Raw genomic sequence first — 211169 nt, 5'->3', positions numbered from 1 at the left:
GTTTACCACGCCGCGCGTTTGTCCGAGCATTTGGGCGGCGCGCAAATCTGGTTGAAGCGCGAAGACCTGAACCACACCGGCGCGCACAAGGTAAATAACACCATCGGCCAAGCCCTGCTTGCCCGCCACATTGCTCGTCGCCCAAAACGCCGGTGCCAAAAACAACATCACATAAGGATGCGGCAAACCATTCGCCTGCCAAACACGGAAACGCATAACCAATCCTTTTCAAACAAAAATCCAAGCCGGAAGGCTACCTGAAACAAGATAGCCAACCACTATTCAATCCCTTTCAAACCAATACTTTCAGGTAGCCTCGCCAACCCCAAACTCCCAGATAGAGCATGTACCACAAATGTGCCGTGTTGTGCTGCCCCTGCTGGCGCAGCCGAACGGAGCGCGGTTTTTCGGGGAACAAGGGCTTGCATGTTCGAAGCGGCGCAGCCGCAAGTTGCGAGCCCGCCCGAAAAATTGCGTGGAGTGAGGGAAGTTTGCGTAGCAAACCTGTGCCCGCAGTCGTCTTTCTTTTGCTTCCTTTTCTTTGGCGAAGCAAAGAAAAGGAAGTGCCCGCGCCGGCATGAGGCGCAAGGGTGAACAAAGTATAAATGGCGAAGGCTACCTGAAATTTGGATTCAGCCTGAAACTCCATCCTTCCCCCTGCGGGGAAGTAAGCAGCCGCAGCTTCAGCCTCGCCCAACACCAGGCGCAAAAAAAGCGCCCCATCCATCGGAGCGCCATCGCGTTGCCGCAGCAGAGCCATCCCTGCCGCCTGCGGCCGCCAATCCGGCCGGCCAAGCCAACCCAAGCAACCGCGAGTTCCCTACGCCGGCATTAACCGGTTCAGGTGCAACGGGTATGATCTCAGCCGCGCAAGGCAGCACCCCGACTCAAGGGAGCGGATTATATCCCCCTGCCGTCCGTTTTCAAACCGCATCTGCCCGGCAGCCCAAGCCCGAAGCGCCTGCCAATATTTTCAGGTAGCCATTCCGGTTTGGAGAAATAGCGTGTGCACAAAACGCACGCAGTCGGCAGGCCGGCTTCGCCCCAGGCGCACCCAAGCCATGCCTACCGCCCGGCAACTTTTCAGGTAGTCTCAAGCAGCTTTCAAAGGCTACCTGAAAACTACACCAGCCCCGCCATCTCGAAAAACGCCCGATACGCCGCCGCCTTTTTCTGCAAACTCAGCGGATAAGCCCGCGAAGTGGAGGGCAGGCGCGTGAGCGTCAAATCCCGGCCGGCAAAGGGAAAAGGCAGCGTTTCGCCCGTTTTCGGCAGCTTGGGCGGATCGGGCAGCAGCGAAAGCAACACTTCCGTGGCCTTGCCGCCGGTGGTGCACAAATGGCGGCAGCGCGGCAATTGGCCGAGCACAGCGGCCAAATCCACCTTTTCCACCACGCGCAAAAACTTATCCGAAGCATTATCCTGCCCGCGCACCGCCTTGAGCACGGTGGGGCAGGAAGCGATGCCGCGCCCGCGCAGGAAGGCCTTGATTTTCTCCGCGTCAAACGCTTTCTCTCCAAGCTTTTGAAAATGCGCGGCATCGTGGAAAAACACCAGCCCGTAGATGCGCCACATATCGTTTTGGAAATTGGGATAGTGAAACGCCATGGCGTGCTTCTCTGCCTTGGGCGGGAAGGTGCCCATCATCATTACGCGGGCATCGGGCGGCAGCAGCGCGGGGAAAGGGTGGCTTTCGATTTCGGGCATGGTGGCTCCTCGGCAAACGGGGCTTCATTATAAAGCGAACAAAGGCGGCGGGCGGTTCGATTTTTCGCGCCGGCTATGGTAGAGTTATACCTAACAGATTATTCGTTTATAGCGGAATCAATTATCTTCCGCCATGTCTCCAACCAACCCGATAGAAAGAGAGGGAAATCATGTTTCCGGAATATCGCGACCTAATCAGCCAGCTCAAACAAACCGACAAACGCTTCGCCCGCCTGTTCGACGAACACAACGAGCTGGACGAAAAAATCGCCAATATGGCGAAAAACCCGGTTACCGGTAATCTCGACGAAGTGGACGAGCTGAAAAAGCAAAAACTGCACCTGAAAGACCAGCTCTACCAAATCCTCAAGCAGCACGATAAATAAGCCGCCACCCAGGCATTGAAGGCTACCTGAAAACCCCGCGCCGCATTTTTGCTTTGCAGAAACCCCACAGCGCTACGGTTTTCAGGTAGCCTTTCTTAGCAAAGCTTGCCATTTCCATACAGATAAATACAAAAACTGGACATTTCCCCCACTATCGCCGAAAATGGCGGTCTGCTCCGCGCCCCGGCAAGCACCGTTTTCCCAACGGAATCCCGCCCGGCCGCGCCGCTTCATTTAATTTATCCACCCCGCAACCATCCAGCATGAAACCCCTCATCCTCGTGATGCACGGCCCCAACCTCAACCTTTTGGGGCAGCGCGAACCGGAAATCTACGGCCGCACCACCCTCGCCGACATCAACGCCGGCCTGGAAGCCCGCGCCCAAGCCGCCGGTTTCGCCTTCGAAGCCGTGCAGAGCAACGCCGAAGCCGTGCTGGTGGAACGCGCCCAAGCGGCCATGACCGACCGCACCGCCTTCATCATCATCAACCCGGCCGCCTTCACCCACACCAGCATCGCCCTGCGCGACGCCCTGGCCGCCGCCGGCAAACCCTTCATCGAAGTCCACCTCTCCAACGTGCACGCCCGCGAGCCCTTCCGCCGCCATTCCTACCTTTCCGACCTGGCGCAGGGCGTGGTGTGCGGGCTCGGCGCCTTCGGCTACCGCGCCGCGCTGGACTTCGCCATCGAATCTCTGCAACAACAACAAGCCGGTTAACATCCGGCTCCGCACCCTGAAAAGGACAACACTATGGATTTACGCAAACTCAAAAAACTCATCGACTTGGTGGAAGAATCCGGCATTGCCGAGATTGAAGTAACCGAAGGCGAAGAAAAAGTGCGCATCACCCGCTCGCTGGCCGCGCCGCAAGCCGTGTATGCCCCCGCGCCCGCCGTGGCCGCCGCCCCGGCTCCCGCTGCTGCCGCGCCTGCCGCAGCAGCCGCTCCCGCCGCCGCCCCGAGCCGCGACTTGAGCAAAGCGCAAACCTCGCCCATGGTGGGCACTTTCTACCGCGCCCCCGGTCCGAACGCGCCCGTATTTGTGGAAGTGGGCCAGAGCGTGAACGCCGGCGACACCCTGTGCATCATCGAAGCCATGAAGCTGATGAACGAAATCGAAGCCGAACGCAGCGGCGTGGTGAAAGAAATTCTGGTGGGAAACGGCCAGCCGGTGGAGTTTGGCGAGCCGCTGTTTATCATCGAATAATTTTTCAGGTAGCCCCTGGCCGCAGCGCAGAGGCTACCTGAAAACCATAAGGCAAAGATTATGCTGAAAAAAGTCCTCATCGCCAACCGTGGCGAAATCGCCCTGCGCGTATTGCGCGCCTGCCGCGAAATGGGCATCGCCACCGTGGCGGTACACTCCGAAGCCGACAACGACAGCCTGCACGTGAAGCTGGCTGACGAATCCGTGTGCATCGGCCCCGCCCCCTCCGCGCAGAGCTATCTGCACATCCCCTCCATCATTGCCGCCGCCGAAGTTACCGGCGCCGACGCCATCCACCCCGGCTACGGCTTCCTCGCCGAAAACGACCGCTTTGCCGAGCAAGTGGAAGAATCCGGCTTCATCTTCATCGGCCCGCGCGCCGACACCATCCGCCTGATGGGCGACAAAGTATCCGCCAAAAAAGCCATGCTCGAATCCGGCGTGCCCTGCGTGCCCGGCTCCGACGGTGCGCTTTCCGACGACCCCGACGAAATCCTCGCCACCGCCGAGCGCGTGGGCTACCCCGTGATCATCAAAGCCTCCGGCGGCGGCGGCGGGCGCGGCATGCGCGTAGTGGAGAAAAAAGAAGACCTGCTCAAAGCCGTGGAAATGACCAAGGCCGAAGCCGAAGCCGCCTTCGGCAACCCGATGGTGTATATGGAACGCTTCCTGCAACGCCCGCGCCATGTGGAAATGCAGGTGCTGGCCGACGAACACGGCAATGCCATCTACTTGGGCGAGCGCGACTGCTCCATGCAACGCCGCCACCAAAAAGTGATCGAAGAAGCCCCCGCCCCCGGCATCACCGCCAAAGAGCGCGAGAAAATCGGCAAAGCCTGCGTGGCCGCCTGCAAACGCATCGGCTACCGCGGCGCCGGCACCTTCGAATTTTTGTATGAAGACGGCGAATTCTTCTTCATCGAAATGAACACCCGCGTGCAGGTGGAACACCCCGTTACCGAGCTGGTAACCGGCATCGACATCGTGCAGGAACAGCTGCGTATTGCCGCCGGCCTCCCCTTGCAATATAAGCAGAAAGACGTGGTGATCCAAGGGCATGCCTTCGAGTGCCGCATCAATGCCGAAGACCCATACAGCTTCCTGCCCAGCCCCGGCTGCATCACCAGCTGCCACCTGCCCGGCGGCTTCGGCGTGCGCGTGGACAGCCACATCTACCAGGGCTACCGCATCCCGCCGAACTACGACAGCCTCATCGGCAAAATCTGCGTATACGGCAAAGACCGCGAGCAGGCCATGGCCAAAATGCGCGTGGCGCTGGCCGAGCTCACCGTGAGCGGCATCAAAACCAACACCCCGCTGCACGACGACCTGTTCCGCGATCCCGGCTTCGCCAAAGGCGGCGTGAGCATCCACTATCTCGAACACTGGCTGGAAGAGCGCAAAGCCAGGCTGCAAGCCGAAAAGCAATAGCTTGATTGCAGGCAAGAAAAAGGCTACCTGAAAAGTGATTTCCGCTTTTCAGGTAGCCTTTTGGTGAACAGCCCCGCCGATAGATTGCCACCGTGCAAAGGCTGGCTGACAGCAAAAGCATCAACAAGTTCCAACCATGCACCGGCCTCATCCCGACCCGCACCCATCGGCAGAAACCGCCCCCGACGCCGCGTGTTACAATAGCCGCCCTTTCCCGCCGGCATCAGGCGCATACCGCCCTTCTTTTTCAGGTAGCCCCTCCGGCATTCCACCCACTTCAAGAAAGACAGCCCATGAAACCCATCATCCGCCGCAGCAGCGAGCCCGACAGCGGCAACTGGGAGCGCGACACCCTGGAAAAACTCCTGCTCGAAGCCTACCGCGAGCAGCGCCGCGCCCGCATTTGGAAGCTCATCTTCCGCCTGCTGCTCATCGCCTTCCTCGCCCTCTACCTCTTCGCCATCTTCGGCAAACTCGGCAGCCTCAACCCCGCCGCCGCCGAGCCGCACACCGCCGTCATCCGCCTCGAAGGTGCCATCACCGCCAGCGAAAACCAAGCCGGCAAACTGCGCCAAGGCCTCGAAGCCGCCTATAAAAACAAACATGTGCGCGGCATCATCATCCGCGCCAACAGCCCCGGCGGTTCGCCCGTGGTATCCAACGTGGCCTACCGCGAAATCCGCCGCCTGCGCGCCGAACACCCCAACATCCCCGTGTATGTGGTGGCCGAAGACATGTGTGCCTCCGGCTGCTACTACATCGCTGCCGCCGCCGACAAAATCTACGCCGACCCCTCCAGCATCGTGGGCAGCATCGGCGTAGTCGGCAGCAGCTTCGACCTCACCGGCCTCATGCACAACATGGGCATCCAGCGCCGCCAGCGCACCGCCGGCAGCAACAAAGGCATGGGCGACCCCTTCAGCCCCGAAACCCCCGAGCAAACCGCCATCTGGCAAGGCATGCTCGACGACATCCACCAGCAGTTCATCAAAGCCGTGCGCGACGGCCGCGGCAAACGCCTGCACGAAGCGGAAAACCCCGACCTCTTCAGCGGCCGCGTGTACACCGGCCACGAAGCGCTCAAAACCGGCCTCATCGACGGCCTGGGCGACATCTACAGCGTATCGCGCGACATCATCAAAGCCCCCGAGCTGGTGGACTACACCCCCGCCGACGACTTCAGCCGCCTGTTTGGCAAAGGCGTGGGCGCCAGCGTGCGCCAAGGCCTGTATGAAGCCGCGCAGGAACAGCCCTGGTAGGCAAACCGCCTGGGTTTGAAGCCATGCTAAAAGGCTACCTGAAAACCAAAATCTGGTTTTCAGGTAGCCTTTTCATCAGCCCGCCCTAGCTGCGCGCGGCTTCGCGGTATGCTTCGCAGCCGAATTCCTTATCGGCATTGCCGAAGGCAGTGGTGCGGATGGAAACGATGGTGCCGTCGGGCTCGGTTACGGCAATACGGTAGCTGTGGCCAACGTGCTGCCGGTAGTTTTGGAAATATTGCACATTGCCGGACTGGCCCACATAGCCCTGCTTGATTTCATAGTGTTCAACGCGCCAGCCGTAGAGGTTGCGCACCCGATTATTTTTCACGCAATTGAGGCGGATGATGTCGGGCATGCGGCGGGCGCGCTTAACTATAAACTCGGTCACATCTTTGCCGCGCCAAACGATGGTGTCGTTCACCAGAACTTCGGTGGCGCAGCCGGCCAGCAGCAGGGCAGCGGCAAACAGGGGCGGCAGCCGTTTGAGGAAAGGGAAAGGGTGGGTCAAGATGCGTTCCTTGTGAATGTTCTCCTGCCGCCAAACCGCGTGGCGGGGCGCAATATTAACATAGCTAAAGCCAGCCTCCCAATTGCCATTAAAGGCTACCTGAAAATCTGTTTGCCCCATTAATTCACTTCCTTGAGGCCAATGTTTTCAGGTAGCCTTTTGCCGGCCGATATCGAAAAATCAACTTGCCCGCTATATAATCCCGCCATTCCCACACCCTTCAGGAGAACACCATGCCCGCCCTCCCCCGCCTGCTCGTCGCCGCCGTATCCGCCGCCCTGCTGCTCAACGGCTGCGCCAACAGCTCGGCCAACCAATACACCACCACCCAAGCGCAAAACGCCGCACGCGTTTACTACGGCGAAGTGCTGTCGGTTACCCCCACCACCATCAAAGGCGAAAGCAGCCCGCTGATCACCACCGCCGGCTCCCTGCTGGGCGGCATCGGCGGCAGCAACATCGGCAAAGGCCGCGGCGAAGCCGTGAGCGCCATTCTGGGCGCCATCATCGGCGGGCTCGGCGCCGAAGCCCTCACCCGCGGCATCGATTCCCAGCGCGGCTACGAAATCGTGGTGCAGATCGAAGGCACGCGCGACGCCGTTTCCGTGGTGCAGAAAGACGACATCGCCTTCCAGCCCGGCCAGCGCGTGCGCGTATTGCAGGGCGGCAACGGCGTCACCCGCGTGCTACCTTTAAATCAACCAGCGCGCTATTAAGCCCTGCTCCAGCAAACAAAAGGCTACCTGAAAACTTTCTAGGGTTTTCAGATAGCCTTTTCACTCTTATGATTGATACGATGATGGAAAAGCTCTCGCTCCAACTTGCCATAACTGCTCAGGCTGTCTATATAAATAATGCTGTCAGGCACGATTTCCTTCTTGATTATGTGCATAATAGCCCATATGCTCACACATACTTTCAGGTAGCCTCCTCCGCCCAAAAGGCTACCTGAAAACCACCTCCATCACAAACCAAACCCATGTCCCTCACCCACCCACGCCTTTTCCACTTCCTGCGCCAAGCCGCCGGCACGCTTGCCGCCTTCCTCATCATCAGCCTGCTGATGGATTGGTATCGCGCGCCCGCCGTGCCGCCGCAGGCCGCCGCGCTGCCGCTGCACACCCTCCAAGGCCGACACACCACGCTGGCCGAAGCCGGCGGCTCGCAAACCGCCGTGCTGTATTTCTGGGGCTCGTGGTGCGGCGTGTGCCGGCTCTCCTCGCCGGCGGTGGACAAACTGTCGCGCCGCGGCGTGCCCGTGGTGGGCGTGGCCTTGCAGTCGGGCAGCGATGCCGACGTACGCAGCTACCTGAAGCAGTTCGACACGGTAAACGACCCGCACGGCCAATGGGCGCAGCAATGGCAAGTGCGGGTTACGCCCACCATCGTGCTGGTGAAAAACGGCCGCGTGCGCCACAGCACCACCGGCGCCGCCAGCTACTGGGGTCTGCGCGCCCGCATTGCCCTGCTCGATTGGCTGGGCTGAGCGGCAGGCTACCTGAAACCAATCCGGCCGGTTTTCAGGTAGCCCAAGCTTGGCAAACCGCCGAAAAAGCACTATCCTTCGCCGCGCAACACCCCCTCTCCATCAACATCAAGAAAAGGATAGCAAAATGGCAAACATCACCTTCCGCGGCACCCCCGCCCACACCGTGGGCAGCCTGCCCGCCGCCGGCCAATAAGAAAGGCTACCTGAAAACGGTTTGAGGGTTTCAGGTAGCCTGTGTTTCGGCTCAAGCCGGGCCGCCTGCGCATTCATGAAGGCAGGTGGCTCGGTGTGCGGCGGGCGTGGGCTTAGAGCGCGGCCAGTGCGGCGTCGTAGTTTGGCTCTTGGCCGATTTCGGGCACGAGCTCGGCGTGCAGCACTTTATCGTTTTCATCGAGCACCAGCACGGCGCGGGCGGTGAGGCCGCGCAGCGGGGTGTCGGCCAGGGTGAGGCCGTAGTCTTGGCCGAAGCTGCTGCGGAAGCTGGAGAGCGTGACCACGTTTTCGATGCCTTCGGCGCCGCAGAAGCGGGAGAGGGCGAAGGGCAAGTCGGCAGAAATGCACAGCACCACGGCGTTTTGCAGCGCGGCGGCGCGTTGGTTGAAGGTGCGCACGGATTGTGCGCACACGCCGGTGTCGATGCTGGGGAAAATGTTGAGCACTTTGCGTTTGCCGGCGAAATCGGCCAAGGCTTGGTCGGACAAATCGGCGGCTGCCGCGGGCGGGGGCGGCGGCTTGGCGGCTGACAGTGCAGTTTTGCAAAACTGAAGTCAGGTTTACCGGATTGCCGGCGTTGTCTACCGATTGCGCTTGCAGCAGCGCCACGGCGTTCACGCGGGTTACGTTGGCCGGGGTGGCTTTGCCGGTTACCCAGATCACGCCGTTGCCGTAGTAGCTGTTTTGCTGCTGGCCATTGCTGTCGTTCAGCACGCGCCACAGGCCGGGGGAAACCTGGTTGTTGATTTTCAGCTGAGCCACCACAAGGGTATTGTCTTTGATGCCGTACATGGCATTAACCTGTTGCTGCTGACCGCCGGCGGCTTGGCAGGTGTAGCGGGCTTCCACGGTGCGGTCGATGCCGTCCACCTGGGCTACCTGAATATTGCCGATGGCGGCGGTGGATTCGCCGCCCTGCTGTGCCTGCTGGCCTTGCTGTTGGGTTTGCGGCTGGCCTCCTTCAGGGGCTTTGCTGCTGGAGCAGGCGCTCAGGGCGAGGATGGCCAGGGCGGCGGGAATAATCACTTTGCTGTTCATGGAAACTCCTTAGTTATTGGTTGGGAAACGCATTGTTGCAATGAAAACGGCCTAGGGCAGGCAGTCTGCCCGAAGCGATGCGAACGGGCGCATTGTAGCAAAAGCCTGCCCGGACTGCCCGCCTGTTCGTGTTAATAATCTTTAAAATCAGCGGTAGAAGCCGCTGAGGCTGCCTGAAATTTCCTGCTTTACTCAAACTGCTTGGGCTGCTTGGAGGCTACCTGAAAAATCTGTTGGCTGCTCAAATCGAGCGCGGTGAGCCGGTTGCCCCAGAGTGCGCCGGTGTCGATGCCGGCCACGTTCTCGCCCTGATAGAGGCCCAGCGCCGACCAATGGCCGAATATGGTTTGGCGGCTGAGGGTTTGCCGATTTGGCGCGCGAAACCAGGGCATGAGGTGGGCGGGCATATCGGGCAGGGTGCCTTTGTAGTCGAATTCCATTTGGCCGCTGCGGTATAGGGCACGCATGCGGGTGAACACGTTGGTGGCGAAGCGCAGGCGGTCGGTTTCGTTGTCGGCGCGGTCGGTGTCGGGCATATTGCCGTACATGTGGGCGAAAAACCAATCGGGGCGGCTTTGCAGGGCGGCGGCCACTTCGCTAGCGCGCTGCTGGGCTTGGCGCACGTCCCATTGCGGCCAGATGCCGGCGTGCACGAGGATGTGGCGTTCGGTGTGCAGCATCAGGGGCTGGCGCAGCAGCCAATCGAGCAGGGCTTGGCGGTCGGGGGCGGCAAGGATGTCGCCCACGGTGTCGCTGCGTTTGAGTTTGCCGTGGCCGTGGGCGATGGCGAGCAGGTGCAGGTCGTGGTTGCCGAGCACGGTTTGGATGCTGCCTTCGTGCTGCTTCACGTAGCGCAGGCAGGCGAGGGATTGGGGGCCGCGGTTGACCAGGTCGCCCACGAGCCAGAGGGTGTCGCGGCCGTGTTGGAAGCCGATGTGGGCGAGCAGCTCTTGAAATTCGTCGAAACAGCCTTGCAGGTCGCCGATTGCGTAGTGTGCCATATTGTAGATAATTGTTTAAAAATAGGTTCTGTAAATCAAAGGCTACCTGAAAATTGTAGCTTCGCAGAAACTGCGCTGCGCTTTCAGGTAGCCTTTATGCGGCTTAGGCGTTCAACACCACCACGCCTTCCACTTCCACCAGCACTCCTTTGGGCAGGGCTGATACTTGCACGGCGGCGCGGGCGGGGAAGGGCTCGCGGCAGTATTCGCCCATGATTTGGTTGAAGGTGGCGAAGTGGGAGAGGTCGGTGAGGTAGGCGTTGAGTTTCACCACGTCGTCGAAGCTGCCGCCGGCGGCTTCAATCACGGCTTTGAGGTTTTCAAACACTTGGCGGGTCTGCTCGGCAAAGCCGCCTTCCACCACCTGCATGGTGGCGGGCACAAGCGGAATCTGGCCGCTCAAATACACGGTGTTGCCGGCGCGCACGGCTTGGGAATAGGCGCCGATGGCGGCGGGGGCGTGGTCGGTGTGGATGATGGTTTTGGCCATGAGGAAACTCCTTTGTTTGCGGTTGTAGATGGAGCTGGGATTATATCGCTAAGGGGCGGGGCAACCCAAACGCAAACGCTCCGGCACAGGATAAAGGCTACCTGAAAACCCAAATTGTTTTTCAGGTAGCCTCTGCAGCCACACGCCTAGCGCCGCTTCAGCAACACTCCGCTCTCAATATGCGGCGTAAACGGGAATTGGTCGAACAGCGCCGCGCGCTCGATGCGGTGCGTTGGCGCGAGCACGCCCAAGTTGGCGTGCAGCGTTTCCGGGTTGCAGGAAACATAAATAATATTGTCGAACTCTTGCAGCAGGCGCAGTGTGCCGGCGTCCACCCCCGCGCGCGGCGGGTCTACAAACACGGTGGAAAAGGCATAATCCGCCAAATCAATGCCCTGCTCCTGCAAACGGCGGAAGGTGCGCACGCCGTGGAAGGCCTGGGTGAACTCCTCCGCCGAAAGCCGCGCCAGCCGGATATTGGCCGCGCCGTTGGCCTCGATATTCCACTGCGCCGCCTGCACCGAAGTTTTCGACAATTCCGTGGCCAACACCCGCCGGAAATAGCGCGCCAGCGGCAGCGTGAAATTGCCGTTGCCGCAATAAAGCTCCAGCAAATCCCCGCCCAAGCCCGCCGCCGCGCCGCAGGCCCAATCCAGCATCTTTTGGCACACATGGGCATTGGGCTGGCTGAAGCCGCCTTCGTATTGGCGGTATAGCCATTCGCGCCCACCGGCCGCCAGCCGTTCGGTAACAAAATCCTGCGCCAGCACCAGCTTCTGCCCGCGGCTGCGCCCGATAATCATGATGCCCAGCTCGCGCTGCAAACGCTCCGCCGCCGCCTGCCAACGCCCATCCAGCCGTTTGTGGTAAATCATGCCCACCAGCATGTCGCCGCTCAAAGTGGACAAAAATTCGCACTGATACCAACGCTCGCGCAGCAGCGGATCGGCCTGCACCGCCGCGAGCAGCTTCGGCATCAGCGCATTGATGGCCGCCGAAGCCGCCGGCAGCCCCTCCAGCCGCCGCAGCGAAGCCGCGCCCGCCTTCTGCCCCGGCTCAAACATGGCATAGCTGATGCGCTCCCCATCGTGCCACACGCGGAACTCCGCGCGCATCCGGTAATGCCGCTCCGGCGAGGCAAACACCTGCCACTCGGGCGGCGCAAACTCGGCAAAACGCTGTTTCAGGTAGCCTGCCTTTTGTTGCAGCTGGGCGGCGTATTCGGGGCTGGGGGCAGAGTCGGTCATCGCGTTGGGCTCGGGAGGAAGAAAGTGCCGCATTATATCGCCCGGGCGCGGGCAGTCCAAATGAGGCTACCTGAAAGCGTGAGCTTCAACGAAGTTAAAACGATGTCTTGCGAAGCAAGGCTGAGTTTCTGCGCAGCTAAAACGTGAGCTGCAACGAAGTGAAAGCCTTGCGCCCGTTTCGAGCCCGCAAAAGGCTAGCTGAAAATTTGAGCCGCGCAGCAACTCAGCCTTGGCTAAGCCAAAACATCGTTTTAGCTGCACAGAAACTCCGCTTCCTTCGGAAACATCGTTTTCGTGAAATTCGCTCCATTTATTTTCAGGTAGCCTTTTTGCCGCTCTGCCAATCAGCCGGCTTGCGATTACGGCATTGTTATGCGAGATGCCCATAACAAAACCGCCCCAGCCTTTGCGGCTGCGGGCGGTTTGCTGGCAAGCGGTTTCGCAAAATCAGAATTTCACGCGCACGCCGGCGGAAACTTCGTGGGAATCCACTTTCACGCCGTCGAATTTGCCCCAGTAGTTGTAGCGGTAGCCTGCATCTAGGGCGATGCTTTGGGTGATGTCGTAGCCCACGCCGGCCAGGATGCCGACGCCGGCTTTGGTTTTGCGGGTTTCGTAGTGCTCGAAGCCGCCGGTGCCGCGTTCGGTGGTGTCGAAGGATACGCGGTTGAGGCCGAGGCGTGCGCCGGCATAGGGTTTCACCGGGGCGCCCAGGTCGAAATCGTAAATGGCGGAAACGCCGAGGCTTTGGAATTTGGCTTCGGCATCATAAGAGGTGGAGCTGCTGATGCGACCGCTTTCGCTGCGGGATTTGTAGTGGGTGTAGTCGGCGGCCACGCGGAAATCGCCGAAGTCGTAGCCGAAGGATACGCGCGGGCTGAAGCCTTTTGCGGTGGCGCTTTCGCCGTACACTTCGCCTTTTACGGAAGCATGGCCGAGGTCGCCTTGCACGTAGAAGCCGCGGTTGTCGTCGGCCAGGGCAAGGCCGGAAAGGGAAAGGGCGATGAGTGCCGCCAGAGCTTTTTTCATGATGTTTTCCTTGCAAGATAAAAGGTTGTTTGAATAAGCGGCAGCTATGGAAACTGCCGGCCGGGCGAATTGTATGGCGTGGCGGCGGTTTGGGCAATCTTAAAAGACTTTAACGAAATTATGTGTTGGAATCTTGCCATGCAGGATGGGCAAGATGCTGCCGCCCAGCAAAAGGCTACCTGAAAAATATTTTTCAGGTAGCCTTTTTGGCTGTGCCGCCAATCAGTCGGCATTCATATTGATGTTGTCTTTAAACTGCGCGTTGGGCACTTGCACGATCAGCGGATCTACCGGGCCGATGGCTTTGAGGTCGCGGTCGGGGTAGTCGAGGGCGTGCAGGAAGAAGCGGATGCAGTTGAGGCGGGCACGTTTTTTGTCGTCGGATTTGATGATGGTCCAGGGCGCGTCGCCGGTATGGGTGTGGAAGAACATGGTGTTCTTGGCCTCGGTGTAGGCGTCCCAGCGGTCGAGCGATTCGATATCCACCGGGGAGAGTTTCCAGTGTTTCAAGGGGTCGTCGCGGCGGGAGATGAAGCGGCGCAGCTGCTCTTCGCGCGACACGGAAAACCAGAATTTAAACAAGTGCATGCCGCTGTTTACCAGCATGCGCTCCAGCTCGGGCGCCTGGCGCATGAATTGCAGGTATTCATGCGGCTCGCAAAAGCCCATCACGCGCTCCACGCCGGCGCGGTTATACCAAGAACGGTCGAAAAACACCATTTCGCCGGCGGTAGGCAAATGGTTGATATAACGTTGGAAATACCATTGTCCGCGCTCTCGGTCGCTGGGTTTTTCCAAGGCCACCACGCGGGCGCCGCGCGGGTTGAGGTGTTCCATATAGCGTTTGATGGTGCCGCCTTTGCCGGCGGCGTCGCGGCCTTCAAACAGGGCGGCGATGCGGCTGCCGCTGTCTTTCACCCAGCTCTGCACTTTCAGCAGCTCGATTTGCAGCTTTTTCTTTTCTTTTTCATACACATTGCGGCTAATGCGGGTGCGGTAGGGGTAGCTTTCGGGCAGCGGGGCGACGGAAGAGTTTTCGCTGCTGCGGTTGCCGCTGTATTGCAGCACTTTCTCTTCAAACACTTGCAGGCGGTCTTTGCGCTCCGATAAGTCGATTTCTTCAAACGGCTTGAGTTGGTGGTCGGTCATATTGTGCCCCTTATGGCGTGTTGTTGATGAAACTTTATCCTTTAAACTAATGGGGCAATTTTAACCTTGAAGAGGCTACCTGAAAAGATGAGAAACCATAAAAACGCGCTGTTCCGCGCCGGCCGGAGCAACGGTTTATTCAAGCCTTAACAAACAAGCCCGAACTGCGAGGAGTTCGGGCTTGCTGCTTGTGCCGCCGCGGCTTAGTGCACGTGCGTGGTGGCGGCAATTTTGCGGTTGATCAGCCATTGCTGCGCCATACTCAGCAGGTTGTTCACCACATAGTAGAGCACCAAGCCGGCCGGGAAGAAGAAGAACATGGCGGAGAACACCAGCGGCATAATCTTCATCATTTTGGCCTGCATCGGGTCGCTCGGCGGCGGGCTGAGCCTAGTTTGCAAGAACATGGTTACCGCCATCAAAATCGGCAGAACATACAGCGGGTCGGGGCGGGCCAAGTCGGCCACCCAGCCCCAAGAAGCCTGGCGCAGCTCAACCGAAGCAAACAGCACCCAATACAGGCCGATAAACACCGGGAACTGCAACAGCATGGGCAGGCAGCCGCCCAGCGGGTTGATTTTCTCTTCTTTGTACATCTTCATCATGGCCTGCTGCAGCGCCATGCGGTCGTCGCCGTGCTGTTTTTTCAGCATTTCCAGCTTGGGCGCCACGGCGCGCATTTTGGCCATGGAGCGGTAGGAGGCATTGGTGAGCGGCAGGAGCAGGGTTTTCACGATGATGGTGAGCAGCACGATAGACCAGCCCCAGTTGCCGATCATGCCGTGCAGCCAGTTCAGAAGCTGGAACAGCGGCGCGGCGACGATGTGGGTGCGGCCGTAGTCTTTCACCAAGTCCAGGCGGTCGGCCACTTTGCTGATTACGGAATACTCTTGCGGGCCGGCATATAGCTCCACTGGCACACTCAGCTTCTGGCCGGCGGCAATCGCAGGCAGCGGCACGCGCACGCCGGCGGAATAGAGGTTGTCGCTGCGGCGTTTGATATCGAGAAGGCAGGCGCCGTTTTGGCAGATGCTGTTGCCGTCTTTGGGCTGCAAAATCCACACGGTGGTGAAATAGTGCTGGGTGAAGCCGATCCAGCCTGATTGGGCGGTGCGTTGGTAGTCGGCGGTATCGCGGCGGGAGGCGAAGTCGTCGTCCAAATCGCCAAACTGCACTTTTTGGAATTTGCCTTCCGGCGTGTACACCACGGGGCCGGCATAGGTTTGGTTGAAATAGCCGCTGCCTTCGGGCTTGCTGTTGTCGCGCAATACGCGGTACACGCCGTCGAGTTTCAGCGGCTCGGCAGTATTATTGGTGATGTCGAAGCGCACATCGATCACATAGCTGCCTTTGCTGAAGGTGTACACCTTATCCACCTGGATGCCGTTGGCTTCAGGCGCGCTCAGGCGCACCTCCAGCTTGTCGCCGGTGAGGGTGTAGCTGTTTTGCGCGGCCTTAAATTGGCTGTCTTGCAGCAGATAGTTGCCTTTGGCATCCATCAGCAGCGACTGCACCAAATATTTGTGTTCGCGGCTGTCGGAAAGCAGGGTGAAGGTTTTGCTGGCATCGCTGGTGGCGTTGTGCTTGAGCAAATCGAGGCCGCGCAGATCGCCGCTGTTTTCGTCGATCACGGCTTTGAGCGTGTCGGTAGTAACGGTGATCGGCTTGGTCGGAGTGAGCTCGGCTCCGGCCGAGGGCGCAGCAGCAGCGGTTTGCTGCGCCGTTTCCTGGGCAGCCTGTTCGGGCTGCTGCGGCGGGCGGGGGCTGATAAACTCCCAAGCCAGCAGGATTATCACGGCCACGACAGCAAAAGCCATCATCCTTTTCAGATCGTTGTTGGATTCCATAAAATCGGGTTCCGTTTTTGGCAAGATAAACGGTAGTCTACCAGGGCAGGCAGGCTACCTGAAAACATGAACTTCGGCGAAGTGAACCAAAACTTCAATGCAGTTGCACAGCGCAACCGTTGCGCTAAGGCACCGGATCAAACCCGCTGCCGCCCCAAGGATGGCAGCGGCAAACGCGCTTGAGCGCCAACCAACCGCCTTTGAGCGCACCGTATTTGCGCACGGCTTCAAGGGCGTATTGCGAACAGGTGGGCTGATAGCGGCAGCGTGGCGGCAGCATCGGGCTGACAGCATATTGGTAAAACCGTATCAAGCCAAGCAGAATTTTGGCTAACATGTCTTCTTCGGCACAATCCGCTCCAGCTGCGCCCACACCTGTTGCAATTCAGACGAATCAAACGGCCGGCGGGCGCGGATAACCAAATCGCAACCGTCCAAGCGGTGCCGGTTGAGCCGGAACCACTCGCGCAGGGCGCGCTTCATATAGTTGCGGCGGTTGGCGCGGCGGGCAGTTTTCTTGGGCACCACCAAGCCCAGGCGGGGATGCCCCAAACCGTTCGGCTTGCTCCACAGCTGCAACGCCGGCTGCGATTTCATCCGGCGTAAAGCAAAAACGGATGAGAAATCATCCGTTTTCAGTAAGCGGTATGTTTTGCCGAAACAGTAGTCCACTGTTATACGGCCAAACGTTTACGGCCTTTGGCACGGCGTGCAGCCAATACAGCACGACCGCCGCGGGTTCTGGAACGAACCAAAAAGCCGTGGGTGCGTTTGCGGCGGATAACGGAAGGTTGATAAGTGCGTTTCATGATGTTTCCCGTGAAAATTAAGTCTAAAAGCTGAAAGCGGCGTATTACACCTGATTTTGCTGATATTGTCAAACTCGCAGCGCATCAGGCCGGCATTTTCCCGCCTTGGTAAGCCCCCTGAATTTTGGGTATAATCCGCCCGCATTCCGCCCCCTGCTAGGGCGCCGCCGTATTCCGTTTCCCTTCCGACTGCCCACCATGACGCTCGAACAATTCTGGCCGTACTGCCTGCATCATTTGCGCCACACTCTGCCCGCCAAACAGTATCAAAGCTGGATTGCGCCGCTGAGTGTGGACCAAGCGGCGGGCGGCGAATGGGTAGTGTATGCGCCCAGCCGTTTTGTGCTGAATATGCTGCGCACGCGCTATGCAAACGAAATCCGCAGCCTGTTGCAACAAAGGCTACCTGAAAATACGCCGGAGCTGATTTTCCAGCAAGGGCAGGGCAAACAATACGCTCCCGCCAACGAGCCTTGGCCGGACGCCGCCACCCAACAGCCTGTGCCGAAACCGGCCGCCGCACCCGCAAAAACATCGCCCGCAAAAGCAAAAAAAGCTGCCGACAAAGCCGTCCCTGCCGACAAACGCACTGCCCTGGAAATGGTACAGGCGCGCCTGGAAAGCCTGGGCATCGCCCCGCAGCCGGAACAGCCTGCCGCCGCGCCGCCCGTTGCCCCCAAACCCGCTGCCACCAAAACTGCGCCTGCCGACAAACGCAGTGAACAACAAAAACAGCGTTATGCGCAAACCAACCTGTCGCCGGAATATACTTTCGACACCCTGGTGGAAGGCAAAGGCAACCGCCTGGCCGTGGCCGCCGCCCGTTCCATTGCCGAAAACCCCGGCAAAAACTACAACCCGTTTTTCCTCTACGGCAGCACCGGCTTGGGCAAAACCCATCTGGCGCAGGCCGTGGGCAACGAACTGTTGCGGCTCAAGCCCGAAGCCAAGGTTTACTATATGCACGCCGAAGACTTCGTGCGCGGCATGATTCAGGCCTTCCGCAACCACGCCCACGACGCCTTCCGCCAACAATACAAACCCTACGATTTTCTGATTATCGACGACATCCAATTCATCAAAGGCAAAGACCGCAGCATGGAAGAGTTTTTCCACCTGTATAACCATTGCCACCACCACAAAAAACAGATTATCCTTACCTGCGACGTGTTGCCCACCAAAATCGACGACATGGACGACCGCCTGAAGTCGCGCTTTTCTTGGGGCCTAACGCTGGAATTGGAGCCGCCGGAGCTGGAGATGCGGGTGGAGATTTTGCAGAAGAAAGCCGAGTCCGTGGGTATCGAGCTCAAAGAAGAGGCCGCGTTTTTCATCGCCACCCACGTGCGCTCCAACGTGCGCGAACTGGAGGGGGCCTTCAAACGGGTGGAGGCACGCAGCCGTTTCGAGCACAAACCGATCGACGTCGAGCTCGCCACCGAAGCCCTGCAAGACATCGTGGCCGGCAATTTCAAGCCCATCAACCTGCCGTTGATTATGGACGCGGTGGCCAAATATTACGGCATCCGTACCGCCGACCTCATCGGCAAAAAGCGCGCCCAAGGCATCGTCCGCCCGCGCCATCTGGCCATCAAGCTTGCCCGCGAGCTGACCACCCACAGCTACGAAGACATCGGTAAAGCCTTCGGCGGGCGCGACCACAGCACCGTGCTCAACTCGGTAAAAAAAGCCGACGAGCTGCGCCAGAGCGATGCCGAAATCGCCCAAGATTACGAAAAACTGCTGATTATAATCAAAAATTAACCAAGGAAGCCTTTCATGCTGATTTTAGAAACCGAGCGCGACTCCCTGCTCAAACCGCTGCAAGCCGTAACCGGCATTGTGGAGCGCAAGCACACCCTGCCAATCCTCTCCAACGTGCTGATTGAGCGCAGCGGCGGCCAAATCAACATCTTGGCTACCGATTTGGAAATCCAAATCCACACCCACGGCCCGCACTCTGATGCCGACGATTTCCGCATCACCACCAACGCCAAAAAGCTGCAAGACATCCTGCGTGCCCTACCCGAAGGCGCCATCGTGGTGCTGGATTGGGCGCAAAACCGCCTTACTTTGAAAGCCGGCAAATCCCGTTTCGCCCTGCAAACCCTGCCGGCGGAAGATTTCCCGTTGATGAGCGTGGGCGAAGAAGTGGTGTCGGCCTTCACCCTGCCGCAGGAAACCCTGCGCAACATGCTCTCGCAGGTACAATACGCCATGGCGGTGCAGGATATCCGCTACTATCTCAACGGCCTCCTGATGCAGGTGGAGGGCAGCAACCTGCGCCTGGTGGCCACCGACGGCCACCGCCTGGCCTACTCCGCCGCCGTGATCGATGCCGACCTGCCCAAGGCCGAAGTCATCCTGCCGCGCAAAACCGTGCTCGAGCTGTTTAAGCTGCTCAACCGCCCGGAAGAGCCCGTAACCGTGGAGCTGCTGAACAACCAAGTACGCTTCCGCTGCAACGACACCGTGGTGGTAAGCAAAGTGGTAGACGGCAAATTCCCAGATTTCAACCGTGTGATTCCGCAAGACAACGACAAAATCTTCCTGCTCGGCCGCCTGCCGTTGTTGGGCGCCTTGGAGCGTGCCGCCATTTTGGCCAACGAGAAATTCCGCGGCGTGCGCCTGCAGCTGCGCCCCGGCCTGCTGAGCGTGTTGTGCAGCAACAGCGAGCAGGAAGAAGCGCGCGAAGAGCTGGAAATCGCCTATCAGGGCGCCGAGCTGGAAGTGGGCTTCAACATCAACTACCTGATGGACGTGCTGCGCAACGTGCACGCCGAAGACATCCAACTGGCCTTTGGCGATGCCAACCGCTCCACCCTGTTCACCATCCCCGACAACGCCGATTTCAAATACATCGTGATGCCGATGCGCATTTGATCGGGCATTGCCCCGCATGAAGCACAACAGGCTACCTGAAAACAAGCAAGGCGCGTTTGGCGAATACAAAGTTCCCGCAGAAAATGAATTTCTGCGCAGCCAAAAGCGCCAAGGTAAAAGTTTTCAGGTAGCCTGAAAAACATCTGGCAAGCCAAGCCCGATTGCGTTATATAGCGAATTAACTTAACTTTCGCTACGGCGTTGGCTCGCCTTGCTGTACTACTTGTACTATCTGCAGCTCGCCGCCTTGTATCGAAAGTTACAAAATCCGCTATAAACCATGCCTCCCGCAGTTTTCACTGCATTGAAGCACACGTTTTTAGCTTCGCAAAGCATCGTTTTCAGGTAGCCTCTTTCCAACGGCTGCCAAACCATCCCAAGGAACCCCTATGCTCCCACGGCACCCCCGCCTCCGCGCCCTAGCCCTTGCCGCCGCCCTCCTGCTGCCGCTGGCCGCCCAAGCCCAGCCCGCCGCACCGCAGCCCACACCCAAACCGCTCTCCCACCGCGAAATCATCGAGCGCGCCAACCACTTAGTGGCCGCCTTCTCCTCCGAAATCGCCCTGCAGAAAGGTAACGGCACCGACGCGCTGGCCACCTACCTGAGCCTGTTCCGCCGCACCCGCGACCCCGTTGCGGCCGAGCGCGCCGTGGAAATCGCCCTCTCCAGCGACCAGCGCCTGGCCGAACAGGTGCTCAACACATGGCGCATCGCCGAGCCCAACCCCTCCCCCGAGCAGAAACGCATGCGCTGGACGGTAGCCGCCGCCAAAGGCGACGTGGCCGCCGTGCGCGCCGGCCTGCCCGAAGTGCTCGCCCAAACCGACCGCCACCGCATACGCAGCGTGTTCCTGCGCGTTTCCCAGCTCGCCCTCTACCACCCCGAAGCCGCCGATGCGCCCACCACCCGCCAGGTGCACCAGGCCGCCGCCCGCTTCCCCGGCCTGCCCGAAGCCGCCATCGCCGACGCCATTTATTCCGCCCATGCCGGCCGCACCGCCGATGCCAACGCCGCCCTGCGCCGCCTTGCCGGCCTCGACAGCGACATCCGCCCGCTCACCAGCATCACCCTGCGCCTGATTGCCCAGCGCCAGCCCGAAGTACTGCAATACTTCTTCTCCCACGCCGACAGCCGCCACCTCTCCCCCATGTGGCAAACCCTGCAAGTGGAATCCCTCATCAGCGCCAAACGCGAAGAAGAAGCCTACCGCCTGCTGCAATCCCTCCTCGCCAAAAATCCCGATTCCGACCTCTACATCCAGGCTGGCATCCTCTCCGTGCGCCGCAAAGAGCCCGTGACCGTATCCCTCAACTATTTCGACAAAGCCTATCTGCACGGCACCAGCCAGCAGAAAAGCCGCGCCGCCCTGCTCGCCGCCGCCCGCCTGTATGAAGACAAAAACACCGCCGACGCCCGCACCTGGCTCGAACGCGTAGAAGCCCCCGAAAGCCAATTCGACAAACAACTCCTCTTGGCCAAACTCGCCGAGCTCAACAAAAACTGGCCCGCCGCCCAAGACGCCCTGCTGCGCGCCGAAGCCGTAGTCGGCCGCGAAAACACCCTGTTCAACGCCGACGACCTGCTCATCACCCAGCTGCGCATCACCCGCGAGCAGCCCCCCGCCGAGGCCCTCGCCCAGCTGCGCACCCTCCACCGCCGCTACAGCGACAATTCCGCCCCGCCCGCCATGCTCGCCCTCATCCTCGAGCAGCGCGCCTTCCTCTATGCCGACCGCCTGCAACAGCCCGACAAAGCCGTGGCCGACCTCAAGCAGGCGCACGAGCTCGTGCCCAAAAACCCCGACATCCTCAACTCCCTCGGCTACACCATGATTGCCCAGCCCGGCGCCGACCTCAACCAAGCCCGCCGCTACATCGAGCAAGCCCTCGCCCGCCGGCCCGAAGCCCCCGAAATCCAAGACAGCATGGGCTGGGTGCTGTTCAAACAAGGCCAGCCGCAAGAGGCCCTGCCCTACCTGCAAAAAGCCCACCGCGAGCTGCCCGAAGCCGACGTGGCCGCCCACCTCGGCGAAGTATTGTGGACGCTCGGCCGCAAAGACGAAGCCATCGCCGTGTGGCAGGCCGCCCGAAGCAAAGACGACAGCAAACAAGTGTTGCAGGAAACCCTGCAACGCCTCAACGTATCCCTGCCGCCCCCGCCCGAGAAAAACAGCAGCGGCGCAAACGGCAACGGCAGCAGCAAATAAAGCACAGGCTACCTGAAACCCCATCCCGTTTTCGCAAAATTCGCCCACTCGTTTTCAGGTAGCCTTTCCCCCAACTTTACCCGCCGCCTACCCATCCTAACCCGCCGCGGCTTTATCATGCCCCAAAATTTTCAGGTAGCCCCAAGCAAACAAAAGGCTACCTGAAAAATAGCAACACCACACCGCAGGTCGGCATTCATGCCCGACAAGCCCCGCAAAGGCCGCCTGAAAACCAAGCCATCCTATTTTCAGGTAGCCCCACACCCCATCAGGCTACCTGAAACGCAAAACACCCCATGACCCGACACCTCCCCCCCTTCCTCGCCGCCCTCCTCCTCGCCGCCTGCACCACCACCGGCACCCAAATGCCCGCCGAAGGCTGGCGCGAAGACGCCCCCACCCCCCAATTCGAAGCCTCAGGCCGCATGGGCGTGAAAGAAAACGAACGCGGCAGCTACGCCAACTTCGACTGGCTGCGCACAGCCGCCCTCCAGCTGTTTGAAGTCAAAACCCCGCTCGGCAACAGCGTCGGCCGCCTCTGCCAAGACAGCCGCGGCGTAGAAGCCGTTGCCTCCAACGGCCAAGTGTACCGCGCCGCCAGCACCGCCGAGCTCAGCCAACAACTGCTCGGCTACGACCTCCCCGTCGCCTACCTCGACCGCTGGGCCAACGGCCTGCGCGTGCCCGGCGAACCCTACAGCATCCTGCCCGACGGTCGCCTCCAGCAAATGGGCTGGCGCATCCAGCGCAACCTGGATGAAAACGGCCAAGTCCGCCTGCTGCACATGGAACGCAGCGGCCTGAGCCTGCGCCTCATCTTCGACCGCTTCGGCCAGCCCGAACGCAGCCCCGCCAACTGCAACGACACCGAACAGGCCGTCTGATGAGCCCGCACCCCGCCGCCCGCGCCTTCCCCGCCCCCGCCAAGCTCAACCTCAGCCTGCGCATCACCGGCCGCCGCCCCGACGGCTACCACCTGCTCGAAAGCCTCTTCTGCCTCATCGACCTGTGCGACACCGTTTGGCTGCTGCCCCGCTCCGACGGCCAAATCATCCTGCACAACCCCGCCGGCGGCATCCCGCCCGAACAAGACCTCAGCTATCGCGCCGCCCGCGCCCTGCAACAATTTTCAGGTAGCCCCCAAGGCGTGGAAATCTGGCTAAACAAACGCATCCCCAGCGGCGGCGGCCTCGGCGGCGGCAGCTCCGACGCCGCTACCGTCCTGCTCGCCCTCAACCACTTGTGGCGCACCGCCGTGCCGCCCGAGCAGTTGCACACGCTCGGCCTCGCCCTCGGCGCCGACGTGCCCTTCTTCCTGTTCGGCCAAAACGCCTTCGCCCAAGGCATCGGCGAAATCCTGCGCCCGATGGCCGTGCCCGAGCAATGGTATGTCGTCGTGCACCCCCACACCCACGTCTCCACCCCCAAAATCTTCGCCTACCCCGACCTCACCCGCAACAGCCCGCCCTGCCCCAACCCCAGCTTCGAGCAACTGCAACCTTTCCGCAACGATATGCAGGCCGTGGTGCTGGCTGAATACCCGAGCGTGGCCGCCGCCTTCCGCCTGCTGCAAAACCACGGCCGCCCGCAAATGAGCGGCTCTGGCGCCTGCCTGTTTCTCGCCTGCGCCACACAAAGCGAAGCCGAACACATCCGCAGCAGGCTACCTGAAAACCTGGCCAGCTGGTGCGTGCGCGGCTTAAGCCGGCACCCCCTGTCCGCCATGCTGTGTCCCTAGCCAAACAGCGCGCCCCGCCCTTTACGCAGATTCGTCTTGACAACGCGCCGGGAAAAACGCATAATTCGCACCTTTAGTGAATCGCCTGTCTGAAACGGCAGGTCAACACTGGGGATTCGCCAAGCTGGTTAAGGCATCGGATTCTGAATCCGACATGCGTAGGTTCGAATCCTACATCCCCAGCCAGGTTCCAAAATATGATTTTGGGGATTCGCCAAGCTGGTTAAGGCACCGGATTTTGATTCCGGCATGCGTAGGTTCGAATCCTACATCCCCAGCCACCTTGCAAAAGCATGTACGCGTTACATGCTTTTCTTTTTGCTGCGGCGCAACACGGCAAAAGGCTACCTGAAAATCCTTTTTCGGCATTTCCTTGCCGAAAACCCCGCCTGCCGGATTTTAATTGCCTCAAACATACGGGAAACAAACCCCCCACCACACCTGCCGCCCGCCTCCGCCCCGGCACTGCGCAAACCTGCCCGCAGCCCGCGCAAACAGCGCTTTGGTTTTGCCCGCATCCGGCGTATAATCCGCCGTTTGCAAGCCAGCCAAAACCAACACGCGAGGAAGCGGCAATGTTTCCGACAGTCGGCGGCGAGACCGCAAACAACACAGGTAATGAAGATATGGCATACGAAAGTTTAATGGTATTTGCCGGCAATGCCAGCGTCGGCTTGGCCGAGAATGTGGTGAAACATCTCGGCATTTCATTGGGCCGCTCTTCCGTGGGCAAATTTTCCGACGGCGAAGTTGCCGTGGAGCTGCTGGAAAACGTGCGCGGCCGCGACGTGTTTATTTTGCAGTCCACCTGTGCGCCCACCAACGACAACCTGATGGAACTGCTCACCATGGCCGACGCGCTCAAACGCGCTTCTGCCGGCCGCATCACCGCCGCCATCCCCTATTTCGGCTATGCCCGCCAAGATCGCCGCCCGCGCTCCGTGCGTGTGCCGATTTCTGCCAAGCTGGTGGCCAATATGCTCGCCACCGCCGGCATCAACCGTGTGCTGACCGTGGATTTGCACGCCGACCAAATCCAGGGCTTCTTCGATATTCCGGTGGACAACATCTACGCCACCCCGATTCTGGTGCACGACATCCTGCAGCAGCGCATCGAAAACCTCACCGTGGTGAGCCCCGACATCGGCGGCGTGGTGCGTGCACGCGCCGTAGCCAAGGTGCTGAACACCGATTTGGCCATCATCGACAAACGCCGCCCCAAAGCCAATGTAGCCGAAGTGATGAACATCATCGGCGACGTGCAGGGCCGCACCTGCCTGATTGTGGACGACATGATTGACACCGCCAACACGCTGTGTAAAGCCGCTTCCGCCCTGAAAGAGCGCGGCGCCGAGCGCGTGCTGGCCTACGCCACCCATCCGGTGTTCTCCGGCGAAGCGGTGAGCCGCATCGCCTCTTCCGACATCGACCAAGTGGTAATTACCGACACCATCGCCCTCTCGGAAGCCGCCCGCAGCTGCGGCCGCATCCGCCAGGTAACGATTGCCGGCCTCTTGGCCGAAACCATGCGCCGCATCAGCAACGAAGAATCTGTCTCATACCTCTTCAACGAGGATGTGGCATCCCCGGGAGCATTGTTCCTCCCCTAAGCAGGTTTGCCGCTTCGGCAAGCCGTTTCCGTGCCGTCAGGGTTGGTCGCAGCCCGGCAGACGGTACTTTTTCACTTTAATGGAGTTTGACCCATGTCTTTTAAAATTGAAGCCCAAGTGCGCGAAGAGCAAGGTACTGGTGCGAGCCGCCGCCTGCGCCGCGAAGGCCGTGTGCCCGCCGTGGTGTACGGTGCCGGCGAAACCCCGGCCGCCGTCTCTGTCGATCACAAAACCGTATTCTTCGCCCTGCAGAAGGAAGCCTTCCACACCGCCATCATCAAGCTGGCGCTGAACGGCAAAGAACACGACGTGATCGTGCGCGATTTCCAGATGCACCCCTTCCGCCAGGAAGTGCGTCATATCGATTTCCAAATCGTTCAGGCCGGCAAGCCGATCAAGATCCGCCTGCCGCTGCATGTGGTGAATGCCGAGAAATCTCAGGCTGTTAAACTGCAAAACAGCCGCGTGGCGCTGCTGAACACCAGCGTAGAAGTGCTGCTGGATCCGAAACACATCCCGTCTGAGCTGCTGCTGGATTGCGAAAAAGTGGTGGCCGGCGATGTATTGCACTTGTCCGACATCCAATTCCCGGAAGGCGTGGAAAGCACCGCGCTGCGCCGCGGCGCCAACCTGGCCGTGGCCACGGTAACCGCCGCCGGCAAATAAGCCGATACGCTGCAAACCAAACCCCGCTGCGAAAGCGGGGTTTTTGTTTGCCTGGCTTTGGCGCGGAAAAAGGCTGGCTGGAAGCGTGAGCTTCAACGAAATGAGCGATGCCTCGCGAAGCAAAAAGAGGTTTCACGGTTTTCAGGTAGCCTTTTCACACGTTTTCCTCCCAACAGGCTACCTGAAAACAAAAGCATCCGCTCCAGCCTATTCAAATAAGGTTCAAACGAGCTTTCCAAAAGTACGCCGCTGCGGCGTGAACCTGCTGATATTTTCAGGTAGCCTCCACCCATAGCCTTGCCACACAACACACAAAAGGCTACCTGAAAAATTTCAGGTAGCCTTCACAGACTGCAAAGCAATCCGCGCTTATTTTGCCAAAATCTCGGCTTCCTTGTCGCCGTATACCGGGCGCAGGGTTTTTTCATAGGCGGCGTGCAGGCGGCCGTCTTGTTTGATGGCGGCGATTTCCTGGTTTACCCAATCGAGCAGCGAGCGGTTACCTTGGCGCACGGCGGGGGCGATGTGTTCGGCCGGGCCGATGTTGCCGATGGCCACTTCAAAATTGGGGTTTTCTTTGGCCCATGCCCACAACAACGCGTTGTCGTGTGCCAGCGCCACGCCGCGGCCGTCTTTGAGCGCATCGAAGGTTTCGGTGTTTTGGTCGAACTTCAACAGGTTGATGTTGGGATGGTTTTTGCTGAAATAGGCATCGGCGGTGGTGCCTTTGTTCACCAGCAGGGTTTTGCCTTCCAGCTGCGAAATATCGGTAATCGGCGCGCCTTTGGGAGAAACCACGCCCAGCGCCACGTTCATATACGGGCTGGCAAAATCCACCACTTCGGCACGTTCTGGCGTTTGGGTGAAGTTGGCCAGAATCAGGTCCACCTTGCCGGAGCGCACGTATTCCACGCGATTGGCGGCTTCGGTGAGCACGAATTCCACTTTGTCGGGGCTGCCGAGCAGGTCGTTGGCCAGGTATTTGGCGATTTCCACGTCGAAGCCTTGGCTTTGGCCGTTGGCATCCACATAGCCGAAGGGTGGCTTGTCGCCGAACACGCCAATGCGGATCACGCCGCGCTCTTTGATTTGCGCCAGCGCGTCGTCGCCGGCCACGGCTGCGGCGGAAGCGTTGGATGCACTGCCGGAAGCCGCCGGCTCGCTGCCGGCCGAACCGCCGCCGCAGGCCACCAGGCCGAAACCAATAACCGCGCCGGCCAATAATGCTTTGAAAGATTTATGTAACTGCATCATATTTCCTTTTCTGTGTAGGGATAAAATCCGAGGGTTTGCTAAGAGGCTACCTGAAAATGGCGTGCGGCAAGGCCGATAACCGGCGCCTGCCGGCCGCCATCAAATCGAAAAATCCATGCCGCTGAGAAACTGCTGGACGCGGCCGCTTTCCGGCTTGGTGAAGAAACGGTCTGGCGTGCTTTCCTCGATGATATGGCCGTGATCCATAAACACAATCCGGTCGGCCACTTTGGCGGCGAACTCCATTTCGTGGGTAATAATGAGCATGCTCATGCCCTCGCGCGCCAGCTCCAGCACCACGTCCAACACCTCTCGCACCATCTCCGGATCGAGCGCGGCGGTGATTTCGTCCAGCAGGATCACTTCCGAATTCATGCACAGCGCGCGCACGATGGCGATGCGCTGCTTCTGCCCGCCGGAAAGCTCGCGCGGGAAGGCCGTTTTGCGGTTGAGCAGCCCCACGCGGGCGAGCAGCTTGTCGGCCTGCGCCTCCACTTCCTCGCGGCGGCGCCCCTGCGCCTTCATCGGGCCGAGCAGGATGTTGTCGATCACATTCATGTGGGCAAACAGCTCATAGCTCTGAAACACCATACCCACCTTCTGCCGCGCGGTTTCCCACGGCACATCCTTGCCGAATTCGCCCACGCCTTCCATTTCGATGCTGCCGCCCTGGTGCGGCTCCAAGCCGTTGATACAGCGCAACAGCGAGCTTTTGCCGCTGCCTGACGGCCCCAAAATCACCACCACCTCGCCTTTATCCAGGCTCAAATCCAAATCTTGCAACACGATGGTGTCGCCGTAGCTCTTGCGCAGGTGGTGCACGTTCAGCAAAGCCATATCAGCTCTCCCATTTCTTTTCCAGATAGCCCGCCAGCAGCGAAAGCGGCCAGCAGCACAAGAAATACAGTATAAAAATCAGGCCATACACCCAAAACGAAGCATTGGGCATGGTGAGCAGCGAGTTTTCGATAATCTGCTGCCCCACCTTCACCACTTCCACCACGCCGATCAGCGCGGCCAGCGAGCTGGTTTTCACCATGCGCGTGAATAAGTTAATCGCCCCCGGCAGCGCCCGCTGCACGCTCTGCGGCAGCTCGATATGCCAAAACACCTGCCGCCGGTTCAACCCCAGCGCCTTGGCCGATTCCACCTGATGCCTTTCAATCGACTCCAGCGCCCCGCGCACTAAATCGCCCATCTCGCCCGTACCCCAAAACACAAACACCCAGATGCACACCCAAACGTTGCTCAAATGAATGTCCGTCCAGGCCGACAGGCCGAAATACAGCACAAACAGCCACACCAGAATCGGCACAATCCGCACCGTTTCCAAATACAGCGCGCAGGCAAAGCGCACCAGCGGATGCCGCACCCGCATCAGCAGCCCGAACAGCGTGCCCAACACGCAAGACAGCGCCACCGACACCAGAGAAATCTTCGCCGTGAGCCACAAGCCTTGCGCCAAACGCGCCGCATTCTGGCCGGCAAACAGCCACTCAAGCACCATATTTCGCCTCCCGCAGCCGCCTTTCGCCGTAGCGCACCAGCAGCGACACCGGCAGCAGAATAATCAGATAGCTGATAAACAGTAGCAGCAGCGCCTCGTTGGTTTTATAGTCCATGCCGATGATGTCTTTGGTTACAAACATCAATTCCGCCACCGCCACCGCGCTCACCACCGAAGTTTCCTTCATCAAAAACAACACATTCGCCCCCACCGCCGGCACCGCCACCGCCCAAGCCTGCGGCAGCACCACAAAACGGAACACCTGCCACGGCTTTTCAGTGAAAAGGAGCAAATCATGCCTGATATTACTTTACCTCGTGATTGGGTATGCAACGGTAGGGAGTTGAAACCAAGAAGTGGCGGTACATCTAGAGAAACTTGGATTTTCGATGGCAAGGAAATCAAACCCAAAATCGGTGGAACATCAAGGGATACCTGGCTTTTTGATGGTCGGGAGCTAAAACCCAAAATCGGCGGTACTTCCCGTGATGTATGGGTAATTGATCGAGATAAATTAAAACCCAAAATTGGCGGCAGCAGCAAAGATACCTATGATCTAAATGGCGAGCCAATTCTGGTGGCATTTGCCCAATTGATTTTGAAGCTGTGGTGACCCTTTGAAACGATAGTGGCTTGACACTCTTTCGATATAAGGAGAGCAAGCTGCCTGCAGTACAAGTAATGCGGCAAAATACAGCAACAGAGAAAGTTACGTTACGATAAAAGCCGAATCCCATTGGAACAGGATTCGGCTTTATTTATGCAACATCATTATGCGGCCAGAGGCTACCTGAAACATGGCAGCCGCTTAAACTATGCCTTGTATTAGCAGCCGCCTATTGCTGCGCCGTGCCGGTAATCTCCACGGTAACGCGGCGGTCGGGCTGCAGGCAGGCTTTGAGCGCGGCGGTGGCGCGGGTGCCGTGGCAATCGGTGGTCACGGGCTGGCTTTCGCCGGCGCTGGCCACGCTGATGGGGTCTTGCACGCCTTTGCTTTGCAGATAGGCTTTCACGGTTTCGGCGCGACGCAGGCCGAGGTTGTGATTGTATTGCTCGCTGCCCAGGCGGTCGGTGTGGCCGACGAGGGCGATGCTGTCGATCTGGGCTTGGCGGCTGACGAGGTTGGCGGCCAGCTGGTCGAGCGTGGCGCGGCCTTCGGGCAGCAGGTCGCCGACGGCGGATTTGTTGAAGCGGAACAGGGCGTCGGCAGAGAGGTTGATGCGCTCTACCTGCGGCTGCGGTGCGGGCTGGGCAACGGGCGCTTCTTCGGTACACCAGCGGTGGTGCACGTCGCGGGCGAGGGCGGAGCTGGCGAGGCCGGCGATGAGGCTGCCCAGCAGGAGGGTTTTTGCAATTGGGTTCATCTGTTTTCCTTTTGAAGCTACCTGAAAACTGCCATGCGGTTTTTCAGGTAGCCTTTTGATGGGTTGAACGGTTATTTCCAGGTGTACTTGAAGCCGACGCTGCCGCGGTAGCCTTGGCGGCTGGCGCTGCCGAAGTTGTGCTGGTAGCGGGCGTCGCCGTACAGGTAGGCGTTGTTGGACACGGGCAGCTGGCCGCCGATGCCGACTTCGCCCCAGGTGGCGTTGCGTTTTTCGCGCACGTTGTCTTCACCGATGTCCACGCCGTGCGGGTTGATGAAGTCGTGCCACACGTTGGCCACGGCGTAGAAGGTGTTGGTGCGCAGGTTTCTGCTGGGGCCGTTGTAGGCAAGGCGTGCGCCGAGGCGGCCGCGTAGGCTGTGCTGTTTATCCTGGCTCACTTGGCGGATGCCGTCGTTGAAGTCTTTCAGGCCAACGTATTGGTACACCAGCTGCGCCTGCGGTTCGATTAGCCAGCCGCCTTGGTTTTCGGCACGGCTACCGAGGGCGAAGGGGCGGCCGACTTCGGCAGAAAGGGCGGCTGCCCAGCCGTTTTGTTTCACGCTGGCGCTGTCGCGGCCTTGGTATTTGTTGCGCAACCAGCTCAGCTGGCCCACCAAGTCAAGATAGCTGCCGTTGGCGGCATAGTTGGTGTTGCTCAGGCCGAGGCTGACGGCGTCGGTGGTGCCTTTGCCGCTGTAGTGGTCGGCGCTCAGCACACCGTTGACGGCGCGGTAGCGGTCGTAGAAGTCGGTGTCGGCACGGCTGTAGGCCAGGTAGCCGCCAGTGAGGCGGTGGCCGCCTTTGTCGTTGCGGCTAACGGCGAAGTCGTGGCCGATTTGGAAACCGCCCATTTTGGTTTCGAAGTTGAGGCGCTCTTTGCCGTCGCTCTCCAGGCGGCTGCCCAGGATGCGGGTCCAGGTTTGGCCTTTGGCCTGCTCGCCGCAGCGGCCGCAGTCGTCCCAAGCGAGGGTTTGGTTCTCGCCGCGACGCTCATGCAGGGTGCCGAGGGTGTGGTGGCCGATTTCCTGGTTTACCTGCGGCATCAGCACATAGCCGGCCACGGCGGGGGCATAGATGTATGCCGAGGGGTTGGGGGCGTTAGGGTCGGCAAACAGCGTCCAGGCATACACGTTTTTGCCGCCGGCAGTGCTCTTCAACACCAACTGGGCTTGGCCGGCATTAGTAGTATTAGCGGTGCCGGTGAAGATGGCATTGTCGTCGGGCTGGCCTTCTTGCTGGGCGGGTGCGTTGGGCTGCGGCTGTTCAACCGTAACCACATCAGACGAGAACTGCTGGGCCCGGCTGCGGGCAATGTTGCCGATGATGCCGTTGGGTGTGCTGACGGTGGTGGTGCCGGTGGCCGTGCCTTTGATGATCAGGTGGTCGGAATCCTGGTCGCTGGCACTGTTCCACAGGGTGTTCACCACCAATTGGCCATTATTGCCGGCGTAGTTGCCGTTTACCGTGATGGTTTTGTAGTTGCCTGCTGCGGCAGTGGCGGGGGCAACGAAGGCAACCGTGCCGGCGTTATCCAAGTTGGTTACGGTGGAGTTGCCGGTGTTGTTCCAGGTGGTGCCGTTGTCGAGCTCCACGGCAGACGTGCCTGCCGCCAGCGACATCGCGCCGTTCAGGGTTGCGCCGTTGGTTACCGTCAGCGAGTTGGTGCCGGATACGGAGTTGAACACGTTGGTGCTGCCGGTTACGGTGCCGCCGTTGATATTGATGGAGTTGCTGCCGCCATTGGCTTGCAGGGCGTTGCCATTCACTTTCACGGTGGCGTTGTTCAGCACGGCTTTGCCGCCGTTGAGCGTTTGCACGCCGGTGCTGCCGGCACCGTTCAGGTTGAGGCTACCTGAAAATTCTACGGTGGCACCGTTCTGCGCGGTGTAGCCGGTTGTGCCGGCCGCGCCGGTGGTGGTGTTCAGGGCGGAAAGCAATTTGGTGGTGTTCACGGGGCTGCTGCCGGCCACCAATTGGTTGTTCAAACCGTAGCTTCTGCCGTCGGCTTTACCGATGGTGACGCCGGTGGCGCTGTCGGCTACGGTGGCCGTGCCTGACAGGCTGCTTTCCGCACCGCCGGACACCAAGGCGACGGTTGAGCCGTTACCGGTCAGATTGAAGGTGCCGTTGTTTACCGTGATATTGGAGGTTTTGCTGGCAGCGGTATCCCGGCCGTTGCTGGCCAAAATAACGGCGTCTTTGCCGGAAGCGGTAACGTTCAGGCTGGCAGCATTAATCGAGCCGCCTTCATCCGCACGGAACAGGGTGGAGTTTTCGGTGGTGATGTCGGTGCTATTGGTTAAGGCTGCCACAGTGGCCGAAGCAGAGCCGCCGTTCACATGGTAGGCAATCTGGTTTTTTGCGCCGGCAGAGTTGTCGAACACGGTTTGCGTACCCGCATTCACGGCCATGACCGAATTGCCGCGTGCGTGCGCACCAATTACGTTGTCGCCTTTCAGCGTCAGCGTGCCGTCGGTCACCACTTCGGCTTTACCTGTGCCGCGACCATCGGCATAAATGCCGTAGTTGCGGGTAACTTGGTTGGCAGAAGCTTCTTCCACCGTGATTTTGCTGCTGGCGGTGTTGGTGATTTTGGCTGTGCGCCCCGCTTCGGCCACCACATTTTCGCCCACGGCATTGGTGCCGGTTACGTTAATTGCGCCGGCATTGGTGATTTTGGCCGCATCGGAGTTTTGCGCCTGGATGCCAACGTTCTGTTTCGGCTGACCACTGGCTACTGTAGCGTTACCTGACACGTTGATCACGCTGTCCGCACCCAAATTTACCGTGGTCGAGGCGTTGCCGTTGCTCACCCTAACAGCAGTTGCACCTTGGGTTTCCTTGCCGATGGTAATGATGCCGTTGTGGTTGACTTGGGCAGCATTTCCAATCACATTGATGCCTGTTTCTGCCGAGGTGTTGGCAATCAACGTAGTAGTAGCAGTTTTACTGTACTGTGCGGTTCGCCCGATATAAATTTCACTACCCTTTTCTCCGATGAATGTGCCATTAGTGCCAACATATACCCCATCTACACTACTACTTGGCGCATTATTGACACCAACATTAATAACCCCTCCAGTTTTATTAGCAATAACAGCATGATCCTTAACGATAATGCCATAATTAGGATGGGTATAATTAGGAAAAGTGTATCCTGCCACATTAATAATGCCAGAGTTCTCAAATTTTCCTGAGTCCTTGGCAATAACGGTATCTGCTTCAGAATAATATGCATTTCCACCAGGCGTGCTGCCACGGGTATCATATTCCTCACCTGCATAATAACCTCCTGATATAACACCATAATTTTCTGCAACACTGCCTGCCCCACGTACCATAACACTATTAAAGTGCCCTGATAATGAAGCACCTTCCTCCACCACCGCTTTACCACCATTCTCAGCCAGCATCCCTCCTCCATTTGATTCGAAATTTCCTGAACCAAAACTTACACGATGCTCTAAGATGGCACCATTTTTTAAGGTAGCAGTCGAGCCTGTTCCCGTAGCAGCCATAATCCACCGTTCAGGTGTTGGTTTTAAAGAATCCGGGTGGTTGGTTCCCGTATTATTTTTAGTGAGAATAACCTTTTCCGTAGTAGTTGCCTCGTTATACCGACGGTTGTAGGCTGCTTGTTGTGTTTCCCCATCATTGGCAAATCCCGGTTGGCCGACAGCCGCTTTTAAAGCCTCATTAAAAGCCTGCAAATCAGCAATGCTATTGATGTTATAGCTGGTTCCCAGCAAATTTACCGTTTTAGGAGCCAGCACCCAGAACGTACGGGAGGTACTTGTTTCCCCAATGAGCATTCCTTCAAAATTAATACGATTTTTAGAAACCCATGCTACGGCACCACCATTTTCTGCCTGAACCATACGGGTTTGTTTTGCAGGAAGCTGACTTGGCGGAGTATTGACATTTTTTGAGGGCGCTTGCGTGCTGTCACCCAAGTTGGCAATCAGCATGCTGCCATTACCATTGGCTGTACCCAAACGCATATTGACATAAGCATCATTTCCGGTCGGAACAGAAATGGTTGTATCGCCAACCGTTTGCCCTTGGATATTGTTATAAACATTGACCGTCTGATGACTGCCGCTAGCTGGGTCTATTACCGTAACTGTTGTACCTTGTTGGTTGGAAATAATCCGTTCGCGTGCCAAATCATTTGCTATCCCTGGATCGCTAAAAATATCCTTCGCTGCTTTTGAAATAGTGGATGGACTGTTAGTAGTCAATTGATTGTTCAGGGAGGCAGCGGTTAATGTAACCGTATCGCCGCCGGTAACCAGCACCTGTCCCCTGTTATCATCGTTGGTGGAAACTGTATATATCCCCATATCGCAGCTGCCGCCGCTGGCCACGGTACTGCCGTTGCCGCAAGTAGAAGCCGTCGCCGGCAGGGCGGATACGCCGATGCCCACCACGGCAACAAAAGCCAGCAGTTTGGCAGCCGAGGGGCCGGAAGATTTCTTCCGGCTGGCGCGTTCCAGTTCCGAGCAAACCACCCAAGTGCTTTGTTCTTCAGAATAAACGATGTTATAAATTTTGTTCATTAGATTAATCCCTTGAAGTGAGAAACAAATCTCCGGCGCATTTAAAACCAGGCTTCAAATGCCGTTCCGCAAAATCGAAAAACAATGCAGCTTAACATAACCATACGGCACGCTTGCGGACTTCTGTAAAGAAAAACTGGAAATGATGGGGAAAAGATACAACGCAGCAACACGTCATCTCTTTGTATACATTACTCTAATTTCAATCATATTGACGCCCGCACCTCCTTGAGGCTACCTGAAAAGGCATAGCAGATTGACTCAACTTGCAGCAGCATTACTGCCCCTTGCCACATCGTTCCCATCAAGCTTTATATTTTCAGGTAGCCTGCCCCACCCCGTAAGGCTACCTGAAAAGCCCGAATTCCTGCGCAGCCAAAACCACCCCTTCCCTGTGTTACCATACCGCCCGTTTCCCTCGCTCAAGCAAGAACTCCACACCATGTCCAAACCGCCCAAACACATCCTGCTCGGCATCAGCGGCGGCATTGCCGCCTACAAATCCTGCGAACTGGTGCGCCTGCTGCGCAAGCAGGGGCACAGCGTGAGCGTGGCCATGAGCCGCGCCGCCGCCGAATTCGTCGCCCCGCAAACCTTCCAAGCCCTAAGCGGGCAGAGCATGTGGACCGACCATTCCGCCGCTGCCGGCAACGGCATGGCGCACATCAACCTCAGCCGCGAGGCCGACGTTTTCCTCATTGCCCCCGCCAGCGCCAACACCCTGGCCAAAATCGCCCACGGCCTGGCCGACAACCTGCTCACCACCCTCGCCGCCGCCCGCGCCTGCCCGCTGGCCGTGGCGCCTGCCATGAACGCGGAAATGTGGCGCAACCCCGCCAACCTGCGCAACATCGCCCAGCTCCAGGCCGACGGCATTACCGTGTTCGGCCCCGCCAGCGGCAGCCAGGCCTGCGGCGAAACCGGCCAAGGCCGCATGCTCGAAGCCACCGAGCTGGCCGAGCTGCTGCCCGATTTGTGGACGCCCAAGCTGCTTGCCGGCAAACGCGTGCTGCTCACCGCCGGCGCCACCTTCGAAGCCATCGATCCCGTGCGCGGCATCACCAACCTTTCCAGCGGCCGCATGGGCGTGGCGCTGGCGCAGGCCTGCCGCGCCGCCGGGGCGGAAGTGGTGCTGGTGGCAGGGCAGCTTCAGGTAGCCCCGCCCGCCGGGGTGGCCGTGCATCATGCTCACAGCGCGCAAGCCATGCACGACGCCGTGATGCGAGAAGCGTGCGCCTGCGACATCTTCATCGGCGTAGCCGCCGTGGCCGACTACCGCGTGGCCAACCGCAGCGCCGAGAAGCTGAAAAAAGACGGCAGCGGCACACCGCCGACAATCGAGCTGGCCGAAAACCCCGACATCCTCGCCGCCGTGGCGCACCTACCCGATGCGCCTTTCTGCGTAGGTTTTGCCGCCGAAAGCCACCATGTGCTGGAGCACGCCCGCGCCAAACGCCTGCGCAAAGGCGTGCCGCTGATTGTGGCCAACTCGGTGGCCGACGCCATGGGCAGCGCCAGCAATCAGGTCACGCTCATCAGCGGCTCGGGCGAAACCGCGCTGCCGGAAATGAGCAAGCGCGACACCGCCGACGCCATCGTAGCCGAAATCGCCCGCCTGCTCGGCCAGGCCGGCTGAACGCTTGCCCCGCGCCGAACCGTCAAATTTTTCAGGTAGCCTCCCGCCGCACGGGAAGGCTACCTGAAAACCATTCTTGCTACGTCAAACTCATTTTTACCGCATTGCAGCCCATGCTTTCAGACAGCCTGCTTGCAAAATTAAGGAAGCAAAGATTAAGGCTACCTGAAAAGTGATTTCCGCTTTTCAGGTAGCCTTTATTCAACAGTTTGCCGCTATAGCAGCGGGCTGGCCAGCCGCACGCAGCGTTCGGCGAAGCGGCGTATCCTCGGGCGCTGCTGCCATTTCTTCAGCTCCACCTCTTCGCAGTTTTTCAGGTAGCCTTCCAGCAGCGCGGCCACAGCGGCCACGCTTTCGGGCGAATACAGCGCCAGGCTCACTTCCAAATTGAGATAAAAGCTGCGCATATCCATGTTTACCGTGCCAAACAGCGCAAAGCGCCCGTCCACCACCACCGCCTTGGTGTGCAGCAGGCCGCCGCCATACATTTTCAGCTTCACCCCCGCATCCAAGAGCGGCTGGTAATACGCGCTGCTGGCATAGCGCACCAGGCGCGAATCGTTGCGCCGCGGCAAAATCAGCACCACTTCCACGCCGCGCTGCGCGGTCATGGTGAGTGTGTTGAGCAGGGCTTCGTCGGGCACAAAATAGGGCGTGCTGATCACCACCCGCTCCTGCGCCACGTTCAGCGCATTGAGCAGCACGTCGTACACCAGCGCCGTGTCGCCGCCGGGGTGCGAGGGCACCACTTGCAGCGTTTCGCGCCCGCTGTCGGCGCCGCGTTCGGGCACGCCGTCGAGATAGCCGCTCAGGTATTCCAGCGTGGCGTTGAGGTTGTGCGCGTTTTCCACCGCCCAATCGCCGTAGAATACCGCCGCCAATTCCTGCGCCGCCACGCCTTCGCAGCGCAGCACCGCGTCCACCCATTCGCCCACGCCCGCGCCCTGCTTAAACAATTTGGGGTCCACCAGGTTGTAGCTGCCGGTGTAGGCGATGCGGTAGTCCACCACCAGGATTTTGCGGTGGTTGCGCAAATCGGCGCGCACCCACAGCGAGCTGATTAAGCCGAACGGCAGCGCGGGAGTGACTTCCACGCCTGCCTCGCGCAACCTGTCCGGCCAATCCGACAGCCAAAAACCCTGGCTGCCCAGCGAATCAGCCAGCAGCTGGCAGCGCACGCCGCGATCGGCCGCGCGCATCAGCGCCTCCAGCACGGCCTCCACCCGCCCGCTGCCTTCCACAATGTAAAACTCCAGCAGGCAGCAATGCTGCGCCGCTTCAATATCCGCAGTGAAGGCCTGCAAAATCGAATCGGTGTCGGCCAACAGGCGTGCGCTGTTGCCGCCGGTGGGCGCGAAGCCCGACTTGCCGCGCACGAAACGCGCGAGCTGGCGGAAGCGCATATCGGGCACCGGCGCGGCTTCGGGCGGCAGGAAGCGGTCGGCAAACTCGTCATGGAAGGCTTGCAGCTCGACCTGCCGCGCCACCCGCGCCCGCCCCAGCTTGGATTCGCCGATGAGCAGGTAGGCGCCCACGCCCACGAAGGGGAAGGCAAACAGGAGCGTGAGCCAGGCCAACGCCGCGCCGCTCGAACGGCGCGAATAAATCACGCGCAGGGCAATGGCCAGCGTGAGCAAAAAGTGGGCGGTGAGGAAAATGTTCGACCAACTCATAAGCGTGTTATCCGGTTAGGCAGGCGGCCGCTTGAGGCTACCTGAAATTTAGCAAGCTGCTAGAAATCTCAAAACTATAAGCTGCTTAAGTTACGAAAAATTTTTACGATACGATCGCATCAAAAAAGGCTACCTGAAAAACCAAACCGCAGTTTTCAGGTAGCCTCTTTATCGTTTGCCGCAGGGCATCAGTTGCCCCGCGCGGTAACATAGGCCGCGAGCTGCCGCAGCCGTTCGGCCCGCTCGCCGAAGCCGGCTAAGGCCTGCTGCGCTTCGGCCACCAGCCGTTCGGCATAGGCGCGGGCGGCGGCCAGGCCCATCAGCCGCACATAGGTGGGTTTGTCGGCTTCTTGGTCTTTGCCGGCGGTTTTGCCCAGCGTGGCGGTGTCGGCTTCGCAGTCGAGCACGTCGTCGATCACTTGGAAGGCGAGGCCGAGCTTGGCGGCGTAGCTGTCCAGTTTGGCCAGCGCGTCTTCATCCAAATCGGGGCAGCTCAAGCCGCCCAGTGCCACGGCGGCGCGGATGAGGGCGCCGGTTTTCAGGCGGTGCATGGTTTCCAATTCGGCCTGCCCGATCTGCCGCCCCACGGATTGCAAATCAATCGCCTGCCCGCCGGCCATGCCGAGGCTGCCGGAGGCGCGCGCCAAGGTGTGCACCATTTCGAGCTGGCGCGCGGCGGGCAATGCGCCGGGGCGGCTGAGCACATCAAAGGCCAGGGTTTGCAGCGCGTCGCCCACCAGCAGGGCGGCGGCTTCGCCGTATTGCACGTGGCAGGTGGGCTTGCCGCGGCGCAGGCTGTCGTTGTCCATGGCGGGCATGTCGTCGTGCACCAGCGAATAGGCATGCACCAGCTCCACGGCGGCCAGCGCGGCTTCGGCGGCGGCTTGGTCTGATTCGCCCAATTCGGCGGCGGCCAGCACCAAAAGCGGGCGCAGGCGTTTGCCGCCGCCGAGTACGGCGTAGCGCATGGCTTCATGCAGGCCTTCGGGCAGGCTGCTTGCGGCGGGCAGCACGCGCTCCAGCACCAGCTCAGTTTGGGCGCGGGCGCGCTGCTGCCATTGTTTCAGCTCACTCATCTTGTTCCAGCACCAGTTCGCGCTCCTGCCCGGCGTCGAGCACTTGCAGTTTTTGTTCCACTTCGGCCAAACGCGCCTGGCAGAAGCGCACCAGCTCGCTGCCTTCCTGATAGGCGGCCAGCGCGTCTTCCAGCGGCATGTCGCTGGCCTGCATGGCTTGGTTGATGGCTTCCAGCCGGCTCACGGCTTCTTCGAAGGTTTTCGGTTTTTTCTTGGTCATGGCGGGTGGTTTTGCGGTTTGATTCAAGGGCGGGATTGTAGCACAGCGGCCGGGCGGGTTCAGGCGGCTCCGACCAGGCAGAGGCTACCTGAAAATCTGCGGCCCCTGCCCGAGCGATGTTTTCAGGTAGCCCCAACGCCGATTTCATACTGACACACCGCCCACTTTCATTTACAATCCCCTCACCCGGCCGGATTGCTACAAGAAATCCGGCTTGCTATTTGCCGGCCCTTGCCGCCTCCAACTGCCATCAAAAGGAAACCCGATGCGTATCCGTCACGCCCTCTTCCCGCTGCTGCTCGCCCTGCCGCTGCCCGCGCTGGCCGCCGAGCTCAACGGCGCCGAGCTGAGCCTGCCCTGGGGCATCCCCTTCGTGCTGATTCTGCTCTCCATCGCCACCGGCCCCCTGTTTTTCGCCCACATCTGGCACCACCACTTCGGCAAAATCACCGCCGGCTGGACGCTCGCCTTCCTCATCCCCTTCACCCTGGTATATGGCTTCTCCACCAGCCTGCACGTGCTCGTGCACGCCCTGGTGGCCGAATACATTCCGTTTATCCTGCTGCTGTGGGCGCTCTACACCATTTCCGGCGGCATCCTGGTGTGGGGCAACCTGCACGGCAGCCCGTGCCTGAACACCGCCCTGCTCGCCATCGGCACGCTGCTGGCCTCCGTGATGGGCACCACCGGCGCCGCCATGCTGATGATCCGCCCCATCCTGAAAGCCAACGACAACCGCAAGCACCGCGTGCATGTGGTGGTGTTTTTCATCTTCCTGGTGGCCAATATCGGCGGCGGCCTCACCCCGCTGGGTGACCCGCCCCTCTTCCTCGGCTTTTTGAAAGGCGTGGATTTCATGTGGACGGTGGAGCACATGCTGCCGCCGGTGCTGATTAGCGCCGCCGTGCTGCTCACCGTGTTCTACTTCCTCGACCGCCACTACTTCGCCCAGACCGACGAAATCCTTGCCAAAGACCCGAGCCCCGACAGCCCGCCGGAAAAAATCAAGCTCATGGGCAAATGGAACTTCCTGCTCTTGGGCGGCGTGGTGGCAGCCGTGATGATGTCCGGCATTTGGAAGCCCGAACACCCCGGCTTGGAAATCCTCGGCACGCACTACGCCCTGCAAAACCTCGCCCGCGACGTGATTTTGGTGGCGCTGGGCATCACCTCGCTGCTGATCACGCCCAAGCAGGTGCGCGCCGGCAACGAATTCAACTGGGGGCCGATTGCCGAAGTGGGTAAGCTCTTCCTCGGCATTTTCATCACCATCGCCCCCGTGCTCGCCATGCTGCAAGCCGGCGAGAGCGGCCCCTTCGCCCCGCTGATTGCGCTGGTGCACGACGCTGCGGGCAACCCGATCAACACCATGTATTTCTGGATGACCGGCATGCTCTCCGCCTTTTTGGACAACGCGCCCACCTACCTCGTGTTCTTCAACATGGCCGGCGGCGACGCGCAGGCGCTGATGACCGGCCACCTGTTCCACTCGCTTTTGGCCATCTCCATGGGCTCGGTGTTTATGGGCGCACTCAGCTACATCGGCAACGCGCCAAACTTCATGGTGAAGGCTATCGCCGAACAGCGCAAAGTGCCCATGCCCGGCTTCTTCGGCTACATGATGTGGTCGTTCGGTATCCTCGTGCCGCTGTTTATCCTGCACACGCTGATTTTCTTCGTGTGGCAGATTTTCTAAGGGCGCAGTAAGATGAAGGCTACCTGAAAACTATTTTTCAGGTAGCCTTTGATTTTCGGGGAGCGAAAAATGAAGCAATCCGGTTCTTATTCTGACCTTCAGTCTTTTGGTTATGGCTTGGCAATCGTTGCCGTAACCATCGTCTCTATTGCTGCTGTCGTCGCTAATTTCATCTTTACTTGGCACATCCTTGCCGCATTATCCGTAGAAGCATCAAACCACAACGATGCTATGGTATGGATATTCCTAATTGCTCCGACCGCTGCTCTTATCACCACACTGCTTCTCTTGTTCAAACTTTTCATTCCAGCAATGTTGTTTCCGGAAGAAGATAATAAAACCAAATATATGCCCTACGGCATCCAAGACATCTTTTCCTTAATCGCCTCACTTTTTGGCATAACAGCCATCTACCAAATTCAGAAAACTCCACTTGCCGGCTTGCCTAAAGACTTCTGGGCACCCCCGCTTTTCGTTATCTGGGGCTGGGTAGTCATCCGCTCCGTCCGCTATGTGGTATGGAAACTGCGCCTTGAAGCCAAGCAAGCAGCAACCCCAATCCCCATTTTTCAGGTAGCCCCAAAGGCTACCTGAAACCCTGTGCTATCATCCCGAATCCCACACTCATCCCCCGCCCAACCATGCAGCTCACCAAATACCTCCAAGCCCAAGGCATCGGCAGCCGCAAACAATGCCGCCAGCTTATCGAACAAGGCCGCATCGCCATCAACGGCGCTCCCGCCGAACACCCCGCCGCCGAAATCGAGCCCACCCAAGTGCACAGCCTCGCCATCGACGGCGAAGCGCTCGCCGTCATCCCCCTGCCGTATTATTACATCCTGCTGCACAAGCCCGCCGGCTACGAAACCTCCCACAAACCGCGCGACTACCCCAGCATCTTCTCCCTGCTGCCCGATCACCTCCGCGCCACCGGGCCCCAAGCCGTCGGCCGCCTCGACGCCGACACCACCGGCGTACTGCTCCTCACCAACGACGGCGCCTTCAACCACCGCCAAACCTCGCCCAAACAACACGTGGCCAAGCTCTACCGCGCCACCCTCAAACATCCCGCCGGCGAAGAACTGTGCGCCACCCTGCGCCAAGGCGTGCTGCTGCACGACGATAACGAAACCGTGGCCGCCGCCGCAGCCGAGCTCGAAAGCCCGCACAGCCTGCTGCTCACCCTCACCGAAGGCAAATACCACCAAGTCAAACGCATGGTGGCCGCCGCCGGCAACCGAGTGGAAGCCCTGCACCGCCTGCGCTTCGGCGATTGGGATTGCCAAGGCCTGCAACCCGGCGAATGGCGCTTTATCCAGCCCTAGCGCCGCCGTCAGGCAAACCAGCAGGTTGCCCTTCAACCTTCCCATCCGTTCCCAACACAAGCCCGCGGCTTACTGCTTCCCTCCGGCCTGCCGATACTTTTTAGCTTCGCAGAAACTCCGCTGCACGGCGTTTTGACTGCGTTGAAGCTTACGCTTTCAGGCAGCCTTGCCCGCCCCAGCCAAACAAAAGGCTACCTGAACTTTTCAGGTAGCCTCTCTTTTCCAGCAAATTTCCAGCAAATCTACTCGTTCCAAGCCATCGCTTCGATTTTGTGCCCGTCTAAATCGCGCACAAAGCAGCCGTAGTAGGCTTCTCCGTAGTGCGGGCGTTTGCCGGGCGCGCCGTCGGGCTGGGCGCCGTGGGCGAGGGCGGCGGCGTAGAAGGCGTCCACCTGCGCATTGTTTTCCGCCAAAAAGGCGATGTGCACGCCGTTGGCGGTTTGCGCGGGCTGCCCGTCGTGCGGCGCCTGAATCCAGAATTCGGGGAAGGCGCGGCCATAGGCGATGGCGCGGTGTTCGCTCAAATCCAGCACGCGGCGGATGCCCAGCGGGGCGAGCGCGGCATCATAAAAGGCGGCGGCCCGCTCGAATTGATTGGTGCCGAGGGAAACGTGCGACAGGGCGCTTTGCGGTTGGGTCATGGCAGAACTCCTTTTGCGGGTGGGGAATGGCTTATAGCGAACCAACTTAACTTTCGCTACGGCGTTAGCTCGCCTTGCCGTACTCCTCTGTACTGTCTGCGGCTCGCTGCCTGGTATCGAAAGCCAATTTGATTCGCTATAGTGATTTTAAACCATTGGGCATGGCGGATTCCAGAATCCGGCCTGCGGCCAAGCAAAGGGCTACCTGAAAAATGCGCAACGCTTTTGGCTGCGCCCAAACATTTTTCAGGTAGCCGCCAACAGCCGCCAACAGCCGCCGATAGCGCGCCGCATCCTGCGCCGAAAAGCAGCAAAACACCACGCGCGCCACCTGCGGGCATTGCGCCAGCGTGTCGCGCACGGCCTGCACGGCGATTTCCGCCGCCTCGTCTGCGGGATAGCCGTACACGCCGGTGCTGATGCAGGGGAAGGCGATGCTCTTGGCGCCGTGCGCGGCGGCCAGCCGGAGCGAGCGGGCATAGGCCGCGGCCAGCAGCGCCGCTTCTCCGTGCCGCCCGCCGCGCCACACCGAGCCGACGGTGTGCACCACCCATCGCGCGGGCAGGCGGTAGCCCCGGGTGATTTTGGCTTCGCCCGGCAGGCAGCCGCCCAGCGTGCGGCACTCGGCCAAAAGCTGCGGCCCGGCGGCACGGTGTATCGCCCCGTCCACCCCGCCGCCGCCGAGCAGCGAGGAGTTGGCGGCGTTTACGATGGCGTCCACCGCCAGCGTGGTGATGTCGGCTTGGATGGTTTCGAGTGTGGCGGGCATGGCGCTTTCCTTGCTGCTGTGGGGTTGAAGGCTACCTGAAAAATGTTTGGGCGCAGCCAAAAGCGTTGCACATTTTTCAGGTAGCCTAGGCTTCGCCTGCATGATACGCCCGCTCGGCTGCCGACCCAAGAGGCTGGCTGAAATCTGCCGCCGCCGTTTCAGGTACAATACCCGCCGTCTCCCTCCCCGCCTCCCATTGCCGTGCCCTACTGCCAAGTTGCCCTCAACGTGCCGCTCGACAAGCTGCTCACCTACCGCGCCGACCGCATTCCCGCGCCCGGTACGCGCGTGGCCGTGCCCTTTCGCGGCAAAACCGTGGCCGGCATCGCGTGGGGCGCGTGCGCAGCGCCGGAAATCGATCCCGCCAAAATCTTGCCGCTGGCGCAGGTGTTTGCAAACGAGCCGCCGCTGCCCGCCGCCTGGCGCGAGCTCATCGAATTCACCGCCCGCTATTATCACCACTCCATCGGCCAAACCGCCTTCACCGCGCTGCCGGCCGGCCTGCGCGAAGCCAAGCCCTGCCCGCTGCCGCCGCCCGAGCCGTGGTTTGCGCTCACTGAATTGGGGCGGCAGCAGCCCACGCCGCCGCCGCGCCACCGCCGCCAGGCCGCGCTGTGGCAGGCCTTGCTGGCCGCGCCCTTGAGCCGGAGCGCCGCCCGCGCCATTGCGCCGCAAGCCGCCGTGCAACTGGCCGCCTGGCAGGCGCAGGGCTGGCTCGCCGCCGAAACGCCCGTTGCCCCCGCCCGCCTGCCGATTCCGCCTTCGCCCGTGCCGCTCAACCCCGGGCAGCAGGCCGCCGCCGATGCGGTGGCGCAGGCGCAGGGCTTCGCCCCCTTCCTGCTGCATGGCATCACCGGCAGCGGCAAAACCGAAACCTATTTCGAAGCCATGGCCGCCGCGCTCTCTGCTGGCAGGCAAGTGCTGTTCCTGCTGCCGGAAATCAGCCTCACGCCGCAGCTCATCGCCCGATTGCAACAGCGTTTTGCCGAGGTGCCCACCGCCGTGCTGCACAGCCAAACCGCCGCCGGCGAGCGCACCCAAGGCTACCTGAAAGCCATGTGCGGGCAAGTCCGCCTGGTGGTGGGCACGCGGCTGGCGGTGTTCACGCCGCTGCCGGATTTGGGGCTGATTGTGGTGGACGAAGAGCACGACGCTTCGTTTAAGCAAGACAGCGAGCTGCGCTACCACGCCCGCGATTTGGCCGTGTGGCGCGCGCGGCAGGCCGGCTGCCCGATTATGCTGGGCAGCGCCACGCCCTCTCTGGAAAGCTGGCACAAAGCGAAAAGCGGTGCCTACCGCCTGCTCAGCCTGCCGCAGCGCGCCCGTGCCGCCGCCCGCCTGCCCGAAATCTGCCTCATCGACATCCGCCGCGAGCCGCTGGATCAAGGCTTCTGCCCCGCCGCCTTCAAGCTCTTGCGGCAAAACCACGCCGCAGGCGGCATGAGCATGGTGTACCTCAACCGGCGCGGCTTCGCCCCCACCCTGTTTTGCGGCGACTGCGGCCACACCTTCGGCTGCCCGCACTGCTCGGCCAAGCTGGTGCTGCACCAGCGCGCCCGCCAGCTGCGCTGCCACCACTGCGGCCTGGCCGTGCCCATTCCGAAAAAATGCCCCAGCTGCGGCAACCAAGACCTCACCGCCGTGGGCATCGGCACGCAACGGGTGGAAGAAGCCCTGCGCGCGCAGCTGCCCGAAGCCAAAATCGAGCGTGTGGACAGAGACAGCGTGGCGCGCAAAGGCGACTGGCAGCGGCTCTACCAGCGCATTGCCGAAAACGGCGTGGACATTTTGGTGGGCACGCAGATGCTGGCCAAAGGCCACGATTTCGCCCGCCTGAACCTGGTGCTGGTGCTCAACGCCGACGGCAGCCTTTATAGCGCCGACTTCCGCGCCCCCGAGCGCCTGTTTGCCGAGCTGATGCAGGTGGCCGGGCGTGCCGGACGCGCCGAGCTGCCCGGCCGCGTGTTTATCCAAACCCGCCTGCCCGAGCACCGCGTGTACCAATCCCTCCTGCGGCAAGACTACCCCGCCTTCGCTGAAGCCGAACTGGCCGAGAGAGAAAGTTTCGATATGCCGCCCTTCGCCCACACCGCCGCCGTCCGCGCCGACGCCGCCAATATGGCCGATGCGTTGGAACTCTTGCGCCTGGCCGCCGAGTGGGTGGCTCAGCAAGGGCTACCTGAAAACGAACGCAGTGAGTTTCGCCAAAACGGGGAAAGCGAAGCGGCCGAAGTGCTCTGCCTCGGCCCCGTGCCCATGCTGCTGGCCCGGCTCGCCGGCCGCGAACGCGCGCAGGTGTTCCTCGAAAGCCCCAGCCGCAAAGCCCTGCACCGCCAAGTGTCCCTCTGGCAGCAGGCACTCGCCGCGCTGGCACGGCAGTTTGCCGCCGCCAGATGGTCGGTGGACATCGACCCGCTGGAAATGTGAGCCGCCATAGATGGATGGGCAATACCTGCCGCGCAAAAGGCTACCTGAAAAATAAGCCGCCAAAAGGGCAGGATATTTTTCAGGTAGCCTTTTCATGCCGCTGCAGCTTGGGCATTCATGCCCGATATTTGTACTAAAAACCGATAGACATTCCCCCTAAGTATCGGCAAAATGTGGTCTCTTTCGTTTCATCCCGCAACCCAAAAAGGAAACCCCATGAAGAAAACTCTGTTTGCCGCCGCCCTGCTGGCCGCCGTGCTTGCCCCTGCCGCTTCCGCCAAAACCGTGCAGCAGATGCGCAGCGAATTCGTGTCCTCCTGCGTGCAGTCTGCCACTTCCGGCGGCAGCACCCTAAACCGCTCGATGGCCACCACCCTGTGCGGCTGCACCTTCGACGAAACCGCCAAGCAATACCCCGCCGCCCAATGGAAACGCACGCTCGAGCAATACGACCGCACCGGCAACGACCCCGTGTTTGAACGCCGCATGCGCGCCTCCACCGAAACCTGCGTGCGCCGCCACGTGCGCCGCTAATCCCCGCGCATCAAACCAAAGGCTACCTGAATTTATTTTCAGGTAGCCTCAATCTTTCCCGCCACAGCGGATGCTTTCCGCCGTCCTTCCCGCTACAATACGCCCTTTTCGTTTCCCCGCCACATCCCATGAACATCCGCTTCGGCAACACCGCGTTTCTGCCGCACCCGCGCGGCAGCGCCGTAACCATCGGCAACTTCGACGGCGTCCACCTCGGCCACCGCCACATCCTCGAACGCCTGCGCCAAGAAGCCGATGCGCGCGGCCTGGCCGCCGTGGCCATCGTGTTCGAGCCGCAGCCGCAGGAATTTTTCAGCCGGCGGCGCGGCGTGGAACAGCCCTTCCGCCTCAGCCCCCTTCGCGAAAAACTGCGCCTGCTGCGCGATACCGGCTGCCTCGACGCCGTGTGGGTGCTGCGTTTCAACGCCGAGCTCTCCGCCATGCCCGCGCCCGATTTTATCCAAAACCTGCTGTTCGGCCAGCTGAACACCCGCTACCTGCTCATCGGCGACGACTTCCGCTTCGGCGCCGGCCGCCAAGGCGATATCGAGCTCCTGCGCCGCCGCCCCGAAATGCAAACAGAAAGCACCCCCTCCGTGATGGTGCAAGACGTGCGCGCCAGCAGCACCCTGGTGCGCCAAGCCCTGAGCGAAGGCCGCCTCGCCTACGCCGAAAGCCTGCTCGGTCACCGCTATTCGCTCATCGGCCGCGTGAAGCACGGCGCCAAGCTCGGCCGCACTATCGGCAGCCCCACCGCCAATATCCACCTGCCCCCGCACCGCTACCCGCTCGGCGGCGTGTTTGCCGTGGCCGCACACGGCGCATTCGGCAGCCGCCCCGGCGTGGCCAGCTTCGGGCTCAACCCCACCGTGTCCGACCTGCCCACGCAGAAGCTGGAAGTGCACCTCTTTGATTTTGCGGAAAACCTATACGGCCAGCGCCTGTGCATCGACTTCCTGCACAAACTGCGCGACGAGCAAAAATTCCCCGGCCTGCCCGAGCTGCAAGCGCAAATCGCCGCCGATATGGCCGAAGCCCGCGAGTGGCTGGCACGGCATTCGCGTTAAGCCTTCACACCGTTGCAACATCCCAAAAAGGCTACCTGAAAATGTTTCAAACCATTTTTCAGGTAGCCTTTTTGTGTTTTCATCTTTCCCCTTAACATTATCTAGCAAATATTAAGGATGCTTTAACTTTTATATCAGCCATGCTATGCTTTTGGCTCATCTTAATTAACTATAGTGGAGATAATCATGAGAAGCCAAGAAGAAATCCAACAGATGCTGACAGACTGTGGTGCTATAGACTTTTTTGGAACAAAAAAAGAAGTAAAAGAACTTCCTAACATCATACATGATGATGAAATAATTACTTATGCAACATCAGGTTTATTGGATGGAAATACATGGTTGATTGTTTCTACTAATAAGCGAGTCATTTTCTTAGATAAAGGCATGATATTTGGGTTAAAACAAGTAGAAATACCATTAGAAAAAATTAATTCAATAAGCTATAAAAAAGGACTTCTGCTAGGCGAAATTGATATCTGGGACGGTGCTTCTCGTATGGGAATAACTGGCGTCACGAAACAGACACTGGTTCCGTTTGTAAATGCAGTAAATAAGGCTAAGGAAGAATTAGCTAACTTACACTCCCAACCTGTTTCTTCTCATTTATCTACCGCTGATGAGATCTTAAAATTCAAGAATCTGCTGGATCAGGGGATACTGACCCAAGAGGAATTTGATAAAAAGAAAAAAGAATTGCTTGGCTAACGTGTTGCCTGAAACCTTCAAAATTAAAAGGCTACCTGAACTTTTTCAGGTAGCCTTTCCTATGCCCACCAAGCGCCGGCTAATCCACCGCCACGTCCACCGCCTGCGCGCCCAAGCTCTCCAGCGCGGCGGGCGGCACGGCCACCAGGAAGCCGCGTTTGCCGCCGTTGATGTAGAGCGCGGGCAAATCCCAGATGCTGCGTTCGGCATACACCGGCAGCGCGGTTTTGCAGCCGAATGGGCTGGTGCCGCCCACCAGGTAGCCCGTCCATTTATTGGCCTGCTCGGGCGTGGCGGGCTCGATGTGCTTCATGCCGAGGTGGCGGGCGAGCTGGCGGGTGGAGATGTGGCGGTCGCCGTGCATCAGCACGATGAGGCCTTGTTTGTGCTCGTTTTCCAGCACGATGGTTTTGATCACGGCGTGTTCGTCCACGCCGAGGCATTCGGCGGGCTGGGCGGTGCCGCCGTGCTCGATATAGGGATAGAGGTGCGGCTCGTAGGCGATGTGGTGCTCGCGCAGAAAGCGGATGGCGGGGGTAACGGGATAGTGGGGTTTGCTCATGTTGGGCTACCTGAAAATGGAAATTCGCTGGGGAAACAAGGTTTCACGCGCGGCCGCCCCACATGATCACCGCCGCGCCACACAAACACAGGGTGGCGCCCAGCCAGTCGCTCGCCTTGGGCAACACGCCGTCGGCAAAACGCAGCCAAAACAGCGCGGTAACGATATACACCCCGCCGTATGCGGCATAAATCCGCCCGCTGGCGGCCGGATGCAGGGTGAGCAGGTAGGCAAACAGCGACAGGCTCGCGGCGGCAGGCAGCAGCAGCCAGGCGCTTTTGCCCTGCCGCAGCCACAAATAGGGCAGCCAGCAGCCGACGATTTCCGCCAGCGCGGTGAGCAGGAACAGCAGCAGGGTTTTGGCGGTGTGGGGCAGCATGGCGGGGTGTCTGTGGGTGGAGGGTCGGCTTGGCCGAAATGGGTTTCACTGTGTGGAAGCCAACGTTTTCAGGTAGCCTACATCTTGCCCGCAGGCTACCTGAAAGCGCCAGCTTCAACGCAGTTAAAAACCGCCGGCCTATTTGGCAAACGGCAGCCAGCGCCGCGCCAGCACATACATCGCCGCGCCGCCCACGGCCAGCACGGCAAACACGATGCCCTTCTTGCGCGCGTTCGGGCAGAGCCAATACACGCCGAGGCTGAAGCTGAAAAACAGCAGCGACACCGCCCACACCAGCTGCTTATCTTTAAAGCGGTTGAGCGTGTAGCTTTCGGTGAGCATCACATAAAGCTGCCACAGCCCGGCAAAACACATAAAAAACACGCCGGCAGGCAGAAAAATCAGGCCGAGTTCTTGTTGGCTCATGGCGAGGCCTTATCAAACAGAATCAGGCCGGCATTATAACCAAAGCACCGCCTGCTTCCTATGATGATGCCGTTTGCGGGGCATCCGTAGATTTTAGGTAGCCTTTCATCGCGGCAAATCCTCAACAACAAGACAATTTGTCTAAAATAATCTATTCAGAGCAAACTTTTTTGCCGATTTCTAAAAATTTTGTCCAAAAAGCTGCCAATCTGTCAAAAATCGGGTAGTATGCCCCACCTATGCGACAGCGCCTCACCTACCCGCTCCCGTGCCGCCCGCCCAAACGGCCACAAGCCCGATTATTCCGCAGCACGGCCGGCCTGCCGACTTCCCGTATCCCGTTTATTTGATTTCCGAATACAGAAAAGGATTCCCCATGAAAGTGTATTACGACAAAGACGCCGACCTCTCCCTCATCAAAGGCAAAACCGTGGCCATCATCGGCTACGGTTCGCAAGGCCACGCCCACGCCGCCAACCTGAAAGATTCCGGCGTGAACGTGGTGGTGGGCCTGCGCCAGGGCGGCTCTTGGAAAAAGGCCGAAGCCGCCGGCTTTGAAGTGCTGCCTGTGGCCGAAGCCACCAAAAAAGCCGACGTGGTGATGATTCTGCTGCCCGATGAAAACCAGCCCGCCGTGTATCGCGCCGAAATCGAGCCGAACCTCAAGCAGGGCGCCGTGCTCGCCTTCGCCCACGGCTTCAACGTACACTACAACCAAATCGTGCCGCGCGAAGATTTAGACGTGGTGATGATTGCCCCCAAAGGCCCCGGCCACACCGTGCGCAGCGAGTTTCTCAAAGGCGGCGGCGTGCCCTCGCTGATTGCCGTGTATCAGGATAAAAGCGGCAAAGCCCGCGACATCGCCCTCTCTTATGCCGCAGCCAACGGCGGCACCAAAGGTGGCGTGATCGAAACCAACTTCCGCGAAGAAACCGAAACCGACCTCTTCGGAGAGCAGGCCGTATTGTGCGGCGGCGTGGTGGAGCTGATCAAAACCGGCTTCGAAACCCTGGTGGAAGCCGGCTACGCGCCCGAAATGGCCTACTTCGAATGCCTGCACGAAATGAAGCTCATCGTGGATTTGATCTACGAAGGCGGCATCGCCAACATGAACTACTCCATTTCCAACAACGCCGAATACGGCGAATACGTTACTGGCGTGGAAGTGATTAACGACCAATCTCGCGAAGCCATGCGCAATGCTTTGAAACGCATCCAAACCGGCGAATACGCCAAAATGTTCATCCTTGAAGGCGCCACCCACTATCCGAGCATGACCGCCCGCCGCCGCCTCACCGCCGACCATCAAATTGAAAAAGTCGGTGCCCAGCTGCGCGGCATGATGCCCTGGATCGCCAAAAACAAACTGGTGGATCAAGATAAAAACTAAGCTTTCTTAAGCAGCAAGCCAACAGGCTACCTGAAAAATATTTTTCAGGTAGCCTGTTTCCTCTTTCTCTTGCTCCACACGCATATCAAGCAAAAAACTCTTTTCTAGAAAACCAGTTATCCGTTTCCGCACCCCAGCCCGCATCCAACCTGCATGAATCCCATTCATCGCCCGATGCCGATTTTTCAGCCCGCCGCCCTTGCCTAAACCCCCGTCGCCCGCTACCGTATCGCCCTTTACCGCCCTTATCCCACCGCCATGCAAAACAACACCCTCAGCTTCGAATTCTTCCCCACCCGTACCCCCGAAGGCCGCGAAAAGCAGAAAATCACCCGCAAGCAGCTCGCCCAATACCAGCCCGAATTCTTCTCCTGCACCTCCGGTGCTGGCGGCACCACCCGCGAAGGCACCATGCAAACCATCCGCGACATCCTCGCCGAAGGCATGGCCGCCGCCCCCCACATCCCCTGCGTGGGCCTCGATGCCGGCGAGCTCACCGAGCTGCTGCAAGAATACAAAAACATGGGCATCCGCCACATGGTCGCCCTGCGCGGCGACATCCCCTCCGGCATGGGCCTGGGCACCACCGGCCTGCACCACGCCAACGAGCTGGTCGAGCTCGTGCGCCGCCAATTCGGCGACTGGTTCCACATCGAAGTGGCCGCCTATCCCGAATACCACCCGCAATCGCGCAGCGCCGAAGACGACATCCAAAGCTTCGTGCGCAAAGTAAAAGCCGGTGCCGATTCCGCCATCACCCAATTCTTCTTCAGCGCCGACGCCTACTTCCGCTTCCTCGACGATGTGCGCGGCCGCGGCGTGGACATCCCCATCGTGCCCGGCATCATGCCGATTGCCAACTTCTCCAAGCTCGCCCGCTTCGCCGATATGTGCGGCGCCGAAATCCCGCGCTGGCTGCGGCTCAAGCTGCAATCCTACGCCGACGACACCGCCTCCATCAAAGCCCTTGGGCTCGATGTGGTAACCGAAATGTGCGCCCGTCTACTGCGCCACGGCGCCCCCGGCCTGCATTTCTACACCCTAAACCAAGCCGGCCTCTCCTCCACCATCTGCCAGCGCTTGGGCTATTGATCGGCCGCTTGCTGGTGCAAACAATAAAGGCTACCTGAAAACTGGATTGCGTTTTTCAGGTAGCCTTTCATCTTGGCCAGATTTGGCCTCACCATGCAGTCCTAAAATTTTGCCTTACCGCAAACCAAGCGCCATCGGGCGCTCTTATCTACTTTAAGCTGCCTCCTCGCCCGCCAATCATCGGTGTATAATCCCGCCCCTTCTCAAACTATTTCCCCTAGGCAAGTAACCATGTTACGCGCGCTCATCATCGTTTTCGCCTGCCTGGCCGCAGGCGAAGTGTTTTTGCACTTCACCCACCTCAAGCTCCCCGCCAGCATTGCCGGCCTGCTGATTTTGTTCGGCCTGCTCCAAGCCGGCTGGGTGAAAGACACCTGGCTCAAGCCGCTCACCGAATTCCTCATGCAGCACATGATGCTGCTGATGATTCCCGCCTGCGTGGCGCTGATGGACTACTTCTCCATCGTGGTGCTGGATTTTTGGTCGATTGTGTTGGCCACGCTGGCCAGCACCATCCTGGTGCTGCTCTCCAGCGCCAAAACACACGAAATCCTGAGGAAACGGCAATGAAAGAGCTCGCCGCCAACCCCATCGTACTGATTCTGCTCATGCTCGGCGTGTACCGACTCAGCCTGCTCATCCGCCTGCGCAGTGGCAGCCCGCTGGCCAACCCGCTGATGGTGAGCACGGTTTTGGTGATCGGCTACCTGAAACTCTGCGGCATCAGCTACGACACCTTCATGCAAACCGGCCGCATGGTGGGCTTCTGGCTGCAACCGGCCATCGTGTGCCTGGCCGTGCCGATGTATCAGCAATGGCCGCGCATCCGCACGCAATGGCTGCCGATTGCCGCCTCGCAGGTGGTGGGCAGCGTGGTGGGCATCATCACCGGCGTGCTGTTTGCCCACTGGCTGGGCGCGGGGCACGAAGTTACGCAGGCGCTGGCCGCCAAATCCGTTACCATGCCGATTGCGCTGGAAATCACGCATGTGCTGGGCGGCGTGCCCGCCGTTACCGTGGCCGCCGTGCTGCTGGCCGGCCTCACCGGCCAATTTATCGGCTTCTGGCTCCTGCGCCACAGCCACATCCGCAACCGCATTTCCCATTCCATCGCGCAAGGTACCGCCTCGCACGCCATCGGCATCGCCGCCAGCTTGGAAATCAGCGGCCACTTCGCCGCCTACGCCACCCTCGGCCTCATCTTCAACGGTATCCTCACTTCCTTCCTCGCCCCGATTATCGTGCCGCTCTTGGGCGTGTGAGAGGCTACCTGAAAACGGGAGCCGGTATTCATACCCGGCAAGCCATCTCTGCCCGCTGCCACACAAAAGGCTACCTGAAAAACGAAAAACAGTTTTCAGGTAGCCTTTTTGCCGCCCATCAATCCCGCCGCACAAACCCCGCCTGCGCCATACCCAAGCCCCTGCCGATTTGCTATGCTAAGGGCAATCCCATCCCATTCCCCATACAAAGGAGCTCCCCATGTCCTACCGCGCCCCCGTAAACGAACTGCTGTTTTCCCTGCATACCCACGGCAACCTCGCCGACATCATCCAATGGTATGCCGAAAGCGGCATCGACGAAGACACCGCCGCCGCCATCATCGAAGAAGCCGCCAAATTCAGCGAAGAAGTGTTCCTGCCCACCAGCCGCACCGGCGATCTGCACGGCGCGCGCCTGGAAAACGGCAAGGTCGTCACCCATCCAGACCTCGCCGCCGCCTACCAAGCCTTCTGCGAAGCTGGCTGGGCCGGCCTGCGCGCCCCCGCCGAATACGGCGGCCAAGGCCTGCCCGCCATCCTCTCCGCCGTGTGCGAAGAAATGTACTACTGCGGCAACCTCGCCCTCTCCCTCATGCCCATGCTCACCGTGGGCGCGGTGGAAACCATCGCCTGCCACGGCTCCGAAGAGCAGAAGCAAACCTTCCTGCCCAAAATGAGCCAAGGCCTCTGGAGCGGCACCATGAACCTCACCGAGCCCCAGGCCGGCACCGACCTCGCCCAAGTGGCCACCAAAGCCGTGCCGCAGGAAGACGGCAGCTACCGTATCAGCGGCCAGAAAACCTTCATCACCTGGGGCGAACACGAGCTCGCCGAAAACATCATCCACCTCGTGCTCGCCCGCCTGCCCGGCACTACCTCCGGCATCAAAAGCCTCTCCCTGTTTATCGTGCCCAAATACAAGGTCAACCCCGACGGCAGCCTCGGCGCGCGCAACAGCGTGCACGCCACCGCGCTGGAACACAAAATGGGCATCCACGCCAGCCCCACCTGCGTGATGCAGTTCGACGAAGCCGAAGGCTATCTCATCGGCAAAGCCGGGCGCGGCCTCTTATACATGTTTACCATGATGAGCCACGCCCGCCTCGGCGTGGGCATAGAAGGGCACGCCGTGGCCGAAGCCGCCTACCAGCTCGCCCTCGCCTACGCCCACGAGCGCATCCAAGGCAGCGCCCCCGACGGCAGCCCGCTCGCCATCATCCACCACCCCGACGTGGCACGCATGCTCATCCAGCAGAAAGCCACCCTCGCCGCCCAGCGCGCCCTGTATATCCAAGCCGCCGCCGCGCTCGACGCCTCCCACCAACACCCCGACCCCGCCGGCAAAAAAGCCGCCCGCAGCCGGCTCGACTACCTCATCCCCATCGTCAAAGCCTGGTGCAGCGACAACGGCACGGTATTGTCCAACCTCGCCATGCAAGTGTTCGGCGGCGCCGGCTACATCGAAGAAACCGGCGTGGCACAGCTCGTGCGCGACGTGCGCATCACCGCCATTTATGAAGGCACCAACGGCGTGCAAGCCGCCGACCTCGCTCGCAAAACCGTGGCCGACAAAGGCGCCCTCGTGCGCAGCCTGCTTGCCGAAGCCCAGCAAACCGCCAACGAGCTCGCCGCCATCGAGCCCTCTGCCGCCGAGCCGCTAAACCGCGCCCTGGCGCTGGCCGAACGCAGCGTGGCCAGCCTGCTGCAACAGCACGAAGCCAACCACGCCGCCACTGCCGTTCACGCCGACGCCTTCCTCAACCAAACCGCCCTCACCCTCGGCGCCGCCGCCCTAGCCAAAAACTTCCTCGCCGCCCGCAGCCCGGAAAGCGAAGCACGCTTCGGCAGCGAATTCTGCCAAGCCCAGCAGCACATCGCCCGCGCCTACCTCGCCTACGTGCTGCCCCAGGCCTACGCCTGCGCCGAACGCATCGGCGGCAGCGCCGAAACCCTGCTCGCCGTGCCGCTGACCGCGCTGGCTTCGTCTTAAAGCGCACGGCATGGTAAAGGCTACCTGAAAAATTTCAGGTAGCCTTCAACAGCGCACAGCTTGGGTAACGCCTGCAGCTAACTCAAGCTGCGTTTCCTGAAAACAGGCCAAACAAATAATTTATGGAAATCGTTTTAGACGAATGGATGGGCATTAGATGCCAAGAAAGAATTTTCAATATTTCTTCGGAGGCCGAATTATTGTCCATTTTGGAAAAATTAGACACCAACAAGCATACGCTGGCCAATTTAAGCACCGGCAACAGTTATCTGATGGTGGTCGGCGGCAATGGGAAATACGTGGTAACTGGCGAAGAAAACGATGTGCTGTTTAACCTCACGCTTGAAACGGCACCCTCGCCATTGGTGAAATTAAATGCCGGTGGGCAATACGGACTATTCGAGGCAAAATATATCATTCATCGGGAGCTGGCATTCCGTTGTGCCGCTGAATATTTCAAATTAGGGCATATTCCTGCTACCGACCCGGATTTTAACTGGGAAAGAATAGATTAAAACCCATTCTGCACGGCCAGCGGATTGGACAGCAAATGCAGCAAGTTGCTTGAGTGCGAAATCCAACATTGCTATCCTCCTTTGCTGGGTGAGGCCTGCGGCTAACTTAAGCTGCACTTTCAGGTAGCCTCCAAACCAACTATCATCTTTCCGCCCAACCATGAGCCACCCTCCAAACTACCGCAGCAGCAAATCTCGCGCCCAGCGCCTGCCGCGCCACCGTTCCCCCAAGCGCAGTTGCCCAAATGCCATGACACCGCCGTTCCGCCCAACTATATTTCCGGCTATATTTAGGCCTATACCCGGCGGCGCGGTGGGGTGTGCAAACAGCGCGGCGGCACGGTATATACCGTCTCTTGGATCGGCATGATAGCGATGGCTGCCGCCACGCTGGCGGGCGGCGTACTGCTGGCCTTCCTGCTGATGGCTCTGCTGATAATAGTCGACCTTATCCCCGAACTTATCCTGCTGCCGCCCTTCGCTCTGTTTTGGCTGTGGCTCACCGAAAGCTGGTGGTTCGGCCTCACCACGCGCCGCTTCGCCAAAATCACGCCCGGCGAGCTGATTTTGTATGGCGCATTCGGGCGGGTGCGGCAAACCTACAATCGCCAAGCGTGCAGTTTCCGCGGCGGGGTTTACGAGCTCAAAAGCTCCGGGCATCCGCGTTACGTGTTTTTCAAATTGCATGCCCGCCGCCCCGGCCAACGCTTTGCCCGCAGTATTAACCTCAGCCTGTGCGCCAATCCCGGCGCCTTAATCAAAGAGTTGGTGGGCAGCGAATCGTTTATCCTGTGGCCTTACAAAACATAAAGGCTACCTGAAAACGATGTCTTGCGAAGCAAGGCTGAGTTTCTGCGAAGCTAAAGCACCGCTTCAACGAAGTTAAACCGAGCAAAACAAGTTTCTGCGAAGCTAAACCCGCAAACCATTTTTCAGGTAGCCTCAACCCAAGCACCCCATCCCACCCCAACCATCCCGCCATGAAACGCCTCCTCCTCATCTTCGCCCTCCTGCTTTCCCCCGTCCTGCACGCCGCACCGCCCAATCTCATCCTCGCCAAAGAATACAGCGGCCAAAACATTGCCGGCTGGGCCATGAGCGAAAAGCTCGACGGCGTGCGCGCCTATTGGGACGGGCAAAAACTCATCAGCCGCCAAGGCCACCCCTTTTCCCCGCCCGCCGGATTCACTCGCGATTTCCCGCCCTTTCCGCTCGACGGCGAACTCTACAGCCGGCACGGCGCCTTCGAGCAGATTTCCGCCACCGTGCGCCGCAGCGGCAGCGATTGAGCGGCATCAAACTGCACGTTTTCGACGCCCCGCAAGCCCCGGCAACCTCTATCAACGCCTCGAACTCGTGCGGCGCCACCTCGCCGCCCACCCCCGCGCCAACATCGCCCTCATCCCGCAAACCCCCGCCCGCAATATCGAGCACGCCCGCCAATTCCTGCGCCAAATCGAAAACCAAGGCGGCGAAGGCGTGATGCTGCGCAACCCCGATACCCCCTACCAAGGCGGCCGCAGCAGCAACCTGCTCAAGCTCAAAAGCGCCCACGACGCCGAATGCACCGTTACCGCCCACCACGAAGGCAAAGGCCGCAACACCGGTCTGCTCGGCGCCGTGTCCTGCCGCAACGAGCTGGGCGAATTCCGCATCGGCTCCGGCTTCAAAGACGCCGACCGCCGCAACCCGCCCCCCATCGGCAGCCGCATCACCTACAAATACCGCGGCTTCACCGCCAAAGGCACCCCCCGCTTCGCCACCTACCTGCGCCGTGCCAACTGAACCCTAAGCCGCCTGCCCGCGCAAAAGGCTACCTGAAAACGATGTCTTGCGAAGCAAGGCTGAGTTTCTGCGAAGCTAAAACGCAAATCTGTTTTCAGGTAGCCTTTCGCCAGCCCGCCGCCGCGTTGCCTAAGCTCCCGCACCAGCCGTTTGCCATGCCATACTGCGCCGTTTCCCTCCGGCTTCGTCTATAATCCCTCCTTCCGTTTACCCCGCAAAGGCTACCTGAAAATGCCCGCCACACGCCTCCTCCCCCTCCTCGCCGCGCTGCTGCTTGCCGCCTGCGGCGCCACCTTCGCCCCGCAGGATTTGCCGCATCTGGCGGCGGGCGAGAGCCGCCGTTTCAAGCTGGAGCGGCTGGACGAAACCGGCGCGGCGGAGCAGGTGTCGCTGCTGGTGGTGCAGGGCGAGGCGGGCGGGCAGTCGCGCTGGATTCAAACCGACGCGTTCGGCGCGCCGCTGGCGCGTTTGCTGGCCACGCCAAGCGGCTGGCGGCGCGACGGTTTCGTGCCGCCGAACCATGCTTCGCAGGCGGTGTTCACGGCGATGTTCCCGCTGTTGGAAAACGGTTTTTCTGACGGCCGGCCGCGCGAACTGGAAAGCGGCGGGGCGAAATGGCGGCTCACGCCTTTGGGAGAGAACGATGAATAAGGCGCGGGCATACCTCGGTCGGCCGGGTTTGGTGTCGGCGTTGGGCAGCGGCGTGGCGGAACATGTGCGCGGCCTGTTGAGGCCGTCTGAAACCAGCCCGCTCACCTTTTCCACCGAATGGGTGAAGGGCAAAAACCGTGCTTTCGGCGCGGTAAACCGGCCGTTGCGCCCGTTTCCAAGCAATCTGCCCGCCGAACACCGCAGCCGCAACAACCAATTGCTGTGGGACGCTTTGGCGCAAATCGAACCGCAAATTCAGGTAGCCCTCAGCCGTTACGGCGCGGGCAGAATCGGCGTGGTCATCGGCACATCGGTGGGCGGTGCGGACGAAAACATCCCGCTGTTCCAACACGTTGCCAACGGTGGCGGCTGGGCGGACATGCCGTTCAAACAGCAGGCGCAACTGCTTTCCTCGCCCGCCGATTTTGCCGCAGCGGCGTACGGCCTGCGGGGCGCGTGCTACGGCGTGTCCACCGCCTGCACTTCCGGCGCGCGCGCCCTCATCAGCGCGGCACGGCTCTTGCGGCTGGGCGTGTGCGACGCGGTGCTGTGCGGCGGCGTGGACACGCTCTCGCCGCTCACCATCAACGGCTTCGCCGCGCTGGAAGTGCTTTCAGACGGCCTCACCAACCCGTTTTCCAAAAACCGCAACGGCATCAACATCGGCGAAGCCGCCGCCGTGTTCGTGATGACGCGCGAAGGCGGCGGCGATACCCTGCCGCTCTTGGGCTACGGCGCGAGCAGCGATGCGCACCACATGTCTTCCCCACGCCCCGACGGCCTCGGCGCGGCGCAGACTTTTCAGGTAGCCTTAAACCACGCAGGTTTGCCGCCCGAAAGCATCGGCTGGATTAACCTGCACGGCACCGGCACGCCGCTCAACGACGGCATGGAAAGCCGCGCCGTGGCCGACGTGTTCGGCAGCCATACCGCTGCCACCTCCACCAAACCGCTCACCGGCCACACCCTCGGCGCAGCCGGCGCGCTGGAAGCCGCGTTTTTATGGATCATGGCCAGCCGCCGCGACAACCCCGAAGGCGCATTGCCGCCGCAATTGTGGGACGGCCAGGCCGACCCCGCGCTGCCCCCAATCGCGCTCACAGTTTCAGGTAGCCATTGGCCGCAGGGGCGGCGCATCGGCGCGAGTTCGTCCTTCGCCTTCGGCGGCAACAATAGCGTCCTCATCATCGGAGAAGAACATGCCGCAATGCCCGATTAAACAGCCCGCCGCATTACTGCCGCACAGCGGCCGCATGGTGCTGCTGGATGAAGTTTTATCTTATGATAACAACAGCCTGAACGCCATCTGCACCGTCCGGCCCGACTGCATCCTGCTGCCAGACGGCGCAAACGCCCTGCCCGGCTGGCTCGGCATGGAAATCATGGCGCAGGCCGTGGGCGCATGGGCGGGCGCGCACGCGCTGGACGCAGGCCGCCCCGTGCAGCTCGGCTTCCTGCTCGGCACGCGCAAGCTCACCTTCGCCCAGCCCGACATTCCCGTCGGCATCGTACTCGACGTGCAAATCACCCTGTCCTGGCAAGACAACGCCACCAACATGGGCGTGTTCGACTGCACCCTAACCTGCCGCACCCCACCCCCTAGCCGCCCCGACCTCCCGCCCGGCACCCTGCTGCTCTCCGGCGCGCTCAACGTGTTCAGCCCCACCAGCCGCGAGGCCTTGGACGCGATTTTGGGGCGGTAGCGGAAATACTGCTGCCCTTTATTTTGGATCGGTTGCAGCTGGTGTTTTCAGGTAGCCTGAACGCGATCTGCAGTTAAGTATTTGTAATACATAGCCACCCGAAGGCGACTGGGTGGTATATTCAAACATGGCTTGTTTACCAACTGGAAATGTAAACCCCTTGTTTCTTGCCATAGGAATGAAATGCCGTACTTCCCTTATCAACCACACAAAAAGGTGTTGGTTTTTTATGAACACCAGAAATTTGATGATGTTTACGAGCAACCAGTGCTTTTTTGCCTGTTACAAGGCAGATTCTATCTTTGAAATCATATGCTTATTTATCATTACCAGCAGAAATGGATAAATAATCCTGTGCCATTTTAGGTTGGCACACTAAAGCTGCAGACTCTTCCACCAAACGAAACTTATATTGCTATCTTTAGCTTTAATAATCTTAGGAGCTGACGTAGATTAGCAGCTATGCTAGGCTACGAAAATGCAAATAACCAATTGTAAACTAAGTGGGAAAATACAAAAGAAACTGCTCGAGTTTTTGTACTCGAAGTTACCGCCCGTGCTGCTGCCGATATTTTAGGCATACAGCCCAACTCTGCCATCCTGTTCTACCGCATAATCAAGCATCAAGACGGCTGCCATAGATAAGCATATACTGCATAAGCATAATTCATCTTTTGGCAGCCGTTATATTTCCGCAATTTCTAGAGGTGTTCCGCAAACTCTATTTTAGCGGCTTGAGTATTTTACCGCGCCGGATGTAGGTTTTGGTCATCTGCTCAGAGGCGTGGCCAAGTTGGTCGGAAGCGCTGCGGGTGTCGGCAGCCAGGTAAATGTCCGTGGCGGCTTTGGCGCGCAAATCTCGAAACTGGAAATTGGACAGCTCTTCCGCTAGTTCCGGTCGTTGCTGCATGACGGTTTTGCGCAACTCTAGAAACTGCCTGCCTAAAGAGTCGCGGGTCAGTGGTTTCCCGTGGCTGTTGAGGAACAGGTGGCCGTTATCTTGGTGGATGCGGTCGATGATTTCTTTGAGCTTGCCGCTGATTTCAAAGCGCAGTTTGGCACCTGTTTTCTGTTGGCTGATATGCAGGATGCCTTCGTGGATGTGGCTGCTGTGAATGCCGACTATATCAACAGGGCGCTGGCCGGTGATGTAGGCAATGTCCATTAAATCACGCATCTGCTGGCTGGCAGCCTGATAGACGGCCTGATACAGGTAATCCTCAAATAAACCTCACGGCGCTTCTTGCTGTGCTTCTTGACGTTGCGGCAGGGGTTTTCTTTGCTTGTCCAACCCTGCTCTCTGGCATAGTTAAAGATGGCGCTGAGATAACCGATTTCGTTGTTGGCGCCGCCGGGGGTGTCTTTGCGCCAGTCGAGATAACGGCGGACGTGTGCCGGCTCGATTTCATCCAACGGCGCCGGGTTGTCCCCGCCGAAAAACTTAGACAGCTTGCGCACGGCATTGTTGGCGCCGGAAATGGTGTTGCGGCTGCGGTGGCTGATGATATTCTGCAGGTAGCGTTCGGCTGCAACAGGGAAGGTAACGCGGGCGGTCTTGGGCAGTTTGGCTGCTTCGAGTTTGCTCCACTCTTGGACGGCGGCAATGTAGTCCGTGCCAAGCGGGATTTCTTTGCGCCGCCCGTCTTCCCGCCCGTCGTAGTAGTAATAGACGGTGGTCTTGCCGTTTTTTCGGGTGCGTCTGCGCGCCAGCATTCTATCTGGCAGGTTGCTGTTGGCGCTTCGTTTCCTGCCCATGATTATTCCCTCCTAGACTGCCGGCTGCCACCTGGGCTTGTCCGGCTTATGTTTTTGCGGTTTTGCCCGCGCGTTGGATTTAACTGAGTTTGTTGAGCGCCGCATGATGGCGGCAGTGGCCCGTGGCTTGGTGCATACGATGCATTGCACAACAACATTGACACCTTCACCGGCGGCAAGCTGGTGCAGGACTACATGACGGAGGGCGAGAAAAACACCATCCGCGCCAAGTGGATTGCGGGGCAGATTCTGCCGGCCAGCGTGGGCATGCCCTTCTCCTACCACAGCAACAATGTGCTGGACGGGATAAAGAACCAGCTGGAAGGCACGAAAGCCGCCGAAGTGTTGGAAGATTTGGGCTGGACGGGCAAGACTTATCGCGGCGAAGATAAGCAGCTATACCGCGCGGCTTTGGGTGCGCTGGGCGTGAAGATTCGCGGCGAGAAGCCGGAGGATTTACGCGCGGCCACACAGCGCAGGCTACGCAGCCAAGAGCGGGAAATCCGCGCCGATATGGGACGCATCCGCCGCAACAACACGCTCAGCCCGCGTGCCAAGGAAGCCATGCTCGGACGGAGGCAGCAAGCATTGCAGCGGCTGTTTGAACAAATGCCCGGACGCGCGAAGGATTGAACGTAACCGATTAAAACCCCTGCCACAATACCCCTGTTGAAATAACGGGGGTATTTTTTATGGCGCAACCAAACCGCTACGAACCGCAAGTGGGCTTTGCCGAGCAAACCCGCAACAACGTGCCGGGGCGCAGCCCGATTAACGCGGGGGCATTGGACGCGGAGCTATCGGGCATTTCGCAATCCATCAACGGCATTGTGGGCAACTTGGAGCTAATCCAGCGCGACGATGGGAGCCTGAAGGATGCCACGGTGCATCTGCATGCCTTGGGCGAAACGGTGCTCAACCTGATGGGCGGCTTTAACCTGCGCGGCGAATGGCAGGCGGGGGAGAGCTATGCCGACAAGGATATTGTGGATTACCAAGGGCATTTGTTTGTGTGCATGAGGGCGAACCAAGATGCAGCCTTCACGCCCGCCAACTGGCACAGATTCGGCGAGAAAGGGGCGGAGCTGCACCAGGTGCTCCGGCAGGTGGCGCATATGCAGGCGCAAGTGCAGGAGGAAGGACGCAAGGCTTTGCAGGCGGCGGCGCAAACCCAGCAGGCGGCGGCACAAGTGAGCACGCAGGCCGGCGTGGTGGCGCAATTGGCTACGCAAGCGGAGGCTTCGGCACGCACGGCCAAGGCGAGCGCGGACGCGGCGGAGCAATCGAGGGTGGCTGCCGAAGCCGCTGCCGCCAGCGCGGAAGGCGCGGTGAACAATGTGAGCGGCAAGCTGGCGGCGAAGCTGGATACCAGCGTTTTTGAAGAGTTTAAGAGCAAGGCGGTATTCAAGCAACGGGACTTTTTCCATAAAACACTCCAGTTCAAAATCATAGCTAAATATAACCGCAGGTTATTGTAATGTCAATACCTGCGGTCGTTTGATTTTGATTACTGATGGTAATAACATGCTCCAAAAACAAGGAGGCAATATGGCTGTAAAGAAACGCGTACTAACGCAAGAAGAGCAGTTTGAATGTGCTGAATTAAAAAGTATTTTTCAGAAAAAAAAGGGAGAGCTGGGGTTATCGCAGGCAGCAGTAGCCGATGCGCTCGGCATTTCACAAAGCGCGGTCAATCACTATCTGAATGGCAAAAATGCACTCAATGCCTCCGCTGCCAGCAGGTTTGCCCAGTTATTGCAAGTCCCAGTTTCTGACTTCAGCCACCGCTTAGCTAAAGAAATCAATATGATGTCTATTGGTATTGATGTAGAGAAGCTGAAAGCGATGGGCGAGGATGTGTTGGCAGAAACCACCACCCTGCAATTGATGGATGTTGCCGGTTCTTGCGGGCAAGGGGTAGTCAATCCTGAATACCCATCTCTGCTCCGCTCTATTGAAATTCCCGATGCCGCCCTGTTGCAACTATTGGGAACAACCAACCTGAATAACGTGGAACTGGTTTCTCCGGATGGCGATAGCATGGAGCCAACCATCCCGCGCAAAAGTATCATTTTGGCAAAAACCAATACCAGCGTATTCGACGGTAGCGGTATTTACTTCTTTACCTTGGACGGGTACAGCTATATCAAAAGACTGGCACGCGGCAAACACGGCGTGATTAAAGCCACTTCCGACAACCCCGCCTACTCAGGAACAAACTTTGAGATTTCCCCGGAAGAATTCGACCAGCTCACCATCCATGCCAAGCTTTGGAAAGTGCTGCCGCTGGAGTTTTTGGATATTTAGAACAGAGAGTTAAACAATGAGCAACCCTGAATCGAACGGGCAAAAAAACCTTATATATGCTGCTTGTGCCATTATCGTAATATTGTTGTCGGTTATCCTTTTCTTGGTTGGCAATAACCGACAGCCGACCAACACCATCAAACCAACCGCCGAAACCCACCTACCTGCTACTTCCTCATCGGAAGCGGCTCAAAACGGCCAATCAAATTCCGAGCAGGTTAGGCAGTTTATGAATGATTTAAAGACACAGGATGCGCAAGCCGTTTTTGCCTACTTACAGCAACACAAAGAATTAGAGGCTACTTGGACGACAGCAAGCAAAGAAACTGTTACAGCATCTGCATTTAAATATCCTCAGATTCCAAACGGATTTGTTATTGAGACCAACTTTCACGCCATAACCGGAAACGGAGAGGATGCTGTTTATGATGTATTGATGGCAGATGAAAACGCAGATGGCGTGCTTGACCGAATCATCTACACAAATATGCAGAATCGTAGTGATGAGCATGTTTATCACAATCCGACTGATGAGGCCTCCGTTATGCTATGGGAAGTGTCATTGAGAGAATTAGCCAGGGCATCCCGTTTACCCCATTAATCTAAAAGAGATACCACCATGAAAACCATCTACCTAGCCCAAGCCTTTGCGTTCGAAGTCAAAAAAGGCAAGGCCACCAAGAAACTGCTCAACGAGCAGCCGATACAGTACGCATCAGCAGACCAGGCTATCAGCCGGGCAAGAAGGATGGCGGAGACTAAAGCTGGGGCGATTGCGATAGCCCAGCAGTTTGACGAGGCTACGGGCGAAGCAGGAGATTACGAGGCGCTGTGGCAGGGTGGGACGTTGCCGCAGGGGCTGGTTGAGGATTGAATAACCGTTAAAGGCTGTGTTTGTGAAACAAAATCTTGTTAGGGAGAGTAACCATGTCTGATTTAGGAATGAAGTTGCGGGCTTTTACTATTGATAATCCTGATTTCAATCAGCGTAATACGGATATTTTAGCTGCGTTGAGAAATAAACTGCTCACATCCGAGAATGCCAATGCGCGTAAGATGGTGTTGAACGAGCAAGATGAAAACAGGGAGGCGGATTTAATCTCCAACTACAATCACGACAGTGCAGACCAAGAACCGCTGTTTTGTACCATGCTTCGTATCGCGCCCGGGAATAATGTTCAGCATGTCAGCGAAGTTTTGATGGGCAAAAACTTATTTTCTTTAGATGAGCTTGATGAAGATGAGATAAACAGAGCGGCAGCAATTTATAAAAGCCACTACTATTTTGCTTTGACAGACCGGTTTCTTGTAACCAATCTGCCTGGTAACCGGAAGATTCGGCAATTGCAGACCTACCTCAACTGGCTGCTTGGTACGCTGTATGAACTAACACCTATGATTGATACTGTTCAGGTTGATTCGCTGCGAGACATCAAGAACATCACTTTCCAAGATTCGGCAATCTACCCTTGGACAAGCCAAGAAAAAGGCACAGGCAGCTCAATTGGCGAAAAAATGATAAATATTCATCATATTGCCGCCGATTGGTTGCGCTCTATTTTGGCAAGCCAAACCGATGTGAAGTATCTCGACGAAATCGAGCTGGAGCAGATGATTTCCGCGAAGCTCATCATCCAGTTTAAACGGCAACGGAAAAACAGCCCGGAGGAGATTCAAAAAGCCTATGGCGCTCTGCTCAAACCGATTGCCGACCTAGATGATATTGCCATCACAGACAAAAACGGCAAAGTATTAATGAACGGGAAAAGCATTCAAAAAACCAAGACCGTAAAGATAGACAGGACTACCACAGGTAAACCAAATGAGCAAACTATATCGCAGGAGATGCGCACTTTTCTGCTAGAATTAGCTCATGAAAAGGATACTCACACTTAGTCTGCTGCTTGTGTTTTTGTCAGTTTTGCTTGCTTCAACGACAAGTGCCAGGCCAGCTTCAGACTTTTTAGGCACCCTCTATACCGTGGCCGGTATCATGTTTTCCATCGGCATGGGGATCATTTGTGCCATCAACCTTGATAAAGTCAGGAACGTCAAATTCTACACGGCTATCAAAGCCAACATCCTACAGGTTCGAAATATCTACTTGTATTATTTTGCCATCATATCAGTCGGGTATCTAGCTTATCAGCTTGCTCCCGGATTTGAATGCACAGTTACTATCCAAGGTGCGGCAATTACATTCAGGCTATCCTTACTTGTCGCCCTTTTAACCGTATTAAGTATCATATACTTCACACTAAATTTCCTTGCCATTCAAAAGCTAAACTTCCAAATTACTGAAAAATCTAGCCAATAGCCCGCCCAGCGCGGGCTTTTCTTTTGCCCGTCAAATCCCATCCAATCCGATTCACAAACCAAATAGCGAATCAGATGTGATGCACAAACCCCAACTGTAAACCAGTAGCTGACTGTTGCTGCGCCGCCGTGTGCGGCTTTTTTGTTGCCGGAAATCTTGAGTTTTGCCGACTTTCGACGAGTTTGTCTTAATTTTTTTTATTTTATTAATCAGATAGATGTAAAAAATAACCGCTAATTATATTACTTGCGGTATTGACTAATAATATAACCGCTAGTAATATACACCCCAACGAAGCACGAAACAGACACCGGCGACCCCGCATAAGTCCTTCAAACGGCGGCGGGGAAACAGGGGGAGAGCCGGAAGGCAGCAGTATCCAGCCATCCGCCCCTTATAAGCCGATAGCGAAATAGAACGCTTCACGATCTTTTATCAAGGCGAATTTTTAACAGAGCCTCTTCACAGAGGAGGCTTGATTAAAAGTTTGTAGATTACCTAGTGCGCCGCCTTGAGTTCCCATGCCGAGGGGAACCTTGCAGCAATTCGCGTATTCATGCGCTCGAGTAAGCATGCACACCTTTGCGGGGCGCAGCCCATACCGCAGCGCGCAAAAAAGGCTGTCCTGATAAAACGCAGTACAGGGTGGCGCACTAGGTAATTTGATCGAAAGAGAGAGCAATCATGTACACCATCCAGCCAGACTATGACGGCATGTTAGCCGACTACTTGGACGAAATCAGCGCGGCAGATTACGAAGAGAGCAGGCAGGCAGCCGAAGCCCTGCGGCTGGAGAAAGAATACCGCAGCGAAATCATCCGCGAATGGGCAGAGGTATCCGGCAGCCTATCCAACAGCCCGCAGCGCAACCGACCAGACCGGGGCGGATGGCGAAAACGGGCAATGCGGTGACGGACACCAACAACGTTATTCAACAAGCCACGGCCAACGGGGGATTTAAAACGCGGCGCACACCGGCGGCACAGCAGGTGGTATCGGTGCAAGCGGGCAATCAGATGGTGCGCACTTATGTGATGCGCGATGGCAGCACTTATCAGCGCATCGGCGGCTCACGGGCTTGGCGCAATAATAACCCGGGCAATATTGTGTATGGCGATTCCGCCCGCCGCTACGGCGCAATCGGCCATGACCAGAACGCAGCGGGGCATACGATGGCGGTATTCCCGACCGAGGAAGCAGGCAGACGGGCGAAGGCGGCTTTGTTGTTTGAATCGCCCAAATACCGCAACCTTTCGCTGCATGATGCGATTTACCGCTATGCACCGCCGAAAGACCGCCAAGGGCGCGTAATTAACAACACCGCGGCCTACTATGCCCGCGTGCTGAATGCGGTGGGCGGGCAGAACAAACCGATGATACGCCATTTGAGATATTACAGGCTTCATTCTCAACCTATGGTGTAAACGTCGCGGTTGATTTCTATACTGCTACCATACCTCCCTTCAGCCGCCGCAACACATCCTTCACGGCATTTATCCTTGTCTCCACATCTCCCATTTCCGACGTAACCCTCAATTTGTCCGCCCCCGCCAGCCGATATTTTTTATCGCTCTGAATCAGCATAATAATCTCCGTCGGGTCGATTTGGTGGTGTTTGCCGAAGGTTACAGTTACGGCTTCGCCTGTGGCGTCGATGGCGTCTATACCCAATTCTTTTGCGGAGAGCCGCAGGTGGTGGCTTTCGATGAGGGTTTTGACGGGTTGTTCGGGCAGGCCGAAACGGTCCACCAACTCTTCGTGTATGGCGTTGATTTGCTGCACGGTTTCGCAGACGGCGAGGCGTTTGTAGAGGACGAGCCGTTCGTGGATGTCGGGGCAGTAGCTTTCAGGCAGCAGGGCGGGGCTGTGCAGTTTGATTTCGGTGGTGATGCCCAGCGGTGCGTCGAGGTCGGGCTGGCGGCCTTTTTTGAGGTCGCGCACGGCCTGTTTGAGCATTTCCGTATAAAGCGTGAAGCCGACCTGTATCATTTCGCCGGATTGTCCTTCGCCGAGGATTTCGCCTGCGCCGCGGATTTCCAAATCCTGCATGGCGAGGGTGAAGCCTGCGCCGAGTTCGTCTGCCGCCGCGATGGCGTCGAGGCGTTTTTCGGCGTCTTTGGTGATGTATTCGGGCGTGAGCAGGTAGGCGTAGGCTTGGTGGTGGCTGCGGCCGACGCGCCCGCGAAGCTGATGCAGTTGCGCCAGTCCGAATTTGTCGGCGCGGTTGATGATGATGGTGTTGGCGTTGGGGATGTCGATGCCGGTTTCGATGATGGTGGAACAGAGCAACACGTTGAATCTTTGCTGCAAAAAGTCGCGCATCACTTGTTCCAGCTCGCGCTCGCGCAGTTGTCCGTGCGCCACGCCGATGCGGGCTTCGGGCAGCAAGGTTTCCAGCCGCTCGCGCATGTTTTCAATCGTATCCACTTCATTGTGCAGGAAAAACACCTGCCCGCCGCGTTTGAGTTCGCGCAATACGGCTTCGCGCACGCTGCCTTCGCTGAACGGTTTGACAAAGGTTTTCACGGCAAGGCGGCGGCTGGGCGCGGTGGTAATCAGCGAGAAGTCGCGCAGGCCTTCGAGTGCCATGCTGAGCGTGCGCGGAATCGGCGTGGCGGTCATGGTAAGAATATCGACGTTGGCGCGCAGGCGTTTGAGCTGCTCTTTCTGGCGCACGCCGAAGCGGTGTTCTTCGTCAATGATGACCAGTCCTAAGTTTTTGAATTTGATGTCGTCCTGCACCAGTTTGTGCGTGCCGATAACGATATCGACTGTACCGTCTGCCATGCCTTCCAGCGCGGCTTTGGTGGCTTTGCTGTTGTTGAAACGCGAAAGGCTGGCGACTTTGACGGGGAAATCGGCGAAACGGTCGGCGAAGTTTTGCGCGTGCTGCTCGACCAGAAGCGTGGTCGGGGCGAGTACGGCGACCTGTTTGCCGCCCATCACCGCCACAAACGCGGCGCGCAGGGCGACTTCGGTTTTGCCGAAACCCACGTCGCCGCACACCAGCCGGTCCATCGGCTTCGCCTGCGTCAGGTCTTGAATCACGGCGGCAATGGCGGCGGCCTGGTCTTCAGTTTCCTCGTAGCCGAAGCCATCGGCAAACGCCTGATAGTCCAACTCGTTGATTTCAAACTTGTGTCCCGATTGGGCAGCACGTTGGGCGTAGAGGTTGAGCAACTCGGCGGCGGTGTCGCGCGCTTTTTCGGCGGCTTTGCGCTTCGCCTTGTTCCACGCACCGCTGCCGAGCTTGTGCAGGGCGACGTTTTCATGCGCCTGACCGGAGTAGCGGCTGATTAAATGCAGTTGCGAAACAGGCACATAAAGCTGCGCTTCGCCCGCGTATTCGAGCAACATCATTTCGTTGGTTTCGCCGCCCAAATTCATCGTTACCAAGCCCATATACCGCCCGATGCCGTGTTCTTCGTGCACGACGGGGTCGCCGATGTTGATTTCGGCAAGGTCGCGCAACAGGCCGTCCGATACGACGGCGTGTTTCTTGCGGCGGTTGTGGACGCGGGCGCGGGCGACGTATTGGTAGAGCTCGGATTCGGTGATGACGGCAAGGCGCAGGCTGCTTTCGGGGGTGGGGCTACCTAAAAATTTATCCGCAGCATTTTCAGGTAGCCTTTCAATGTGCAGGCTGCTTTTTGTGTTCAGGCCGACTGAAAGTTCGGGCGTAGGTCGGGCATTCAGGCTGCCTGAAAATTCCCCGCCCAGTTTGAACCCTTCCGCCAGCGGCGTTACCGCGATACACAGCGGCGCGGTATCGTCCAGAAACGCCTGCCAGCCCGCCACGGGCTTGGGTTTCAAGCCGTGCTGGGCGAAGAAGCCGAGCATGGTTTCGCGCCGCCCCGCGCTTTCGGCGCACAGCAGAATCCGCCCGTCAAAGGCCGTTTGGAAGCCTTGCAGCGCGGCCAGCGACTGTTCCGACTGGCGGTTCACGGCCACGTTCGGCAGCGCGTAGGGCGAAGCGGTGGTGATGTCCGGCCAAACTTGCGGATAGGCTTTCAGGCTGCCTGAAAAGCGGTCGGCGGGCAGATAGAGAAACTGCGGCGGCAGTGGCGGGTAAGCCACATCGCCCTGCGCCAGCTTGTAGCGCGATTTCACTTCGGCATCAAAACGTGCGGCCTCGGCGTGCACGTCGCCCACGCACACCGCCAGCGCGTCGCCGCCCACATAGTCGAACAGCGTGGCCAGCCCGTCTTCAAAAAATAGCGGCAGGTAATATTCCACGCCCGCGCCGAACTGCCCGCGCCCTACCGCCTGATACACGGCGGCCTCGTTCGGATTGCTTGGGATTTCTTCACGAAAGCGGTTGCGGAAGACTTTCTGCGCGTCCGCATCGGTGGGGAACTCGTGCGCGGGCAGCAGGCGGATTTCCGACACGGGCGCAAGCGTGCGCTGGGTGTCCGTGTCAAACGTTTTGATGCTGTCGATTTCATCGTCAAACAAATCAAGGCGGTAGGGGAAATCCGCCCCCATCGGGAACAAATCCACAATGCCGCCACGCACGGCAAACTCGCCCGCCGCCACCACGTTGGACACGGCCGCATAGCCCGCTTCCACCAGATTGGCGCGCAGTTTGTCCAAATCCAGCCGCTGCCCCGTTTTCAGCCAAAACGTGCGCCCCAGCAGGAACGACGGCGGCGCAAGACGCTGCATGGCCGTGGCCACGGGCGCGAACAGCACGTCCGCCGCGCCGTTTTTGAGCTGCCACAGCACCGACAGCCGCTCCGACACCAAATCCTGATGCGGCGAGAAACGTTCGTAAGGCAGCGTTTCCCAGTCGGGCAGGAACAGCGCGGTGTCCTGCGGGCGGAAAAACTGCCACGCGGTTTGCAGGCGAAGGGCGGTTTCCGCGTCGGGGGTGAGGATGAGTTTGGGCGTTTTTTCAGGCAGATGGTGCGCCAGCAGCATAGGCAGCACGCCGGTGGAAAGATGGAGCCAGCGGGTTTTCTGGCCGGCAGCAGGCAGAGGGAAATTCATGTTGTTCATACAATGGCTTGCGGCAGCCGGAATGGGTTTCGGGCTGCCTAAAAATGGGAAATTGGTTGTGAGGGCGAGATTTTAGCAGATTGGGGCGGGTTGCTGCGGCTGCTGGTGTTTCTGCCAAATGCCTGGCTCCGCTTTCCCCAGCCTGCCTGCAAACCCTTGGCTGAAGCAATTATTTGCCTAGGCAGCAAACCGCGCAGGCAGTACAAGCAGCACAGCAACGCCGTAGGAGGCAATGAAAAGCTTTAACTATAAAGGCTGCCCAGCAATTCGCCGGGCAGCCTGTTTCCTTTTTCAGGTAGCCTCTAGCCTTTCAGCCTGGCATGCAGCTCCTGCACGCTATACACGCCGATTGAGTTCAGGTTTTTCACGCCTTCGCTCATGGCTTCGCCGCCGGCCACGGTGGTGTATTGCGGCACGCGCTGGGTGAGGGCGCTGCGGCGGATGCTGTGGCTGTCGGCCACAGACTGCGGGTTGCTGTCCACGGTGTTCACCACCAGCGCGATTTCGCCGTTTTTAATCGCGTCCACAATATGCGGGCGGCCTTCGGGCACTTTGTTTACCGCCTGCACCACCACACCGTGCTCTTTCAGGTAGCCTGCCGTGCCGCGCGTGGCACACACGCCGTAGCCGAGCAGCTGGAAGTTTTTGGCGGTTTGCACGATGAGCGGCTTGTCTTCCTCGCGCACGGAGAGGAACACTTTGCCGGTGGCAGGCATGCGTTCGCCCGCGCCGAGCTGGGCTTTGAGATAGGCTTCGCCAAATGTTTCGCCTACGCCCATCACTTCGCCGGTGGAGCGCATTTCCGGGCCCAAAATCGTATCCACGCCGGGGAATTTGATGAAGGGGAACACGGCTTCTTTAACGGCATAGAAATCGGGGACGACTTCTTTTTCCACGCCCTGTTCTTTCAGCGAAATGCCTGCCATGCAGCGCGCGCCGACTTTGGCGAGCGGCACGCCGGTGGCTTTGGAGACGAAGGGAACGGTGCGGCTGGCGCGCGGGTTCACTTCCAACACGAACACCACGCCATCCTGCACGGCAAACTGTACGTTCATCAGGCCGACCACGCCCAGCGCGTATGCCATGGCTTTGGTTTGGCGGCGGATTTCGTCTTGGATTTCTTCGCTGAGCGAGTAAGGCGGCAGCGAGCAGCCGGAGTCGCCGGAGTGGATGCCTGCCTGTTCAACGTGCTGCATGATGCCGCCGATAACCACGTCTTTGCCGTCTGAAACGCAGTCCACATCGACTTCAATCGCGTTGTTCAGGAAGAAATCGAGCAACACGGGGCTGTCTTCGGATACCTGCACGGCCTCGCGCATATATTTTTGCAACTGTTCGGCGGAGTGGACGACCTGCATGGCGCGACCACCCAAAACGTAAGACGGGCGCACGACCAGCGGATAGCCGATTTCTTCGGCTTTGACGAGTGCTTCTTCTTCGTTGTGGGCGATGCGGTTGGGCGGTTGGCGCAGACCTAAGTCGTTCAACACTTTTTGGAAGCGTTCGCGGTCTTCGGCAGCATCGATGCTGTCGGCGGACGTGCCGATGATGTTCACGCCGTTTTCAACCAATGCGTTGGCGAGTTTGAGCGGGGTTTGACCGCCGTAATGCACAATCACGCCCCACGGGTTTTCGGTGCGGACGATTTCCAACACGTCTTCCAGCGTCAGCGGCTCGAAATACAGGCGGTCGCTGGTGTCGAAGTCGGTCGATACGGTTTCGGGGTTGCAGTTTACCATAATCGTTTCAAAGCCCGATTCGCGCAGGGCAAGCGCGGCGTGGACGCAGCAGTAGTCAAACTCGATGCCTTGACCGATACGGTTCGGGCCGCCGCCGAGAATCATCACTTTCTTACGGTCGGAAGGACGCGCTTCGCATTCTTCTTCGTAAGTGGAATAGAGGTAGGCGGTTTCGGTAGCGAACTCGGCGGCGCAGGTATCGACGCGTTTATAGACGGGATGCAGGTTCAGCGCGTAGCGGTGTTCGCGCACTTCTTTTTCAGGTAGCCCCAAAAGCTGTGCGATGCGTTTGTCGGAGAAGCCTTTGCGTTTCAGACGACGTAAGGCGGCGAAATCCAAATCTTGCAGGCAGCCTGCACTTACCTGCTGCTCTTCTTTCACCAAGTCTTCGATTTGCGCCAAGAACCAAGGGTCGATGGCGCAGATTTCGTGGATTTCTTCCAGCGTGAAGCCCGCGCGGAACGCGTCGGCAACATAAAGCATACGCTCAGGGCCGGGGTTGGCCAGTTCGCGGCGGATTTCCGCTTTGTCTTCGCTTCTCGGATTGAAGCCGCACAAGCCTGTTTCCAAGCCGCGCAGGGCTTTTTGGAAGCTTTCCTGAATGGTGCGGCCCATCGCCATCACTTCGCCCACCGATTTCATCTGCGTGGTCAGGCGGTCGTCTGCGGCGGGGAATTTTTTAAACGCAAAACGCGGGATTTTGGTTACGACATAATCGATGGAAGGCTCGAACGACGCGGGCGTTCTGCCGCCGGTGATGTCGTTGCGGAGTTCGTCCAGCGTAAAGCCGACCGCCAGTTTCGCCGCCACTTTCGCAATCGGGAAACCCGTCGCTTTGGAAGCCAGCGCGGACGAACGGCTCACGCGCGGGTTCATCTCAATCACAATCATCTCGCCGTTTTCAGGGTTCACCGCAAACTGCACGTTCGAGCCGCCCGTGTCCACGCCGATTTCGCGCAATACCGCTAAGCTTGCGTTGCGCATGATTTGGTATTCTTTGTCCGTCAGCGTTTGCGCCGGCGCAACCGTAATCGAGTCGCCCGTATGCACGCCCATCGGGTCGAAGTTTTCAATCAAGCAGATGATGATGCAGTTGTCGTTCTTATCGCGCACCACTTCCATCTCGTACTCTTTCCAGCCGAGGACGGACTGCTCAATCAGCAGCTCATGCGTGGGCGACGCATCGAAACCGCGTTCGCAAATCGCCAAGAACTCGTCTTTATTGTAGGCAATGCCGCCGCCCGAACCGCCCATCGTGAAAGACGGACGAATCAGCGTCGGAAAGCCGACCTGTTCCTGCGCCGCCAAGGCTTCGTTCATCGTGTGGCAGACAAAAGATTTCGGGCAATGCAAACCGATTTTCTCCATCGCTTCCTTAAAGCGGCCGCGGTCTTCCGCCTTGTCGATCGCGTCTTCCGTCGCGCCGATCAGCTCAACATTGTATTTCGCCAGCACGCCGTTGCGCGCCAAATCCAGCGCACAGTTCAGCGCGGTCTGGCCGCCCATCGTCGGCAGAATCGCATCAGGCCGCTCCTTGGCGATAATCTTCTCCACCGTCTGCCACATAATCGGCTCGATGTAGGTAACATCCGCCATTTCAGGGTCGGTCATGATGGTGGCGGGGTTGGAATTCACCAGAATGACTTTGTAGCCTTCTTCACGCAAAGCCTTGCAGGCCTGTGCGCCCGAATAGTCAAATTCGCAGGCCTGACCGATAACGATAGGGCCGGCGCCGATGATAAGGATGGATTTTAGGTCGGTACGTTTGGGCATATAGCTTACCTTTTAATAAACAATCTATTGATATGACAAATTATATAACTTCGTTAATAACATTCTGAATTAAGGCACGATATTTTTTATCAATAAAATAGCTGTTTTTATATGCACCAGGTGTATCACTATCTCGACCAAAGCTAATTAATTGACGCAGAAAATCATTGGATTTCCTAGTAATTGCTTGGCTAATATTACTTAATAACCTACCTGCATGCTGGACGTCATCACCTATATTATAGCGGTTAAATAACAAATCCTTAATTTCCTCCCTGTCAAAATCTCTATTTTCTGACAATAATATTTCTAAAAATGCTATAAACCTATCAGTTAAATTATTTTGCTTTGAAAGGAAAGCAGCAAGCTTACTTGATAATTCGTTGTTCGTATATTCAAGTATATCAAAAGAGATTAAATCCCAATTACTCTGTTGAATAATATTTTCTTGCTTTTGTATGGCTTTCCGCTTTACATATTCCTCTGCCTCTGGCAAGGGGATAATTTTATTAGGATAAATAAATAGTTTACCATCATCCATAGTAAATAGATTAATTTTAATGCACGTAATATCTAATCCTTTTTCATTCAGCCACAGTACTGCTGAAGCAACATCTGGATGAAATTCTCTTGATACTAAAACAATGCGTTGTTCTTGGTTTAGATGTTCAATTCCTTTTCCAATTTTACCAATGAAGTTTTCAATTTCTGTTTTAGCATTTTTTTGAATAGATTTATTATTTAGATATTCTTGATATATGGTAAAAATATATTCATCACTAAATGCGGAGCAATGAGATGCATATTTGATGGCTTGCCAATCAATATTATTGCCAGAGTTGTCCCTTTTTAGCTCAATAATAACCAAATTAGCATTTATATCTATTGCTAACAAATCTAATCTAATGCCATTCCCAACAACAACTTCTTTCCCAATGATAAGTAATTCTTCACCAAGAATATCAGGATTATTGTCAATCCACTCCTGAATATCATACCTTTCACGCAAATTTAATTCAGCAAATGTTGGGGTGTTAAGTTTCTGCATTGTTTTTTTCGAAATATCAACTTGATACATTATAGTCTCCTTGAGTTTTTAGCAAACCGTAATCAGCATGTAGGCTTCAAAAGCCACTAAATCTTAAATACTACCTGAAAATCAACAAACCTTTTTTAGCTTCGCAAGACATCATTCTAAACTTCGTTGAAGCTAGCGCTTTCAGGTAGCCTCTTTTAATTCTATCCCCGCTTCACCGCTTTCATAATTTCCATAAAATGCGGTTTCAATTCGGCAAACAGCGGGTGTTCTTTGTGTTCCATCATCACTTCGCCCATCAGTTTCAGCCCCACGGCGAAGCGTTGTGCCATTTCGGGGGTGAAGCCTTCGCGCTGCTCCATGCGTTTTACGATGTCGAAAATATTGTCGTGGTTGGGCGCATCGAACACCAGCGGTTCGGCGGAAACGGGGTGGCCGTCTTTGTCAGCAAGGTGTTCGAGGGTAAGGCGGAATTGGTGTTGTTTCATGGGTGCTCCGTCTGCGGGCGGGGAGGGGCTACCTGAAAGCGCTAGCTTCAACGAAGTTTAAAATGTGTCGGCTGGTTTAGCTTTATGCAAACGCCTTGGCGGCGCGAAGGCATATTTTTCAGGTAGCCTTTCCTTTATTTTATTTGGCGTTAGCGGGAAATCCGGCGCACGGTGTAGTCGGTTTCGCCGCGCGCGTCTTCAAACAGGCCGATGTGGTAGCGGTGGGTTTTGCCACAGGCCTGCACAGCCCATTCTTCGCGCACCTGCCAGCGGCCGCGCACTTTGCGGGCTTGCAGGACTTTGCTGCGGATGGATTGGATTTGGCTGCAATTGTGGGCGGCGCGCTCGGCGGTGAGCACGGTGCGGGTAACGTCGTTGCGCAGGATATGGTCGCCGCCGAAAGTGGCGCTTTCGCCGCTGTAGTTTTGGCTGCCGAGGGCGGTGCAGGCGGAAAGAGCGAGGGCGGCGAGGAGGATGCGGAGTTTGGGCATGGGGATTCCTGATGCGGACGGTGTGGGCAAATGCCGCTAATTATACGGCAAACCGCCCGAGTTTTCAGGTAGCCCCAGCAGAGATTGAGGCTACCTGAAAACTCGGGCTGCAACAAAGCAAACACTAAACCGCCGCCAGCCACAGGCTCACAGCAAAGCCGATAAACAGCAGGCCGGTGGCGCCCATGGCCGCCGCGCCCAAACGCCGCCGCCGGCCAAACAGCCGCGCCGCCTTCGCCCCGGCCAGCACCAAAAAATTCAAATAGCTGAAACTGATGGCCTGCAACACCAGCGCCAGCAGCAGGAAGGAAAGCGCGGGGTGCGGATAGGCGGGATCGACAAACTGGATGAAAAACGACAGGAAAAACAAAATCGCCTTTGGATTGGTGAGGCTCAAAAGCAGGGCGCGTTTGAAGATATGGCGCACGGGCTGCGGCGCAGCGGCGGCAGGCAGATCCGGCAAGCTCGGCGGCGGGGCAAACCATTTGCGCGCCGCCCCGCGCAGCATGCCGCAACCGATGTAGGCCAAATAGAGCCCGCCCGCCAGCTTGAGCGCATGAAACAGCGCCGGATACAGCCGCAGCACCGCGCCCGCGCCGAGCACCGTGGCCAGCATCAGCAGCGAATCGCCCAGCAAAATGCCGAACACCGCCCGATACGCCCGCCGCGCCCCGTGCTGCGCCGCCATCGAAAGGCAAAACATGCTGTTGGGGCCCGGAATCAGAATCAGGATAACCGTGCCGATAAAATAAGAAACGGGATTGACGATGCCGAACATAGGTTTTCAGGTAGCCTGTAATGCAAAACGCTGGCAGACATTGTACACGACGGGCTCGGGCAAACGCGGCTTGAGGCTACCTAAAAATATCCACCCGCCCGCCGATATTTTTAACTTCGTTGAAGCTAGCGCTTTCAGGTAGCCTTTCCCCCTAATCGCGCCCATTTGCTTTCCCTATCCCCCGCCGCCGCATTTGCCCCCAGCGCCGCCAAAAGCTAAACTCCGCCCATCGCAAATTTTTCCCGCCCCGCCGCCATGTTTTCATCCTCTCCCCGCCAAAACCTCAACGAAACCCAGCCCGCCCCCACCGCCGAACACAGCCAGCCCGCGCTGCTCGAACAATCCACCATCCTCATGGGCAAACTGCGTGAGCTGCCGCCGCAAGACATCGCCGCGCTGATGAGCGTGTCCGACAAAATCGCCCGCCTCAACGCCGAGCGCAACGCCGCCTGGCAGCCCCCCTTCACCCCGCAAAACGCCAAGCAGGCCGTGTATCTGTTTAACGGCGACGTGTATGAAGGCCTCGACGCCGCCAGCCTCAGCCCACCGCAAATTCAATGGCTGCAACGCCATGCCGGCCTGCTCTCCGGCCTCTACGGCCTCCTGCGCCCGCTGGATTTAATCCAGCCCTACCGCCTCGAAATGGGCACCAAGCTCGCCAACCCGCGCGGCAAAGACTTATACGCCTTCTGGGGCAGCCGCATCACCGAGCTTCTGGCCGAACGCATGGCCGAAGCGCACACCCAAGTGCTCATCAACCTCGCCTCGCAGGAATACTTCAAAGCCGTGCAGCCCGCCAAGCTCGGCGGCCGCCTCATCACCCCCGTCTTCCAAGACGAAAAAAACGGCCGCTACAAAATCATCAGCTTCTACGCCAAACGCGCCCGCGGCCTCATGCTGCGCTACGCCGCCGAGCACGCCCTCACCGATCCCGAACAGCTGCTGGATTTCGACAGCGAAGGCTATGCCTTCTGCCCCGCCGCCTCGTCTGACAGCGAATGGGTGTTCCGCCGCGCCGAGCGTTGAAATTGAAACCGGCGCGCATTGAAACCGGCGCGCCCGGCCAGGCCATGATTTTCCGCGTTGCAGAACCCCGCCCTGCTCCGCAAGACATCACTTTCAGGTAGCCCCATGAGCCCGCAACCCACCAAAATCCTCTTCGTCTGCCTCGGCAACATCTGCCGCTCGCCATTGGCCGAATACCTGTGCCGCAGCATGGCCCAAGCGCGCGACCTGCCCGTGGAAACCGCCAGCGCCGACACCTCCGGCTGGCACGACGGCGAAGGCATGCACTGCGGCAGCCTTGAAATCCTCGACGCCGAAGGCATCGAGAGCCAAGGCTTCGTGAGCCGCCGCCTGCGCAACCAAGACTTCGCCGCCCACGACTACCTCCTCGCCATGGACGACGACAACCTAGCCGAAATGGAGCGCCGCTTCGGCCGCCACCCCGGCAAAATGTTCAACATCACCCGGCTGCTGAGCCCGCGCCGCCACAGCCACGTGCCCGACCCGTGGTACACCGGCAACTTCCGCGAAACCCGCGACATCCTCACTGCCTGCTGCACCGCCCTGCTCGACCGCCTCGCCGCCGGCAAGCCGCTGCTGCCGCCCGAAAAAGGCTAACGCGGCCGCCATCGGCAAAAGGCTACCTGAAAACCATGCCCGCCCAATTTTAACTTCGTTGAAGCTCACACTTTCAGGTAGCCTTTGCCCTTTCCCGCCTTCAAATCGGCATTAAAGCGCCGCCATTGTTTGCTAAAATAACGCCTTTCCATCCACATATCAGGAACCAACATGAGCGCCCCAGACTGGTCGGAAGGCTATGTAAACGACATCAACTACACCTACGGCTACTACACCGAGCTCAACCCCGAGCGCCTCGCCATCCCCTTTTTGAGTGCTGGGCTGGCTGTGCCGCCGGTTGTGCACGCCTGCGAGCTGGGCTTCGGGCAGGGCGTGTCGGCCAACATCCACGCCGCCGCCGGCCGCGCAGCCTGGCACGCCACCGATTTCAACCCCGCCCAAGCCGCCTTCGCGCGCAGCCTGGCCGCCCAATCCGGCGTGGAAAAAGACAAGCTGCTACTGGCTGAGCAAGGCTTTGCCGAATTCTGCGCCCGCGACGACCTGCCCGATTTCGACTTCATCGCCCTGCACGGCATCTGGACGTGGATTTCCGATGAAAACCGCCGCATCATCGTGGATTTCATCCGCCGCAAGCTCACCGCCGGCGGCGTGCTCTACATCAGCTACAACGTGCTGCCCTCCTGGGCGCCGCACCTGCCGGTTCGCCATATCCTGCAACAGCATAGCGACCATTTAGGCACGGGCAGCCGCAGCGAGCGCATCAGCCAGGCCCTCGATTTCGGCAGCGAGCTGCTCAAACACAGCCCCCACCTGGTGAAAAACGCGCCCGACCTGCCCCAGCGCCTGCAAAAGCTGAAAACCCACTCCCCCGGCTACATCGCCCACGAATACCTCAACCGCGACTGGCAGCCCATGTATTTCTCGCAAATGGAAGAATGGCTCGGCAGCGCCAAGCTCTCCTACGCCTGCTCCGCCCGCCATGTTGAAGACCTCACGTTCTGCCTGTTTGACGACGAACAGCAGGCTTTTGTGAACAGCATCAAAAATCCTTCCTTCGCCCAAACCGTGAAAGACTACCTCACCAACCGCCAGTTCCGCTGCGATTATTGGGTGAAAGGCGGCCGCCGCGCCGGCCTCTCGGAGCAGACGCGCACATGGGACGCGCTCAACGTGATCCTGCTCACCGAGCGCGCCGAATTCAATCCCGCCGTGGCCTTCCTGCGCACGGTAAACGTGATTCCCGACATCTACGACCCCCTGCTCAATCTGCTCGCCGACAACGCCGTGCACAACGTGGGCGAACTGCGGCAGGCGCTGGCCGGCAAAATCGATTCTTTGCAGCTTTATTCCGCGCTGGCCGTCTTGTTTGCCAAAAACGACCTGGCCGTGTGCACCGATGTTGAGCATATCGAGCGGCAGCGCCCCTACTGCCTCCGCCTCAACCGCCACGCCCTCTCCAACGACGAGGCCGACAGCCCGCTGGGCTGGCTGGCCAGCCCCGTGATTGGCGGCGGCATCGAACTGCCTTATCTCGACCGCCTGTTCCTGCGCTTCCGTGCCGAAGGCCTGCCGCCGGAAGAATGGGACGCACTGGCCTGGCAAGCCTTGCAGCGGCAGGGGCAAACCCTGGTTATCGAAGGCAAAGGGCTGCAAGGCGAACAGGAAAACCTGGCCGAAATCGCCCGCCAGAAAGCCGGCTTCCTGCGCCACCGCCTGCGGCTGCTGCATAACCTCCAGTGCCTGCCCGATAGTATGGATTAACGCGCTTTTGATAGCAGGCTGCCGCTGGTGCCGGCAAATCACAAACAAAAAAGGCTACCTGAAAATTTAGCTGCGCAGAAACTCGCGAAGCTCGTTTTCAGGTAGCCTTTTTGCTTGCCAACCAATCGGCAAGCGCCCGGCCTAGCGCCTTCTGCCGTGGGCTCGGCGGAGCGGGGCGGCGGGTTTGCCGGCGGCAGGCATACCCACCACCACGGTGTGCAGGCCGTGCACACGGCGCTGCCAGGCGGCTTTCACTTCTTCCGCGCTCAGGCGCGAAATGGCGGCAGGGTAGCGGCTCAGGTAGTCGCTGGGCAGGTCGTTGAGGCCGATGGTTTTCAGGTAGCCTGTGAGCTCGGCGTTGGTGTCGAAGCGCAGCGGGAAGCTGCCCACCAGGTTGGCTTTGGCCTGCGCCATTTCGGCTTCGGTGGGGCCGTTGGCGGCGAAGTCGCGCAACACTTGCTGCGTGGCGGCTAGGGCGGCGCGGGCGTTGGCTTTCTCGGTGGCGAAGGAGAGGGTGAAGGGGCCGTTGGCGCGCAGCGGGGTGAGGCGGGAGGCGGCGCCGTAGGTGTAGCCGTGTTGGTCGCGCAACACTTTCATCAGCCGGCTGTCGAAACCGCCGCCGCCGAGGATGTAGTTGCCCACGGTGAGGGCGTAGAAATCGGGGTCGTGGCGGCTGATCAGCGGCATGCCGAGCACGATGTGCGCCTGGCTGCCGGAATGCGGCCGGCTGTGGGTGCGCGGGGTGCCGTTGGCGGCGGCGGGCAGCGGGGCGGGGCGTTCGCCCGGCGGCAGGCTGCCGGTGAGTTTGCCCACGATTTCTTCGGCCTGGCTGCGGCTCACGTCGCCCACAATGGCCACCACAGCGTTGCCTCGGGTGAAGTATTGGCGGTGGAAGCGGTGCAGGTCGGCGGGGTGATGCGGCGGATGGTTTGCTCGCTGGTGCGGGCGGGGTAGCCGTAGGGGGGGGCGGGATACACTTGCCGGGTGTTGGCGATGGAGGCAACGAAGGCGGGCTGGGTGCGGTTTTGCTTGAGGTTTTCCACGGCGCGGTCTTGCTCGCGTTTGAGCACGGTGGGCTCGAAGCGCGGCGCGGCCAATACGTCGCGCATCAGGTCGAGCGCGGGGTTGAGGATGTCGCCCTTGGCGAGGCTGCGCAGGCGCACGCCGGCGCTGTCGGTGCCGCCGTAGCTGGAAAGTTGCACGGCAAGGTCGTCCACGCGGCCGAGCAGGGCTTCTTCGTTGAGGTTTTGGGTGCCGGTGTCCATCAGGGCGGCGGCGAAGTTAGCCACGCCGATTTTATCGGCGCTGTCGCGGCTGCTGCCGGCGTCGAAGGCCACGTTGATATCGACAATCGGATTTTCGTGCCGCTCCACCAGCAGCACCCGGGTGCCGTCGGCGGTTTGCCAGCGCTGGATGGGGATATCCTCGGCCAGGGCGGCGGCGGGCAGCAGGCAGGCCAGCAGCAGGATGCGGAAAAAAGGTTTCATGGGTTTGCTCCTAAAAGGGGGAAACAGGTTTTCAGGTAGCCTCTGCTTGAGGCGGGAAGGCTACCTGAAAATATCGGGCAGGCTTATCGGAACGGCCGCTACTTGGCTTCGGGATACAGCACCACGGTAGCATGCTTCTGCGCCAAGAGCCAGCGCGCGGCCTCGCGCACTTCTTCGGCACTCACCTCCAAGCGGCGGCGGCGGATTTCCTCTTCGTCTTGGTAAGAGAAGCCGGCCGACTCCAGCGAGCCCAGGTTGGAAGCCTGGGTTTCCATCGAATCTTTGGCAAACTCGCGCGCGGCCAGGCTGCGGTTGCGCACACGGGCGAGCTCCTCTTCGCCCACTCCCTGCTCGGCCACCTTGCGCACTTCGCCCCAAAACGCCGCCGTGAGCTGCTCGGGCTTCACATTGGGCGCGGGCGTGCCGCTAAACAGCAGCACATCCGGCGCGCGGCTGAGCAAATCGTAGGCTAGCGAGGCTTCGGTGGCGACTTTGCTGCCACGCACCAGATTGCGCTCGATGCGCGCCGACATGCTGCCGTCGAGCACGTTGGCCAGCATATTCAGCGCATAAGGCAGCTTGTCGTCCACCCGGCGCAGGGCGGGCACTTTCACGGCCAGCCCCACCACCGGCGAGCTCACCGGCGCGGTGGCGCGGGCAGAGCTATTGGCGGCGGCCGGCGGCTCGTTCAAATCATTGCGCGCGGGCAACGGGTGGTCCGGCAGGCTGCCGAACAGTTTTTCCACATTGTCCAACACTTCGCCCGCCTTCACGTCGCCCACAATCACCAGCGTGGCATTGTGCGGCGCATACCAGGCGCGGTACCAAGCCCGCAAATCTTCCGGCTTGAGCGCGTCCAAATCCGGCGCATAGCCGATCACCGGCGCGCGGTTTTCCGGCTTGGAGAAGGCGGCAAGGTTGATCTGCTCCCACATTTTGCCGCCGGGGTCGTTATCTGTGGTGAGTCGGCGCTCTTCGCGTATCACCTTCATTTCGTTTTCAAAATCGGCATCGCTGAAATTGAGGTTCACCATGCGGTCGGCCTCCAATTCCAGCACTTGCGGCAGATTGGCGGCGGCAAATTCTTGGTGATACACGGTTTCGTTGCGCGAAGTGAAGGCGTTGTCGTTGCCGCCCAGCGCGGAAATGCGGCGGCTGAACTCGCCGGCCGGCACGGTAGGCGTGCCTTTAAACATCATGTGCTCCAGCGCGTGGCTCAGGCCGGTTTTGCCCGCGTGCTCATCCGCGCTGCCCACCTTAAACCAAAGCTGCGTAACCGCCACCGGCGCGCGGTGGTCTTCGCGCACAATCACCTTCATACCGTTGGCCAGCACGCGCGATTGCGTTTCGGCCGCCGCCGGCAACACACAGGCCGCCAGCGCGGCGGCCACAAGCAAGGAACGGAACATAAGTTTTCCTAAAAACGGGGGAAAAGCGCATGATACCGAAAATTGCGCCCAGCCGCACGGCGGGCTGGGCAGGCTGAGGCTACCTGAAAGCGTAGCTTCAACGCAGTTAAAAATGGCCCCTCCGTAAAACCAAACACAGAACATTTGGTGCAATCAGCTGAGCTATGCCCTTCTCTGCTGACGCAGCCGAACGGAGCGCGGTTTTTCGGGAAACAAGGGCTTGCATGCCCGAAGCGGCGCAGCCGCAAGTTCGGGCCCACCCGAAAAACCGCGCAGAGTGAGGGAAGTTTGGCGAAGCCAAACCTGTGCCCGCAGTCGTCTTTCTTTTGCCTACTTTTCTTTGATGAAGCAAAGAAAAGTAGGTGCCCGCGCCGGCATAAGGCGCAAGGGTGAACAGGATAGGAATGGCAAAAGGCTACCTGAAATTGGTAATTACGCCACTTCCCCGCAAAAGTTTTGCTGCCGACTTTATTAACTGCGTTGAAGCTACGTTTTCAGGTAGCCCTTCTCCCTTTGGCGCTATAATCCCACATCCCAACCCGATTCCCCCACACCATGAACCCAAGCTGGCAACAAGGCTGGTGGCAGGGCGCCGAACGCTGCCCCTCGCCCAACTTCTCCCCCCGCCCCCCAGGCGAAGCCGTTTCGCTGGTGGTGCTGCACAACATCTCCCTGCCGCCCTTCCAATACGGCAGCGGCGCCATCCGCGACCTGTTCGCCAACCGCATCAACCCGCAGGCACACCCCTTCTTCCCGCAGCTGGTGGATTTGCGCGTGTCCAGCCACTTCCTGATTGAGCGCAGCGGGCGCGTGGTGCAATTTGTGTCCGGCCACGACGCCGCCCACCACGCCGGCGTGTCAAGCTACCAAGGCCGCAGCGGCTGCAACGCCTTCTCCCTCGGCATCGAGCTGGAAGGCTGCGACTTTGAACCCTTCACCGAAGCCCAATACCAAGCCCTCATTCCCCTGCTGCACAGCATGACGGCAAACTACCCCATCGCCGCCATCACCGGCCACCAGCACATCGCCCCCGGCCGCAAAAGCGACCCCGGCCATTTCTTCGACTGGCCGCGCCTCGCCGCCGCCGGCCTGCCGCTGGCGGAAGAAGTGTTGGGCAACCCAGCAAACGGCGCGGCATAAGCCCGCAGCGTTTGCCCATTACGCACCAAAGGCTACCTGAAAATTAAGCGAAGCCAAAACGCCACGCAACGGCGTTTCTGCATAGCCAAATTTTTCAGGTAGCCTTTTGATGTGGTGGCTAGGAGCGTGGCAAGTGTTACTAAATAAAGAATCCCGCCTATTACAGCGGTTGCTTCACTGAATTATTGACTAGCTTCTCGCTCATACTGACGCAGCAGATATTGCAACTCATGCCGGTTCGGGTTGCCATAGGCTCTATTCGCGCCATCTGCCTTAAATTGGATTGCAGCCACTCTTTGCTTGTTAATCAATACCAAAATGAAATTATCGCCACAATTATGCGGCTCGCACAAAGAAGCCTGATAATACAAAGTGTGGTTTACCACCACTTGCTGAACCGGCGTTCCTGTCCCTCGTGCATCTTTCAGCCACCAGTTATCATCTGTATTTCTTACCGCATTACTGACAGCTTGTCGCCAAACCGTTTTATAAGGCTGTCGACTAACCAGATTCCATAAAAATACATCCCGCCCATGCGCAAGGGTAGGGAAGCCGAATATCAACAACAAGCTACACAAAAAAGATTTTTTCATCATTTACTCCTAATTACTTAAAAATATTGCCGCTCTGTTCCTTGGCAAACTACTCTATATGCTATTTCCCCAATGGTATCCGGGGTGATGGGATCGTATTTCAGGTATTGAGAAGACCCAGAAGCTATTGTTCTCCCTCTTAGATAAAAAACCCGTGATACCTCAGCCATCTGTCTAGTTGGGCAACTGATTGCAAACTGTGCTATAGATTCGTTAAATTTTTGTCCTGTCCTAATGTGTGGCAAATTCCGACTTGTATAGCGTATTTTAAACCAAACAGTGTTGTTGGTAATGGTCTGGCTATCGTAATAGATTACGCCACCACCTTCAGTGGTATTCCCAATTAACACCCACCTATCATCCATCCGCTCCGCATTCGCCGTCATCCCAGCCAACACCAGCAGCACCCCCAACAATACCTTTTTCATCTTTCTTCTCCTTAACACAATCCAACACTCCGCCATCATACCCCAAGCCAACAAAAAAGGCTGCCGGAGCTGCCAAGGTTTACTTCGTTGAACCCATCGCTTCAGCCCGACTCACACAGAAAAGGCTACCTGAAACCATATTTTGGTTTTTCAGGTAGCCTTTTGATTTATGCGCCGTGCAATGCGCCTATTTCACCACCGCCGTCAGCTTGATTTCCACCTTCCAGCCCGCATCGGCCAGCGCGGCCTGCACGCAGGCGCGGGCGGGGGCTTTGCCGGGCGCCACCCAAGCATCCCAGGCGCGGTTCATGTCCGCGTAGTCGGCCATATCGGGCAGGTAGATCACGGCTTCGCAGATGTGGGCTTTATCGGAGCCGCAGTCGGCCAGAATGCGGTCGATTTGTGCCAGCACATCGGCGGTTTGCGCTTCGATGCCGGCTTCGGGGTTGCCCGGCACTTGGCCGGAGAGGAAAACAAAGCCGTTGGCCACCACGGCTTCGGAATAGCGCGCGGCGGGGAGGTGATGGCGGATGGTCATGGCAAATCCTTTCTTTGGCAATGGGAAACGGGGGAAGGCTACCTGAAAATTTCAGGTAGCCTCTTCGGCAGGCTCTGCCAAGGCCGCGCACACGGCTTCGGTAATCCGCTCGCTGGCGCCTTGGTGGGCTTGGATAAAGCCGGCGGCCTGGGCAGAAAAACGTTCGCGTTCGGCGGGGTGCGCCAGCCAGCGCTGCACGGCGGCATACCATTCGGCGGGCGTGGCCACCTGAAGCGCGGCGCCGGCGGCCAATGCGCCCGCGCAGGCGGCGGCGAAATTGTAGGTGGAATAGCCAAACAGGGTGGGCTTGCCGCAGGCAATGGGCTCGATGATGTTTTGGCAGCCGGTGTCCACCAGGCTACCGCCCACGAAGGCCATATCGGCGGCCAGATAGTAGGCAAAGAGTTCGCCCATGCTGTCGCCCAGCCACACTTGGGTGCCAGGGTGCACCGGCTGCCCGTCGCTGCGGCGCTGCGTGCGCAGGCCGAGCGCGGCGGCGGCTTCGGCCACGGCGTCGAACCGCTCGGGATGGCGCGGCACGACCACCAAGAGCGCGTCGCCCCGATACTGCCGCCATTCTTGCAGCAGCAGCAGGGCTTCGTCTTGCTGGTTGTGGAAGCGGGTGCTGGCGCACACCACCACGGGGCGGCTGCCGATGCGCTGTTTGAACTCGGCGGCCAGGTGGCGCATAGCTTCGGGCGGGGCGATGTCGTATTTGGTGTTGCCGCACACCAGCACGTTTGCCGCGCCGATGCCGCGCAGGCGTTCTGCGTCGGCTTCGGTTTGGGCGAGCACGCGGCGGAAGCTTTGCAGGGCGGGGGCAAACAGGGAGGGCCAGCGGCGGTAGCCCTGCGCGGATTGCTCGGAGAGGCGGGCGTTGGCGAGGAACACGGGCAGGCGCGCGGCGCGGCAGGCGGCGAGCAGGTTTGGCCAGATTTCGGTTTCCATGATAATGCCGAAGCGCGGGCGGTGCTGGGCGAGGAAGGCGGCCGTCCAAGCCGGGTGGTCGTAGGGCAGGTAGCGGCATTGGGCATCGGGAAACAGGCTTTCGGCGGCGGCGCGGCCGGTGGGCGTCATTTGCGTGAGCAGCAGTGGGGCATCGGGAAAGCGGCGGCGCAAGGCCTGCACCAGCGGCACGGCGGCGCGGGTTTCGCCCACGGACACGGCGTGCACCCAGATGGCATCCTGCACGGGGTGCGGCGGCGGCTCGCCGAAGCGTTCGCCCTGGTGCAGCAGGTAGGCGGGGGCGCGGCGGCTGCGTTTGGCGAGCAGGTGGCGGGCAAGCGGGCGGCCGAGGAGGCGGGTGAGCAGGCGGTAGAGGGCTGGGAGCATGGGATGGGTGGGATTTTTCAGGTAGCCTTTGGATGGCGGAGAGGCTACCTGAAAAATGCCGTTTCGACAAAGCCAGGTTTGAGTTGTATCGTTATGGGATTGCCTGTTTTTCAGGTAGCCTTATTGCGGGGAGGAGGCTGCCTGAAAATCGGGCGCAGAGGTGTGGCGAGGCGGCGGTGTGAGGTCATTAGGTGTTTCCCGGTATCGGTAGCACTGCGGCTTGCTTTCATTTCCGTGCTGTTCGCAGAAACCGTATTTATTACACTCAACACCTAAGTTTTTTTCGCCATACAGCCAGCAATATAAATCGCATCCGGAAAGTGCGTGGATATTTATTCCTCGCCAAGAAAAATCATCTAGCGGTTTGCTCACTTCCGGGTGAGGTTCGCTGGAAATAAATTGTTTTTCGTCCACTCCTATAAATCTCGGCATATTCTCAAGCTGCGCATAAATATTTCCTTCCAAATTTGCCGGGCGACCATGCAAGGTTTTATCAAACTCTACCCGCTGCCAGCGGCCATTGATGGCCTGATATTGTCGATAGGCGAAAGTTTCGTTCCAGTCGTAACAAAGGCCTGGCCGAACAATTAAATTCCATACCCCTTGTTTATCCCGATCCAAAATTAACAGTTGCCATTTATCCGACTATTCCGGCGGAATATCCAGCCCTTTGGCATCAATCACGCGGATACTCTGCTTATTTAGACTTTCACGGTTTTCCCAATTGGCAGAACGTTCGGTAAGAATCACCGTACCGTCGCTCAGCCGCACTTCTTCCTGCCAAGTGCGTGGCGGATCCAGGCTGAAGAGGACGTATTTGGCGGCAAGGATAAACAGCCAGACGAAAAAGGGTGCGCCGATCAAGAAAAACAGTGCTTTCTTCATGATGTTCTCCATATTCGGGGAGAGAGGCTACCTGAAAAATGCAAACCTACGGGTTGCCACTACTTGTTTTCAGGTAGCCTTCCGCGCATTGGCAAAGGCTACCTGAAAAATCTTGAGACATACGCTAAACCCTTGCGGCGGCTTGGCCAAACGGCCGGCTAATCGAAGCGGATGCTGTAGCGCACTTCGCCGCTCACGGAATCGGTCCCCACGCGGCTGATGGCCTGCAGGGTGCTGTTGATCTGCCAAATCAGCTTCACGGCCTGGTTGGCGCTGGTGATGCTGTATTCGTAGCCCAGATAAAGCTCGTTGGTGATGCGTTTGCCGAAGGTAATGACTTGCTCGGCTGGGTTGAGCTCGCCGGTTTGGGTGTTGCGGGTGCGGCGGGTGGTCATGCCGAAGTCGTCAAGGAGGCCGATTTTGTCGTTGATGTTGCCGGCCAGGAAGGCGCCGGCGGCGGCGGCCACGGCGGCTTCGTCGCTTTCGTTGCCGCTGCTGGCACGGCCGAGGATGAGCCAGGAGAGCTTGTCTTTGTCGCTCATCGGCTCGCTGGCCACCAGGCTCACGCGCGGGTTATCCAAGCTGCCGAGCACTTCCACGCCGGCGCCCACGGGGGAATATTTGCGGGTGGCGCGCAGGTTGAGGTTGGGCGAGGCGAGGGGGCCCACGAAGGAAATCTGGCCTTTGTCGATCACGAGGTCTTGGCCGTAGGCTTTGTATTGGCCGCGCACGATGTTTACCGTGCCCACGGCGCGCACGTTTTCTTTGGGGCGGGCGCTAAGGTGGAGCTTGCCACCGAGCAATACGTCGAGCCCTTGGCCGCTGAAGCGGAAGCTGTCGTTCAAGTCGAGGGAGAGGTCCATTTCCACCGGGGTGGTGGCGCCGGCGGCGGCAGGTTTTTCTTCGCCAAGCACCACCACGTCGTCGTCGAGCCCGGGCATGCTGGATTTTTGGAAGCCGAAGTGGCCGCTGTCTACTTTGAGCTCGCCGGTGAGCGCCATGCCGCGCCCGGGGTTGTAGAGCAGGCGGCTGCCGCCGCTGAGGGTGAGCTTGCGGTTGGGGGTATCGAGGATGGGGTAGCGGGCGAATTGGGCGGAAACGTCTACATCGGGCGTGGTGCCAGTGAGGTTGACGCGGCCTTTGAGCTCGACGTTGCCGTCTTTGCGGGTGAATTTGAGTGAATCCACCAGCCAGTCGCGGCCTTGGAAGCGGGAGGTGAGGCTGCCGTTATCCAGAATCACGCCTGTGTTGCGGTCGCGGTAATAAAGGTTTTTGCCGGTGGCGGTGCCGTTGAGGCGGGGCTCGCCCACGCTGCCGGACACGGTGGTGTCCACGGCCAGCTCGCCTTTGGCGCTCATGCCGCCGGGCAGGAGGTTGCGGATGGCGTCGAGGTCGGGGATGTTGAGTTTCAGGTAGCCGCTGATCGGGGCTTGGCTGATGGCGTTGCCAAACTGCTGGCTAACGGCCACGGAGGCGTCGAGCGTGCCGTAGCGGGTTTTGCCGGTGAGGCGGTTGTCGATGCGGCCGCTGTGGAAGCGGGTGTCGAGCACGAGCTTGTCTAAGCCGAGCGATTGCTGGCGGTAGGGGATGACGATGTCGCCGGATTGCTGGGAAAGTTTCAGGTAGCCTTGGGCGTCGCGGCTGTAGCGCAAGTCCCAATCGCCGGCAATCACGAGGGGGAATTGCACGGTTTTGTCGTTTCGGGCGAGGCCGAGCAGGTTGTCGAGCTCTTGCAGGTGCAAGCGGTCGGCGCTGCCTTTGCTGCTGATGCCGGTTTGCTTTTCCCACACGAAGTTTTGCAGGTTGAGGCTGCCGCCCATGGCGGCCCAGCGGGCGTTGTCGAGGCGCACGCGCTTGGCGCCGGCTTCAAGCTGGATGGGATTGAGTAGCTTGAGGTTGAAGGCGCCGCCGATGTCGAGCTGGCCGATGCGACCGTTCCATTGCTGCTCGTCGTTGAGCCCGCCGTTGGCGGCGAGGTTGAGGCGGAAGGGCTTGCCGCTGAGGCTGAGGCTGCTGCTGCCGTTGATGCTGTGGCTTTTGCCGCTGCCGTTGGCGCTGAGGTTGAGGCTGTCGATTTGGGTGCTGCCGATGTGGATTTGCCGGCCGTCGAGCTTGATGTTGAGCGGCTGGCTGAGGTCGGGCGAGCCTTTGAGGTCGAAATCGAGGCGGGCGATGCGCACGGCGTTTTGCACGGCGAGGCTGTCGGCGTGGCCGTGCAGGTCGGCGGTGAGCTTGGCAGGCTCGCCGGCGAGGAAGCCTTGGGCTTTCAGGTAGCCGGTGAGGCCGAAGCCGAAGAGGTTGAGGTTGGGGGCGTCGATGTCGAGATTGAGGCGGTCGCCGGCTTTGCCGAAGCTGCCATCGGCGCGGATGCGGTTGCGGCCGAGCAGGAGGTTGACGTTGGCTTTGGGCAGGTGTTCTTGCTCGTAGCGCAGGTCGGCACGGCCGGAGAGGGGGGCGCCGGAGAGGTGGCTGTGCTGCCAATCGAGCAGGAGCTGGAGGCTGGGGCTGCTTGCCAGCGTGCCGTCGAGCTCGACGCTGCCGTTGATGCTGCCCTGCGGCAATTCGGCGAGCACGGCGGCGGGGTTGAAGCGCTCGGTGCGGATATGGGCGCTGAGTTTGCGCTCTTGAAACAGCTCGAGCGCGGCTTCGCCTTGGAGCTCGCCGCCGCTGGCTGGGCTGATTTTGACTTCGCGCAGGGAGAGGGTGCGCTGGCGGTTGGTTTTATCGGTGAGCAGCTGGAAGGTGCCGCTGGTGCCGGTTTGGCCGGCTTTGAGCTGCCAATCGGCCTGCGGGCTGCCGAGGCTACCTGAAAGTTTGATGTTGCCGTCTAGGCTGAGGGCGAGCTGCTGCTTGAGGATGTCTTGCAGTTTGAATTGCTGCACGGCGGCATCGACGGCCATGTTTTGTGTGGCGCTGTCGATGTTGCCGTTGAAGGTGAGGCGGCCGCCGGCGGCAAGCTCAGTGGCCATGTCTTCAAGGTGCAGCTTGCCGCCGGTATCTACGGTGAGCTTGCCTTTGAGCGCGGCCACGGGGATGCCGTCGGCGTTGATGGGGGCGGGGGCGTGGTTGCGCAGCTCGAGCTGGCCGTCGAGGGTGTCGGCCTGCTCGGCGGGGTTGAGCGCGAGGTTGAACACCAAGTCGGCAGCGGGCAGGGAGGCTTCAAACAGCGCGGGGTTGATCTGCCGGCCTTCGATGTTGAGGTGGGCGATTTTGCGGTTGAGCAGCGGCTCGAAGGGGCGCAGCCGGCCGGTGAGGCCGAAATGGATGTCTCCGCTGTCGAGCTGGGCTTGCAGATCGGGCTCTTGCAGGCTGCCGTTGACGGCGAAGGCGCTGTCGGCGGCTGTGCCGTCGAGCTCGCCGCTGCCGAGGATTTGGCCGCCGAGCTTAAACGGGGAGGCGGTGTCAAGGCTGAGGCTGCCTTGGAATTCGTGCCACGGCACGCGCAGGGAGGTGAGGTTCAGCTTGTGGCTTTGGTGGTCGAAGGTGTAGGCCAGCGCGGCGGATTCCACCACGGCATCGCCTTTCTGGCCAAGGCTGATGCGCCCCACTTCCAGGCGGTCGAGCTGCACGGCCAGCGGCAGATCCACGCTTTCAGGTAGCCTCATCGGAGGCCGGTCTTCTTTGGGTGGGGTGGGCTTGCTGATGATGCGGATGTCGCCGGCGGCCAGGCGGTTGACATGCAGGCGGCGCTGCCACAATTCTTTGGGCTGCCATTGCAGGCTGATGCTGCTGATGTCCACATCCGCGCCTTCGGAGGCTACCTGAATTTCTTCGCCCTGAAAGCCGCGCCACAGCGTGCCACGCAATGTTTTCACGCGGATGTCCACGCCAAACCAGGAGGGGATTTGCGTTACGCCGAAGCGCAGGCCGGATTCGGTGCCGGCCAGCCACAGCACGGAGAGCAGCAACAGCGTGAGCAGCAGCAGGAAGGCGGCCAGCAGCCGGCGCAGCCAACGGCGGCGGCGTTTGGGCGGCGGGGCGCTGCCGGCGGCGGGGTCTTCCGCCTGGGGCGGCAGCTCGTGCGAATCGATGGGGAGAGCGGTGTCGTTCATTTAGAATCGGGTTCCCAGGCTGATGTGCCAGCGCAGTTTGCGGTCGTGGTGGCCGTAGGCGAAATCGAAGGAGAAGGGGGCGATGGGGCTGAACCAGCGCACGCCCACGCCGCTGCCGTGCCGCCAGTTGATATCGGTGAAATTGTGGCTCACCGAGCCCATATCGTGAAACAGCGCCAGCGAGAAGTTTTTGCTCACCGGTTTTTGATATTCGAAGCTGGCCACGGCCAGGGTGCGGTTGGGCAGCACGGAGCCGTTGGGGCCGGGCAGGCCGATGCTGTCTTGCTCGTAGCCGCGTACGCTGTTGGCGCCGCCACTGCGGAACAGCAGCACGGAGGGCACGTCCATATCCTGCTCGGAACGGGTGTAGCCCAGCTCGCCGCGCAGGATGAAGGTGCCGATGTTTTTGTGTTCTTCGGGCGTGAAATAGTAGCCGGCTCGGCCGTGTATGCGCTGCACGGAGGTGGAAGAGCCGAGCGTGCCGAGGGTGGCGCCCACTTTGCCTTCCAAATAGTAGCCGTTGGCCGGGCGCAGCAGGGTTTCGATGTTTTGGCGGCGCCAAGCGGCGGTGAGCATCAGCGCGTTGCTGCGGCCGAAATCGGGGCCGTCCACGATGTGGCGCGATTCGGTGATGTATTCCAGCCCGAAACGCGCTTCAATGCCGTCGCGGTCGCGCACGCGCCAGATGCCAGATTGGATGGTGTCTTTCACCAGCTTCTGCGTGGTAGAGCTGTCGTAGGCCAGGCTGCCGGTCCAATACCAGCCGTTGCGGTTGCGCGGCTGGCTCAAGCCCACGCTGGCGCTTTTTTCGTATTGGTTCACGTCCACCGCGCCGGCAAACACATAGCCTTTGTTGGCCACGTTGTAGTGCTCGTAGCCCAGGCGGATGCCAGGGCCGTCTTCCGAATCGTAGCGCAGGCCGATGTCGAACTTCTGGCGCGGCACTTCGCTCACAGACACCAAAAGCGGCACGCGGTCGTTCACCATTTTGGCGAAATCGGCCTCCACCTGGGCGCGGCTGTAGTGGCTGTCTTGCTCCAGCGCTTGCTGGTAGTCGAGGATTTTGTCGAAATCGTAGGGGTCGCCGGGCTGGAACTGCGCCATGCCGGTCACCACCGAGGCGGGGTAGCGCTCGGTGCCGCTCACTTCGATGTCGCCGAAATACACCGGCTGTTTGCTGTCCACGCTCACGGAGAGCACGGCCTGGCTGGTTTGCGGGTTGATGGTGGCGCTGCTGTCAGTGAGGGTGGCGAGCGGGTATTTGTAGCGGCGCACGGCAGAGAGCACGGCGTCTTTGCTGCTGCTCCATTCGCTGTTGATAAAGGGGTTGCCGATGGGCAGCGCCCAGTTGGCCATGGCGCGTTTGTAGTAGCCGCCCAGCTCGCCGTCTTCCAGCACTTTGCCCACAATGGACACGCCCACGTCGCTCACCTGCGTGCGCGGCCCTGGCTTCACGGTGATGCGCCAGCCGCGGCCGGCGGGGGCTACCTGAATATCGGCGCGGAAATAGCCCTGCGAACGCACGATTTGTTTGATTTCGTCGGGCGCTTCTTCGGCCAGAAACTGCATTTGCTCTTGGTCCACATCGGCATCGGGCTCGGTTTGGCGGTTGATGATGGAGAGGTGCTCGCGCAGCAGGGCGGCCAGCTCAGCGGGTGCGTTGATTGTTACGGGGAAGGGGAGTTTTTCCGGCTCGGCGTTGCTGCCTTGTTTCTCCGGCTGCTTGGCGGCGCCGTCCGGCTTGGCGGCAGCGGCCTTCTCCGGCGCGCCGTCGGCAAAGGCGGGCAGGCTCAGCAGCAGGGCGGAGGCGAGAGCGAGGGAGGGCAAACTTTTCTTCATGGGCGGCAATCAAGGAAAACTATGCGCCGACGGCGGCAAACGGCGGTCATATTAGCATTTTTGCCCTAGCTTTTGAAATGCCGGCAGGCTACCTGAAAGTGCTGCCTTGGCAAAGTTAAGGCCGGGTGTTTACGCTGCCGCCGCATAAGCGGCAAGGCCATGAAAACGAGGCGGGCGCAGAAAACCGCGCTCCCACAGCAGCCAAACCCATCAGGCTGCCGCGCATGAGGCTACCTGAAAAATCATCGTGCGCGGCAATATCCTCCCCCGCAGGTTTTCAGGTAGCCTGCCGGGCGCAATAAACGGCTGTTTGGCAAAGGCTAAGTAAATATTTGTGCCGATACGTTCGTTTCTGTTAGACTGGCTGCCTTTCTTTTTTCAAGCAATCACACAACACTACGCTTAAGGATTTGTTATGCAAGAGAATAATGCAAAGAAAGGGCCGCTGGCCGCGCTCATGCGCCTGGGGCTGGTTACGCAGATTGTCATCGGCATACTGCTCGGCATCCTGCTGGCGGCGGCGGTGCGCCACTCGTCGGCGGCCGGCCCGGTGGTGGAGCTGGGCGCGATTTTGGGCAGCCTGTTTGTGGACGCGCTCAAGGCCGTGGCGCCGATTTTGGTGTTTGCGCTGGTGGTGGCCGCCATTTCGCAGCACCGCAGCGGCAACCCTACCAATATCCGCCCGATTTTGGTGCTGTATCTGGTTGGCACTTTTGCCGCCGCGCTGGTGGCGGTGAGCGCCAGCTTCCTGTTTCCCTCGCAGCTTCTGCTCAGCGGCGTGGAAGCGGCCAGCAATGAGGCGCCGGCCGGCATCGGCGAAGTGATGCGCCACCTGCTGATGAATTTGGTGTCGAACCCGATTCAGGCGCTGGCCAATGCCAACTACATCGGCATCCTGGCTTGGGCGCTGGTGTTGGGCACGGCCTTCCGCCACGCCAGCGAGCGCACGCGCGAAATGGTAAACGATGTGGCGCAGGCGCTGTCGCAGGTGGTGCGCTGGGTAATCCGCTTTGCGCCGGTGGGCATTTTCGGCCTGGTGCTGGTTACCATCATCAAAGAAGGTTTCGACAAGCTGGAGTTCTACCTGCACCTCTTGACCGTGCTGCTGGGCTCGATGCTGTTTGTGGCGCTGGTAGTAAACCCGATTCTGGTGTTCATGCACACCCGCCGCAACCCGTTCCCGCTGGTGTTCACCTGCCTGCGCGAAAGCGGCGTTACCGCCTTCTTTACCCGCTCTTCCGCCGCCAATATCCCGGTAAACATGGCTTTGGCGAAGAAACTCGGCCTGCATGAAGACACTTATTCCGTATCCATCCCGCTGGGCGCCAGCATCAATATGGCCGGCGCGGCCATCACCATCACGGTGCTCACCATGGCGGCGGTGCACACGCTGGGCATTCCGGTGGATTTCTGGACGGCGCTGCTCTTGAGCGTGATCGCCTCCGTGGGTGCCTGCGGGGCTTCCGGCGTGGCCGGCGGCTCGCTGCTGCTGATTCCGATGGCATGCAGCCTGTTTAATATTTCCAACGACATCGCCATGCAGGTGGTGGGCGTGGGCTTCATCATCGGCGTGATCCAGGATTCGGCCGAAACCGCGCTCAATTCTTCCACCGACGTGCTGTTTACCGCTGCGGTGGACCAATCGCACAAACGCCCGGCGGATTGAAGCGGATAGTTTGATTTTGGTATAGCAACGCAACAGGCTACCTGAAAATTTTCAGGTAGCCTGTTTGATGATGGCTGTTTGTTGCCGGGGATGGCAGCGTTGGCCGCTTTGCCGTACTGCTTGTACTGTCTGCGGCTCACCGCCCTATCCCGATTCAAATTGAATCCGCTAAAAACCAAACCGAAAGGCTGCCGCGCCGCTTCATTTTTCAGGTAGCCCCACGGCCGGCAAAGGCTACCTGAAAATCAGGCTACCTGAAAAATCGGCAACGGATTTTTCAGGTAGCCTTTTCCTGCTTCACGCCCGCTTAGAATTTATAGGTGTATTGCAAACCCAAAATGTGCGAGCGGCTTTTGAATTTGGCCGAGCCGGTGGTGCGGCTGGACACGCAGGCCTGCGAGCCGGCGCCGGCAGCCGTGCCGCCGCACCAGCCGTTTACGTTGGCCGAGGTGTTTTTCACGTGCACATAGCTGTAAGCCAGGCTCACGCTGTGCTGCGGCGTGAGGTCGTATTTGCCGCCGAGCGAGAGCCAGATGCGGTCGGCGTCGGGCAGCGTGCTCATGCGCGTGTCGGCGCCGCGCACCGGCGATTGGTCGTAGGCCACGCCGAAGCGCAGTTGCAACGGGTCGGTGATTTGGTAAGACGCGCCGAGCGACAGTTTATAGGTGTCGCGCCATTGCGGTGTGAGGATGGTTTGGTTGCTGCGGGCCGGCGCGGCGGGGTTTTGCGGGTTGGCTACCACTTTCTGGTTTTCAAAATTCAGCTCGGCGCGGTTGAAGCGCGAGTGGCGCGTCCAAGTGGCGTCGCCGTAGAGCGACCAGCGCGGCGAAAGCTTATACATGCCGTGCAGCGACAGCGATTCGGGGGTGATGATTTTCACGCTCGCCCCTTCGGAGGCAGCATAGCCGTTGGCGCGGATGGCGTTGGCCAGCGCGCCGCCCATCGGCGTTTGGAAGGCCGTGCCCACCAGTTTCCATTCGGCATCGCCGCTTAAAGTGTGATTCACTTTGGAGCGGTAGTTCACGCCCAGGCGCAGCGAATCGTTCACGTCCCACAGCCAGGCCAGGTTGTAGCCGAAGCCCCAATCGCTGCCTTCTACGCTGGCATAGCCGTCGGCAAAGCCGTTGCGGCGCAGCGGCGGGAACGCGCCGAAGTTGGCATATTGGCGCAGGTTGGCCGAGGTGTGCTGCGCCACCAAGCCCACGGCCACGGAATGCTGGTCGTTGATTTTATAGGCCACGGTGGGCTGCACGGCGAGGGTTTTCAGGCTCAGCTCGTTCAGGTTGTAGCGCAGCACGGAACCGTGCTGGTATTCGGTGCCCGAGCCGAAGGGCACATACACGCCCAAGCCCAGCGCCACGTCGTCGCTCAGGCGGTGCGACAGGTAGAAATGCGGCGCCAGCACCACATCCTGCGGGCGGATATTGCCGGAAGCGGCGCCCTGCACGCGCTCGGTGCCGCCGGGATAGTAGGCTTCGGCGTTTTCATATTTCACGCTCGGCGCCACGAGATTGACATTGATGCTGGCCTGCGTGCCTTCCAGCTTGGTGAGGCCGGCGGGGTTGTGGAACAGGGTGGAGGGGTCGATGGCTTCGGCGGAAGAGGAGTTGGCCGTGGCCTGGCTGCTCACCGACTGCGTGCCGAAATGGTAGCCGGAAGCCCAGGCGGGCAGGCTGAAGGAGGCGGCCACAAGCAGGGCGAGACGGGCGGGGCGGAGAGTGTTCATCATGATTCTGCAACCAAATAAAGCCGGTTTGGCAGCCGGCGCAATATTCAATCAAGGATTCGTAACGCTTGGCTTCGCGGAAGCTTGGTTTTTCAGGTAGCCTGCATTGAATATGCGGCAACAGGCTACCTGAAAAGTTACACCATAACGTTGAGCAGCTATTCTACCGGAAGATTTGTCTAAAAATGAACTTTGGCGGCGTTTGGGCAGTAGATTGCAATGTTAGGATTGGTAAATTTCCAACAGTTAGCCGGTTTGCGCGCGGCGATTGGCACAGTTTTGAAAGATTATGCCGATTTATTGCTGATTGAATATGTAAAGTTGCTTGGAAATAATTGCCGGTTTTCAGGTAGCCTGCGCCTGGGCAAAACTGCCGCCTGCCGCGCGAGCAGCCCGGCAAACCTGCGCGCCCTTGTGGCAAATGCAAACATCCCCTTGGCAAAACCAAGGGGATATTTAAATTTGGTTGCGGGGGCAGGATTTGAACCTACGACCTTCGGGTTATGAGCCCGACGAGCTACCATGCTGCTCCACCCCGCGTCAGGGAAGGCGGAATATACGCGCTTGGCGGAGGCTTGTCAAGTTTTCAGGTAGCCTGTTTGCATGGGGCTACCTGAAATTTTCTGCCAAAGCAAACGGTTGGCCGCAAAATTATTTGTCGTCTTTCTCGGGAATCGGCCGCCACAGCACCAGCTGCTTGCCGATGTGCTGCACCAATTCGGCGCCGGTGGCGGCGCACAGCGCTTCGGCGATGGCAATTCGCTCCTGCCTGTCGTCGCCGGCCACCTGCACTTTAATCAGCCCGCGCGCGGTGAGGCGGGTGTCGGTTTCTTTGATCACGGCTTCGGTCAGCCCTTGCTTGCCGATGAGGACGGTGGGGCGCAGTTGGTGTGCTTGTTGTTTGAAACGGCGGATATCTTCGGTGCTCAGTGATGAGGGCATGGTGTTTGTCTGTGTTGGGTTGTTGGATGGGGCGGAACAGGCTACCTGAAAACGATGTCTTGCGAAGCAAGGCTGAGTTTCTGCGAAGCTAAAGCGCAGCTTCAACGGAGTTAAACCGAGCGGAGCAAATTTTCAGGTAGCCTGTATGGAGAAACGCTTAACCGGCCACGCTGTCGAAACGGCGGGCGGCTTCGTCCCAGTTCACCACATGCCAGAAGGCTTTGATGTAGTCGGGGCGGCGGTTTTGGTATTTCAGGTAGTAGGCGTGTTCCCACACGTCCAGCCCGATAATCGGGAAGCCGGAGGCGCCGGCCACGGCCTGGCCCATCAACGGGGAATCTTGGTTGGCGGTGGACACGACTTTGAGTTTGCCGTTTTCATACACCAGCCAGGCCCAGCCTGAGCCGAAGCGGCTGGCGGCGGCTTTTTCAAACTCGGCCTGGAAGGCTTCCACGCTGCCGAAATCGCGTTCGATGGCGGCTTTAAGCGGGCCTTGCAGGGTGGTGCCGGTTTTCAGGATTTGCCAAAACAGGCTGTGGTTGGCGTGGCCGCCGGCGTTGTTGCGCAGGGGAGTGCGCACGTTTTCGGGCAGCTTGGCGAGGCGTGCAATCAGCTCTTCGGCGGGAAGATTGGCCCACTCGGGCAGGTTGGCGAGCACGGCGTTGGCGTTGTTTACATAGGCCTGGTGGTGTTTGCTGTGGTGGATTTCCATGGTTTGCGCGTCGAAATGCGGCTCGAGCGCGTCGTAGGCATAAGGCAGGGCGGGCAGTTGGTAAGACATGATGGTTTCCTTTTTCAGATGTGGTTTTCGAGCGGGCAATGATAAGTTTTATCCATTGGCAATTCAAGGGGTTTTTTGCTATCGCTCCGGTTGGGATAATTTTGGCTGCGCCGAAGCCTGTGCTTTTTTCAGGTAGCCTTTGGGGCGCGGCCGGGCGGCCATATCGTCTCCCGCCCACTTCCTTGTATGGAAAAGAAATACCGTCGGCGTTATAATGCGCGGTTTCCAAAATATTTTCCGCGCTCTGCGGCACAAACCGACATGAAACCTATCCGCAACATCGCCATCATCGCCCACGTGGACCACGGCAAAACCACACTCGTAGACCAACTCCTGCGCCAATCCGGCACCTTCCGCGCCAACCAGCATGTGGACGAGCGCGTGATGGACAGCAACGACCTCGAAAAAGAACGCGGCATCACCATCCTCGCCAAAAACACCGCCATCGAATATGAAGGCTTCCACATCAACATCGTGGACACCCCCGGCCATGCCGACTTCGGCGGCGAAGTGGAGCGCGTGCTCGGCATGGTGGACTGCGTGCTGCTTTTGGTGGACGCGCAGGAAGGCCCGATGCCGCAAACCCGCTTCGTCACCAAAAAAGCGCTGGCACTCGGCCTGAAGCCCATCGTGGTGATCAACAAAATCGACAAGCCCACCGCGCGCGCCAGCTGGGTGATCGACCAAACTTTTGATTTATTTGACAACCTCGGCGCCAACGAAGAGCAGCTCGATTTCCCCATCGTATATGCCTCCGGCCTCTCCGGATTCGCCAAGCTGCACGAAGAAGACGAAAGCAGCGATATGCGCCCGCTGTTTGAAACCATCCTCAAATACACCCCCGCGCCTTCAGGTAGCCCCGACGCGCCCCTGCAGCTGCAAATTTCCCAGCTCGACTACGACAACTACACCGGCCGGCTGGGCATCGGCCGCATCCTCAACGGCAAAATTCGCCCCGGCCAAACCGTGGCCGTGATGAACCACGACAAACAAATCGCCCAGGGCCGCATCAACCAGCTGCTCGGTTTCAGCGGGCTGGAGCGCGTGCCGCAGCAGGAAGCCGAAGCCGGCGACATCGTGCTGATTTCCGGCATCGACGAAATCGGCATCGGTGTCACCATCTGCGATAAAGACAACCCCGTCGGCCTGCCCATGCTCAGCGTGGACGAACCCACTCTGACGATGGACTTTATGGTGAACACCAGCCCGCTGGCCGGCACGGAAGGCAAATTCGTTACCAGCCGCCAAATCCGCGACCGCCTGCAACGCGAGCTGCTCACCAACGTTGCCCTCCGCGTGGAAGACACCGCCGATGCCGACGTGTTCCGCGTGTCCGGCCGCGGCGAGCTGCATCTCACCATTCTGTTGGAAAACATGCGCCGCGAAGGCTACGAGCTGGCCGTGGGCAAACCGCGCGTGGTGTACCGCGACATCAACGGCCAAAAATGCGAGCCGTATGAAAACCTCACCGTGGACGTGCCCGACGACAACCAAGGCGCGGTGATGGAAGAGCTTGGCCGCCGCCGCGGCGAGCTCACCAATATGGAAAGCGACGGCCACGGCCGCACCCGCCTCGAATACCACATCCCCGCCCGCGGCCTCATCGGCTTCCAAGGCGAATTCATGACCCTCACCCGCGGCGTCGGCCTGATGAGCCACGTGTTCGACGACTACGCCCCGGTGAAGCCCGATATGCCCGGCCGCCACAACGGCGTGCTCGTTTCCCAAGAGCAAGGCGAAGCCGTGGCTTATGCCCTGTGGAACTTGGAAGAACGCGGCCGCATGTTCGTGTCGCCCAACGACAAAATCTACGAAGGCATGATTATCGGCATCCACAGCCGCGACAACGATTTGGTGGTGAATCCGCTCAAAGGCAAAAAGCTCACCAACGTGCGCGCCAGCGGCACCGACGAAGCCGTGCGCCTCACCACGCCGATTAGGCTCACGCTGGAAAGCGCAGTGGAATTTATCGACGACGATGAGCTGGTGGAAATCACCCCCAAATCCATCCGCCTGCGCAAACGCTACCTGAGCGAACTGGAACGTCGCCGCCATTTTAAAAAGCTGGATTAAGGCCGATAAAAGCGGCTGCACACGCCAAGCCGGCAAAAGGCTACCTGAAAAAACCGCCGCATTATTTTTCAGGTAGCCTTTCCAATCGGCAGCCGGCAATCCCGCATATTTCCAACTAGCCCTTCTCCACGAAAGACGACAGCCCATGACCTTCGCCTACTGGACCATCCTCATCGCCGCCCTCATGCCCTTGTTCTGCGCCGCCTACGCCAAAAAAGCCGGCGGCTTCCACTTCGCCCGCGATAACGGCGACCCGCGCGCCTTCCTCGCCCACACCACCGGCCTGGCCGCCCGCGCCAATGCCGCCCAGCAAAACTGCTTCGAAGCCTTCGCCCCCTTTGCCGCCGCCGTAATCATTGCCCACGCCACCGGCAACGCCGCACAGGCCACCCTCAATTTCTGGGCCGCCGCCTTCATCCTCTGCCGCATCGCCTTCATTTATTGCTACCTCGCCAATAAAGCCCGCCAGCGCTCCCTGGCTTGGATGGGCGGCTTTGCCTGCATCCTCGCCCTGTTTATTGCTGCGGCGTGATTCCTGCTCCGCCATCCAATCCCACACAGGCTACCTGAAATCATCACACGATTTTCAGGTAGCCTTTCGCCATTCCTCCAAACCAAGCCTATGCCCGCCGCAGAATCGGCTATAATGCCGCCGTTTCCAACCCTACCCACAGGCGGGCATCATGAGCGATTTCCGGCAGGATTTCCTGCGTTTCGCGCTGGAGCAGGATGTGTTGCGCTTCGGCGAATTTGTTACCAAAGCGGGGCGGCTCTCGCCCTATTTCTTCAACGCCGGGCTGTTTAACGACGGCGCTTCCACCCTCGCGCTGGCGCGCTTCTATGCGCAGGCCATCATTGAGAGCGGCATCGAGTTTGACATGCTGTTCGGCCCAGCCTACAAAGGCATCGTGCTGGCTTCGGCCACCGCCATGATGCTGGCCGAACGCGGGCGCAACGTGCCCTTTGCCTATAACCGCAAAGAAGCCAAAGACCACGGCGAAGGCGGCACGCTGGTGGGCGCGCCGCTGGCCGGGCGGGTGTTGATTATCGACGACGTGGTGTCGGCCGGTACTTCGGTGCGCGAGTCGCTGCGCCTGATTGAAGCGGCGGGCGCGGTGCCGGCCGGCGTGGCGATTGCGCTCGACCGCATGGAAAAAGGCACGGGCGAACTCTCTGCCGTGCAGGAAGTGCGCCAGCAATACGGCCTGCCGGTGGTGCCGATTGCCAGCCTGCGCGATTTGCTCGCGCTTTTGGCAGACGATGCGCAGTTTAGGCAGCATCTGGCGCCGGTGCAGGCTTATCGCGACCGCTACGGGGTGTCGGATTAAGCAAGGGCTACCTGAAAACGCAATCTTCAGCGTTGCCAAAATGATGTTTGGTGAAACTGAACCTCGGGCGCTTCCACTTTTCAGGTAGCCTCATCCCCAGCCCACTCACGCACAACAAACGCGCGGCAAAAAAGCAGGCTTTCCAGCCTGCTTTTATTGTGTCTTCCAGATTTGTGCCCCTCGGCTTGCGGCCGGGGAGGCTACCTGAAAACTATTCTTCCACGCTCAGCTTGCCGCTCGGTTCGGCGCGGTGCTGGTGTTGCTGTTTTTTGCCTTTGTGTTTCAATACGGCGCGGTCGAGCTTGTCGGCCAAAAGGTCGATGGCGGCATACATGTCTTTGTCGGTTTGGTCGAGATGCAGGTCTTTGCCGGCCATGTGCCAATCCACTTCGGCTTTCTGCTCCAGTTTGTCTACCGAAAGGGTAACGGTGGCGGAAATCACATTGTCGCTGTGGCGCACGATGCGGTCGAGTTTGGTGCTGATGTAGTCTTTCAGGGCATCGGTAACTTCGATGTTGATTCCGTTGATTTTCAGGTTCATAACAAACTCCTTGCTAGGTGGGATTGGCCTGCTCAACGCGTTGCCGCTAACTGCCGGCTTTCTGCTTGCGTTGGTGGGCAGGCGGGAAATTGAGCTCTTCGCGGTATTTGGCCACGGTGCGCCTGGCCAGCACGATGCCTTGCAATGAGAGGCGGTCGGCCATGGCGCGGTCGGAGAGCGGTTTGGTCTTGTCTTCGGCCGCAATCAGGCTTTCGATCACCGCTTTTACCGCGCCGGGGCTGATGCCGTCGCTGTCTTCGCTGCCGCTATAAGCGGCGGCCTGGCTGAAAAAGTAGCGTAATGGAAATATGCCTTGCGGGCAAGCCAAATATTTTTGGTTCACGGCGCGCGACACGGTGCTTTCGGCTAGGCCGAGGTGGGCGGCGGTGTCTTTAATGGTGAGCGGCACGAGGCCGATGGCGCCGAAGGAGAAGAAATCGGCCTGTTTTTCCAAAATAATCTCGGCCAGCCGCAACACGGTGCTTTTGCGCTGCTCCAGCGAGCTGAGCAATACTTTAGCCTCACTGAGCTTTTGTTTCAACTCCGGCGCGTCGCCGCCGTATTCGGCCAGCAGGTCGCAATATTCCTGATTGAGCTGCACCTGCGGCCACGCCTGCCGGAACATGCCCACTTTCCATTCGCCGCTTTCTGGGTCGGGGCGGATCCACACGTCGGGGTCAACGTATTCGGTATGCCCCGAACCGGCATAGCCGTAGGCGGGGAAGGGGTTGAGCGAGGCCACCAGCGCCTGCGCGGCTTCAATGGTGGCCACGCTGTATTCGGGAAACTTTTTGCGCACCAGCGGCGAGAGGCTGTTTTTACCCACTTCGGGCAGGAAGTGCTTCACCAGCCGCACGGCGCAAAACACGGCTTCGTTCGGCTGCTGCCGCGCCAGCTGGAGCAAGAGCGATTCGCCCAAATCGCGCGCGCCCACCCCGGCGGGGTCGAACTGCTGCAAGTGGCGCAGGGCTTCGGCCAGCTCGTCTTCATCCAGCATCCATTCCAGCGGCGAGTTTTCCACGATGTCGGTGAGGCTGTCGTTCAGGTAGCCTTGGTCGTCGAGGTAATCGATGAGCAAGTGCACGCGGGCGGCTTGGTCTTTATCGAGCGGGTGTTCGCACACCTGCTCGTGCAGGCTGCCGCGGAAATCGGCTTCGTCGGCCACGGTTTCCCACACATCGCTCTCTTCCATGCTGTTGGTTTTGCGGGTAACGGGCAGGTCGGCGGAGTAATGCGGCTCGGGCGCGCTGTTGTCGAACGGGTCGGCCTCGGGGCGCTCCAGCATGGGGTTGTCGGCCAGCCAGCCCTCCACCTCTTCGGCCAATTCCAGCGAAGACATATGCAGAATGCGCAGCGATTGCTGCTGCTTCTGGTTGAGCTGCTGGGTTTGGCGCAGTTTGAGTTTGACGGATTGCTGGGTCATGGCAGGCTACCTGAAAAGCTCAGTAATCGAAGTTTTCGCCCAAATACACGGCGCGCACTTCTTCGTTGCCCACCAGTTCTGCGGGGCGGCCGCTGGCCAGCACGGCGCCGTTGTTGATGATGTAGGCGCGGTCGCAGATGCGCAGGGTTTCGCGCACGTTGTGGTCGGTAATCAGCACGCCGATACCGCGCTGCTTGAGGAAGCCGATGATGTTTTGGATGTCGATTACGGCAATCGGATCCACGCCGGCGAAGGGTTCGTCGAGCAGGATGAAGCGCGGGCTCATGGCCAGCACGCGGGCGATTTCCACGCGTCGGCGCTCGCCGCCGGAAAGGGCGGGGGCGGGGCTGTCTTTGAGGTGGGTGATGTTTAAGTCGTTGAGCAAATCGGCCAGGCGCGATTCGATTATCTGGCGGTCGGTTTCGTGCAGCTGCAGGATGGCGCGGACGTTTTCGGCCACGGTCATCTTGCGGAAAATCGAGGCTTCCTGCGGCAGGTAGCCCAGGCCGAGGCGGGCGCGCTGATACACGCTCATGTGGCGCAGCTGGTGGCCGTCGAGGCTGATTTCGCCGTGGTCGGCGGCCACCAGGCCGACAATCATATAGAAGCTGGTGGTTTTGCCGGCGCCGTTGGGGCCGAGCAGGCCGACCACTTCGCCGCTTTGGATGTCGAGCGAAAAATCCTGCACCACTTGGCGCTGTTTGAAGCTTTTGCGCAGCTGCCGCACGCTGAGTCGGCTGATGGCGGGCTCGGTCATAATTATTGTGTTCCTTCAATCTGGTTGGGTAGGGGCTACCTGAAATTCAAGCGGGCTATTTGTGCAGCTGTACGGTTTGGTCGCGCTGCACCCCCAGCACGCCGGGAATGCGCCGGAAGCGTTCCATGGCCTGCCGCATATCCTGCCGCGGCGGAATGCGCACGGCGAAACCGTGCAGGTTTTCATAGCGGTACACCACCTCGGCCTGCATTTCATGCACGGCTTGCAACACCTGCTGCGGGGCCTGGGCGGCGGAGGCGTCGTAGAAAATAATCAGCACGCGGTTGTCGGCAACGGTTTGGTTGGCAGGCAGTTCGCTTTGCTCGGCAGCCGGCGCGGGCTGTGGGCTGGTGCAGGCGGAGAGCATGGCCAGGCAGGCGAGGCTGAGGGTGCGGCGGATGGCGGTCATCTTGTGTGCTTTCGTTTGCGGTTTTCAGGTAGCCTTTTCGTTTGCCGTTTCTGGCTACCTGAAAGTGTTGGTTCAAATCAGCAAACTGCGTGGCTTGCTGGCGCCTGCAATATTGTGTCTGCAATTTAAACAACGGTTTGCCGTTTTCATCTTGGCTTTTGATTTTCAGGTAGCCTTTCCGGCTTCTATTGAGGCTACCTGAAAAATGCCAACCCGGTTTCAGCTAGCCTGCTTTTTGCCCGGCAGCCTGCCTTGGGTGAGGCAGAAGCTGTCGTCGAGCAGCTGGCGGATAAGCGCTTCGTCGGCCTGCGCCAATTCGATGCTCAGCCAGTGCTCCTTGTTCATGTGGTAGGCGGGCAGGATGCCGGCTTGGGCGCGCATGGCGCCGATGTGTTCGGGGCGGCATTTCACGTTGAACAGGGGCACGCTGCGGCCGGGGCTGCGCCCGAGCTTTTCCGCCGGCACGGGCAGGTACACGCCAAACCATTTGCGGCTGCCCGGATGGCGGAAGGCGGCAAATTCGGGGAAGCGGGAAAAGGGGTAGTCCGGCGCGGCGCCGTAGCGCTCGGCGATTTCGGCAAACAGGGTTTCCGGCTTCATGGCGCCTCCCCGCTATTTCTGCTGCGGCTGGATGGTAATGCTCACGCGGCCTTTGTTGGCATTGCTGCGGCTGCCGCCCAGCACGGTATAGACTTCGGTGCGGGTGTTGTAGGTGATGGTGTCGCCGCTGGCGCGGTCGCCGCCGCGTTCGAGCTTGGCGCCGCCACTGAGCTTCACGATGCCGGTGGCGGATTGGTATTCCACGCGGGCGGCCTGGCCTTTCACCGTACCTTGGCGGTCGAGCTGCTGGCCAAAATGCACGGGGCTGCCGGAGGCGGTCATGGTTTGCGCGCCGTTTTCGGCTTTCACCACGCGCACTTTGGCGGCGCGGATATACATGGTGCCCTGCTGAATGACGACGTTGCCGGAAAATTCGGTGCTGCGGTTGCCTTGGTCGAGCGAGCCTTGGTCGGCTTCGATTTGAATGGGCTGGTTGCGGTCGGAAGTGAGTGCGAGGGCGGCGGGGCTGAGCAGGGCGGCGGCCAGGAAGGCGAAGAGGGGTTTATTGCTTCGGATCATAAATCACTGCCTTTATGCGGGAGGAGAGGTTGAGCAGGCCTTGTTTGTGGTTGTAGGTCATGCCTTGGGCGGTGCCGTGGGAGGCGCCGTATTGGTAGGTGACCAAATCTTGGGTGTGGGCGGTTTGGGTTTGGGTGTTCACGGTGAGGCTGTCGGTTTCGAGGCGGCCGGCGGGCTGGGCGGCGGTGGCGGGTTTTTCAAACACCACGTTTTTCTCAAACACCACTTGGTTTTCGCCGCCGATGTAGTGCGCCTGCTCGGCGCTAATCTGATACAGCATCTGCCCGCCTTGGGAAAATTGAATCTGCGGCTCGGCCAGATAGCCGTCTTTGCGGTTGGGAAACTGCCAGGCGCGGCTGGCGGCAAGCTGCTGGGCCACGCTGCCGTCGGCGGCGAAGCGGCGGCCTTGAATGCCGAAAATCTGGTATTGCGGCTCGCCCGGGTCGAGCGGGGTTTCTTCGGTTTCGAGCTGGCTGATGCGGTCGAGCCAGAAGCTGACGCCGCCGAGCGCCAGGGCGAGGGTGAGCGGAAACCACCAGCCGCCGAATCGTTTGATCATTGCGTGTATTGCTCCAGAGCGGTTTTCAGGTAGCCTTTGGCCTGCATGATGAGGTCGCACAATTCGCGCACGGCGCCGGCGCCGGCGGGTCGGCGGGTGATGTAGGCGGCGTGTTGCAGCACAAAGGGATGCGCTTCGGGCACGGCGGCGGGCAGCCCGCAGCGCACCATCACGGGCAGATCCACCACGTCGTCGCCGATGTAGGCGCATTCGTGTTCGGCCACGCCGGCGGCAGCGCGCAATTCGGCGTAGGCGACGCGCTTGTCGCTGATGCCTTTGAAATAATAATGAATGCCGAGCTGCTTGGCGCGCAGGGCGACGGAGGGGGCGTCGCGGCCGGTGATGATGGCGGTGCGCACGCCGCATTGGTGCAGCATTTTGATGCCGTGGCCGTCGAGCGTGTGGAAGGCTTTGATTTCTTCGCCGTTGTCGCGGATGAAGATGCGGCCGTCGGTGAGCACGCCGTCCACATCCATAATCAGCAATTTGATTTGGGCGGCGGCGCGGGCAAGCTCGGCAGGCGGCTCGGGCGGGTAGGGGCGCATGCGGTGTCCAAAGTGTCTAAATGGGAATATGCCTAATGATAACATGCGGCGGCGCGGGCACAAACCGTATCGGCACGGTTTTTGCTTGCGGCGGCGCGCTTCGGCGGCAAAAGGCTACCTGAAACTTCTCTGCTTTTCTCTGCATTATGTTTTCAGGTAGCCTTTTTTGCTTCCCAGCCCGCCTATTACTTGGCAACTGCCTTTACATATATTGACTTCTTCTGTGGTTTTCCCGTATAACCAAACCAAGCTGTTTGCTTTTAGCTGATACGCATTCTTTTTTTCCCACCCGGCGGCGGGGAGAAAGGAACGAGTCGGCTAAATGGCCGAAGCCCTTGATTCCTCATACCGCGTTTTCCAGCCTTGTGATGAAAAAGTGCTTCGGCCTTTGCTTTCAGCCGCACATCAAACCGCCCAAGCAGCGGCGATATACGACAACTATAGCGAATTAACACACTTTCGATACCAAGCGGCGAGCCAACGCCGTAGCGAAAGTTAAGTTAATTCACAATAAAAAGGAGCAGCTCATGAACCCGATGTACATCACCTTCGGCATCTATCTGGTTGCCGTTCTCTTAATCGGCCTCGCGGCCTACTTTTCCACCCGCAATTTCGACGACTACATCCTCGGCGGCCGCAGCCTGGGCCCGTTTGTTACCGCCATGTCGGCCGGGGCGTCGGATATGTCCGGCTGGCTCTTGATGGGCCTACCCGGCGCGGTGTATTTGAGCGGGCTGAGCAAATCTTGGATTGCCATCGGCCTGGTGATCGGCGCCTACCTCAACTGGCGGCTGGTGGCCGGCCGCTTGCGCGTGCACACCGAATACAACAACAACGCGCTTACCCTGCCGGAATATTTCTACCACCGCTTCGGCGCGCAGGGCAAAACCATGAAAGTGGTGTCTGCCGCCATTATCCTGTTTTTCTTCACCATTTACTGCGCCAGCGGCATCGTGGCCGGCGCACGGCTGTTTCAGAGCCTGTTTGAAGGCATGAGCTACGGCACCGCCATCTGGCTGGGCGCAGGCGCCACCATCGCCTACACCTTCATCGGCGGCTTCCTCGCCGTGAGCTGGACGGACACCGTGCAGGCCACGCTGATGATTTTCGCGCTCATCCTCACGCCGGTGATGGTGTATCTGGGCGTGGGCGGGGCAGACGAAATGCGCGCCGCCATGCAGGCCGCAGCCGCTGCCAGCGGCAAGGAATACGGCAGCCTGCTGCACGGCACCACCTTCCTGGGCATCATTTCCACCGCCGCCTGGGGCCTGGGCTACTTCGGCCAGCCGCACATTTTGGCGCGCTTCATGGCTGCCGAAAGCGTGAAATCGCTGGTGTCTGCCCGCCGCATCGGCATGACTTGGATGATTCTGTGCCTGGGCGGCGCAGTGGCCGTGGGCTATTTCGGCATCGCCTATTTCGGCGCGCATCCGGAGCAAACCGCCGCCATGCAGGGCGACCACGAGCGCGTGTTCATCGCCCTTTCCACCCTGCTGTTCAACCCGTGGATTGCCGGCGTGATTTTGAGCGCGATTCTAGCGGCGGTGATGTCTACCCTTTCCTGCCAGCTTTTGGTGTGCTCCAGCGCGATTGCGGAGGATTTCTACAAAGGCTTCCTGCGCCCGAACGCGCCGCAGAAGGAATTGGTGTGGATCGGCCGCATTATGGTACTGGCCGTGGCCGTGATTGCCATCCTGATTGCCGCCGACCCCGAGAGCAAAGTGCTGCAACTGGTGGAATTCGCCTGGGCGGGCTTCGGTGCGGCCTTCGGCCCGGTGGTGATTTTGTCGGTATTGTGGAAACGCATCACCGCCAACGGTGCGCTGTGGGGCATGATTATCGGCGCGGCGGCCACGGTGCTGTGGGCGCAATATGCCAACCCGGCGCTGGCCGAGGCCGGCTTCGGCACGCTGTATGAAATCATCCCCGGCTTTATCGCCTGCACGCTGGCCGCTGTGGCCGTATCCCTCGCGGGCCAGGAGCCGGCCGAGGAAATCCGCCAGCGCTTCGAGCAGGCCGATGCGGATTACCGCGCGGCCAGATAAGCCGGCGTTGAGGCTGCCTGAAACAATGCCGCGCCATGATTTTCAGGTAGCCTTCCGCCACTGCAGGCTACCTGAAAATTTCACCGCACCTTCCTGCCAGCTTGGCACACTATTTCGGCCAAGTTGAAGCCAACGTTTTCAGGTAGCCTCCCGTTGCCATATAGCGGATTCAGTTTAAATCAGAACAAGGCAGCGAAGCCGCAGACAGTACGGCAAGATAAAGCAGCCCTGGTTTAAAACGAAATCCGCTATAAACATTTTTTTACATCCGCCGCCCCAAATGCGGCAGATTGGTTTATGATTCCATTTTTCAAACATGAGCCGAACGGATGACTCAAGATAAAGGCAGGCTACCTGAAAAATTCAGCTAGCCTCCCGCCACACCAAACCACGGAGACCGATATGTTCCAATTCGCCCACCCCCAACAAACCGAACTTCGCCAAGCCATTACCCAAGCCTACCGCCGCGACGAAATCGAAGCCGTGCAAGACATGCTCGAGCGCGCGCAGATGAGCCAGGAAGAGCGCACCGCCGCCGACCGCCTCGCCCGCCAATTGGTAAAACAAGTGCGCGAAAACCGGCGCCGCGCCAGCGGGGTGGACGCCCTGATGCACGAATTCTCCCTCTCCAGCGAAGAAGGCATCGCCCTGATGTGTTTGGCCGAAGCCCTCCTGCGCATCCCCGACAAAGCCACCCGCAACAAGCTCATCCACGACAAAATCGCCGGCGGCGACTGGAAAAGCCACCTCGGCAACAGCCCCTCATTATTCGTAAACGCCGCCGCTTGGGGCCTCTTGGTTACCGGCAAGCTCACTTCCGCCCCCAACGGGCAAAACCTCGGCAACGCCCTCACCCGTATCGTGAGCAAAGGCGGCGAGTCCCTTATCCGCAAAGGCGTAGACTACGCCATGCGCATGCTCGGCAAACAATTCGTTACCGGCCAAACCATCGAAGAAGCCCTGAAAAACGGCAAAGAGCGCGAACAGCTGGGCTACCTGTATTCCTTCGACATGCTCGGTGAAGCCGCCATGACCGAAGCCGACGCCGACCGCTACTACCAAGACTACGTCAACGCCATCCACGCCATCGGCAAAGACGCCGCCGGCAAAGGCATCTACGACGGCAACGGCATTTCCGTGAAACTCTCCGCCATCCACCCGCGCTATTCCCGCGCCCAGCACGAACGCGTGATGAGCGAGCTCCTGCCGCGCCTGAAAGAATTGTTCCTGCTCGGCAAACAATACGACATCGGCATCAACATCGACGCCGAAGAAGCCAACCGCCTCGAACTTTCGCTGGATTTGATGGAAGCCCTCGTCTCCGACCCCGACCTCGCCGGCTACCACGGCATCGGCTTCGTGGTGCAGGCCTACCAGAAACGCTGCCCCTTCGTTATCGACTATCTCATCGACCTCGCCCGCCGCAATAATCAAAAACTGATGATCCGCCTGGTGAAAGGCGCCTATTGGGACAGCGAAATCAAATGGGCGCAGGTGGACGGCATGAACGGCTACCCCACCTACACCCGCAAAGTCCACACCGACATCTCCTACCTGGCCTGCGCGCGCAAACTGCTCGACGCACAAGACGCCGTGTTCCCGCAATTCGCCACCCACAACGCCTACACCCTGGCCGCCATCTACCAGATGGGCAAAGGCAAACAGTTCGAACACCAATGCCTGCACGGCATGGGCGAAACCCTCTACGACCAAGTGGTGGGCCCGCAGAATTTGGGGCGGCACGTGCGCGTGTATGCGCCGGTGGGCACGCATGAAACCCTGCTCGCCTACTTGGTGCGCCGCCTGCTGGAAAACGGCGCCAACACTTCTTTCGTAAACCAGATTGTGGACGAAAACATCAGCATCGACACGCTGATCCGCAGCCCCTTCGACACCCTCGCCGAACAAGGCATCCATCCGCACAGCGGCCTGCCGCTGCCGCGCCATCTGTATGGCGAAGAGCGCCTCAATTCGCAGGGCATCGACTTGAGCAACGAAATCGCGCTCCAACAATTGCAGGCCGATATGAACGCCGCCGTGCGCCCGTTGCAGGCCGAGCCGCTGCTGGCCGTGGCCGCCGACACCCAGGCACCGCATGAAGTGCGCAACCCCGCCGACCACAACGACGTGGTGGGCAGCGCCGCCTTCCTTCAGGTAGCCGCCGTGCCCGGCATCATTGCCGCCGCCAAAGCCGCCGAAGCAGGCTGGGCGGCCGTGAGCGCCGCCGAACGCGCCGAAATGCTGCGCCGCTGCGCCGACCTGCTGGAAACGCACATGCCCGAGCTGATGGCACTGGCCGTGCGCGAAGCGGGCAAAACGCTCAACAACGCCATCGCCGAAGTGCGCGAAGCCGTGGATTTCTGCCGCTACTACGCCGACGAAGCCGAACACACGCTACCTGAAAACAGCCAAGGCGTGGGCACCATCGTGGCCATCAGCCCGTGGAACTTCCCGCTGGCCATCTTCACCGGCGAAGTGGTGGCCGCGCTGGCCGCCGGTAACACCGTGATTGCCAAGCCCGCCGAGCAAACCAGCCTCATCGCCTACCGCGCCGTGCAGCTGATGCACGAAGCTGGCATCCCGCGTAACGTCCTCCAGCTCGCGCTCGGCGCCGGCGACGTGGGCGCCGCCCTCACGCAAAGCGAGCAAATCAACGGCGTGGTATTCACCGGCTCCACCGAAGTGGCCCGCCTCATCAACCAAACCCTGGCCAAACGCAGCGACAACCCCGTGCTGATTGCCGAAACCGGCGGCCAAAACGCCATGATTGTCGATAGCACCGCGCTGGCCGAGCAAGTATGCGCCGACGTATTGGTATCTGCTTTCGACAGCGCCGGCCAGCGCTGCTCCGCCCTGCGCATTTTGTGCGTGCAGGAAGACGTGGCCGACCGCATGGTAAACATGATTCGCGGCGCCATGAACGAGCTGCGCGTGGACAACCCCGCCGAGCTGAAAACCGACATCGGCCCGGTGATCGACGCCGAAGCCCAGGCCAACCTGCAAAGCCACATCGACCGCATGAAAGGCATCGCCCGCAGCAGCCACCAAATCAGGCTACCTGAAAACGCCGGCAACGCCACCTTCATCGCACCCACCCTGTTTGAGCTGAACAATTTGAACGACTTGCAGCGCGAAGTGTTCGGCCCCATCCTGCACGTGATCCGCTACCGTGCCGAAGAGCTGGACGACTTGATCGACCAAATCAACAGCAAAGGCTACGCCCTCACCGGCGGCATCCACAGCCGCATCGATGGCACGGTGGAACACATCCGCCGCCGCATCGAAGCCGGCAACGTGTATGTGAACCGCAATATCGTGGGCGCCGTGGTGGGCGTGCAGCCCTTCGGCGGCCACGGCCTCTCCGGCACCGGCCCCAAAGCCGGCGGCCCCTTCTACCTGCAACGCCTCAGCCGCCTTGCCACCTGGCGCGCCCCGCAAACCACCCGCAGCGGCCAGGCCGACGAAGCCGCGCTCAACCGCCTGCAAACTATCCTGCAAAGCCTGCCGCTCAGCCAAGAGCAGAAGCTGGATTTGGCCGGCAGCCTCGGTCGCGCCCGCGTGCACACCCTGCGAAGCGCCGAGCAAGTGCTGCGCGGCCCCACCGGCGAGCACAACGTATTGAGCTGGCAAGCCCCGCACCGCGTGTGGCTCTACGGCGGCAGCCTGCTCCAAGCCTTCGCTGCTTGGGTGGAGCTCGCCGGCTCCGGCATCCGCGCCGTGGTGAGCGAGCAGCACCCGCTGGCCGCCTACGCCGAGCAGGCGCCCGAGCTGCTGGAAGTGTCTGCCAACCCCGCCTCCGCCGACATCAGCCATGTGGCCGCACTCGAGCCGCTGAGCCCCGAGCTCAAACAGGCGCTGGCCGGCCGCGACGGCGCGCTGGTGCGCATCATTGATGCCGAACAAGGCGTGGACGTATTGCAGCTGTTTGCCGAAAGCTCCTGCAGCATCAACACCACCGCCGCCGGCGGTAACGCCCACCTGATGGCCGCAGGCGACAACTAATCGGCTTATCAGGCAAAACAGGCTACCTGAAATTTTTCAGGTAGCCTGTTTAAGTTTGGATACTGTCTTTGCCAGCAAACGAAGCAATCATCGCTTGGCATAACGATGCCGGCTAGAACTCGCTCTTTCGCCGGGCAAACATTTCCCTTCAGCGCAAAGCCTTATCCCCGATATCGCGGCGGTATTGCATGCCGGGGAAAGAAACCTCGGCCACGGCGCGGTAGGCCTGCTGTTTGGCAGCGGCCAAATCGTCGCCCAAGCCGACCACACACAGCACGCGGCCGCCGTTGGTAACGGTATGGCCGGCTTCCGTGGCCGTGCCGGCATGGAACACTTTGCCGATGCGGTTGGCGGCTTCGATGCCTTCAATCACGTCACCCTTACCCGAACGCTCGGGGTAGCCGGCGCTGGCAAGCACCACGCCCACGGCGCTTTGCGCTTTCCATTCGGCGCTGGCCGTATCCAATTTTCGGTTCAGCGCGGCTTGGATCAAATCGGCCAAATCGCTGTCCAAACGGCTCATGATGGGCTGGGTTTCCGGGTCGCCGAAGCGGCAGTTGAATTCCACAGTATAGGGCGCGCCATCGGCATCAATCATCAAGCCGGCATAAAGAAACCCAGTAAACTCAATCCCTTCCTCGCGTATCCCGCGCACGGTGGGCAAAATAATTTCTTCCATGGCACGGCGGTGTACTTCAGGCGTAACAATCGGCGCAGGGCTGTATGCGCCCATGCCGCCGGTGTTCGGGCCGAGGTCGCCGTCGAGCAGGCGTTTGTGGTCTTGGCTGGTGGCCATCGGCAGCACGTGTTCGCCGTCCACCATCACGATGAAGCTGGCTTCTTCGCCTTGCAAAAAGTCTTCAATCACCACGCGCGCGCCGGCATCGCCCATTTTGTTGCCCACCAGCATTTGCTCGATGGCCTGATGCGCCTGCTCTTCGGTTTGCGCCACCACCACGCCTTTGCCGGCTGCCAAGCCGTCGGCCTTAATCACAATCGGCGCGCCTTTGGCAGCCACATAATCGTGCGCGGCGGCGGCATCGGCGAAGGTTTGGTATTGCGCGGTGGGGATGCCGTGCCGCGCCATGAAGGCTTTGGCGAAATCTTTGGAGCTTTCCAGCTGCGCGGCGGCACGGGTGGGGCCGAAGATGGACAGGCCGACGGCGCGGAAATCGTCCACAATGCCGGCTGCCAACGGGGCTTCGGGGCCAACCACGGTGAAGGCAATCTGCTCGCGGCGGCAGAAATCCATCAATTCCTGGTGGTTTTTCAGCGGCAGGTTTTGCAGCTTGGGCTCCTGCGCGGTGCCGGCATTGCCCGGTGCCACGAATACGGTTTCCACTTTGGGCGACTGCGCTAGCTTCCACGCCAGCGCGTGTTCGCGCCCGCCGCTGCCAATCAGCAAGAGTTTCATGTGTTGTTTCCTTCCTGTTTAATCAATCGTTTAAATGCCATAAAGGCTACCTGAAAACCTGTTTGCGATTTTCAGGTAGCCTCTTCGTTTCCTGGCGGCGGCTCATCCAAGATTTCCACCGCACGCGTGTCCAGCCAAGCTTCCATGCAGGTCGCAAAACCGGCCAGCGGCACGGCAAAATGCAGCCGGCAATCCAGTTGCAAATCCTGCTGCAACACTTCCGCGCCATGCTGCTTGCCCAACCGCAGCACTTCGCTCAAATGCGGATAATCGCAGCGCAACAAGACTTGTTTTTCAATGTTTTTCTCCACCTGCCCGGTTTGCTGCAACACCAGCTGGGTGGCAGTTTTGTAGGCATGAATCAGCCCGGGCACGCCCAGCAGCGTGCCGCCGAAATAACGCACCACCACCACCAGCACATCGGTCAGCTCCGCCGAATCGATCTGCCCCAAGATCGGCCGCCCGGCGCTGCCGGAGGGCTCGCCGTCGTCGTTGGCGCGAAACTGCAGGCCGTCTGTGCCCAAGCGGTAGGCGTAGCACCAATGGCGTGCTTTGTGGTGCTCCTGCCGTAGCGCATCCACATGGTTTTTCACTTCCGCCACCGTGCGCACAGGATAGGCAAAGGCGATAAAGCGGCTGCCTTTGTCTTTAAACTCGGCTTGGCCGGGCTCGGCCAGGGTGCGATAGGTGTAAACGGCGGGAGAAGTCATTTCGGATGAATGGCAAGCAAATGAATACGCGGATTATATAGGAAACAGGCTACCTGAAAAATTTGATTTTCAGGTAGCCTGCTGTGTTTCACGTGAAACAATCAATCGCCCAATGCGGCAGTCAGCTCCGGCACGGCTTCAAACAAATCAGCCACCAAACCGTAGTCGGCAATATTGAAGATGGCGGCTTCCGGATCTTTATTGATGGCCACAATCACTTTGCTGTCCTGTATACCGGCGGTGTGCTGGATGGCACCGGAAATGCCGATGGCGATATACAGCTCGGGCGCCACCACTTTGCCGGTCTGCCCCACTTGGTAGTCGTTCGGCGCATAGTCGGCATCCACTGCCGCACGGGAAGCACCGATGGCGGCGCCGAGCTTGTCGGCCAAAGGCAGCAACAAATCGTTGAACTGCTCCACGCTGCCCAAGGCGCGCCCGCCGGCCACCACCACTCGGGCTTGCGTCAGCTCCGGCCGGTCGGACTGCACCATCTCTCGGCTGATGAAGCGGCTCAAACCCTGTGCCGGCGTGCTTTCCACCTGCACCACTTCGGCCTGCCCGCCTTCGGCGGCGGCTTCGGCAAACGCAGTGGTGCGGAAGGTGAGCACCAGTTTGTCGGCATCGCTGCCCACAGTGGCAAAGGCATTGCCGGCGTAAATCGGGCGCACAAAGGTGTGGCCGTCCACGATTTCGGTTAAATCAGACACCTGCGGGCAATCCAGCAGGGCGGCCACACGCGGCAACAGGTTTTTGCCGAAGGTGCTGGCGGCGGCGGCGATGTAGCGGTAGTCTGCCGCCAGCTTCACCACCAACGGCGCCAATTCTTCGGCTAGGCCGTCGGCATAATGGGCGGCATCGGCCAGCCATACTTTGCTTACGCCGGCCACCTGTTTGGCCTGCTCGGCCACCGCGGCCGCGCCGCTGCCGGCCACCAATACATGCACTTTGCCCAGCTTGCTGCCGGCGCTCACGGCGTGCCGCGTGGCGGCAGCCAGGGTTTTGTTGTCGTGTTCGGCAATAATCAATACGGTCATGGCGCTCTCCTCAAATCACCTTGGCTTCGTTTTTCAATTTGGCCACCAGTTCGGCCACGCTTTCCACTTTCACGCCGCCGCTGCGCGGTTTGGGCTCGTCCACCCGGCGCTGCTGCAATTTGGGCGCAATATCCACACCCAACTCTTCCACCGTGAGCTTTTCCAGCGGCTTTTTCTTGGCCTGCATGATGTTGGGCAGCTTCACATAGCGCGGCTCATTCAGGCGCAAATCGGCGCTAACCACCGCCGGCAGCTTCAAAGCCACGGTTTCCAGGCCGCCGTCCACCTCGCGCACCACCACCACTTCGTTTTCGCCCAGCTCCACCTTGCTGGCAAAAGTGCCCTGCGGCGCATTGAGCAGGGCGGCCAGCATTTGCGCGGTTTGGTTGGCATCATCGTCGATGGCCTGTTTGCCCAGCAGGATCAGCTGCGGCTGTTCGCGCTCGGCAATCTGGCGCAGTAGTTTGGCCACGGCCAGCGGCTCCAGGTGCGCATCGGTTTGCACATGGATGGCGCGGTCGCCGCCCATTGCCAGCGCGGTGCGCAGCGTTTCCTCGCACTGCTTCACGCCCAGCGACACCACCACGATTTCGCTGATTTTGCCCGCCTCTTTCAGGCGCACGGCTTCTTCCACCGCGATTTCGTCAAACGGGTTCATCGACATTTTCACATTGCCGATGTCCACATCCGAGCCGTCGGCCTTCACCCGCACCTTCACGTTGTAATCCACCACCCGCTTCACAGCAACCAGTGCTTTCATGAAATTTCCTTTTCCTTCTACCTAGTTATTCAATACGGCAAATCAGGCGGATTGTGCCGATTTGCCGGCAATAATGCAAGCCGCCCCCCAAGAGGCTACCTGAAAAATATCTTGCGGCGCAAAGCCCGGGTTTCGGCGAAGCTAAAGCTAAGCTTCGGCGGCAGCCTGCTCCACCGAGCACACCCGATCCAATACCTCTTCCACCGCAGGCAAAGCGCCCACGCCGCCCACATTGCGCGCCCAAGCCGACGTTTGCACGCCGGTTTTCACCGGGTCGCTGTCGGTATAGATGCCCACCAGCGGCTTATCCAGCGCATTGGCCAGATGCAGCAGGCCCGTGTCCACGCCGATCACGCTGTGCGCCCCGCGCAAAACATAGGCCGCCTGCAACAGGCCGAGCCGCTCCGCCGGCACTTGCGCCCCGGCCACCTGCCACGCCAAAGCCAGCGCACGCTGCCGCTCCGCCTCGTTGCCCCACGGCAGCCACACCGCCGCGCCGTCGGCCGCGTGCAAACGGTTCAGCAGCTCAACCCAATGCTGCTGCGGCCACAATTTGCTGTCGCGGCTGGTGGCATGCAGCGCCACGCGGTAGTTTTCAGGTAGCCCCTGCACCGCCGCCGCTTCCGGCACGCGCACGCCGAAATTCGGCGCCCCATCAAAACAATAGCCGAACACCTGCGCAAACAGTTCGCGGTTGCGCCACACCGCATCGCGCCCCTTGGCTACCTGAAAACGCTCGGCATAAAACGCCGCCGCCCAGCCCTCACGCGCGCTGTGTTTGTCCAAACCCTTCACCGGCGCGCCAGCCCAGCGCGCAAACCACGCGCTTTTTATCAGCCCCTGGCTGTCGAGCACGAAATCGTAGCCGCCGCCGGCCAATTCCTGCTTCAACGCGCGCATCTGCCGCCGCGTTTCCGCTGCAAACAGCCGCTTGCGCCACTGCCGCCAGCGCATCGGAATCACCTTGCGCACAAAAGGATGCAGCCGCGCAATATCGGCAAACCCGGCTTCGGCCAGCCAATGCAGCTCCACCTGCGGGCAATGCCGCGCCAAATCCTGCACCGCAGGCAGCGTGTGGATTAAATCGCCCATGCTGGAAAGGCGCACCAGTAAAATCTTCATTTGCAAATCCGAAGGCCGAGCCGTGTCAAAGCTGCGTATTATATAGCGAACCCGCAGGCTTTCGATACCAAGCCGCCACGCCCGAAGGCTACCTGAAAAATAGGCCAAGCATGCTCCCGCAAAACAGCAGCACGCCATAAACAAATTCAATCGCAAAAGCAGACGCCATCGCCAGATTCCCGTATCATACGGGCAAATCCGCCTGGAGTTTGCCATGAAACAACGCACCTTAGCCCAATCCGTGAGCGCCACCGGCGTCGGCCTGCATTCCGGCGAGCGGGTATTGCTCACCCTGCATCCGGCCGCAGAAAACAGCGGCATCGTGTTCCGCCGCACCGATTTGGCCGGCGAACAAAGCCGCCCCATCCCGCTCGTGCCCGGCCTCATCAACGACACCCGCCTCTCCTCCACCATCGTTACCGAAGACGGCGTGCGCGTGGGCACCATCGAGCATTTGATGTCTGCCCTTGCCGCCTACGGCATCGACAACGTGTTGATTGAATTAAATGCGCCCGAAATCCCGATTATGGACGGTTCCAGCCTGCCCTTCCTCTATCTGCTGCAAGACGCCGGCATTGTCGACCAACAGGCCGAGAAACGCTTTTTGCGCATTTTGAAGCCCATCGAAGTGCAAGAGCCCGGCAAATGGGTGCGCTTCACCCCCTACGAAGGCTTCAAAATCAGCCTCACCATCAACTTCGACCACCCCGTGTTCAACCGCAGCAACCCCACCTTCGAAATCGACTTCGCCGGCACCTCCTACGTAGAAGAAATCGCCCGCGCCCGCACCTTCGGCTTCATGCAGGAAGTGGAAATGATGCGCGCCCACGGCTTAGGCTTGGGCGGCAACTTAAGCAACGCCGTGGTGATCGACGACAACGACGTGCTCAACCCCGAAGGCCTGCGCTACCCCGACGAATTCGTGCGCCACAAAATCCTCGATGCCGTGGGCGATTTATACGTGATCGGCGCGCCCATCATCGGCGCCTTCGAAGGCTACAAATCCGGCCACGCCATCAACAACGCCCTCTTGCGCGCCATCCTCGCCGACCCCGCCAGCTACGAATGGGCCACCTTCCCCCACGATCAAAACCTGCCCGGCGCCTTCCACGCCCTGCCCGAAGCGGCATAGCGAAAAGCAAAAGAAAGGCTACCTGAAAATTTCAGGTAGCCTTTATTCCTGCCCGAAAGACTAGTTCGGAATATATTGCAGCGGATCAACCGGCTGGCCGTTTTTGCGCAGCTCGAAATGCAGCTGCACGCGGGAGCTGTCGCTGTTGCCCATGGTGGCGATGCTCTGGCCGCGGCGCACGGTTTGGCCTTCGCGCACCAAGAGGCGCTGGTTGTGGCCGTAGGCGGTGAGGTAGGTTTGGTTGTGCTGCACGATGATGAGGTTGCCATAGCCGCGCAGGCCGGAACCGCTGTACACCACTTTGCCGTCGGCGGCGGCCACCACGGGCTGGCCGGCATTGCCGCCGATGTTGATGCCTTTTTCACTGCCGCCGAAGCGGGTGAGGATGCTGCCGGCGGTGGGGCGCTGCCAGGTGATGCCAGCGGCGCTGCGGGTGGCGCCGGATACGGAAGGCGTGGCGGCAGGCGTGCTCGCGGTGTTGGCAGGCGGCGGGGTGGGAGTGGTGCGCGGCGGGGTGGTGGGCTGCTGGGTGGGCGCGGCAGCAGCGGGCGCGGTGTAGCCGGCGGGCTTCACACGCAGCACCTGGCCGACGCTGATGTTGTTGTCGACCAGATTATTCCAGGCGCGCAGGTTGTCCTGGCTGATGCGGTAGCGCAGGGCGATGTTATACACGGTGTCGCCGCGCACCACAGTATGCTGGGCGGCATTCACGTCCACCGGCGCGTAAGACGGGGTATAGCTGCCGGCGGGGGCGGCGCTTGGTGCGGGCGGAGTATAGGGAGCGGGGCGGCTGCCGGCGGGGTGTAGGGCGTGGTCGCGGCGCTTTGGTTGGCGGCAGGCGGGCTATAGGGCTGGGCGCCGTAGGGGTTGTTGTCGGCAGCGGCAGTGTTGCCGCCGTAGTTGTTGCCGTAGCCGGCGCCGTTGCCGGACACCACGGGGGCGGGCGGCTGGGTGAGGGTGCAGGCGCCGAGCAAAACGGTGAGCGCGAGGGGGAGGGAGCGGAAGGTAAATAATTGATTCATGGAAATGCGGCTTTCTGTGCACGAAAACAGCGCAATCATAAGCAATCCGTGCGGTTTCACGCAAGGTTGGGCGGCGTATATCGCGGTTAAGTTCCGTTAATTAACGGTACAAAGCGGGCTTCGTGCACGCAGGTTTCCTGAAAGCCGTGGGCGGTTTTCTCGATCAGCCACAGATATTGTTGCCCGCCTTCGTCGAGTGGGATCACCAATCGCCCGCCCACGGCGAGCTGCTGCAACAGCGGCAGCGGCACTTCGGCCGGCGCGGCGGTAACCAAAATGCCGTTGAACGGGGCAACTTCAGGTAGCCCCAAATAGCCGTCGCCGCACACCAGCCGGGCGCCGCCGGGCAGGCGGGCGGCGCGCAGGTTGTGCTTGGCCTGCTCGTGCAGGGCGCGCAGGCGTTCCACCGAATAAATCTGCTTCAGCCCCACGGCTTGCAGCACGGCGGTTTGGTAGCCGCAGCCGGTGCCGATTTCCAGCACCGGGCCGAAGTTTTCCACCGCCCCGTTGCCGAGCATGAGCTGGGTCATCACCGCCACGGTGTAGGGCTGGGAGATGGTTTGCCCCAGCCCGAGCGGCAGCGACATATCGTCATAGGCGCGCGAACGCAGGGCTTCTTCCACAAACACGTGGCGCGGCACGCTGTCCATGGCGGCGAGCACCTCCCGGCGGGTGATGCCCATCCTGCCCAGGCGCTGCACCATATTGTGCCGCCGCCAGTTGAAACTGCCGCTTCCGTGTGCCGCGTTCATAGCGCGATGCCCTGCCAGAAACGGGACACGCTGCCCAAGCCGGCATGGTCGGTGAGGTCCACGGAGAGCGGGGTGATGGTGATGAGGCCGGCTTCGCTTTGGGCGAAATCAATATCTTGCTCGCGGCTGGACACTTCACCGGCGGCGCCGATCCAATACACGGTTTCGCCGCGCGGGCTGCGGGCGGCTTCCACGCTTTGGTGGTGGTGGCGGCGGCCGAGGCGGGCGACGGCCATGCCTTGGATTTTATCCGGTGGCACGGCGGGGATGTTCACGTTCCACAACACGGGCGCGGCAGGCTTGGGCGCGGCAAAAAGATGGGTGAGCAGCCGCCACACGGCCTGTTCGGCGGTATCCCAATAGCGTCCGCTTTTGTCGTTGAGTGAGAAGGCGATGGCGGGGATGCCGAGCAGATAGGCTTCGGTGGCGGCGGCCACGGTGCCGGAATAGAGGGTGTCGTCGCCCATATTGGCGCCGTGGTTGATGCCGGAAAACACCCAGTCGGGCTGGAAATCGGGCAGGCTGTGCAGGGCGAGGTGGATGCAGTCGGTGGGCGTGCCGTCTACGAAATAGAAGCCGTTGGCGGCTTCCTGGATGCGCAGGGGGCGGTCGAGGGTGAGCGAATTGCTGGCGCCGCTGCGGTTGCGCTCGGGAGCGACCACGCGCACGTTGGCAAATTCGGCAGCCACGCGGGCGAGGATGGCAAGGCCTTCGGCTTGATAACCGTCGTCGTTGCTGATGAGGATGTTCATGGTGGCTAGTTAGGGGTTGGGGCTACCTGAAAAATGGTGGGATTAGATTTTCAGGTAGCCTGAAACAGGCAGGAAGGCTACCTGAAAATTATTGATGGCTTGGGCAAGATGTTTTCAGGTAGCCTCTGGCGTTTACAACACGGTGTTGGCGGGCTCGTAGTCGATCACTTCGCGGATTGTGTTTTGCCCGTCCACCAGCACCACTTTGGGCCGGTGTGCGGCAATTTCCGGCTCGGAGAGCAACACGTAAGACATGATGATCACCACGTCGCCCGGCTGCACCAGCCGCGCCGCCGCGCCGTTGAGGCACACTTCGCCGCTGCCGCGCTCGCCGGCGATGGCATAGGTTTCCAGCCGCTCGCCGTTGTTGTTGTTCACAATTTGCACTTTTTCGTTTACGCAGATGCCTGCCGCATCGAGCAGGTTTAAATCCACGGTGATGCTGCCCACGTAGTTTAAATCGGCGCGGGTAACGGTGGCGCGGTGGATTTTGCCGCCCAGCAAAGTTCGGAACATGGAATCGTCCTAGCAAAAAACCGGTATTCTACCGCAAACCGGCATGCTGTTCGCAAAGCTTGGATGGCGCTGCGGCACATTCGGGATTGCGGTTTTGTTTTGGCTTCGCGGAAACTCAGCTTCCTTCGGAAACTCCGTTTAGCTTCGCGGAAACTTGTTTTTCAGGTAGCCTCAAGCGCTGGACGTAGGCAATTACTTGGCAAACGTGCCGCTTATTGCGCCGCACCATCCGTGCAGCCGCAAGAATTGCCGCCCGCTGCCTGCAGGCTGAGCTGTTTGCGCCGGAGGGCTTTTTCGTGGCGGCAGCGTTGGCGCTCGGTGCTGATTTGCAGCGGCGGCACGGGCACGGGCCGGCCGTTTTCCATGGCCACCATGGTGAAATAGCAGCTGTTGGTGTGGCGCACTTGGCCGGTGCGGATGTTTTGCGCTTCCACGCGGATGCCCACTTCCATCGAGGTGCGGCCGGTGTAGTTGATGCAGGCGTAAAACGTCACCAGCTCGCCCACGTGGATGGGCTCTTTAAATAAAACCTTGTCCACCGAAAGGGTAACGCAATAATGCCCGCTGTAGCGGCTGGCGCAGGAGTAGGCCACTTGGTCGAGCAGGCGGAGGAGCTCGCCGCCGTGCACGTTGCCGCTGAAATTGGCGCTGTTGGGCATCATCAGCTCCGACATAATGAGCTCGTGGGCGGGAAGCTGGCGGGTGTGTTCCATGATGGGTTCCTCGTGATTTGTGATGGGAGTTGCGGATTATTCTAAGCAATAAGGGATGGCAGTTTTATTAAATTTCTCTATTTGGCAGGCAGGTTTGCCGGCACGGGCGTTTTCAGGCGCAGCCAGCCGTTGACTAACAGCAGCAGCAAGCCTGCCCAAATCAGGCCGTAGGTGAGGTAGGCCGATTCTGCCACCGGCGTTTTCAACACCAGCACTGCGGCCACAAACAGCAGCGCCGGTTCCACATAGCTGAGCATGCCGAACAGGTTCACCGGCAGCATCTGCCCCGATTTCAGATTCAGCGACATCGACACCGCGCTGGCCAAGCCCAACAGCGGCAACAGCAGCCAATAGCGCGGCTCGCCCAACACCCATGCCAGCATATCCGAATGCCACAGCAAATAAGCCAGCGCAAAGGGCAGGATCAGCGTGAGATCCAGCGTGAGCCCTTGCAGCGCGGGGATTTTCATCTCGCGGCGGTAGAGGTAATACAGCGGATACACCAGGCACACCCATAATGTTGTCCACGAAAAAGTCTGCCGCGCCCACAATTCGTGCGCCACGCCCAGCCCGGCCAGGAGCAGCGCTGCCGTTTGCAGGCCGTTGAGCCGCTCCTTCAGCCAAAACCGTCCGGCCAGCACCATCACCACCGGAAACAGAAAATAGCCCATTGCCACGTTCACGCCCTCGTTGTTCACCGGCGCCCACATAAACAGCCAAAACTGGCTGGCCACATCCAGCGTGCCCAGCAGAAACAGCAGCCAGCGGCGGCGGCTGTTCAGATGGGTGCGCACAAAGCGCAGCATCGCCGGCAGGCCGATGAGGCGTAGCGTAATCAGCCACAGCCCCGCCGCCATCACCACCATGCGCAGCGCAAACACATCCGTGCCGCTGATGGGCTGCATCCAATGGCTGAACAAATACAGCACGCTAAACAGCAATTGCGACAGCAGGCACAGCAGCACGCCTTTGCCGAGGGAAGAAGAGGGCATGGAAACTCCGGGAAGCAGAAAGGGAAACGGCAGATTATAGCGTGTTCGGTTTCCGTTTGGCTTGGCGGAAAGCACGGCAGGGCAGATTTTTCGTTTTCAGGTAGCCTCCACCCACTTTGGCCACGCCCGCAAAGGCTACCTGAAAAATAAACCTTATTAAAACCAGCAATTCAGCCGAAAGATACGGCTACCTGAAAACCGCAAGCCAACGCATTCCAGCCGTATTGAAATCTATGTTTTCAGGTAGCCTCCAACGGCGCCACACAAAAAACGGAAGCCGCCCGCAGACAGCTTCCGTTGGTTTGGCACGGCTTGCCTTTAATCAATCCGGCCGAACTTGCCCTCGTTGAAATCGCGCACGGCCTGGCGGATTTCCTCGGCGGTGTTCATCACGAAGGGGCCATAGCCAACCACCGGCTCGTTAATCGGCACGCCGGAGAGCAGCAGGATTTTGGCTTCTTCGCTGCCCGCGTTCACGGTGAATTGCCCGCCGCCCTGCTCAAAGCCCACCAGTTCGCCCGGCTCGGCCGCGTCTTGGCCGTTGATGAGCACGTTGCCGCGCAAAATCACCAGCGACAAGTTGTGGCTCTCGGGCACTTCCAGCACGGCTGCTTTGCCCGCATTGAGCACGATGTCCCACACGTTCATTTCGGTGAAGGTGTCGGCCGAGCCTCGGGTGCCGTCGCGTTCGCCGGCAATCAGGCGCAGGTGGCCGGCCTCGTCGGGCAGCGGCAGCACGGGGATATCGGCCTTGGCCAGGTGTTGGTAGCGCGGCAGGGCGTTTTTGTGGACGGCAGGTAGGTTCACCCAAAGCTGCACCATTTCAAACAAGCCGCCTTGTTTGCTGAAGGCTTCGGAGTGGAATTCTTCGTGGATGATGCCGGAGCCGGCGGTCATCCATTGCACGTCGCCTTCGTAAATAATGCCGCCTCCGCCGCTGGAATCGCGGTGCGCCACTTCGCCGTGGTAGGCAAGGGTAACGGTTTCAAAGCCTTTGTGCGGATGCTGCCCCACGCCGCGCGGGCTGCGGGCTTCGTTGGGGGCAAATTCGTAGGGCGCGGCGTAATCCAGCATCAGGAAGGGGTTAGTGCCGCGGTCGTCGGCCATGTGGGAAAACAAGGGCCGCACCAGGAAGACGTCGCCCACCCAGTGTTGGCTGTTGGCACGGTAGATTTGTTTCACTTTTCGCATGATGGTTTCCTCTTGATGGGGCTACCTGAAAATTTTAGCTGTACTTTAGCTTCGCAGAAACTCAGCCTTGCTTCGCAAGACATCGTTTTAACTTCGTTGAAGCTCACGCTTTCAGGTAGCCTTTATGTGTTTGTTTTATCTATACCTGCATACCGGCAGCTTGGGCGGCGCGCAGCTTGGCGGGGGTCACGTCGTTGCCTTCGCTGTCCACCACGCTCACCGTGGAAAGGATGTTGGTCATCTGCCCCAACACCTGTTTCACATAAGCCTGCCGCAGCTCATCGCGTTCGGCCAGCTCGGCTTCGGTGAGGCCCGCGGTTTTGGCTTTGCGGGCCAGCTCGTTGATGCGGTCTAATTCAGCAATTCGCATGATTTCCTCCTTAAGTTTTTAGTGTCATTTTGATGCGTTGGGTGTATTATATCCAGTATGTATTTTTATACAAGTACACACATTTTTTATACTGTAAATCCCGCCGCCGCCAAAGGAAACATCATGCCCGCCAACACCCCCGCCTACACCGACTGCTGCCCCGTTACCGCCACGCTCGACATCATCGGCGGCAAATGGAAGGTATTGATTCTCTATCATTTAAACAGCCAAACCCTCCGCTTCAACGAGCTCGCCCGCCACCTGCCCGCCATTACCCAGCGCATGCTCACCCTGCAACTGCGCGAGCTGGAAACCGACGGCATCGTACACCGCGAAGTGTATCCGCAAGTGCCGCCCAAAGTGGAATACTCCCTCACCGAGTTTGGTCAAACCCTGATGCCCGTAATCCAAGCCATGCACCGCTGGGGCGAGCAATACGCCGCCGAATGCAAAAAACACCGCAAACCGGCCGGGCAGGAAAAAAACTGAACGCAGCCCGCGCCATATACGGCAAAACGAAAACATCGAGCGCAAAAAAGCAGCCTTTTCAGGGCGCGGAGAAGACAAGAACTAGGTATTTAATATATTGTTTATCAACATACTTATTTTCTATCTGTGTGAATATACCCCCAAATATACCCCCATTTTGCACAAGTCAAAACTTTTTCCCTGCCACGCGCGCGCGTGATGCCCACATTCCGAAGGTGCAAATTCTGCATGTGCAGATTCTGCAGGTTGGGGATTGCATGGGGTTGATGTTTCAAACCGGGCTTTCGTGGAGTCGTGTTGCAAGCGCGGCTCGGCATGGCGGGTTTAATCGGTTGCATGATGCGGTGCGTTGCTTTGGGAAGCAGGCTACTGTCTGAAAATCCCTGTCTTGGGTTTCCCGTAAATTTGCGGGAAAACAGCCTTGCCCTGTTCCCGATGGCCTGAAAGCTGCTATTGCTGCCTACGGAATATCCGTAAACGTTCAGCAGGCGGCCTAAAATGCGCTAGGATTGCGTTTCTATGGTCAGGTAATATAGGTAGCCTGCAAAGTATAAATCACATTAAACGCAAAATAGGGCATTTTGCGCTTACTGGTTTTTAGTGTGTGTCGCCGCTGTTTTTCCGCTTCCGGTCGGCATGGGCGGGGTGGGTTATTCGACAATCTCCCGATGCGGTTTTCAGGTGGCCTGCAATTTTGCCGCCGTGTGCCGCCATGTGTTTCTGCCTATATTTTGTGCAAGAGGGAGAAAGAAAAATGGGGCTATATATGGTTTATATATAAAGGGGGTTAAAAATTAACTCTATTGCATATTTTTTAAGCAGGTGGTGGGTTAAAAATTAACGCTGTCATAAATCAATAGCGTTATTTTTTAACTCTCACAAATTAATTTTGTTTGAATGAATTTGCTACCGTATAACACACAAACGCCTCTGCTTTTCGGGGGTAACAATCGGGGGATTTTGCCGCTGCACAGATGGCTGAAAACTTGTCAAAACTTATCATTGCAGCACAGACAAAACCTAATAAAACCTAACATCGAAGCTCGGGAATAAATCCGAACTACCTAGGAATGCAAAAACACCAGCACGGCGGCTGGTGTCGGGTTTTCAGGTAGCCTCTCTGTCGGTTTATCTCCTGATATTCAGTTTGGCGGCTACTCTCTTATTCTCTCTCAATTCGGTTTCAGCGGCGGGATGGGGCTTAGCTCGTAGTGCCTACGCTTCCAGTCGTCGGGGGCGCGGCTGGTGGGCGGCAGGTCGTGGCCGCAGTCGCCGAAGTGTGCGCAGTTGTTCGGTGGTCAGGCTGTTGCGGTCTAGCCCGCCCCATTTGCCGGTTAATGCCCGGTTGATGCGCCGTGCTTCGTTCATGTAGCTGAAACGGCTGGCTGCCCTGCCGTTGGCTATGTAGGTTTCATGGATAACCTCGCTCATCAGGCGGTAGCCATTTGCCGCTTCCTTGCGTGCGGGCTGCCAGTCTTTGCCGTCTATCAGCAGGGCTTTGATGGTTTGGTCTACCCATATTTCAAAATCCAAGCTGATAAAGCGGGCAAAACATATCATCAGGTCGGGATGCAGCCATGTTCCGCTGTTATATCGCCCCCTTCGGGTTTGGATTAGGGCGGGATAGTCGGCGGGGTTGAAGGGTGTTTTTAATTCCCTTGAATCGCAGGGAATTAAACCTTTCTGCCTAGCCAAGGCCTGAATGTATTGCTGCGTGCGTTTCAGGCTGAAGAAGTTATCCAGCCGTTTGCCGTGCTGTTCGGCTAAAGCCCTGCTCGTTCAGGATGCTGCTTGCTAAGGCACGGAAACCGTGCGGGGTGGCTATGCCTTTGTAGCCCATGCCGTTGATGATTTTGCCTAGCGTGTTTTCGCTGATATGTCCGTCTTGTTTGGTGCGGCTGGGGAACAGATAGGGAGTATTGCCGGTCAGGCCGTGCAGCTCGCGCAACAGCTCCAGCGCCCAATCGGAAAGCGGCACGGTGTGTGGTGGCTTGGGGGCGGTCTTCTCGTGCTTCATTCGTTCGGCAGGGATTACCCATTGCGCCGCTGAAAAATCCACTTCCGCCCATTGCCCGCCGCGCAGTTCGGTATTGCGCACAAACACCAGCATTATCAGCAGCAGGGCGGTTTTGTTCGCCGGTTCGATGTCGGCCAGTATCAGGCGGCGGTAAAACTCCGTCAGCTCTTCGCGCGGCAGGGCTGCCCGGTTTTTGGCCGGTTGCTTGGCAATGTATTTGCGCAATGCGCGGGCGGGGTTGTGGTCGGTTATCTCCAGCATGGCCGCATAATCGAAAACCGCGCCTGTCCATTCCCTCACTTTTTCGGCGGTATTGCTCACGCCCCGCGCTGTAATGCGGTCTAAAACCTGTTTGATTTGCCCTACCGTGATGCTGTCAATCGGCATTTCCCCAATCAGCGGGAAAACGTCGGTTTCAAAATAGCGCATGATGCGCCCCGCATGGTTCGGCTTCCAGCGGTGCAGGTTGTCGGCGTGCCAGCGGCGGGTAAGAGCGGCAAAGGTATTCAGTAAGGCCGCCCGCCTTTCCTGTTTGGCCTGTTGCTTGGCGGCGGCGGGGTCTTGCCCCTGTGCCAACAGAGAGCGGGCATTCTCGGCAGCCTGCCGCGCTTCGGAGAGGGAGACAGCGGGATACTTGCCGATAGTCAGCGTTTTTTCCTTGCCGTCGATACGGTATTTCAAGCGGAAGATTTTGCCGCCTGCCGGGGTAATTTCCAGATACAGGCCGCCGCCGTCAAACAGCTTGGCTTTCTTTCCTGTGCTGGTAGGTTTTGCGTTCTTGATTTGGCGGTCGTTTAGGGGCATTCTGGGGGTATATTTTTGAGGGTATTTTTACGGTACCCCCAATCATACCCCCGCAAAAGGGGCAATTCAATTAGACGGCATTAGACGGGATTAGCTGAATAGGGAAGGGAAAAGGATAGATTGAATCAGCCTGAAATCCTTTACTGGCTTAGATTTAGCTGGTTGCATTGGATAGCGTTAGACGTAAAAAAACAGCCCGAAAAATTGAGCTGTTTCATAAATGTGGTGCGGACGGAGAGACTCGAACTCTCACACCTCTCGGCGCCAGAACCTAAATCTGGTGCGTCTACCAATTTCGCCACGTCCGCGGGAAAGGCGGCATTATACTGTAATCCGCTGATTTGGCAACGCTCGGGGGAAAAATTTCGGCAAGCAGGCCGAAAAGCCGTGCTTGCCGTTTATCGCGGATCAAATTGGCTTTCGATACCAGGCAGCGAACCACAGACAGTACAGGATACGGCAAGGCGGGTTCACGCCGTAGCAAAAGTTAAGCTGATTCGCTATAGCAGGCAAACGGTTTTCAGGTAGCCTATCTGCCTTAGGGGCTACCTGAAAAATATTGCCATTTTGAATCAATATGATGAGCAGCACCTCATGCTGATTGTGCACCTCAATTCCTGCGCCCGCTCACTCAAACAGCCGCCCCTGCGCCAAAATTTCCCGTACGGGCGCAAAATCTTTGCGGTGTTCCGGCAGGGCACCGTAGCGTTGCAGGGCAGCAAGGTGCTCGGCGGTGCCGTAGCCTTTGTGGCGCTCGAAGCCGTATTGCGGATATCGCTCGGCCAGGGCATACATTTCCGCGTCGCGCGCGGTTTTGGCCAGCACGGAGGCGGCGGAGATCTGGATGATTTTGCTGTCGCCTTTCACCACGGCTTCGGCCTCGCAGCCCAAATCGGGCGGCACGCGGTTGCCATCTATCCACGCTTTTTCAGGTAGCCGACCCAGCCCGTGCACGGCACGGCACATGGCCAGCATGGTGGCATGCAGGATGTTGAGATCGGCAATTTCGGCCACCGAGGCGGAAGCCACGCACCAGGCCAGCGCCTGCTGCTTGATGAGCACGGCCAGCTCGTCGCGACGGCGTTCGCTGAGCTTTTTCGAATCGGTGAGGCCGGGCAAATCGTATTGCGACGGCAGCACCACGGCGGCGGCAAACACGCTGCCGGCCAGCGGCCCGCGCCCGGCTTCGTCCACGCCGGCCTGCCAAATCATGGGTTTACCCCCGCAGCGGCCAATACTGCGGCGGCGGCTTCGGCGGCGGTGTCTTTGCGCAACAGGTGGTGCAGCTCGGTGAAATCGCGTTGCAGCGCGGCCACTTTTTCCGGCGAGCGATACCAATCCAGCAGCGCGGCGGCCAGCTTGGCGGGATCGGCGTCGTGTTGCAGCAGCTCGGGCACGGCGGCGCGGCCGAGCAGCACATTGGGCAGCCCCACATAGGGCACTTTGATTTTGCGTTTCACCAGCGCATAGGTGAGCGGCGAAATTTTGTAGCTGATCACCATCGGCCGCTTGCACAGCGCCACTTCCAGCGTGGCCGTGCCGCTGGTTACCAACACCGCATCCGCCGCGGTGCAGGCCTGCGCCGTGCCGCCCGCCAGCAGGCGCAGCGGCAATGCGCGGTAGGGCTCGGCGGCGAGCAGGGCTTGTAGGCGGGCTTGGGTGGCTTCGGTGGCGTAGGGCAGCAGAAACTGCGCATCGGGCAGCTGCCGCAACACCAGCTGCGCGGTTTGCAGAAACAGCGGCGCCATATAGTCGATTTCGCTCACGCGGCTGCCGGGCAGCAGGGCGAACACGGGCTGGTTTTCAGGTAGCCCCAGCCCGCGGCGGGCGGCGGCACGGTCGGATTCCAGCGGCAGGGTTTGCGCCAAAGGGTGCCCCACGAAGCGCGCCCGCCCGCCGGCCTGCCGATATAGCTCCGGCTCCATCGGAAACAGGCACAGCACTTCATCCGCCTGCCGCACGATTGTGTGCACCCGTTCGCGCCGCCACGCCCACACCGACGGGCTCACATAATGCAGCGTGGGAATGCCCGCAGCCTTGAGCGCGGCGGCCACGCCCAGGTTGAAATCCGGCGCGTCGATGCCCACAAACACCGCCGGCCGCCGCCGTTTCATTTCGGCAATCAGGCCTTTGCGGATGCGCCAAATCGCCGGCAGGTTTTTCAACACTTCGGCATAGCCACGCACCGCCAGCGTTTCCTGGTCAAACAGGCTTTCCAGCCCGGCCGCCTGCATGCGCGGGCCGCCGATGCCAATAAACCGCGCCTGCGGGCAGCGCGCTCGCAGGGCGTCGATGAGGTGCGCGCCGAGCAGGTCGCCGGAAGCTTCGCCGGCGCAGAGGGCGATGAGGGGGGACGGGGTGGTCATGATGGGAAGCGGGCGGAAAACAAAGATGCGGTATTGTACCGAAAATCAAGCATCAAGACGGCTGCCATAGATAAGCATATACTGCATAAGCATAATTCATCTTTTGGCAGCCGTTATATTTCCGCAATTTCTAGAGGTGTTCCGCAAACTCTATTTTAGCGGCTTGAGTATTTTACCGCGCCGGATGTAGGTTTTGGTCATCTGCTCAGAGGCGTGGCCAAGTTGGTCGGAAGCGCTGCGGGTGTCGGCAGCCAGGTAAATGTCCGTGGCGGCTTTGGCGCGCAAATCTCGAAACTGGAAATTGGACAGCTCTTCCGCTAGTTCCGGTCGTTGCTGCATGACGGTTTTGCGCAACTCTAGAAACTGCCTGCCTAAAGAGTCGCGGGTCAGTGGTTTCCCGTGGCTGTTGAGGAACAGGTGGCCGTTATCTTGGTGGATGCGGTCGATGATTTCTTTGAGCTTGCCGCTGATTTCAAAGCGCAGTTTGGCACCTGTTTTCTGTTGGCTGATATGCAGGATGCCTTCGTGGATGTGGCTGCTGTGAATGCCGACTATATCAACAGGGCGCTGGCCGGTGATGTAGGCAATGTCCATTAAATCACGCATCTGCTGGCTGGCAGCCTGATAGACGGCCTGATACAGGTAATCCTCAAATAAACCTCACGGCGCTTCTTGCTGTGCTTCTTGACGTTGCGGCAGGGGTTTTCTTTGCTTGTCCAACCCTGCTCTCTGGCATAGTTAAAGATGGCGCAGGGCAACCCGAACCAGCAGGATGTGTTCGGCGAGCAGGCCGCACCCGACAAACAGCAACCTTTGGAAAGAACGATACATGACTACGAACAAGAACACGGACGAAACGCAGACAGCGGGCAACTCTTCGAGCGGACAGACGAGCGACCCGCTGGCGAGCCTGTTTCAGAAACTGAACCGCAACCCGCAGGCCGCCGAGGCGATGAAGCAGGCGCTGGCGAAAACCAAGGTGGAACTGGGCGAGACGGAGGACAAGGCGGAAGAGTAGCGGAGGAAGATGCGCCGAAGCTGAGCCGCAGCGTATCCACGCAGGAGCAATACGAGCAGCGGATTGATGAGCTGTTTGCAGGGAAGCCAGCCAATCTGCATGGTGTGAATGTATTAAATCGTTCTGACTTGCTGGATATGCTGGGCTACGGCGATATGCCTGTGCAGCTTGACGAATCGAAGGTTGTCCGCAATCAATCCAACCATCCAGAGATGACGGCGGAACGATGGAAGGCTGTGCCTGAATGGCTGGATAATCCGGTTGCTGTGTTGAAGTCAAGAACACATGATAAACGCTTAGTCTTTATCCCCAACGAGCTGATTAATGGCGCACCAATTTAGTGGTAGAGCCAGACCATAAATCGCTGCGCATTCATGTGCTGGTGAACGGATATGCGAAAGATGGCAACCCATCCCAAGCAATGCGGGATATTGAACGAGATTTGCGCAACGGCAACATTGACTATGTAAACAAAGAAATGGCTCGTGAATTCTTAGGACGTTCGGGGCTCCAATTGCCCCGCCTGCCTAATTTAAACACAAGCCGTACTAAGATTCTAACCGAAAAGAACCTGCAAGGCTACCTGAAAAACAACCCCAGCCTTTCGGTGAACCCATCCCGCAACACCACAAGCACGGCCACGCCGGAGCGGGTGGCGGAAATCCGGCAGCAGGTGGAACGCGCGGTGGGGCGGCACAATATGCGGCTGATTGACGTGCGGACTGCCGAGGAAGCCAGCCGCCCGAACGGCGCAGAGGATTTGCGCGGGGTGGAGGGCTGGTATGACCCGCAGAGCAAACGCATCACGCTGATTGCGGACAACCTGCCCAATGCGCGGACGGCACAGTTTGCCGCCTGGCACGAGCTGGGACACCGCAAAATTGACGTGGCTGGCTGGCAGCAATGGCGCGGTGTGCTGGAACAGGCGCGGCTGAACCCAACCATCAAGCAGTTGGCACAAACCATCCTGCGCCAACGCAAGGCGGCGGGCGAAACCATCAATCTGGACAGCGCCACGGAAGAGGCAGCGGTGGAGCTTTATTCCGCCATGAAGAACCGCGACTATGCGGCGCTGGAGAGCAAATACAAAGTGAACGTGCCGCTGGCGATGCGCGGCGGGCTGGCGGGCTATTTCTCGCGCTTTGCCAAACGCTTGCAGGCGGTGCTGGCGCGGGCGTTCGGTATTCAGCAGGCGGAGTTTGGCGATGGCGAGGTGTTCGAGCTGTTGCGGCGGATTGATAGGGCGGGCATGGAAGGAAGCCAGCCATCCGATAAAGCGCCGGATGATGACCACGCAGACGAAATACCGACAGCGGAGACAGCTAAGCCGGCAGAGAAATTCAGCCGCAGCGCAGCGGAGCTGACCGACAATACGACTTTACGGGCATAGTCTTTGCCCCGTCCGATTTGAGCTGGTGCGCGGCGCAGTATTTTCCGGTGGATTGGGGGGTGTTTGCGTTCAACAGCGGAAACGAGCAGGCTTTGTCTTTGTTTAATTTGATTGATAAAGGCTGGTTTGCCAGCATCGAGCAGTTGCAGCAGGCGCTGAAAAACGAAGATTCTTTTTTGTACGAAGAGTTTGGTGCGGAAGGGATTGAGCTGATGTTGCGCCATTACGCCAAATAATCCCGCCCATCGCCCGCACGGCAAAAGGCTACCTGAAAAACAGTTGTCCGTTTTCAAGTAGCCTTTATTTTGCCGCCATGCTGTTTACAGCGTTTCCACCGTATGCTGGTCGTTGGTGTAGATGCAGATGCCACCGGCGATTTCCAGCGCCTTCTTCACCACGGTGGCGGGCGGCAGCTCGGTGTTTTCCACCAGCGCTTTGGCCGCGGCCTGGGCGAAGGCGCCGCCGCTGCCGATGGCCGCGATGCCGCCTTCCGGCTCGAGCACGTCGCCGTTGCCGGTGATGATGAGGGTGTTGTCTTTGTCGGCCACAATCAGCATGGCTTCCAGGCGGCGCAAGGCGCGGTCGGTGCGCCATTCTTTGGCCAGCTCGATGGCCGACACGGTGAGCCGCCCCTGGTGTTTCTGCAATTTGGCTTCGAAAAGCTCGATTAAGGTGAAGGCATCGGCCGTGCCGCCGGCAAACCCGGCCAGCACAGTGTTGTTATACAGTTTGCGCACTTTTCGCGCAGTGGCTTTGATGATGGTGTTGCCTAGGCTAACCTGGCCGTCGCTGCCGATGGCGATTTCGCGGCCGCGCCGCACGGAAACGATAGTGGTGCCGTCGAATTGCTGCATGGTGCTTCCTTTATGAAACGGTGAACATGAGCCGGCAGATTAGGGCGGCGGCGCGGATTTCAATTTGCCAAACCCCATCAGGCGGCATGCGAAGAGGCTACCTGAAAATGCGGTGGATATTTTTAGCTTCGCTTTCAACGCAGTTAAAACCCCACCGCCTGTTTGCGCCTCCTAAGCGTTTATAAGATAATGCCCACGCTTCCCGCGGCCGCCCAAGCCGCCGGATTTTTCCCACCAAACAACTGAAAGAAAAGAAAGAAACCATGCGCTTCCTCAAGCTCACCGAACAAAACGTGCGCGGCAAAACCGTGCTCATCCGCGCCGACCTCAACGTGCCGATTAAAGACGGCAAAATCGGCGACGACACCCGCATCCGCGCCTCGCTCGCCTCCGTGCGCTACTGCCTGGAAAACGGTGCCGCCGTCATCCTGATGAGCCACCTCGGCCGCCCCACCGAAGGCGAATTCAAGCCCGAAGACGACCTGGCTCCCGTGGCCGCGCACCTGGGCAGCCTGCTCGGCCTCTCCGTGCCCGTGAGCAGCGACTGGCGGGAACACCCCCCGCGCCCGCAGCCCGGCGAATTGGTGATGCTGCAAAACGTGCGCGTGAACAAAGGCGAGAAGAAAAACAACGCCGAGCTCGGCCAAGCCTATGCCGCGCTGTGCGACATTTATGTGAACGACGCCTTCGGCACCGCTCACCGCGCCGAAGCCTCGCTGGTGGCCGTGGCCGAAGCCGCGCCGCTGGCCTGTGCCGGCATCCTGCTCTCCGCCGAGCTCGACGCGCTGGGCAAGGCGTTGAAAGAGCCCGCCCGCCCGCTGGTGGCGATTGTGGCCGGCAGCAAAGTTTCCACCAAGCTCACCATCCTCAACAGCCTGGCCGATAAGGTAGACCAGCTCATCGTGGGCGGCGGCATCGCTAACACCTTCCTGCTTGCCGCCGGAGAGCCCATCGGCAACTCACTGGCCGAAGCCGACTTGACCGCCGAAGCGCGTACCGTGGCCGAAAAAATGGCGGCCAAAGGCGGCGCCGTGCCGCTGCCGGAAGATGTGGTGTGCGCCAAAGCCTTTGCTGCCGATGTCGCAGCCGAAACCAAGGCCGTGGCCGATGTGGCCGCAGACGACATGATCCTTGACATCGGCCCCAAATCGGCCGCCAAGCTGGCCGCGCTGCTGCGCGAAGCCGGCACGATTGTGTGGAACGGCCCGGTGGGCGTGTTTGAATTTGAACGTTTCGCTGAGGGCACGCGCGTGATGGCCGAAGCCATTGCCGAGAGCCGCGCCTTCTCCATTGCCGGCGGCGGCGACACACTGGCGGCCATTGCCCAATTCGGCATCGCCGATAAAATCAGCTACATCTCCACCGGCGGCGGCGCTTTCCTGGAATTTCTGGAAGGCAAACAGCTGCCCGGTGTGGCTGTGTTGGAAAAACGGGCGGCAGGCTGACAGCAGATTAAATTGAAATAGAAAGAGGCTACCTGAAACCGATTGCAACTTTTCAGGTAGCCTCTTTCATGCCGATTCGTTATACCTCATAACGCCCGGCGGATACGTCGCCGCCGCGCCCGGTCCAATCGGTGTGGAAAAATTCGCCGACCGAGCGGTCGGTGCGCTCGTAGGTGTGGGCGCCGAAGTAGTCGCGCTGCGCCTGAAGCAGGTTGGCGGGCAGGCGGCCACAGGTGTAGCTGTCGAGGAATGACAATGCGGATACGGTGCAGGGCATGGGCAGGCCGTGCTGCATGGCGGCGGCGGCCACTTTGCGCCAACCGGGCAAGGCTTGTTGCAGCAATTGTTTAAAATAGCTATCGCTGCCCAAGAATACCAAATCGGGATTGGCGGCATAGGCATCGCGGATGTTGCCCAAAAACGCGCTGCGGATGATGCAGCCTTCGCGCCACAGCAGGGTGGTTTTGCCATAGTTCAAATCCCAGCCGAAATGCTCGCTGGCCTGGCGCATCAGCATAAAGCCTTGGGCATAGGAAATAATTTTGGAAGCCAGCAGCGCCTGGCGCAAGGCTTCGAGCCATTCTGCGCGTTCGCCCGCGATGGGCTCGATCTTATGCCCAAACGCGGCTTCGGCCTGCACGCGCTGTTCTTTCAGGGCGGAAATGCAACGGGCAAACACGGCTTCGGTAATCAGCGTGAGCGGCGTGCCCAAATCCAGCGCGTTGATGCCGGTCCACTTGCCGGTGCCTTTTTGGCCGGCACGGTCGAGGATTTTTTCCACCAAGGGCGTTCCGTCGGCATCGTTCACGCCCAAGATGTCGGCGGTGATTTGAATCAGATAGCTGTCGAGCTCGGTTTGGTTCCAAGCGGCAAACGCGGCCTGCATTTCGGCGTGGCTCATACCGAGGCCGTCTTTCATAAACTGATAAGCCTCACAAATCAGCTGCATATCGCCGTATTCGATGCCGTTGTGCACCGTTTTCACAAAATGGCCAGCGCCGTTTTTGCCCACCCAGTCGCAACACACTTCGCCCTCTGCCGTTTTGGCGGCCACTGCCTGCAAAATCGGTTTCACCGCTGGCCAGGCTTCGGGATTGCCGCCAGGCATCACTGAAGGGCCGTGGCGCGCGCCTTCCTCGCCGCCGGAAATGCCGGTGCCCACAAACAAAATGCCTTGTGCCGCCAATTCGGCCGTGCGCCGTTCGCTGTCGGGATAGTTGGCATTACCGCCGTCGATAATGATGTCGCCCGGCTCCAACAGCGGCAGCAGTTGGCCGATCAGCTCGTCCACCGCCCGCCCAGCCTGCACCATCAGCATGATTTTGCGCGGCCGTTTCAGCTGGGCAAGTAATTCCGGCAGGCTATAAGCACCGATAATATTGGTGCCCTTGGCTACGCTGTTGAGGAACTGCTCGGTTTTGGCTGCCGTGCGGTTGTAGGCGCTCACGGTAAAACCGTGAGCGTTCATATTGAGAATCAGGTTTTGACCCATAACGGCCAATCCGATAACCGCGATGTCGCTTCGGGGTAGGTTTGCAGGATTTTGCATGATGGTTTCGCTTTTACTGTTAATTGAATGAATATTTTTATTTGGTTATGAAGATGTAGTGCCTGTTTTGCCGTGGATAAGGGATGAAATATCAATTAAACAATTAATTAGATCCAATCCAAGGTGTTGGCCGGTAGGCGCTTTGCTTGTGGGGAGGTGTGGAAAACTTTTGCAGCCTGCCGCTACTTTGTGGGTAAGTTTGCAGATTGCCCGGGTTTTCTACTCTGCGATGTGGGCAATGGCTGCTGGTTGGCTGGTTTTATTTTTCAGGTAGCCTCCGGCGGCAACACGTTTAAGTATTTCAGTTCCACCAGCTGCTGCTCGGAATCGAGCTGGCTCACGGCCAGTTTGACGCGGATTTTCGGCGGAATATCGATCGGCACGCCGTGCACCCGAGCAACCAGCGGCAGCCCTTCGATGCGCACCAAATCTTCCTTCAGCAGCATCGCGTTCAGCTCGCGCAGGTTTTCCTGCTGCATATACACCAGGCTCCAATAGGCTTCCATTTGGCGCTGGAAATCGGCGTAGGCGGTGTAGGCGGCATCGAAATCGCGCAGGGCGGCAAACAGCTCGCTGTCGTTTTTTTGGAAACGCGGCGGCAGTTCGGGTTCGATCAGGCTGAGCAGCTGGCGCTGGTTGATGCAGTCGGCGGCGCGGCGCAGCGGCGAGGTGAACCAGCCGTAGTGCGCCACGTTCATGCCGATGTGCGGCTCGGATTGGGTGCTCATGCGCACTTTGCCGCTGGTTTGCACGCGGAACAGGCCGGGCAGGCCGTTTTGATCGAGCTGTGCGGCCCAGGTGCTGTTGGCCAGAATCATCATTTCCGATACCAGGGTATCGATGGGCGAGCCGCGTTCGCGCCGGCTGATGTGCACTTTGCCATCGGCTTCAAACTCAATGCCGTAGTCGTATTGCGGGGCGCGGTCTGCTTCGTAGCGGTCGCGCTGTTTTTGCCGTTCGATGGCGAAGCGGTAGAGCCAGCGCAACTGCGGCTGGCAGGGGAACTGCACCGGATCGCTGTCGGAAAGGCCGGTATCGGCGTTGAAATGTGGCTCGATGTGTTGGATGCGCAGGTTGTGGCTAATGTTGAGGTGTTCGAGGCAGGTGTGCGGCGTGGAGGCTACCTGAAAATCTGCGCCCACTTCCACATACAGGCTCAACACCGGCCGCCTGCCTTCATCAAGGCTGAAGGCCTGAATCCAGTTTTCCGGCAGCATGGTGATTTTGCCGCCGGGGTAGTAGGCGGTGCTTTGCCGTTGTTTGATCAGGTTTTCCACCGGGCTGTTTTCGGCGATGGCCAGGGTGGGCACGGCGATATGGATGCCGACCCGTTTATTGCCGTTCGGCAGGTCTTGCACGGAAAGCGCGTCGTCGATTTCGCTGGTGTCTTCGTCGTCGATGGAGAAGGCGACAATATCGGCAGCGGTGGCGGGCAGCTCGCCCACGGCGGGTACGGCGGTGCTGGGCGCGGCGGTGCCGTTTGGGAAATGTTTGCAGCAGAAGCCGTCGAGCAGGTATTGCGGCAGGGAGGCGACGCCGCCGGTTTGTTTGGCTAATTGATAAGCGGAAATTTTCAGCTCGGCGGCGGCTTTATTGAAAGCTTTGTAGATGAGCGACTGTTTGTCGGGGTTGTGCAGGATGGTGGTCAAATCGGCGGCGATTTCGGCAGGCAGGCGCTGTTGCCGCAGCTCGGCCACCCAGGCTTCAATCTGCGCTTCTTGCTGTTTTTTGCGCTCGATGGCGGCCAGCGCCTGCTTGAGGGTGTCTTCCGGCGCGGCTTTGAACACGCCTTTGCCTTTTTTGTAGAAATACATCGGTGCGGCGTAGAGCGCAATCAGGGTGGCGGCGAGCTCGTGTTGGCCGGGGGCGTGGCCGAAGTAGTCAGCGGCGATGCTTTGGGCGGTGAATTCTTCTTCGCCGCAGAATTCCCACAGCAAATCGGTGTCGATTTGCGCGGCTTCGTTTTGTGCGCGCTCGAGGAAGCTCTCCAGCGGCTCGGTGAATTCGACGAAGACGTTGTTGGCTTTGATTTTGGCGCGTTTGCCGTGCTGGGTGGTGGCTTGGTAGGTGCTGTCGTTTTTCTGCACGACGGCGGCTACTTTAAATTGGCCGCTTTCTTCGTAGAATATGTTCATTTAACGGGGGAAATTTTTCCGGCGCGCGGCCGGAGGCGTGGATTGGGAAAGAGGGCGGATTTTAGCATAAGGAAAGAAAGGGCTACCTGAAAACTTAGCGAAAAAATTTTTCAGGTAGCCTCCAATCTTGTCGAACAGCTTCAGCCGAACAATGCGCTGATGGCGGCATACACGCTGAGCACGGCCAGCAGCGAATCTACGCGGTCGAACACGCCGCCGTGGCCGGGCAGGAGATTGCTGCTGTCTTTCACGCCGGCGGCGCGTTTAAACCAGCTCTCCAAGAGGTCGCCGCCAATGCCCACGAAGGTGAGCACGGTGGCGGTGAGCATCATGCTTGGCCAGGAAAGATGGAAGCCGAACCAGCCGGCGGCGCGGGCGATGCTGGCATACAGCAGCACACTTAGCAGCCCGCCGGCCACGCCTTCCCAGCTTTTGCCGGGGCTGATGGCGGGGGCGAGCTTGTGTTTTCCCCACAGCCGGCCGAACACATAGGCAAACACGTCGGCGAGCCACACCAGCATCATCACGGCCAACAGGTGCAGCGCGGATTGGCTGTTTGGCCGCAGCTCGAGCAGGGCAAACCAGAAGGGCAGCATCAGCAGCCAGCCGGTGGCCATGCCTTTCCAATCGGCCTGCAAACGCCATTTGAAATGCAGCCAGACGGGCATGCCGGCCAGCCAGAACACGAGCACGGCCGCCCAGGCCGCGGGCGGCAGCTGCCAGCCGCCGCTCCAGGCAATCAGCATAAACAGCGCGGTGCCGGCTAGATAAGGGCGCTGCATGCTTTCCGGCATGGCGCACAAGCGGCTGTATTCCCACAGCGCCAGCAGCGCCATCAGGCCGGTGAACAATGCCCACAGGCCGGGGCCGGCGGCAAACAGCATGCCGAGCATCAGCGGCAGCAAAACCAGGGCGGTGAGGATTCGTTGTTTGAGCATGGTGTTCCTTTTTCAGGTAGCCTTTTGTGTGAGGCGGGCAATCGGCGGCATTATATAGGCAATTGGCCAAATACGTTGCGGATAAAGACAGAGGCTACCTGAAAACCGGAATTGGGTTTTCAGGTAGCCTTTGGGCGTTGGCTGTAGGCCTACATGCGCGCCATGGTGGCGACATGGGTTTTGGCCAGCTCGTGCAAGAGCTCGTGCAGCTGGGCGAGTTTTTCTTTGGAGAGCTGTTTTTCGATATTGTCGTAGCAGGAATCGATTTGGCTGACAAAATCGTTGTAGGTGTTTTCGCCCTGCTCGGTGAGCTTAAGGAACACACGGCGGTGGTCGTTGGCCGGGCGCAGGCGTACTACGAGTTTCATTTTTTCCAGCCGGGTGAGGATGCCGGTGAGGCTGGGGCGCAGGATGCAGGCGCTGCGGGCGAGGTCTTGGAAATCCATGGTGCCGTTTTCGGCCAAAAGGCGCAGGATGCGCCATTGCTGGTCGGTGAGGCCGATTTCGTTGAGCAGCGGCCGAAAATGCGTCATCAGGGCTTCGCGCGCCTGAATGAGCGCGATGTTTAAAGATGAGTGTTTGGAATGGTGGATCATAGCGGGCTCCTCCCTCATACTGATTAAAATGACTGCAACAATTGTTATTGTGGTTTGGGTCAATCCCTTATTAACAACAGGATATTGTTTCAGTTTATTATATATTGTAAATCCATAATATACGGGCGATAGTGTGTTTTGATGAAAATCAATTTTTTGATACGCTTAGGCAAATCTGCTGTTGGATAAGGCGCAACGGTTTGGCGGAATGGAAACAGACGATACCCGGCAGCGGTCTGTTTTTAACGGGCTATCGTTATTAAGATAATGTTTGACATGGGCAGCGTCAAGTCGGTTTGCCGGCAGCCGCTGGCTTTTGCCATTTATGCAAACAAAAACGGCTAAATCCAGCAGGATTCAGCCGTTTGTTTGAACTTCGTTGACGCTCACATTTCAGGTAGCCTTTAAACGCGGCTGAAAATCAGCGTGGCGTTGGTGCCGCCGAAGCCGAAGCTGTTCGACATCACGGCATTAAGCTTTTTGCTGATGTTTTTGCGCACAATCGGCAGGCCGGCAGCTTGTTCGTCCAAATGGAAGATATTGGCGCTGGCGCACACGAAATCGTTGAGCAGCATCAGGATGGAATAAATCGCTTCATTGGAGCCAGCTGCGCCTAAGGCGTGGCCGGAAAGCGATTTGGTGGAGCTGATGAGCGGCACTTCTTTGCCGGCAAAGGTTTCGCGGATGGCGCCGAGCTCTTTGGTGTCGCCCACCGGGGTGGAGGTGCCGTGGGCGTTGATGTAGTCCACGCTGCCGCCGTGTTGGGCAAGCGCCATCTGCATGCAGCGCACGGCGCCTTCGCCGGAGGGCTGCACCATGTCGTAGCCGTCGGAGGTGGCGCCGTAGCCGGTGAGCTCGCACAGGATGTTGGCGCCGCGGGCTTTGGCGTGCTCGTATTCTTCCATCACCAGGATGCTGCCGCCGCCGGAAATCACGAAGCCGTCGCGGTCGGCATCGTAGGCGCGGCTCGCCTGCTGCGGGGTGTCGTTGTATTTGCTGGAGAGCGCGCCCATGGCGTCGAACAGGGAGCTCATGTGCCAAGATACTTCTTCGCCGCCGCCGGCAAACACGATGTCTTGTTTACCGAGCTGGATGAGCTCGGCGGCGTGGCCGATGCAGTGGGCGGAAGTGGAGCAGGCGGAGCTGATGGAATAGTTCACGCCTTTGATTTTAAACGGGGTAGCCAGGCAGGCGGCCACGGTGGAGGCCATGGTTTTGGTTACGCCGTAGGGGCCGATGCGTTTCACGCCGCTGGCGCGCAGGGTGTCGGCGGCTTCCACTTGCGAAGAAGGGGAGGCGCCGCCGCTGCCGGTTACGATGCCGGTGCGGATGTTCGACACCTGCTCTTCGGAAAGGCCGGCGTGGGCAATCGCTTCTTTCATGGCGATATAGGCATAGGCCGCGGCGTTGCCCATAAAGCGCAGGATTTTGCGGTCGATGTGCTCTTTGGTGTCGATATTGATGTTGCCGGCCACGTGCGAGCGCAGGCCCATTTCGCGGTAGCTTTCGTCGAATGCGATGCCCGACTTGAGCTGGCGCAGCGATTCGAGCACTTCGCGGCAGTTGTTGCCCAGGCTGGACACGATGCCGATACCGGTTACGACTACTCGTTTCATAATGATGAACTCCGTTGGGGGAAATCAGGCTACCTGAAAAATATTGCTTGAACTTTTCAGTAGCCTATTGGGGCTAGAAATCGTCTGTGCTGGTAAACAAACCCACGCGCAGGCCGTTTCCTTCGTAAATCTTGTGGCCGTCCACACTCATTTCCGCATCGGCGATGCCCAGCACCAGTTTGCTGTTCATCACGCGCTTCATGTGGATGTGGTAGGTGATTTTTTTGTGTTTGGGCAGCACTTGGCCGGTGAACTTCACTTCGGCGCAGCCCAAGGCGCGGCCGCGGCCGGGGGCGCCGGTCCAGCCCAGGAAGAAGCCCACCAGCTGCCACATGGCGTCTAGGCCCAAGCAGCCGGGCATCACCGGATCGCCGATGAAGTGGCAGCCGAAAAACCACAAATCGGGGTGGATATCCAATTCGGCGATGATTTCGCCTTTGCCGTATTTGCCGCCGGTGCTGTTGATGTTCACAATGCGGTCGATCATCAGCATATTGGGCAGCGGCAGCTGGGCGTTGCCTTCGCCGAATAATTCGCCGCGCCCGCAGGCTAAGAGTTCTTCTTTGGTGTAGCTGTTTTGTGGAACGAAAGTGCTCATGGTGATCCTTAATGCTGCGCGGGGCAGCTTGAAATAATGGGAGAAAAGCCGGGCAATGTGCCGTGCTTGCACAGCGGTGGAATTTCCAATGCCTTGTTGGCAAAAGTTTATTTTGGAAATCCGGATTGAGGCTTTAGCTCTAGACCAAGCATTCTATTTGATTCCGGCGGGCGGCGCAATCTGCCGCCTGCGGAGTCCTAGCCGCTGCCCGGTTTGGAGCCGGCTTGCGGGTATTCTAAACCTATCAGCATGGTTTGTGTGGTTTGTTGCTTGGGCTGACGGCAAAAGGCTACCTGAAAACCATTTTTCAGGTAGCCTTTGCTAAGCGGGGGCCTATTCGGTCAGAATCCGCACTTTTTGAAACATTTCGTGCAGCCTGTGTTCGTCGAACGGCAGGTATTCGGCGACGGTAAAGCCGACGCTGTCGCCGTATTCCGAAATCAATTGCAGGATGTCGGACAATTCCGCCAGCGTCATCCTGCCCGAGCCGCTGCCGTCGCCGACCAGTTCGGGATTGGCGAAATAGGTGGAATGGAAGCGTTTCGCATCCAGCACGTCGATGTCCAAATGCACCAAAACGTGGTCGAACCGCGCCATAAAGGCTTGGATTTCGGCGTTGTCCACGAATGTTTCGGTTTGGATTTTGTAGTCCACACCGATGCTGTCGAGATAGCGGGCTTGGTAGTCGTGCAGTGCCTGCAAGCCGATATAGAGCACCTGATTGGCGGCAAACGGCGGGTTGCGGCGCAGGTCGGCGAGCGGGTTTTCAGGCTGCCCCAGCAGTGCGCCCAAAATCATGGCGTGGGCGTTGGGATAGCTGTCTTTGGGAATGGAAACGTCGGGGTGGGTGTCTATCCACAGGATGCCGAGGCTTTCGCCGCGCGCGGCATACACGCCGTGCAGGTAATCGAACGGGGCGAGCGAAACGATGCAGTTGCCGCCGATGGTGATGATTTTGTCGGGACGTTGCGCGTCGAGAATGTCCGCCGCCGCGCGCACGCCTGCGAACACGTCGTCTTTGGCGGCAATGCCGTCGGCAAGCGGGCGGGGTTGGCCGTCGGGCGCGGGGATGTCCACTTTGAACAGGGGCTGCTTGGGGTTGTCGGGCAGGATGTGGGTCATCAAATTCGCGCCGAAATAATAGGTGTCCAAGCCGCCGGCACGGTGGTCGGGGTAGAGTAGTCTGATGGTTTTCACGGGTTCTCCAGTTGGGATTTGGCTTTGTTGAGGCTGCGTTGAAGTTCATGCTTCAGGTAGCCTTTTCCAAGCAGGGGTTATTGGGAAAGGAAAATGAGGGCGATGATGCCGGCAATCAGCAGCAGCTGGATGCCGAGCTTGATCCGCGCGGTGCGGCTGACGAAGTAGATAAACCAAGTGCCGGTGAGGGCAAACATAACGATAATCTGCCAGGGTTGCCATTTGTTGAGGTGGCGGGCTTCGGTGAAGAAGGTGTAGAGGTGCAGCAGGGGCACGGCTGCCATTAAAAGTAAATCAATAAAGTCGGACATGATTTTGTTTGCAGACAGAGAGGTTACCTGAAAACTGTTTTTCAGGTAGCCTCATTCAAGCGCGGGAGCCTATTCTTTCAGCTTTTCCAATTGGGATTGCAGCTTGGCCATCTTCCCTTCCAACTCCGCCAAATCGGTTTTGTCTTTTTCCACCAAGTGCGCGGGGGCTTTTTCGGTGTAGCCGGGTTTGGAGAGTTTGGCGTTGAGTTTGTCGAGGGCTTTTTGCAGCTTCTCGGCTTCTTTGCCCAAGCGGGCGGTTTCGGCGGCTTTGTCGATTTCGACTTTCAGCATCAGGCGTGCGCCGTTTACGACGGCGACGGGTGCGTCTTCGTTTTCAGGCAGCCTGTCCACTTGGTTGGCTTTGGTCAGTCGGGTCATCATCGGCAGGTATTTGAGGTAGTCCGCCAAATCGTCCGCGCTTTCGACAAACAGCGGGGCTTTGACGTTGGGCTGGATACCCATTTCGCCGCGCAGGTTGCGGACTGCGCCAATCAATTCCTGCAACACGTTCATCTGCTCGAAGGTCGTCTGAACGACGGCTTCACTGTCGGCTTCGGGGAAGCGGGCGAGCATGATGCTGTCGGCGGTTTTGGCGTCGCACATGGGGGCGACGGTTTGCCACAATTCTTCGGTGATGAACGGGATAATCGGATGCAGCAGGCGCAGGGCGGCTTCGAGTACGCGCAATAAGGTATGGCGCGTGGCGCGCTGGCGGCTGGCACAGCCGGTTTGGAGCTGCACTTTGGCAAGTTCCAAATACCAGTCGCAATAGTCGTTCCACACGAAGCTGTACAGGGTTTCCGCTGCTAAATCAAAGCGGTAGGTTTCGTATGCTTGCGTTACTTGCCCGATGGTCTGATTCAGACGACCTATTATCCACATATCGGGGAAGGAATAGCCGCGCGGCTCGGTGGCGGTTGCGCCGTAGCCGCAGTCTTGGTTTTCGGTGTTCATCAAGACGAAGTTGGTGGCGTTCCAGATTTTGTTGCAGAAGTTGCGGTAGCCTTCGGCGCGTTTGAAGTCGAAGTTTACGCTGCGGCCCAAGCTGGCATAGCTCGCCATGGTGAAGCGCAAGGCATCCGCACCCATGCCGGGGATGCCTTCGGGGAAGAGTTTTTTGGTGGCTTCTTCCACTTTCGGCGCGGTTTCGGGTTTGCGTAATCCGGTTGTCCGTTTAATCAACAAGTTATCCAAATCGATGCCGTCAATCAAATCCACGGGGTCGATGACGTTGCCTTCGGATTTGGACATTTTTTTGCCTTCGTGGTCGCGCACGATGCCGTGGATATAGACGTCTTTAAACGGCACTTTGCCGGTGAAGTGGGTGGTCATCATAATCATGCGCGCCACCCAGAAGAAGATGATTTCGTAGCCGGTTACCAAGACGTTGGACGGCAGGAAGGCTTTGAGTTCGTCGGTTTCGGGTTCGCCGTCTTTCCAGCCGAGCGTGGAGAACGGCACGAGCGCGGAGGAGAACCATGTGTCCAATACGTCTTCTTCGCGGGTCAAACCGGTTTTGCCTGCCTGTTTTTCGGCTTCCGCCTGATTGCGGGCGACGTAGCAGTTGCCCTCTTCGTCGTACCATGCGGGGATTTGATGCCCCCACCACAGTTGGCGCGAAATACACCAGTCTTGGATGTTGTTCATCCATTGGTTGTAGGTATTGACCCAGTTTTCGGGGATAAAGCGCACCGCGCCGCTATCGACGGCTTTTTTGGCTTTGTCGGCAAGGCTCAATCCTTTGAATACGCTGTCGGGTTTGCCGCCGTTGGGCGTGGCGGACATGGCGACAAACCATTGACTGGTCAGCATCGGCTCAATTACCGAACCTGTGCGGTCGCCTTTCGGCGTCATCAGCGTGTGCGGTTTGATTTCTTTCAGGTAGCCTTGTTCCTGCAAATCGGCAACCATTTGTTTGCGCGCAGCAAAACGGTCCAAGCCTGCGTATTGTTCAGGCAGGGCAAAGCCTTGTTGCGCTTCGCCTTTGAAATTGAACACTTCGGCGTTTGCCAGCACTTTGGCTTCCAAATCGAACACGTTAATTAGGTGCGTGTCGTGGCGTTTGCCGACTTCGTAGTCGTTGAAGTCGTGCGCGGGCGTGATTTTTACGCAGCCTGTGCCGAAGTCTTTTTCGACGTATTCGTCGGCGATAACGGGGATGGTGCGGCCGGTCAGCGGCAGGATTAGTTCTTTGCCGATTAAGTGAGTATAACGTTCGTCTTCGGGATTGACGGCAACGGCAACGTCGCCCAGCAGCGTTTCGGGGCGGGTGGTGGCAACGATGACGGCTTCGGCGGGATTGTCCGCCAGCGGATAGCGGATGTGCCACATAGAGCCTTGTTCTTCCACGCTTTCCACTTCCAAATCAGACACTGCCGTACCCAATACCGGGTCCCAGTTCACCAGGCGTTTGCCGCGATAAATCAAGCCCTGCTCAAACAGTTTCACAAACACTTCGGTAACGGTTTCGGCGCGCACGTCGTCCATCGTGAAATACTCGCGCGTCCAGTCGGCGGAGCAGCCCACACGGCGCATCTGCTGCGTAATCGTGCCGCCGGACACTTCTTTCCATTCCCACACTTTTTCCAAGAATTTTTCGCGCCCCAAATCATGACGGGACACGTTTTGCGCGGCAAGCTGACGCTCGACTACGATTTGCGTGGCGATGCCCGCGTGGTCGGTACCGGGAATCCAGGCGGTATTGCAGCCTTTCATGCGGTAGTAGCGGGTCAGACCGTCCATGATGGTTTGGTTGAAGGCATGGCCCATGTGCAGCGTGCCGGTTACGTTGGGCGGCGGCAGTTGGATGGAGAAAGACGGTTTGGTCAAATCCATATCGGGCTGGAAATAGCCTTTCGCTTCCCAGTTTTGATAGTGTTTGGATTCGAGTTCGGCGGGATTGTATTTGTCGAGCATTCTGGGGCTACCTGAAAAATATTAGCGGAAATGGCGAATTATAGTGGAAGCGGGCAGTTTTCAGGTAGCCCGGGGCGGGCAGGGAAGGCTACCTGAAAATCTTGGCAGGCATCTTTAGCGGTGTTGGAGCTCGTTTTTCGGCTGGCTTTTGCGCTGAGTTGGCAAATTTCAGCGGCTTCTTTTATAGTACCGCTTATTTGCCCGAGGAGACCCATCATGCACATCCTGCCTTTTCCCATGCCGGTTAAGCCCTTCAAAATGCGATCGGGCCGAACCGGCCGATGACGATGGCTTTGGTGGCGCTGCTGCTGATGCTGCCGGTGGGCGTGGTGTTTGCCGTGTGGCAGGGCTATACCGCCGCCGAAATCTATCAAGACTACCAAATCGGCCAACACGCCGTGCCGGTAAACGCGCGGATCGACGGCGAATGCACCATCCGCAAAGCCATCTTCACCAGCTGCAACACCACCATCACGCACCGCGGCCGCACGGTGGAAAAATCCTTTAGCTTTTTCGGCACCGGCGGCGATATTTACGCCCGCGCGCTGGCCGATGCCAATGATCCTTCGCGCCTCACGCTGGATGTGGCGGTGGAAAAGGTGGGCAACCGCAGCGTGGGCGTGCTGCTGTTTGGCGGGCTGGGGCTGTTTATGATTGGCGCCGCGTTTTATGTTGTGTTGGTGCGCGTGCCGCGTTACCGCCGGATTTTGGACGCCATCAACCGCCCCGAAGCACAGCCCTGGCAGCTGGCCGCCGTGCCCTGCCTACACATTGGCAATGCGGGCAAAGACGCGGTATATCAAGCCGAAATCGAAGGGCAAACCCGCAAAATCGGCCTCGGCTTCGGCAAAAAAGACAACGGCGCCTGGACATTTGAAGGCCGCAGCGGGCAGGTGTACCTGCTAGCCTTCCTGCCCCATGGCGGCGGCGTGCCGGTGGCGCTGGATAGGAAGCTGGTGTCGGTGACAGGCTTGGATAAATCGGAAAAAGCCCAACTGGCTGCCGCCTTGCAGCAGGCGGAGGAAGCGGCGGAATGCTAGCGTGCTATATTTAGCGGCAGGGCAAGCAAGCCCACTGCCGCAGAGGCTACCTGAAAACCAGAAACAGATTTTTCAGGTAGCCTTTCCCGCTATAATACCGCCCGCTTATTTCCCATTTTGCAAACCATGAAAACCGCCAAACGCTACCCCTTTCCCGCCCTGCTGCGCCAGCGCCTCCAATTGCATTTTGAAGACCAAGCCCGCCTGACGGGCAGCCCGGGCGAAGCCCAATTCCGCCGCTGGGCATGGCAGGCCGTGAAATCGCACTACCGCCGCGCCGAAATCAGCCTCTTGCTCTTAGACGAAGTCGCCGCCCGCGCCTACAACCGCGACTACCGCCAAAAAGACTACGCCACCAACGTGCTCAGTTTCGCGCTCGACGAAGGTGAACAGGCAGCCTTGGCCGGGTTTTCAGGTAGCCTGCCTCCCGCCCTGCACGGCGACCTCATCATCTGCCCGCAAGTGGTGGCGCGCGAAGCCGCCGAGCAAGGCAAAACCCTGGAAGCCCATTTCGCCCACCTCACCCTGCACGGCGTGCTGCACCTGATGGGCTACGACCACATCAGCCCCGCCGAAGCCGAAGAGATGGAAAGCCTTGAAATCCGCCTGATGAATCAGTTAGGATACCCCAACCCCTATGCACAGGATGCAGACTGAAATGGAAGAGAGCCCGGCCAAGCCCGGATTTTTCGAGCGGTTGTTCGGCCGCCTCGCCGGCGACAGCCCAGATTCCCCCGAAGACGTATTGGCGCTGCTGCGCCAAGCGCGCGAACAGAAAATTTTCGATGAAGACACCCAGCAGTGGCTGGAAAAAATCATCGATTTCCGCGGCCTGGAAGTGCGCGACGCCATGATCAGCCGCGCCCAAATGGATGTGGTGAAGGCCGGCGACAGCGTGAGCCGCATCATCGCCTATGTGGTGGGCACCACCCATTCCCGCTTCCCCGTGATTGCCGACGACAAAGACAACGTGCTCGGCATCCTCCACGCCAAAGACCTGCTCAAATACACCCTCAATCCCGAACAGTTCAAGCTCGAAAACGTATTGCGCCCCGCCGTGTTCGTGCCCGAAGGCAAGCCTTTGAACATATTGCTCAAAGAATTCCGCGATATGCACAATCACCTCGCCGTGGTGGTGGACGAATACGGCAGCATCAGCGGCCTGGTAACGCTGGAAGACGTAATCGAGCAGATTCTGGGCGACATCGAAGACGAATTCGACGAAGACGACAGCGCCGACAACATCTTCGCCGTTTCCCCCGACCGCTGGCGCATCAACGCCGTTACCGAAATCGAAGACGTAAACGAATTTTTCGGCACCGATTACAGCGACGAAGAAGTGAACACCATCGGCGGGCTGGTGATCAAAGAGCTCGGCCACCTGCCCGTGCGCGGCGAAAAGGCCGTTATCGGCCCCTTGCAATTCACCGTGGCGCGCGCCGACAGCCGCCGGCTGCACACGCTGATGGCGGTGAAGGCGAAAACTTAGTGCTGCCGCTTGGGTGATATAGTGGATGAACAAAAATCAGGGCAAGGCGAGGCAGCGCCGTACTGGTTTTTGTTCATCCACTATAAAAGGCTACCTGAAAACGCAAAGCGCAATTCCGCCGCAGAGTTTTCAGGTAGCCTCTGATTTTGGCTTTATTTTTCAGGTAGCCTTTGCCTTGCCCGCGCCCGTATAATGCCGCCGTATTCCAGTTTCCACACACCTAAAAACAAGACAATAATTTTCAGGTAGCCTTCCGCCATACGCCGCAAAGGCTACCTGAAAAACTTATCTCAAGGATTCCACATGGCTTTTTCCTCCCTCCTCACCCTGCTCGACGACATCGTGTCCGTGCTCGACGACGTGGCGCTGATGTCTAAAGTGGCCGCCAAAAAAACCGCCGGCGTGGTGGGCGACGATTTGGCGCTCAATGCCAACCAGGTTACCGGCGTGCGCGCCGACCGCGAACTGCCCATCGTGTGGGCGGTGGCTAAGGGCTCGCTGGTGAACAAGCTGATCCTGATTCCCGCCGCGCTGCTGCTCTCCGTGTTTGCCCCTGCGCTGATAACCCCGCTCTTGATGTTCGGCGGCGGCTACCTGTGTTTCGAAGGCGTGGAAAAACTGCTGCACAAATTCTTGCACCGCCACGAAGGCACCGGGCACACCGTGCCCGACGAAATCGTGGACGAAAACGCCAAAATCAAAGGCGCCATCCGCACCGATTTCATCCTCTCCGCCGAAATCGTCATCATCGCGCTGGGCGTGGTGGCCGAGTCTTCGCTCACCACGCAGATTGTTACCCTGCTCTTAATCGGCATCGGGCTCACCGTGCTGGTGTACGGCATCGTGGCGCTGATTGTGAAGGCCGACGATTTCGGTCTGGCGCTGATGCGCCGCCCGGCCACCGCGGCGGCGGGCAAGGCCATCATCCTGTTTATGCCGTGGTTTATGCGCGGCATCAGCATCGTGGGCACGCTGGCCATGTTCCTCGTGGGCGGCGGCATTTTCGCCCACAACTGGGGCGCGCTGCACCACTGGCTGCACGCACGCCACTGGGACGGCGGCCTCCCCGGCACGCTCGCCTCGCTGCTCATCGGCCTGGCCGTGGGCGCCGTTGCCTGCGCGGTGGTGCTGCCGCTGATGAAGCTGTGGGCGAAACGGCGGGGTTGAGCGGCGGCTGTTTGCGCAATAAAAAGGCTACCTGAAATTTTCAGGTAGCCTTTATCATTTTCATGCATCGGGTATCGGCGTTGTAGCCTTTATTCGGTTTCAGCCTCGCCCGTTTCCCCATGCTGCGGGTCGAGCTCGCGAGTGGCGGCGCGCAGCCAAAACCACGATAAATCATAATGTTCCTGCAAGGCGTTCCACAGGGCGTCTTCGCTCATGATGCTGTATTCGCCTTCGGTGTGCAGCGACACTTCCAAGCCTTCTTCGATGGCCTGATGGATTTCGCCGTATTCGTTTTCGTAGAAATCGGCCAGCTCGTGCAGAATCTGCATGGCCTGTCGCCATTGCGCCTGGGCGGCTTCCAGCTCGGGCAGGAGGCGCTGCCATTCGCGGTAGCGGGCTTGGATGTGGTTGATGCGTTGTTGGGCGGTTTGGGGCATGGTGTTCTCCGGAGGGGGAAGAGGCTACCTGAAAGCGTAGCCTCAATGAAGTTAAAACGATGCTCGGCATAGCCAGGCTGGGGTTATGCTAAGCAAAAATATTGCGGCCAAGGCCGGGCTACATACCGAATTCGCGCAAAAAGCGCACGTCGTCTGCCCAGCCGGATTTCACTTTCACCCACACTTTGAGAAACACTTTGGTGCCGAACAATTTTTCCATATCCAGCCGTGCTTCGGTGGAGATTTTTTTCAGCTTTTCGCCGCCTTTGCCGATGATGATGGCTTTCTGGCCGTCTTTGTCCACCAGCACGGCGATATAGATGCGGTAGAGCCCGTCTTCCTCTTCAAACTGCTCCACGGCCACGTTTACGGCGTAGGGCAGCTCTTCGCCGAGGTGGCGGAACAGCTTTTCGCGCACGATTTCGGCGGCCAGGAAGCGACCGGAGCGGTCGGTTACCGCGTCTTCGGGGTAGAGCGGCGGGCCGGGCGGCAGGAAGGGGCGCAGCTGGGCAAGCAGTTCGCCGATGCGCAGGCCGTGTTTGGCGCTCACGGCTTCCACGCCGGCAAAATCAAATTCTTGGCGCACGGTTTCGATAAATCCGTCCAGTTCGGCCTTGCTTTTGGCACGGTCGATTTTGTTCACCACCAACACCACGGGCCGGCTTTTCGGCAGTAGGCGCAGCACCTGGCGGTCGGCCTCGCCAAAGCGCATGGCTTCCACCACGAAGGCCACGGCATCCACGCCGCCGATGGCTTCGGTTACGTTTTGGTTGAGGCGGTCATTGAGCGCGTTACGGTGGCTGGTTTGGAAGCCGGGGGTATCCACAAAGATGAATTGGGCGCCGTCGTCGGTGTAAACGCCGGTGATTTTGTGGCGCGTGGTTTGGGCTTTTTTGCTGGTGATGCTGATTTTTTGGCCGATGAGGTGGTTCATCAGCGTGGATTTGCCCACGTTCGGCCGCCCCACGATGGCCACGAAGCCGCAGCGGAAATCGGGGCGGGGGCTGGAAGGGAAGTTTTCTAAATTCATGTGTTCTTTCAGTTGGATAGATTTTCAGGTAGCCTTTACTCGCAACAAGGGGCTACCTGAAAACGCAGCGCAGCGAAGTTTCTGCGAAGCCAAAATTTCATGCCAGCGGCGAGGCTTTATTGATTTGGTTGAAACGGACGCTATATATAACATGCCGTTTTGTATCGGTAAATCCCGCCGATGAGGTTTATTTGCATGGGCGCAAACGGCGCGGGATCAGGCCTGCGGTTTGCGCGGTTTTTTCGGCTTGGCGGGCAGCGGGTGCTGCTGTTGCAGCCAATTCAAGGCTTCTTTGGCGGCGGCCTGTTCGGCGGCGCGGCGGCTGGGGGCGCGGGCGTAGGTGATGTGCGCTAGCTCGCCTAGGTCGCAGGCGATGTCGAAGCGGGCGTCGCTGCCTTCGCCTTCTTGGTGCTCGATGCGGTATTTGGGCAGGGGCAGGTGGCGGGCTTGCAGGGCTTCTTGCAGCAGGGTTTTCGGATCTTTGCCTTGGTTGCTTAAGTCGATGGTGGCGATGCGGCGGGCAAACAGGCGGCGCACGGCGGCTTCGGCGGCGGCGAAGTCGGCATCGAAGCTGATGGCGGCGAGCAGGGCTTCCACGGCGTCGGCGAGGATGGAGGGGCGGTCGAAGCCGCCGCTTTTGAGTTCGCCTATGCCCAGATAGAGGGCGTCGCCCACGCCCATGCCGCGGGCGATTTCGGCGAGCACGTCTTGGTTCACCAGGTTGGCGCGCAGGCGGGAGAGCTCACCTTCGCTGTAGTCGGGGAAGGCATCGAACAGCATTTTGGCCACGCTGTAATCGAGGATAGCGTCGCCAACGAATTCGAAGCGTTCGTTGTTGCGGGCGCTGTGGCTGCGGTGGGTGAGGGCCTGCTCGAGCAGGCGGGGGTTGCCGAAGAGGTGGCCGAGCTGCTGCTGGAGGGCGGCGAGCGCCTGCTGGCGGCGCGGGTCGGGCTTGGGGCTGGAATTTTTGCGGGGGCGGGCGGGTTTGGTCATCGATGGTGGGATTATATAGCGTTTGGCGGCGGGGCTGGGGCGGATAGGGCGAGTTAAATTGAAACTGCTGCGGCGTTGGCACGCCTTGCTGCCTTGCTTCGGTTGAAATTTTATCCACGATACTTTTCAGGTAGCCTCGGCGCTGGGCGGGGGGCTACCTGAAAAATGGGGATGGGTATCCGGCATTTCCGGCGATGCGCTCTGTTTTTCAGGTAGCCTTTTGCGGATGAAGGCTACCTGAAAAACAAGTTTCCGCGAAGCGAAAACGCAGCTTCCACAAAGCGGCTATGCGCGCGGCAGAAAAAACAGGGCGGCCGCGCTTATTCCCCCAAGGCCTGTCGGGCGGCGGGGCTGAGCGGCTGGTTGGTTTGCAGTTGGCTGAATTGCATCACAGTGCGGTCGCCCTGTTTTTCGTCGAGCTCCACTTTGTGCACGAGCTGGCCGCCGCTGATGACGATTTGGTTGAACACTTGCCGCATCACGGCGGTTTTCGGCGTGAGGGTGAGGCGCCCTTGCTGCGGGGGGCCGGAGAGGGCGAGGTTGAAGTGGCGTTGCAGTTCGGCGGTGTCGCCGCCGAGCACGGCCATGAAGAGTTTCACTTGCGCGGCCTGCGCGGTTTGGCTGCCGTTGCTGCGCCACTGCCCTTGCGCGTCTTGGCGGGTGATGCCGTCGCGGCGCACGCGCAGTTTCATGTCAAACGGCTTTTGCAGGTGCCAAAACAGGCCGCGCCCGGGGCGCAGGGCGAAGCGGCCGCCGGTTTGCACGGGTTTGTCGAGCGAGCGCAGGAAACGCTGCTGGGTGAAGCTGCCCTGCACGCTTTGCGGGGCTTGCAGTTGGGTGGTGAGCTCGGCGGTGTTGAAGGCGAGCGCGGGCAGGGCGGCGAGGGAGAAGAGGAGGAGGAGGAATTTTTTCATCGGTTTGCTTGGGGTGGGTTTTGATTGTGTGGCAATTTACGTTTTCAGACGGATTGTCGGGCATAAATGCCCGGCCTACGGGCGAAGCAGTTCAGACGAAGATTTCTGATTGTGCGAACAAAACTGCCGAGCCGCTGAGGACGACGCGCCCGCCGCCCACCTGGCCGTGCAGCACGCCGCCGCGTTTGGATGCCTGATGGCCGACAAGTTCGGATTTACCCAGCCTTTCTGCCCAGTAGGGGAAGATATGGCAGTGCCCCGAGCCGCAGACGGGGTCTTCGTTTACGCCGTGCTTCGGGGCGAAGGAGCGGGAAACGCAGTCGTAGTCTTTGCCCGGTGCGGTGATGTGCAGCAGCACGCCGTCTAAGCCGAGCATGGCGGCAAAGTCGGGCTGAGCGGCGCGGATTTGCGCTTCGTCTTCAAACACGCACAGCAAGTCCCGCCCCAAATATGCCTCTTGGGGAACGATGCCCAAAACGTTGCCGATATGGGCGGGAATGTCGATTTTTTCCAGTGCGAAGGCGGGGAAATCCATGGCGAAGCGGCCGCCCTGTTTGCACGCGCAGGATGCCGCTGCGGGTGTGAAAATCGAGCGTGGCACGGCTCGGGGCGACGAAACGGTCGATCACGAAGGCGGTGGCGAGCGTGGCGTGTCCGCACAGGTCGATTTCACATTCGGGCGTGAACCAGCGCAGGGCGAAGGCGTCGCCTTGCGGTACGACGAAGGCAGTTTCGGAAAGGTTGTTTTCCTTGGCGATATTGCGCATCAAATCTTCGGAAGGGAATGCGTCCGCCACGCAGACGGCGGCGGGATTGCCGCCGAACACGCGGTCGGTAAAGGCATCTACGGTGTATTGTTTGATGGTTTGCATAGCAGTTTTTCGGTGTTTCAGATGGCCTTGCAGGCAGCCTGTTTCAGGATGGGCGGCGTGCAGTATAGCGGGTTTGTGGCAGGGCTTGGCGGTATTCTACACCCAAAATCTTGCGCGGCGGCTTATCGGCCGAAAGGCTACCTAAAAATACCAAAGCCGTCTGAAATTCAATTCAGACGGCCTTTTTTCAGGTATCGCGAATCAACTAAACTTTCGCTACAGCGTTAGCTCGCCTTGCCGTACTCCTGTACTGTCTGCGGCTCGCTGCCTCGTATCGAAAGCCAATTTGATTCGCTATAGCCTTTAAGCCAGTTTTTCGATTTTGGCGATGAGCTTGGCGGCGTGGTCACGGGCTTTCTGCTGCACGCGCGCCAAATCTTCTTCGCTGTTCACGCCGGGGATGTAGAGCTGGCCGTAGAGCGGCTCCACGCCCTGCCAGTCGAAGCCGGAATACAGGGCCGAGGCTTCCACGGGTTTCACCAAATCGGCAACCAGCGGCGCGATATTGCCGTCATAATTTTCCTTGCCTGAGCCGATGGTGGTGGAAACGAACAGCTTTTTGCCGTGCAGTTTGTCGCCGCCGGTGCCGTAGGCGAAGCCGTAGGTCCACACGTCATCCAGCCATTTTTTCAGGATGGCGGGGGTGTTGAACCAGTAGGTGGGGTATTGCAGCAGCACGATGTCGGCATCCACCAGCGCGGCCTGCTCCGCGGCCACGTCGATGTTGAAATCGGGGTAGAGCTCGGAGAGGCGGCGCACGCTGGCTTGGCCGCCGAAGTGTTTGTCCAGTTCTTCCAGAATCAGGCGGTTGCTGACGGAATGTTCGAGGTTTTTGTAAGGCGGCGGCAGCTTTTGCCCGAATTGGCAGTAGCTTTTGCACCGCCGCCGCGTAGGAAATTGTAGCAGCTTTTGCACTGATTTATCCCCGTTTAATGGTCTGTTAAACGGGGATTATCTTATGCTTTTAGAAGCGGCGCAGTGCTTGCTGTCAGAACTTATAAATCAGGTGGTCGTCGTAGTGGGAATTGTGGTTGATGGTGCTGCATAAGGTCAGGGTCTGGCAGCCTGCAAACCGCTCCCAGCCGGGCAGGTGCAGCTCCGCCACGAGGTTGAGATAGGCGGGCAGCTCGCTGCGGGTGCTGCTGAAAAAGATGAAGGGCGGGCGCACCATTGCCATCAGGCGCAGAAACTCGACCATGCCGAAGTAGGCGGCCTTGCGGTAGTTGCCCTGCTGGGTGCAGACGTAGGGCGGGTCGAGTACCAACAGCGTGCGCGGGTTGGCGATGTGTTGTGGCAGCAGCTCGCGGTAGGACTGGCTGACTATCTCCACGCCGTTCAGGTAGCCTTGCGCCTCGGGGTAGTCGTTGAGGCTGATGCAGTTGTACATGGTTTTGCGGCATAACTCGTCCAAATCGGCGGCGGTGTTGCCGCTGAACAGCAGCCATGCCACTAAGCAATCCAAATCAACATAACCGCCAAAGCTGCGGATGGCGGACACGATGGCGGCTTTAACCGCAGGCGGCACCAGCTTGTTGCGCGGCACGGATACTAAAAGCTCGGCAAGCTGGCGACGCAGGCGGTTGGGGTCGGGGGTGTGGCGCAGGCGCTCGCTGTAGCCGTCGTAGTCATTATAAAGCACGCGGGCAGCGGACTTGGCCTGTTTGGCGGTGTGCGATAAGAGGCCGGAGCCGCCGAAGGCGTCGAGTATCGTCCAGCCGCTCCCGTTGCCGGGGAGGTGCTGGTTTAACACCTGTTTAAACAGCTTTAAAAAACGGCGTTTTTGGCCGGTGAACGGCAGGGGTGCTTTGGTGTACATGAGTGCCTTTCTGCGTGGATTTCGCGGTTTCGGCACTCGGGGCGCTCTGGGTTGTGAAAGAACTGAATTGGTTTACTGTTTTACAGCGCTGGCACTTGATTTGCACGGTGCCGCTGCCGACGGCCAGTAGTTTGCCGCAGTTTTTACATCGGTATTGCATGGTTTGTCCTACATTGCGTGATACAATCCGCGCGCCCTCGAGGGTGGCGGCCTTGGGTCAATGCAGGCTGGTTCTGCTTGGCTGTCGCGGCGGGTGTTCCCGCACCCGCCGTGTCGCCGTCTTGGTTTCTTACTCCCCGCCCGTGTGGCGGGTTTTTATTGCGTCTCCTGTTTATACAAGGCGGGCACGATGGCGGCGAGGTCGTTGGGTGACCAACGCCAGCTCTCGGGCAGCCCGAGCGCGGCGGCGCACCACTCGGAGCAAAACCATTTATCGCCCCTCTGGCGGGTTTTGAACACCACGCCGAGGGCGCCGAACCAGTCGTAGGGCTGGCTCACGGTATGGCGGTAGAGGCGGTCGAGCCGGCCGTGCTCGTTGATGCTGTCGGGCAGCGGGAATAAATCCCATTTGTCGGCAGGCAGAGCCATGGTTTTGGCACGCACCCCGCCGTCGCGCACAGAGGCGGAAAGGCAGTCGTGCACGCCGCCGCTGCCGGGGCCGTAGGCAATCTCGGCGTGGCTGTATTGGCCGCGGGTAAGGATGCGGGTGAGCCAGTCGGTGCCGTGCCCGGCCAGCACGCGCCAGCCGCGGCCGCTGCGGCGGCCTTTGTACAGAGCTAGGTAGTATCGGGATTTCATGATTTAGATTCCCCCAGCTCGGCGGCAGCGTGCTCAAAGTTGGCCGTCCAACCGCCTGAATAATCGTACTCAAGCGGTTTGTCGGCTTGGAGCATGGCGGCGCGGTGTTTTTCGGCGTTGGCGAAATCGGCCTGCTCGTCCACCATCATTTGGTCTAGCAGCTCGCCCAACAGCTCTTTGGTCATAGGCAAAAAGCTGTTGTCCATCGTTTTCCAAAGCAGGTTTTCAGGTAATTTTGTTCGCACCGCTAGTGCCAAATACTGCGTACGGCTGTTATCGTCGGTGTGAAACCACGTGCCCACGGATTGGATATAAACGCCGTGCCGCAGGTTGTCGGCACGCTTGGCTTTGATGCGCTCCCACATTTCGGCCTGCTGCTCGGCTTTAAGCCGGGCGGCGCACTCGGGGTCAATCTGCCATTGCTCCCCATCCCAAGTGCTGCTCGGGCAGGGCGGCTGCGGTGCCAGCACGGGTTTGCCGTCTTTGCCGGGCATAATCACTTGCCCGACAGACTGACCGGCCAGCAAGGCGGTGTGCTGCTCTGGGCTAATCTCCACAATATTTTCAGGCAGCCTGTTATGGATTTGGTCGTCGTAAAATCCGCCGGTGAATCGTGAGTAAAAAATAGTCATATCTACTCCTTTAATAGCTTAATAGCCGATGGCAAAAACATATGCGGTAGCAGGATTACCGTGCCCATTGAGTGACCATATATCCACGTACAAATCAAACGTGGATTTAGATTGAGCGATGGCACGCACTATCTGCCCGCAGCCGCCTTCTGGGCGCTCCAAATATGAATTGACCATAATCGCTGCACACGAGCTTGGAAACGCTACGGGGAAATTATAAGTACCTTGAAAAGCATTCATATTTTTCTTAATTCTTATCCACTGCAATATGATATCGCTGTCCATTTTCAGGTAGCCATTTTCGGTTTTGCTTGCCTCCGCAGTCTGTAAATCGTCTATATTCAGCAGCCGCTTGCCGTCGTAGTGCAGCTCGCCGTTGTTGAGGAGATTTAACGATTTGCCGCTACTTTGGTTTTTTAGGTAGGCGCTTGTCCCATCCGCGCCCAGTTTCAGCGAGCGGCTGGCAGCAAAGTGGGCGGCGCTGTCGCTCGCCAGCAGGCCGGATTTGGCGTGCAGAGTGTTGGTAAAACTCTTGATACCGGCGATGTCTTGGTTGCCAGTGGTTTTAACTGCGCCGCCGGCCTGCTCGTCGATGATTTTGTGCAAAGCCTCCAGCACTTGGTTAGGCTTGGCCTTGTCCGGCTGGATGCCGCCCGCCGTCAGCACAGCCAGCAGCTCGGCTTGGATTTGGTTGAGCCACCACGCCGGCAGGATGGTGCCAAGCTCGCTCACGCCGTCGCCGTCGTGAAAGGTCTTATCGGGGGTTTCGATGGGGTGCATAAATCGTCCTTTATCGGTAGGTAAATCGGATGGCGGTGTGGGCGGGTTTGAGGCGGTTAAACAGGCTCTCGATCACGGCGTCGCTGTATTGGCTCAGTCGGCTGCCGGCGGTGCCGCTGCCGGCGCGGAAGCGCCACACGGTTTGCGATTGCGCAGCCACGTCCACCCACCACACCCACATGATGTCTTCGCGGGCGAGGCGGTCGCCGGCGCGGTTGATGCCCGCGCGGAAGGGCTGCGGCTCGCTGATAGTGATGGTGTAGCCAGCGGCGGCAGCCAAGCCGACGAAATACGGGATGCTTAAGCCGCCGGTCTCGTTGAGTTTGGCCAGCACGTCGGCCACGCGGCGGGCGTAGTTGTCGGGCTGCGGCGGGTTGAGGCCGAGCAGGCGCTCCCAGCGCGTGATGTCGCCGCCGGCGGTGGGGGCATAGGCCAATAGTGAGAGCACGTTGGTCAGCGCCTCGATGGTTTCGTCTACCCCGCTGCCGTCCTCGTGCCATTTAGCCAACAGCGCGATGGCTTCTGCCGTTTGGCTCTGCACCTGCGCTATATCCGCCGCCTTGCCCTTGCGTCCGCGCGGGATTTCAATCACCACCCGGTCTCCATGCAATACACTCAAATACTCGCTGATGTAGCGGCTGCCAGATAACGCTTCAAACTGTGCTATCCGGTTGAGCGGCAAAGTGTTATCCAATAGCCAGCGGTAATAGGTTTTCAGCTCTGCACCCATCAGGTCGGCCATCACCTTGGAAGGTCGGCCATGCTCTTTGGCATGGCGCTTGGCCAGCTCAATCGCGTGGTCTAGTGAGGTGGCTTTCGCCTGTCTCTTGAGGGTTCTCATAGTAAAAATTCATCAATCGAGAATTTAAATTAGTGATTTTTTAGCCTTTTATCCGTACAATACATTTATGCATTCACTGCACGACGTAGTACCGGTTGGAAATTGCGTGCCGCATAGCGTTGCGGCCAGATTTGCTCGGGCTTCATGCCCAACGCATCAGCAATAACCCGTTCACTTTTCGGATAAGGTTTGACTAGTGCGCTGTAAAGAGTTGTCGGATGCACGTTGGCTTGTGCCGCCAGTGCGCGGATAGACCAACCCTGTTTTTTCAAGGCAGCGATGATGTCTGCACGGTGCCAATCCAAAAGCTCCGGTGTTGCTTTTTGAGCTGTATTTTTTTTCATTTTGAGATACCTATTTTTTGTCAGTTGGGGAATTGACTAGATGTAGGTATTATAGCGTTAAACTTAAAATTAGCAAGTAGAATTTATAGCGTTAAACTTAAAATTTTAGAAAATTCTTTAGTTTTGGTTATAAATATATGATTTCAAGGATATAATATTTTAAGATTAACGTTATAGTTATTTATAGGTTGAGGTTAGTCTTCGTATGGAAAACTTTAACGTTGAGTTTGCGAAGAGAATGGAGATAGTCGCCAAGAGGCTCGGTAGCATCTCGGAGCTAGCTAGAAGAGTGGATGTGGCATACCCTACGGCCACTAAATGGGTAAAAGAGGGAGCGGAGCCCAGTACCACCAACTTAATTAAGATTGCCGATGCTGCCCAAGTGAATCTGCTATGGCTGGCTACGGGGCAAGGTTCTCCCAGTTTAGAAGGTGAGCAGAAAATTTCCGGTGGGCTGGAACAGGAAGAAGGCCAACGGATATTGCAAGAACAGTTGGATAAAACCAATCAAATAGTAAAAGGCTTGAAAGAAGCTCGGCGTATTAGCCGGATGGGCGGCACGCATCCGCTTGATGTGAATGGGGACGTTGTAGATATTGATGAGTTTGTCTTTATCCCCTTTTATGATGTATCTGTGTCTGCCGGGCAGGGGGCCTGGGTGGACAATGACCGCCCAAAATCATGCCTCGCCTTCCGTCGTGATTGGCTGGAAAGTTACATTACATCTGATTTTTCCACACTGACGGTGGTTATGGTTAAAGGGGATAGTATGGTTGGCGTGCTAAATGATAAAGACGCCATCTTGGTGGATCATAGTCAAACCGAAGCCTCTGATGGTCTGTATGCCTTGCGCATCGGCAACGAGACTTTTGTCAAACGCGTTCAACGCCTGCCTGATTCTTTATTGATCACCAGTGCCAATCAGGAGTATCAGCCGTTCACGGTGCCGCTGGAAAACGGAGATGCCACCAGCAGTAGTGTGTCTATTATCGGCAAAGTGGTTTGGCTTGGCCGTGCTCTTTAATGCTCCGCCTCACGATAAACCATAGCTGTTTAAATTCCGTTTTAAAAGCGTTTAATCCCTGCTCATTCTGGTGCAAAAGATAACGCATTTTTTATCAATCCAAAGCAAAAGCTGGTGCAAGTTTTTTCTTGCACCAGCTTCGCTCAAATCCGCACCCAGTAAAGTTTCCCGCCGTTTTTTGCCTCCGGTCATCCCAGTGCAAAAATAACCACCTCCCCACATTTTGGTGGGCGGAGATAACGAGGATTTTGGCCATGACGGTTTCCTTGGTTGGCAAGTGGGAGAGAGCGGCCATTATACACGGCGGGCAGGCGGCGGATAATCCGCTGCGGGCTTAAGCAGTTATTAAGCAGGCGTGAATAATGTGGCGGGCGTGGAAGGGCTACCTGAAAAGGCAAAAGCCGCCTGAAAACCAATTCAGACGGCCTGTTTTTCAGGTAGCCTCAATCCTTCGCCAACGGCGCAAACCCTTCAAACCGCCGCACGGCTTCCTGCCAGCTTTCCGGGGTTTGGAACAGCATTTCGCCGTTGTCGAGGCGTTGGGCGACTTGCGTGGTGCCCGCTTGGGTGAGCTTGTCGCCGCTTTCGGCGTCGCGCAGGGTGTAGCTGAGGCGCAGGCAGCTTTCGTATTCGGTCATGGCCATGTTCACGCGGATTTTCTGGCCGAAGCGGGCGGGGCGGATGTATTTGAGGTCGAGCTTGACCACGGGCCAGGCGCAGCCGTGCGCCAGCATCACGGTGTAGTTGTAGCCCAGTGCGTCGAGGAAGGCGCAGCGGGCGATTTCGAGGTATTTCACGTAGTGGCCGTGCCAGACGATCTGCATCACGTCCACGTCGAAAAAGGGCACTTCCAGCTCGGTGCTGTGGCGGCAGTAGATGTGTTTAGCCATGTTCGGGGTTGTTCCAAAAATCGTAGAAGTTGAACCATTGCAGTGGGGCGCGGGCGGCGTGGGCGGCGAGGGTGTTTGCGTATTGTTGCGCCATATCGGCAATCACTTGTTTGCGTGTGGCGGCCGTCCAGCTTGGGGCTACCTGGAAACGCTTGAGGCATAGATGATAGCGGCCGCGTTCTTTCAATACGAACACGGTGTTGGTGGGCGCGCGCAAGAGGCCGGCCAGGAGCCAGGGGCCTTGCGGCAGATGGGCGGTGTGGCCGAGGAATTGCACGGGCACGGTTTTGTTGCCGCGCACGGGGGTGCGGTCGGCGGCGATGGCCAGCCATTCGCCCGCGTCGAGCTTGTGCGAGAGTTGCAGCATTTTGGCGGCGTCGAGTTCGGCCACTTGGATGAGCTGCAAATCGCTGGCGCCGGCGGCTTTGAGGGCGCGGTTGAAATCTTCGGCGTGGGCGTTGTGCACCAGCACGTTGAGCTTGAAGCCTTGGTGGTGCGACACGAGGGCGCGGCACACTTCGATGTTGCCCAAGTGCGAGCAGATGAGGATTTGGCCGCGCGCGCTGTGGTTGTCCACGTCGGCGTAGAGGTTGTCGGGGTCTTCCACCACCAAATCCGGCACGGTGATTTTGTGCCGCCACACGGCGAAGCGGTCGGCCACGGCCTGGCCGAAGGCGGCAAACTGGCGGTATTCGGCAAAACGCGCGGGCAGCGGCGCGGCGGGGAAACTGGTTTTCAGGTAGCCCTGATATTGGCGCACGCTGCGGCGTTGGGCGGCGGAGGTGAGGTAGAAATAGGCGGGCACGATGGCGGCGATGATGTGCACCAGCGGCAGCGGCAGGTAGCGCACCAGCCATGCGGTGAGCTGGAGGAAGGGGCGGCTGCCGCGTTCGCGCTGTGCCGACCAGTGGGCGGATTGCGCCGCTTGAGGCCGTCTGAAAAGCTTGCCGAAACGGCGGGCGAGCATGCCGCAAAACAGGCGGGCGTGCATTTTGCTGATGAGCAGGTTATCGCGGCGCAGATTGAAGTGCGAGATGCCGTCTGCCGCATAGCGTATCGGCGTGTCGAGCCACACGAAGGGCGTGCCCGCCCAATGCAGGCGCACCAGGATTTCGTTGTCGAAATCCATGCGTTCGCCGATGATGCCGCCGCCGTATTGGAGGGGCAGCACGGCGGCCAGCGGATACACGCGGAAGCCGCACATGCCGTCTTGGATGTCGCGCGACCAAGTGTGCAGCACGTTCCAAAAATCGGTGATTTTGCGGCCGTAGAGGCGCGATTTGGGCACGTCGCCGCCGTACACCGGCCGCCCGCACACCACCGCCTGCGGCTGCGCCTGCGCGGCTTCGACAAAACGCGGGATGTCGGCAAAACTGTGCTGCGCGTCGGCATCCATCTGCAACACATGGCTGAAACCCTGCTGCGCCGCCAGCTTGAAGCCCCACTTCATCGCGCTGCCCTTGCCGCCGTTTGCCGGCCGGAACGCCACCTGCACGCCTTCGCCCTGCAAGGCTTCCAAGCCCGCGCGGCAGTCTTCGCCCGAGCCGTCGTCCACCACCAGCACGGGCAGGCCGCAACCGCGCAGCGCAGCCACCACCTGCGGCAGCGTGCCGAGGTGGCGGTAGTGCGGGATAACGGCGAGGAGTTTCATGGAAAAGGCGGGGCGGGGGAAAAGCGGGATTTTAGCAAAAAGGGGGAAGGGCTACCTGAAAATCCGCACGGCGGAATGAAGCGGATGCGCCATCCAAATGCGTGGGCGGATTTTCAGGTAGCCTTTTCCCCTTCTGCCAATGGCAGCGTGATTGGATTGGCGCTGGGCGGTTTGGCGGCACAACAATCCCGCCCGGGCTATGCCTGCACGCCGTTTTCAGGTAGGATTTATCATTAATTTTAGGTAAATCAAATATTCATGTTTACTGAACAGGATTTCCTCTTTGTTTATAACCTGCTTCATTGGGGCGGGATAATATTGCTGATCGTGGCCGTGAGTTTTGCCTGTTATCAGATAAACCCCAAATTATTTAATAAAAATCCGCAGTTAATATTTCTGCCTGGGCTAGTTGTGGCCGGGCTGCTTTATGCGGTAGGGCAGGTAGAAAAAATGCAGGAGAGGCAGGAAGCCGCAGCGGAAGAAGCCGAATGGCGCCAACGCTACGAGCCCGCCAAAGCCCGCTTCGACCAACTCTGCCGAAACGCCGGCGAGAAGATCTACCGCACCGCCGAGGATGTGGACGGCATCCTGCTGCTGAAAGTGCGCGGGGATGACGAGAAATATCAAGACAGCTTCTACAACCCGCGGAAAGACCAGATGTGGGAGGATGCGGCGATAGAAAGCGAATCAAAGCGGGAAGAATATGTTGCCAGTTTTTTGCCATATTATTCTTCTGTCCACTATGACAATGTTGATGTTTTACAAAAAGACGGCTCGATTATTCGTTACAGCGGTAACTGGTCTAGATATGCTAAACCGTTTGATCAAGAAACTAATCCGCGACATCCAGCCCGCTATGCCGTTACCTATGAGAACGATGTTTCCTGGGAAAACCGCAAACATTGGATAGCCGGAACAACCATCAAGGTAATTGACACTAAAACTGATGAGTTAATGGCTGAGAAAACGATGTATGTATTTGTGCCGGCACTAGGGTATTCTAAACTTGAGCAAAATCCGAACCCTTGGGGCAGGGGAGATAGATGCCCGGAGGAAAATTCATATGAACTACGAGCCAGTACATTTGTTAAAAAAGTTTTGATCTCACCAGCATTCAAACCGGAAGCTCGGCAATAACGCGGCAACCGTTCAAAAGGCTACCTGAAAACTTTTTCAGGTAGCCTTTTACTTGCCTCGCGCCAATCAGCGGGCAATATCGCCGCGCATCACCACGCGGGCGTGGAAGGTGCCCACTTCGCAGTCATACTGCCCGCCGCGCAGGATTTGGCGGTTGTAGTAGCTGTGGAAGTTGCTCACGCGGTTGGCGCCGCGGCCTTGGGCGGTTTCTTGGAATTTGTGGGCGGCGTTGATGAAGGCGCGTTCGCAGGCGGCTTCGTCGGATTTGTTGGAGGCATTGGCGGCCTGGCGGGTGGTGAGGTTGGCCCGCACGGTGCGGCCGCCGGCGCCGAAGCTCACGGGCACGCTCGGGTTGAGCAGGCTTTTGGCTTCGCTGGAGGCGAGCACGGCGCGGCCGTTGCAGCGGTACACCACTTTGCGGCCGCCGCGGTTGGGGTCGTCGTTGCGCAAGAGGCGGCACACGCGGCCGGTGGTTTGCGCGTTGCCGTGGGCGGCGGCGCGGCTGTCGCTCTGGCGCGGGCTTTGGCTTCTGCCGTCGTCGGGCGCGCGGTTGTTGGTGCAGCCGGCCAGGCCGAAAACGGCGGCCATGGCGGCCGCGAGCAGGATGTGGCGGTGTTTCATATTGGCTTCCTTTTACATGGTGGAGAAAGGTGCAAACCGAATCCGCTATAATTCAGCAGGTTCACTTGATTTAACAGTATATTGGAAAACCGCAAAAATGCCTACCCGCCCGAGCGCCGCCCGGCGCATCTGCCTTTATCTGGCCGCGCCCGATTGTGCCGAACATTATCGCGCCGCATTGCTGGATGAGGCCGACCGCGTGCATTTACTGCGCCACCCCGCGCGTGCGGCGCAAAAGGGCTGGCAAACCAGCCGTTTCCTCAAGCAGCAGGCGGCGGCAGCGGGGTGTTTGGGCAGCTTGAATTTTTCAGGTAGCCTCAGCCACAGCGGCGGCCATGCGCTGCTGGCGGTGCCTTCTGCCGATTTTGCCGTGGGCGCGGATTTGGAGCGGCTGCGGGCGCGCGATTTCGGCGGCTGGCCGGATTGGGTGCTGCATGCGGATGAGGCGGCGTGGCTGCAAGGGCATGCCGGTTTGGCGAGCCGTTATGCGCTGTGGGCGCTGAAAGAGGCGCTGCTCAAAGCCACGGGGCAGGCGCTGGCGGATTTGCCGCAGGTGGGGCTGCGGCGGCAAGGCGGGGAGGGAAACTGGCGGCTCTGCGCCATCGGGCGGCGCTGGCGCGGCGCGGCGTTTCTGCTGGGCGGGGAATGGGCGTGCGCGGCGGTGTGGCCGTGGGAGGTGGAGGCGGAGCTGGAATGGTGGGGCTTCGGCGCGGTTCGGGCGGCGGAGCGGCGTTTGCTGTATGCATTTGCCTGAGCGGCAACAGGCTGCCTGAAGGCGCTAGTTTCGGCGAAGTTAAAACTGCAAACCGTGTTTTCCCCACAAGAAAAACAAGCTTAACCCCTGTATGCTGTTTGCGCCCGACCGACCCGCCTATAATCTGCGGCCTTCCTATTCCCATCAATGGAGAAACCATGCAGATTGATTATCTCTTTGACCCGCTCTGCGGCTGGTGCTACGGCGCTGCGCCCGCCATCAGGCAAATTGCCGCCAAGCACGAAGTGCGCCTCTGCCCCACCGGCCTGTTTGCACACGGCAATCGGCACATGGATACCGAATTTTCCACCTATGCCTGGGAAAATGACCAACGCATCGCCAAGCTGACTGGCGCGATATTCAGCCCTGCTTACCAGCAAAACCTGCTGTATTCCAACCTGCCCTTCGATTCCCAGCCCATGCTGCTGGCATTAACCGCCGTAGGGCAAACTGCGCCGGATCAAGAATTGGCCGCGCTCTCCGCGTTGCAGCAGGTGCGTTATCAAAACGGCCAAAACACTGCCGACCCGGCCGTGGTCCGCACCGTATTGAATGCGCTGGGGCTGTCCGCCGCTGCCCGGCTTTTGGATGAGTCAGACACCGCCGCGCTCACCGCCGAACGCTGCGCTGCTGCGCAAAAACTGATGCAGCAATACGGCCTGCAAGGCGTGCCGCAGCTGCTGGTACACACTGCGCACGGGGTCAGGGCGCTGCCTAGCAGAGTATCCTCTACCGCAATGCAGACCATGCTGCTGTGCATCTGGGCGCTTGGGCGGCAGAATCAGGCCAAGCATGAGGCCGCGCTTTTCGGGTAGAATACCGCCGTTTTTATTGCCCATTATAGGAATCCGCCATGTCTGCCCTGCTCGCCCTCTCCCCGCTCGACGGCCGCTATGCCGCTGCCGTTGAAGCCCTGCGCCCGATTTTTTCCGAATACGGCCTCATCCGCGCTCGCGTGCGCGTGGAGCTCGAATGGCTCAAAGCCCTGGCCGCCGCGCCCGAGATTGGCGAAGTGCCGCCCTTTTCCGCCGCCACGCTGGCCGAAATCGATGCCGTGATCGCCGGCTTCTCGCCCGAGCACGCTGCCGAAGTGAAAGCCATCGAAGCCACCACCAACCACGACGTAAAAGCCGTGGAATACTGGCTCAAACAGCGCTTCGAAGGGCTACCTGAAATTCAAAAAGCAAACGAATTCATCCATTTCGCCTGCACCAGCGAAGACATCAACAACCTCTCCCACGCCCTGATGCTGCGCGAAGCCCGCGATGCCGTGCTGCTGCCCAAGCTGGCCGAAATCGCCGCCAAACTGCGCCAGATGGCGCACAGCCTGGCCGCCGTGCCCATGATGAGCCGCACCCACGGCCAGCCCGCCACCCCCAGCACCCTGGGCAAAGAAATCGCCAACGTGCTCGCCCGCCTGCAACGCCAAACCACCCAGCTGGAAAAACAAGAATTCTTGGGCAAAATCAACGGCGCCGTGGGCAACTACAACGCCCACCTCGCCGCCTATCCCGATATGGATTGGGAAGCCCACTGCCGCCGCTTTGTGGAGCAATCCCTCGGCCTTAGCTTCAACCCCTACACCATTCAAATCGAGCCGCACGACTACATGGCCGAATTCTTCCAAACCCTCGGCCGCATCAACACCATCCTCATCGACTTCAACCGCGACGTATGGGGCTACATCTCCCTAGGCTACTTCAAACAAAAAGTGAAAGCCGGCGAAGTGGGCTCCTCCACCATGCCGCACAAAGTAAACCCCATCGACTTTGAAAACTCCGAAGGCAACCTCGGCACCGCCAACGCCCTGCTCGGCTTCATGGCCGAAAAACTGCCCGTGTCCCGCTGGCAGCGCGACCTCACCGACAGCACCGTATTGCGCAATATGGGCGTGGGTGCCGGCTACACCCTGCTCGGCTGGGCCGCCCACCTGCGCGGCCTGAACAAGCTCGAAGCCAACCCCGAAGCCATGCAGGCCGATCTCAACGCCACCTGGGAGCTTTTGGCCGAGCCCATCCAAACCGTGATGCGCCGCTACGCCGTGCCCCATGCCTACGAGCAGCTCAAAGATCTCACCCGCGGCAAACACGGCATCACCCCCGAATCCCTGCAAAGCTTCATCCAAGGCCTCGCCATCCCCGCAGAAGCCAAAGCCCAACTGCTCGCCCTCACCCCCGCGCGCTACACCGGCAAAGCAGAAGAGCTGGCCAAACGGATTTAACGGCCGGCCGATAGCGCGGCAAGAAAATAGGCTACCTGAAAAAGGGTCGAACCATTTTTCAGGTAGCCTTTTGGTATTCGGCAAAACGGGCAGGCATGCTCAAGTCTGCCGCTTCAAGCTGCGTTACAATGCCGCTCCCCCCATCCGGATTTGCCCACGCCATGCCTTTCACCCTTGCCCATCCTGTTGCCGTGCTGCCCCTTGCTCGCTGCCGCTGCTGCCATTTTCCCGCGCTGGTGATCGGCAGCCTGTCGCCGGATTTCGTGTATTTCCTGCACGGGCGGGCGGTGGCGGGCGGGCACGGTTTGGCCGATATGCTGTGGCCAAACCTGGCGCTGTGCGCCTTGCCGTGTATTGGCTGTATCTCGCTCTGTGGCGCGATGCCCTGCGCGATTTTCTGCCAAACTGCCTGAATGCCGAAATGAGGCTACCTGAAAACGAACGCAGTGAGTTTCTGCGCAGCAAAAATGAGCGTAGCGAGTTTCGCCCAAACGGGCAGGGCGGCTGGCGTTTCAGTTTCCAGCCCGAAGGCGCGCGCCCCGTGGCGTTTGTGCTCAGCGCGCTGTTCGGCATGGCCACCCATCTGCTGCTCGATGCGTTCACGCACCCGACCGGTTGGTTTGTGCAGCACTTCACGCTGCTGCGCCAGCCGGTGCTGGCCCTGCCGCTGTTTAAATGGCTGCAATACGGCGGGCCTGCTCGGTGTGGCGGCCTGCCTGCTGTTTGTGTTGTGTGCCGCGCGGCGCCGGCCATACCGTTCGCCCCGCAATGCAGCGCAGAAGTGCGGTTTTTGGGCGGCTTGCGCGGGGCTGTCGCTGCTCGGTTTTGCGGCGTGGCAGGTTGCTGCGCCGGTGCCGCTGGCGCATGCGGCCACGCAGGTGATCCGCCTGATTGATTGCGCGGTGCTGGGGTTTACGGCGTGGTGTGTGCTGCGGTTGGCGTTGGGGAAGGCCGGTTGAACGGTGAACGGCATGAGAAAAGGCTACCTGAAAACGAACGCAGTGAGTTTCTGCGCAGCAAAAACAAGCACAGCGAGTTTCGCCAAAACGAGCACAGCGAAGTTTCTGCGAAGCTAAAATTTTCAGGTAGCCTTGATTTATCGGGCGCGCGGGGCTGAGGCGCCGGGGGATTTGTGTTCGTCGGGTTTGGCTTCGGCTTGGGTTTTCTCGCAGCCCATTTGTTGCACCATCTCGCCAAACTGGCGGTTTACCACTTCGCAGCCTTCGGCGTCGAGCTGGGCGAGGTCGCCGCGGGTGGCTTCGAGCGATTGCAGCAGGGCTTCGGCCTGGTCTTCGGGGGCGCGGCGGAAGCAGGCGCGGGCGCGTTGGAAATAGCTTTCGCAGGCGGGGTTCATGCTTTGCGCGGTGGCGGGGGGCAGGGCGTGTTCGGGCTCGGGGTTGGCTTCGGCGGCGGTGAGCGGGTCGTCGATGGCGTGGTCGTCGGCCACTTCGGGGTAACAAATCAATGGGGGCGGATACGGTGGCGATGCCGCCCTCTGCCGTCGTTTCGGCGGGTGCGGAGGCTGCGGGGCGGGTCGGGGCGCGGGGGCCTGCTGTTTGCCGCCGTTGCCGGCCAAAAGGCCGATGGCGAGCAGAAGGCTACCTGAAAAAATGGCGGCGGCGGCCAGCAGCTGCGGTTTCTGCTTGAGCCGGCGCAGCTTTTCTGCGGCCTGTTGGCGGTATTTTTTCCAGTCGGGTTTGCCTTGCATGGGGTGGGTGTCCGTTTTCTGCCGTTGTGTGAAACCGGCACACATCTTACACGCAAGCGGGGTTGGCTGAAAGCTTGGGCGGGGTTTCAGGTAGCCTGAAACGGCGCGACTGTTTGCCAAATAGCAGAGTTATGGTTAACACGCCGTCTTGTTCACAATCTATCAAAGGAGGTTGCTATGTTTCGCCGATTATTGCCCGCCCTGCTGCTGGCGGGCCTGCCGTTTGCCGCGCACGGCCACGAGGTGTGGGTGAATGCGGCGCACACGCACGGCGGCGAGGTGCTGAAGGCCGAGCTGGGCTACGGGCACTATCCGGAAGTGGAGCCGATTGCCGCCGACCGCTTGTCGCTGTTTCCTTCGCCGCTGCAATTGCTTACGCCGCAGGGCAAAATCAATTTGATACAGCGCGGGCAGCACAATTACCAGTTTGAAACGCCGCGCGCGGTGGCCGACGGCAGCTACCTGCTCTTGGCGCAATACCGCCCGACCTTTTGGTCGCGCAACGCCGAGGGCTGGCAGCGGCAGAATCTCGCGCAGATGAAGGATGCGGCCTATTGCGAGCAAACCAGCATGTTTGGCAAGGCGGTGGTGAACGTGGGGCACGAGAGCGCGGGCAAGGGGCTGATCAGCCGGCCGGTGGGCGATTTGCTGGAGATTGTGCCGCTGGAGAATCCGGCCAACGTGCGCGTGGGCGAGGTGCTGCCGGTGCGGGTGTTGTTCCGCGGCGAGCCGCTGCCGGATGCCACGGTGGTGGCGACCTTCGACGGCTTCAGCCACCGCGACCCGGCCGATAAATCGCATCGCCTCGAGCCGCAGGCCTTCTCCGACACCACCCGCGCCGACGGCACGGTGGGCATCATCCCGCTGCGGCAGGGCAGCTGGAAGGTGCGCGTGGTGCACAAAACCGATTTCCCGGATCAGGCCGTGTGCCAGAAGCTGGCGGCCTATGCCACGCTGACTTTTGAAATCGGCAGCAGCCATCATTGAGTTTCAGCCGGCCTTTCGGGCGAATGAAACCCAGCCCGCCGCTAGCCCGCCTTGCCGTCCACCCTGGGTGCGGCGAGCCACGGCAGATAACGCCAGGCGTAGAGCAGCAGCGAGGCGGCAAACAGCAGGCCGGAAAGCCACAGCCCCGGGCGGTAGGCCGCCGGATGCAGATACATCAGCACCGCCGCCGCAGCCCGAGCCAGCGCCGCGCCCGCCATCAGCCAAAACGCCAGCGGCATGGCGGCCGGCGCGGGGTAGAGCGGGCGGCCGGTGTGGCCCAGCGCGGTGCGCACCATCATGCCCACCGTCATCAGCCCGATGCCGCCTACCGCCACCAAGTGCACGCCCAGGCTTTGCCAACGCGGCAGCCAGTAGCCCGCGCCCAGCACCGCCAAGCCTGCGCCGGTGAGCAGGAAGCCGGCAAACAGAATCCACAGCATCGGCTCTTTCGCCACTTCCGGCCGCCACCAGCGCACGGTTTGCGCCATATAAAGCCCGCCCGAAGCGAGCGCAATCAGCGCCGCCAGCGGCAGGGCTACCTGAAAACCGTAGAGCAGCGCCATCGCCAGCGGCGCCAGCAGCGAAGCCGACATCACATAAGGGTGGCTGCTCACTTGCTCGCAGCCCAGCCGACGCGCGGTAAAGAACGGAATCACGCGCATGCCCACCAGCCCGATAAAGCCCGCCACCACCGCAAGCCCGGCCAGCAGGCCGTGGTTGAGCGCAGCAAAATTGTGCCGCGCCAGCTGCCAGTGAAACAGCGCCTGCAACAGGCCGAACACAAACAGCGCCGCCACCGCCGGATAGTTGCGCCGGTTGCGGCTGCGCACCACGGCCGCGCCCATATGCCACGCCGCGAGCCAGTAAAACGCCACGCCCGCAATGCCGCCCGCGAGCGTGAGCGGCGCGGCAAACATGCACAGCCGCGACACCAGCCACAGCAGGGCGAGCAGCATCAGCGGCGTGCCCCAGGTGCGCGGCTGGCCGGTCCAGGTGGCTACGGCGGTGAGCAGGAAGGCCACCACGATGGCGCCGGTGTAGCCCCAAATCATTTCGTGCGCGTGCCAAAAATAGCCGGGTAGCGCGGCCGTGCCCTGATAGCCGAAGCTCCACAGCAGCACGGATACGGCGCCATACACGGCGGCTAGCGGATAGAGGGGGCGGAAGGCCATGCCCCAAATGGGATGGTTTCGGGAGAGCAGGTTCATGATGTGTTGGTTGAAATATAGTTAAAAATAAATGAGTTAAGTTGGATACAAGGCTACCTGAAAAAGCAAAGCGGGGGCAGTTTTGGCATGCCGGCAAACGATACTTGCTGCGCCCGAGCCGTTTCCTTTTTCAGGTAGCCCGGTTTTCAGGTAGCCTGCCCAAACGGCGGCACTTCCGCGCCCAACTGCCGCAGCAGCTGCACCGTTTCAAACACCGGCAGCCCCATCACGCCGCTGAAGCTGCCCGCCAAGTGCGCCACAAATATGCCGCCCACGCCCTGAATGCCGTATGCGCCCGCCTTGTCCAGCGGCTCGCCGCTGTCGATATAGGCCTGGATTTCCTGTGCACTCAAGCTTTTGAAACGCACATCGCTGCGCTGCGCCGCCACCAGCGTTTGCTCGCCGTGCAACACGCATACCGCCGTCCACACCTGATGTTCGCGCCCCGAGAGGCTTTCCAGCATCGCGCGGGCGTGCGCCGCATCGCGTGGTTTGCCCAGAATCTGCCCTTCTAGCGCCACCACCGTGTCGGCGCTGAGCACTGGCCAGATGGGCTCTTCGCCGCGTTGGCGTAAAATCTGCCGCGCCGCTGCGTTTTTCTGCCGCGCCATCCGCGCCACATAATCTGCCACTGCCTCGCCGGGCAGGGCGGTTTCGTCGATTTCAGCGGGCAGCGGCAGGGTGCGGAAGCCCAGCGCGTGCAAAATCTCGCGCCGGCGCGGGCTGGCCGAAGCCAAATACAGGGTTTGCGGCATCAATATGGTCTTTCTTCAAATAGTGAATTTACTGGGCGGCGGCTAAGAAAACGGACAACAGGCTACCTGAAAACCGCATTCTGCGCGATAGCCCGAACGGGCGAATTTTCCGCTTTCCGCCGCCGAAATCAATATAGCGGATTCGCCAAATTTCCGCCACGGCGTTGGCTCGCCTTGCCCCTTATGCTGCCTGCGCTTGGCTGCCCGGCAGCGGAAATTTATTCAATCCGCTAAGGCGCCGCTTGTTTTTCCCGCAAGCGCCCTTATTTTGCGTGGCAAATTGTTTGTTTTCACCCGAATACCACCATGAGCGACCAAGATTACTACCAAACCCTAGGCGTATCCCGCGACGCCTCCGACGACGAAATCAAAAAGGCCTACCGCAAGCTGGCGATGAAATACCATCCCGACCGCAACCCCGACAACAAAGAAGCGGAAGAGAAATTCAAAACCATCCAAAAAGCCTACGAAATCCTTTCCGACCGAGAAAAACGCAGCCGCTACGACCAATTCGGCCAGGCTGGCGTGGACGGCAACGCCGGCGGCTTCGGCGGGTTTGGCGGCGCGGGCGGCTTCGATTTCGGTGACATCTTCAGCCAGATGTTTGGCGGTGCCGGCGGTGCCCGGCAGCAGAGCTTCCAAGGCAAAGACCTGCGCTACGATATTGAAATTTCGCTGGAAGAAGCCGCATCAGGCAGCAAAAAACGCATCACCGTCCCCTCGCACGAAGAATGCGACCTCTGCCACGGCTCCGGCGCCAAACCCGGCACCTCCGCCACCACCTGCTCCACCTGCCACGGCTCCGGCGTGGTGCATGTGCGCCAAGCCATTTTCCAGCTCCAGCAAACCTGCCCCACCTGCGGCGGCTCCGGCCGCGAAATCAAAGAGCCCTGCATCAAATGCCACGGCGCCGGCCACGTGAAGAGCCGCAAAACGCTGGAAGTGAACATCCCCGCCGGCATCGAAAACGAGCAGCCCATCCGCCTTTCCGGCGAAGGCGAGCCCGGCTCCCACGGCGCACCCGCCGGCGATTTGTATGTGGTGGTGCACATCCGCCGCCACGAAATCTTCGAGCGCAACGGCCTCGATTTGCATTGCGAACTGCCCATCAGCTTCACCACCGCCGCGCTGGGCGGCGAAGTGGAAGTGCCCACCTTAAGCGGCAAAGTGAAGCTGAATATCCCCAAAGAAACCCAAACCGGCCGCCGCATGCGCGTGCGCGGCAAAGGCATGAAATCGCTGCGTTCCTCTGCCATGGGCGACCTCTATTGCCACATCGTGGTGGAAACCCCGGTAAACCTCACCGAACGCCAGCGCGAGCTGCTGGAAGAGTTTGAAAAAATCTCCACCGGCCTCGACCGCGCCCAAACCCCGCGCCGCAAATCGTTTATGGACAAACTGCGCGATTTGATCGACTAAACTTCCGTTCTGCCAAACAGCCGGCCATTGAGCCGGCTGTTTTGTTGGAATGGCGGCAGGGCGGTTGGCAAGAGGCTACCTGAAAAATGGCAAACGGTTTTTCAGGTAGCCTTCTTCCGTTTCAAAAGCCGCTACGGGAACGCTAAGCAACAAAAAGGCTACCTGAAATTTTCAGGTAGCCTTTGATTAAGCCAGAAGGATTAGTGCTGGCCTTCTTCCGGACGCATGTGCGGGAACAGGATCACGTCGCGGATGCTCGGGGCGTTGGTGAGCAACATCACCAAGCGGTCGATGCCGATACCGCAACCGCCGGTGGGCGGCAGGCCGTATTCCATGGCGCGGATGTAGTCGGCGTCGTAGTTCATGGCTTCGTCGTCGCCGGCTTCTTTCTGAGCCACTTGTGATCTGAAGCGATCGGCCTGGTCTTCCGGGTCGTTCAACTCTGAGTAGCCGTTGGCCAGTTCGCGGCCTACTGCAAACAGTTCGAAACGCTCGGTGAGCTTCGGATTGGTGTCGGAAGCGCGAGCCAGGGGAGACACTTCAACCGGGTAGTCGATGATGAAGGTGGGGTTCCACAGCTTGCCTTCGGCACAGCCTTCAAACAGAGCCAGCTGCAGGCTGCCCACGCCAGGAGCGGCGGGCAGGTCTTCACCGTGTTTCACCACTTCTTTTTTCAGCCATTCTTCGTCGTTCAGCTGCTCATCGGTGTATTGCGGATTGTATTTCTTAATCGCATCCACGATGGTGAGGCGGTCGAAGCGTTTTTCCAAATCCACTTCTTTGCCGTTGTAGGGCACGTGCAGGCTGCCGCAAACGGCGTTGGCGCAGGCGCGAATCACGCCTTCGGTCATGTCCATCATGCGGTGGTAGTCGGAGAATGCCTCGTAGAACTCCATCATGGTGAACTCGGGGTTGTGGCGGGCAGACACGCCTTCGTTGCGGAAGTTGCGGTTGATTTCAAACACGCGCTCGAAGCCGCCAACCACCAGGCGTTTCAGATAAAGCTCGGGGGCGATTCGCATAAACAGCGGGATGTCCAGCGCGTTGTGGTGGGTAACGAACGGACGGGCTGCGGCGCCGCCGGCAATCGGGTGCATCATCGGGGTTTCCACTTCCAGATACTGTTCGCCAGTCATGAAGTTGCGGATGGTTTGGATGATGCGGCCGCGTTTTTTGAAGATTTCGCGTGATTCTTCGTTCACGATCAAATCGGCATAACGCTGGCGGTAGCGGGTTTCCTGGTCTTTCAGGCCGTGTACTTTATCAGGCAGCGGGCGCAGGGCTTTGGCCAACAGGCGGATTTGGCTCACGCGTACGGTCAGCTCGCCGTGGTTGGTTTTGAACAATACGCCTTCCGCGCCGAGAATGTCGCCCAAGTCCCAACGCTTGAATTCTTCATGAACCTTCTCACCTACGCCCTGATCGTTGACGTAGAGCTGGATCTGGCCGGAAACATCCTGCAGGGTGGCGAAGCTTGCCTTACCCATGTCGCGCTGAAGCATCATGCGACCGGCTACCTTAACGGTGATGTTCTTTTCGTCCAACTCTTCTTTAGACAGTTCGCCGTACTTGCTGTGCAGGTCGCCGGCAAAGGCATCGCGACGGAAATCGTTCGGGAAAGCCACACCGTGCTTGCGGATCTCGGCCAATTTTTCGCGACGAACTGCCATTACTTGGCTTTCGTCTAACTGCGGGGTATCGTGGTGTTGAGATTCATTCATGGTATCCATCCATTAGTAAATTAAAGACAGCTGCCTCTTCAAGCAGACTGCCTCAGGGGTTGAAAAACTTCAGTTAAACTGCCTGCGCCTGCCGCCCCGTGCGCCTGCCCACGCCTAACGCGTTTGCAAGCCTGCGATTTTGGGGCGCTTGCCACAAGCAGGGTTGTAAATTAATGGAAGATTGCGGCGTATGTCAAGGGGGCGGATTAAATATTTTCAAATATTTTTCAAAAGCCACAGTCTGTTGCGTTCTATGGCACACGGGCCGCCGATGGAAACAATCGGCGGCCCGTGTGCGGCAAAACGGCAGTAGGGCGGCGCTTAGGCGGCCACGCCGGCGGCGCGGGCGATGGCCAGACCTTCCTGCTGGCTGAGGTAGCGCAGGTTGTCGGGGCAGTCGCGCAAGATGATGTCGCCGTCGCGGAAGGCCACCAGCTCGTTTACCGCGAGCTGCGTCCAGCTTTCGTTGTTGGTGAGGGGCTGGGTGGCGATCACGGCCACGCGGTCGTCGGGCGTGGTAACGGCGGCGAAATCCACGGCCACGTCGTTGTCGATCAGGTGCGCTTCGCCGAAGGGGGCTTGGCGGATGATGTAGTGCAGGAGGGTGCTGGCGTGGGCAAACAGGATGTCGCCGTTGGAGAGCATGAAGTTGAATAATCCGTGGCAGCGCACCTGCGCGATGAGGGCGGTGACTTCGGCAAACAGTTTGCCCACGGGCGGCTTGTGCTCGAAGCGTTGGCGCAGCTGCTCGAGGATGAAGCAGAAGGCGCGCTCGGAATCGGTGGTGCCCACGGCGCGGTAGTATTGGCCTTCGGCGGGCTGGAAGTCGGCGAGGTGGCCGTTGTGGGCGAAGAGCCAGTATTCGCCCCACATTTCGCGGATGAAGGGGTGGGTGTTGGCCAGCCCTACGCTGCCTTGGGTGGCTTTGCGGATGTGGGCGATCACGTTGGTGGATTTGATTTGGTAGGTTTTCACCAAATCGGCCACGGGGGAATGGGCGCTGGGCTTGTCGTCGTGAAACATGCGCACGCCTTTTTGCTCGAAGAAGCCGATGCCGAAGCCGTCGGCATGGCGGTCGGTGAGGCCGCCGCGCAGGCGGAAGCCTTCGAAGGAGAAGACGATGTCGGTGGGGGTGTTGCAGTTCATGCCCAAAAGCTGGCACATGGCGGTTTCCTCGCGGTGTGGATACTTTATGCTTATTTTAACGGCCTTGAGGCTACCTGAAAACTGCTTTGCGGCCATACCGATATAACGGCGGGCTATAACGCGGATGGGCAGATTGGTTTTCAGGTAGCCTGCGCCGGCGGCATCGGCAACGGCAAATATAGCGGCAAGAGAAAGGCTACCTGAAAACCAGGCGGCGGTTTTTCAGGTAGCCTGTTTTATTCCACGGATGGCTTGAGCTTCGCAGAAACCCGTGCGGCTTATTTTGGCTTACGTTGAAGCAGCGCTTTAGCTTCGCAGAAACTCAGCTTTGCTTCGCAAAACATCGTTTTCAGGTAGCCTTTTGCCTTCGGCGGTGGCATCGGAATGATAGGCCAGCGGCACCAGGTCGAGCTTGGCCATCAGGGCGCGGTCGCCGTCTTTGCCGGGGTTTTCGGTGGTGAGCAGTTTGTCGCCGTAGAAGATGGAGTTCGCGCCCGCCATGAAGCACATGGCCTGCATGGCTTCGGGCATATTGCTGCGGCCGGCGGAAAGGCGCACGAAGCTTTCGGGCATGGTGATGCGCGCCACGGCGATGGTGCGCACGAATTCGGTCCAATCCAAATCTTCGGCGTCGGCCAGCGGCGTGCCTTCCACTTTCACCAATTGGTTGATGGGCACGCTTTCGGGCTGCGGGTCGAGGTTGGCAAGGCTGGCTATCAGCCCGGCGCGTTCGGCGCGGGTTTCGTTCATGCCGACGATGCCGCCGCAGCATACCTTGAGGCCGGCGTTGCGCACTTTGCCCAAGGTGTCCATGCGGTCTTCGTGGCGGCGGGTGTGGATGATGTCGTTGTAGCGCTCGGGGTCGGTGTCGAGGTTGTGGTTGTAGTAGTCCAAACCGGCTTTTTTGAAGTCTTCCGCCATGCCGTCTTCGAGCATGCCGAAGGTGCCGCAGGTTTCCATGCCTAAGTTTTTCACGGCTTTGATGATGGCGGAAACGGTTTCCACGTCTTTGGGCTTGGGGCCGCGCCATGCCGCGCCCATGCAGAAACGGCTGGCACCGCGCGATTTGGCGATTTTGGCTTTGGCCACAATTTCGGCCACGTCCATCATCTGCGCTTTGCCCAGATTGGTGTTGTGGTGCGCGGATTGCGGGCAGTAGGCGCAGTCTTCGGGGCAGCCGCCGGTTTTGATGGAGAGCAGGGTGGAAAGCTGGATTTCGCGCGGGTTGAAATGTTGGCGGTGGATTTCGGCGGCCTGGTAAACGAGGTCGAGGAAGGGGAGCCCAAACAGGGCTTCGACGTCGCATTTTTTCCAATAGCGCGCAGTGGGATGCGGCTTGCGTTCGGTTTGCCGGCGCAAGGCAACGGGGGAGATAGTCATTTTGTATGTCCTTAAAAATTTGCGGCGGCGCAATGTCGCCGACGGGCAAGGCCGGGTCGCAATGTCCGCGGGCTGCCCTGGGGGGGAACGGAAACTTTGTTCCGAAGGTAATAAGTGTAGCTAAAAAGCAAACAGCAAGCTACCTGAAAAGCCTTCCGAGATTTTCAGGTAGCCTTTGCAGGGCTTCACGCCGTTAATCCGCGCTGATTTCCTCCAACGTGCGTCCTTTCGTTTCCTCACCCAGCAGCACGATCACCAGCACCACCGCCGCCAGCACCGCCGCAAACATCACGAAAATCCGCGCGAAATCGCCACTGCCGCTCATGCTGGCCACCACCATCGGCGCCACAATCCCTCCAATGCGGCCCACCGCGCCCGCCCAGCCCGAGCCGAATGCGCGGAAACGCACCGGATACAGCTCCGGCGTGTAAGTGTAGAGCACGCCCCACGCGCCCAGGTTGAAAAACGACATCAGACTGCCCCACAGCATAATTTCCAGCGTAGAGCCGCTTTGGCCGAAGCAATAGGCACACACCGCACACGCGCCCAGAAAGCCTGCCAGCGTGGCCTTGCGCCCGATTTTTTCCACCAGCACCGCCGCCGCAAAATAGCCTGGCAGCTGCGCCAAAATCATTACCAGCACATATTCAAACGTTTTCACTACCGAATAGCCCTGCCCCGCCAGCAGTTTGGGTAGCCAAGTGAAAATCCCGTAATAAGAAAACACGATACCGAACCAAATCAGCCACAACATCAGCGTGCGGCGGGCAAACGGTGGCCGCCACAGCTGTGCGAGGAGGATTTTCTCCTTCTTTTGCGCTAGCGGCACCACCATTTCCGCTACCTGTGCTATGCGCGCTTCCGCCTCCAAACGGCACACCAGTGCGTGCGCCTCCTCCGATCTGCCCGCCGCAATCAGATAAGGTACCGATTCCGGTAGCTGCTTCCACACCAAAAACGCATACAAGAGCGGCACCGAACCCGCCGTAAACGCGCTATGCCAGCCGAATTTCGGAATCAGGAAATACGAAGCCAGCGCCGCCGCCAGCCAGCCCAAGCCCCAAAAACTCTCCAGCAAAACAATAAACCGCCCGCGCACATTCGGCGGTGCATACTCGCTCACCAACGACACCGCCACCGGAAGCTGCCCACCTAGGCCGAAACCCACCCAGAAGCGGAAAAACAGCAGCGCGTCCAGGTTCGGCGAGAGTGCGCACAAGCCCGTGGTCGTGCCGTAGAGCACCATCGTGCCAGCAAACACGTTGCGCCGTCCGAAGCGGTCGGCCGCCCAGCCGCTCAATACCGCACCCAGCGCCATGCCCACAAAGCCGATGCTCACTACCCAACCCGACTGCTGCGCGCTCAAGCCCCACTCCTTGGCTAAAGTAACCAACACAAATGACACCATGCCCGTGTCCATCGCATCAAACAGCCAGCCCAGCCCGATTAGGGCCAGCAGGCGATAGTGGAAGCGGCTCAAAGGCAGCGCCTGCAGGCGTGACAGAATATCCATTGAAATCTCCTCGTGAAATGTGGAAAGGCTACCTGAAAATATGAAAATCTATTTCTTCCAACTACTTGCCGATGCAGAAGCGGCTGAAGATCACGCCTAAGAGGTCGTCGGCGTTGAATTCGCCGGTGATGGTGTTGCAGGCGTTTTGCGCGAGGCGCAGGTGTTCGGCGAAGAGCTCGAGCTGATGGCGGCCGCACAGGGCGGCGAGCCCGAGCTCGGCTTGGGCGGCTTCCAGGGCTTGCAGGTGGCGGCTGCGGGCGAGAAACAGGCTTTCGCTTTCGCCCTGCCAGCCGATTTGCCGCAGCAGGGCTTGTTTGAGCAGGTCGAGGCCGGCGCCGCTTTTGGCGGAGAGTTTGATCAGGGTGTCGGCGCCGCTGGGTTGGCCGCTTTGTTCGCAGCTTTCCGCCGCTTCGCCGCTGAGGTCGATTTTGTTGCGGATTTCGATGCGTTTGAGCGCAGGGGGTAGTTGGGCGAGGATGTTGCAGGTAGCCTCGTTCAGGCCTTCGGCGGGGTCGATGAGGATTAGCGCCACGTCGGCCTGCTGCACGGCTTGGCGGCTGCGTTCGATGCCGATTTGCTCCACCGGGTCGGTGGTGTCGCGCAGGCCGGCGGTGTCGATGATGTGCACGGGCACGCCTTCGAGCGTGATTTGTTCGCGCACGGTGTCGCGGGTGGTGCCGGCGATGTCGGTTACGATGGCGATGTCGTCGCCGGCCAGGGCGTTGAGCAGGCTGGATTTGCCCACGTTGGGCGCGCCCACCAGCACCACGTTCATGCCTTCGCGCAAAATGGCGCCCTGTTCGGCTTGGGCGAGCACTTGGGCGAGGCGGGATTGCAGTGCGACAAGGCGTTCGTCGGCCTTGGCTTCGGCGAGGAAGTCGATGTCTTCTTCGGGAAAATCGAGCGTGGCTTCCACCAGCATGCGCAGGGTGATGAGTTCGTCCACCAGCGCGTGAATCTGCTGGGAAAATGCGCCTTTGAGCGAGCGCACGGCCAGGCGGGCGGCGGATTGGCTGGCGGCGTCGATGAGGTCGGCCACGCTTTCGGCCTGCGCCAAATCGAGCTTGCCGTTGAGGAAGGCGCGTTTGGTGAATTCGCCCGGCTCGGCGGGCTGCGCGCCCAGCTCGAAGCAGCGCTGGAGCAGCATTTGCAGCACCACGCGCCCGCCGTGGCCGTGCAGCTCGATCACGTCTTCGCCGGTGAAGCTGGCGGGGGCAGGAAAATAGAGCAGGAGGCCGTTGTCGATCGGCTCGCCTTCGGCGCCCACAAAATCGGTGAGCAGGGCGCGGCGCGGCTGCGGGGTGCGGCCGCCGCTGATTTGCTGCGCCAGGGGCAGCAGTTGCTTGCCGGAAAGGCGGATCACGCCCACGCCGCCTTGTCCGGTGGCGGTGGCGATGGCGGCGATGGTGGGGGAGGGCTGCGGCATGGGGCTATCTGAAAAATGTGTGGACGCGGGATTATACAAGGCAGCACGGAAAAGCGGAAAAGGCTACCTGAAAACGATGTCTTGCGAAGCAAGGCTGAGTTTCTGCGAAGCTAAAACCTCAATACGTTTTTCAGGTAGCCTTTATCTGCTCAAACGGGGCAAACGGGCGGTTTATTCGTCTTCCTCATCCTCGTCTTCTTCGTCGCCCAAATCCACTTCTTCCAGCGGAATCAGGTGGGTGCGGTAGCGCAGCTTGTGGTAGAGGTAGAAGCCGAAGAAGATGGGCAGGCCCATGTAGGTAACCACAATCCGCTCCCAGTCCACGTCGCCCTTCATCACCAGCTGCGTATCCTGCCCCAAAATCACCAGCATGCACATCACCAGCGCAATCAGCGGCCCGAAGGGAAACCATTTGGCGCGGTAATCCAAATCTTTCAAATCCAGACCCTGCGCGATGTAGGCGCGGCGGAAGCGGTAGTGGCTGATGGCGATGCCCAGCCAGGCGATGAAGCCGGTGAGGCCGGAAGCGGCCAGGATGTATTGGTAGGCGTTGTCGTTGAAAATCTCGATGAGAAACAGCAGCAGCACCACTGCCGCCGTGGCCAGCACCGAGCGCACCGGAACGCCGAAGCGGTTTACCTTGCGGAAGCTCTTATACGCCATGCCGCTTTTGCCCATGGCATACAGCATGCGCACCGAGGCATACATCCCCGAATTGCCCGCCGATAGGATAGACGTGAGGATGACCGCGTTCATCACCGCTGCCGCCATCGCCAAGCCCGCCCGCTCAAACACCAGCGTAAACGGCGATTTGGCAATTTCCGACACATTCTCCGCGCCCAGCAATTCCGGGTTGGTGTAGGGGATGAGCAGGCCGATCACGAAAATCGACAAAATATAGAAAATCAGAATCCGCCAAAACACCTGCTTAATCGCCTTCGGAATGCTCTCTTTCGGGTTTTCCGACTCGCCGGCGGTGATGCCGATCAGCTCCGTGCCCTGAAACGAAAAGCCCGCAATCAGAAACACGCCCAGCATGGTGAGCAGGCTACCTGAAAAACTGCCGCCCAAAAACGGCGCCTCGCCCACGGTGAAGTTGGCCAGGCCCACATAGCTGCCGCCCAAAATCCCGAAAATCGTCAGCACGCCCACGCCGAGGAACACAACCACCGTAATCACCTTAATCAGCGAAAACCAGTATTCCGACTCGCCAAACGCCTCCACCGAAAGCAGGTTCAGCAGCACAATCAGCCCGAAAAACAGCAGGCTCCAGCCCCAAGGCGGCATAAAGCGCATCGGCTCCCAATAGGTGATTACCAGCGCGGCAATGGAAATATCCACCGCCACCGTAATCACCCAGCTAAACCAATAATTCCAGCCCAAGGCAAAGCCCAGCGAAGGATCGACAAAGCGAGCGGCATAAGTGGAAAACGAGCCGGACACCGGCAGGTGGGTGGCCATTTCGCCCAGCGAAGTCATCAGGAAATACACCATCAGCCCGATGGCCGCATAGGCCGTGAGCGCGCCGCCGGGGCCGGCCATGTGGATGGCGCTGCCGCTGGCCATGAAGAGTCCGGTGCCGATGCTGCCGCCGATGGCAATCATCGAGAGATGGCGGGTTTTCAGATTGCGGCGGATTTTGTTTTTGTTGGCCTGCGTGGCAGGGTTGGCCGCGTTGGAGGGGGTGGGGTTCGGTGTGCTCATACTCTATCTCTCCTAAAGAGGCTGCCCGGGGCAGCGGAACCGAAACATGATTTTCAACGCATTATAAGCGCAGTTGCCGGGCAGCAAAACCGCCCAAACCCGCAGTTAAATCAAATAAGCAAAAGATACCGCTTTTTTAATAGAAACATTACTCGGAACAATGGCTTCCGATTTTCCCGAAAGCAGCTTGCACACAGGCTTTGCGCACCAGCCGCCCCGCCGCAAACCCGGCCGCCGCCGCGTGTTGCAAACGCCACATCCGCAGGCGGAAGGCTACCTGAAAAGGCAAACGGCAGGCCGTGCGGATGGCGCTTGTTTGGGCCAAGCCGTTTTCAGGTAGCCTTTCTGCCCGTTTGTTTGCGCCAAGTCTATAGAGAAGGCGGGGCGGTTTTGTTACAATAGCCGGCGGATTTTTCAGCCGTTCTTGCGGCATCCAGCAAACAATCATCCGGCGGGCAGCCGCCGTTTTCGTGCACTTTAAACATAAAGGGACATCATGTCTGATAAATTGATTCTGGTATTAAACTGCGGCAGCTCTTCAGTGAAGGGCGCCGTATTGGACAGCACCAACGGCGAAGTATTGCTCAGCTGCCTGGCCGAAAAGCTCAACCTGGCCGACGCGCGCATCATCTTTAAAGCAAACGGCGACAAACACACCGTGAACCTGGCCGACAAGCCCAACCACACCGGCGCCGTGGAAGCCCTGATGGCCGAGCTGGAAGCGCGCAAGCTCGACAAACGCATCGGTGCAGTCGGCCACCGCGTGGTGCACGGCGGCGAACGCTTCAAGGAATCCTGCCTGGTGGACGACGAAGTGATCCAAGGCATCGAAGACTGCATCATGCTCGCCCCGCTGCACAACCCCGCCCACCTGCTCGGCATCCGCGCCGCCCGCAGCATCTTCAACCACGTGCCGCACGCCGTGGTGTTCGACACCGCCTTCCACCAATCCATGCCCGAGCACGCCTACACCTACGCCGTGCCGCGCGAGCTCTACCGCAAATACGGCCTGCGCCGCTACGGCGCCCACGGCACCAGCTACCGCTTCGTGGCCGCCGAAGCCGCCCGCCTGCTCGGCCGCAGCGAAGAAGGCCTGCGCCTCGTGATCGCCCACTTGGGCAACGGCGCCTCCATCGCCGCCTCCAACAGCGGCAAATGCTGCGACACCAGCATGGGCCTCACTCCGCTCGAAGGCCTGGTGATGGGCACCCGCAGCGGCGACATCGACGCCAACGTGTTCCCCTTCCTGCACAACAACGCCGGCCTCAACATCGAGCAAATCACCGACCTGCTGCACAAGCAGAGCGGCCTGCTCGGCATTTCCGAGCTTTCCAACGACTGCCGCGAAATCGAAGAAGCCGCCGGTAAAGGCCACGAAGGCGCCAAGCTCGCGCTGGAAGTGTTTGCCTACCGCCTGGCCAAATACGTTGCCTCCATGAGCGTGGCCGCCGGCGGCCTGGACGCGCTGGTGTTCACCGGCGGCATCGGTGAAAACTCCGCCACTGTCCGCAGTAAAACCATCGGCTACCTCGGCTTCCTCGGCCTCACTGTGGATGAAGAAGCCAACCTCGCCGCCCGCTTCGGCGAAAGCGGCATCATCAGCAAGCAGGGCAGCACCCCGCTGGCCATGGTGATCCCCACCAACGAAGAGCTGATGATCGCGCAAGACACCGCGCATCTGGCCGGGATTGGGTAATACCTTGGTTTAATCAGCAGCCAACTTAAAGAGGCTACCTGAAAACGAGCGAAGTGAGTTTCGCCAAAACGCAGCGCAGTTTCTGCGAAGCGAAAATTTTCAGGTAGCCTCTTTTTTGTTCGGCTTCTTGTTCGGCGATGTCATTGCCTATTCCAAAGGCTACCTGAAAACGTGCGCTTCAACGCAGTTGAAACATTGCGTGCTGCGTTTTGGCGAAACTCACTTCGCTCGTTTTCAGGTAGCCTTTCTGTTTACCGGATCACATTGCGCCAATCCTGCTCGAAATAGTGCACCAAAATCTGCGTGTTCAAATAGTTCGGCTGCACATCGCGGCGCGCCATGTCGGGCGGGAAGCGGAACATTTCGGCGGCGGTGTCGGCATTGAGGAAACGGGTGGGCACACTAAATTGCGCGGGCACGGGGAAATCCGGCTCGGCAGCGGCCAGCACGAAGCCCCATTCGCCGAAAGACGGCACATACACATGATACGGCGCAGTGGCGAGCCCGGCGGCCTCCAGCGTGGCTACCACCGACCAATAAGCATGCGGCGCAAAATAAGGCGAGGTGGATTGCACCACGATTTTGCCGCCCGGCGCCAAATGCCGCGCCACCAGCCGATACATCGGCACGGAATAAAGCTTGCCCAGCGAGAAATTGGAAGGGTCGGGCAGGTCGATGATGATTACGTTAAACTTTTCCTGCGCCTGCTCCAGCCATTTGGCCGCGTCGTCGTTCACCACGCGCACTTTGGGGTTGGTGAGAGAGCCGGCATTCAGGCGGCTCAGCTCGGTGGAAGATTGGAAGGTGCCGGTCATCTGCGGGTCGAGGTCCACCAGCGTGATGCCTTGCACCTGCGGGTATTTCAGCACTTCGCGCGCCGCCAGCCCGTCGCCGCCGCCCAGAATCAGCACGTTTTTGGCCTCTTCGCCGGCCATCTGCATGGCGGGCAGCACCAGGGCTTCGTGGTAGCGGGCTTCGTCGCGCGAGGAGAATTGCAGGTTGCCGTTGATATAGAGGCGGATGTCGTCGTGCCATTTGGTCACCACCAGGCGCTGGTAGGGCGAATGGCTTTCAAACACCACCGGGTCGCCGAAGTAGCTTTGCTCGGCCAGGAAGGTGATACGGTTGGCGGCGGCAAAGGCGGTCAGCAGGCCGAATAAAACGATGGCGCCGCGCGTTTGGATGGCGCGGTAGCGCGGCAGTTGGCTTTTGAAGGCGCGGGCGGTGAGCACGGCCACGGCGGCGTTGAGCAGGCCGAAAAGCAGAGCCGAGCGCGCCATGCCCAGCCGTGGCGCCAGCACCAGCGGAAACAGCAGCGACACGGCCAGCGCGCCCAAGTAATCGAAGGTGAGCACCTTGGCCACCAAGTCTTTAAACTCCGCCTGCCGCTGGTTGAGCACGCGCATCACCAGCGGAATCTCCATGCCCACCACAATCCCCACCGTCAGCACCAGCGCATACAAGAGCGTGCGGAAGGGCGCGGCGGAAAAGCCGAACACCACAAACAGCACCAGGGCCGACACGCCGCCAATGATGCCCACCAGCAATTCGATTTCGATAAAGCGCGAAAGCGCGTCTTCGTCGCGGATGTATTTGGTGAGGTGCGCGCCGATGCCCATGGCGAAGAGGTAGAGGCCGATGATGGAGGAGAACTGCAAAATACTGTCGCCCAAGAGGTAGCTGGCCAGCGCGGCGATGATGAGCTCGTAGGCCAAGCCGCAGCTAGCCACGATGAATACGGAGATAATAAGAATACGGTCGGGTTTCATTTTTCAGGTAGCCTTTTCAGGTAGCCTGCGGATTATAGCAGCCGGCCGATGCAGTGGATTTCTTACAAAACTTGGCATACATCAAGTTTTGGTGTGTGCGGCACGGATGGTGTGGGTTTTGTGCTGGATTGGGCAGGAAGTTGAGTAGGAATGGCGTATGTTGTGTGGCATAATCAGCCTCATATAGCGTGCCGCCCTGCCCCGGGGCAAATCCCTTGGCGCGGCAAGCATTTTCCCCTCCATCCACACCGCAAAGGCAAGCCATGAGCATTTCCATAGGACAATATCTGCTGTATCTGCAATACCTGCTGATCGGGCTGGTGATGACGGCGCTGTTTGCCGCCGTGTATCTGCGCATCACCCCGGCCGACGAACTCAAGCTGATCAAGCGCGGCAACCTAGCCTGCGCCCTCTCTTTCGGCGGCGCGCTCATCGGCTTCTGCCTGCCGCTGGCTTCCAGCATCGCGCACAGCGTGAGCATGATGGATTTCGTGTTGTGGGGCTTGGCCGCGGCGGTGATTCAGATTGCCGTGTATTTCGCCGCCACCCGCCTCGTGCCCGATTCCGCCGCCGAGCTGGCAGGCAATAATGTGGCCGTGGGCACGCTCTGCGCCGTGATTTCCATTGCCGTGGGCCTGCTGAACGCGGCCTGCCTGTCTTAACGCATACAGGCTACCTGAAAAAGTTGTTAGATCGTTTTCAGGTAGCCCTTTCCATTCCAAGTATTCAAACAAACGAAAGGAATCCCCATGCTGGGCAATTTCATCAAGAAGCAGTTTATCGACGTTATCGAATGGCCGAATCCCGCAGAAGGGCTGCTGATGTGGCGCTTCCCCGTGGCCGATCAGGAAATCCAAAACGGCGCCAGCCTCACCGTGCGCGAGGCGCAGGCTGCCCTGTTTGTGGACGAAGGCAAAGCCGCCGACGTGTTCCAGCCCGGCCGCTACACGCTCACCACGCAAACCCTGCCCATCCTCACCAACCTGAAAAACTGGGATAAACTCTTCCAATCCCCATTCAAATCCGACGTTTATTTCTTCAACCCCCGCCAGCAGCTCGCCCGCCGCTGGGGCACTTCCCAGCCCGTTACCGTGCGCGATGCCGATTTCGGCGTGATCCAGCTGCGCTCCTTTGGCATGTATGCCTACCGCATCAGCGACCCCGCCGCCTTCTTCCGCGAAGTGAGCGGCGTGGGCGCCTCTTATAGCGGCGAGCAGCTCGAACAGCAGCTGCGCAACCTGGCCATGACCCAGCTGGCCGCCGCCTTCGGCACATCCGGCATCCCCTTCCTCGATATGGCCGCCAACCAAGTGCTGCTGTCGCAGAAAATGAACGAGCTGCTGCTGCCCGAATTTGCCAAGCTCGGCCTCGCGCTGGAGAACTTCACTGTGGAAAGCGTGGGCCTGCCCGAAAACGTGCAAAAAGCGCTCGACAGCAAAATGTCGATGGGCATCATCGGCGACATGGGCAAATTCACCCAATACCAAACCGCCACCGCCATCCCGCTGGCCGCGCAAAACGAAGGCGGCATCGCCGGCATCGGCGCAGGCCTCGGCGTGGGCGCCGGCATCGGGCAGGCCATGGCCGGCGCCATGAGCGGCATGATGCAGCAGCCGCAGCCCGTGCAAACCGCGCCCGCCCAGCCGGCACAGCCCGCCGCCGCCCCGGCCGCGCCCGCCGCCGAAGACCCGCAGGCCAAGCTCGCCAAACTCAAAACCTTGCTCGACGGCGGCCTGATTTCCGCCGAAGACTACGAAAAAGCCAAAGCCGAAGTGTTGAAGCAGCTAATCGGCTAAAGCGCGGGGCTACCTGAAAGCGTAAGCTTCACCGAAGTTAAAACGATGTTGCGCAGTTTTCAGGTAGCCTCAAACGCGGCAAATAGAGGCTACCTGAAAACTTCTCAGGCTGAGTTTCTGCAAAGCCAAAACCGATTAACCAACCAACAACCGAAAGATAGCCCATGCCCATCCGCCCCGCCCAAACCGCCGACGCCGAGCGCATTGGCGAACTGCTCTACCAAGTGCACGCCGTGCACGCCCAAGCCCGCCCCGACCTCTACCGTGCCGGCGCACGCAAATATTTCGATGAAGAAGTGCGCGCCCTGATTGCCGATGAAAACCAGCCCGTGTTCGTGTATCAGGATGAAAGCGGCAAAGTGCAGGGTTATGCCGTGTGCCAATTTCAGGTAGCCTGCGGCGATGTTTCGCTGGTAGACCGCAAAGTGTTGTACTTAGACGATTTGTGCGTAGACGCTTCGCAGCGCGGCAAAAAAATCGGCGAGCAGCTGTATCACTATCTGCTCGAATTCGCCCGCGCCCAAGGCTGCCACAGCCTCACATTAAACGTGATGCACGGCAACGACGGCGCCGAACGCTTCTATCGCCGCCTGGGCATGACCCCGCTGAAAACCCTGTTGGAACAGCAGCTTTAAAGGCTACCTGAAAAAAGAACACCCAACCCGCCCGCCCCATAGGAAACCAACCATGAGCGAACCCTTCTTCCAAACCGACTGCCCCAGCTGCGGCGCGCCCGTACACGCGCATTCGGCCACAGCGGTCACGCTGGTATGCGGCTTCTGCCACAGCCTTCTGGTGCGGCAAGGCGCGGGCATTATCGACAGCGGCCGCGATTCCGCCCTGCTGGAAGACTTCAGCCCGCTGCAAATCGGCACCGCCGGCACCTTTGCCGCGCAGCCGTTTTCCATCATCGGCCGCCTGCAGGCCAAATACGAAGCCGGCTTGTGGAACGAATGGTATGTGCAGTTTGCCGACGGCAGCAACGGCTGGCTCTCCGAAGCCGGCGACCAATACGTGTTCACCCTACCCGCCGCCGAGCCGCTGCCGGACACGCCCGAATTCGACAACTTAGTGCCCGGCCACAGCAACTTTGTGTACCAAGGCAAACGCTTCTGGGCCGCCGACGTGCGCGACATCGTGCTGGAGCAGGCCGCCGCCGAGGGCGAACTGCCCTTTGAGCTGCCGCCGCAGATGAAAAACCGGGTGGCCGACTGGCGCTGCGAGCAAGCCTTCCTCACGCTAGATTACGCCGAGTCGCCGCCCGAAGCCTTTATCGGGCGGGGCGTAAACCTGGCCGACTTGCAGCTCTCCAACACGCGCAGCAGCGCCGAGGTGGCCGGCAGCGCGGGCAAACTCAAAGGCACGCGCCAAGCCGAAAGCTGCCCCAACTGCGGCTCGCCCGTGCAATGGATTACCGGGCTCACCCCCTCCATCCTCTGCCCCAGCTGCGGCAGCAGCCTGGATGCTGCAGAAGGCAAGCTGGAGCTGCTGGAAGCCAACAACCGTCGTGCCGCGCAGGCCGATGCCTTCACGCTGAAGCTGGGTGCGGAAGCCACCATCAACAACCGCACCTACACCCTCATCGGCGCGGTGCGCAAAGACGAATTGGAGCCCGGCGACGCGTTTAACCTGCTGTTTGGCAAAAATCCTTCCGGCATCACACCCGAGGGCAGCTGGACGGAATACCTGCTCTTCGAGCCGCAGGCCGGGTTTATGTGGCTGGTGGAAAGCGATGGCGAATGGAGCGTGTCGGAAACGCTCAATGTGTGGCCGCGCTTGCAGGGAGAGCTTTTCCAGCCGCAGGGCCTGCCCAAGCTCTACGACTACGGCGGGCGCGTGGTGCTTGCCGCCGGCGCGTTTTACTGGCACATCCGCCAAGGCGACGTGGATTTTTATTCCGACTACCGCCAAAACGGCAACGGCAAGCTCTGCGCCGAGCGCAACCGCCACGAGGCCGCTTGGAGCCAGAGCACGCCGGTGAGCTACCGGCAGGTGCGCGAATGGTTTGGTCTCAGCGGCAGCGATGTGCCGCAATACAGCGCCGATATGCGCGCCGACGGCCCGTCGAAAGGGCTGATGCTGCTGTTGGTTGCGGTGTTTGTCATCATCAACCTGCCGGCCTGGTTCAGCATGCTGTCTTCCGATGAAGACATCTCCTTGGCCGGCACGGTGTCGGTTATGGTGCTGTATTTCTTAGCGAAACGCGGCGACGTGTTCAGCGGCGGCGGCGGCGATGATGACGATGACGATGACGATGACGAGTGAAACAAAATGTCGAGAAATACTTATCTGATTTGCAGCATCCTAGCCATTCTGGTTAGCACTTCTGTCAACTACGGCTCTGTGGGCAGCAGCAACAGCGGCAGCCGTTCCTACCACGGCTCGCGCGTGGGCGGCGGCAGCTCGTCTTCGGGATGGCACAAATGAGCCACAGCCCCGGCTGCCACGGCCTGCTGGATTTATACGGCTGCCCGTCCGCGCTGTTGCGCGATGAAGGCTACCTGAAAAACGCCCTGCGTCAAGCCGCCGAACGCATCGGCGCCACCGTGCTCGACAGCCGTTTCCACACCTTCGGCGGCGAAGGCGGCGTGACCGGCGTGCTGCTCTTGGCCGAATCGCATATGAGCATTCACACCTGGCCGGAGCACGGCTTTGCCGCGCTGGATATCTTCCTCTGCGGCAGCCTGATGCCGGAATCCGCCAAAAACACGCTGGAGCAGGCCTTGCAGGCCGAACGCGGCGTGTGGCAGGTGCACCAGCGTGGCGGCGAAGCAGGCTTGCCGTTGCGTTGATTTGAAGGATTTTTAAGGATAGCGGGCAATAAAAGGCTACCTGAAAACCGATATGAGGTTTTCAGGTAGCCTTTTGCGTGCCGGAATGTTTCCTAACAGGCTGGCCGGATGGCGGCGATAGCGAATCAAATTGGCTTTCGATACCAGGCAGCGAGCCGCAGACAGTACAGGAGTACGGCAAGGCGAGCTAACGCGGTAGCGAAAGTTAAGTTGATTCGCTCTACAGCTTCAACACCCATTTGCGGTAGGCGAATTCGCCGCCCATCAGGATGCCCATCAGGATGTAGGCGATGATGCCGGTGTAGAGCGCCCACCAGCGGTGTTGGCCGAGCAGGGCGAGGAGGGCGGCGGTGCCGCCGTTGAGGGCGAAGAAGGCGCACCAGATTTGGGTAACGCGGCGGGTGTAGGCCACGCCTTCGGGCGGCAGGTCGGGGTGTTGCAGGCGGGCGAGGCGTTCGACGGCGCTTTGCTTTTGCGTGAGGCTGAGGCCGAAGAGGAAGAGCAGCAGGCCGTTTACCCACACGGGATACCAATACATGCTGTCAGACCGTCTGAAAAGCAGGGTGGCGGCAAAGAAGGCGGCAATCAGCAGGGAGAGGCGTTTTTGCGCGGGGTCGCGCTGCATGGCGGCGCGGGCGAGCCAAAGCAGCAGCATCAGCCCGGCCAGAGGGTAAAACCAGCCCTGCCCGCGCCCGTAGTACCACAGCAGGGGGTAGAGCAGGCTGAGGAGGCCGAGCAGGATTTTGGCAGCGGTTTTCACGCTTCGGGTTTGGCGTCTTGGTAGAGCTTGGATACGGCGGCCACCACGTCGTCGATGGTGCGGACGTTGCGGAAATCGTCGGCTTGGAGCTTGTAGCCGGTTTGGCGTTTGATTTGGTCGAGCAGGTCGATGGCGTCGATGCTGTCGATTTCAAGGTCTTCGTAGAGGTTGGTGCTGCCGGTTACGTTGCTGGTGTCGATTTCAAACATGTTTTCCAGAATATCGAACAGGAAGGCGCGGATTTCGGTTTCGGTCATGGGGTTTCCTTAACAGGGGATGATTTGTCGGGCATGAATGCCCGAGCTGCGGTTTTAGCTTCGCAGAAACTCAGCCTTGCTTCGCAAGACATCATTTTCAGGTAGCCTTTAACGGATTGCCAACGCGGTAGGAAGCCGGAAGTGCTTTGCCTAGCCGCGTTGCTTTTGCACGAAGGCGGCCAGTGTGGACACATTGGCGAAGCTGTCGCGCAGTTCTTGGCTTTCGCCGTCGAGCTGGAAGCCGAAGTGTTTTTGCACAGCCAGGCCGAGCTCCAGCGCGTCCACGGAATCAAGTCCGAGGCCGCTGTCGCCGAACAGGGCTTCTTCGTCGCCGATGTCGACGGGCGTGAGGTCTTCCAGGCCGAGGCTGTCGATAATCAGTTGTTTGATTTCTTGTTTCAGTTCATTCATTTTCTTGGCTTCTTTCATTGAAATAGTGTTGCAGGTGGTCGTTGAGGCGGCGGGCGGCGATGGGCAGGGGGTGCTTGCTGAGCCAATCTTGCGGGTTGATGTCGTCGCCCACGATAAAGCGGTAGGCCGGCTTTTGCAGCGGGATGATGTACCACGGCTGGCCTTTTTTGAAGTTCGGCGGGCGCATTTGAATCACCACGGGCGTGATGACCTGCGCGCTGCGCAAGCCGATCGACACCGCGCCGCGATGAAATTTCACCACGCCGTCCCAGCCGGTGCGCGTGCCTTCTGGGAACACCAGCAGGCATTGCCGCTGCAAAACTTCGTGCACGGCTTCGACAAAATCCAAATCTTCCTGATTGGGCAGATAACCGCAGGCGCGGATTTGCCCGGCCATGGCCGGATTGCGCTGCAAATCGGCCTTCACGATGCAGTTGGCTTCGGGCACGCGGCCGAGCAGGAACACCACATCAAGCAGCGAAGGATGGTTGGCCAAAATCAGCTGGCCGGGGCGGCCGAGCCGCTCGAAGCCTTCAAATTCCGCGCTCAAAATGCCCGAACGCATCAGATAATAGCTGAACCACAGCCAAGTGCGCGTAACCACGCGGCGCGCCTGCTTTTGCCGCGCCAAGTCGGACGACGGATTCAGCAGCCACGGCAGCAAAACGATTTGCAGCAGCACGCCGAACACGCCGAAAAACACGAAGCCCAGCCCGGTGGCCAACAGCCGCCACAGGCGGTTCAGCCGCGCGCTTAGGGGATAAGCTGCCGCCATTGCCAAGCCTCGTCTGCATATTGGTTTACCCACTCGCGGCTACCTGAAAACCGCTGCCGCAGCCATTCGAGCGCGCCCCAGTAGCCGATGTCTGCCGCGTTTTCGCCATCGTGCGCGGCGGGGGAAAGTTCCCACTCTCCGCCGGGTGCGAGCAGCAGGGCGAGCGCGTGGGCGAAGGGCGCGCGTTCGGCGGGCGCGGCGGGATATTGCGCCTGCAAAGGTTCGTCCACCACCACCGCCAGCACGCGCTCCGCGCCGTCGGCCAGCAGGCCTGCGGCTTCGAGCACGGCGGTTTCCAAGCCGCTTTGCCGCACGGAAAGCGCGGTGTTTTCGCTCATGTCGCCGCGCAGCATTGACCACTGCCCGGCCAGCGCGTTGTGCACGGAAAGGCCGAAGGAGGTGGGCGAAACTTCGTTGTCGCGCAACAGCGTAGTCCACAAGCCGAAGCTGCGGTTGATTTCGCCGTCGTGCGAGGCGAGCACCAGCGGGCAGGTTTCGCCTTCCGCCAGCAAGGGATGCGCCGCTGCAAACAGCAGCCGCGCGGAGAGGCCGAGCCTGCGCCGCTGCATGGCGGGCAGGAAATCCACCTTCGGCGGCGTGTCGGGCAGCTCGGCGGCGTTCAGACGGCCTGAAGCCCATGCCGACCATTCTTCACCGGTGTGCAGGCGGGTGGAGGCGGCGTGCCAGCCTTGGATGGAAAAGCGGAGATGGAAATCGGCGCTCATGCGGTTTCAGGTAGCCTGTTGCTTATTTAAATTAAATTGGCGGGATTATAGCAAGGAAGCGCGGGGCGGGCATTAGGGAAAACGCGCGGCTTTGTTCTAAAATGAGCGCGCTTTTATGGCATCTTTGATTTTCAGGTAGCCGCTCATGCGGAGGAAAGGCTACCTGAAAAATACATTGCTGTTTTCAGGTAGCCCCACACAGGACAGCCCATGAGCCGCTTTACCCGCCAAATCCTTACCGATGCCGATACGCTCGTCATCTGCGTGGATGTGTCGACCCTCAAACACCGCCACAGCCTGATGCGGTGCATGCAGGAAGCCTTCGAGCTGCCCGCCTATTTCAACGGCGGCGGCGATTCGCTCAACGACTGCCTGCGTGATTTGGGCTGGCTGCCGCAGCGCCGCATCCATATCGCCTTCACCGGCCTTGCCGATCTTCGGCAGCGCGATGCCCGGCTGTTTGCCAGCCTGATGGAAAGCCTGGAATTGTGCCGTGATTACTGGCAGGGCAAGCCGCAGGCGGATAAAATCGTGCGGATTAGTTTCGGCAGCATCTAGCCCACCCATTTTTTGCTTCGCAGAAACTTCGTTTTAGCTTCGCAGAAACTTCGTTTTCTGCAGAAACTCCGTTTTCAGGTAGCCTTTATGACTTTCACCCTTCCCATCCTGCTCGCCTCCTGCTTTGCCGCCGCCTTCTTCGGCATCCTGCTGATGTGGCTGTGGCTGCGCGCCCGCCGGCAGGCCGAGCAACACGGCTGGCAGCAAGAAACCGACCGGCTGCAACACAGCCTCGCCCTCCAGCAGCAAATGCAGCAGCAGGGCGCGCAGCAACTCAGCCAAACCGCCCAAGCCCTCGCCGAAGCCCGCAGCCAGCTTGCCGCCGCCCAACAGGCCGCGCAGGGCTACCAAGCCCGCCACGCCGCCGCCGAGCAATCCGTGCAACACCTCCAGCGCGAACGCAACGAGCTCGCCGAGCGGCAGCAGCAGCTGCAAAGCCGGCTCGCTGCCGAGCAGGAAGAAAGCGAAAGCCGGCAAAGCCGCGCCGTGGCCGCCGAACAATCCGTGCAACACCTCCAGCGCGAACGCGGCGAGCTTGCCGAGCAACAGCAGCAGCTGCAAAGCCAGCTCGACAGCGCCCGCCAAGAGCTCGCCGCCAGCCGCCTGCAACACCAGCGCGTGCAAACCCAAATCGAACAGCAGCAGCAAGCCCACGCCGAGCAGATCGCGCTTTTAAACGATGCCCGCCAAAACCTGAGCGAACAATTCCAAAACCTCGCCAACCGCATCCTCGAAGAAAAAAGTCAGCGCTTTTCCGAGCAAAACCGCAAAGAGCTCGACCAGCTGCTCCACCCGCTCAACGAAAAGCTGCAAGGCTTCAGCCAGCTCGTGCAAAACACCTACGAAAAAGAAGCCAAAGAGCGGCTCACCCTCGAAAACGAGCTCAAACGCCTCCAGCAGCTCAACGCCCGCCTGCACGACGACGCCCAAGCACTCACCCAAGCCCTCACCGGCAGCCGCAACAAAAGCCAAGGCAACTGGGGCGAAATGATTCTGGAAAAAGTGCTCGAAAGCTCCGGCCTCACCAAAGGCCGCGAATACGAAGTGCAGAGCGGCGGTCGCCACATCGAAGAAGACGGCAGCAGCCGCTACCTCCAGCCCGACGTGATCGTGAAGCTGCCCGACCGCAAACACATCATCATCGATTCCAAAGTTTCCCTCACCGCCTACGTGCGCTACACCCAGGCCGACAGCCCCGAGCAGGCCGCAGCCGAGCTTGCCGCCCACCTCGCCTCCGTGCACCAGCACATCAAAGAGCTTGCTGCCAAGCCCTACGGCGAGATAGAAGGCATCGAATCGCCCGATTTCGTGTTGATGTTCGTGCCCGTGGAGCCCGCCTATCTCTTGGCCTTGCAGCAAGATCCCGAATTGTTCCAAACCAGCTTCGAGAAACGTATCGTGCTCGTCGGCCCCAGCACGCTCCTGGCCACCCTGCGCACCGTGGCCAACATCTGGCGTTATGAAAACCAAAACCGCAACGCCCTGCAAATTGCCGAAGAAGGCGGCAAGCTCTACGACAAATTCACCGGCTTCGTGGACACCCTGGAAAAAGTGGGCAAAAACCTCCAGCAGGCGCAAGACAGCTACCAAACTGCCTACAAACAGCTCTACAGCGGGCGCGGCAACCTGATCGGCCGCGTGGAAAAACTGCGCCAGATGGGCGTGAAGGCCGGCAAACGGTTAGACGAAAAATTGGTGGAGCAAGCCGGCGCCGAAGCCCTGCCCGAGCCGCAGGAAGAAACGGCAGGCGGAACCGCCGAAGAATAAACGCCGCGCAGCAGCCAAAGGCTACCTGAAAACGACGTTTTGCGAAGCAAAGCGGAGTTTCTGCGAAGCAAAATATTCCCGCCCCGCAGCAGCAGGGATTTTCAGGTAGCCTCTATCTCCCTGCTCGGGCTACCTGAAAATGTAAAAGGAGAGAAACATGAAAATAAGTAGGGATATGGAAACCGGCATATCGCTGCTGTTGCTGTTTCTGGGCTTTTTCGGCTATTTGGGCTTTCTCATTTATTGGATAGTCGAGCTGAAAAAGCTGCATCTGCCGCTCAACGGCCTGATGGCGTTTAATTCGCGTGCCGGCATCGTCGCGGTGAGCATTGGTCTGCTGATCACAAAATGCCTCGCGCGTTTTTATTTCCAAAAAAGACCCGACATCCAAGACGCCTACACTTTCGACAGCAAACCGGTGTGGTGCTTGGATAAGGTTGTGAAAGTATGTACAGGCATCGCTTTGGCCTCTATGCTGTGGGTGATTCCCTTTCGGGCGGCTTATTTTTTCAGGTAGCCTGCAATGGTAGGGAGAAAAGCAGCCTCGGAGATACGGGGCGATTAGTTGGAAGTTGCCTGCGTTCCACACACCTAATCAAACAGGCTGCCCCTGCTGGAAATACAGTTGATACTTTTCAAAAGCATCCTGCCATATCAAATGTCGGTTGGCCGTGAGCGTGGCCAGGATAATCTGCACCAATTTGTTTTGATCTTGTTCGGCGATTTCGTTTGCGCCACAATAAGTTTTGTGCAGCTGCTTGAGCGTTTCGCTATCGGGCGGATTGAGCGGTATTGCTTGATTTTTGTCTATCGCGCAATAACCAAAGCCATCAAATGAAACAGCGTGCAAGCACAGGCATTGTTTGTTGGCGGCAACGAAATCAACACCGATGCTGCCGGAGAAAAAATGATAATCGCCAGAACGGAATTGGGGAACGGGGCAGAAATGGTGTTCATCAGATAACATGATTCTCTCTGTCTTATGCAGCTGTTTTAAAAACATTTTAGTATACCCAATCTTTGGACTGCCTGAAACCGCCCTCTCTTTCCCGAAGCCTTTCCAGTCCGGCAAAACACGAAGCCTAAGCACGATACAAAACAAATTTCAAATCGCCGACACATCATTTTTCAGGTAGCCTCTGCGTGGGCAAGGAGGCTACCTGAAAATCCCAGCAGCAGCAAAAGCCGCGCCCGTATCACGCCGCGCCCCGCCTGCGCTACAATACCGCCCTTTCCCCTTCCGCCCCCTTCCCCATGCTCCGCCCTTCCCGCCTCAAATGGTTTTCCGCCCGTATGCTGGCCGCGCTGCCGATGTTTGTGAGCGTGAGCACCGCCGTGCTGGCCGTGTGGTATTGGCAAAAGCCGCTGATGTGTATGCCGCTGGTGCTCGGCGTGATTGCCGGCGCGCTGGTGGATTTGGACAACCGCCTCACCGGCCGCATCAAAAACGTGCTGCTCACCATCGCCGCCTTCAGCGTGTCCTCGCTCGCCGTGCAACTCACCTTCGGCCGGCCGCTGCTCTTCCTCGCAGCCATGACCGCGCTCACCTTTATCTTCACCCTCTCCGGTGCCGTCAGCCTGCGCTACCGCACCATCTCCTTCGGCACGCTGGTGGTGGCGCTCTACACCATCCTCACGCTCAACCACAGCATGGCCTGGTATGCCAACACCCTGCTGATTTTGTGCGGCACCCTGCTCTACAGCGGCAACACCCTGCTGCTGCACCTCATCCTGCCCCACCGCCCCGTGCAAGACAGCATGGCCGCCGCCTATGGCGAGCTGGCCGCCTACCTCGACATCAAAGCCCAATTCTTCGACCCCGACGACACCGAGCAGCTCGAACAGCGCCAAATCGAGCTGGCCATGCAAAACGGCAAAGTCATCGCCACCTTCAACCAAGTGCGCAACGCCCTGTTTTACCGCATGCGCGGCCAACACCGCCACCCGCGCACCACCCGTATGCTGCACGACTACCTCGCCGCGCAAGACATCCACGAGCGCGCCGCCTCCAGCTACATCGGCGAATACCGCCGCTTCGTGGCCAATCTCAGCCACAGCGACCTCATCTTCCGCATCCAGCGCCTCATCGAATGGCAGGCGCAGGCCTGCCGCGACACCGCCCAAAGCCTGCGCCAAGGCCTCGAGCCGCCCGATAACGCCAAGCTCGGCAAACTGATGGACGGCATCCGCCGCTCCCTGCAACACCACCAAGCCGACCCCGCCGCCGCCAATCCCGATTTGCCCCGCCTGCTCGACAACCTCGGCGGCATAAACTACCAGCTCACCCACCTCGCCCGCATCCAAAGCCCCGCGCCCGACGGCGGCAACAGCGAGCAAACCCGCATCTTGCGCGAAGAGGCCGGCGGCTGGCGCCACATCGCCGGCATCCTGCGCAGCCATTGCCATTTCGATTCCGCCGTATTCCGCCACGCCGTGCGCCTGTCGATTGTCGTATCCGTGTGCATCGCCCTGGTGGAAAGCCTCAAGCTGCCCATGGGCTACTGGATACTGCTCACCGCCGTATTTGTGTGCCAGCCCAACTACTCCGCCACCAAAAGCCGCCTCGCCCAGCGCATGGCCGGCACCCTAGCCGGCGTGGCTGCCGGCTCCCTGCTGCCCTATTTCACCCCCTCACTGCCCACCCAGCTTGCCGTGGTCGCCCTTTCCAGCACCCTGTTTTTCTTCTTCCGCACCAACAAATACAGCTACTCCACCTTCTTCATCACCATCCAAGCCATCACCAACCTCTACATCGCCGGCCTGCACGGCGCCGACGCCCTGCCCTGGCGCCTGCTCGACACCCTCATCGGCTGCGGCATCGCCTGGTGGGCCGTTTCCATGCTCTGGCCCGACTGGCACTACCTCTCCCTGCCCCGTACCGCCGGCCAAGCCCTCGCCAGCCACGCTGGCTACCTGAAAACCATCGCCTGCCAGCTGCAAAAAGGCAGCCACAGCGACGATACCGCCTATCGCAGCGCACGCCGCCGCGCCCACGAAAGCGCCGCCCAACTCAGCAGCACCCTCTCCGACATGTCCGGTCAGCCGCAAAAATACGCCGCCCACCTGCCCGGCGGCTTCACCCTGCTCAAAACCGTATACGCCCTCAGCGCCTACATCTCCGCCCTCGGCGCCTACCGCCACCGCCTCAGCACCGAGCAAGCCGACCCCGCTTTCCTCCAAGCCTTCCGCACCGCCGCCGAGCACACCGCCGATTTGCTCACCCGCCTGCCGGAGCTGCCCAGCCAAGATTTTCAGGTAGCCTATGCCGCCCTGCAGCAGCAGCTCGAACGCCTCCGCCCCAACGAATGCAGCCCCCTGCCCACCCGCACACCCTGTGGCAACAACTCCGGCTCATCGCCAAACTCCTGCCCCCCGCCCACCAAGCCCTGCACGCCGAAACCGCCCCGCCGCTGCCGAACCAAGCAAACGACACCCCGCCGTCAGCCGCTAACCCGCCCGGCACAATATAGTGGATGAACAAAAACCAAGGCTGCCTTGCCTCGCCTTGCCGTACCGTCAGCGGCTTCGTTGCCTTGTCCTGATTTCCGTTCATCCACTATAAAAGGCTACCTGAAAAATATTTTTCAGGTAGCCTTTTTCCCGGGCGGGCCAGCCGCTGCAAATCTGCCCAAACCTTATTTCTGGTTCGCCTCCAGCGCTTCCTGCAAGGCCTCTTTCGGCATATAGCCGGCCACGATTTTGCCGTTGGGGAACACGATGGTGGGCGTGCCGTTGAAGCCGAAGTGGTTGCCCAGCGCCATGGTGTCGCGCACGGGGTTGTCGCAGCCGGCGGATTCGGGCGGCACGGTGCCTTTGCGCATCCAGCCGGTCCAGGCGGCGGTGCGGTCGGGGCTGCACCAGATGCGGATGGCTTTGGCCTCGGCGGCGGGGTGCAGGTCGGGGATGGGCATGAGGAAGTTGTAGATGGTGATGTCGGTCATCTGCTCGAATTCTTTTTCCAGGCGGCGGCAGAAGGGGCAGTCGGGGTCGGAGAACACGGCCACTTGGAGCTTGCCGTTGCCGCGCACTTCTTTGATGGCGGAATCGAAAGGCAGGGCGACATAGTCGATGCGGTTGAGCTCGTCGCGGCGGGCTTCGGAGAGGTTGCTGCGTTTGTTTACGTCAATCAGGTCGCCGGTAAACATATAGCCGCCGTCGGCAGTCATATACACCAGCTGGTTGTCGTTGAGGAACACTTCATACAGGCCGCTCACGGGGGCGGGGGATACGCTCAACACTTCAATGCCTTGGTTGCCGTAGGTTTGGGTGAGCTTGCTGCGGATGGCGGCTTCGGGGCTGCCGGCGGGCGCGGATGCGGCGGCGGGCTGGGAGGCGCCTTGGGCGGCGGGCTGGGCGTTGCAGGCGGCCAGGGGCAGCAGCAGCGCCAGCATGATGGTGGAGAGGGTGTGTTTCATGGGTTTGTTCTCGTTGGAAGGGTTAAAACGCGGGCATTATACAGAAATCTGCACGGGATGGTTTTCAGGTAGCCTGTTTGCGGCTTGAGGCTACCTGAAAAATCTTCCGCGCATAAAAACTAGGCTTCGGGATGAGTTTGCTTTGTCTGTTTGTGGCGGCGATACCGAGAGATACCAAGGATAATGCCCCACAGAATTAATATGAACAGCCAAATCGGCCAAAGGAACATCGGCCATACCAGGTTGTAAATTGAACCGGGATAGTAACTTTCAAATTGTAAGGGAGGATTGCCGATTAGGGTAACACGCTCCCCTGCCAATACCGGGCTGACTTTTTCCACGGTAATGCTGCCTTTATTCCAGCCGGGGCGTTCGTGCAATTGGCATGTGGGGACAAAGTAGAATGCTTTACCGCTTCCATCGGCCGGGGTACTCAATTGTCGGCATTGCACGTGGTAGCCCATTGTGCTGGTTGGCAAAGCCTGATAGCGGCAGGTTTGGCCGTTTAAGCTGATGGCAACGTGCACCGGCTCGCCGGGGTTGTTGAAACGCAAGATCCAGTGGGTTTTCCATTCCTCCGTATCATCGTTATTGGTGCTGTATTCCCCTAGCTCCGGCCGATTGGATTCAGCATAAAAACATTGCCGATACCAAACCTTTTCCGTGCTAAACGGTCGGAACACCCCAAATTCGGCCGTTTCTCCTTGGCGCAATACCATTTCGGTGCCGCTGGATGATGTGGACAACATAAACAAGCCCATCATCACGCCAAATACGGCCACTGCCGCCAGCCAAATCTTCACCGACAGCGACATCTTGTTCTTGCTGCCCATATCGTGTCTTTCTATGGTTTCCACGGATTTCCGTATCCTACACCCTCCCCGCTCAGCCCAACAGCCCCGGCCAGCGTGCCAGCACGCGTTCCACCGCGTCGCTTTGGCGCAGCAGTTCGCGCTGCCATTGCGCGGCGGCGTGCTGCCACTGCGGCAACTGTTGCAGCAGCGCCCGCCAGCATTCGGCGCGGGCGGCGGGAGCGAGCGCGGCGGCGCCGTTCAAATCGTCGGAAAGGGCCGGGTGGGCGGCAGGCAGCGGGGCATGCCCGGCAGCTTTGTGCCAGAAGGCGTGCAGCTTGGGCAGATGCGCCTGCTCGGCCTGCGGATAGATGTGCCACAACAAGGGCTTGCCGGTGAGCTGGGCGCGCACGAAGCTGTCTTCGCCGCGCACCAGCGCCACGTCGGCCAGCCACAGCACGGCGTCAAACTCGGCCTGCGGCACAAAGCCAATGCGGACAAGGCGCACCGCGCCGGCCTGCCACACGTCGCCGACCCGGCGAAGGGCGTGCGCGGGAATGGCGCCGGCTTGGCGCAGGCTGTCGATCACCTGATGATCGGCCAGCCACACTTCTAGCGGTTCGCCCGCCGCCTGCCAAGCGGCCAGCCAATCTGCCCACACGGCGCCGGCATAGCCGAAGCAGAAGCAGCGCACGGCGGAGCCCGAGTTTTCAGGTAGCCCCAAACGTTGGCGCAGGGCGGCTTGGGCGGCGGGGCTGGCAAGAAAGGCCTGCTGTTTTTTCAGGTAGCCTGCTTCGCGCAGCAGGCCGCCGCTGTGCTCGCTGAAGCCCATCAGCCAAAAGTATTTTTCGCTGCCGTCGGCTTGCAGCGAGGGCTTGCCGTGCATGGCTTCGGCCCAGGGCTCGGCGCTGAGGTATTCCCAGTTGAGCCACAGCGGGCGGTGGGCGCGGACGGCGGCGAGCGCGGCGGGTGGCAAATCGCAGCCGAAGGTTTCCACCACCAGCGCGGGCGCGGCGGCGGCCAGCTCGGCGGCAATGCTTTCGGCAGCATCATCCTGCCAATGGTGCAGGCGGATAGGCTCGGGTGGCGGGGCAGCACCGAGCAGCTTGGCCAGCGCGGCGGGGCTGTCGTGCCATAAGGCTATCTGAAAACCGGCTTCGTGCAGGCGGCAGGCCAAGCGCCACGACATGCCGATGTCGCCGTAGTTGTCGATTACGCGGCAAAACAGCCAGGCGGCGGGCTGGAAACGGGGGGATTGGGGCACGATGTTCCTTGCTTGGGCAAAAATTCAGACGGGACGGGAATTTACGTTATCCGCGCCGCCTGTCAAGCTTTTTGGCGGAAATTTTTTCGGTTTTCCCACAACGGGCTAAGCAGCGCGCCGCCGGATTGGCGCAAAGGCTCAATTCTCGGGCTTGACAAGATTTATTTACACTTAACTCGTTGATATACATAAAACTCATAAAAATTGGCCATTTTTTATGCAAGCTAAGCGGAGGCCTGATTTATCAGGCAATCCGGCGCTTCCCACAGGGTTTTCCACAAAGTTTTCCACAGCTTTTGTGGGTAAGGTAGAAAGCTGCGGGCGGCGCGATTTTTTGGCAGATTATTGCCTTCCCCGCGCCGGCGGCGGGGTGGGGCATCGGCGGGGAGGATGGGGCGGAAAACCTCCCCTTTCAATCAAGCCGAAGCAGCTAAGCTTGGCGCTGGGATTGGCATTTTCAGGTAGCCTGTTGCCGCCCAAAAGGCTACCTGAAAAACATACTGCGCCGCCATCCGCCTTTTGCCGCGCCGCCGATTCGGCTACCATAAGCGTCGTTTGATCCGAAAGCCTCCTCCCATGACCTTCCAACAATGGCTGCAACAAAGCGGCCTGCCCCGCGCCGAAGCGCGCCTGCTGGTAGAAGCCGTGTGCCGCCTGCCCCATGCCCGCCTCATCAGCCGCGGCGGCGACCCCGTGCCGCAGCCGCAACTGGCCGTGCTCAACATCCTGGCCGCGCGCCGCCGCCGAGGCGAGCCGATGGCCTACCTGCTCGGCAGCCGCGAGTTTTACGGCCGCCCCTTCCGCGTCTCCCCCGCCGTGCTGATTCCGCGCCCCGAAACCGAGCTCTTGGTGGAAGCCGCGCTCGAGCGCCTGCCGCCCGGCGGCCGCCTGTGGGACTTGGGCACCGGCAGCGGCATCATCGCCCTCACCGTGGCGCTGGAGCGGCCCGACGCCGCCGTGCGCGCTTCCGACATCAGCCCCGCCGCGCTGGCCGTGGCGCAGGCCAACGCCGCCGCGCTCGGTGCCAATATCGAATGGGCGCGAGGCTCTTGGTTTGCCGCCCTGCCCGCCACAGAAGGCCAGTTTGACATCATCGCCAGCAACCCGCCCTACATCGAAGCTGCCGACCAGCATTTGCAGCAAGGCGACCTGCGCTTCGAGCCCGCCGCCGCCCTCACCGATTTCGCCGACGGCCTCAGCCACATCCGCACCCTCGCCGCCCAAGCTCGAGGCTACCTGAAACCCGGCGGCTGGCTGCTGCTCGAACACGGCTGGAACCAAGGCGCCGCTGTGCGCGCCATCCTCGCCGAACACGGCTGGCAGCAAGTGGAAACCCTGCCCGATTTGGCCAGGCTGGATCGGGTGAGCATCGGGCAGAAGGGGGCGGAGTAAGCCGTTTACGACAAAGGCATATCCTTGCCTGCGGCATTCGCCAGCCTGGCCGGATTCCCCATGCTGCCTGCCGCCCGCTACCCGGTGCCACCAATTACAGCACCGCTTTCGTTTCCACCAAATTCCCACGCGCCGCCTATATCAAGGCTTTAGGCATCGTCCACCCGGTGCAGTCGGTGGTGCGCTGCTGCGCCTTCTCCATCCTGGCTTTCGGGCTAGCTGTGTTTGGCGGTTATACCGGTGCCTACATGCTGCTGATCGCCATCGGCGCAGTTACCTTGGTGCTGATTTGGCTAACCGACCTCACTCCGGTGAAAGAACAGTAGTTTTTGCCACAACCTGCTTACAGATAAAGGAAATATCATGAGATTAAAAGACAAAATCGCCATCGTTACCGGCTCAAGCTCAGGCATCGGCGCAGAAATCCGACGGCACCACCGGGCAGGTGCTGGTGGTGGACAACGGCATCACCTTGTAAACCGCCTGCATAAAAGGCTACCTGAAAGCGTCAGCTTCAACGAAGTTAAAACGATGTTTTGCAAAGCAAGACTGGGTTTATGCGAAGCTAAATTTTCAGGTAGCCTTTAATCAGCTTGGGTGGAACTATTTAACCACGGCCATGGCGACTCAAAACATAGCGTGCCGATCAGAGTAAACGAAGGTCGGAGGCTTCCCTCCACTGCTCCGCGCCTGCCCTAGGCAAAAGAAAGGCTACCTGAAAACCTACAAACGGTTTTCAGGTAGCCTTTTGAGTTCAAGCGGCAAACAATCGGGCGATTATTTGTCGTCTTTCACTTCTTCAAACTCGGCATCCACTACGTCGTCGTTGCCTTTTTTGCCTTGGCCGGCGCTCTCGGCGGATTGGCCGGGCTGGTCGGCCTGGGCCTGTTTCTGGGCATCGGCATACAGCATTTCACCCAGTTTCTGGCTGGCTTTGCCCAGCTCTTCGGCTTTGGCGTCGATGGCGGCTTTGTCGTCGCCTTTCACGGCTTCTTCGGCTTCTTTGATGGCGGCTTCGATTTTTTCTTTCTCAGCTGCATCCAGTTTGTCGCCGTAGTCGGCCAGGGATTTCTTCACGGAGTGGATCAGGGCTTCGGCCTGGTTGCGGCTCTGCACCAGCTCGTGCAGTTTTTTGTCTTCTTCGGCATTGGCTTCGGCGTCTTTCACCATGCGTTCGATTTCTTCCTCGCTCAGGCCGGAAGAGCCTTGGATGGTGATGTTGGCGGCTTTGCCGGTGCCCTTATCTTTGGCGGACACGTGCAGGATGCCGTTGGCGTCGATGTCGAAGGCCACCTCAATTTGCGGCATGCCGCGCGGGGCGGGGGCGATGTCGGTGAGGTTGAATTGGCCGAGCGATTTGTTGGCGGAGGCGCGTTCGCGCTCGCCCTGCAACACGTGGATGGTTACGGCGCTCTGGTTGTCTTCGGCGGTGGAGAACACTTGCGAAGCCTTGGTGGGGATGGTGGTGTTTTTGTTGATGAGCTTGGTCATCACACCGCCCATGGTTTCGATGCCGAGGGAGAGCGGGGTAACGTCGAGCAGCAACACGTCGCTGCGGCCGCCGCCCAGGACTTCGCCCTGGATGGCTGCGCCCAAGGCCACGGCTTCGTCGGGGTTCACGTCTTTGCGCGGCTCTTTGCCGAAGAAGTCTTTCACGGTTTCCTGCACTTTGGGCATGCGGCTCTGGCCGCCCACCAAAATCACGTCGTCGATGTCGTTCACGCTCAGGCTGGCATCTTTGATGGCGGTGCGGCAGGGAGCGATGGAGCGCTCGATCAGGTCTTCCACCAGGCTTTCGAATTTGGCGCGGGTAATCTTCATGGCCAAGTGTTTCGGGCCGGTGGCGTCCATGGTGATGTAGGGCAGGTTTACTTCGGTCTGCTGGCTGCTGGAAAGCTCGATTTTGGCTTTTTCGGCGGCTTCTTTCAGGCGTTGCAGCGCCATCACGTCGGTTTTCAGGTCAATGCCTTGGTCTTTTTTGAACTCGGAAATGATGTAGTCGATCAGGCGTTGGTCGAAGTCTTCGCCGCCGAGGAAGGTGTCGCCGTTGGTGGAAAGTACTTCAAACTGTTTTTCGCCGTCCAAATCGGCGATTTCGATGATGGAAATATCGAAAGTGCCGCCGCCGAGGTCATACACGGCGATTTTGCGGTCGCCTTTGGCGCCTTTGTCCATACCGAAGGCCAATGCGGCTGCGGTGGGCTCGTTGATGATGCGTTTCACGTCCAAGCCGGCGATGCGGCCGGCGTCTTTGGTGGCCTGGCGCTGGCTGTCGTTGAAATAGGCGGGCACGGTGATGACGGCTTCGGTCACGGTTTCACCCAAATAGGCTTCGGCGGCCTGTTTCATTTTGCGCAGCACTTCGGCGGAAATCTGCGGCGGAGACAATTCTTTGCCCTGTGCTTCCACCCAGGCGTCGCCGTTTTTGGCTTTGACGATTTGGAAGGGCATCAGGTCGATGTCTTTCTGCACTTCTTTGTCTTCAAACTTGTGGCCGATGAGGCGTTTCACGGCGTAGATGGTGTTTTTGGCGTTGGTCACCGCCTGGCGTTTGGCCGGGGCGCCCACGAGGATTTCGCCGCCGTCGAGATAGGCGATCACGGAAGGGGTGGTGCGCGCGCCTTCGGCGTTTTCGATTACTTTGGTCTGGCCGTTTTCGGAAATGGCCAGGCAGGAATTGGTGGTACCCAAGTCGATACCGATAACTTTTACCATAATGGATAGCTCCTTAATTTAGTAGATTGGACCTTTGCGGAATCTGCGGATGGGCAAAGGCTTCTGATTTAGACGGCACCTTTGGGGGCGCTTTAACTTGCCCTGTAAATGGGATTGGCCGTTTTTTTTTCAAGAGAGCGGGTGATTTTGCTTGTAATGGTTTGATAATGTGTGATTAAAATTTTTCAGGTAGCCTTTTCCCGCCTTATGGCCGGCCGAAAAAGGCTACCTGAAAAATATCCAGCCCTGCCGCCGGAAAGCGCTCGGCGGCGAACCGCAGTATTTTTTACCGCCGCTATTGAAATCCGCACCGAGCGCCCTGATTAAAGATAGCGTTGTTTGCCCGCTGAAAGAAGCGCTGCTGCGGATTTATATTTGCCAAACAAATGTATAGCGCAAATCAATTCGCGCCATTTGAACTATAAATTATGCAAATCGCCGGCCGGCGGCTACAATGCCGGCTGCTGATATAGCTAGCATTCCAACGAGAAATATTTATTTCCCCATCACGCATTACCCACTTTTAAGGAGTCCGATATGTCTTCTATCAACATCAAAACCCGCGACCAACTGGTCGGCCAGCAAGTACCGAACGTAACCTTCCACACCCGTGTGGCCGATTCTTGGAAAGACGTAACCACCGACGAGCTGTTTAAAGGCAAAAAAGTAGTGGTGTTCGCCCTGCCCGGCGCCTTCACCCCCACCTGCTCTTCCAGCCACCTGCCGCGCTACAACGAGCTGGCCGACGCTTTCAAAGAAAACGGCATCGACGACATCCTGTGCGTATCCGTAAACGACACCTTCGTGATGAATGCCTGGGCTGCCGACGAAGAATCCCACAACATCACCATGATCCCCGACGGCAATGCCGAATTCACCCGCGGCATGGGCATGGTGGTAAACGAAGAAGCCATCGGCTTCGGCCCGCGCTCTTGGCGCTACTCCATGCTGGTGGACGACGGCAAAATCGTGGAAGCCTTCGTTGAGCCGATTAAAGAAGGCGACCCTTTTGAAGTGTCCGACGCCGACACCATGCTGAAATTCGTGGCTCCGAACTGGAAACCGCAAGAATCCATCGCCATCTTCACCAAGCCCGGCTGCCAATACTGCGCCAAAGCCAAAGCCGCATTGAAAGAAAAAGGCCTGGCCTTTGAAGAAATCGTGTTGGGCAAAGACGCCAGCATCGTATCCGTGCGCGCCATCACCGGCAAAGTAACCGCCCCGCAAGTGTTCATCGGCGGCAAATACATCGGCGGCAGCGAAGATCTCGACGCCTACTTGGCCAAACACGCCTAAGTTCCCGCTATCCAGTTGCCAAACTAAACCGATAGCACAGCGAGCCGCCCGAGGAGGGCGGCTCTTTTCCCAAAG

Annotated in this window: 212 protein-coding genes, 4 tRNA genes, 9 pseudogenes and 1 riboswitch; of the genes and pseudogenes, 96 read left to right on the top strand and 129 right to left on the bottom strand. The window is 59.3% G+C overall.

The window, feature by feature from the left end:
- Nucleotides 1-141, top strand: a pseudogene (locus LG371_RS03370) (tryptophan synthase subunit beta); the annotation flags it as partial.
- Between the two features lie 151 nt (nt 142-292).
- On the opposite strand, the gene LG371_RS03365 reads toward LG371_RS03370, so the two are convergent.
- Together LG371_RS03365 and LG371_RS03360 are read right to left on the bottom strand one after the other, a co-directional pair.
- Nucleotides 293-760, bottom strand: a complete 468-nt coding sequence (locus LG371_RS03365; RefSeq protein WP_225747733.1) for a hypothetical protein — start codon at nt 758-760, stop codon at nt 293-295.
- 40 nt (nt 761-800) lie between these two features.
- Nucleotides 801-895, bottom strand: a riboswitch (TPP riboswitch).
- A gap of 227 nt (nt 896-1122) precedes the next feature.
- Nucleotides 1123-1707: a DNA glycosylase gene (locus tag LG371_RS03360; RefSeq protein WP_067593243.1), complete on the bottom strand. Its 585-nt coding sequence runs from the start codon at nt 1705-1707 to the stop codon at nt 1123-1125.
- A 170-nt stretch (nt 1708-1877) separates the two neighbouring features.
- Here LG371_RS03360 and LG371_RS03355 point away from each other — a divergent pair, with 170 nt between their 5' ends.
- From LG371_RS03355 to LG371_RS03335, 5 genes are all read left to right on the top strand, one after another.
- On the top strand, nt 1878-2093 hold the full coding sequence (locus LG371_RS03355; protein ID WP_067593246.1) for a YdcH family protein: 216 nt from the start codon (nt 1878-1880) through the stop codon (nt 2091-2093).
- Between the two features lie 263 nt (nt 2094-2356).
- Entirely contained in the window at nt 2357-2812 is a 456-nt protein-coding gene (gene aroQ / locus LG371_RS03350) for a type II 3-dehydroquinate dehydratase (protein ID WP_067593249.1), read from the top strand.
- A gap of 33 nt (nt 2813-2845) precedes the next feature.
- Nucleotides 2846-3301 (top strand): acetyl-CoA carboxylase biotin carboxyl carrier protein, encoded by a 456-nt coding sequence (gene accB, locus LG371_RS03345; protein ID WP_225747732.1) that lies wholly within the window; start codon nt 2846-2848, stop codon nt 3299-3301.
- A gap of 60 nt (nt 3302-3361) precedes the next feature.
- Entirely contained in the window at nt 3362-4732 is a 1371-nt protein-coding gene (accC, locus tag LG371_RS03340) for an acetyl-CoA carboxylase biotin carboxylase subunit (protein WP_225747731.1), read from the top strand.
- A 293-nt stretch (nt 4733-5025) separates the two neighbouring features.
- Nucleotides 5026-5991: a S49 family peptidase gene (locus LG371_RS03335; RefSeq protein ID WP_225747730.1), complete on the top strand. Its 966-nt coding sequence runs from the start codon at nt 5026-5028 to the stop codon at nt 5989-5991.
- An 85-nt stretch (nt 5992-6076) separates the two neighbouring features.
- Here the strand turns inward: LG371_RS03335 and LG371_RS03330 are convergent, their stop codons facing one another.
- The gene (locus LG371_RS03330) at nt 6077-6502 is read right to left on the bottom strand and encodes a hypothetical protein (RefSeq protein WP_225747729.1); all 426 of its coding nucleotides are present in this window, start codon (nt 6500-6502) and stop codon (nt 6077-6079) included.
- A gap of 233 nt (nt 6503-6735) precedes the next feature.
- Between LG371_RS03330 and LG371_RS03325 the strand changes: the two genes are divergently transcribed.
- The 3 genes from LG371_RS03325 to LG371_RS03310 all read left to right on the top strand — a co-directional run bounded on the left by LG371_RS03325 (nt 6736) and on the right by LG371_RS03310 (nt 8209).
- Complete coding sequence (locus LG371_RS03325) at nt 6736-7218, top strand: hypothetical protein (RefSeq protein ID WP_225747728.1); 483 nt, start codon at nt 6736-6738, stop codon at nt 7216-7218.
- A gap of 263 nt (nt 7219-7481) precedes the next feature.
- Nucleotides 7482-7988 (top strand): protein disulfide oxidoreductase, encoded by a 507-nt coding sequence (locus LG371_RS03315; RefSeq protein ID WP_067593267.1) that lies wholly within the window; start codon nt 7482-7484, stop codon nt 7986-7988.
- Nucleotides 7976-8209: a hypothetical protein gene (locus LG371_RS03310; protein WP_225747727.1), complete on the top strand. Its 234-nt coding sequence runs from the start codon at nt 7976-7978 to the stop codon at nt 8207-8209. Before LG371_RS03315 ends, LG371_RS03310 begins: the two co-directional genes overlap by 13 nt.
- 87 nt (nt 8210-8296) lie before the next feature.
- Here the strand turns inward: LG371_RS03310 and tpx are convergent.
- Nucleotides 8297-8704 (bottom strand): annotated as a pseudogene (tpx, locus tag LG371_RS03305) (thiol peroxidase); the annotation flags it as partial.
- Nucleotides 8705-8798: 94 nt separating this feature from the next.
- On the opposite strand from tpx, the gene LG371_RS03300 reads away from it, so the two are divergent.
- The gene (locus tag LG371_RS03300) at nt 8799-9377 is read left to right on the top strand and encodes a hypothetical protein (RefSeq protein WP_225747726.1); all 579 of its coding nucleotides are present in this window, start codon (nt 8799-8801) and stop codon (nt 9375-9377) included.
- A 53-nt stretch (nt 9378-9430) separates the two neighbouring features.
- Here LG371_RS03300 and LG371_RS03295 read toward each other — a convergent pair whose 3' ends face one another.
- From LG371_RS03295 to rpmH, 10 genes are all read right to left on the bottom strand, one after another.
- Nucleotides 9431-10243, bottom strand: coding sequence for a symmetrical bis(5'-nucleosyl)-tetraphosphatase (locus tag LG371_RS03295; protein WP_067593276.1), 813 nt, complete (start codon nt 10241-10243; stop codon nt 9431-9433).
- Between the two features lie 103 nt (nt 10244-10346).
- Nucleotides 10347-10733 (bottom strand): RidA family protein, encoded by a 387-nt coding sequence (locus LG371_RS03290; RefSeq protein ID WP_067593279.1) that lies wholly within the window; start codon nt 10731-10733, stop codon nt 10347-10349.
- A gap of 146 nt (nt 10734-10879) precedes the next feature.
- Nucleotides 10880-12013, bottom strand: coding sequence for a tRNA (uridine(54)-C5)-methyltransferase TrmA (trmA, locus tag LG371_RS03285; protein ID WP_225747725.1), 1134 nt, complete (start codon nt 12011-12013; stop codon nt 10880-10882).
- Between the two features lie 414 nt (nt 12014-12427).
- Complete coding sequence (locus LG371_RS03280; RefSeq protein ID WP_225747724.1) at nt 12428-13009, bottom strand: opacity family porin; 582 nt, start codon at nt 13007-13009, stop codon at nt 12428-12430.
- Between the two features lie 99 nt (nt 13010-13108).
- Nucleotides 13109-13231, bottom strand: coding sequence for a hypothetical protein (locus tag LG371_RS12230; RefSeq protein ID WP_255593059.1), 123 nt, complete (start codon nt 13229-13231; stop codon nt 13109-13111).
- Nucleotides 13232-14158: a polyphosphate kinase 2 gene (gene ppk2, locus LG371_RS03275; RefSeq protein ID WP_067593286.1), complete on the bottom strand. Its 927-nt coding sequence runs from the start codon at nt 14156-14158 to the stop codon at nt 13232-13234.
- Nucleotides 14159-14361: 203 nt separating this feature from the next.
- Nucleotides 14362-16005, bottom strand: a complete 1644-nt coding sequence (gene yidC, locus LG371_RS03270) for a membrane protein insertase YidC (protein WP_225747723.1) — start codon at nt 16003-16005, stop codon at nt 14362-14364.
- A gap of 124 nt (nt 16006-16129) precedes the next feature.
- The gene (gene yidD / locus LG371_RS03265) at nt 16130-16342 is read right to left on the bottom strand and encodes a membrane protein insertion efficiency factor YidD (protein ID WP_067593292.1); all 213 of its coding nucleotides are present in this window, start codon (nt 16340-16342) and stop codon (nt 16130-16132) included.
- Nucleotides 16336-16677, bottom strand: coding sequence for a ribonuclease P protein component (gene rnpA / locus LG371_RS03260; RefSeq protein ID WP_225747722.1), 342 nt, complete (start codon nt 16675-16677; stop codon nt 16336-16338). Before rnpA ends, yidD begins: the two co-directional genes overlap by 7 nt.
- A 2-nt stretch (nt 16678-16679) precedes the next feature.
- On the bottom strand, nt 16680-16814 hold the full coding sequence (gene rpmH, locus LG371_RS03255) for a 50S ribosomal protein L34 (RefSeq protein WP_082890768.1): 135 nt from the start codon (nt 16812-16814) through the stop codon (nt 16680-16682).
- Nucleotides 16815-17012: 198 nt separating this feature from the next.
- Here rpmH and dnaA point away from each other — a divergent pair, with 198 nt between their 5' ends.
- From dnaA to LG371_RS03210, 9 genes are all read left to right on the top strand, one after another.
- Nucleotides 17013-18578, top strand: a complete 1566-nt coding sequence (gene dnaA / locus LG371_RS03250; RefSeq protein WP_067593297.1) for a chromosomal replication initiator protein DnaA — start codon at nt 17013-17015, stop codon at nt 18576-18578.
- Between the two features lie 15 nt (nt 18579-18593).
- Complete coding sequence (gene dnaN / locus LG371_RS03245) at nt 18594-19697, top strand: DNA polymerase III subunit beta (RefSeq protein WP_067593300.1); 1104 nt, start codon at nt 18594-18596, stop codon at nt 19695-19697.
- Nucleotides 19698-20086: 389 nt separating this feature from the next.
- Nucleotides 20087-21904, top strand: a complete 1818-nt coding sequence (locus tag LG371_RS03240; RefSeq protein ID WP_225747721.1) for a tetratricopeptide repeat protein — start codon at nt 20087-20089, stop codon at nt 21902-21904.
- Nucleotides 21905-22200: 296 nt separating this feature from the next.
- Nucleotides 22201-22788 (top strand): outer membrane lipoprotein LolB, encoded by a 588-nt coding sequence (locus LG371_RS03235; protein WP_067593306.1) that lies wholly within the window; start codon nt 22201-22203, stop codon nt 22786-22788.
- Nucleotides 22788-23642, top strand: a complete 855-nt coding sequence (ispE, locus tag LG371_RS03230) for a 4-(cytidine 5'-diphospho)-2-C-methyl-D-erythritol kinase (protein ID WP_225747720.1) — start codon at nt 22788-22790, stop codon at nt 23640-23642. Before LG371_RS03235 ends, ispE begins: the two co-directional genes overlap by 1 nt.
- 109 nt (nt 23643-23751) lie before the next feature.
- Nucleotides 23752-23828, top strand: a tRNA-Gln gene (locus LG371_RS03225).
- A gap of 18 nt (nt 23829-23846) precedes the next feature.
- Nucleotides 23847-23923, top strand: a tRNA-Gln gene (locus LG371_RS03220).
- A gap of 345 nt (nt 23924-24268) precedes the next feature.
- Entirely contained in the window at nt 24269-25252 is a 984-nt protein-coding gene (locus LG371_RS03215; protein ID WP_156503541.1) for a ribose-phosphate pyrophosphokinase, read from the top strand.
- A 93-nt stretch (nt 25253-25345) separates the two neighbouring features.
- Nucleotides 25346-25918, top strand: coding sequence for a 50S ribosomal protein L25/general stress protein Ctc (locus LG371_RS03210; RefSeq protein ID WP_067593316.1), 573 nt, complete (start codon nt 25346-25348; stop codon nt 25916-25918).
- 369 nt (nt 25919-26287) lie between these two features.
- Here LG371_RS03210 and LG371_RS03205 read toward each other — a convergent pair whose 3' ends face one another.
- From LG371_RS03205 to LG371_RS03190, 4 genes and pseudogenes are all read right to left on the bottom strand, one after another.
- The gene (locus LG371_RS03205) at nt 26288-27169 is read right to left on the bottom strand and encodes a cysteine ABC transporter substrate-binding protein (protein ID WP_225747750.1); all 882 of its coding nucleotides are present in this window, start codon (nt 27167-27169) and stop codon (nt 26288-26290) included.
- A 102-nt stretch (nt 27170-27271) separates the two neighbouring features.
- Nucleotides 27272-28009, bottom strand: a complete 738-nt coding sequence (locus LG371_RS03200; protein ID WP_225747719.1) for an amino acid ABC transporter ATP-binding protein — start codon at nt 28007-28009, stop codon at nt 27272-27274.
- 1 nt (nt 28010) lies between these two features.
- Complete coding sequence (locus LG371_RS03195; protein ID WP_225747718.1) at nt 28011-28679, bottom strand: amino acid ABC transporter permease; 669 nt, start codon at nt 28677-28679, stop codon at nt 28011-28013.
- A pseudogene (locus LG371_RS03190) lies at nt 28669-28947 on the bottom strand (ABC transporter permease subunit); the annotation flags it as partial. The gene LG371_RS03195 and the pseudogene LG371_RS03190, both read right to left, overlap by 11 nt.
- A 27-nt stretch (nt 28948-28974) precedes the next feature.
- Between LG371_RS03190 and LG371_RS03185 the strand changes: the two are divergent.
- The gene (locus tag LG371_RS03185; protein WP_225747717.1) at nt 28975-29292 is read left to right on the top strand and encodes a hypothetical protein; all 318 of its coding nucleotides are present in this window, start codon (nt 28975-28977) and stop codon (nt 29290-29292) included.
- Between the two features lie 223 nt (nt 29293-29515).
- Here LG371_RS03185 and LG371_RS03180 read toward each other — a convergent pair whose 3' ends face one another.
- The 3 genes and pseudogenes from LG371_RS03180 to LG371_RS12225 all read right to left on the bottom strand — a co-directional run.
- Nucleotides 29516-30043: an OmpA family protein gene (locus LG371_RS03180; RefSeq protein ID WP_225747716.1), complete on the bottom strand. Its 528-nt coding sequence runs from the start codon at nt 30041-30043 to the stop codon at nt 29516-29518.
- 71 nt (nt 30044-30114) lie between these two features.
- Nucleotides 30115-32937: an autotransporter outer membrane beta-barrel domain-containing protein gene (locus LG371_RS03175; protein WP_225747749.1), complete on the bottom strand. Its 2823-nt coding sequence runs from the start codon at nt 32935-32937 to the stop codon at nt 30115-30117.
- A 1605-nt stretch (nt 32938-34542) separates the two neighbouring features.
- Nucleotides 34543-34602 (bottom strand): annotated as a pseudogene (locus LG371_RS12225) (ESPR-type extended signal peptide-containing protein); the annotation flags it as partial.
- Between the two features lie 442 nt (nt 34603-35044).
- Here LG371_RS12225 and coaBC point away from each other — a divergent pair.
- On the top strand, nt 35045-36238 hold the full coding sequence (coaBC, locus tag LG371_RS03165; protein ID WP_225747748.1) for a bifunctional phosphopantothenoylcysteine decarboxylase/phosphopantothenate--cysteine ligase CoaBC: 1194 nt from the start codon (nt 35045-35047) through the stop codon (nt 36236-36238).
- Nucleotides 36239-36453: 215 nt separating this feature from the next.
- On the opposite strand, the gene cls is transcribed toward coaBC, so the two are convergent.
- The 3 genes from cls to LG371_RS03150 all read right to left on the bottom strand — a co-directional run bounded on the left by cls (nt 36454) and on the right by LG371_RS03150 (nt 39207).
- Nucleotides 36454-37911, bottom strand: a complete 1458-nt coding sequence (gene cls / locus LG371_RS03160) for a cardiolipin synthase (RefSeq protein WP_067591945.1) — start codon at nt 37909-37911, stop codon at nt 36454-36456.
- A gap of 188 nt (nt 37912-38099) precedes the next feature.
- Nucleotides 38100-38987 carry a polyprenyl synthetase family protein gene (locus LG371_RS03155; RefSeq protein WP_225747715.1) on the bottom strand — a complete coding sequence of 296 codons (888 nt, stop codon included), beginning with the start codon at nt 38985-38987 and terminating at the stop codon, nt 38100-38102.
- Nucleotides 38980-39207, bottom strand: coding sequence for an exodeoxyribonuclease VII small subunit (locus LG371_RS03150; RefSeq protein ID WP_067591951.1), 228 nt, complete (start codon nt 39205-39207; stop codon nt 38980-38982). The genes LG371_RS03155 and LG371_RS03150 overlap by 8 nt, the downstream gene beginning before the upstream one ends.
- A gap of 265 nt (nt 39208-39472) precedes the next feature.
- On the opposite strand from LG371_RS03150, the gene LG371_RS03145 reads away from it, so the two are divergent.
- The 3 genes from LG371_RS03145 to LG371_RS03135 all read left to right on the top strand — a co-directional run bounded on the left by LG371_RS03145 (nt 39473) and on the right by LG371_RS03135 (nt 42228).
- Entirely contained in the window at nt 39473-40903 is a 1431-nt protein-coding gene (locus tag LG371_RS03145) for a sodium:proton antiporter (RefSeq protein ID WP_225747713.1), read from the top strand.
- A gap of 69 nt (nt 40904-40972) precedes the next feature.
- On the top strand, nt 40973-41497 hold the full coding sequence (locus LG371_RS03140; protein ID WP_225747712.1) for a hypothetical protein: 525 nt from the start codon (nt 40973-40975) through the stop codon (nt 41495-41497).
- Nucleotides 41498-41544: 47 nt separating this feature from the next.
- The gene (locus tag LG371_RS03135) at nt 41545-42228 is read left to right on the top strand and encodes a pseudouridine synthase (protein ID WP_067591957.1); all 684 of its coding nucleotides are present in this window, start codon (nt 41545-41547) and stop codon (nt 42226-42228) included.
- A 242-nt stretch (nt 42229-42470) separates the two neighbouring features.
- Here LG371_RS03135 and LG371_RS03130 read toward each other — a convergent pair whose 3' ends face one another.
- Nucleotides 42471-42869: a VOC family protein gene (locus tag LG371_RS03130; RefSeq protein WP_067591960.1), complete on the bottom strand. Its 399-nt coding sequence runs from the start codon at nt 42867-42869 to the stop codon at nt 42471-42473.
- Nucleotides 42870-43128: 259 nt separating this feature from the next.
- Nucleotides 43129-43638: pseudogene (locus tag LG371_RS03125) on the bottom strand (O-acetyl-ADP-ribose deacetylase); the annotation flags it as partial.
- A 201-nt stretch (nt 43639-43839) separates the two neighbouring features.
- Between LG371_RS03125 and LG371_RS03120 the strand changes: the two are divergent.
- From LG371_RS03120 to LG371_RS03105, 4 genes are all read left to right on the top strand, one after another.
- Nucleotides 43840-46065 carry a primosomal protein N' gene (locus tag LG371_RS03120; RefSeq protein ID WP_225747711.1) on the top strand — a complete coding sequence of 742 codons (2226 nt, stop codon included), beginning with the start codon at nt 43840-43842 and terminating at the stop codon, nt 46063-46065.
- A 216-nt stretch (nt 46066-46281) separates the two neighbouring features.
- On the top strand, nt 46282-46599 hold the full coding sequence (locus tag LG371_RS03115) for a hypothetical protein (RefSeq protein WP_067591970.1): 318 nt from the start codon (nt 46282-46284) through the stop codon (nt 46597-46599).
- Between the two features lie 128 nt (nt 46600-46727).
- On the top strand, nt 46728-47666 hold the full coding sequence (gene ribF / locus LG371_RS03110) for a bifunctional riboflavin kinase/FAD synthetase (protein ID WP_225747710.1): 939 nt from the start codon (nt 46728-46730) through the stop codon (nt 47664-47666).
- 186 nt (nt 47667-47852) lie between these two features.
- Nucleotides 47853-48374: a PH domain-containing protein gene (locus tag LG371_RS03105; RefSeq protein WP_067591976.1), complete on the top strand. Its 522-nt coding sequence runs from the start codon at nt 47853-47855 to the stop codon at nt 48372-48374.
- A gap of 79 nt (nt 48375-48453) precedes the next feature.
- Here the strand turns inward: LG371_RS03105 and LG371_RS03100 are convergent, their stop codons facing one another.
- From LG371_RS03100 to LG371_RS03090, 3 genes are all read right to left on the bottom strand, one after another.
- Complete coding sequence (locus LG371_RS03100) at nt 48454-48936, bottom strand: aminoacyl-tRNA deacylase (protein WP_067591979.1); 483 nt, start codon at nt 48934-48936, stop codon at nt 48454-48456.
- A gap of 43 nt (nt 48937-48979) precedes the next feature.
- Entirely contained in the window at nt 48980-49315 is a 336-nt protein-coding gene (locus tag LG371_RS03095) for a YnfA family protein (protein WP_067591982.1), read from the bottom strand.
- Nucleotides 49316-49453: 138 nt separating this feature from the next.
- Nucleotides 49454-49741, bottom strand: coding sequence for a hypothetical protein (locus tag LG371_RS03090; protein WP_067591985.1), 288 nt, complete (start codon nt 49739-49741; stop codon nt 49454-49456).
- Nucleotides 49742-50117: 376 nt separating this feature from the next.
- Between LG371_RS03090 and ilvC the strand changes: the two genes are divergently transcribed.
- From ilvC to LG371_RS03035, 11 genes and pseudogenes are all read left to right on the top strand, one after another.
- On the top strand, nt 50118-51131 hold the full coding sequence (gene ilvC, locus LG371_RS03085) for a ketol-acid reductoisomerase (RefSeq protein WP_225747709.1): 1014 nt from the start codon (nt 50118-50120) through the stop codon (nt 51129-51131).
- 258 nt (nt 51132-51389) lie between these two features.
- Nucleotides 51390-52223: a methylenetetrahydrofolate reductase [NAD(P)H] gene (gene metF, locus LG371_RS03080; RefSeq protein WP_067591992.1), complete on the top strand. Its 834-nt coding sequence runs from the start codon at nt 51390-51392 to the stop codon at nt 52221-52223.
- Nucleotides 52224-52454: 231 nt separating this feature from the next.
- Complete coding sequence (locus LG371_RS03075; RefSeq protein ID WP_067591994.1) at nt 52455-52793, top strand: CidA/LrgA family protein; 339 nt, start codon at nt 52455-52457, stop codon at nt 52791-52793.
- Entirely contained in the window at nt 52790-53485 is a 696-nt protein-coding gene (locus tag LG371_RS03070) for an LrgB family protein (RefSeq protein ID WP_067591997.1), read from the top strand. The genes LG371_RS03075 and LG371_RS03070 overlap by 4 nt, the downstream gene beginning before the upstream one ends.
- Before the next feature lie 220 nt (nt 53486-53705).
- Nucleotides 53706-55475, top strand: coding sequence for an acyl-CoA dehydrogenase family protein (locus tag LG371_RS03065; RefSeq protein WP_067592000.1), 1770 nt, complete (start codon nt 53706-53708; stop codon nt 55473-55475).
- A gap of 122 nt (nt 55476-55597) precedes the next feature.
- Nucleotides 55598-55990 carry a hypothetical protein gene (locus LG371_RS03060; protein WP_067592003.1) on the top strand — a complete coding sequence of 131 codons (393 nt, stop codon included), beginning with the start codon at nt 55598-55600 and terminating at the stop codon, nt 55988-55990.
- A gap of 318 nt (nt 55991-56308) precedes the next feature.
- Nucleotides 56309-56800, top strand: coding sequence for a hypothetical protein (locus LG371_RS03055; RefSeq protein WP_225747708.1), 492 nt, complete (start codon nt 56309-56311; stop codon nt 56798-56800).
- A gap of 170 nt (nt 56801-56970) precedes the next feature.
- Nucleotides 56971-57775: pseudogene (locus LG371_RS03050) on the top strand (DNA ligase).
- Between the two features lie 231 nt (nt 57776-58006).
- Nucleotides 58007-58426: a hypothetical protein gene (locus LG371_RS03045; protein WP_067592012.1), complete on the top strand. Its 420-nt coding sequence runs from the start codon at nt 58007-58009 to the stop codon at nt 58424-58426.
- Complete coding sequence (locus LG371_RS03040; protein WP_225747707.1) at nt 58419-59645, top strand: beta-ketoacyl-ACP synthase; 1227 nt, start codon at nt 58419-58421, stop codon at nt 59643-59645. Before LG371_RS03045 ends, LG371_RS03040 begins: the two co-directional genes overlap by 8 nt.
- Nucleotides 59626-60129, top strand: a complete 504-nt coding sequence (locus LG371_RS03035; protein ID WP_067592017.1) for a thioester dehydrase — start codon at nt 59626-59628, stop codon at nt 60127-60129. The genes LG371_RS03040 and LG371_RS03035 overlap by 20 nt, the downstream gene beginning before the upstream one ends.
- A 136-nt stretch (nt 60130-60265) precedes the next feature.
- On the opposite strand, the gene LG371_RS12365 is transcribed toward LG371_RS03035, so the two are convergent.
- The gene (locus LG371_RS12365; RefSeq protein ID WP_225747747.1) at nt 60266-60424 is read right to left on the bottom strand and encodes a type I-C CRISPR-associated protein Cas8c/Csd1; all 159 of its coding nucleotides are present in this window, start codon (nt 60422-60424) and stop codon (nt 60266-60268) included.
- Between the two features lie 218 nt (nt 60425-60642).
- On the opposite strand from LG371_RS12365, the pseudogene LG371_RS03025 reads away from it, so the two are divergent.
- Nucleotides 60643-60750: pseudogene (locus tag LG371_RS03025) on the top strand (IS1595 family transposase); the annotation flags it as partial.
- 100 nt (nt 60751-60850) lie between these two features.
- Here the strand turns inward: LG371_RS03025 and LG371_RS03020 are convergent.
- Together LG371_RS03020 and LG371_RS03015 are read right to left on the bottom strand one after the other, a co-directional pair.
- On the bottom strand, nt 60851-61306 hold the full coding sequence (locus LG371_RS03020; RefSeq protein ID WP_255593058.1) for a tyrosine-type recombinase/integrase: 456 nt from the start codon (nt 61304-61306) through the stop codon (nt 60851-60853).
- Nucleotides 61294-61884, bottom strand: a complete 591-nt coding sequence (locus tag LG371_RS03015; RefSeq protein WP_225747706.1) for a phage integrase SAM-like domain-containing protein — start codon at nt 61882-61884, stop codon at nt 61294-61296. The genes LG371_RS03020 and LG371_RS03015 overlap by 13 nt, the downstream gene beginning before the upstream one ends.
- 144 nt (nt 61885-62028) lie before the next feature.
- Between LG371_RS03015 and LG371_RS03010 the strand changes: the two genes are divergently transcribed.
- From LG371_RS03010 to LG371_RS02970, 9 genes are all read left to right on the top strand, one after another.
- On the top strand, nt 62029-62517 hold the full coding sequence (locus LG371_RS03010) for a hypothetical protein (protein ID WP_225747705.1): 489 nt from the start codon (nt 62029-62031) through the stop codon (nt 62515-62517).
- Nucleotides 62518-62576: 59 nt separating this feature from the next.
- A complete protein-coding gene (locus tag LG371_RS03005; RefSeq protein WP_225747704.1) occupies nt 62577-63362 on the top strand; it encodes a hypothetical protein in 786 nt (261 codons plus the stop codon).
- A 46-nt stretch (nt 63363-63408) separates the two neighbouring features.
- Complete coding sequence (locus tag LG371_RS03000) at nt 63409-64191, top strand: LexA family transcriptional regulator (RefSeq protein WP_225747703.1); 783 nt, start codon at nt 63409-63411, stop codon at nt 64189-64191.
- Between the two features lie 16 nt (nt 64192-64207).
- Nucleotides 64208-64792 (top strand): hypothetical protein, encoded by a 585-nt coding sequence (locus LG371_RS02995; RefSeq protein WP_067593361.1) that lies wholly within the window; start codon nt 64208-64210, stop codon nt 64790-64792.
- An 18-nt stretch (nt 64793-64810) separates the two neighbouring features.
- The gene (locus tag LG371_RS02990; protein ID WP_225747702.1) at nt 64811-65065 is read left to right on the top strand and encodes a hypothetical protein; all 255 of its coding nucleotides are present in this window, start codon (nt 64811-64813) and stop codon (nt 65063-65065) included.
- A 53-nt stretch (nt 65066-65118) separates the two neighbouring features.
- Nucleotides 65119-66087, top strand: a complete 969-nt coding sequence (locus tag LG371_RS02985; protein ID WP_225747701.1) for a hypothetical protein — start codon at nt 65119-65121, stop codon at nt 66085-66087.
- On the top strand, nt 66065-66508 hold the full coding sequence (locus tag LG371_RS02980; protein WP_225747700.1) for a hypothetical protein: 444 nt from the start codon (nt 66065-66067) through the stop codon (nt 66506-66508). The genes LG371_RS02985 and LG371_RS02980 overlap by 23 nt, the downstream gene beginning before the upstream one ends.
- 684 nt (nt 66509-67192) lie before the next feature.
- Nucleotides 67193-67420 (top strand): hypothetical protein, encoded by a 228-nt coding sequence (locus tag LG371_RS02975; protein ID WP_225747699.1) that lies wholly within the window; start codon nt 67193-67195, stop codon nt 67418-67420.
- On the top strand, nt 67396-67932 hold the full coding sequence (locus tag LG371_RS02970) for a hypothetical protein (protein ID WP_225747698.1): 537 nt from the start codon (nt 67396-67398) through the stop codon (nt 67930-67932). The genes LG371_RS02975 and LG371_RS02970 overlap by 25 nt, the downstream gene beginning before the upstream one ends.
- 16 nt (nt 67933-67948) lie before the next feature.
- Here the strand turns inward: LG371_RS02970 and mfd are convergent, their stop codons facing one another.
- The 6 genes from mfd to leuE all read right to left on the bottom strand — a co-directional run bounded on the left by mfd (nt 67949) and on the right by leuE (nt 77811).
- Nucleotides 67949-71497 carry a transcription-repair coupling factor gene (mfd, locus tag LG371_RS02965; RefSeq protein WP_225747746.1) on the bottom strand — a complete coding sequence of 1183 codons (3549 nt, stop codon included), beginning with the start codon at nt 71495-71497 and terminating at the stop codon, nt 67949-67951.
- Nucleotides 71498-71808: 311 nt separating this feature from the next.
- A complete protein-coding gene (gene carB / locus LG371_RS02960) occupies nt 71809-75018 on the bottom strand; it encodes a carbamoyl-phosphate synthase large subunit (protein WP_225747697.1) in 3210 nt (1069 codons plus the stop codon).
- 40 nt (nt 75019-75058) lie between these two features.
- Nucleotides 75059-76096 carry an endonuclease NucS gene (locus LG371_RS02955; protein ID WP_225747696.1) on the bottom strand — a complete coding sequence of 346 codons (1038 nt, stop codon included), beginning with the start codon at nt 76094-76096 and terminating at the stop codon, nt 75059-75061.
- 161 nt (nt 76097-76257) lie between these two features.
- Complete coding sequence (locus LG371_RS02950; RefSeq protein ID WP_067592026.1) at nt 76258-76542, bottom strand: DUF3861 domain-containing protein; 285 nt, start codon at nt 76540-76542, stop codon at nt 76258-76260.
- 149 nt (nt 76543-76691) lie between these two features.
- Nucleotides 76692-77033, bottom strand: coding sequence for a hypothetical protein (locus tag LG371_RS02945; RefSeq protein ID WP_067592029.1), 342 nt, complete (start codon nt 77031-77033; stop codon nt 76692-76694).
- A 124-nt stretch (nt 77034-77157) separates the two neighbouring features.
- Nucleotides 77158-77811: a leucine efflux protein LeuE gene (gene leuE, locus LG371_RS02940; protein WP_067592032.1), complete on the bottom strand. Its 654-nt coding sequence runs from the start codon at nt 77809-77811 to the stop codon at nt 77158-77160.
- A 255-nt stretch (nt 77812-78066) separates the two neighbouring features.
- On the opposite strand from leuE, the gene yaaA reads away from it, so the two are divergent.
- From yaaA to LG371_RS02925, 3 genes are all read left to right on the top strand, one after another.
- A complete protein-coding gene (gene yaaA / locus LG371_RS02935; RefSeq protein WP_225747695.1) occupies nt 78067-78837 on the top strand; it encodes a peroxide stress protein YaaA in 771 nt (256 codons plus the stop codon).
- 105 nt (nt 78838-78942) lie between these two features.
- Entirely contained in the window at nt 78943-79434 is a 492-nt protein-coding gene (locus LG371_RS02930) for a low molecular weight protein-tyrosine-phosphatase (RefSeq protein ID WP_225747694.1), read from the top strand.
- Between the two features lie 171 nt (nt 79435-79605).
- Complete coding sequence (locus tag LG371_RS02925; RefSeq protein WP_225747693.1) at nt 79606-81156, top strand: methyltransferase regulatory domain-containing protein; 1551 nt, start codon at nt 79606-79608, stop codon at nt 81154-81156.
- 141 nt (nt 81157-81297) lie between these two features.
- Here the strand turns inward: LG371_RS02925 and LG371_RS02920 are convergent, their stop codons facing one another.
- The 3 genes from LG371_RS02920 to LG371_RS02910 all read right to left on the bottom strand — a co-directional run bounded on the left by LG371_RS02920 (nt 81298) and on the right by LG371_RS02910 (nt 84052).
- A complete protein-coding gene (locus LG371_RS02920; protein ID WP_255593057.1) occupies nt 81298-82017 on the bottom strand; it encodes a pitrilysin family protein in 720 nt (239 codons plus the stop codon).
- Nucleotides 81993-82643 (bottom strand): pitrilysin family protein, encoded by a 651-nt coding sequence (locus LG371_RS02915; RefSeq protein ID WP_225747692.1) that lies wholly within the window; start codon nt 82641-82643, stop codon nt 81993-81995. Before LG371_RS02915 ends, LG371_RS02920 begins: the two co-directional genes overlap by 25 nt.
- A gap of 98 nt (nt 82644-82741) precedes the next feature.
- Nucleotides 82742-84052 carry a pitrilysin family protein gene (locus LG371_RS02910; RefSeq protein WP_225747691.1) on the bottom strand — a complete coding sequence of 437 codons (1311 nt, stop codon included), beginning with the start codon at nt 84050-84052 and terminating at the stop codon, nt 82742-82744.
- A gap of 555 nt (nt 84053-84607) precedes the next feature.
- Between LG371_RS02910 and ampD the strand changes: the two genes are divergently transcribed.
- Nucleotides 84608-85192 (top strand): 1,6-anhydro-N-acetylmuramyl-L-alanine amidase AmpD, encoded by a 585-nt coding sequence (gene ampD / locus LG371_RS02905; RefSeq protein WP_067592050.1) that lies wholly within the window; start codon nt 84608-84610, stop codon nt 85190-85192.
- 182 nt (nt 85193-85374) lie between these two features.
- Here the strand turns inward: ampD and LG371_RS02900 are convergent, their stop codons facing one another.
- The 8 genes from LG371_RS02900 to LG371_RS02865 form a co-directional block, all read right to left on the bottom strand.
- Complete coding sequence (locus LG371_RS02900) at nt 85375-85788, bottom strand: Ivy family c-type lysozyme inhibitor (RefSeq protein WP_082890738.1); 414 nt, start codon at nt 85786-85788, stop codon at nt 85375-85377.
- A gap of 14 nt (nt 85789-85802) precedes the next feature.
- Entirely contained in the window at nt 85803-86213 is a 411-nt protein-coding gene (locus LG371_RS02895) for a surface-adhesin E family protein (RefSeq protein ID WP_225747690.1), read from the bottom strand.
- Nucleotides 86214-86400: 187 nt separating this feature from the next.
- A complete protein-coding gene (locus LG371_RS02890) occupies nt 86401-86751 on the bottom strand; it encodes a RidA family protein (RefSeq protein ID WP_067592056.1) in 351 nt (116 codons plus the stop codon).
- A gap of 51 nt (nt 86752-86802) precedes the next feature.
- The gene (gene waaA, locus LG371_RS02885; protein ID WP_225747689.1) at nt 86803-88083 is read right to left on the bottom strand and encodes a lipid IV(A) 3-deoxy-D-manno-octulosonic acid transferase; all 1281 of its coding nucleotides are present in this window, start codon (nt 88081-88083) and stop codon (nt 86803-86805) included.
- A 120-nt stretch (nt 88084-88203) separates the two neighbouring features.
- Nucleotides 88204-88704 carry a hypothetical protein gene (locus tag LG371_RS02880; protein ID WP_225747688.1) on the bottom strand — a complete coding sequence of 167 codons (501 nt, stop codon included), beginning with the start codon at nt 88702-88704 and terminating at the stop codon, nt 88204-88206.
- A gap of 24 nt (nt 88705-88728) precedes the next feature.
- The gene (locus tag LG371_RS02875; protein ID WP_156503506.1) at nt 88729-88968 is read right to left on the bottom strand and encodes a hypothetical protein; all 240 of its coding nucleotides are present in this window, start codon (nt 88966-88968) and stop codon (nt 88729-88731) included.
- A gap of 158 nt (nt 88969-89126) precedes the next feature.
- Nucleotides 89127-93020 carry a translocation/assembly module TamB domain-containing protein gene (locus LG371_RS02870; protein ID WP_225747687.1) on the bottom strand — a complete coding sequence of 1298 codons (3894 nt, stop codon included), beginning with the start codon at nt 93018-93020 and terminating at the stop codon, nt 89127-89129.
- Nucleotides 93021-94859: an autotransporter assembly complex family protein gene (locus tag LG371_RS02865; RefSeq protein ID WP_067592072.1), complete on the bottom strand. Its 1839-nt coding sequence runs from the start codon at nt 94857-94859 to the stop codon at nt 93021-93023.
- A 415-nt stretch (nt 94860-95274) separates the two neighbouring features.
- Between LG371_RS02865 and sstT the strand changes: the two genes are divergently transcribed.
- Nucleotides 95275-96525 carry a serine/threonine transporter SstT gene (gene sstT / locus LG371_RS02860; RefSeq protein WP_225747685.1) on the top strand — a complete coding sequence of 417 codons (1251 nt, stop codon included), beginning with the start codon at nt 95275-95277 and terminating at the stop codon, nt 96523-96525.
- A gap of 307 nt (nt 96526-96832) precedes the next feature.
- Here sstT and LG371_RS02855 read toward each other — a convergent pair whose 3' ends face one another.
- The 4 genes from LG371_RS02855 to sodA all read right to left on the bottom strand — a co-directional run bounded on the left by LG371_RS02855 (nt 96833) and on the right by sodA (nt 99974).
- Nucleotides 96833-98251, bottom strand: a complete 1419-nt coding sequence (locus LG371_RS02855; protein WP_225747744.1) for an OmpP1/FadL family transporter — start codon at nt 98249-98251, stop codon at nt 96833-96835.
- 463 nt (nt 98252-98714) lie between these two features.
- Nucleotides 98715-98791 (bottom strand) — tRNA-Met (locus LG371_RS02850).
- Nucleotides 98792-98902: 111 nt separating this feature from the next.
- Complete coding sequence (yhbY, locus tag LG371_RS02845; RefSeq protein ID WP_067592082.1) at nt 98903-99193, bottom strand: ribosome assembly RNA-binding protein YhbY; 291 nt, start codon at nt 99191-99193, stop codon at nt 98903-98905.
- Nucleotides 99194-99350: 157 nt separating this feature from the next.
- Nucleotides 99351-99974, bottom strand: a complete 624-nt coding sequence (gene sodA, locus LG371_RS02840; RefSeq protein WP_225747684.1) for a superoxide dismutase [Mn] — start codon at nt 99972-99974, stop codon at nt 99351-99353.
- A 261-nt stretch (nt 99975-100235) separates the two neighbouring features.
- On the opposite strand from sodA, the gene typA reads away from it, so the two are divergent.
- The 3 genes from typA (at nt 100236) to pyrE (ending at nt 103375) form a co-directional block, all read left to right on the top strand.
- Nucleotides 100236-102047 (top strand): translational GTPase TypA, encoded by a 1812-nt coding sequence (typA, locus tag LG371_RS02835; RefSeq protein ID WP_225747683.1) that lies wholly within the window; start codon nt 100236-100238, stop codon nt 102045-102047.
- A gap of 145 nt (nt 102048-102192) precedes the next feature.
- Nucleotides 102193-102579, top strand: coding sequence for an MAPEG family protein (locus LG371_RS02830; RefSeq protein ID WP_225747682.1), 387 nt, complete (start codon nt 102193-102195; stop codon nt 102577-102579).
- 151 nt (nt 102580-102730) lie between these two features.
- Nucleotides 102731-103375 (top strand): orotate phosphoribosyltransferase, encoded by a 645-nt coding sequence (pyrE, locus tag LG371_RS02825; RefSeq protein ID WP_225747681.1) that lies wholly within the window; start codon nt 102731-102733, stop codon nt 103373-103375.
- A gap of 211 nt (nt 103376-103586) precedes the next feature.
- On the opposite strand, the gene hpf is transcribed toward pyrE, so the two are convergent.
- From hpf to LG371_RS02785, 8 genes are all read right to left on the bottom strand, one after another.
- The gene (gene hpf / locus LG371_RS02820; protein WP_197902064.1) at nt 103587-103916 is read right to left on the bottom strand and encodes a ribosome hibernation-promoting factor, HPF/YfiA family; all 330 of its coding nucleotides are present in this window, start codon (nt 103914-103916) and stop codon (nt 103587-103589) included.
- Nucleotides 103917-103962: 46 nt separating this feature from the next.
- Nucleotides 103963-105339: an RNA polymerase factor sigma-54 gene (gene rpoN / locus LG371_RS02815; RefSeq protein WP_067592101.1), complete on the bottom strand. Its 1377-nt coding sequence runs from the start codon at nt 105337-105339 to the stop codon at nt 103963-103965.
- 19 nt (nt 105340-105358) lie between these two features.
- The gene (gene lptB / locus LG371_RS02810; protein ID WP_067592104.1) at nt 105359-106096 is read right to left on the bottom strand and encodes an LPS export ABC transporter ATP-binding protein; all 738 of its coding nucleotides are present in this window, start codon (nt 106094-106096) and stop codon (nt 105359-105361) included.
- Between the two features lie 55 nt (nt 106097-106151).
- Entirely contained in the window at nt 106152-106505 is a 354-nt protein-coding gene (locus LG371_RS02805; RefSeq protein ID WP_067592108.1) for a protease inhibitor I9 family protein, read from the bottom strand.
- 219 nt (nt 106506-106724) lie between these two features.
- Nucleotides 106725-107105, bottom strand: a complete 381-nt coding sequence (locus LG371_RS02800; RefSeq protein WP_225747680.1) for an MmcQ/YjbR family DNA-binding protein — start codon at nt 107103-107105, stop codon at nt 106725-106727.
- A gap of 12 nt (nt 107106-107117) precedes the next feature.
- Nucleotides 107118-107624, bottom strand: a complete 507-nt coding sequence (lptA, locus tag LG371_RS02795) for a lipopolysaccharide transport periplasmic protein LptA (protein ID WP_067592117.1) — start codon at nt 107622-107624, stop codon at nt 107118-107120.
- Nucleotides 107608-108183: an LPS export ABC transporter periplasmic protein LptC gene (gene lptC, locus LG371_RS02790; RefSeq protein WP_067592120.1), complete on the bottom strand. Its 576-nt coding sequence runs from the start codon at nt 108181-108183 to the stop codon at nt 107608-107610. The genes lptA and lptC overlap by 17 nt, the downstream gene beginning before the upstream one ends.
- Nucleotides 108180-108728: an HAD family hydrolase gene (locus LG371_RS02785; protein ID WP_067592122.1), complete on the bottom strand. Its 549-nt coding sequence runs from the start codon at nt 108726-108728 to the stop codon at nt 108180-108182. The genes lptC and LG371_RS02785 overlap by 4 nt, the downstream gene beginning before the upstream one ends.
- Nucleotides 108729-109255: 527 nt before the next feature.
- Here LG371_RS02785 and putP point away from each other — a divergent pair.
- Both putP and putA read left to right on the top strand, forming a co-directional pair.
- Nucleotides 109256-110773, top strand: coding sequence for a sodium/proline symporter PutP (gene putP / locus LG371_RS02780; protein ID WP_067592138.1), 1518 nt, complete (start codon nt 109256-109258; stop codon nt 110771-110773).
- Between the two features lie 402 nt (nt 110774-111175).
- Nucleotides 111176-114775: a bifunctional proline dehydrogenase/L-glutamate gamma-semialdehyde dehydrogenase PutA gene (gene putA, locus LG371_RS02775; RefSeq protein ID WP_225747679.1), complete on the top strand. Its 3600-nt coding sequence runs from the start codon at nt 111176-111178 to the stop codon at nt 114773-114775.
- A 148-nt stretch (nt 114776-114923) separates the two neighbouring features.
- Here putA and purD read toward each other — a convergent pair whose 3' ends face one another.
- From purD to waaC, 5 genes are all read right to left on the bottom strand, one after another.
- Entirely contained in the window at nt 114924-116189 is a 1266-nt protein-coding gene (purD, locus tag LG371_RS02770) for a phosphoribosylamine--glycine ligase (RefSeq protein WP_067592144.1), read from the bottom strand.
- A gap of 71 nt (nt 116190-116260) precedes the next feature.
- The gene (locus LG371_RS02765) at nt 116261-116899 is read right to left on the bottom strand and encodes a YigZ family protein (protein ID WP_067592147.1); all 639 of its coding nucleotides are present in this window, start codon (nt 116897-116899) and stop codon (nt 116261-116263) included.
- 101 nt (nt 116900-117000) lie between these two features.
- Nucleotides 117001-117936, bottom strand: a complete 936-nt coding sequence (locus LG371_RS02760) for an electron transfer flavoprotein subunit alpha/FixB family protein (protein ID WP_225747678.1) — start codon at nt 117934-117936, stop codon at nt 117001-117003.
- Between the two features lie 10 nt (nt 117937-117946).
- The gene (locus tag LG371_RS02755) at nt 117947-118696 is read right to left on the bottom strand and encodes an electron transfer flavoprotein subunit beta/FixA family protein (protein WP_067592153.1); all 750 of its coding nucleotides are present in this window, start codon (nt 118694-118696) and stop codon (nt 117947-117949) included.
- Nucleotides 118697-118843: 147 nt separating this feature from the next.
- Nucleotides 118844-119818: a lipopolysaccharide heptosyltransferase I gene (gene waaC / locus LG371_RS02750; RefSeq protein ID WP_225747677.1), complete on the bottom strand. Its 975-nt coding sequence runs from the start codon at nt 119816-119818 to the stop codon at nt 118844-118846.
- 214 nt (nt 119819-120032) lie between these two features.
- Between waaC and lpxC the strand changes: the two genes are divergently transcribed.
- A complete protein-coding gene (lpxC, locus tag LG371_RS02745; protein ID WP_067592160.1) occupies nt 120033-120950 on the top strand; it encodes a UDP-3-O-acyl-N-acetylglucosamine deacetylase in 918 nt (305 codons plus the stop codon).
- Between the two features lie 60 nt (nt 120951-121010).
- Here the strand turns inward: lpxC and LG371_RS02740 are convergent.
- From LG371_RS02740 to LG371_RS02705, 8 genes and pseudogenes are all read right to left on the bottom strand, one after another.
- A pseudogene (locus LG371_RS02740) lies at nt 121011-121972 on the bottom strand (peptidoglycan DD-metalloendopeptidase family protein).
- A gap of 86 nt (nt 121973-122058) precedes the next feature.
- The gene (locus LG371_RS02735) at nt 122059-122724 is read right to left on the bottom strand and encodes a protein-L-isoaspartate(D-aspartate) O-methyltransferase (protein ID WP_225747676.1); all 666 of its coding nucleotides are present in this window, start codon (nt 122722-122724) and stop codon (nt 122059-122061) included.
- Nucleotides 122721-123476 carry a 5'/3'-nucleotidase SurE gene (gene surE, locus LG371_RS02730; RefSeq protein ID WP_067592165.1) on the bottom strand — a complete coding sequence of 252 codons (756 nt, stop codon included), beginning with the start codon at nt 123474-123476 and terminating at the stop codon, nt 122721-122723. Before surE ends, LG371_RS02735 begins: the two co-directional genes overlap by 4 nt.
- A 132-nt stretch (nt 123477-123608) precedes the next feature.
- Nucleotides 123609-123992 carry an aspartate 1-decarboxylase gene (panD, locus tag LG371_RS02725; protein ID WP_067592168.1) on the bottom strand — a complete coding sequence of 128 codons (384 nt, stop codon included), beginning with the start codon at nt 123990-123992 and terminating at the stop codon, nt 123609-123611.
- A gap of 212 nt (nt 123993-124204) precedes the next feature.
- Nucleotides 124205-124705, bottom strand: coding sequence for an acyl-CoA thioesterase (locus tag LG371_RS02720; protein WP_067592171.1), 501 nt, complete (start codon nt 124703-124705; stop codon nt 124205-124207).
- Nucleotides 124706-124782: 77 nt separating this feature from the next.
- Nucleotides 124783-125697, bottom strand: coding sequence for an EamA family transporter RarD (gene rarD, locus LG371_RS02715; protein WP_067592174.1), 915 nt, complete (start codon nt 125695-125697; stop codon nt 124783-124785).
- Between the two features lie 318 nt (nt 125698-126015).
- On the bottom strand, nt 126016-126888 hold the full coding sequence (locus tag LG371_RS02710; protein ID WP_225747675.1) for a pirin family protein: 873 nt from the start codon (nt 126886-126888) through the stop codon (nt 126016-126018).
- A gap of 139 nt (nt 126889-127027) precedes the next feature.
- Nucleotides 127028-127258, bottom strand: coding sequence for a DUF896 domain-containing protein (locus LG371_RS02705; protein WP_067589576.1), 231 nt, complete (start codon nt 127256-127258; stop codon nt 127028-127030).
- 123 nt (nt 127259-127381) lie between these two features.
- Between LG371_RS02705 and LG371_RS02700 the strand changes: the two genes are divergently transcribed.
- Complete coding sequence (locus LG371_RS02700) at nt 127382-127747, top strand: helix-turn-helix domain-containing protein (protein ID WP_067589579.1); 366 nt, start codon at nt 127382-127384, stop codon at nt 127745-127747.
- A gap of 1215 nt (nt 127748-128962) precedes the next feature.
- On the opposite strand, the gene LG371_RS02695 is transcribed toward LG371_RS02700, so the two are convergent.
- The 6 genes from LG371_RS02695 to LG371_RS02670 all read right to left on the bottom strand — a co-directional run bounded on the left by LG371_RS02695 (nt 128963) and on the right by LG371_RS02670 (nt 133576).
- A complete protein-coding gene (locus LG371_RS02695) occupies nt 128963-129451 on the bottom strand; it encodes a KilA-N domain-containing protein (protein ID WP_255593062.1) in 489 nt (162 codons plus the stop codon).
- A 31-nt stretch (nt 129452-129482) separates the two neighbouring features.
- Nucleotides 129483-130568, bottom strand: coding sequence for an integrase arm-type DNA-binding domain-containing protein (locus LG371_RS02690; protein WP_225747674.1), 1086 nt, complete (start codon nt 130566-130568; stop codon nt 129483-129485).
- Between the two features lie 223 nt (nt 130569-130791).
- Nucleotides 130792-130876, bottom strand: a tRNA-Leu gene (locus tag LG371_RS02685).
- 319 nt (nt 130877-131195) lie between these two features.
- The gene (rnhB, locus tag LG371_RS02680; protein WP_225747673.1) at nt 131196-131780 is read right to left on the bottom strand and encodes a ribonuclease HII; all 585 of its coding nucleotides are present in this window, start codon (nt 131778-131780) and stop codon (nt 131196-131198) included.
- A complete protein-coding gene (gene lpxB, locus LG371_RS02675; RefSeq protein ID WP_225747672.1) occupies nt 131777-132934 on the bottom strand; it encodes a lipid-A-disaccharide synthase in 1158 nt (385 codons plus the stop codon). The genes rnhB and lpxB overlap by 4 nt, the downstream gene beginning before the upstream one ends.
- A gap of 150 nt (nt 132935-133084) precedes the next feature.
- On the bottom strand, nt 133085-133576 hold the full coding sequence (locus tag LG371_RS02670) for a tyrosine-type recombinase/integrase (protein ID WP_225747742.1): 492 nt from the start codon (nt 133574-133576) through the stop codon (nt 133085-133087).
- Between the two features lie 102 nt (nt 133577-133678).
- On the opposite strand from LG371_RS02670, the gene LG371_RS02665 reads away from it, so the two are divergent.
- The 3 genes from LG371_RS02665 (at nt 133679) to LG371_RS02655 (ending at nt 135578) form a co-directional block, all read left to right on the top strand.
- On the top strand, nt 133679-134293 hold the full coding sequence (locus LG371_RS02665) for a hypothetical protein (protein ID WP_225747671.1): 615 nt from the start codon (nt 133679-133681) through the stop codon (nt 134291-134293).
- Nucleotides 134293-135342, top strand: coding sequence for a hypothetical protein (locus LG371_RS02660; protein ID WP_225747670.1), 1050 nt, complete (start codon nt 134293-134295; stop codon nt 135340-135342). The genes LG371_RS02665 and LG371_RS02660 overlap by 1 nt, the downstream gene beginning before the upstream one ends.
- 92 nt (nt 135343-135434) lie before the next feature.
- The gene (locus LG371_RS02655; protein WP_225747669.1) at nt 135435-135578 is read left to right on the top strand and encodes a hypothetical protein; all 144 of its coding nucleotides are present in this window, start codon (nt 135435-135437) and stop codon (nt 135576-135578) included.
- Between the two features lie 84 nt (nt 135579-135662).
- Here LG371_RS02655 and hslV read toward each other — a convergent pair whose 3' ends face one another.
- The gene (hslV, locus tag LG371_RS02650; protein WP_225747668.1) at nt 135663-136196 is read right to left on the bottom strand and encodes an ATP-dependent protease subunit HslV; all 534 of its coding nucleotides are present in this window, start codon (nt 136194-136196) and stop codon (nt 135663-135665) included.
- 263 nt (nt 136197-136459) lie between these two features.
- Here hslV and LG371_RS02645 point away from each other — a divergent pair, with 263 nt between their 5' ends.
- On the top strand, nt 136460-137641 hold the full coding sequence (locus LG371_RS02645; protein ID WP_225747667.1) for a phosphoglycerate kinase: 1182 nt from the start codon (nt 136460-136462) through the stop codon (nt 137639-137641).
- Nucleotides 137642-137720: 79 nt separating this feature from the next.
- On the opposite strand, the gene gnd is transcribed toward LG371_RS02645, so the two are convergent.
- The 9 genes from gnd to LG371_RS02600 all read right to left on the bottom strand — a co-directional run bounded on the left by gnd (nt 137721) and on the right by LG371_RS02600 (nt 149497).
- Nucleotides 137721-139190 carry a decarboxylating NADP(+)-dependent phosphogluconate dehydrogenase gene (gene gnd / locus LG371_RS02640; protein WP_225747666.1) on the bottom strand — a complete coding sequence of 490 codons (1470 nt, stop codon included), beginning with the start codon at nt 139188-139190 and terminating at the stop codon, nt 137721-137723.
- Between the two features lie 266 nt (nt 139191-139456).
- Nucleotides 139457-141325 carry a ribonuclease catalytic domain-containing protein gene (locus LG371_RS02635; RefSeq protein ID WP_225747665.1) on the bottom strand — a complete coding sequence of 623 codons (1869 nt, stop codon included), beginning with the start codon at nt 141323-141325 and terminating at the stop codon, nt 139457-139459.
- Nucleotides 141326-141465: 140 nt separating this feature from the next.
- Nucleotides 141466-142263: a phosphatidate cytidylyltransferase gene (locus LG371_RS02630; RefSeq protein ID WP_067589547.1), complete on the bottom strand. Its 798-nt coding sequence runs from the start codon at nt 142261-142263 to the stop codon at nt 141466-141468.
- Between the two features lie 149 nt (nt 142264-142412).
- Complete coding sequence (gene hpaR / locus LG371_RS02625; RefSeq protein ID WP_067589544.1) at nt 142413-142859, bottom strand: homoprotocatechuate degradation operon regulator HpaR; 447 nt, start codon at nt 142857-142859, stop codon at nt 142413-142415.
- Between the two features lie 404 nt (nt 142860-143263).
- On the bottom strand, nt 143264-144475 hold the full coding sequence (gene fabB / locus LG371_RS02620) for a beta-ketoacyl-ACP synthase I (RefSeq protein WP_067589541.1): 1212 nt from the start codon (nt 144473-144475) through the stop codon (nt 143264-143266).
- A gap of 73 nt (nt 144476-144548) precedes the next feature.
- Entirely contained in the window at nt 144549-145073 is a 525-nt protein-coding gene (gene fabA / locus LG371_RS02615) for a 3-hydroxyacyl-[acyl-carrier-protein] dehydratase FabA (RefSeq protein ID WP_067589539.1), read from the bottom strand.
- 333 nt (nt 145074-145406) lie between these two features.
- Nucleotides 145407-146270, bottom strand: coding sequence for an arginase family protein (locus LG371_RS02610; protein WP_225747664.1), 864 nt, complete (start codon nt 146268-146270; stop codon nt 145407-145409).
- 77 nt (nt 146271-146347) lie between these two features.
- Complete coding sequence (locus LG371_RS02605) at nt 146348-146581, bottom strand: enterochelin ABC transporter (protein WP_225747663.1); 234 nt, start codon at nt 146579-146581, stop codon at nt 146348-146350.
- Nucleotides 146582-146650: 69 nt separating this feature from the next.
- The gene (locus tag LG371_RS02600) at nt 146651-149497 is read right to left on the bottom strand and encodes a valine--tRNA ligase (RefSeq protein WP_225747662.1); all 2847 of its coding nucleotides are present in this window, start codon (nt 149495-149497) and stop codon (nt 146651-146653) included.
- Between the two features lie 281 nt (nt 149498-149778).
- On the opposite strand from LG371_RS02600, the gene LG371_RS02595 reads away from it, so the two are divergent.
- The 5 genes from LG371_RS02595 (at nt 149779) to LG371_RS02580 (ending at nt 153193) form a co-directional block, all read left to right on the top strand.
- Entirely contained in the window at nt 149779-150537 is a 759-nt protein-coding gene (locus LG371_RS02595) for a hypothetical protein (RefSeq protein ID WP_225747661.1), read from the top strand.
- 126 nt (nt 150538-150663) lie between these two features.
- The gene (ybeY, locus tag LG371_RS02590; protein ID WP_067589528.1) at nt 150664-151194 is read left to right on the top strand and encodes an rRNA maturation RNase YbeY; all 531 of its coding nucleotides are present in this window, start codon (nt 150664-150666) and stop codon (nt 151192-151194) included.
- Nucleotide 151195: 1 nt separating this feature from the next.
- The gene (locus LG371_RS02585) at nt 151196-152026 is read left to right on the top strand and encodes an HlyC/CorC family transporter (RefSeq protein WP_067589527.1); all 831 of its coding nucleotides are present in this window, start codon (nt 151196-151198) and stop codon (nt 152024-152026) included.
- Between the two features lie 21 nt (nt 152027-152047).
- Nucleotides 152048-152170 carry a hypothetical protein gene (locus LG371_RS12220; RefSeq protein WP_255593053.1) on the top strand — a complete coding sequence of 41 codons (123 nt, stop codon included), beginning with the start codon at nt 152048-152050 and terminating at the stop codon, nt 152168-152170.
- Nucleotides 152171-152329: 159 nt separating this feature from the next.
- On the top strand, nt 152330-153193 hold the full coding sequence (locus tag LG371_RS02580; protein WP_067589526.1) for a DUF808 domain-containing protein: 864 nt from the start codon (nt 152330-152332) through the stop codon (nt 153191-153193).
- An 89-nt stretch (nt 153194-153282) separates the two neighbouring features.
- Here the strand turns inward: LG371_RS02580 and LG371_RS02575 are convergent, their stop codons facing one another.
- The 14 genes from LG371_RS02575 to LG371_RS02510 form a co-directional block, all read right to left on the bottom strand.
- Nucleotides 153283-153630 carry a DUF4298 domain-containing protein gene (locus LG371_RS02575; RefSeq protein ID WP_067589523.1) on the bottom strand — a complete coding sequence of 116 codons (348 nt, stop codon included), beginning with the start codon at nt 153628-153630 and terminating at the stop codon, nt 153283-153285.
- Nucleotides 153631-153748: 118 nt separating this feature from the next.
- Nucleotides 153749-154660, bottom strand: a complete 912-nt coding sequence (gene era / locus LG371_RS02570; RefSeq protein WP_067589520.1) for a GTPase Era — start codon at nt 154658-154660, stop codon at nt 153749-153751.
- A gap of 216 nt (nt 154661-154876) precedes the next feature.
- Nucleotides 154877-155653: a ribonuclease III gene (rnc, locus tag LG371_RS02565; protein WP_225747660.1), complete on the bottom strand. Its 777-nt coding sequence runs from the start codon at nt 155651-155653 to the stop codon at nt 154877-154879.
- A 320-nt stretch (nt 155654-155973) separates the two neighbouring features.
- A complete protein-coding gene (locus LG371_RS02560) occupies nt 155974-156567 on the bottom strand; it encodes an outer membrane lipoprotein carrier protein LolA (protein ID WP_225747659.1) in 594 nt (197 codons plus the stop codon).
- A gap of 91 nt (nt 156568-156658) precedes the next feature.
- Nucleotides 156659-157102: a PhzF family phenazine biosynthesis protein gene (locus LG371_RS02555; RefSeq protein ID WP_225747658.1), complete on the bottom strand. Its 444-nt coding sequence runs from the start codon at nt 157100-157102 to the stop codon at nt 156659-156661.
- A complete protein-coding gene (locus LG371_RS12360) occupies nt 156987-157439 on the bottom strand; it encodes a PhzF family phenazine biosynthesis isomerase (RefSeq protein WP_225747657.1) in 453 nt (150 codons plus the stop codon). Before LG371_RS12360 ends, LG371_RS02555 begins: the two co-directional genes overlap by 116 nt.
- A gap of 303 nt (nt 157440-157742) precedes the next feature.
- Nucleotides 157743-158354 (bottom strand): NAD(P)H-dependent oxidoreductase, encoded by a 612-nt coding sequence (locus LG371_RS02545; RefSeq protein ID WP_218916344.1) that lies wholly within the window; start codon nt 158352-158354, stop codon nt 157743-157745.
- A gap of 73 nt (nt 158355-158427) precedes the next feature.
- On the bottom strand, nt 158428-159255 hold the full coding sequence (locus tag LG371_RS02540) for a hypothetical protein (protein ID WP_225747656.1): 828 nt from the start codon (nt 159253-159255) through the stop codon (nt 158428-158430).
- Nucleotides 159194-159415: a Com family DNA-binding transcriptional regulator gene (locus LG371_RS02535; RefSeq protein ID WP_082890720.1), complete on the bottom strand. Its 222-nt coding sequence runs from the start codon at nt 159413-159415 to the stop codon at nt 159194-159196. The genes LG371_RS02540 and LG371_RS02535 overlap by 62 nt, the downstream gene beginning before the upstream one ends.
- 155 nt (nt 159416-159570) lie before the next feature.
- The gene (locus tag LG371_RS02530; protein WP_225747655.1) at nt 159571-160053 is read right to left on the bottom strand and encodes a cytoplasmic protein; all 483 of its coding nucleotides are present in this window, start codon (nt 160051-160053) and stop codon (nt 159571-159573) included.
- The gene (locus LG371_RS02525) at nt 160050-160685 is read right to left on the bottom strand and encodes a DUF4376 domain-containing protein (RefSeq protein WP_225747654.1); all 636 of its coding nucleotides are present in this window, start codon (nt 160683-160685) and stop codon (nt 160050-160052) included. Before LG371_RS02525 ends, LG371_RS02530 begins: the two co-directional genes overlap by 4 nt.
- An 18-nt stretch (nt 160686-160703) precedes the next feature.
- A complete protein-coding gene (locus LG371_RS12355; protein ID WP_370632645.1) occupies nt 160704-161465 on the bottom strand; it encodes a hypothetical protein in 762 nt (253 codons plus the stop codon).
- Nucleotides 161466-161475: 10 nt separating this feature from the next.
- Entirely contained in the window at nt 161476-162306 is an 831-nt protein-coding gene (locus LG371_RS02515) for a YmfQ family protein (protein ID WP_370632643.1), read from the bottom strand.
- Nucleotides 162307-162371: 65 nt separating this feature from the next.
- The gene (locus tag LG371_RS02510) at nt 162372-162650 is read right to left on the bottom strand and encodes a helix-turn-helix domain-containing protein (protein WP_067589509.1); all 279 of its coding nucleotides are present in this window, start codon (nt 162648-162650) and stop codon (nt 162372-162374) included.
- Between the two features lie 205 nt (nt 162651-162855).
- Between LG371_RS02510 and LG371_RS02505 the strand changes: the two genes are divergently transcribed.
- Nucleotides 162856-163674 (top strand): helix-turn-helix transcriptional regulator, encoded by an 819-nt coding sequence (locus tag LG371_RS02505; protein ID WP_225747653.1) that lies wholly within the window; start codon nt 162856-162858, stop codon nt 163672-163674.
- A gap of 94 nt (nt 163675-163768) precedes the next feature.
- Here the strand turns inward: LG371_RS02505 and LG371_RS02500 are convergent, their stop codons facing one another.
- The 3 genes from LG371_RS02500 to LG371_RS12350 all read right to left on the bottom strand — a co-directional run bounded on the left by LG371_RS02500 (nt 163769) and on the right by LG371_RS12350 (nt 166215).
- On the bottom strand, nt 163769-163930 hold the full coding sequence (locus tag LG371_RS02500; RefSeq protein WP_225747652.1) for a hypothetical protein: 162 nt from the start codon (nt 163928-163930) through the stop codon (nt 163769-163771).
- A gap of 187 nt (nt 163931-164117) precedes the next feature.
- The gene (locus tag LG371_RS02495; RefSeq protein ID WP_067589503.1) at nt 164118-164564 is read right to left on the bottom strand and encodes a thioesterase family protein; all 447 of its coding nucleotides are present in this window, start codon (nt 164562-164564) and stop codon (nt 164118-164120) included.
- Complete coding sequence (locus LG371_RS12350) at nt 164557-166215, bottom strand: glycosyltransferase (protein WP_370632641.1); 1659 nt, start codon at nt 166213-166215, stop codon at nt 164557-164559. Before LG371_RS12350 ends, LG371_RS02495 begins: the two co-directional genes overlap by 8 nt.
- 84 nt (nt 166216-166299) lie before the next feature.
- Between LG371_RS12350 and LG371_RS02480 the strand changes: the two genes are divergently transcribed.
- Both LG371_RS02480 and LG371_RS02475 read left to right on the top strand, forming a co-directional pair.
- Nucleotides 166300-166452: a hypothetical protein gene (locus tag LG371_RS02480; RefSeq protein ID WP_156503440.1), complete on the top strand. Its 153-nt coding sequence runs from the start codon at nt 166300-166302 to the stop codon at nt 166450-166452.
- 21 nt (nt 166453-166473) lie between these two features.
- Nucleotides 166474-167352, top strand: coding sequence for a hypothetical protein (locus LG371_RS02475; RefSeq protein ID WP_067589500.1), 879 nt, complete (start codon nt 166474-166476; stop codon nt 167350-167352).
- Between the two features lie 66 nt (nt 167353-167418).
- On the opposite strand, the gene LG371_RS02470 is transcribed toward LG371_RS02475, so the two are convergent.
- Nucleotides 167419-167973 carry a hypothetical protein gene (locus LG371_RS02470; RefSeq protein ID WP_225747651.1) on the bottom strand — a complete coding sequence of 185 codons (555 nt, stop codon included), beginning with the start codon at nt 167971-167973 and terminating at the stop codon, nt 167419-167421.
- Nucleotides 167974-168070: 97 nt separating this feature from the next.
- Here LG371_RS02470 and LG371_RS02465 point away from each other — a divergent pair, with 97 nt between their 5' ends.
- The 6 genes from LG371_RS02465 (at nt 168071) to LG371_RS02445 (ending at nt 172065) form a co-directional block, all read left to right on the top strand.
- A complete protein-coding gene (locus LG371_RS02465; RefSeq protein ID WP_067589493.1) occupies nt 168071-168727 on the top strand; it encodes a 4'-phosphopantetheinyl transferase superfamily protein in 657 nt (218 codons plus the stop codon).
- Between the two features lie 158 nt (nt 168728-168885).
- The gene (locus LG371_RS02460) at nt 168886-169542 is read left to right on the top strand and encodes a DsbA family protein (RefSeq protein ID WP_067589490.1); all 657 of its coding nucleotides are present in this window, start codon (nt 168886-168888) and stop codon (nt 169540-169542) included.
- Between the two features lie 38 nt (nt 169543-169580).
- Entirely contained in the window at nt 169581-170948 is a 1368-nt protein-coding gene (purB, locus tag LG371_RS02455) for an adenylosuccinate lyase (RefSeq protein WP_067589487.1), read from the top strand.
- A gap of 128 nt (nt 170949-171076) precedes the next feature.
- Nucleotides 171077-171361: a DUF4184 family protein gene (locus tag LG371_RS12210; protein ID WP_255593051.1), complete on the top strand. Its 285-nt coding sequence runs from the start codon at nt 171077-171079 to the stop codon at nt 171359-171361.
- On the top strand, nt 171286-171843 hold the full coding sequence (locus LG371_RS02450; RefSeq protein ID WP_255593050.1) for a DUF4184 family protein: 558 nt from the start codon (nt 171286-171288) through the stop codon (nt 171841-171843). Before LG371_RS12210 ends, LG371_RS02450 begins: the two co-directional genes overlap by 76 nt.
- A gap of 60 nt (nt 171844-171903) precedes the next feature.
- On the top strand, nt 171904-172065 hold the full coding sequence (locus LG371_RS02445; protein ID WP_156503438.1) for a hypothetical protein: 162 nt from the start codon (nt 171904-171906) through the stop codon (nt 172063-172065).
- On the opposite strand, the gene LG371_RS02440 is transcribed toward LG371_RS02445, so the two are convergent.
- Nucleotides 172045-172656 (bottom strand): hypothetical protein, encoded by a 612-nt coding sequence (locus tag LG371_RS02440; protein ID WP_225747650.1) that lies wholly within the window; start codon nt 172654-172656, stop codon nt 172045-172047. The two genes, LG371_RS02445 and LG371_RS02440, sit on opposite strands and share 21 nt — an antisense overlap.
- A 177-nt stretch (nt 172657-172833) precedes the next feature.
- Here LG371_RS02440 and LG371_RS02435 point away from each other — a divergent pair, with 177 nt between their 5' ends.
- Nucleotides 172834-173643, top strand: coding sequence for a DUF4198 domain-containing protein (locus tag LG371_RS02435; protein WP_225747649.1), 810 nt, complete (start codon nt 172834-172836; stop codon nt 173641-173643).
- A gap of 41 nt (nt 173644-173684) precedes the next feature.
- Here LG371_RS02435 and LG371_RS02430 read toward each other — a convergent pair whose 3' ends face one another.
- Both LG371_RS02430 and LG371_RS02425 read right to left on the bottom strand, forming a co-directional pair.
- Nucleotides 173685-174851: an NnrS family protein gene (locus LG371_RS02430; protein ID WP_225747648.1), complete on the bottom strand. Its 1167-nt coding sequence runs from the start codon at nt 174849-174851 to the stop codon at nt 173685-173687.
- A 146-nt stretch (nt 174852-174997) separates the two neighbouring features.
- Entirely contained in the window at nt 174998-175606 is a 609-nt protein-coding gene (locus LG371_RS02425; RefSeq protein ID WP_225747647.1) for a nucleoside triphosphate pyrophosphatase, read from the bottom strand.
- A gap of 306 nt (nt 175607-175912) precedes the next feature.
- Between LG371_RS02425 and dnaJ the strand changes: the two genes are divergently transcribed.
- Nucleotides 175913-177025, top strand: coding sequence for a molecular chaperone DnaJ (gene dnaJ, locus LG371_RS02420; RefSeq protein WP_067589472.1), 1113 nt, complete (start codon nt 175913-175915; stop codon nt 177023-177025).
- A gap of 200 nt (nt 177026-177225) precedes the next feature.
- Here the strand turns inward: dnaJ and lysS are convergent, their stop codons facing one another.
- The 6 genes from lysS to LG371_RS02390 form a co-directional block, all read right to left on the bottom strand.
- Nucleotides 177226-178746 carry a lysine--tRNA ligase gene (gene lysS / locus LG371_RS02415; protein WP_067589597.1) on the bottom strand — a complete coding sequence of 507 codons (1521 nt, stop codon included), beginning with the start codon at nt 178744-178746 and terminating at the stop codon, nt 177226-177228.
- 321 nt (nt 178747-179067) lie between these two features.
- On the bottom strand, nt 179068-179910 hold the full coding sequence (locus LG371_RS02410; protein ID WP_225747646.1) for a class II glutamine amidotransferase: 843 nt from the start codon (nt 179908-179910) through the stop codon (nt 179068-179070).
- Between the two features lie 288 nt (nt 179911-180198).
- On the bottom strand, nt 180199-181272 hold the full coding sequence (gene bioB / locus LG371_RS02405; RefSeq protein ID WP_225747645.1) for a biotin synthase BioB: 1074 nt from the start codon (nt 181270-181272) through the stop codon (nt 180199-180201).
- A 193-nt stretch (nt 181273-181465) separates the two neighbouring features.
- Nucleotides 181466-182785: an MFS transporter gene (locus tag LG371_RS02400; protein WP_225747644.1), complete on the bottom strand. Its 1320-nt coding sequence runs from the start codon at nt 182783-182785 to the stop codon at nt 181466-181468.
- A 61-nt stretch (nt 182786-182846) separates the two neighbouring features.
- Complete coding sequence (gene mnmE / locus LG371_RS02395; RefSeq protein WP_067589460.1) at nt 182847-184211, bottom strand: tRNA uridine-5-carboxymethylaminomethyl(34) synthesis GTPase MnmE; 1365 nt, start codon at nt 184209-184211, stop codon at nt 182847-182849.
- 171 nt (nt 184212-184382) lie between these two features.
- On the bottom strand, nt 184383-185816 hold the full coding sequence (locus LG371_RS02390; RefSeq protein WP_067589594.1) for an amino acid permease: 1434 nt from the start codon (nt 185814-185816) through the stop codon (nt 184383-184385).
- Nucleotides 185817-186411: 595 nt separating this feature from the next.
- Between LG371_RS02390 and LG371_RS02385 the strand changes: the two genes are divergently transcribed.
- Nucleotides 186412-187611 (top strand): acetate kinase, encoded by a 1200-nt coding sequence (locus tag LG371_RS02385; protein WP_067589457.1) that lies wholly within the window; start codon nt 186412-186414, stop codon nt 187609-187611.
- A 251-nt stretch (nt 187612-187862) separates the two neighbouring features.
- On the opposite strand, the gene LG371_RS02380 is transcribed toward LG371_RS02385, so the two are convergent.
- Complete coding sequence (locus tag LG371_RS02380; RefSeq protein ID WP_225747643.1) at nt 187863-189380, bottom strand: polyamine aminopropyltransferase; 1518 nt, start codon at nt 189378-189380, stop codon at nt 187863-187865.
- Nucleotides 189381-189643: 263 nt separating this feature from the next.
- Between LG371_RS02380 and LG371_RS02375 the strand changes: the two genes are divergently transcribed.
- From LG371_RS02375 to speD, 6 genes are all read left to right on the top strand, one after another.
- A complete protein-coding gene (locus LG371_RS02375; RefSeq protein WP_067589453.1) occupies nt 189644-190042 on the top strand; it encodes a DUF350 domain-containing protein in 399 nt (132 codons plus the stop codon).
- A 90-nt stretch (nt 190043-190132) separates the two neighbouring features.
- The gene (locus tag LG371_RS02370; RefSeq protein WP_225747740.1) at nt 190133-191176 is read left to right on the top strand and encodes an SPFH domain-containing protein; all 1044 of its coding nucleotides are present in this window, start codon (nt 190133-190135) and stop codon (nt 191174-191176) included.
- A 164-nt stretch (nt 191177-191340) separates the two neighbouring features.
- Nucleotides 191341-191811, top strand: a complete 471-nt coding sequence (locus LG371_RS02365; protein ID WP_225747642.1) for a GNAT family N-acetyltransferase — start codon at nt 191341-191343, stop codon at nt 191809-191811.
- A 52-nt stretch (nt 191812-191863) separates the two neighbouring features.
- The gene (locus LG371_RS02360) at nt 191864-193441 is read left to right on the top strand and encodes a DUF4178 domain-containing protein (RefSeq protein ID WP_225747641.1); all 1578 of its coding nucleotides are present in this window, start codon (nt 191864-191866) and stop codon (nt 193439-193441) included.
- A gap of 6 nt (nt 193442-193447) precedes the next feature.
- The gene (locus tag LG371_RS02355; RefSeq protein ID WP_156503437.1) at nt 193448-193603 is read left to right on the top strand and encodes a hypothetical protein; all 156 of its coding nucleotides are present in this window, start codon (nt 193448-193450) and stop codon (nt 193601-193603) included.
- A complete protein-coding gene (gene speD / locus LG371_RS02350) occupies nt 193600-193968 on the top strand; it encodes an adenosylmethionine decarboxylase (RefSeq protein WP_067589588.1) in 369 nt (122 codons plus the stop codon). Before LG371_RS02355 ends, speD begins: the two co-directional genes overlap by 4 nt.
- 220 nt (nt 193969-194188) lie before the next feature.
- On the opposite strand, the gene LG371_RS02345 is transcribed toward speD, so the two are convergent.
- The 5 genes from LG371_RS02345 to LG371_RS02325 form a co-directional block, all read right to left on the bottom strand.
- Nucleotides 194189-194728, bottom strand: coding sequence for a hypothetical protein (locus LG371_RS02345; protein WP_067589446.1), 540 nt, complete (start codon nt 194726-194728; stop codon nt 194189-194191).
- Nucleotides 194725-194985: an acyl carrier protein gene (locus LG371_RS02340; RefSeq protein ID WP_003824582.1), complete on the bottom strand. Its 261-nt coding sequence runs from the start codon at nt 194983-194985 to the stop codon at nt 194725-194727. Before LG371_RS02340 ends, LG371_RS02345 begins: the two co-directional genes overlap by 4 nt.
- Before the next feature lie 150 nt (nt 194986-195135).
- Nucleotides 195136-195396, bottom strand: a complete 261-nt coding sequence (locus tag LG371_RS02335) for a phosphopantetheine-binding protein (protein WP_067589444.1) — start codon at nt 195394-195396, stop codon at nt 195136-195138.
- Complete coding sequence (locus LG371_RS02330) at nt 195389-196171, bottom strand: 1-acyl-sn-glycerol-3-phosphate acyltransferase (RefSeq protein ID WP_067589443.1); 783 nt, start codon at nt 196169-196171, stop codon at nt 195389-195391. Before LG371_RS02330 ends, LG371_RS02335 begins: the two co-directional genes overlap by 8 nt.
- A complete protein-coding gene (locus LG371_RS02325; protein WP_067589440.1) occupies nt 196150-196896 on the bottom strand; it encodes a beta-ketoacyl synthase chain length factor in 747 nt (248 codons plus the stop codon). The genes LG371_RS02330 and LG371_RS02325 overlap by 22 nt, the downstream gene beginning before the upstream one ends.
- A gap of 210 nt (nt 196897-197106) precedes the next feature.
- Between LG371_RS02325 and LG371_RS02320 the strand changes: the two genes are divergently transcribed.
- From LG371_RS02320 to LG371_RS02310, 3 genes are all read left to right on the top strand, one after another.
- Nucleotides 197107-197454, top strand: a complete 348-nt coding sequence (locus tag LG371_RS02320; RefSeq protein ID WP_225747640.1) for a barstar family protein — start codon at nt 197107-197109, stop codon at nt 197452-197454.
- 87 nt (nt 197455-197541) lie between these two features.
- Nucleotides 197542-199221 (top strand): DNA recombination protein RmuC, encoded by a 1680-nt coding sequence (gene rmuC, locus LG371_RS02315; RefSeq protein ID WP_225747639.1) that lies wholly within the window; start codon nt 197542-197544, stop codon nt 199219-199221.
- 157 nt (nt 199222-199378) lie between these two features.
- Entirely contained in the window at nt 199379-199738 is a 360-nt protein-coding gene (locus tag LG371_RS02310) for a hypothetical protein (RefSeq protein ID WP_225747638.1), read from the top strand.
- A 78-nt stretch (nt 199739-199816) separates the two neighbouring features.
- On the opposite strand, the gene LG371_RS02305 is transcribed toward LG371_RS02310, so the two are convergent.
- A complete protein-coding gene (locus LG371_RS02305; protein ID WP_156503432.1) occupies nt 199817-200293 on the bottom strand; it encodes a hypothetical protein in 477 nt (158 codons plus the stop codon).
- A 221-nt stretch (nt 200294-200514) separates the two neighbouring features.
- On the opposite strand from LG371_RS02305, the pseudogene yccS reads away from it, so the two are divergent.
- A pseudogene (gene yccS, locus LG371_RS02300) lies at nt 200515-202691 on the top strand (YccS family putative transporter).
- A gap of 165 nt (nt 202692-202856) precedes the next feature.
- On the opposite strand, the gene LG371_RS02295 reads toward yccS, so the two are convergent.
- The 4 genes from LG371_RS02295 to LG371_RS02280 form a co-directional block, all read right to left on the bottom strand.
- A complete protein-coding gene (locus tag LG371_RS02295) occupies nt 202857-203636 on the bottom strand; it encodes a DsbC family protein (protein ID WP_225747637.1) in 780 nt (259 codons plus the stop codon).
- A gap of 119 nt (nt 203637-203755) precedes the next feature.
- Complete coding sequence (locus LG371_RS02290) at nt 203756-204493, bottom strand: hypothetical protein (RefSeq protein WP_225747636.1); 738 nt, start codon at nt 204491-204493, stop codon at nt 203756-203758.
- 28 nt (nt 204494-204521) lie between these two features.
- Nucleotides 204522-205691 (bottom strand): elongation factor P maturation arginine rhamnosyltransferase EarP, encoded by a 1170-nt coding sequence (earP, locus tag LG371_RS02285; RefSeq protein WP_225747635.1) that lies wholly within the window; start codon nt 205689-205691, stop codon nt 204522-204524.
- A 342-nt stretch (nt 205692-206033) separates the two neighbouring features.
- The gene (locus LG371_RS02280) at nt 206034-206237 is read right to left on the bottom strand and encodes a hypothetical protein (protein ID WP_225747634.1); all 204 of its coding nucleotides are present in this window, start codon (nt 206235-206237) and stop codon (nt 206034-206036) included.
- Nucleotides 206238-206267: 30 nt separating this feature from the next.
- Here LG371_RS02280 and prmC point away from each other — a divergent pair, with 30 nt between their 5' ends.
- The 3 genes from prmC (at nt 206268) to LG371_RS02265 (ending at nt 207671) form a co-directional block, all read left to right on the top strand.
- A complete protein-coding gene (gene prmC / locus LG371_RS02275) occupies nt 206268-207083 on the top strand; it encodes a peptide chain release factor N(5)-glutamine methyltransferase (protein WP_225747633.1) in 816 nt (271 codons plus the stop codon).
- A 167-nt stretch (nt 207084-207250) separates the two neighbouring features.
- Nucleotides 207251-207409: a hypothetical protein gene (locus tag LG371_RS02270; protein ID WP_225747632.1), complete on the top strand. Its 159-nt coding sequence runs from the start codon at nt 207251-207253 to the stop codon at nt 207407-207409.
- 37 nt (nt 207410-207446) lie between these two features.
- The gene (locus LG371_RS02265; protein WP_225747631.1) at nt 207447-207671 is read left to right on the top strand and encodes a hypothetical protein; all 225 of its coding nucleotides are present in this window, start codon (nt 207447-207449) and stop codon (nt 207669-207671) included.
- Between the two features lie 189 nt (nt 207672-207860).
- On the opposite strand, the gene dnaK is transcribed toward LG371_RS02265, so the two are convergent.
- Nucleotides 207861-209798: a molecular chaperone DnaK gene (gene dnaK / locus LG371_RS02260; RefSeq protein ID WP_225747630.1), complete on the bottom strand. Its 1938-nt coding sequence runs from the start codon at nt 209796-209798 to the stop codon at nt 207861-207863.
- 537 nt (nt 209799-210335) lie between these two features.
- Here dnaK and LG371_RS02255 point away from each other — a divergent pair.
- Nucleotides 210336-211094 (top strand): glutathione peroxidase, encoded by a 759-nt coding sequence (locus LG371_RS02255; RefSeq protein WP_067589422.1) that lies wholly within the window; start codon nt 210336-210338, stop codon nt 211092-211094.
- Nucleotides 211095-211169: the final 75 nt, after the last annotated feature.

The sequence above is a fragment of the Eikenella sp. Marseille-P7795 genome (assembly GCF_916618725.1).
GTDB lineage: Bacteria > Pseudomonadota > Gammaproteobacteria > Burkholderiales > Neisseriaceae > Eikenella > Eikenella longinqua.
This window is presented reverse-complemented; position numbering and strand designations above follow the sequence as displayed.

Coding starts and splice junctions, on each gene's coding strand:
- LG371_RS03365 (WP_225747733.1), bottom strand. CDS start 760: ATGGCTCTGCTGCGGCAACGCGATGGCGCTCCGATGGATGGGGCGCTT.
- LG371_RS03360 (WP_067593243.1), bottom strand. CDS start 1,707: ATGCCCGAAATCGAAAGCCACCCTTTCCCCGCGCTGCTGCCGCCCGAT.
- LG371_RS03355 (WP_067593246.1), top strand. CDS start 1,878: ATGTTTCCGGAATATCGCGACCTAATCAGCCAGCTCAAACAAACCGAC.
- aroQ (WP_067593249.1), top strand. CDS start 2,357: ATGAAACCCCTCATCCTCGTGATGCACGGCCCCAACCTCAACCTTTTG.
- accB (WP_225747732.1), top strand. CDS start 2,846: ATGGATTTACGCAAACTCAAAAAACTCATCGACTTGGTGGAAGAATCC.
- accC (WP_225747731.1), top strand. CDS start 3,362: ATGCTGAAAAAAGTCCTCATCGCCAACCGTGGCGAAATCGCCCTGCGC.
- LG371_RS03335 (WP_225747730.1), top strand. CDS start 5,026: ATGAAACCCATCATCCGCCGCAGCAGCGAGCCCGACAGCGGCAACTGG.
- LG371_RS03325 (WP_225747728.1), top strand. CDS start 6,736: ATGCCCGCCCTCCCCCGCCTGCTCGTCGCCGCCGTATCCGCCGCCCTG.
- LG371_RS03315 (WP_067593267.1), top strand. CDS start 7,482: ATGTCCCTCACCCACCCACGCCTTTTCCACTTCCTGCGCCAAGCCGCC.
- LG371_RS03295 (WP_067593276.1), bottom strand. CDS start 10,243: ATGGCACACTACGCAATCGGCGACCTGCAAGGCTGTTTCGACGAATTT.
- LG371_RS03290 (WP_067593279.1), bottom strand. CDS start 10,733: ATGGCCAAAACCATCATCCACACCGACCACGCCCCCGCCGCCATCGGC.
- trmA (WP_225747725.1), bottom strand. CDS start 12,013: ATGCGGCACTTTCTTCCTCCCGAGCCCAACGCGATGACCGACTCTGCC.
- LG371_RS03280 (WP_225747724.1), bottom strand. CDS start 13,009: ATGAAAAAAGCTCTGGCGGCACTCATCGCCCTTTCCCTTTCCGGCCTT.
- ppk2 (WP_067593286.1), bottom strand. CDS start 14,158: ATGACCGACCACCAACTCAAGCCGTTTGAAGAAATCGACTTATCGGAG.
- yidC (WP_225747723.1), bottom strand. CDS start 16,005: ATGGAATCCAACAACGATCTGAAAAGGATGATGGCTTTTGCTGTCGTG.
- yidD (WP_067593292.1), bottom strand. CDS start 16,342: ATGTTAGCCAAAATTCTGCTTGGCTTGATACGGTTTTACCAATATGCT.
- rpmH (WP_082890768.1), bottom strand. CDS start 16,814: ATGAAACGCACTTATCAACCTTCCGTTATCCGCCGCAAACGCACCCAC.
- dnaA (WP_067593297.1), top strand. CDS start 17,013: ATGACGCTCGAACAATTCTGGCCGTACTGCCTGCATCATTTGCGCCAC.
- dnaN (WP_067593300.1), top strand. CDS start 18,594: ATGCTGATTTTAGAAACCGAGCGCGACTCCCTGCTCAAACCGCTGCAA.
- LG371_RS03240 (WP_225747721.1), top strand. CDS start 20,087: ATGCTCCCACGGCACCCCCGCCTCCGCGCCCTAGCCCTTGCCGCCGCC.
- LG371_RS03235 (WP_067593306.1), top strand. CDS start 22,201: ATGACCCGACACCTCCCCCCCTTCCTCGCCGCCCTCCTCCTCGCCGCC.
- ispE (WP_225747720.1), top strand. CDS start 22,788: ATGAGCCCGCACCCCGCCGCCCGCGCCTTCCCCGCCCCCGCCAAGCTC.
- LG371_RS03215 (WP_156503541.1), top strand. CDS start 24,269: ATGGCATACGAAAGTTTAATGGTATTTGCCGGCAATGCCAGCGTCGGC.
- LG371_RS03210 (WP_067593316.1), top strand. CDS start 25,346: ATGTCTTTTAAAATTGAAGCCCAAGTGCGCGAAGAGCAAGGTACTGGT.
- LG371_RS03205 (WP_225747750.1), bottom strand. CDS start 27,169: ATGCAGTTACATAAATCTTTCAAAGCATTATTGGCCGGCGCGGTTATT.
- LG371_RS03200 (WP_225747719.1), bottom strand. CDS start 28,009: ATGGCTTTGCTGAACGTGCACCACCTGCGCAAGAGCTACGGCGACACC.
- LG371_RS03195 (WP_225747718.1), bottom strand. CDS start 28,679: ATGGTGCTTGAGTGGCTGTTTGCCGGCCAGAATGCGGCGCGTTTGGCG.
- LG371_RS03185 (WP_225747717.1), top strand. CDS start 28,975: ATGCCTGATATTACTTTACCTCGTGATTGGGTATGCAACGGTAGGGAG.
- LG371_RS03180 (WP_225747716.1), bottom strand. CDS start 30,043: ATGAACCCAATTGCAAAAACCCTCCTGCTGGGCAGCCTCATCGCCGGC.
- coaBC (WP_225747748.1), top strand. CDS start 35,045: ATGTCCAAACCGCCCAAACACATCCTGCTCGGCATCAGCGGCGGCATT.
- cls (WP_067591945.1), bottom strand. CDS start 37,911: ATGAGTTGGTCGAACATTTTCCTCACCGCCCACTTTTTGCTCACGCTG.
- LG371_RS03155 (WP_225747715.1), bottom strand. CDS start 38,987: ATGAGTGAGCTGAAACAATGGCAGCAGCGCGCCCGCGCCCAAACTGAG.
- LG371_RS03150 (WP_067591951.1), bottom strand. CDS start 39,207: ATGACCAAGAAAAAACCGAAAACCTTCGAAGAAGCCGTGAGCCGGCTG.
- LG371_RS03145 (WP_225747713.1), top strand. CDS start 39,473: ATGCGTATCCGTCACGCCCTCTTCCCGCTGCTGCTCGCCCTGCCGCTG.
- LG371_RS03140 (WP_225747712.1), top strand. CDS start 40,973: ATGAAGCAATCCGGTTCTTATTCTGACCTTCAGTCTTTTGGTTATGGC.
- LG371_RS03135 (WP_067591957.1), top strand. CDS start 41,545: ATGCAGCTCACCAAATACCTCCAAGCCCAAGGCATCGGCAGCCGCAAA.
- LG371_RS03130 (WP_067591960.1), bottom strand. CDS start 42,869: ATGACCCAACCGCAAAGCGCCCTGTCGCACGTTTCCCTCGGCACCAAT.
- LG371_RS03115 (WP_067591970.1), top strand. CDS start 46,282: ATGAAGAAAACTCTGTTTGCCGCCGCCCTGCTGGCCGCCGTGCTTGCC.
- ribF (WP_225747710.1), top strand. CDS start 46,728: ATGAACATCCGCTTCGGCAACACCGCGTTTCTGCCGCACCCGCGCGGC.
- LG371_RS03105 (WP_067591976.1), top strand. CDS start 47,853: ATGAGAAGCCAAGAAGAAATCCAACAGATGCTGACAGACTGTGGTGCT.
- LG371_RS03100 (WP_067591979.1), bottom strand. CDS start 48,936: ATGAGCAAACCCCACTATCCCGTTACCCCCGCCATCCGCTTTCTGCGC.
- LG371_RS03095 (WP_067591982.1), bottom strand. CDS start 49,315: ATGCTGCCCCACACCGCCAAAACCCTGCTGCTGTTCCTGCTCACCGCG.
- LG371_RS03090 (WP_067591985.1), bottom strand. CDS start 49,741: ATGAGCCAACAAGAACTCGGCCTGATTTTTCTGCCTGCCGGCGTGTTT.
- ilvC (WP_225747709.1), top strand. CDS start 50,118: ATGAAAGTGTATTACGACAAAGACGCCGACCTCTCCCTCATCAAAGGC.
- metF (WP_067591992.1), top strand. CDS start 51,390: ATGCAAAACAACACCCTCAGCTTCGAATTCTTCCCCACCCGTACCCCC.
- LG371_RS03075 (WP_067591994.1), top strand. CDS start 52,455: ATGTTACGCGCGCTCATCATCGTTTTCGCCTGCCTGGCCGCAGGCGAA.
- LG371_RS03070 (WP_067591997.1), top strand. CDS start 52,790: ATGAAAGAGCTCGCCGCCAACCCCATCGTACTGATTCTGCTCATGCTC.
- LG371_RS03065 (WP_067592000.1), top strand. CDS start 53,706: ATGTCCTACCGCGCCCCCGTAAACGAACTGCTGTTTTCCCTGCATACC.
- LG371_RS03060 (WP_067592003.1), top strand. CDS start 55,598: ATGGAAATCGTTTTAGACGAATGGATGGGCATTAGATGCCAAGAAAGA.
- LG371_RS03045 (WP_067592012.1), top strand. CDS start 58,007: ATGCCCGCCACACGCCTCCTCCCCCTCCTCGCCGCGCTGCTGCTTGCC.
- LG371_RS03040 (WP_225747707.1), top strand. CDS start 58,419: ATGAATAAGGCGCGGGCATACCTCGGTCGGCCGGGTTTGGTGTCGGCG.
- LG371_RS03035 (WP_067592017.1), top strand. CDS start 59,626: ATGCCGCAATGCCCGATTAAACAGCCCGCCGCATTACTGCCGCACAGC.
- LG371_RS03020 (WP_255593058.1), bottom strand. CDS start 61,306: ATGCGTGATTTAATGGACATTGCCTACATCACCGGCCAGCGCCCTGTT.
- LG371_RS03015 (WP_225747706.1), bottom strand. CDS start 61,884: ATGGGCAGGAAACGAAGCGCCAACAGCAACCTGCCAGATAGAATGCTG.
- LG371_RS03005 (WP_225747704.1), top strand. CDS start 62,577: ATGGCGCAACCAAACCGCTACGAACCGCAAGTGGGCTTTGCCGAGCAA.
- LG371_RS03000 (WP_225747703.1), top strand. CDS start 63,409: ATGCTCCAAAAACAAGGAGGCAATATGGCTGTAAAGAAACGCGTACTA.
- LG371_RS02995 (WP_067593361.1), top strand. CDS start 64,208: ATGAGCAACCCTGAATCGAACGGGCAAAAAAACCTTATATATGCTGCT.
- LG371_RS02990 (WP_225747702.1), top strand. CDS start 64,811: ATGAAAACCATCTACCTAGCCCAAGCCTTTGCGTTCGAAGTCAAAAAA.
- LG371_RS02985 (WP_225747701.1), top strand. CDS start 65,119: ATGTCTGATTTAGGAATGAAGTTGCGGGCTTTTACTATTGATAATCCT.
- LG371_RS02980 (WP_225747700.1), top strand. CDS start 66,065: ATGAAAAGGATACTCACACTTAGTCTGCTGCTTGTGTTTTTGTCAGTT.
- LG371_RS02975 (WP_225747699.1), top strand. CDS start 67,193: ATGTACACCATCCAGCCAGACTATGACGGCATGTTAGCCGACTACTTG.
- LG371_RS02970 (WP_225747698.1), top strand. CDS start 67,396: ATGGCGAAAACGGGCAATGCGGTGACGGACACCAACAACGTTATTCAA.
- mfd (WP_225747746.1), bottom strand. CDS start 71,497: ATGAATTTCCCTCTGCCTGCTGCCGGCCAGAAAACCCGCTGGCTCCAT.
- carB (WP_225747697.1), bottom strand. CDS start 75,018: ATGCCCAAACGTACCGACCTAAAATCCATCCTTATCATCGGCGCCGGC.
- LG371_RS02955 (WP_225747696.1), bottom strand. CDS start 76,096: ATGTATCAAGTTGATATTTCGAAAAAAACAATGCAGAAACTTAACACC.
- LG371_RS02950 (WP_067592026.1), bottom strand. CDS start 76,542: ATGAAACAACACCAATTCCGCCTTACCCTCGAACACCTTGCTGACAAA.
- LG371_RS02945 (WP_067592029.1), bottom strand. CDS start 77,033: ATGCCCAAACTCCGCATCCTCCTCGCCGCCCTCGCTCTTTCCGCCTGC.
- leuE (WP_067592032.1), bottom strand. CDS start 77,811: ATGTTCGGCATCGTCAATCCCGTTTCTTATTTTATCGGCACGGTTATC.
- yaaA (WP_225747695.1), top strand. CDS start 78,067: ATGTTTTCATCCTCTCCCCGCCAAAACCTCAACGAAACCCAGCCCGCC.
- LG371_RS02930 (WP_225747694.1), top strand. CDS start 78,943: ATGAGCCCGCAACCCACCAAAATCCTCTTCGTCTGCCTCGGCAACATC.
- LG371_RS02925 (WP_225747693.1), top strand. CDS start 79,606: ATGAGCGCCCCAGACTGGTCGGAAGGCTATGTAAACGACATCAACTAC.
- LG371_RS02915 (WP_225747692.1), bottom strand. CDS start 82,643: ATGAAACCTTTTTTCCGCATCCTGCTGCTGGCCTGCCTGCTGCCCGCC.
- LG371_RS02910 (WP_225747691.1), bottom strand. CDS start 84,052: ATGTTCCGTTCCTTGCTTGTGGCCGCCGCGCTGGCGGCCTGTGTGTTG.
- ampD (WP_067592050.1), top strand. CDS start 84,608: ATGAACCCAAGCTGGCAACAAGGCTGGTGGCAGGGCGCCGAACGCTGC.
- LG371_RS02900 (WP_082890738.1), bottom strand. CDS start 85,788: ATGATGAAAAAATCTTTTTTGTGTAGCTTGTTGTTGATATTCGGCTTC.
- LG371_RS02895 (WP_225747690.1), bottom strand. CDS start 86,213: ATGAAAAAGGTATTGTTGGGGGTGCTGCTGGTGTTGGCTGGGATGACG.
- LG371_RS02890 (WP_067592056.1), bottom strand. CDS start 86,751: ATGACCATCCGCCATCACCTCCCCGCCGCGCGCTATTCCGAAGCCGTG.
- waaA (WP_225747689.1), bottom strand. CDS start 88,083: ATGCTCCCAGCCCTCTACCGCCTGCTCACCCGCCTCCTCGGCCGCCCG.
- LG371_RS02875 (WP_156503506.1), bottom strand. CDS start 88,968: ATGAAGAAAGCACTGTTTTTCTTGATCGGCGCACCCTTTTTCGTCTGG.
- LG371_RS02870 (WP_225747687.1), bottom strand. CDS start 93,020: ATGAACGACACCGCTCTCCCCATCGATTCGCACGAGCTGCCGCCCCAG.
- LG371_RS02865 (WP_067592072.1), bottom strand. CDS start 94,859: ATGAAGAAAAGTTTGCCCTCCCTCGCTCTCGCCTCCGCCCTGCTGCTG.
- sstT (WP_225747685.1), top strand. CDS start 95,275: ATGCAAGAGAATAATGCAAAGAAAGGGCCGCTGGCCGCGCTCATGCGC.
- LG371_RS02855 (WP_225747744.1), bottom strand. CDS start 98,251: ATGAACACTCTCCGCCCCGCCCGTCTCGCCCTGCTTGTGGCCGCCTCC.
- yhbY (WP_067592082.1), bottom strand. CDS start 99,193: ATGCCCTCATCACTGAGCACCGAAGATATCCGCCGTTTCAAACAACAA.
- sodA (WP_225747684.1), bottom strand. CDS start 99,974: ATGTCTTACCAACTGCCCGCCCTGCCTTATGCCTACGACGCGCTCGAG.
- typA (WP_225747683.1), top strand. CDS start 100,236: ATGAAACCTATCCGCAACATCGCCATCATCGCCCACGTGGACCACGGC.
- LG371_RS02830 (WP_225747682.1), top strand. CDS start 102,193: ATGACCTTCGCCTACTGGACCATCCTCATCGCCGCCCTCATGCCCTTG.
- pyrE (WP_225747681.1), top strand. CDS start 102,731: ATGAGCGATTTCCGGCAGGATTTCCTGCGTTTCGCGCTGGAGCAGGAT.
- hpf (WP_197902064.1), bottom strand. CDS start 103,916: ATGAACCTGAAAATCAACGGAATCAACATCGAAGTTACCGATGCCCTG.
- rpoN (WP_067592101.1), bottom strand. CDS start 105,339: ATGACCCAGCAATCCGTCAAACTCAAACTGCGCCAAACCCAGCAGCTC.
- lptB (WP_067592104.1), bottom strand. CDS start 106,096: ATGACCGAGCCCGCCATCAGCCGACTCAGCGTGCGGCAGCTGCGCAAA.
- LG371_RS02805 (WP_067592108.1), bottom strand. CDS start 106,505: ATGACCGCCATCCGCCGCACCCTCAGCCTCGCCTGCCTGGCCATGCTC.
- LG371_RS02800 (WP_225747680.1), bottom strand. CDS start 107,105: ATGAAGCCGGAAACCCTGTTTGCCGAAATCGCCGAGCGCTACGGCGCC.
- lptA (WP_067592117.1), bottom strand. CDS start 107,624: ATGATCCGAAGCAATAAACCCCTCTTCGCCTTCCTGGCCGCCGCCCTG.
- lptC (WP_067592120.1), bottom strand. CDS start 108,183: ATGATCAAACGATTCGGCGGCTGGTGGTTTCCGCTCACCCTCGCCCTG.
- LG371_RS02785 (WP_067592122.1), bottom strand. CDS start 108,728: ATGCGCCCCTACCCGCCCGAGCCGCCTGCCGAGCTTGCCCGCGCCGCC.
- putP (WP_067592138.1), top strand. CDS start 109,256: ATGAACCCGATGTACATCACCTTCGGCATCTATCTGGTTGCCGTTCTC.
- putA (WP_225747679.1), top strand. CDS start 111,176: ATGTTCCAATTCGCCCACCCCCAACAAACCGAACTTCGCCAAGCCATT.
- purD (WP_067592144.1), bottom strand. CDS start 116,189: ATGAAACTCTTGCTGATTGGCAGCGGCGGGCGCGAACACGCGCTGGCG.
- LG371_RS02765 (WP_067592147.1), bottom strand. CDS start 116,899: ATGACTTCTCCCGCCGTTTACACCTATCGCACCCTGGCCGAGCCCGGC.
- LG371_RS02760 (WP_225747678.1), bottom strand. CDS start 117,936: ATGACCGTATTGATTATTGCCGAACACGACAACAAAACCCTGGCTGCC.
- LG371_RS02755 (WP_067592153.1), bottom strand. CDS start 118,696: ATGAAAGCACTGGTTGCTGTGAAGCGGGTGGTGGATTACAACGTGAAG.
- waaC (WP_225747677.1), bottom strand. CDS start 119,818: ATGAAGATTTTACTGGTGCGCCTTTCCAGCATGGGCGATTTAATCCAC.
- lpxC (WP_067592160.1), top strand. CDS start 120,033: ATGAAACAACGCACCTTAGCCCAATCCGTGAGCGCCACCGGCGTCGGC.
- LG371_RS02735 (WP_225747676.1), bottom strand. CDS start 122,724: ATGAACGCGGCACACGGAAGCGGCAGTTTCAACTGGCGGCGGCACAAT.
- surE (WP_067592165.1), bottom strand. CDS start 123,476: ATGAACATCCTCATCAGCAACGACGACGGTTATCAAGCCGAAGGCCTT.
- panD (WP_067592168.1), bottom strand. CDS start 123,992: ATGTTCCGAACTTTGCTGGGCGGCAAAATCCACCGCGCCACCGTTACC.
- LG371_RS02720 (WP_067592171.1), bottom strand. CDS start 124,705: ATGGAACACACCCGCCAGCTTCCCGCCCACGAGCTCATTATGTCGGAG.
- rarD (WP_067592174.1), bottom strand. CDS start 125,697: ATGCCCTCTTCTTCCCTCGGCAAAGGCGTGCTGCTGTGCCTGCTGTCG.
- LG371_RS02710 (WP_225747675.1), bottom strand. CDS start 126,888: ATGCGAAAAGTGAAACAAATCTACCGTGCCAACAGCCAACACTGGGTG.
- LG371_RS02705 (WP_067589576.1), bottom strand. CDS start 127,258: ATGCGAATTGCTGAATTAGACCGCATCAACGAGCTGGCCCGCAAAGCC.
- LG371_RS02700 (WP_067589579.1), top strand. CDS start 127,382: ATGCCCGCCAACACCCCCGCCTACACCGACTGCTGCCCCGTTACCGCC.
- LG371_RS02690 (WP_225747674.1), bottom strand. CDS start 130,568: ATGCCCCTAAACGACCGCCAAATCAAGAACGCAAAACCTACCAGCACA.
- rnhB (WP_225747673.1), bottom strand. CDS start 131,780: ATGATTTGGCAGGCCGGCGTGGACGAAGCCGGGCGCGGGCCGCTGGCC.
- lpxB (WP_225747672.1), bottom strand. CDS start 132,934: ATGACCACCCCGTCCCCCCTCATCGCCCTCTGCGCCGGCGAAGCTTCC.
- LG371_RS02665 (WP_225747671.1), top strand. CDS start 133,679: ATGGCGCAGGGCAACCCGAACCAGCAGGATGTGTTCGGCGAGCAGGCC.
- hslV (WP_225747668.1), bottom strand. CDS start 136,196: ATGCAGCAATTCGACGGCACCACTATCGTTTCCGTGCGGCGCGGCCGC.
- LG371_RS02645 (WP_225747667.1), top strand. CDS start 136,460: ATGCGCTTCCTCAAGCTCACCGAACAAAACGTGCGCGGCAAAACCGTG.
- gnd (WP_225747666.1), bottom strand. CDS start 139,190: ATGCAAAATCCTGCAAACCTACCCCGAAGCGACATCGCGGTTATCGGA.
- LG371_RS02635 (WP_225747665.1), bottom strand. CDS start 141,325: ATGAACATATTCTACGAAGAAAGCGGCCAATTTAAAGTAGCCGCCGTC.
- LG371_RS02630 (WP_067589547.1), bottom strand. CDS start 142,263: ATGCTCAAACAACGAATCCTCACCGCCCTGGTTTTGCTGCCGCTGATG.
- hpaR (WP_067589544.1), bottom strand. CDS start 142,859: ATGATCCACCATTCCAAACACTCATCTTTAAACATCGCGCTCATTCAG.
- fabB (WP_067589541.1), bottom strand. CDS start 144,475: ATGAAACGAGTAGTCGTAACCGGTATCGGCATCGTGTCCAGCCTGGGC.
- fabA (WP_067589539.1), bottom strand. CDS start 145,073: ATGAGCACTTTCGTTCCACAAAACAGCTACACCAAAGAAGAACTCTTA.
- LG371_RS02605 (WP_225747663.1), bottom strand. CDS start 146,581: ATGTCCGACTTTATTGATTTACTTTTAATGGCAGCCGTGCCCCTGCTG.
- LG371_RS02600 (WP_225747662.1), bottom strand. CDS start 149,497: ATGCTCGACAAATACAATCCCGCCGAACTCGAATCCAAACACTATCAA.
- LG371_RS02595 (WP_225747661.1), top strand. CDS start 149,779: ATGACGATGGCTTTGGTGGCGCTGCTGCTGATGCTGCCGGTGGGCGTG.
- ybeY (WP_067589528.1), top strand. CDS start 150,664: ATGAAAACCGCCAAACGCTACCCCTTTCCCGCCCTGCTGCGCCAGCGC.
- LG371_RS02585 (WP_067589527.1), top strand. CDS start 151,196: ATGGAAGAGAGCCCGGCCAAGCCCGGATTTTTCGAGCGGTTGTTCGGC.
- LG371_RS02580 (WP_067589526.1), top strand. CDS start 152,330: ATGGCTTTTTCCTCCCTCCTCACCCTGCTCGACGACATCGTGTCCGTG.
- LG371_RS02575 (WP_067589523.1), bottom strand. CDS start 153,630: ATGCCCCAAACCGCCCAACAACGCATCAACCACATCCAAGCCCGCTAC.
- era (WP_067589520.1), bottom strand. CDS start 154,660: ATGAATTTAGAAAACTTCCCTTCCAGCCCCCGCCCCGATTTCCGCTGC.
- rnc (WP_225747660.1), bottom strand. CDS start 155,653: ATGACCAAACCCGCCCGCCCCCGCAAAAATTCCAGCCCCAAGCCCGAC.
- LG371_RS02560 (WP_225747659.1), bottom strand. CDS start 156,567: ATGAAAAAATTCCTCCTCCTCCTCTTCTCCCTCGCCGCCCTGCCCGCG.
- LG371_RS02555 (WP_225747658.1), bottom strand. CDS start 157,102: ATGGATTTCCCCGCCTTCGCACTGGAAAAAATCGACATTCCCGCCCAT.
- LG371_RS12360 (WP_225747657.1), bottom strand. CDS start 157,439: ATGCAAACCATCAAACAATACACCGTAGATGCCTTTACCGACCGCGTG.
- LG371_RS02540 (WP_225747656.1), bottom strand. CDS start 159,255: ATGTACACCAAAGCACCCCTGCCGTTCACCGGCCAAAAACGCCGTTTT.
- LG371_RS02535 (WP_082890720.1), bottom strand. CDS start 159,415: ATGCAATACCGATGTAAAAACTGCGGCAAACTACTGGCCGTCGGCAGC.
- LG371_RS02530 (WP_225747655.1), bottom strand. CDS start 160,053: ATGAAATCCCGATACTACCTAGCTCTGTACAAAGGCCGCCGCAGCGGC.
- LG371_RS02525 (WP_225747654.1), bottom strand. CDS start 160,685: ATGACTATTTTTTACTCACGATTCACCGGCGGATTTTACGACGACCAA.
- LG371_RS12355 (WP_370632645.1), bottom strand. CDS start 161,465: ATGCACCCCATCGAAACCCCCGATAAGACCTTTCACGACGGCGACGGC.
- LG371_RS02515 (WP_370632643.1), bottom strand. CDS start 162,306: ATGAGAACCCTCAAGAGACAGGCGAAAGCCACCTCACTAGACCACGCG.
- LG371_RS02510 (WP_067589509.1), bottom strand. CDS start 162,650: ATGAAAAAAAATACAGCTCAAAAAGCAACACCGGAGCTTTTGGATTGG.
- LG371_RS02505 (WP_225747653.1), top strand. CDS start 162,856: ATGGAAAACTTTAACGTTGAGTTTGCGAAGAGAATGGAGATAGTCGCC.
- LG371_RS02500 (WP_225747652.1), bottom strand. CDS start 163,930: ATGGCCAAAATCCTCGTTATCTCCGCCCACCAAAATGTGGGGAGGTGG.
- LG371_RS02495 (WP_067589503.1), bottom strand. CDS start 164,564: ATGGCTAAACACATCTACTGCCGCCACAGCACCGAGCTGGAAGTGCCC.
- LG371_RS12350 (WP_370632641.1), bottom strand. CDS start 166,215: ATGAAACTCCTCGCCGTTATCCCGCACTACCGCCACCTCGGCACGCTG.
- LG371_RS02480 (WP_156503440.1), top strand. CDS start 166,300: ATGCGCCATCCAAATGCGTGGGCGGATTTTCAGGTAGCCTTTTCCCCT.
- LG371_RS02475 (WP_067589500.1), top strand. CDS start 166,474: ATGTTTACTGAACAGGATTTCCTCTTTGTTTATAACCTGCTTCATTGG.
- LG371_RS02470 (WP_225747651.1), bottom strand. CDS start 167,973: ATGAAACACCGCCACATCCTGCTCGCGGCCGCCATGGCCGCCGTTTTC.
- LG371_RS02465 (WP_067589493.1), top strand. CDS start 168,071: ATGCCTACCCGCCCGAGCGCCGCCCGGCGCATCTGCCTTTATCTGGCC.
- LG371_RS02460 (WP_067589490.1), top strand. CDS start 168,886: ATGCAGATTGATTATCTCTTTGACCCGCTCTGCGGCTGGTGCTACGGC.
- purB (WP_067589487.1), top strand. CDS start 169,581: ATGTCTGCCCTGCTCGCCCTCTCCCCGCTCGACGGCCGCTATGCCGCT.
- LG371_RS12210 (WP_255593051.1), top strand. CDS start 171,077: ATGCCGCTCCCCCCATCCGGATTTGCCCACGCCATGCCTTTCACCCTT.
- LG371_RS02440 (WP_225747650.1), bottom strand. CDS start 172,656: ATGCAAGGCAAACCCGACTGGAAAAAATACCGCCAACAGGCCGCAGAA.
- LG371_RS02435 (WP_225747649.1), top strand. CDS start 172,834: ATGTTTCGCCGATTATTGCCCGCCCTGCTGCTGGCGGGCCTGCCGTTT.
- LG371_RS02430 (WP_225747648.1), bottom strand. CDS start 174,851: ATGAACCTGCTCTCCCGAAACCATCCCATTTGGGGCATGGCCTTCCGC.
- LG371_RS02425 (WP_225747647.1), bottom strand. CDS start 175,606: ATGCCGCAAACCCTGTATTTGGCTTCGGCCAGCCCGCGCCGGCGCGAG.
- dnaJ (WP_067589472.1), top strand. CDS start 175,913: ATGAGCGACCAAGATTACTACCAAACCCTAGGCGTATCCCGCGACGCC.
- lysS (WP_067589597.1), bottom strand. CDS start 178,746: ATGAATGAATCTCAACACCACGATACCCCGCAGTTAGACGAAAGCCAA.
- LG371_RS02410 (WP_225747646.1), bottom strand. CDS start 179,910: ATGTGCCAGCTTTTGGGCATGAACTGCAACACCCCCACCGACATCGTC.
- bioB (WP_225747645.1), bottom strand. CDS start 181,272: ATGACTATCTCCCCCGTTGCCTTGCGCCGGCAAACCGAACGCAAGCCG.
- LG371_RS02400 (WP_225747644.1), bottom strand. CDS start 182,785: ATGGATATTCTGTCACGCCTGCAGGCGCTGCCTTTGAGCCGCTTCCAC.
- mnmE (WP_067589460.1), bottom strand. CDS start 184,211: ATGCCGCAGCCCTCCCCCACCATCGCCGCCATCGCCACCGCCACCGGA.
- LG371_RS02390 (WP_067589594.1), bottom strand. CDS start 185,816: ATGATTGCCATCGGCGGCAGCATCGGCACCGGACTCTTCATGGCCAGC.
- LG371_RS02385 (WP_067589457.1), top strand. CDS start 186,412: ATGTCTGATAAATTGATTCTGGTATTAAACTGCGGCAGCTCTTCAGTG.
- LG371_RS02380 (WP_225747643.1), bottom strand. CDS start 189,380: ATGAAACCCGACCGTATTCTTATTATCTCCGTATTCATCGTGGCTAGC.
- LG371_RS02375 (WP_067589453.1), top strand. CDS start 189,644: ATGAGCATTTCCATAGGACAATATCTGCTGTATCTGCAATACCTGCTG.
- LG371_RS02365 (WP_225747642.1), top strand. CDS start 191,341: ATGCCCATCCGCCCCGCCCAAACCGCCGACGCCGAGCGCATTGGCGAA.
- LG371_RS02360 (WP_225747641.1), top strand. CDS start 191,864: ATGAGCGAACCCTTCTTCCAAACCGACTGCCCCAGCTGCGGCGCGCCC.
- LG371_RS02355 (WP_156503437.1), top strand. CDS start 193,448: ATGTCGAGAAATACTTATCTGATTTGCAGCATCCTAGCCATTCTGGTT.
- speD (WP_067589588.1), top strand. CDS start 193,600: ATGAGCCACAGCCCCGGCTGCCACGGCCTGCTGGATTTATACGGCTGC.
- LG371_RS02340 (WP_003824582.1), bottom strand. CDS start 194,985: ATGACCGAAACCGAAATCCGCGCCTTCCTGTTCGATATTCTGGAAAAC.
- LG371_RS02335 (WP_067589444.1), bottom strand. CDS start 195,396: ATGAATGAACTGAAACAAGAAATCAAACAACTGATTATCGACAGCCTC.
- LG371_RS02330 (WP_067589443.1), bottom strand. CDS start 196,171: ATGGCGGCAGCTTATCCCCTAAGCGCGCGGCTGAACCGCCTGTGGCGG.
- LG371_RS02325 (WP_067589440.1), bottom strand. CDS start 196,896: ATGAGCGCCGATTTCCATCTCCGCTTTTCCATCCAAGGCTGGCACGCC.
- LG371_RS02320 (WP_225747640.1), top strand. CDS start 197,107: ATGAGCCGCTTTACCCGCCAAATCCTTACCGATGCCGATACGCTCGTC.
- rmuC (WP_225747639.1), top strand. CDS start 197,542: ATGACTTTCACCCTTCCCATCCTGCTCGCCTCCTGCTTTGCCGCCGCC.
- LG371_RS02310 (WP_225747638.1), top strand. CDS start 199,379: ATGAAAATAAGTAGGGATATGGAAACCGGCATATCGCTGCTGTTGCTG.
- LG371_RS02295 (WP_225747637.1), bottom strand. CDS start 203,636: ATGAAACACACCCTCTCCACCATCATGCTGGCGCTGCTGCTGCCCCTG.
- LG371_RS02280 (WP_225747634.1), bottom strand. CDS start 206,237: ATGGTAGCCGAATCGGCGGCGCGGCAAAAGGCGGATGGCGGCGCAGTA.
- prmC (WP_225747633.1), top strand. CDS start 206,268: ATGACCTTCCAACAATGGCTGCAACAAAGCGGCCTGCCCCGCGCCGAA.
- LG371_RS02265 (WP_225747631.1), top strand. CDS start 207,447: ATGAGATTAAAAGACAAAATCGCCATCGTTACCGGCTCAAGCTCAGGC.
- dnaK (WP_225747630.1), bottom strand. CDS start 209,798: ATGGTAAAAGTTATCGGTATCGACTTGGGTACCACCAATTCCTGCCTG.
- LG371_RS02255 (WP_067589422.1), top strand. CDS start 210,336: ATGTCTTCTATCAACATCAAAACCCGCGACCAACTGGTCGGCCAGCAA.